The sequence below is a fragment of the Domibacillus robiginosus genome (genome assembly GCF_000966195.1).
GTDB classification, from domain to species: Bacteria; Bacillota; Bacilli; order Bacillales; family Domibacillaceae; genus Domibacillus; species Domibacillus robiginosus.
The window spans coordinates 1-230,686 of the sequence record NZ_LAHL01000012.1; the positions used below are offsets into that span (position 1 = coordinate 1).

The 230,686-nt window shown below is 43.9% G+C and carries 224 protein-coding genes, 3 pseudogenes and 1 other annotated feature (1 of these 228 cut by a window edge); of the genes and pseudogenes, 14 read left to right on the top strand and 213 right to left on the bottom strand.

Annotation, left to right across the window (positions count from 1 at the left end):
- Positions 1-491: class II fructose-bisphosphate aldolase (locus tag VP97_RS08370; protein ID WP_172656749.1), on the bottom strand; the 491-nt coding region annotated here is incomplete at its 3' end.
- Between the two features lie 189 nt (positions 492-680).
- On the opposite strand from VP97_RS08370, the gene VP97_RS08375 reads away from it, so the two are divergent.
- Both VP97_RS08375 and VP97_RS08380 read left to right on the top strand, forming a co-directional pair.
- The gene (locus tag VP97_RS08375; protein ID WP_050181313.1) at positions 681-1,481 is read left to right on the top strand and encodes a DeoR/GlpR family DNA-binding transcription regulator; all 801 of its coding nucleotides are present in this window, start codon (positions 681-683) and stop codon (positions 1,479-1,481) included.
- A 154-nt stretch (positions 1,482-1,635) separates the two neighbouring features.
- Entirely contained in the window at positions 1,636-2,385 is a 750-nt protein-coding gene (locus VP97_RS08380; protein ID WP_050181314.1) for a cyclase family protein, read from the top strand.
- 227 nt (positions 2,386-2,612) lie between these two features.
- Here VP97_RS08380 and VP97_RS08390 read toward each other — a convergent pair whose 3' ends face one another.
- The 3 genes from VP97_RS08390 to VP97_RS23785 all read right to left on the bottom strand — a co-directional run bounded on the left by VP97_RS08390 (position 2,613) and on the right by VP97_RS23785 (position 4,429).
- Positions 2,613-3,239: a recombinase family protein gene (locus tag VP97_RS08390; RefSeq protein WP_050181316.1), complete on the bottom strand. Its 627-nt coding sequence runs from the start codon at positions 3,237-3,239 to the stop codon at positions 2,613-2,615.
- A 32-nt stretch (positions 3,240-3,271) separates the two neighbouring features.
- Positions 3,272-3,622, bottom strand: a complete 351-nt coding sequence (locus tag VP97_RS08395; protein ID WP_050181317.1) for a helix-turn-helix domain-containing protein — start codon at positions 3,620-3,622, stop codon at positions 3,272-3,274.
- Positions 3,623-4,288: 666 nt separating this feature from the next.
- Positions 4,289-4,429 (bottom strand): hypothetical protein, encoded by a 141-nt coding sequence (locus VP97_RS23785; RefSeq protein ID WP_156153452.1) that lies wholly within the window; start codon positions 4,427-4,429, stop codon positions 4,289-4,291.
- A 145-nt stretch (positions 4,430-4,574) separates the two neighbouring features.
- On the opposite strand from VP97_RS23785, the pseudogene VP97_RS23245 reads away from it, so the two are divergent.
- Positions 4,575-4,760 (top strand): annotated as a pseudogene (locus VP97_RS23245) (transposase); the annotation flags it as partial.
- A 194-nt stretch (positions 4,761-4,954) separates the two neighbouring features.
- Here VP97_RS23245 and VP97_RS08405 read toward each other — a convergent pair.
- The 8 genes from VP97_RS08405 to VP97_RS08440 form a co-directional block, all read right to left on the bottom strand.
- On the bottom strand, positions 4,955-6,223 hold the full coding sequence (locus VP97_RS08405; protein ID WP_050181320.1) for an MFS transporter: 1,269 nt from the start codon (positions 6,221-6,223) through the stop codon (positions 4,955-4,957).
- 217 nt (positions 6,224-6,440) lie between these two features.
- On the bottom strand, positions 6,441-7,619 hold the full coding sequence (locus VP97_RS08410; protein ID WP_050181321.1) for a Gfo/Idh/MocA family protein: 1,179 nt from the start codon (positions 7,617-7,619) through the stop codon (positions 6,441-6,443).
- A gap of 109 nt (positions 7,620-7,728) precedes the next feature.
- Positions 7,729-8,913 (bottom strand): levoglucosan dehydrogenase, encoded by a 1,185-nt coding sequence (locus tag VP97_RS08415; RefSeq protein WP_050181322.1) that lies wholly within the window; start codon positions 8,911-8,913, stop codon positions 7,729-7,731.
- Positions 8,914-9,054: 141 nt separating this feature from the next.
- Complete coding sequence (locus VP97_RS08420) at positions 9,055-9,864, bottom strand: sugar phosphate isomerase/epimerase family protein (RefSeq protein WP_050181324.1); 810 nt, start codon at positions 9,862-9,864, stop codon at positions 9,055-9,057.
- A 262-nt stretch (positions 9,865-10,126) separates the two neighbouring features.
- Positions 10,127-10,321, bottom strand: a complete 195-nt coding sequence (locus VP97_RS08425) for a LacI family DNA-binding transcriptional regulator (RefSeq protein ID WP_050181326.1) — start codon at positions 10,319-10,321, stop codon at positions 10,127-10,129.
- Positions 10,322-10,731: 410 nt separating this feature from the next.
- A complete protein-coding gene (locus VP97_RS08430; RefSeq protein WP_050181327.1) occupies positions 10,732-10,923 on the bottom strand; it encodes a helix-turn-helix domain-containing protein in 192 nt (63 codons plus the stop codon).
- Between the two features lie 199 nt (positions 10,924-11,122).
- A complete protein-coding gene (locus tag VP97_RS08435) occupies positions 11,123-11,419 on the bottom strand; it encodes a spore coat protein (RefSeq protein ID WP_050181328.1) in 297 nt (98 codons plus the stop codon).
- Entirely contained in the window at positions 11,416-11,622 is a 207-nt protein-coding gene (locus VP97_RS08440) for a hypothetical protein (RefSeq protein WP_050181329.1), read from the bottom strand. The genes VP97_RS08435 and VP97_RS08440 overlap by 4 nt, the downstream gene beginning before the upstream one ends.
- Positions 11,623-11,770: 148 nt before the next feature.
- Between VP97_RS08440 and VP97_RS08445 the strand changes: the two genes are divergently transcribed.
- From VP97_RS08445 to VP97_RS08455, 3 genes are read left to right on the top strand one after another with little or no spacing between them, the layout of a single operon-like run.
- Positions 11,771-11,977 (top strand): hypothetical protein, encoded by a 207-nt coding sequence (locus VP97_RS08445; protein WP_050181330.1) that lies wholly within the window; start codon positions 11,771-11,773, stop codon positions 11,975-11,977.
- 18 nt (positions 11,978-11,995) lie between these two features.
- Positions 11,996-12,355, top strand: coding sequence for a spore coat protein (locus VP97_RS08450; protein WP_050181332.1), 360 nt, complete (start codon positions 11,996-11,998; stop codon positions 12,353-12,355).
- A gap of 29 nt (positions 12,356-12,384) precedes the next feature.
- Entirely contained in the window at positions 12,385-13,521 is a 1,137-nt protein-coding gene (locus VP97_RS08455; RefSeq protein ID WP_050181333.1) for a zinc-dependent alcohol dehydrogenase, read from the top strand.
- Positions 13,522-13,700: 179 nt separating this feature from the next.
- Here the strand turns inward: VP97_RS08455 and VP97_RS08460 are convergent, their stop codons facing one another.
- Entirely contained in the window at positions 13,701-14,474 is a 774-nt protein-coding gene (locus tag VP97_RS08460; RefSeq protein ID WP_050181334.1) for a TerC family protein, read from the bottom strand.
- A gap of 400 nt (positions 14,475-14,874) precedes the next feature.
- Here VP97_RS08460 and VP97_RS08465 point away from each other — a divergent pair, with 400 nt between their 5' ends.
- Entirely contained in the window at positions 14,875-15,504 is a 630-nt protein-coding gene (locus VP97_RS08465) for a DUF421 domain-containing protein (protein WP_050181335.1), read from the top strand.
- 170 nt (positions 15,505-15,674) lie between these two features.
- On the opposite strand, the gene VP97_RS08470 is transcribed toward VP97_RS08465, so the two are convergent.
- The 16 genes from VP97_RS08470 to VP97_RS08545 form a co-directional block, all read right to left on the bottom strand.
- Positions 15,675-16,844 (bottom strand): substrate-binding domain-containing protein, encoded by a 1,170-nt coding sequence (locus VP97_RS08470; protein ID WP_050181336.1) that lies wholly within the window; start codon positions 16,842-16,844, stop codon positions 15,675-15,677.
- 92 nt (positions 16,845-16,936) lie between these two features.
- Positions 16,937-17,737: an SDR family NAD(P)-dependent oxidoreductase gene (locus VP97_RS08475; protein WP_050181337.1), complete on the bottom strand. Its 801-nt coding sequence runs from the start codon at positions 17,735-17,737 to the stop codon at positions 16,937-16,939.
- Between the two features lie 30 nt (positions 17,738-17,767).
- Positions 17,768-18,061 (bottom strand): putative quinol monooxygenase, encoded by a 294-nt coding sequence (locus tag VP97_RS08480; protein WP_050181338.1) that lies wholly within the window; start codon positions 18,059-18,061, stop codon positions 17,768-17,770.
- Between the two features lie 36 nt (positions 18,062-18,097).
- Entirely contained in the window at positions 18,098-18,928 is an 831-nt protein-coding gene (locus tag VP97_RS08485) for a sugar phosphate isomerase/epimerase family protein (RefSeq protein WP_050181340.1), read from the bottom strand.
- Positions 18,929-19,006: 78 nt separating this feature from the next.
- Complete coding sequence (locus VP97_RS08490; protein ID WP_050181341.1) at positions 19,007-20,044, bottom strand: zinc-dependent alcohol dehydrogenase family protein; 1,038 nt, start codon at positions 20,042-20,044, stop codon at positions 19,007-19,009.
- Complete coding sequence (locus VP97_RS08495; protein ID WP_050181342.1) at positions 20,044-20,868, bottom strand: sugar phosphate isomerase/epimerase family protein; 825 nt, start codon at positions 20,866-20,868, stop codon at positions 20,044-20,046. The genes VP97_RS08490 and VP97_RS08495 overlap by 1 nt, the downstream gene beginning before the upstream one ends.
- A 53-nt stretch (positions 20,869-20,921) precedes the next feature.
- Entirely contained in the window at positions 20,922-21,893 is a 972-nt protein-coding gene (locus tag VP97_RS08500) for a sugar phosphate isomerase/epimerase family protein (protein ID WP_050181343.1), read from the bottom strand.
- The gene (locus VP97_RS08505; RefSeq protein ID WP_050181344.1) at positions 21,890-23,068 is read right to left on the bottom strand and encodes a Gfo/Idh/MocA family protein; all 1,179 of its coding nucleotides are present in this window, start codon (positions 23,066-23,068) and stop codon (positions 21,890-21,892) included. Before VP97_RS08505 ends, VP97_RS08500 begins: the two co-directional genes overlap by 4 nt.
- A gap of 20 nt (positions 23,069-23,088) precedes the next feature.
- Entirely contained in the window at positions 23,089-24,090 is a 1,002-nt protein-coding gene (locus VP97_RS08510; protein ID WP_050181345.1) for an ABC transporter permease, read from the bottom strand.
- Positions 24,071-25,570, bottom strand: coding sequence for a sugar ABC transporter ATP-binding protein (locus VP97_RS08515; RefSeq protein ID WP_216594922.1), 1,500 nt, complete (start codon positions 25,568-25,570; stop codon positions 24,071-24,073). Before VP97_RS08515 ends, VP97_RS08510 begins: the two co-directional genes overlap by 20 nt.
- A gap of 63 nt (positions 25,571-25,633) precedes the next feature.
- Positions 25,634-26,827, bottom strand: coding sequence for a levoglucosan dehydrogenase (locus VP97_RS08520; protein ID WP_050181347.1), 1,194 nt, complete (start codon positions 26,825-26,827; stop codon positions 25,634-25,636).
- A 29-nt stretch (positions 26,828-26,856) separates the two neighbouring features.
- Positions 26,857-28,023: a substrate-binding domain-containing protein gene (locus VP97_RS08525; protein ID WP_050181350.1), complete on the bottom strand. Its 1,167-nt coding sequence runs from the start codon at positions 28,021-28,023 to the stop codon at positions 26,857-26,859.
- Positions 28,024-28,060: 37 nt separating this feature from the next.
- On the bottom strand, positions 28,061-28,870 hold the full coding sequence (locus VP97_RS08530) for a sugar phosphate isomerase/epimerase family protein (RefSeq protein WP_050181683.1): 810 nt from the start codon (positions 28,868-28,870) through the stop codon (positions 28,061-28,063).
- Between the two features lie 245 nt (positions 28,871-29,115).
- Positions 29,116-30,117 carry a LacI family DNA-binding transcriptional regulator gene (locus VP97_RS08535; protein ID WP_050181351.1) on the bottom strand — a complete coding sequence of 334 codons (1,002 nt, stop codon included), beginning with the start codon at positions 30,115-30,117 and terminating at the stop codon, positions 29,116-29,118.
- A gap of 223 nt (positions 30,118-30,340) precedes the next feature.
- Entirely contained in the window at positions 30,341-31,048 is a 708-nt protein-coding gene (locus tag VP97_RS08540; protein ID WP_050181352.1) for a LytR/AlgR family response regulator transcription factor, read from the bottom strand.
- Between the two features lie 19 nt (positions 31,049-31,067).
- Positions 31,068-34,379, bottom strand: a complete 3,312-nt coding sequence (locus VP97_RS08545) for a substrate-binding domain-containing protein (RefSeq protein ID WP_156153454.1) — start codon at positions 34,377-34,379, stop codon at positions 31,068-31,070.
- Positions 34,380-34,910: 531 nt separating this feature from the next.
- On the opposite strand from VP97_RS08545, the gene VP97_RS08550 reads away from it, so the two are divergent.
- Entirely contained in the window at positions 34,911-36,074 is a 1,164-nt protein-coding gene (locus tag VP97_RS08550) for a site-specific integrase (RefSeq protein ID WP_050181353.1), read from the top strand.
- Positions 36,075-36,192: 118 nt separating this feature from the next.
- Here VP97_RS08550 and glnA read toward each other — a convergent pair whose 3' ends face one another.
- The 3 genes from glnA to VP97_RS08565 form a co-directional block, all read right to left on the bottom strand.
- Positions 36,193-37,527, bottom strand: a complete 1,335-nt coding sequence (gene glnA, locus VP97_RS08555) for a type I glutamate--ammonia ligase (protein WP_050181355.1) — start codon at positions 37,525-37,527, stop codon at positions 36,193-36,195.
- Between the two features lie 45 nt (positions 37,528-37,572).
- The gene (locus VP97_RS08560; protein ID WP_050181357.1) at positions 37,573-37,968 is read right to left on the bottom strand and encodes a MerR family transcriptional regulator; all 396 of its coding nucleotides are present in this window, start codon (positions 37,966-37,968) and stop codon (positions 37,573-37,575) included.
- A gap of 116 nt (positions 37,969-38,084) precedes the next feature.
- Positions 38,085-39,347, bottom strand: coding sequence for a methionine gamma-lyase family protein (locus tag VP97_RS08565; protein ID WP_050181684.1), 1,263 nt, complete (start codon positions 39,345-39,347; stop codon positions 38,085-38,087).
- A gap of 150 nt (positions 39,348-39,497) precedes the next feature.
- Here VP97_RS08565 and VP97_RS08570 point away from each other — a divergent pair, with 150 nt between their 5' ends.
- A complete protein-coding gene (locus VP97_RS08570; RefSeq protein WP_050181358.1) occupies positions 39,498-40,106 on the top strand; it encodes a trimeric intracellular cation channel family protein in 609 nt (202 codons plus the stop codon).
- Positions 40,107-40,152: 46 nt separating this feature from the next.
- On the opposite strand, the gene VP97_RS08575 is transcribed toward VP97_RS08570, so the two are convergent.
- The 7 genes and pseudogenes from VP97_RS08575 to VP97_RS08605 all read right to left on the bottom strand — a co-directional run.
- Positions 40,153-40,788: a TetR/AcrR family transcriptional regulator gene (locus VP97_RS08575; protein WP_050181359.1), complete on the bottom strand. Its 636-nt coding sequence runs from the start codon at positions 40,786-40,788 to the stop codon at positions 40,153-40,155.
- Positions 40,789-40,825: 37 nt separating this feature from the next.
- Positions 40,826-41,737: an AAA family ATPase gene (locus tag VP97_RS08580; RefSeq protein WP_050181361.1), complete on the bottom strand. Its 912-nt coding sequence runs from the start codon at positions 41,735-41,737 to the stop codon at positions 40,826-40,828.
- Positions 41,738-41,819: 82 nt separating this feature from the next.
- Positions 41,820-42,050: an RNA chaperone Hfq gene (gene hfq, locus VP97_RS08585; RefSeq protein ID WP_050181362.1), complete on the bottom strand. Its 231-nt coding sequence runs from the start codon at positions 42,048-42,050 to the stop codon at positions 41,820-41,822.
- Between the two features lie 43 nt (positions 42,051-42,093).
- The gene (gene miaA / locus VP97_RS08590) at positions 42,094-43,035 is read right to left on the bottom strand and encodes a tRNA (adenosine(37)-N6)-dimethylallyltransferase MiaA (protein WP_050181363.1); all 942 of its coding nucleotides are present in this window, start codon (positions 43,033-43,035) and stop codon (positions 42,094-42,096) included.
- A 53-nt stretch (positions 43,036-43,088) separates the two neighbouring features.
- Positions 43,089-44,711: a glycerol-3-phosphate dehydrogenase/oxidase gene (locus VP97_RS08595; RefSeq protein ID WP_050181364.1), complete on the bottom strand. Its 1,623-nt coding sequence runs from the start codon at positions 44,709-44,711 to the stop codon at positions 43,089-43,091.
- A gap of 150 nt (positions 44,712-44,861) precedes the next feature.
- Entirely contained in the window at positions 44,862-46,352 is a 1,491-nt protein-coding gene (gene glpK / locus VP97_RS08600) for a glycerol kinase GlpK (protein WP_050181365.1), read from the bottom strand.
- Positions 46,353-46,493: 141 nt separating this feature from the next.
- A pseudogene (locus tag VP97_RS08605) lies at positions 46,494-47,172 on the bottom strand (MIP/aquaporin family protein); the annotation flags it as partial.
- A 238-nt stretch (positions 47,173-47,410) separates the two neighbouring features.
- Between VP97_RS08605 and VP97_RS08610 the strand changes: the two are divergent.
- Positions 47,411-48,175 (top strand): polyphosphate kinase 2 family protein, encoded by a 765-nt coding sequence (locus VP97_RS08610; protein ID WP_050181367.1) that lies wholly within the window; start codon positions 47,411-47,413, stop codon positions 48,173-48,175.
- A 30-nt stretch (positions 48,176-48,205) separates the two neighbouring features.
- Here the strand turns inward: VP97_RS08610 and VP97_RS08615 are convergent, their stop codons facing one another.
- From VP97_RS08615 to VP97_RS09200, 118 genes are all read right to left on the bottom strand, one after another.
- The gene (locus tag VP97_RS08615; RefSeq protein WP_050181368.1) at positions 48,206-48,766 is read right to left on the bottom strand and encodes a glycerol-3-phosphate responsive antiterminator; all 561 of its coding nucleotides are present in this window, start codon (positions 48,764-48,766) and stop codon (positions 48,206-48,208) included.
- 12 nt (positions 48,767-48,778) lie between these two features.
- Positions 48,779-50,617, bottom strand: a complete 1,839-nt coding sequence (gene mutL / locus VP97_RS08620; RefSeq protein WP_050181370.1) for a DNA mismatch repair endonuclease MutL — start codon at positions 50,615-50,617, stop codon at positions 48,779-48,781.
- Between the two features lie 11 nt (positions 50,618-50,628).
- A complete protein-coding gene (gene mutS, locus VP97_RS08625) occupies positions 50,629-53,208 on the bottom strand; it encodes a DNA mismatch repair protein MutS (protein WP_050181371.1) in 2,580 nt (859 codons plus the stop codon).
- A gap of 85 nt (positions 53,209-53,293) precedes the next feature.
- Positions 53,294-53,794, bottom strand: a complete 501-nt coding sequence (gene cotE / locus VP97_RS08630) for an outer spore coat protein CotE (protein ID WP_050181372.1) — start codon at positions 53,792-53,794, stop codon at positions 53,294-53,296.
- A gap of 103 nt (positions 53,795-53,897) precedes the next feature.
- Positions 53,898-54,335: a YlbF/YmcA family competence regulator gene (locus VP97_RS08635; protein WP_050181374.1), complete on the bottom strand. Its 438-nt coding sequence runs from the start codon at positions 54,333-54,335 to the stop codon at positions 53,898-53,900.
- A gap of 1 nt (position 54,336) precedes the next feature.
- Positions 54,337-55,872: a tRNA (N6-isopentenyl adenosine(37)-C2)-methylthiotransferase MiaB gene (gene miaB / locus VP97_RS08640; protein WP_050181375.1), complete on the bottom strand. Its 1,536-nt coding sequence runs from the start codon at positions 55,870-55,872 to the stop codon at positions 54,337-54,339.
- 123 nt (positions 55,873-55,995) lie between these two features.
- Entirely contained in the window at positions 55,996-56,877 is an 882-nt protein-coding gene (locus VP97_RS08645) for a 2-oxoacid:ferredoxin oxidoreductase subunit beta (protein ID WP_050181377.1), read from the bottom strand.
- Positions 56,878-56,879: 2 nt separating this feature from the next.
- On the bottom strand, positions 56,880-58,622 hold the full coding sequence (locus tag VP97_RS08650) for a 2-oxoacid:acceptor oxidoreductase subunit alpha (RefSeq protein WP_050181378.1): 1,743 nt from the start codon (positions 58,620-58,622) through the stop codon (positions 56,880-56,882).
- Positions 58,623-58,797: 175 nt separating this feature from the next.
- Positions 58,798-59,058 (bottom strand): stage V sporulation protein S, encoded by a 261-nt coding sequence (locus VP97_RS08655; RefSeq protein ID WP_050181379.1) that lies wholly within the window; start codon positions 59,056-59,058, stop codon positions 58,798-58,800.
- A 67-nt stretch (positions 59,059-59,125) separates the two neighbouring features.
- Positions 59,126-59,926 carry a TIGR00282 family metallophosphoesterase gene (locus tag VP97_RS08660; protein WP_050181380.1) on the bottom strand — a complete coding sequence of 267 codons (801 nt, stop codon included), beginning with the start codon at positions 59,924-59,926 and terminating at the stop codon, positions 59,126-59,128.
- 62 nt (positions 59,927-59,988) lie between these two features.
- The gene (gene rny / locus VP97_RS08665; protein ID WP_050181381.1) at positions 59,989-61,548 is read right to left on the bottom strand and encodes a ribonuclease Y; all 1,560 of its coding nucleotides are present in this window, start codon (positions 61,546-61,548) and stop codon (positions 59,989-59,991) included.
- Between the two features lie 240 nt (positions 61,549-61,788).
- The gene (gene recA, locus VP97_RS08670; RefSeq protein WP_050181383.1) at positions 61,789-62,838 is read right to left on the bottom strand and encodes a recombinase RecA; all 1,050 of its coding nucleotides are present in this window, start codon (positions 62,836-62,838) and stop codon (positions 61,789-61,791) included.
- 409 nt (positions 62,839-63,247) lie between these two features.
- Positions 63,248-64,498: a competence/damage-inducible protein A gene (locus VP97_RS08675; protein ID WP_050181384.1), complete on the bottom strand. Its 1,251-nt coding sequence runs from the start codon at positions 64,496-64,498 to the stop codon at positions 63,248-63,250.
- Between the two features lie 65 nt (positions 64,499-64,563).
- Positions 64,564-65,142: a CDP-diacylglycerol--glycerol-3-phosphate 3-phosphatidyltransferase gene (gene pgsA, locus VP97_RS08680; RefSeq protein WP_050181385.1), complete on the bottom strand. Its 579-nt coding sequence runs from the start codon at positions 65,140-65,142 to the stop codon at positions 64,564-64,566.
- Positions 65,143-65,166: 24 nt separating this feature from the next.
- On the bottom strand, positions 65,167-66,051 hold the full coding sequence (locus VP97_RS08685; protein WP_050181386.1) for a helix-turn-helix domain-containing protein: 885 nt from the start codon (positions 66,049-66,051) through the stop codon (positions 65,167-65,169).
- An 18-nt stretch (positions 66,052-66,069) separates the two neighbouring features.
- Positions 66,070-66,861 carry a DUF3388 domain-containing protein gene (locus VP97_RS08690; protein ID WP_050181387.1) on the bottom strand — a complete coding sequence of 264 codons (792 nt, stop codon included), beginning with the start codon at positions 66,859-66,861 and terminating at the stop codon, positions 66,070-66,072.
- A 140-nt stretch (positions 66,862-67,001) separates the two neighbouring features.
- Positions 67,002-67,247, bottom strand: a complete 246-nt coding sequence (locus tag VP97_RS08695; RefSeq protein WP_050181388.1) for a DUF3243 domain-containing protein — start codon at positions 67,245-67,247, stop codon at positions 67,002-67,004.
- A 58-nt stretch (positions 67,248-67,305) separates the two neighbouring features.
- On the bottom strand, positions 67,306-68,028 hold the full coding sequence (ymfI, locus tag VP97_RS08700) for an elongation factor P 5-aminopentanone reductase (protein ID WP_050181389.1): 723 nt from the start codon (positions 68,026-68,028) through the stop codon (positions 67,306-67,308).
- Positions 68,029-69,324, bottom strand: a complete 1,296-nt coding sequence (gene yfmH, locus VP97_RS08705; RefSeq protein ID WP_050181390.1) for an EF-P 5-aminopentanol modification-associated protein YfmH — start codon at positions 69,322-69,324, stop codon at positions 68,029-68,031.
- Positions 69,324-70,601 (bottom strand): EF-P 5-aminopentanol modification-associated protein YfmF, encoded by a 1,278-nt coding sequence (gene yfmF / locus VP97_RS08710; protein ID WP_050181391.1) that lies wholly within the window; start codon positions 70,599-70,601, stop codon positions 69,324-69,326. Before yfmF ends, yfmH begins: the two co-directional genes overlap by 1 nt.
- Before the next feature lie 290 nt (positions 70,602-70,891).
- On the bottom strand, positions 70,892-71,851 hold the full coding sequence (locus VP97_RS08715) for an ABC transporter permease (RefSeq protein ID WP_050181392.1): 960 nt from the start codon (positions 71,849-71,851) through the stop codon (positions 70,892-70,894).
- A complete protein-coding gene (locus tag VP97_RS08720) occupies positions 71,852-72,898 on the bottom strand; it encodes an ABC transporter permease (RefSeq protein WP_050181393.1) in 1,047 nt (348 codons plus the stop codon).
- Entirely contained in the window at positions 72,891-74,417 is a 1,527-nt protein-coding gene (locus tag VP97_RS08725) for an ABC transporter ATP-binding protein (protein WP_050181394.1), read from the bottom strand. The genes VP97_RS08720 and VP97_RS08725 overlap by 8 nt, the downstream gene beginning before the upstream one ends.
- Before the next feature lie 155 nt (positions 74,418-74,572).
- Complete coding sequence (locus VP97_RS08730; protein WP_050181395.1) at positions 74,573-75,664, bottom strand: BMP family lipoprotein; 1,092 nt, start codon at positions 75,662-75,664, stop codon at positions 74,573-74,575.
- A 45-nt stretch (positions 75,665-75,709) separates the two neighbouring features.
- Positions 75,710-76,435: a GntR family transcriptional regulator gene (locus VP97_RS08735; RefSeq protein WP_050181685.1), complete on the bottom strand. Its 726-nt coding sequence runs from the start codon at positions 76,433-76,435 to the stop codon at positions 75,710-75,712.
- A gap of 782 nt (positions 76,436-77,217) precedes the next feature.
- The gene (locus tag VP97_RS08740) at positions 77,218-79,506 is read right to left on the bottom strand and encodes a DNA translocase FtsK (protein WP_050181396.1); all 2,289 of its coding nucleotides are present in this window, start codon (positions 79,504-79,506) and stop codon (positions 77,218-77,220) included.
- Positions 79,507-79,608: 102 nt separating this feature from the next.
- Positions 79,609-81,276: a ribonuclease J gene (locus VP97_RS08745; RefSeq protein ID WP_050181397.1), complete on the bottom strand. Its 1,668-nt coding sequence runs from the start codon at positions 81,274-81,276 to the stop codon at positions 79,609-79,611.
- Positions 81,277-81,418: 142 nt separating this feature from the next.
- The gene (gene dapA, locus VP97_RS08750) at positions 81,419-82,285 is read right to left on the bottom strand and encodes a 4-hydroxy-tetrahydrodipicolinate synthase (RefSeq protein ID WP_050181398.1); all 867 of its coding nucleotides are present in this window, start codon (positions 82,283-82,285) and stop codon (positions 81,419-81,421) included.
- Positions 82,286-82,328: 43 nt separating this feature from the next.
- Positions 82,329-83,537: an aspartate kinase gene (gene dapG / locus VP97_RS08755; protein ID WP_050181399.1), complete on the bottom strand. Its 1,209-nt coding sequence runs from the start codon at positions 83,535-83,537 to the stop codon at positions 82,329-82,331.
- Positions 83,538-83,577: 40 nt separating this feature from the next.
- Positions 83,578-84,630, bottom strand: a complete 1,053-nt coding sequence (asd, locus tag VP97_RS08760; protein WP_050181400.1) for an aspartate-semialdehyde dehydrogenase — start codon at positions 84,628-84,630, stop codon at positions 83,578-83,580.
- A 170-nt stretch (positions 84,631-84,800) separates the two neighbouring features.
- Positions 84,801-85,406 carry a dipicolinate synthase subunit B gene (locus VP97_RS08765; protein ID WP_050181401.1) on the bottom strand — a complete coding sequence of 202 codons (606 nt, stop codon included), beginning with the start codon at positions 85,404-85,406 and terminating at the stop codon, positions 84,801-84,803.
- Positions 85,407-85,409: 3 nt separating this feature from the next.
- Positions 85,410-86,282: a dipicolinate synthase subunit DpsA gene (dpsA, locus tag VP97_RS08770; RefSeq protein WP_172656751.1), complete on the bottom strand. Its 873-nt coding sequence runs from the start codon at positions 86,280-86,282 to the stop codon at positions 85,410-85,412.
- Between the two features lie 109 nt (positions 86,283-86,391).
- Positions 86,392-87,633, bottom strand: coding sequence for a M16 family metallopeptidase (locus VP97_RS08775; protein ID WP_050181686.1), 1,242 nt, complete (start codon positions 87,631-87,633; stop codon positions 86,392-86,394).
- Positions 87,634-87,766: 133 nt separating this feature from the next.
- The gene (pnp, locus tag VP97_RS08780) at positions 87,767-89,890 is read right to left on the bottom strand and encodes a polyribonucleotide nucleotidyltransferase (protein ID WP_050181403.1); all 2,124 of its coding nucleotides are present in this window, start codon (positions 89,888-89,890) and stop codon (positions 87,767-87,769) included.
- A gap of 75 nt (positions 89,891-89,965) precedes the next feature.
- Positions 89,966-90,235, bottom strand: coding sequence for a 30S ribosomal protein S15 (rpsO, locus tag VP97_RS08785; RefSeq protein WP_018392393.1), 270 nt, complete (start codon positions 90,233-90,235; stop codon positions 89,966-89,968).
- Positions 90,236-90,344: 109 nt separating this feature from the next.
- Complete coding sequence (gene ribF / locus VP97_RS08790; protein WP_050181406.1) at positions 90,345-91,307, bottom strand: bifunctional riboflavin kinase/FAD synthetase; 963 nt, start codon at positions 91,305-91,307, stop codon at positions 90,345-90,347.
- A gap of 21 nt (positions 91,308-91,328) precedes the next feature.
- Entirely contained in the window at positions 91,329-92,222 is an 894-nt protein-coding gene (truB, locus tag VP97_RS08795) for a tRNA pseudouridine(55) synthase TruB (protein WP_050181407.1), read from the bottom strand.
- 86 nt (positions 92,223-92,308) lie between these two features.
- The gene (gene rbfA, locus VP97_RS08800; protein WP_046175015.1) at positions 92,309-92,659 is read right to left on the bottom strand and encodes a 30S ribosome-binding factor RbfA; all 351 of its coding nucleotides are present in this window, start codon (positions 92,657-92,659) and stop codon (positions 92,309-92,311) included.
- A gap of 23 nt (positions 92,660-92,682) precedes the next feature.
- Positions 92,683-94,680 carry a translation initiation factor IF-2 gene (infB, locus tag VP97_RS08805; protein ID WP_050181408.1) on the bottom strand — a complete coding sequence of 666 codons (1,998 nt, stop codon included), beginning with the start codon at positions 94,678-94,680 and terminating at the stop codon, positions 92,683-92,685.
- Positions 94,681-94,717: 37 nt separating this feature from the next.
- Positions 94,718-95,026: a YlxQ family RNA-binding protein gene (locus VP97_RS08810; protein ID WP_050181409.1), complete on the bottom strand. Its 309-nt coding sequence runs from the start codon at positions 95,024-95,026 to the stop codon at positions 94,718-94,720.
- A gap of 1 nt (position 95,027) precedes the next feature.
- Positions 95,028-95,303 carry an RNase P modulator RnpM gene (gene rnpM, locus VP97_RS08815; protein ID WP_050181410.1) on the bottom strand — a complete coding sequence of 92 codons (276 nt, stop codon included), beginning with the start codon at positions 95,301-95,303 and terminating at the stop codon, positions 95,028-95,030.
- Between the two features lie 14 nt (positions 95,304-95,317).
- On the bottom strand, positions 95,318-96,454 hold the full coding sequence (gene nusA / locus VP97_RS08820; RefSeq protein WP_050181411.1) for a transcription termination factor NusA: 1,137 nt from the start codon (positions 96,452-96,454) through the stop codon (positions 95,318-95,320).
- Positions 96,455-96,496: 42 nt separating this feature from the next.
- A complete protein-coding gene (gene rimP / locus VP97_RS08825) occupies positions 96,497-96,970 on the bottom strand; it encodes a ribosome maturation factor RimP (RefSeq protein ID WP_050181412.1) in 474 nt (157 codons plus the stop codon).
- Between the two features lie 148 nt (positions 96,971-97,118).
- Positions 97,119-101,429, bottom strand: a complete 4,311-nt coding sequence (locus VP97_RS08830) for a PolC-type DNA polymerase III (protein ID WP_050181414.1) — start codon at positions 101,427-101,429, stop codon at positions 97,119-97,121.
- A 58-nt stretch (positions 101,430-101,487) separates the two neighbouring features.
- A complete protein-coding gene (locus VP97_RS08835) occupies positions 101,488-103,194 on the bottom strand; it encodes a proline--tRNA ligase (protein ID WP_050181415.1) in 1,707 nt (568 codons plus the stop codon).
- Between the two features lie 28 nt (positions 103,195-103,222).
- Positions 103,223-104,482, bottom strand: coding sequence for an RIP metalloprotease RseP (rseP, locus tag VP97_RS08840; protein ID WP_050181416.1), 1,260 nt, complete (start codon positions 104,480-104,482; stop codon positions 103,223-103,225).
- Positions 104,483-104,502: 20 nt separating this feature from the next.
- Positions 104,503-105,648 carry a 1-deoxy-D-xylulose-5-phosphate reductoisomerase gene (gene dxr, locus VP97_RS08845; RefSeq protein WP_050181417.1) on the bottom strand — a complete coding sequence of 382 codons (1,146 nt, stop codon included), beginning with the start codon at positions 105,646-105,648 and terminating at the stop codon, positions 104,503-104,505.
- 13 nt (positions 105,649-105,661) lie between these two features.
- Positions 105,662-106,453 carry a phosphatidate cytidylyltransferase gene (locus VP97_RS08850; protein WP_050181418.1) on the bottom strand — a complete coding sequence of 264 codons (792 nt, stop codon included), beginning with the start codon at positions 106,451-106,453 and terminating at the stop codon, positions 105,662-105,664.
- Positions 106,454-106,477: 24 nt separating this feature from the next.
- The gene (locus VP97_RS08855; protein WP_050181419.1) at positions 106,478-107,239 is read right to left on the bottom strand and encodes an undecaprenyl pyrophosphate synthase; all 762 of its coding nucleotides are present in this window, start codon (positions 107,237-107,239) and stop codon (positions 106,478-106,480) included.
- A gap of 117 nt (positions 107,240-107,356) precedes the next feature.
- Entirely contained in the window at positions 107,357-107,899 is a 543-nt protein-coding gene (gene frr / locus VP97_RS08860) for a ribosome recycling factor (protein ID WP_425388453.1), read from the bottom strand.
- A 17-nt stretch (positions 107,900-107,916) separates the two neighbouring features.
- Complete coding sequence (pyrH, locus tag VP97_RS08865) at positions 107,917-108,639, bottom strand: UMP kinase (RefSeq protein ID WP_050181422.1); 723 nt, start codon at positions 108,637-108,639, stop codon at positions 107,917-107,919.
- A gap of 91 nt (positions 108,640-108,730) precedes the next feature.
- Positions 108,731-109,612: a translation elongation factor Ts gene (gene tsf, locus VP97_RS08870; RefSeq protein WP_050181423.1), complete on the bottom strand. Its 882-nt coding sequence runs from the start codon at positions 109,610-109,612 to the stop codon at positions 108,731-108,733.
- A gap of 104 nt (positions 109,613-109,716) precedes the next feature.
- Positions 109,717-110,469, bottom strand: a complete 753-nt coding sequence (gene rpsB, locus VP97_RS08875; RefSeq protein ID WP_050181424.1) for a 30S ribosomal protein S2 — start codon at positions 110,467-110,469, stop codon at positions 109,717-109,719.
- Between the two features lie 151 nt (positions 110,470-110,620).
- A complete protein-coding gene (locus tag VP97_RS08880; protein ID WP_050181425.1) occupies positions 110,621-111,091 on the bottom strand; it encodes a DUF6115 domain-containing protein in 471 nt (156 codons plus the stop codon).
- 312 nt (positions 111,092-111,403) lie between these two features.
- Positions 111,404-112,165, bottom strand: coding sequence for a FliA/WhiG family RNA polymerase sigma factor (locus VP97_RS08885; RefSeq protein ID WP_050181426.1), 762 nt, complete (start codon positions 112,163-112,165; stop codon positions 111,404-111,406).
- A 121-nt stretch (positions 112,166-112,286) separates the two neighbouring features.
- A complete protein-coding gene (locus VP97_RS08890) occupies positions 112,287-112,787 on the bottom strand; it encodes a chemotaxis protein CheD (RefSeq protein WP_050181427.1) in 501 nt (166 codons plus the stop codon).
- A complete protein-coding gene (locus VP97_RS08895) occupies positions 112,777-113,418 on the bottom strand; it encodes a chemotaxis protein CheC (protein ID WP_050181428.1) in 642 nt (213 codons plus the stop codon). The genes VP97_RS08890 and VP97_RS08895 overlap by 11 nt, the downstream gene beginning before the upstream one ends.
- Positions 113,419-113,428: 10 nt before the next feature.
- Positions 113,429-113,866, bottom strand: a complete 438-nt coding sequence (locus VP97_RS08900; protein WP_050181429.1) for a chemotaxis protein CheW — start codon at positions 113,864-113,866, stop codon at positions 113,429-113,431.
- Positions 113,867-113,879: 13 nt separating this feature from the next.
- Positions 113,880-115,916 carry a chemotaxis protein CheA gene (locus tag VP97_RS08905; RefSeq protein ID WP_050181430.1) on the bottom strand — a complete coding sequence of 679 codons (2,037 nt, stop codon included), beginning with the start codon at positions 115,914-115,916 and terminating at the stop codon, positions 113,880-113,882.
- A gap of 6 nt (positions 115,917-115,922) precedes the next feature.
- Complete coding sequence (locus VP97_RS08910) at positions 115,923-117,017, bottom strand: protein-glutamate methylesterase/protein-glutamine glutaminase (RefSeq protein ID WP_050181431.1); 1,095 nt, start codon at positions 117,015-117,017, stop codon at positions 115,923-115,925.
- Entirely contained in the window at positions 117,014-117,904 is an 891-nt protein-coding gene (locus VP97_RS08915) for a MinD/ParA family protein (RefSeq protein ID WP_050181432.1), read from the bottom strand. Before VP97_RS08915 ends, VP97_RS08910 begins: the two co-directional genes overlap by 4 nt.
- Entirely contained in the window at positions 117,901-119,016 is a 1,116-nt protein-coding gene (flhF, locus tag VP97_RS08920; protein WP_050181434.1) for a flagellar biosynthesis GTPase FlhF, read from the bottom strand. The genes VP97_RS08915 and flhF overlap by 4 nt, the downstream gene beginning before the upstream one ends.
- Positions 119,013-121,049, bottom strand: a complete 2,037-nt coding sequence (gene flhA, locus VP97_RS08925) for a flagellar biosynthesis protein FlhA (RefSeq protein WP_050181437.1) — start codon at positions 121,047-121,049, stop codon at positions 119,013-119,015. The genes flhF and flhA overlap by 4 nt, the downstream gene beginning before the upstream one ends.
- A gap of 22 nt (positions 121,050-121,071) precedes the next feature.
- Complete coding sequence (gene flhB, locus VP97_RS08930) at positions 121,072-122,148, bottom strand: flagellar biosynthesis protein FlhB (RefSeq protein ID WP_050181438.1); 1,077 nt, start codon at positions 122,146-122,148, stop codon at positions 121,072-121,074.
- Between the two features lie 4 nt (positions 122,149-122,152).
- The gene (gene fliR / locus VP97_RS08935; RefSeq protein ID WP_050181439.1) at positions 122,153-122,926 is read right to left on the bottom strand and encodes a flagellar biosynthetic protein FliR; all 774 of its coding nucleotides are present in this window, start codon (positions 122,924-122,926) and stop codon (positions 122,153-122,155) included.
- Positions 122,927-122,932: 6 nt separating this feature from the next.
- Positions 122,933-123,202 carry a flagellar biosynthesis protein FliQ gene (gene fliQ, locus VP97_RS08940; protein ID WP_050181440.1) on the bottom strand — a complete coding sequence of 90 codons (270 nt, stop codon included), beginning with the start codon at positions 123,200-123,202 and terminating at the stop codon, positions 122,933-122,935.
- 12 nt (positions 123,203-123,214) lie between these two features.
- Entirely contained in the window at positions 123,215-123,880 is a 666-nt protein-coding gene (fliP, locus tag VP97_RS08945; RefSeq protein WP_050181441.1) for a flagellar type III secretion system pore protein FliP, read from the bottom strand.
- Positions 123,873-124,544, bottom strand: a complete 672-nt coding sequence (locus tag VP97_RS08950) for a flagellar biosynthetic protein FliO (protein ID WP_050181442.1) — start codon at positions 124,542-124,544, stop codon at positions 123,873-123,875. The genes fliP and VP97_RS08950 overlap by 8 nt, the downstream gene beginning before the upstream one ends.
- Before the next feature lie 13 nt (positions 124,545-124,557).
- Positions 124,558-124,923 (bottom strand): response regulator, encoded by a 366-nt coding sequence (locus VP97_RS08955; RefSeq protein WP_050181443.1) that lies wholly within the window; start codon positions 124,921-124,923, stop codon positions 124,558-124,560.
- Positions 124,924-124,948: 25 nt separating this feature from the next.
- A complete protein-coding gene (fliY, locus tag VP97_RS08960) occupies positions 124,949-126,133 on the bottom strand; it encodes a flagellar motor switch phosphatase FliY (RefSeq protein WP_172656758.1) in 1,185 nt (394 codons plus the stop codon).
- Entirely contained in the window at positions 126,126-127,127 is a 1,002-nt protein-coding gene (gene fliM / locus VP97_RS08965; RefSeq protein WP_050181445.1) for a flagellar motor switch protein FliM, read from the bottom strand. The genes fliY and fliM overlap by 8 nt, the downstream gene beginning before the upstream one ends.
- A gap of 32 nt (positions 127,128-127,159) precedes the next feature.
- Positions 127,160-127,609, bottom strand: a complete 450-nt coding sequence (fliL, locus tag VP97_RS08970; RefSeq protein WP_050181446.1) for a flagellar basal body-associated protein FliL — start codon at positions 127,607-127,609, stop codon at positions 127,160-127,162.
- On the bottom strand, positions 127,599-127,820 hold the full coding sequence (locus VP97_RS08975; RefSeq protein ID WP_050181447.1) for a flagellar FlbD family protein: 222 nt from the start codon (positions 127,818-127,820) through the stop codon (positions 127,599-127,601). Before VP97_RS08975 ends, fliL begins: the two co-directional genes overlap by 11 nt.
- 60 nt (positions 127,821-127,880) lie before the next feature.
- Positions 127,881-128,669, bottom strand: a complete 789-nt coding sequence (flgG, locus tag VP97_RS08980) for a flagellar basal body rod protein FlgG (protein ID WP_050181448.1) — start codon at positions 128,667-128,669, stop codon at positions 127,881-127,883.
- Positions 128,670-128,745: 76 nt separating this feature from the next.
- Positions 128,746-129,135, bottom strand: coding sequence for a TIGR02530 family flagellar biosynthesis protein (locus VP97_RS08985; protein ID WP_156153455.1), 390 nt, complete (start codon positions 129,133-129,135; stop codon positions 128,746-128,748).
- A 13-nt stretch (positions 129,136-129,148) separates the two neighbouring features.
- Positions 129,149-129,799, bottom strand: coding sequence for a flagellar hook assembly protein FlgD (gene flgD, locus VP97_RS08990; protein WP_050181449.1), 651 nt, complete (start codon positions 129,797-129,799; stop codon positions 129,149-129,151).
- A gap of 3 nt (positions 129,800-129,802) precedes the next feature.
- Positions 129,803-131,068: a flagellar hook-length control protein FliK gene (locus tag VP97_RS08995; RefSeq protein WP_050181450.1), complete on the bottom strand. Its 1,266-nt coding sequence runs from the start codon at positions 131,066-131,068 to the stop codon at positions 129,803-129,805.
- Positions 131,069-131,121: 53 nt separating this feature from the next.
- On the bottom strand, positions 131,122-131,739 hold the full coding sequence (locus VP97_RS09000) for a MotE family protein (RefSeq protein ID WP_050181451.1): 618 nt from the start codon (positions 131,737-131,739) through the stop codon (positions 131,122-131,124).
- A 7-nt stretch (positions 131,740-131,746) separates the two neighbouring features.
- Positions 131,747-132,193, bottom strand: a complete 447-nt coding sequence (fliJ, locus tag VP97_RS09005; RefSeq protein ID WP_050181452.1) for a flagellar export protein FliJ — start codon at positions 132,191-132,193, stop codon at positions 131,747-131,749.
- Between the two features lie 3 nt (positions 132,194-132,196).
- A complete protein-coding gene (gene fliI, locus VP97_RS09010; protein WP_050181453.1) occupies positions 132,197-133,513 on the bottom strand; it encodes a flagellar protein export ATPase FliI in 1,317 nt (438 codons plus the stop codon).
- Positions 133,514-133,516: 3 nt separating this feature from the next.
- On the bottom strand, positions 133,517-134,275 hold the full coding sequence (gene fliH, locus VP97_RS09015; RefSeq protein ID WP_050181454.1) for a flagellar assembly protein FliH: 759 nt from the start codon (positions 134,273-134,275) through the stop codon (positions 133,517-133,519).
- Positions 134,268-135,281: a flagellar motor switch protein FliG gene (gene fliG / locus VP97_RS09020; protein ID WP_050181455.1), complete on the bottom strand. Its 1,014-nt coding sequence runs from the start codon at positions 135,279-135,281 to the stop codon at positions 134,268-134,270. The genes fliH and fliG overlap by 8 nt, the downstream gene beginning before the upstream one ends.
- A gap of 9 nt (positions 135,282-135,290) precedes the next feature.
- A complete protein-coding gene (gene fliF, locus VP97_RS09025; protein ID WP_050181456.1) occupies positions 135,291-136,856 on the bottom strand; it encodes a flagellar basal-body MS-ring/collar protein FliF in 1,566 nt (521 codons plus the stop codon).
- 35 nt (positions 136,857-136,891) lie between these two features.
- The gene (fliE, locus tag VP97_RS09030) at positions 136,892-137,197 is read right to left on the bottom strand and encodes a flagellar hook-basal body complex protein FliE (RefSeq protein WP_050181457.1); all 306 of its coding nucleotides are present in this window, start codon (positions 137,195-137,197) and stop codon (positions 136,892-136,894) included.
- Positions 137,198-137,217: 20 nt separating this feature from the next.
- Complete coding sequence (flgC, locus tag VP97_RS09035; RefSeq protein WP_082220315.1) at positions 137,218-137,652, bottom strand: flagellar basal body rod protein FlgC; 435 nt, start codon at positions 137,650-137,652, stop codon at positions 137,218-137,220.
- 14 nt (positions 137,653-137,666) lie between these two features.
- Positions 137,667-138,065 (bottom strand): flagellar basal body rod protein FlgB, encoded by a 399-nt coding sequence (flgB, locus tag VP97_RS09040; protein ID WP_342667317.1) that lies wholly within the window; start codon positions 138,063-138,065, stop codon positions 137,667-137,669.
- A 235-nt stretch (positions 138,066-138,300) separates the two neighbouring features.
- Positions 138,301-139,080 (bottom strand): GTP-sensing pleiotropic transcriptional regulator CodY, encoded by a 780-nt coding sequence (gene codY, locus VP97_RS09045; RefSeq protein ID WP_050181460.1) that lies wholly within the window; start codon positions 139,078-139,080, stop codon positions 138,301-138,303.
- Between the two features lie 20 nt (positions 139,081-139,100).
- Positions 139,101-140,495: an ATP-dependent protease ATPase subunit HslU gene (hslU, locus tag VP97_RS09050; protein WP_156153460.1), complete on the bottom strand. Its 1,395-nt coding sequence runs from the start codon at positions 140,493-140,495 to the stop codon at positions 139,101-139,103.
- Between the two features lie 26 nt (positions 140,496-140,521).
- Positions 140,522-141,064 (bottom strand): ATP-dependent protease subunit HslV, encoded by a 543-nt coding sequence (gene hslV / locus VP97_RS09055; RefSeq protein WP_050181462.1) that lies wholly within the window; start codon positions 141,062-141,064, stop codon positions 140,522-140,524.
- 14 nt (positions 141,065-141,078) lie between these two features.
- Complete coding sequence (gene xerC, locus VP97_RS09060) at positions 141,079-141,978, bottom strand: tyrosine recombinase XerC (RefSeq protein WP_050181463.1); 900 nt, start codon at positions 141,976-141,978, stop codon at positions 141,079-141,081.
- Positions 141,979-142,040: 62 nt separating this feature from the next.
- Positions 142,041-143,345, bottom strand: coding sequence for an FADH(2)-oxidizing methylenetetrahydrofolate--tRNA-(uracil(54)-C(5))-methyltransferase TrmFO (gene trmFO, locus VP97_RS09065; protein WP_050181464.1), 1,305 nt, complete (start codon positions 143,343-143,345; stop codon positions 142,041-142,043).
- A gap of 142 nt (positions 143,346-143,487) precedes the next feature.
- On the bottom strand, positions 143,488-145,566 hold the full coding sequence (topA, locus tag VP97_RS09070) for a type I DNA topoisomerase (protein WP_050181465.1): 2,079 nt from the start codon (positions 145,564-145,566) through the stop codon (positions 143,488-143,490).
- Between the two features lie 202 nt (positions 145,567-145,768).
- Complete coding sequence (dprA, locus tag VP97_RS09075) at positions 145,769-146,647, bottom strand: DNA-processing protein DprA (RefSeq protein WP_050181466.1); 879 nt, start codon at positions 146,645-146,647, stop codon at positions 145,769-145,771.
- Positions 146,648-146,713: 66 nt separating this feature from the next.
- Positions 146,714-147,616, bottom strand: coding sequence for a succinate--CoA ligase subunit alpha (gene sucD, locus VP97_RS09080; protein ID WP_050181467.1), 903 nt, complete (start codon positions 147,614-147,616; stop codon positions 146,714-146,716).
- A 34-nt stretch (positions 147,617-147,650) separates the two neighbouring features.
- Positions 147,651-148,811 carry an ADP-forming succinate--CoA ligase subunit beta gene (gene sucC / locus VP97_RS09085; protein ID WP_050181468.1) on the bottom strand — a complete coding sequence of 387 codons (1,161 nt, stop codon included), beginning with the start codon at positions 148,809-148,811 and terminating at the stop codon, positions 147,651-147,653.
- 154 nt (positions 148,812-148,965) lie between these two features.
- Positions 148,966-149,238, bottom strand: coding sequence for an EscU/YscU/HrcU family type III secretion system export apparatus switch protein (locus VP97_RS09090; RefSeq protein WP_050181469.1), 273 nt, complete (start codon positions 149,236-149,238; stop codon positions 148,966-148,968).
- Positions 149,235-150,995, bottom strand: a complete 1,761-nt coding sequence (locus VP97_RS09095; protein ID WP_050181470.1) for a hypothetical protein — start codon at positions 150,993-150,995, stop codon at positions 149,235-149,237. The genes VP97_RS09090 and VP97_RS09095 overlap by 4 nt, the downstream gene beginning before the upstream one ends.
- 16 nt (positions 150,996-151,011) lie before the next feature.
- Positions 151,012-151,779 carry a ribonuclease HII gene (locus VP97_RS09100; protein ID WP_050181471.1) on the bottom strand — a complete coding sequence of 256 codons (768 nt, stop codon included), beginning with the start codon at positions 151,777-151,779 and terminating at the stop codon, positions 151,012-151,014.
- Positions 151,780-151,851: 72 nt separating this feature from the next.
- The gene (ylqF, locus tag VP97_RS09105; RefSeq protein WP_050181472.1) at positions 151,852-152,706 is read right to left on the bottom strand and encodes a ribosome biogenesis GTPase YlqF; all 855 of its coding nucleotides are present in this window, start codon (positions 152,704-152,706) and stop codon (positions 151,852-151,854) included.
- 25 nt (positions 152,707-152,731) lie between these two features.
- Positions 152,732-153,271, bottom strand: coding sequence for a signal peptidase I (gene lepB, locus VP97_RS09110; protein ID WP_050181473.1), 540 nt, complete (start codon positions 153,269-153,271; stop codon positions 152,732-152,734).
- Positions 153,272-153,366: 95 nt separating this feature from the next.
- Positions 153,367-153,714, bottom strand: a complete 348-nt coding sequence (rplS, locus tag VP97_RS09115; RefSeq protein ID WP_050181474.1) for a 50S ribosomal protein L19 — start codon at positions 153,712-153,714, stop codon at positions 153,367-153,369.
- Positions 153,715-153,844: 130 nt separating this feature from the next.
- The gene (gene trmD / locus VP97_RS09120) at positions 153,845-154,579 is read right to left on the bottom strand and encodes a tRNA (guanosine(37)-N1)-methyltransferase TrmD (RefSeq protein WP_050181475.1); all 735 of its coding nucleotides are present in this window, start codon (positions 154,577-154,579) and stop codon (positions 153,845-153,847) included.
- Complete coding sequence (gene rimM / locus VP97_RS09125) at positions 154,576-155,091, bottom strand: ribosome maturation factor RimM (RefSeq protein WP_050181476.1); 516 nt, start codon at positions 155,089-155,091, stop codon at positions 154,576-154,578. The genes trmD and rimM overlap by 4 nt, the downstream gene beginning before the upstream one ends.
- Positions 155,092-155,095: 4 nt before the next feature.
- Positions 155,096-155,485, bottom strand: coding sequence for a YlqD family protein (locus tag VP97_RS09130; RefSeq protein WP_050181477.1), 390 nt, complete (start codon positions 155,483-155,485; stop codon positions 155,096-155,098).
- An 80-nt stretch (positions 155,486-155,565) separates the two neighbouring features.
- Positions 155,566-155,838, bottom strand: a complete 273-nt coding sequence (gene rpsP / locus VP97_RS09135) for a 30S ribosomal protein S16 (RefSeq protein ID WP_046175080.1) — start codon at positions 155,836-155,838, stop codon at positions 155,566-155,568.
- Between the two features lie 102 nt (positions 155,839-155,940).
- Entirely contained in the window at positions 155,941-157,290 is a 1,350-nt protein-coding gene (gene ffh / locus VP97_RS09140) for a signal recognition particle protein (protein WP_050181478.1), read from the bottom strand.
- Between the two features lie 12 nt (positions 157,291-157,302).
- Entirely contained in the window at positions 157,303-157,617 is a 315-nt protein-coding gene (locus VP97_RS09145) for a putative DNA-binding protein (protein ID WP_050181479.1), read from the bottom strand.
- Positions 157,618-158,106: 489 nt separating this feature from the next.
- On the bottom strand, positions 158,107-159,126 hold the full coding sequence (gene ftsY, locus VP97_RS09150; RefSeq protein ID WP_050181480.1) for a signal recognition particle-docking protein FtsY: 1,020 nt from the start codon (positions 159,124-159,126) through the stop codon (positions 158,107-158,109).
- An 18-nt stretch (positions 159,127-159,144) separates the two neighbouring features.
- On the bottom strand, positions 159,145-162,705 hold the full coding sequence (gene smc, locus VP97_RS09155; RefSeq protein WP_050181481.1) for a chromosome segregation protein SMC: 3,561 nt from the start codon (positions 162,703-162,705) through the stop codon (positions 159,145-159,147).
- A gap of 17 nt (positions 162,706-162,722) precedes the next feature.
- Positions 162,723-163,457, bottom strand: coding sequence for a ribonuclease III (gene rnc / locus VP97_RS09160; protein WP_050181482.1), 735 nt, complete (start codon positions 163,455-163,457; stop codon positions 162,723-162,725).
- A 243-nt stretch (positions 163,458-163,700) separates the two neighbouring features.
- Positions 163,701-163,934, bottom strand: a complete 234-nt coding sequence (gene acpP / locus VP97_RS09165) for an acyl carrier protein (RefSeq protein WP_045850123.1) — start codon at positions 163,932-163,934, stop codon at positions 163,701-163,703.
- Positions 163,935-163,992: 58 nt separating this feature from the next.
- A complete protein-coding gene (gene fabG / locus VP97_RS09170) occupies positions 163,993-164,736 on the bottom strand; it encodes a 3-oxoacyl-[acyl-carrier-protein] reductase (RefSeq protein ID WP_050181483.1) in 744 nt (247 codons plus the stop codon).
- Entirely contained in the window at positions 164,733-165,680 is a 948-nt protein-coding gene (gene fabD, locus VP97_RS09175) for an ACP S-malonyltransferase (protein WP_050181484.1), read from the bottom strand. The genes fabG and fabD overlap by 4 nt, the downstream gene beginning before the upstream one ends.
- Before the next feature lie 8 nt (positions 165,681-165,688).
- Positions 165,689-166,681, bottom strand: coding sequence for a phosphate acyltransferase PlsX (gene plsX / locus VP97_RS09180; protein WP_050181485.1), 993 nt, complete (start codon positions 166,679-166,681; stop codon positions 165,689-165,691).
- The gene (gene fapR, locus VP97_RS09185; RefSeq protein WP_050181486.1) at positions 166,665-167,255 is read right to left on the bottom strand and encodes a transcription factor FapR; all 591 of its coding nucleotides are present in this window, start codon (positions 167,253-167,255) and stop codon (positions 166,665-166,667) included. The genes plsX and fapR overlap by 17 nt, the downstream gene beginning before the upstream one ends.
- Positions 167,256-167,343: 88 nt before the next feature.
- Positions 167,344-169,401: an ATP-dependent DNA helicase RecG gene (gene recG, locus VP97_RS09190; protein WP_050181487.1), complete on the bottom strand. Its 2,058-nt coding sequence runs from the start codon at positions 169,399-169,401 to the stop codon at positions 167,344-167,346.
- A gap of 59 nt (positions 169,402-169,460) precedes the next feature.
- Positions 169,461-171,125, bottom strand: coding sequence for a DAK2 domain-containing protein (locus VP97_RS09195; RefSeq protein ID WP_050181488.1), 1,665 nt, complete (start codon positions 171,123-171,125; stop codon positions 169,461-169,463).
- Positions 171,126-171,143: 18 nt separating this feature from the next.
- On the bottom strand, positions 171,144-171,506 hold the full coding sequence (locus VP97_RS09200; protein ID WP_050181489.1) for an Asp23/Gls24 family envelope stress response protein: 363 nt from the start codon (positions 171,504-171,506) through the stop codon (positions 171,144-171,146).
- A 222-nt stretch (positions 171,507-171,728) separates the two neighbouring features.
- Here VP97_RS09200 and rpmB point away from each other — a divergent pair, with 222 nt between their 5' ends.
- A complete protein-coding gene (gene rpmB, locus VP97_RS09205; RefSeq protein WP_045850130.1) occupies positions 171,729-171,917 on the top strand; it encodes a 50S ribosomal protein L28 in 189 nt (62 codons plus the stop codon).
- Between the two features lie 49 nt (positions 171,918-171,966).
- Here the strand turns inward: rpmB and spoVM are convergent, their stop codons facing one another.
- The 16 genes from spoVM to VP97_RS09285 all read right to left on the bottom strand — a co-directional run bounded on the left by spoVM (position 171,967) and on the right by VP97_RS09285 (position 185,936).
- The gene (gene spoVM, locus VP97_RS24900; protein ID WP_050181490.1) at positions 171,967-172,050 is read right to left on the bottom strand and encodes a stage V sporulation protein SpoVM; all 84 of its coding nucleotides are present in this window, start codon (positions 172,048-172,050) and stop codon (positions 171,967-171,969) included.
- Positions 172,050-172,700, bottom strand: a complete 651-nt coding sequence (locus VP97_RS09215) for a thiamine diphosphokinase (RefSeq protein ID WP_050181491.1) — start codon at positions 172,698-172,700, stop codon at positions 172,050-172,052. Before VP97_RS09215 ends, spoVM begins: the two co-directional genes overlap by 1 nt.
- Positions 172,697-173,356 carry a ribulose-phosphate 3-epimerase gene (rpe, locus tag VP97_RS09220; RefSeq protein WP_050181492.1) on the bottom strand — a complete coding sequence of 220 codons (660 nt, stop codon included), beginning with the start codon at positions 173,354-173,356 and terminating at the stop codon, positions 172,697-172,699. The genes VP97_RS09215 and rpe overlap by 4 nt, the downstream gene beginning before the upstream one ends.
- A gap of 4 nt (positions 173,357-173,360) precedes the next feature.
- Positions 173,361-174,236 (bottom strand): ribosome small subunit-dependent GTPase A, encoded by an 876-nt coding sequence (rsgA, locus tag VP97_RS09225; protein ID WP_050181493.1) that lies wholly within the window; start codon positions 174,234-174,236, stop codon positions 173,361-173,363.
- A gap of 11 nt (positions 174,237-174,247) precedes the next feature.
- Complete coding sequence (gene pknB / locus VP97_RS09230) at positions 174,248-176,209, bottom strand: Stk1 family PASTA domain-containing Ser/Thr kinase (protein ID WP_050181494.1); 1,962 nt, start codon at positions 176,207-176,209, stop codon at positions 174,248-174,250.
- Between the two features lie 5 nt (positions 176,210-176,214).
- Complete coding sequence (locus VP97_RS09235; protein WP_050181495.1) at positions 176,215-176,967, bottom strand: Stp1/IreP family PP2C-type Ser/Thr phosphatase; 753 nt, start codon at positions 176,965-176,967, stop codon at positions 176,215-176,217.
- A 4-nt stretch (positions 176,968-176,971) separates the two neighbouring features.
- Positions 176,972-178,051, bottom strand: coding sequence for a dual-specificity RNA methyltransferase RlmN (rlmN, locus tag VP97_RS23790; protein ID WP_050181496.1), 1,080 nt, complete (start codon positions 178,049-178,051; stop codon positions 176,972-176,974).
- Complete coding sequence (gene rsmB, locus VP97_RS23795) at positions 178,052-179,377, bottom strand: 16S rRNA (cytosine(967)-C(5))-methyltransferase RsmB (RefSeq protein WP_050181497.1); 1,326 nt, start codon at positions 179,375-179,377, stop codon at positions 178,052-178,054.
- Position 179,378: 1 nt separating this feature from the next.
- The gene (fmt, locus tag VP97_RS09250) at positions 179,379-180,320 is read right to left on the bottom strand and encodes a methionyl-tRNA formyltransferase (RefSeq protein ID WP_050181498.1); all 942 of its coding nucleotides are present in this window, start codon (positions 180,318-180,320) and stop codon (positions 179,379-179,381) included.
- Positions 180,317-180,802 carry a peptide deformylase gene (def, locus tag VP97_RS09255; RefSeq protein WP_050181499.1) on the bottom strand — a complete coding sequence of 162 codons (486 nt, stop codon included), beginning with the start codon at positions 180,800-180,802 and terminating at the stop codon, positions 180,317-180,319. Before def ends, fmt begins: the two co-directional genes overlap by 4 nt.
- 14 nt (positions 180,803-180,816) lie before the next feature.
- Positions 180,817-183,213 (bottom strand): primosomal protein N', encoded by a 2,397-nt coding sequence (gene priA / locus VP97_RS09260; RefSeq protein WP_050181500.1) that lies wholly within the window; start codon positions 183,211-183,213, stop codon positions 180,817-180,819.
- Positions 183,210-184,418, bottom strand: coding sequence for a bifunctional phosphopantothenoylcysteine decarboxylase/phosphopantothenate--cysteine ligase CoaBC (gene coaBC, locus VP97_RS09265; RefSeq protein WP_050181501.1), 1,209 nt, complete (start codon positions 184,416-184,418; stop codon positions 183,210-183,212). The genes priA and coaBC overlap by 4 nt, the downstream gene beginning before the upstream one ends.
- 95 nt (positions 184,419-184,513) lie before the next feature.
- On the bottom strand, positions 184,514-184,741 hold the full coding sequence (gene rpoZ, locus VP97_RS09270; RefSeq protein ID WP_050181502.1) for a DNA-directed RNA polymerase subunit omega: 228 nt from the start codon (positions 184,739-184,741) through the stop codon (positions 184,514-184,516).
- Entirely contained in the window at positions 184,741-185,364 is a 624-nt protein-coding gene (gmk, locus tag VP97_RS09275; RefSeq protein WP_050181688.1) for a guanylate kinase, read from the bottom strand. The genes rpoZ and gmk overlap by 1 nt, the downstream gene beginning before the upstream one ends.
- Positions 185,365-185,369: 5 nt before the next feature.
- Positions 185,370-185,630 carry an extracellular matrix/biofilm regulator RemA gene (gene remA, locus VP97_RS09280; RefSeq protein ID WP_050181503.1) on the bottom strand — a complete coding sequence of 87 codons (261 nt, stop codon included), beginning with the start codon at positions 185,628-185,630 and terminating at the stop codon, positions 185,370-185,372.
- 57 nt (positions 185,631-185,687) lie between these two features.
- Entirely contained in the window at positions 185,688-185,936 is a 249-nt protein-coding gene (locus VP97_RS09285) for a hypothetical protein (protein WP_050181504.1), read from the bottom strand.
- A 144-nt stretch (positions 185,937-186,080) separates the two neighbouring features.
- Here VP97_RS09285 and VP97_RS09290 point away from each other — a divergent pair, with 144 nt between their 5' ends.
- Positions 186,081-187,784 (top strand): Rqc2 family fibronectin-binding protein, encoded by a 1,704-nt coding sequence (locus VP97_RS09290; protein WP_050181505.1) that lies wholly within the window; start codon positions 186,081-186,083, stop codon positions 187,782-187,784.
- A 21-nt stretch (positions 187,785-187,805) separates the two neighbouring features.
- On the opposite strand, the pseudogene VP97_RS09295 reads toward VP97_RS09290, so the two are convergent.
- The 38 genes and pseudogenes from VP97_RS09295 to VP97_RS09480 form a co-directional block, all read right to left on the bottom strand.
- A pseudogene (locus VP97_RS09295) lies at positions 187,806-188,340 on the bottom strand (GNAT family N-acetyltransferase).
- Positions 188,341-188,423: 83 nt separating this feature from the next.
- Positions 188,424-189,050 carry an orotate phosphoribosyltransferase gene (gene pyrE, locus VP97_RS09300; protein ID WP_050181506.1) on the bottom strand — a complete coding sequence of 209 codons (627 nt, stop codon included), beginning with the start codon at positions 189,048-189,050 and terminating at the stop codon, positions 188,424-188,426.
- Complete coding sequence (gene pyrF / locus VP97_RS09305; protein WP_050181507.1) at positions 189,051-189,758, bottom strand: orotidine-5'-phosphate decarboxylase; 708 nt, start codon at positions 189,756-189,758, stop codon at positions 189,051-189,053.
- Positions 189,758-190,669, bottom strand: coding sequence for a dihydroorotate dehydrogenase (locus VP97_RS09310; RefSeq protein ID WP_050181508.1), 912 nt, complete (start codon positions 190,667-190,669; stop codon positions 189,758-189,760). Before VP97_RS09310 ends, pyrF begins: the two co-directional genes overlap by 1 nt.
- The gene (locus VP97_RS09315) at positions 190,666-191,445 is read right to left on the bottom strand and encodes a dihydroorotate dehydrogenase electron transfer subunit (protein ID WP_050181509.1); all 780 of its coding nucleotides are present in this window, start codon (positions 191,443-191,445) and stop codon (positions 190,666-190,668) included. Before VP97_RS09315 ends, VP97_RS09310 begins: the two co-directional genes overlap by 4 nt.
- The gene (carB, locus tag VP97_RS09320) at positions 191,442-194,648 is read right to left on the bottom strand and encodes a carbamoyl-phosphate synthase large subunit (protein WP_050181510.1); all 3,207 of its coding nucleotides are present in this window, start codon (positions 194,646-194,648) and stop codon (positions 191,442-191,444) included. Before carB ends, VP97_RS09315 begins: the two co-directional genes overlap by 4 nt.
- Positions 194,641-195,732, bottom strand: coding sequence for a carbamoyl phosphate synthase small subunit (locus VP97_RS09325; RefSeq protein WP_050181511.1), 1,092 nt, complete (start codon positions 195,730-195,732; stop codon positions 194,641-194,643). The genes carB and VP97_RS09325 overlap by 8 nt, the downstream gene beginning before the upstream one ends.
- Complete coding sequence (locus VP97_RS09330; RefSeq protein ID WP_050181512.1) at positions 195,729-197,015, bottom strand: dihydroorotase; 1,287 nt, start codon at positions 197,013-197,015, stop codon at positions 195,729-195,731. The genes VP97_RS09325 and VP97_RS09330 overlap by 4 nt, the downstream gene beginning before the upstream one ends.
- A complete protein-coding gene (locus VP97_RS09335; RefSeq protein ID WP_050181689.1) occupies positions 196,999-197,907 on the bottom strand; it encodes an aspartate carbamoyltransferase catalytic subunit in 909 nt (302 codons plus the stop codon). Before VP97_RS09335 ends, VP97_RS09330 begins: the two co-directional genes overlap by 17 nt.
- A gap of 190 nt (positions 197,908-198,097) precedes the next feature.
- Positions 198,098-198,634: a bifunctional pyr operon transcriptional regulator/uracil phosphoribosyltransferase PyrR gene (gene pyrR, locus VP97_RS09340; RefSeq protein WP_050181513.1), complete on the bottom strand. Its 537-nt coding sequence runs from the start codon at positions 198,632-198,634 to the stop codon at positions 198,098-198,100.
- Positions 198,635-198,794: 160 nt separating this feature from the next.
- On the bottom strand, positions 198,795-199,706 hold the full coding sequence (locus tag VP97_RS09345; protein ID WP_050181514.1) for an RluA family pseudouridine synthase: 912 nt from the start codon (positions 199,704-199,706) through the stop codon (positions 198,795-198,797).
- Between the two features lies 1 nt (position 199,707).
- Complete coding sequence (gene lspA, locus VP97_RS09350; protein WP_050181515.1) at positions 199,708-200,169, bottom strand: signal peptidase II; 462 nt, start codon at positions 200,167-200,169, stop codon at positions 199,708-199,710.
- A gap of 64 nt (positions 200,170-200,233) precedes the next feature.
- Positions 200,234-203,005, bottom strand: a complete 2,772-nt coding sequence (gene ileS, locus VP97_RS09355) for an isoleucine--tRNA ligase (RefSeq protein ID WP_050181516.1) — start codon at positions 203,003-203,005, stop codon at positions 200,234-200,236.
- A gap of 53 nt (positions 203,006-203,058) precedes the next feature.
- Positions 203,059-203,277, bottom strand: a binding site (T-box leader).
- A 54-nt stretch (positions 203,278-203,331) separates the two neighbouring features.
- Complete coding sequence (locus tag VP97_RS09360) at positions 203,332-203,838, bottom strand: DivIVA domain-containing protein (protein ID WP_050181517.1); 507 nt, start codon at positions 203,836-203,838, stop codon at positions 203,332-203,334.
- A gap of 90 nt (positions 203,839-203,928) precedes the next feature.
- Positions 203,929-204,705 (bottom strand): YlmH family RNA-binding protein, encoded by a 777-nt coding sequence (locus VP97_RS09365; RefSeq protein WP_050181518.1) that lies wholly within the window; start codon positions 204,703-204,705, stop codon positions 203,929-203,931.
- A 12-nt stretch (positions 204,706-204,717) separates the two neighbouring features.
- A complete protein-coding gene (locus VP97_RS09370; protein ID WP_050181519.1) occupies positions 204,718-204,978 on the bottom strand; it encodes a YggT family protein in 261 nt (86 codons plus the stop codon).
- Between the two features lie 5 nt (positions 204,979-204,983).
- Complete coding sequence (locus VP97_RS09375) at positions 204,984-205,412, bottom strand: cell division protein SepF (RefSeq protein ID WP_050181520.1); 429 nt, start codon at positions 205,410-205,412, stop codon at positions 204,984-204,986.
- A gap of 21 nt (positions 205,413-205,433) precedes the next feature.
- On the bottom strand, positions 205,434-206,105 hold the full coding sequence (locus VP97_RS09380) for a YggS family pyridoxal phosphate-dependent enzyme (RefSeq protein ID WP_050181521.1): 672 nt from the start codon (positions 206,103-206,105) through the stop codon (positions 205,434-205,436).
- The gene (pgeF, locus tag VP97_RS09385) at positions 206,095-206,925 is read right to left on the bottom strand and encodes a peptidoglycan editing factor PgeF (RefSeq protein WP_082220303.1); all 831 of its coding nucleotides are present in this window, start codon (positions 206,923-206,925) and stop codon (positions 206,095-206,097) included. The genes VP97_RS09380 and pgeF overlap by 11 nt, the downstream gene beginning before the upstream one ends.
- 51 nt (positions 206,926-206,976) lie before the next feature.
- Entirely contained in the window at positions 206,977-207,234 is a 258-nt protein-coding gene (locus VP97_RS09390; protein ID WP_050181522.1) for a YlmC/YmxH family sporulation protein, read from the bottom strand.
- Between the two features lie 75 nt (positions 207,235-207,309).
- Positions 207,310-208,089 (bottom strand): RNA polymerase sporulation sigma factor SigG, encoded by a 780-nt coding sequence (sigG, locus tag VP97_RS09395; RefSeq protein WP_050181523.1) that lies wholly within the window; start codon positions 208,087-208,089, stop codon positions 207,310-207,312.
- Positions 208,090-208,150: 61 nt separating this feature from the next.
- The gene (sigE, locus tag VP97_RS09400) at positions 208,151-208,870 is read right to left on the bottom strand and encodes an RNA polymerase sporulation sigma factor SigE (RefSeq protein WP_050181524.1); all 720 of its coding nucleotides are present in this window, start codon (positions 208,868-208,870) and stop codon (positions 208,151-208,153) included.
- A gap of 22 nt (positions 208,871-208,892) precedes the next feature.
- Positions 208,893-209,741 carry a sigma-E processing peptidase SpoIIGA gene (locus VP97_RS09405; RefSeq protein ID WP_050181525.1) on the bottom strand — a complete coding sequence of 283 codons (849 nt, stop codon included), beginning with the start codon at positions 209,739-209,741 and terminating at the stop codon, positions 208,893-208,895.
- 244 nt (positions 209,742-209,985) lie between these two features.
- Positions 209,986-211,152, bottom strand: coding sequence for a cell division protein FtsZ (gene ftsZ / locus VP97_RS09410; RefSeq protein ID WP_050181526.1), 1,167 nt, complete (start codon positions 211,150-211,152; stop codon positions 209,986-209,988).
- A gap of 31 nt (positions 211,153-211,183) precedes the next feature.
- Positions 211,184-212,494: a cell division protein FtsA gene (gene ftsA, locus VP97_RS09415; protein WP_050181527.1), complete on the bottom strand. Its 1,311-nt coding sequence runs from the start codon at positions 212,492-212,494 to the stop codon at positions 211,184-211,186.
- Between the two features lie 215 nt (positions 212,495-212,709).
- Positions 212,710-213,531: a cell division protein FtsQ/DivIB gene (locus tag VP97_RS09420; protein ID WP_082220304.1), complete on the bottom strand. Its 822-nt coding sequence runs from the start codon at positions 213,529-213,531 to the stop codon at positions 212,710-212,712.
- A 74-nt stretch (positions 213,532-213,605) separates the two neighbouring features.
- A complete protein-coding gene (murG, locus tag VP97_RS09425; protein ID WP_050181528.1) occupies positions 213,606-214,715 on the bottom strand; it encodes an undecaprenyldiphospho-muramoylpentapeptide beta-N-acetylglucosaminyltransferase in 1,110 nt (369 codons plus the stop codon).
- Between the two features lie 130 nt (positions 214,716-214,845).
- Positions 214,846-215,961 carry a putative lipid II flippase FtsW gene (ftsW, locus tag VP97_RS09430; RefSeq protein WP_050181529.1) on the bottom strand — a complete coding sequence of 372 codons (1,116 nt, stop codon included), beginning with the start codon at positions 215,959-215,961 and terminating at the stop codon, positions 214,846-214,848.
- 35 nt (positions 215,962-215,996) lie between these two features.
- Positions 215,997-217,346, bottom strand: a complete 1,350-nt coding sequence (gene murD / locus VP97_RS09435) for a UDP-N-acetylmuramoyl-L-alanine--D-glutamate ligase (protein WP_050181530.1) — start codon at positions 217,344-217,346, stop codon at positions 215,997-215,999.
- Complete coding sequence (mraY, locus tag VP97_RS09440; protein ID WP_050181531.1) at positions 217,343-218,314, bottom strand: phospho-N-acetylmuramoyl-pentapeptide-transferase; 972 nt, start codon at positions 218,312-218,314, stop codon at positions 217,343-217,345. Before mraY ends, murD begins: the two co-directional genes overlap by 4 nt.
- Positions 218,311-219,795, bottom strand: a complete 1,485-nt coding sequence (locus VP97_RS09445) for a UDP-N-acetylmuramoyl-L-alanyl-D-glutamate--2,6-diaminopimelate ligase (protein ID WP_425388454.1) — start codon at positions 219,793-219,795, stop codon at positions 218,311-218,313. Before VP97_RS09445 ends, mraY begins: the two co-directional genes overlap by 4 nt.
- A 118-nt stretch (positions 219,796-219,913) precedes the next feature.
- The gene (locus VP97_RS09450) at positions 219,914-221,806 is read right to left on the bottom strand and encodes a stage V sporulation protein D (protein WP_050181532.1); all 1,893 of its coding nucleotides are present in this window, start codon (positions 221,804-221,806) and stop codon (positions 219,914-219,916) included.
- A 106-nt stretch (positions 221,807-221,912) separates the two neighbouring features.
- The gene (locus VP97_RS09455) at positions 221,913-224,120 is read right to left on the bottom strand and encodes a penicillin-binding protein (RefSeq protein WP_050181533.1); all 2,208 of its coding nucleotides are present in this window, start codon (positions 224,118-224,120) and stop codon (positions 221,913-221,915) included.
- Positions 224,117-224,464 carry a cell division protein FtsL gene (gene ftsL, locus VP97_RS09460; protein ID WP_050181534.1) on the bottom strand — a complete coding sequence of 116 codons (348 nt, stop codon included), beginning with the start codon at positions 224,462-224,464 and terminating at the stop codon, positions 224,117-224,119. Before ftsL ends, VP97_RS09455 begins: the two co-directional genes overlap by 4 nt.
- 11 nt (positions 224,465-224,475) lie before the next feature.
- Positions 224,476-225,423 (bottom strand): 16S rRNA (cytosine(1402)-N(4))-methyltransferase RsmH, encoded by a 948-nt coding sequence (rsmH, locus tag VP97_RS09465; RefSeq protein ID WP_050181692.1) that lies wholly within the window; start codon positions 225,421-225,423, stop codon positions 224,476-224,478.
- 22 nt (positions 225,424-225,445) lie between these two features.
- Positions 225,446-225,877 carry a division/cell wall cluster transcriptional repressor MraZ gene (gene mraZ, locus VP97_RS09470; RefSeq protein WP_050181535.1) on the bottom strand — a complete coding sequence of 144 codons (432 nt, stop codon included), beginning with the start codon at positions 225,875-225,877 and terminating at the stop codon, positions 225,446-225,448.
- Positions 225,878-225,999: 122 nt separating this feature from the next.
- Positions 226,000-227,616 carry a bacillithiol biosynthesis cysteine-adding enzyme BshC gene (bshC, locus tag VP97_RS09475; RefSeq protein WP_050181536.1) on the bottom strand — a complete coding sequence of 539 codons (1,617 nt, stop codon included), beginning with the start codon at positions 227,614-227,616 and terminating at the stop codon, positions 226,000-226,002.
- Between the two features lie 102 nt (positions 227,617-227,718).
- Complete coding sequence (locus VP97_RS09480; protein ID WP_050181537.1) at positions 227,719-228,597, bottom strand: ketopantoate reductase family protein; 879 nt, start codon at positions 228,595-228,597, stop codon at positions 227,719-227,721.
- A gap of 109 nt (positions 228,598-228,706) precedes the next feature.
- On the opposite strand from VP97_RS09480, the gene VP97_RS09485 reads away from it, so the two are divergent.
- Complete coding sequence (locus tag VP97_RS09485; RefSeq protein WP_050181538.1) at positions 228,707-229,162, top strand: GNAT family N-acetyltransferase; 456 nt, start codon at positions 228,707-228,709, stop codon at positions 229,160-229,162.
- 90 nt (positions 229,163-229,252) lie between these two features.
- On the opposite strand, the gene rpmF is transcribed toward VP97_RS09485, so the two are convergent.
- Positions 229,253-229,426 carry a 50S ribosomal protein L32 gene (gene rpmF, locus VP97_RS09490; protein WP_046175141.1) on the bottom strand — a complete coding sequence of 58 codons (174 nt, stop codon included), beginning with the start codon at positions 229,424-229,426 and terminating at the stop codon, positions 229,253-229,255.
- Positions 229,427-229,487: 61 nt separating this feature from the next.
- Complete coding sequence (locus tag VP97_RS09495) at positions 229,488-230,018, bottom strand: YceD family protein (protein ID WP_050181539.1); 531 nt, start codon at positions 230,016-230,018, stop codon at positions 229,488-229,490.
- A 146-nt stretch (positions 230,019-230,164) separates the two neighbouring features.
- On the opposite strand from VP97_RS09495, the gene VP97_RS09500 reads away from it, so the two are divergent.
- Positions 230,165-230,686: the beginning of a nucleotidyltransferase gene (locus VP97_RS09500; protein WP_050181540.1), read on the top strand. Its footprint extends 666 nt past the window's final position; only the first 522 of its 1,188 coding nucleotides appear in the window; it begins with the start codon at positions 230,165-230,167; its stop codon lies beyond the right edge, outside the window.

A 230,686-nucleotide genomic window follows, 5' to 3' on the forward strand; every position in this document is an offset into this window, starting at 1 on the left:
ACATTCGTGCGTTGAACAAACTCAACGGCATCACTTACAGAAGTCACTTTATTTTCATCGCCTGCGTTCTGGCTGCCGACATGCCCTAACTCTGCTTCTACTGACACCCCGACCGCATGAGCTGTTTTAATAATCGCATTGGTGATTTGAATGTTTTCTTCAATTGGCAGCAGTGAACCATCGTACATTACAGAAGTAAAGCCCATCCGGATGGCTTCCATGGCTCTTTCGTATGTTCTGCCGTGATCTAAATGGAGAATAACTGAGGCTTCCATAGTTTGCGCTTTCTTTTTGATAGCGCTTACTAAAGACTCTACATCTAAGACAGGAAAATGCCGGTCAACAATTCCCACAACAACAGGAGCTTTTAATTCTTCTGCTGTTGATAACACTGCATCAATCATCTCAAGATTCAGCACATTAAATTGAGGGATAGCATACTTCCTCTTTCGCGCATCTAAAAGTAATGATGCCCCTGGTACTAATGTCAAGATATCGCCTCCTAACTTTTTTAAAATTCCGAAAATTTAATTTGATTTTTCTTTACTCGGTTGCTATATTTTAAATATAAACATATTTCGTTTTGTTGTCTATACGAAATTTAAAGAAAATAAAATTATTTCATTCGAAACCAATTTGATCAAAACGAAATAAAAATTTCAAAAAGGGGGTGATTGAAAATGACAAAGCAAGAAAGATTAAATAAAATCTTAAAAATTATACACCATTTTAAGACTGTTTCTGTAAATGATCTTAGTTCACAGCTTGGTGTATCCGAAGTAACCATTCGAAAAGATTTAGGTAATCTAGAGAAAAATGGAATGATCATCCGTTCTCATGGAATTGCCAGTACCTTATCAGAAGGGCTTGTTCCTTCGTTTTTCACGCGGGAACGGATAGAAATGGATGAAAAACATTATATCTCTCAAGCCGCTGCTGCATTAATTAAAGATGGTGAATCTGTTTTAATTGATTCAGGAACAACTCCTCTTATTGTGGCTAAGTTTTTGAAAGATAAAAAAATCTCTGTTGTGACAAATTCCATCCCTGTATCAATGGAACTTGCTAATTTTAATGGTACGATTGCTGTTACAGGAGGAGTTCTTTTATTCAGCAGTATGGCTTTATGTGGCCCCGATACCGAAAACTATTTAGACAACATCAAAGTAAATAAACTAATCCTTGGAGCAAGCGGCATACATCTGGATAGCGGTCCTGCAACCTCTTCATCAATTGAAGCTTCTGTAAAACAAAAAATGATTAAAACCGCTCAGGAAGTAATTTTAGTTTTGGACCACACAAAATTTTCCAAAATTAGCGTCTCTTTAATTTCGAGCTTTTCTGATATTGATGTTATTGTGACGTCATCTAAAGCTCCAAAAGAAGCTGTTGAAGCTCTTAAAAAACAAGGTGTAAACGTAATTGTTGTAGACTTAGATAAAGTTTTAATTAATAATCAAATAATAGAACGTGCAAAATAAAAAGAATAGTATTTCGTAACGAATTATATACTTAACAATAATTAGAAAGCGGTTTCATATTTTCAGAAAATCTAAGTATCTATCATAAAGACAGTCTAATTTATCCGTCTCTAAACATTGAGGCTTAACTTCTAAACTCTAAGGAGGAATAAAAATGACAAGTGAAGTAAAGACAACCGAAATAAATGAGTTGTTTTCCAAATTGGACAGTTTAAAAGCAGTTGACCTTTCCCCTTTAATCGAGCGTGGTATTCCACGATATCCAACTCACCCTCATTTGGTTATTGATCAAACAGTAGTTCATGAGCATGATGGTTACTACTGCCAAACAATTAGCATGGCAGAACATACTGCATCGCATGTTGATTCTCCGGCTCATATCCACCCTGATATGATGGATATTACAATTGAGACGTTCCCTGTGAATTATCTAATTCGGCCTGCGGTTGTCTATGATTTGAGTATTTTTAATCCGCAACCGGGTGATTTAATTACATTGGATCAAATATTATCCCTTGAAGAAAAAATGAAAGATAAAGTACAAGAGGGTGAAATTGCTTTATTACATTATGGGTGGATGAAATATTGGTCAGTAAAGGAAGATTGGAAGTGGTATGCTTCAAATGCGCCTGGCTTGCATCAAGATGTTGCAAAATTGTTTAAAGATCGGGGGATACGTGCAGTAGGAAGTGACACCATTGCGTGTGACCAAGCTATGGTGGATGGTGTGTCAAAGAAATCCTATGGCCACGACGAATATTGGCTGCCAAATAATATTCTTATTATGGAAAGTCTTACTAACTTGGACCAGATTTCCACACGCTCTTTATTTATTGCGTCACCACTTAAAATTCACAAAGGTTCTGGATCTCCAATTAGAGCTATGGCCTATTGTACAAAATAAATAATATCAAAGACTGCTCAGAATTTGAGCAGTTTTTGATATATGGAAATCATCCCTAAACATCATCTCTTTTTTTTTGTTAAATTAGAGAGCTCAAAACTTTCCATGCTTTTTGCAGTAAGATTAATTATCAATCGGTTTCATTGCTTTTATCTTCCAATTTTTGTGTTTTATTATTGGAATTTTCCACAGCATTTAGTAACAACTATACCCAGCACACAAGTTTCTCAAAAATTATTTTGATTGATTGCCTGAGGATTTGTTTCCATGTTCTTTCTTTTATTGTATTCCGCATAAATAGTTGAACGGGGAACACCAGTCAACTTTGAAATATCTGAAATGGTTATACCCCGGTCTTCTCTCGTTTCAAATAATTTTATCGCTTGTTTAATATTCTCATCTGGCTGACCCTTTCTCCCCATCTTCTTTCCGTTTTTCATTGCTCTTTTCCGGCCTTCTCCCGTGCGCGAGACAATCATATCCCTTTCAAACTGAGCAAAGCTGCCAAGCGTGTTAAATAACAGCATCTGAAATGGATCATCTTGTGAATTAGCTCTGAATGTCATATTATGATCAATGAACGTTATACTGACTCCCTTCTCCATTAACTCCCTGATAATCTTATTCAAATCCAAAATGCTTCTGGCTAAACGATCAATCTTAGTTACATAAATATGGTCACCGGAACGGGCATGTTTTAGAAGTGCTTGGATTTGTTCTCGCGCTGCCATTTTTGTTCCGGTCACTTTCTCAATAAAAAATTGATCTTTTTGTACACCAGCTGCTTCTAACCGTTCAATCTGAGTTTCTAAATCTTGACCAATTGTACTTACTCTCGCATAACCAAGCTTCACCCTTTACACCCTTTCTTTTTATTGAATTGACATTATTTTTCTTTAAGAGCTTCCCAAAGTTGCCGAAGCTTTCGCAAATCCTCTTCACTTGCATTTGAAAGGTCGTTATACCAATAGTTGAGTTTTGGATCTTGAATGACTAAATCATTCTTAGTAGGCTTATATTCATCTCGTCCAATAAGCCAATCCGTAGTAACCTTATAGAAATCTGCTAATATTTTTAATCCTTTAATAGTAGGGTACCGCTGCCCTTGTTCATAGCTTGACAAAGCAGAAGTCGATAAGCCCAACGATTTGCAAACACCGGTCTGAGACAATCCTTTTTCTATTCTGACAGTCCTTAGTCTTTCAGCAAATACAGAATGAGAGTTTTCAGCTTTCATGCAAAACAGCTGCTTTCTTTTTTTGGTCTCTTAGAGTGTATTGTTTTATTTTGAACATTCTAAGTTCCACCTTTCCTCACTAATTAGCGCTCATACATACTTTAATTCTTCGACTAAAGAATCCCTAACTTCTTCCTTAAAAAAGTACCTTCCCCAACTATAACATCCATATTATACCACAAACAATCTATATTATTGTTAGATTATAGACATTTAATTTAGACTATTTTTTAGACACTATATTCACATGAAATGAACCACTTATTTAAAATAAAAAAGAGCGTCTAAAACTTTTAAATTCTAGACACTCTATCTTTAGTAGGCCTGGTAAAAATATTATCAACCTAATCAACCACACCAAGAAGAGAAGGATATACCTTTTTACTGGAGAATGATGCCCCTTTATTTCATTATTACCTCTTGCGCCGCTTTTGCCAGTCCAAGAAATTCAGTTCTGACCGGTTTCATTTTTAAAAGGCTGTTTAAGCTAACTGTCTTTTGATTTTCTTTTTCTTGATTAATCTGCTTAGTTGAAAGAACAAAAAACTCCCACTGGTTCAGATTCAGTGGATTTATAGCGCTTCGATCCTGTTCATTTAGCAAACAGAAAACATACATATCTGCATTTCTCCTTGTTTCTACCGCATATGTATTCGTACTGGCTTCCTACCCCTTTGCAGGAGCAATCCTAAAGCTGATGGCTGAATTTTTTACTTGCTGCCATGACCGCACATAAGCGGCTGACTTTACTTCAACCTTGATACCTGTCGGTGTTACAAGGTCAAATGCATTCCACTCAATTCTCATTTTGTTGTTTGCAGTTAAAGCTTTTGCTACAACTCCTCAAATGTTCCGCGAAGAGCATTACTTAGAAGATCTGATTGGTTCCACTGCCAAAATTCCAAAAGTCGCATATCTGTCTCAGTATTCCTAAGCAGGAATCGTTCTTCATTGGAAAGAGCTGCTTCTTGACCTGAAAGAACGTGGTACAAAAGAAGTTCTTCTGTTTATTTCGGATGACCGGAAGGACATCACCAATAGTATTTTTAGCGTTTATCCAGACACCCCGTACCAGACATGCCTTGTGCACCTTGCCCGAAAATTTGCCTACAAAGTGCGTGTGACAGACCGGGCAAAATCTGCGGTGACTTTAATCATCCTTCCTACTACGCTTTATTAATTTCAATGTATTACTTTACAAATCCCTCTGTCTAATTAAGCTAGGCCTCATTTCTTGAAAAGCAAGGGATGAGGCCTGGTTTATTGTGTATTTGCAAATGCAGCAAATTAGAAAACTTGTATCCAATTGTAAGTATTGGGACCTTTCCGCCTTCAACCTGTATATTTCTCAGAAAGATAATTTTCTTCGTTTTGTTTTTCTTCATCCGGCGATTTCATAAATTTCATCAGTACAGCACCAAGGAAATACAAGCCAGCAAAAATCCACATTACGCCGTGAACGCCGACAATTCCAATAAAGGCTCCAACGATCGCTGGTGCAATAAAGTAAGACATTCCGGCACCAAAGCTTACCACAGCCATAGCAGAACCTTTTTGATTAGGCGCTAATGAAGTCACAAGAGCTGTAAGTGGTACAAAGCCACAAAGGACGATTCCAAAAAAGATTCCAACTACCGTCATTGCCCAGAAACTGTTACCGAAGACCTGAGGGGTATAAAGCATAACCAATGTCATGACACCACAACCGAAACTGCCAATCCACATAACCGTATTACGCCAGCCTAGCCATCTGTCACTGATGTACGGGATAACAAGGTTAAATGAAATATTCGCCACCCACATTGTTCCCCAAACCTGCAGCCATTGCCCTGTACTAAATCCATATTCAGAAGACAGGTATAGAGGAAAGAAGATTGGGAGAGCACCGATACCGGTTGAATTGATGATACGGACGATCCCGCCGATCGCCACTTTTGGCTTTTCCACACAAATGGTCAATCCGCTCAATAGACTTTTCATTTTTTCTTTTGAATTGCCTTCAGAGCGAATTCCTTCATCTTTCACAACTAAAAGTCCAACTATTCCACCAACAATTACCCAGACAACAGCACTCCACATCAATCCGATGTATCCTATTTTAGGAATCATGTACGCCGGGAAATAACTTCCGACAACATATAGCCCGCCGCTCCAGGCAGCCCAGAACAGACCGACAGCTGTCGCCATAATACGATCTGGACTGCGATATGTCACCCATACTAAAAACGAGTAACAAAATAATGGATATCCAAATCCGCGCAGCGCATAGGTTGGCAGCATCCAAGCATAATTATGGTCTTTCAAGCCAAATTCAATAAAAAGAATTTGCCCAACCAGCCAGAGAAGCAATCCCGCCAGCATGACTCTTCTTGGTCCCAAAGCTTCTGTCAGTACACCAGAAAAGTAAGAGGCAACGGCCAGCACCGCTCCATACGCTGTAAATAATGTAGCTGATTGTTGAACAGTCAGCCCCTGTTCAACAAGATATGGAGAAAGCCATCCGTGCTCAAGACCGTCGCCAACCATAAAGATTAATGTTGCGACATAACCCCAAATGACAGCAGCTGGAAGTCCTCGTTCCTTTTTTGAAATCGCATTCATTTCTATCACCTCAACCTCACATTTTGTTATAGTGCCTCATGATGTTTATAGACAATTTGATGAGCAGGAGAAGAGTTCTCCTGCAACGGACATCAATACTTTAAAACGCACTGGCACGTGGCTCCATAAACAAATATGACTTGTTATTCCCACTGCACTTTTGTGAATGGTTCTTTAAACCATATCTTGTTCAACAGAATCATAACCGTCTTTCAATTTAACTATGAACTTCCTGCTTTGTGTTTACTTTCACCCATTTTTGTTGTTGATGGCTTTCTAAAATCGCATCAGTAATGCACATAGATAAATGTCCATCCTTAAATGTAGCAAAATTAGGTTGATCGCTTAGAGGATCTTTGTTTTCTCTGACAAACGTATAGAAATTTAACATTCCATTTTTCAAAGCATCCGGCCATCCTTCATTATGGCCGCCTGGATGGTGAATTGCTTCTCTCGCTTCCTCAGCAAATAAAGCAGGATCGGCTAAGAGAACTTTATTTGGCTGGTCTCGATGGCCAATCCATAGTTTCTCAGGTTCCTCTTGATTCCAATACGCTGAATGGCAGCTTCCATTAATTTCAAAACTTAATCTGTTTTTTCGGCCTGCACTTACCTGGGAAACCGTGAATACACCTTTTGTTCCATCTTCAAACCGGATAAGAACCGATGCATAATCTTCTGTATTAATTGGAATGTCTTCGTATGTTTCTTCCTGGTCGTTCTGTGCACCAAAGGTAGCTACGTTTGAAGTGGATTTTTTCCTTACCGGGATAACTGTTGCTAAATCAGCAAAGACTTCCATAATTTTTTTACCTGTTACGTATTGAACGGTATCACACCAGTGGGAGCCAATATCGGCTACAGCTCGGGATTTCCCCCCAAATTCGGGAGCCAGACGCCAATTAAAATCTGTTTCAAACAATAGCCAGTCCTGCAAATAGCTTCCGTGAACCAAATTGACTTTTCCTAATTCTCCATTTTGTATCATGGTCTCTAACTGCTTTACAATCGGGAATTGCCGGTAATTAAAGTTAACCCCATGTACGACTTTATGTTCTTTGGCCAACGCTAATAATTCTGCCGATTCCTCGCTGGACATCGCTAAGGGCTTTTCAGACAACACATGCTTGCCTGCGCGTATGATCTCTTTGTTAATCTCAAAGTGAAGGTGATTAGGGGTACAGTTGTGTATAACTTGAATGTCATTGTCCTGCAACATTTCACGGTAATCACCGTAGGCTTTAGGAATGCCAAGTTCGGATGCTTTTTTCTCAGCTGACTCTAAGTTGCTCCCTGCTAATGCCACGACTTCTACAAATCCAAGTCTTCTAACAGCTTCGATATGAGTAGGGCCGATAAAGCCTGTACCAATAACTCCGACTTTTATTTTTTCCATGTTCTTTCTCCTTCCTGCGAAATGAAAAGTTTTTTCTTTTAGGGGAATCCGTATTCACCTTTAATAGATAGAGAGGGCGCTGGTTAGCATCCTTTATAAAATTTTTGATTTATTTTACTTCTGCTGCAACCTTTGTAAGGTTCACCCATTCGCCTTTTTCCGCTGATTCCAGAATCGCATCTGAAATCACTGCGATTTGGTAGCCGTCTTCAAAGTCAGGTGAGACGCTTGTATCTTCTACAATAGATTTCATAAAGTCATATGTTTCAATAATTTTCGTTTCACCGTAGCCGATTCCAAGTGCCGGGATTGGCCATAAACCTTCACCGTATGGATGAGCAGGACCTGTGTACACCGTTCTGAAGCCACGGCTGTCGCCCGGATCATCTGAGAAGCACACTTGCAGTTCATCGCGGCGTTCATAGTTAAAGACGAGCGAGCCTTTTTCACCGTGAATTTCAAATGTTAAGAAGTTGTTGCGGCCCCATGCGTTGCGGGTTGCTTCAATGCTTCCAACAGCACCATTTTCAAATTTCACGAGTGTCATGAATTCATCATCTACATCAACCACTGCTTTTGGTACATCTTCATCTGCTTTTACTGTTCCAAGCTTATCGACGCCGCCGCTTTGAATTGGTCGTTCGCCAATCCATGTTTTTGCAACAGCGTTTACATCTGAAATCTCCCCGACAAGGTAGCGTGCAAAGTCAATCACGTGTGTTCCGATATCGCCAAGTGCACCGGAACCTGCACGGTCTTTTTGGAAGCGCCATGAAAGGGGTGAATTCGGATCAGCCGACCAGTCCTGCAGGTACGTGCCGCGGAAATTTAGGATTTTCCCAAGCTTGCCTTCTTCAATGTATTTTTTCGCCAGCGCAACCGCTGGTGTTCTGCGGTAGTTGAACGCAACCATATGCTTTACGCCTGCTTCTTTTACCGCATCTAGCATGGTTTTCGCTTCCGCTGCATCACGCGCAAGCGGCTTTTCGGAAATAATATGCTTGCCTGCTTTAGCTGCAGCGATCGCAATTTCAGCATGAGAATCATTTGGCGTCACGATATCGATAATATCGATTTCCGGATCTTCTACTACTTTTCTCCAGTCAGAAGAATAGTTGTCAAAACCAAGGCGTGCCGCTGCATCTTTTGCCAATTCGTCTGTTACATCTACTACTGTGTGACGGTGTGGAATTACTGGAGCCGGCCAGAAAAACATCGGCATCCCTGCATACGCAAGTGCATGCGCTTTCCCCATAAATCCTCCGCCAATCATACCTACGTTTAACTTTTTCATTTCATTTTCCTCCTAAATGGTCATTATTTTTATTTTGCTGTGCTTTGAATTTCTTCTTTTCCGGCTGCTTGGGCTGCTCTGCTAAAACTCGCTCTCTAGGTACATCCCAAACAGCAAAGCTATTTTAATTCTCTTCCTTTATTACTTTTCAAATGAAGATAGGAAACGCCAGCTTATTTCTGCTCCTTGCTTCGGCACTTCATAGCTGTCCAATTCAACTGTAATCCAATCGTCGTAACCGGCTTCATTCAGAAGGCGGAGCATCTCATCAAACTTCTGATGACCTTCACCGAGCGGTAGAAATTCACCATTTTGATAGTCTTTAAAATGAATGTATTTAATTCGGTCTGCATACTTGCGGACCACCTCAACTGGATCACCCCCGCCAGCTTCAATATGAGCCGTGTCAGGACATAAGCCAATTGTTGTATGCTGCATCAGCTTATCCAGCTGTTCCGGTGCTTCAACATTTGTTCCAAGATGCGGGTGATAGGTTGGAATGAGCCCTTGCTTTTCAGCAATTTCTTTTACTCTATTAAGTGCTGCTCCTAAATCTTCGTAATCGCTTTCCCGGATACCGGTTGAACGAACTGCCCCTCCGCCAATCACTAAGTGGCGAGCGCCAAACTCAGCAGCCAGTGCCGCTGTTTCTTCAATTTTTGTAAGTTCTTCTTCTAAAATATCCGAATAAATAAAGTTGCCGCCTGTATAAACACCGATCAGCGTTAACTCGTATTTTTCCATCAGCGCTTTAAATTCTTCTTTATTGTTCTTATATTGCATTAGGTTTCCATCAAAAATTTCAAATCCTTTAAAACCGGCTTCCGAAATCTCTTTTAATGCTTCTTCGGTAGACCCATTCGCTAAGTAATAAAGATCTTTTATCGAAGTGACTCCGGCAGGATGACCGACAACCCCGCCCCACGTATTTGTTTGGTATCCAAATTTCATTGTTTTTCCTCCATTTTGAAATAGTTTGTAAAAGTGCAACATCGATTGCGAATGCGGCTCCACCACCTCCTTAAAGGAATAACTTAAGATGATCAAGAATGTTTATCAAAGAGTGCTCCGTAAACGTTTACATCATCTGCAAAATTTTTTATAGCCTATCTGTCTTTCTCTGCACAAAAACTCTTTATTAGCAAGATCAATCGCAATTGCTCCTTAGGTCTATCTGTAAACGTTTACATCAACTTTTTAAAAATGCATGTTTTTAACGGCTGCATTTATGGCATGAATTCCGAGGAACAAGCTTGTTCTCTAAAACATGCTGTAATTTTTCTAGCTCCTGTTTTGTCACGAGGCCCATCAGCAATTCCTTCGCTACCGTTTCCGGCTTGCTTAACACCCTGGATACTGTAGCGATTAAAATGTTTGCCTGTTTAGCTGCCTCTTTCATTCCTGGCATGTTAGGATTCTCTTTTCTTTTTTATTTCTTATTGTTTGCTATAACCGCATTGTAACCGTATCCAATTTTAGTGTCTAACCGCCTTCCGACATAATTTTCTTCCATTCAACAATATATTTCTTAGGTTTCAGACTTAAAAATTGTCCTTTTAAACAAAAAAAGTAGAAATTTAAAAAAATAAAAAAGCTCAGCAACTTGTGTTGAGCTCGGTTTGCAGAAAAGCCTTCATCTTGAAAGCGATGTTTACAATTTTTAGGTATGATGAAACTATCCAAACCTTATGGGGGATTTATATGTTATCAAAACATCCAAAAAACTCTGGAATAAAATGGAAGTGATTGCGCCGCCCAACCAACTTGTGCCAGCTGACCACCTAGTTCACATAATCGGGGCGGTGATCGACTGCGACTTCATTTATCCATTGGTAGAAGACATGTATTCAGCCGATAACGTGCCTCTTCTCCAGTTAAGTGCTCGTAGACAAACCGGCAGCAGCCGATCGTTTGGTTAATCAGTTGTTTTTGCTCGTCACTTGGATGAATTTTAAACCGAAAGGCTTTAAAATGAAGGTTCTTTTTTTCATCTTTTTTGGTTTTTATCATTTTTCTCAACCGCTGAACATTTGTTCTGCACCTAATTATACCCTTTTAGCAATAGAGCGTTCAAAAAAAAAGAATGACTGAAAGAGCAACGATTCATCCCCCACTTAGTAAGCTTGAAGTGGGGGTGTTCTCGCCGAAGATGATAAAAACCCTGGCCTTTGTTTGATAGAAGAAGCGGGCTAAGCAGGAGGATGGTTTGCTATTTTACAAGGTCCTGGCTTGTTTGTGCGACAGCCAGATCAATTTTTGCCTGTTCTTCCAGGCTGTAAGGGTGGTAATAGCCTTTTTCCATCATATATTTGCTGATCTGTTCATGGGTTGAAATAGTGGCCATCAGCTGTTCACGCAGGGCCGAACGCAATTCAGGTGTGGCGGCTTCCGTGAGCGCAAACGCCGCATTTCTCACGCCGGATTTAGCAGAAATCAAAAAGTCTGTTGCAATCACCTGATCCGTCATTCCACTCATTCCCGCAACGTTTTTAAATAATTCATTCATTGTATAATGCCCCCTCCCGGTAAAAATGTTTTTAGCTGCTGAAGGTGCTGCTGGCCTGCTTGTGCATCTGCTTCAAGCAGGGTTTTTAATTCCGTGTCCTGCGCAAGCTTGCTCATCGTCGCTGATTTTGTTGTACAGAGGCTTTTAAAAACGACTAATTCATGCAATTCCAGAGACTCGTGCTGGCCTAAATGATTCCTCACATTGATCACCTCTTCAGTTATTCATCCACGCTTCTTATTTTGGCTCTTCACCTCCTGCTTATTCAAACATACACGGATTTAATCCTCTGAATAAATGAAGAAAATAAAAGGGAAAATGAAGTTGTGACTAATGATAGGGGTGAGAAATATGAACCAAAAAAAATTGGCCTTTCATGAAACAATGGAACTCCACGAAATGATTAACTTTAAAACCGTCTGTATGCTGAAATCAAAACTCATGCAGGGTGCCTGCTTTGACAGTGATTTAAAAGCGATGATGGAAAAAGATGCACAGCAGTCAATTCACCAAATGAATGAATTATTAGAGCTTTATAAAGGAGCCAGAACACTTTAATTTTTGGAGGTGGAAAGTGTGAATGACTATTTAGATCCGATTAATTCAGTAGGAATGCCCGAGCTTGCTGATTCCGGCATTGCAATAGAGTTTTTGCTGTCTGTAAAAAATGGAGTAAGAAACTGTGCGGTGGCTATAACAGAAGCAGCTACGCCGGAAGTCCGCTCTGTATTGATCAAACATCTGGAGCAGGGCATTGATCTTCACGGTGAAGTAACGGAATTAATGCTGCATAAAGGCTGGCTCTATCCGTATGATGTGGATAAACAAATGCAGCTGGACATTAAGTCCGCTGAAACGGCTGTCGACATTGCCCGGCTGCCACTCTTCCCGACCAATACAAATCGAAAAGGGTTATTTCCAACCCCGCCTAAATAAATATGACCATCGTGGAGGAGGTTTAATAAATGAAAGCTGTCACATATCAAGGTGTAAAAGAGGTTGTTGTAAAAGAAGTAGAGGCGCCCACTATTCAAAAACCGGATGACATTATTGTCAAACCCACATTATCAGCAATCTGCGGGTCCGATCTGCATTTGATTCACGGCATGATTCCCAATCTTCAGCCGGATTATATTATCGGACATGAACCGATGGGAATCGTGGAGGAAGTCGGTCCGGCTGTTACAAAAGTGAAAAAAGGAGACCGCGTCATAATCCCGTTTAACATTAGCTGTGGGGAATGCTGGTTTTGTAAGCATGAACTGGAAAGCCAGTGTGACAACTCGAATGACAATGGTCAAATGGGCGCTTATTTTGGCTATACTGGAACGACAGGGGGATATCCTGGCGGGCAGGCAGAATATATGCGTGTTCCATATGGGAATTTTACACCGTTTAAAATTCCGGAAGACAGCGAGGTCGAGGATGAGAAACTCGTCCTCTTAGCAGACGCCGCTTCGACGGCTTATTGGACCGTTGACAATTCCGGCTTAAAAGAAGGTGATACAGCTATTATTTTCGGCTGCGGACCAGTTGGACTGCTCGCTCAAAAATTTGCCTGGTTAAAAGGCGCAAAACGTGTGATTGCGGTTGATTATGTGGGGTATCGTCTTGAGCATGCGAAGAGAACAAATAAAGTGGAAATTGTGAACTTTGAAGAAGAGCAAAATATCGGCAATTACCTGAAAGAAATGACAGGCGGCGGGGCAGACGTCGTCATGGACTGCGTGGGAATGGACGGAAAAATGACGCCTATCGAATTTCTGGCGACCGGCATGAAACTTCAGGGCGGTGCTTTAGGCGCTCTTGTCGCAGCCAGCCAGGCTGTCCGCAAAGGCGGCACGATTCAAATAACAGGTGTATATGGCGGAATGTACAACGCTTTTCCGCTCGGTGATATTTTTCAGCGCAATGTCAATATTCGAAGCGGCCAGGCTCCTGTTATTCACTACATGCCTCATTTGTATAAGCTGATTGCGGAAGGAAAAGTCGATCCGGGCGATGTGGTTACCCACATTCTGCCGCTTGATCAAGCAAAAAAAGGATATGAATTGTTTGACACAAAAACGGATGACTGCATAAAAGTTGTACTGAAACCATAAATACAAAAAAGAAGCGCCTTCGCCATGATAAACTGAGCCCCGAATGGTGGACAATTTTAAAAAAGTGACCCTATTCGGAGTTCAGTTTAGGATGCTCCTATGTTTGAAGGTAAACTGTCCAACTTGCATAAAAGTCTTGTCTGCTTTTATACTTACCTTCCTCTTTTTATTGTCACTTTTTATAACTTCTCTTTCTCCAATGACTTATTGGCTGGTGCAAACCAGCCGATCAAGGCAATGGCCACTAATACGCCATAAAAAACCAGCGTCCAGGCAGTGCTGTGTGGAAAGTGATGGTCTAGGAACCCAATATCCTCGTGGGCAAGCGTAATGACAGCCAGTTTGACACCGACCCAGGCTACAATGGCATAAGCCGTTGTTTCCAAAGCCGGACGCTGGTCAAGAAGTTTCACAAACCAGGTTGCTGCATACTTAATCAGGATAAGGCCGGCAATCCCTCCAATTACAACAACTATAAATTGCCCTCCATCCATGCCGCCAAAATCCTCAAGCGGTGAATCCGGAAGACCAAGAGCTAAAGCAACCGCAGCCAGAATCGAATCAATCGCAAAAGCGAGGTCCGCTAGGGCAATCTTTCCTACTGTAGGCCAGAAACCTTTCCCAGCAGCATCCTCTTTGACCTCCTCACGAATATTTTCATTTTCTTTCCCGAAACGGGCCTTAATCACATGCTTTAAGCCTAAGTAAAGAAGATACGCTGCTCCTATCGCCTGGATCTGCCAGACATTTGCAATAAACGAAATGGCAAAAAGCGCCGCAAATCGGAAAGCAAATGCCATTATGATTCCATGATTTATCGCTCTTTTTTTCTGATCTTCGGGTAAATGCTTGGCGATAACCGCCAGCACAAGGGCGTTATCAGCCGATAGCAATCCTTCTAATCCAATTAAAATTAACAATGTCCAGGCATATTCCAGCCAGAGTGACTCCATTCATCCCTCTCCTTCCTAAAACGTAAAGTGTGTTGTAAAAATTGCAATATTAACAGTATTACCCTTCTAATTCGTAGGTAACCTATTGAATACGGTGGTTTCTTAAAATGTTTCTTCTCTATACGCTAGCAAAAAAGCGCTCCGAGCCGGGGCGTTTCAAACACAACATAATACCCTTATGTTGAATTGGTTTCAATTTTGATGGATGTTTTCTTATTATTGGAAAAACTGTCGCGATAGTAAAATCCCTTTAAGAATTTGCTTATAAATAGAAAAAAACATTCATCAATTTTGTTTTTATCCCTTTTTAGTTTAATTTTATCGAGTTACATACTTCGGATCGAACTAATGGATAATAACAATGAAAGGAAAGAAACTAAAATAAACGGAGTGAAGTAAGTTGCCGGATTTTTTAAATGATATACCGTCATTGCCATATCCCTTAAAGATATTACTTTTGTTATTTTGTGGTATTTTTCTTCTTCGCACTGCAGGAAAGAAGTCACTTTCAGCAATGACCGTTGCAGAAGCTGTAATGAGGATTGCAGTTGGCACAATCATTATTGGACCTTTAGCGTTAAAGACGGAGTGGGAAGCCATTTACGGAGGTACGTTGTTTATTATAGGGATTGTCTTATTAATGAAAATGCAAATATGGTTCCCAAAATTAAGAGAACTATTCATAGGAGTACCATCTGTATTAATTAAAGATGGAAAGATGAGATTAAATGAATTAAAAAAAGCGCGATTAACAACTGATGAACTGGAAGTCGCACTTCGCCAGCAAAAAATCGGAAGCATTGAAGACGTAAAACCGGCTATATTAGAACCTAACGGACATTTATCGACTGTTCTAAAGCCGGGTAAGGCTCCCGCAACCAAAGAAGATATTCAAAAAGTATTGGACCTATTAGCTGAAAACGGGATTCATTCTTCTTCAACAAAGGAATCTTCCCCCACTACACCACCCTTGTTCAAAGAAGCTTATGATGAATCGAAGAATATGGATTTTAAGCCTGAAGAGTCCTGAATTTAGTTCTTTTTTCTTGCGCGGCCAGTGTATTTTCTTCTTCGGCATGTTTTCACCATCCATATAATGTAGTCGCTGAATTCTAAAAACTATTAATTTAAGAAAAGCAAAGGACCGGACCCAAAGGCAATGAAAATGGACTTCGGGTCGGTCCTGATTTGTTTTAAACTTTATTGCGCTGCTTGTTGAATAACATCTGGTGCATCTGTGTGGTAAACCATTTTCCAAGATTCCAAAATGTTTTCCTTCGTTACATTTAATGAAGGTACTGCAACATATGGCGGTGCTTCTTTTCCAAGCAAGGAGTACCCTGACAAAATCGCTTCAGCAATCCCTTGGTCATATGGAAGCTGTGCACCAAGCCCTTTTACAATGCCGCCTTGCGCAATATCGAGAGCAACGTTTGTCCCAAGATCAATCGTTGTGATAACAAGGTCGTCTTTTCCTGCTGTACGGGCAGCGGAAAGCACTCCTTCAGCTGGTACATCCCATACCGCGAAGATCCCATCTAAATCATTGTTTTTTGTCAACATAGCAGATGCGATTTTTTCACCTGTATTTGGATCTGTAATACCGCTGCGTGCAACGATTTCAATGTTTGGATACTTTTCTTTAATTGTTTTTTCAAATGCTTCCGTGCGCTGGCGTGTAACAAAGAAATCTGCATCATGATAAATCACGCCGATTTTCCCTTTTTCTTCAAGCTGGTCAGCCATAATTTCTGCTGCCTCTACACCGTTGCCATAGTTATCAGCAGAAACAACGCTGATATAATCTTTCCCTGCTACTAACCCCTGCGGTGCGTTATCCATGAAAACTAATTTTACACCTGCTGCCGCTGCTTTTTTGTACGCGTCGGCTGTTGAAACAGGATCTACCGGAATACTTACGATAATATCTGGATCTTTTGCCAGTACTGTTTCAATGTCAGACACTTGCTTTTCTGCTTTGAATTGTCCATCTGTTACTGCAATGACTTCGATTCCCATCCGTTTAAACGCGGCTTTTAATCCATCAATTTGTGCTTTAGACCAGTCATTGCCCGCATAATGCATAACGATTGCGGCTTTATACTTTCCTTCTTTTACTTTCGCAATCTCTTCTTCTGATAAATTAAGTGTCTTGGCAGAAATTGCTCCTTCTCCATTTGGCCCTTTACTTAAAATCTTCGTGCCGCTTGGAATATCCTCACTAATGGTTAAAGCGCCCGAATCTGGGAGCTCGGCTGCTTTTTGTTCTGTTTGGCCTTTATCAGAACCTGCATTTTGGTTTCCACATCCTGCAAGAGCAAGAAAAGCGCCTAACAGTACGGTGATGAACATTAAAAACGTTTTTTTCATGTTAATACCTCCTTTTTCTGAAACCGCTTTCTAAATTATCCTAAGAAATAAAAACCTATTGATGCGAAAAACTGACATTTCTATAAATGATTTTATTGACTTGCTACTGAACCCCCATCTACGCGAAGATTCACTCCATTAATAAACGATGCATTATCGGATACTAAATACAAAACTGCCGACGCTACTTCTTCTACTGTGCCTGGGCGCTTCACCTCAATGTGAGGGCGATGATTTACAAGAAATTCCTGAACAGCTTCATTAAAAGTGATATTTTGTTTTTGGGCAGATTCCTTTAATACTGTCTCAAGCAGCGGAGTCATGATAAACGCTGGCGATACTGTATTAACCAAAATTCCATTTTTCGCATATGCTTTTGATAAGCTTTTCGTAAAATTGATTAAAGCAGCTTTTGATGCGTTATAGTGCGGCATAAAAGCATCCGGCTGAACGCCAGACTCTGAAGAGATATTAATAATACGCCCATAACCCGCTCTTTTCATGTAAGGAATGACTGCTTTTGTCACCCGTACGGTCCCAAACAGGTTCACGTTAAACAGCTTCTGCCAATCTTCTATTTCTAAAGTTTCAAAGTCATCGAAGCCGCTGACGACCCCGGCATTGTTTACCAGAATGTCAATCGTTTCGTAGCGTTCAATAATAGAAGAAATAAGATGATCTACATCTTCCTGTTCGGACAAATCTGCTTTTATTGCGAGGACATTGCCGCCTTCTTGCTTAATCTCTTTTTCAGCTTCATGCAGCGCTTCTTCACCGCGTCCACAAATAATAACGCTTGCCCCTTCGGCAGCCAAGGCTGCAGCAATCCCTTTGCCGATTCCCTTGCTCCCGCCGGTTACAAGCGCCGTTTTGTTTACAAGATTAAGATTCACAGTTTCTCACTTCCTTTCCGGCCTGTATTATTAACCCTCTTCAGACACGTTGAATACTTCTACCTGAATCGGTTCGCTTAACACAAGCTGTACCTCTTCTGCAAACTGTTTAAAGTGGGCTGTTGCTTCATGATAGTCAATAGACTCTTTATCTTTCCATTTCTCCAAGAATACAAAACTGTTTGGCTGTTCTGGATTTTCATAAAACTGATAGCTTATATTTCCTTCTTCAGCTTGTGACGGGACTGCCACCTGCTTGGCTTTTTGAAGAAAATCATCACGGTGTTTTGGATTCACTTTTAAAAATGCATGAATAATAATCAATGATACTTCCTCCTTCTTGTGTTCATTTTCATCTGCTTAAACTGTTTGGACAATTTCTTTCATATGCTTGATTGACTGCTCTGTAAAATGATCAAAAATATTCGCTTCCCCTTGAAGCGATGACGCAAGATACGGATTTGACACGGCCGGTAAAAATTCCATCGTAATATATCCTTTATAGCCTAGTTCCTTTAGAAAAGAGACCACAGGCTTGAAGTCTGTTTGGCCAAGCCCGGCTGCTTCACGTGTATTATCTGCTATATGAACGTGAGCAAGATAAGGTGAAATCTTTTTTAAAGATTGAATCATGTCCCGCTCCTCTAAACTCATATGAAACAAATCAGCCATGATCTTAACACTTTCCAAGTCAACTTCTTTTACAAACCTCAATCCTAACTCTAAATTGTTAGCCAAATAGGTCTCGTACCGGTTTAGCGTTTCAAGAGCCAATGTAATATTGTGCTCTTTTGCATAAAGCCCCGCTTCTTTTACGCCATCAATGGCATAATTCCATTCTTCTTCGATGGTCGTTTCAGGCTGAACTTTCCCTACACATGTCGGTACAACAATAACAGTCGAAGCGTGTAAGCTTTTCGCTAAATTCACACATTTTTTCACGTATTCTACCGCATTTTTTCTCACTTGTTCATCTGCGGAGGAAAGGTCTCGTTCAGGTGTGTAAATTCCACAGATTGAGCTGCATTTTAACCCATACTTTTTAAGTAATTGCTTCGTGGCTTCAATGTTGATTGAATCAGGCTCTCCAGCTAATTCAACACCTTGATAACCGTATTTTTTTAATCTTTTTAAACTGTCTTCTAAGTTTTCATTACCGTAAATCCACTGTGTGGCACTATACTCAAACATGTAAATCCCTCCACCTATATGGGAGAAAAGGGATAAAAGCAAAAACAATCTCTGCCTGTATCCCGCTTCACCGTTTTTTTAATCAGCTACAGTAACTAGAAGTTTAATCGTATCCTTACTCTTGTCGGCCTCTACAATTCCATCTTCCAGCTGATCCAGTGCAACCGTTTTACTGAAGATATTGTGAGGGTTAAATCTTTTTGATGAAATTAATTCAATTGCTTTTACCCATGTTCCATACGTACCTGCATACGAGCCTACGATCGTTAGTTCTTTGCTGAAAATATCAAAAGGCTTAATTTGCATAGCCTGATCAGCAGGCGCGGCCCCGTATGCAACTAATGTGCCGCCTTTTCTTACTAGATTTAATGCCTGCTGATAAGTAGGAATCGCACCTACTACTTCAAATACAACATCAGCCCCTCGTCCATCTGTCTGATTAAGCACTTCTTGAACAGGATCCGTTTCTGAGGCATCAATGACAACGTCTACACCTAGATCTCTTGCTTTTTGAAGACGTGTCTGGTTCATTTCCGAAATAATGACTTTGGTTGCGCCATTTAACTTTGCCATCAGTGCATGCGCAAGACCCATTGGGCCAGCTCCGATAATGGCAACCGTGTCACCCATGCTGACACTTGCGCGTTCCTGTCCTCTTATGACACAAGCGAGTGGTTCGATATAAGCTCCTTCTTCCCAAGACATTCCCTCCGGCAATATATAAACATTATTTTCCGGAGCTTTCACGTACTCAGCAAATGCACCATTCACATGAACACCAAGCTGGGTAATATTTTCACAGAAAAGCTTTTGTCCTGTCCGGCAATAGTAACAATTTCCGCAGCTGATATTAATATCCGCTGTTACACGGTCTCCTACTGCAACACTTGTTACATTTGAGCCGACCTTCACAACTTCTCCAGCAAATTCATGACCTTGAATGAGCGGCATCGGTGCAGGAAAATGACCGTTGTAAATATGCGGATCTGTACCGCATACTCCGCATGCTTTCACTTTAATCAGTACTTCATTATCTTTAATTTCGGGAACCGGAACCCGTTCAATTTTTAAATTTTGTTTTCCGTATGTTACAGCTGCTTTCATTTCATTTGTCATCATGCTTCCTCCTTAAACAGGTTTTTCAGGAAAACGATCGACTCTTCCGTGTATTGATCATAAAACTCTTCACAGCGCACACCATTAAATGGATCGGCAAAGGCAGGCAATAGTTCCATTGTTAAATATCCGCTGTAGTTAATATCCTGAAGCGCTTTCTTTACAGGGTTAAAATCAATATGGCCTCTGCCAGGTGCCGCTCTATTGCTGTCCGCGATATGCAAATGATATAACTTGTCGCCAGCGAGGCGGATTGCATCGCCAATATCTACTTCTTCAATGTTCATATGGTATGTATCACCCATGCATCCAACGCTCGGTAAATCGATGGCATGTACAAGCTCCAGAGACTGTTCCATACGGTTAATGAAATAATTCTCATAGCGATTCCACGGCTCCACTGTAATTCTGACTCCGTGTTCACCTGCATAAGTTCCCGCTTCTTTAATTCCTTCAACAGCCCAAGAAAATTCAGTTTTTCTATCGGCTTCCTGGTGTATTTTCATACAGGCAGTGGGTGTTAGCGAAATGCCTGTCGCACCAATAAACTGAGCAAAGTCAACACAGCTTTTAATGTACTCTACTGCATTTTTTCTAATTTCTTTTCTGCTGGAGATTACATCTCTTTCTGGGTTATAAATTGCACAAATGGTAGAAGCAGCGATACTATACTTACTAAGCAATTCTTTAATGAGCACACGATCCTGTTGTTCAGGTTCTCCCACAAATTCGACGCCATCATAGCCGAATTTTGATAATCTAGCGATGCTCGTTTCAATGTCTTCCCCTGCATACACGAGTGTATTATATGAATACTTAATCATAGCGGCTTCCCCTTTCATTTCCTGCCTGTTTTAAATAGCAATACTGGAGCTTTTTATGCCCACCACATTTCCCCGACTTGCTCTTTAAACATCACGTCTTTTAATAAAGAAATCGCTTTGCCCAGCCCTTCATCAACAGAAGCAAGCATATCTTCGTGCTCGATCGACACCACGTAGTCATAGCCAACTGCTCGGAGCGCGCTCATGATATCTTTCCACATTTTTTCATTCTGTCCGTACCCAACAGAACGGAATGTCCAGGCACGGTTTAAAATGTCACTGTAGTGTTTTGTGTCAAGCACACCGTTAACATCAATATTGGCTTGATCTAAATACGTATCTTTTGCATGGAAATGATAAATGGCATTTTCTTTTCCAAGCTTTTTAATCGCTTCTACCGGATTAATTCCTTGCCAGAGAAGGTGGCTCGGATCAAAATTCGCACCGATCGCTTCTCCTGCATGTTCTCTTAGTTTCAAAAGCGTATCCGGGTTATAGACAACGAAACCAGGATGCATCTCGAGTGCAATTTGTTTGACTCCATGCGACTGTGCAAACTTTACTTCTTCTTTCCAATACGGGATAACGACATCATTCCATTGCCACTCCAGCATTTCTGCATACTCCGGCGGCCATGAACAAGTTACCCAGTTCGGAAATTTAGCTTCGGCGTGATCTCCGGGGCAGCCGGAAAAACCATTTACAACCGGGATTTCCAGACGTTCCGCAAGCTTCACGGTTTTTTGCCAAACGGCGTGAGATTCTGCCGCAAATTTTTTGTCCGGGTGAAGCGGGTTGCCATGGCAGCTCAACCCGCTTATTGTCATTCCCCGGCTTTCAACAGCTTTTTTAAACGCTTTTGCTTTCTCCGGGCTGTCCAAAAGCTCATCTGGATTACAATGGCTGTTTCCCGGATAATTACCGGTTCCGAGCTCTACTGCCTCCACGCCCATTTCTTGCAGCTTGTCCAGCATTTCCTCAAAGGGCAGCTGTTGATATAAAACAGTAAATACACCTAACTTCATAGTATTACCTCCTTAATCGACTCAACACTTATCCATTTTTGCTGTTCATGACTCCGTAGAATGGCATCTGTAATGCACATAGAGATGTGGCCATCTTCAAATGTGGCAAACGGTGTTTCATCACTATGCGGATCTTTTCCATCTCGGATAAAGCTGTAAAAGTTAATCATCATATTTTTCATTGCATCGGGCCAGCCTTCATTATGTCCGCCCGGATGGTGAATGGCGGATTTTGCTTCGTCTGCAAACAAGGATGGGTCGGCCATTAGAATTTCATTCGGTTTGTCACGATGGCCAATCCAAAGTTTTTCCGGTTCTTCCTGGTTCCATTGAGCGGACTGCTGGCTGCCATTTACTTCGAAACTTAGTCTGTTTTTTCTGCCCGCACTCACTTGAGAGACAGTGAAAACCCCTCTTGTTCCATCTTCAAAGTGGACAAGCACTGATGCATAGTCTTCGGTATTGATGGGGATATCTTCATAAGCGGTATCTACTGGTGACTGGCCGCCAAATGTTTCTCCTGTTGAAGACGGTTTTTTCCTGACTGGAATCACGGTCGCCAAATCTGCAAACACTTCAACGATTTTTTTACCTATCACATACTGAACCGTATCACACCAGTGCGATCCGATATCTGCTACTGTACGTGATTTTCCACCGACTTCCGGTGCTAAACGCCAGTTGTAATCTGTTTCATATAACATCCAGTCCTGCAGGTAGCTTCCGTGTACGAGGTTGACTTTGCCAAGCTGTTCTTTTTTAATCATGGAAGCAAGCTGTTTCACAATTGGAAATTGACGGTAATTAAAACATACGCCATGAACGACCTTGTGCTCTTTTGCAAGAGCAAGGAGTTCCGCCGACTCCTCACTTGACATTGCCAGCGGCTTTTCTGACAGCACGTGCTTTCCAGCCAAAACAATCTCTTTATTAATCGGAAAGTGAAGATGATTCGGTGTACAATTATGGACCACTTCTACTTCATCATCTTTGAGCAGGTCCCGGTAATCCCCGTACGCTCTAGGAATTCCGAGCTCTGCTGCTTTCCGTTCTGTCGACTCCTGGCCGTTCCCTGCAATCGCAACCACTTCGGCAAAACCAATTCGTCTAATGGCTTCTATATGAGTGGGCCCAATAAAGCCAGTGCCGATCACACCTACTTTTATTTTCTTCATTTACGCCCCTCCTGTTCGACTTAACGCTTAATTGCTTTTTTACCAAACGCTACAGCCAAGATGATAATCAATCCTTTAATCATCATTTGCTGGCTGACATCAAGACCCATAATGATCAACCCATTGTTAATTGTTCCGATCATTAATGAACCGATGACTGTACCAATGACTGTACCTACGCCGCCGAAAAGGCTTGTTCCGCCGAGAATTACTGCAGCGATAACGGAAAGTTCGTCCCCTTCCCCAAACGTAAAACGCCCGGCATGCATCCGTCCTGCATAAAGCAGCCCGGCAAACCCCGCCATAAAACCAGAACCGAGGAAAACAAGAAGCTTAATGCGTTGTGTTTTTACACCTGAGAATCTTGCAGCGCTTTCATTTCCGCCCGTTGCAAGTGTTTGTCTTCCAAATGATGTCTTGCGCAGTAAAAAATGAGCAATAATGGTTGCTAATACTGTCCAAACTAAAAGAATAGGAATCGGTCCGATATCTCCTGAACCAAATACAAAGTTGAATGTTGCGTCTACAATCGGCACTGGTGCCGTGTCCGTAATCCACATTGCAAGACCTGCGACGGTTCCCATTGTACCAAGCGTCACAAGGAAAGATGGAATCGCCAGTTTTGTTACTAATAAACCATTTACTAATCCAACAAGAAGACCTGTTCCTAAACCAATCGCTACGCCGCCGATCATGCCAAATCCGGCTTGAATGGTTAATGCTGCTGTTAAAGAAGACAATGCGGCAATTGAACCAACAGACAAGTCAATTTCTCCGGTGCTGATAACAAATGTCATCGCAAGACCCATTAATGAAATCATCGCTGTTTGACGAATAATGTTAAGCAAATTGTCCGTAGAAACAAATCCCTGATCATGCAAAGTAACTGAGAAATAAATGATGACACCAATAAAAGCAAGGTAGACAATGTAGTCCCGCCAATCGAATGATTTCTTCTTGCGCGAAACCGTATGGCTGCCCAAAGCAACTGTACCGTTTAAATTAGAATCCTTGGATTGCATGTTGTAATTCCTCCTCTGTTTCAATATCACGTCTTTGCATTTCCTTGATCATTCGCCCTTCATGCATGACTAGTACACGGTCACTTAATGCGAGAAGCTCAGGAAGTTCTGAGGAAATGACCAAAATGGCTTTCCCGCTGTCTGCTAGTTCGCGCACGACATCCACAATCTCAGTTTTCGCTCCGATGTCTACACCAATCGTTGGTTCATCAAGTATTAGCACAGATGGATCATTCGCCAGCCATTTTGCCAGAACAATTTTTTGCTGATTGCCTCCAGATAATAGATTGGTTGTTTTATAAATATCATCTGTTTTAATGTTTAGTTTTCTAACAAAGTCATTGGCCACTTTATTGGCTTTTTTATTATCAATAAAGAAACCTTTCTGCATTTTCGATAAGATCGGCAGAATGATGTTATCTTTCACACTATGTTCTAATACAAGACCCTGTACACGCCGGTCTTCTGGAATAAGCGCTAATCCTGCTTTTATGGCATCCGGTGCATTTTTAATCGTTACCGGCTTACCGTTTACAACGATATCGCCGCTGTCTTTCGGACCTGTTCCGAAGATAGCGCTTACGGTTTCAGTCCGGCCGCTTCCCATCAATCCGGCGATGCCCACGATCTCACCTGGATACAGGTTAAAATTAACACCTTGTACTTTTGACCCTACTGTTAAATTTTTCACTTCCAATACAGGTGCAGCATCTTTTGCATACTCCCGTTCCTTCCATTCAAACGCTTTATCCATACCCGATCCGACAATGTACTGAATAACCATGTCTAGATCGATTTGTTTGCAGTCTTCAGTAGCGACATGTTTTCCGTCGCGTAAAATCGTAATACGGTCACAAATTTCAAGAATCTCATCCATACGATGCGAAATATAAATAATCGCATAGCCTTTTGATTTCAACTGATTAATAAAGGAAAATAAAACTTCTGTTTCTTTTTTTGTTAAAGAAGCGGTTGGCTCGTCCATGACGAGAATTTTGGTTTCCTGCGATAATGCTTTTGCGATTTCAGTCATTTGCCAGTACCCCACTCCAAGGTTTCCGACAAGTTCATTCGGATCAATATCGACTTCTAGCTCTTGAAGCAGTTTTCTTGTTTTTTCAACACATTCTTTATCATTTAATAACCCAATGGATGTTTTATCTTCTCTGGTAAGAAAAATATTTTGTGCCACTGTCAATGTGGGAATCAAGCTGAACTCCTGAAAAATCATCGATATATAATTTTTTCTGGCATCATCTGTATTGTTAATTTCAACGAGCTGGTCATCAATGTAAATTTCGCCTTGATCGGCTGTGTAAACACCTGTTAAAATTTTCATTAATGTCGACTTTCCGGCTCCGTTCCCGCCCATGAGCGCATGAACTTCACCTTTTTTAACAGAGAAATCAACTGAATTGAGTACCGTAATCCCATTAAACGCTTTTGAGATATTTTTCATCGAAAGCATTGGCTTTTCCAATCTCATTCACCTTCTTTATAACAGAGGCTGCGGCTGCAGCCTCTATTTATTTTTTCAAATTCATTATTTTGAAAGATTCACCATTTCGCCTTGTTTCGAAAGATTCACCCATTCGCCTTTTTCCGCTGATTCCAGAATCGCGTCAGAAATCACTGCGATTTGGTAGCCGTCTTCAAAGTCTGGTGAGACGCTTGTGTCTTCCGCAATGGATTTCATAAAGTCATATGTTTCAATAATTTTGGTTTCACCGTAGCCGATTCCAAGTGCCGGGATTGGCCATAAACCTTCTCCGTATGGATGAGCAGGACCTGTGTAAACGGTTCTGAAACCACGGCTGTCGCCCGGATCATCTGAGAAGCATACTTGCAGTTCATCGCGGCGCTCATAGTTAAAGACAAGAGACCCTTTTTCACCGTGAATTTCAAATGTCAGGAAGTTGTTGCGGCCCCATGCGTTGCGGGTTGCTTCAATGCTTCCAACAGCACCATTTTCAAATTTCACGAGTGTCATGAATTCATCATCTACATCAACCACTGCTTTTGGTACATCTTCATCTGCTTTTACTGTTCCAAGCTTATCGACGCCGCCGCTTTGAATTGGTCGTTCGCCAATCCATGTTTTTGCAACAGCGTTTACATCTGAAATCTCCCCGACAAGGTAGCGTGCAAAGTCAATCACGTGTGTTCCGATATCACCAAGTGCACCGGAACCTGCACGGTCTTTTTGGAAGCGCCATGAAAGGGGTGAATTCGGATCAGCCGACCAGTCCTGCAGGTACGTGCCGCGGAAATTCAAAATCTTGCCCAGCTTGCCTTCTTCAATATATTTTTTCGCCAGCGCAACCGCTGGTGTTCTGCGGTAGTTGAACGCAACCATGTGCTTTACGCCTGCTTCTTTTACCGCATCTAGCATGGTTTTCGCTTCCGCTGCATCACGCGCAAGCGGTTTTTCGGAAATAATATGCTTGCCTGCTTTAGCTGCAGCGATCGCAATTTCAGCATGAGAATCATTTGGCGTTACAATGTCGATAATATCGATTTCCGGGTCTTCCACTACTTTTCTCCAGTCTGAAGAATAGTTGTCAAAGCCCAGACGGGCAGCTGCATCTTTTGCCAATTCGTCTGTTACATCTACTACTGTGTGGCGGTGTGGAGTTACTGGAGCCGGCCAGAAAAACATTGGCATCCCTGCATACGCCAGTGCATGCGCTTTCCCCATAAATCCTCCGCCAATCATGCCTACATTAAGTTTTTTCATTTTAGTTTCCTCCTAAATGGTCATTATTTTTATTTTGCAGCACTTTGGACTACTTCTGGTGCCGGCTGACGGTACACTAACTGCCAAGCATCTAATACGTTTTCTTCTGTTACACTCAGCCCTGGAACTGCTACATACGGCGGTACTTCTTTTCCAAGAAGAGCCTGCCCCGCTAAAATAGCTTCGGCGATGCCCTGATCGTACGGAAGCTGAGCTCCAAGTCCTTTAATGCTTCCGCCAGAAGCAATGTCCAGCGCTGCATTCGTACCTAAGTCAACTGTTGTGATCACTAAATCTTCATTTCCTGTTGCCCGGGCTGCCGCTAACACCCCTTCTGCAGGCACATCCCAAATAGCAAAGATGCCATCCAGGTCATTATGTTTAGTCAACATGCCTGAAGCCACTTCTTCACCATCATTTGGGCTTGTGATACCACTCCGTGCAACGATTTCAATATCTGGATACTTTTCTTTGATTGTTGTTTCAAATGCTTCAACACGCTGATTGTTTACAAAGAAGTCAACATCGTGGAAGATAACACCGATTTTCCCTTTGCCGCCAAGTTGTTTAGCCATTGTTTCTGCAGCTGCTACCCCATTTCCGTAGTTATCTGAAGAAACAACGCTTAAATAGTCCTTCCCAGCAGTTAAACCAGTTGGCGGAACATCCATAAACACTAATTTCACGCCGGCTTCAGCCGCTTTTTTAAATGAAGCAGCAGTAGAAGTAGGATCTACAGGCAAGCTGACAATGATATCAGGTGATTTTGCCAGAACCGTTTCAATATCAGCAATTTGTTTTTCGGGCTTAAACTGCCCGTCTGTTACTGCTACTACTTCAATCCCCATTCTTTCAAAAGCAGCTTTTAAGCCGTTTATTTGTGCTGTCGAGTAATCATTTCCTGTGTAGTGCATGACAATAGCCGCTTTGTATTTACCTTCTTTAATTTTTGCCAGTTCTTCTTCAGTCAATTGCAGCTTAATGGCTGAAAAAGCATCTTCCCCGTTTGGACCTTTGCTCAAAATTTCTTGTTCGGATGAAATTTCAGGATTGATTGTCAATGGTCCTGTTTCTTCAAGCTTTACTGCTTTTTGCTGGCTCTCTTCTGTTTTTGAAGCGCTTTCTCCGCCGCATGCAGCAAGCATGAGGCTTCCGCCCAATAACATAGCTGTTAATAGTGAAGATTTTCTTTTCATAGTCCCGTCCCCTTTGTTTGTTAATTCTTTTTATCTATTATTTTTCAAAAGAAGATAAGAAACGCCGGCTTATTTCTGCTCCTTGCTTCGGTACTTCATAGCTGTCCAATTCAACTACAATCCAATCATCGTAACCGGCTTCATTCAGAAGGCGGAGCATCTCATCAAACTTCTGATGACCTTCACCGAGCGGTAGAAACTCACCGTTTTCGTAGTCTTTAAAGTGAATGTACTTAATCCGGTCTGCATACTTGCGGACCACTTCAACCGGATCACCGCCGCCGGCTTCAATATGAGCTGTGTCAGGGCATAAGCCAATCTCTGTAAGCGGCATTAGCTTGTCCAGCTGGTCTGGCGATTCAACATTTGTACCAAGGTGCGGATGATAAGTCGGAATCAATTTATGGTTTTCCGCAATTGCCTTCACTCTATTAAGCGCTTTTCCCAAATCTTCGTAATCGCTTTCCAAAATCCCTTGCGAGCGAACAGCACCGCCGCCGATCACTAAATGACGAGCGCCAAATTCAGCAGCAAGTGCAGATACTTCTTCAATTTTTGTTAATTCTTCTTCCAAAATATCCGGGTAAATAAAGTTCCCGCCTGTATAAACACCAATCAAGGTTAGTTTGTATTTTGTAAGCAACGCTTTAAATTCTTCTTTATTGTCCTTATACTGCATCAGGTTTCCATCAAAAATTTCAAATCCTTTAAAGCCGGCTTCCGAAATGTCCTTTAAAGCTTCCTCGGTAGAGCCATTCGCCAGGTAATAAAGATCTTTAATTGAAGTGACTCCGGCAGGATGACCCACTACCCCGCCCCACGTATTTGTTTGGTATCCAAATTTCATTATTTTTTCCCCCGTTTGAATAGTTTGTAAAAGCACATCAACGAATGCGAATGTGGCTCCACCACCTCCTTAAAATGAGCAGCTTGTGAATTTTAAAGAATCCATGGTAAACGTTTACATTAACTAAAGAAATTATCTGTAGTATAACTACTTTCCTTTTCGTTAAAGCTTTTGCCATCAAAACTTCTAGTGAGGCTGTTTTATTCTGCTCGTAAACGTTTACATCATTTTTTAAAATTTGTTTTTCAATGTCTGCATTTACAGCATGAGTCCCGAAGAACCAGCTTGTTTTCTAAAATGTACTGTGTTTTCTTCATTTTCTGCTTTGTCATGAGGCCTATTAAAAGTTCCATCGCTTTTGTGCCTATGTCAAAAGTCGGCTGTGAGATCGTTGTTAGTCCTGGCTTAAAGATGGCCGAAAACTTTATATTGTCAAAGCCAATAACCGATATGTCGTTCGGAACAGATAATCCTTTTCGCTCAATTGCATTGACAGCACCAAAAGCCATCTCATCGTTCGCCGCAAAAACTGCTGTAGGTGTGTGGCTGTACGCTAAAAGTTTGAGCATCATATTCAAGCCGCTTTTATAAGAAAAGTTACCTTCTTGCACTAATTCGGGTTCAACCTTCAGATTATACTGTGCCATCGCCTGATAAAATCCCTTCATCCTGTCTCTGCTCAGTACGCTATTCATGGGGCCTGAGATAAAGCCTATTCTCTTGTGCCCTAGATTAATCAGATACTCGGTTGCTTTTCGCGCACCGCTGACGTTGTCAATAGAAACTGTCGGAACATTAACGCCTTCCAAGTATTCGCATGCAAGAACGACCGGATACTCAGAGGCTATTTCTTCCACGATATCCGCTTCAATTCCTGCTGTCAGCAAAATCATTCCTGCTGCCTTTTTTTGGCGAAGTATGCTTAAGTATCCCTTCTCACGTTCAGCACTATTGTCTGCATCTCCAAGCAAAACCTGGTAACCGTTTTCGAGAGCTACAAATTCTATTCCTCTCAGCACATCGGAAAAGAATGTATTCGTAATATCCGGGACAACTACTAGAATCGTTGTTGTTTCAGACATTCTCAGCTGGCGGGCCGCTGCATTAGGTTGATAGTTTAAATCTTCGATGACTTCTAATACTTTTTTGATAGTCTCCTTCGCTACCGTTTCCGGTTTGCTTAACACCCTTGATACAGTAGCAATTGAAACATTTGCTTGTTTGGCTACCTCTTTAATTCCTGGCATTTTAGGATTCTCTTTTCTTTTTTGTTTCTGCTTTCTTTGTTTTGTTATAACCGCATTGTAAACGTATTCATTTTGAGTGTCTAACCGGCTTCAAACACAGTTTTCTTCCATTCGACAAGGCATTTTCCAGGTTTCAGACCTAAAAATGATGCGTTTAAACAAAAAAAGTATAAATTTTAAAAAATAAAAAAACTCAGCACCCTAGGCTGAGTTCCATAATTTCTTATGACATATATCTTTGCAATTCATCGATTTTATGCTTTGAAACCTTTGCTGACCGGTCATAATCTTTAAAATATGCTTTATATCCTTGACCCGCTGCTTCGATTTTTATTAAAAACCTCATATTGATGATACAGGATCTATGAGACGCTATAAACCTGGAGTCAAGAGCTTCTTCTAAGCTTGCTAACGTTTCATTTGTTTCGAATTTATTATTTCTTGTATAAATGACGGATTTGCGATCCTCTCTCTCTATAAAGATAATTTCATCAAGCGGAATAAAAATGATATTTTTGTGCTGTTTAATCGTTAAATTCTTTTTAGCAGACGGCTCTTTACCAGCTTTTAGTTTACCGGCTTGTGCAGCCCTCTCTAACGCACTGTATAAACGATTTCGCTCAATTGGCTTTAAAATATAGTCGACAGCTCTTACATTAAATGCCTCAAGTGCATAATCGTCATGGCCGGTAGTAAAAATAACCTGCAAGGATGGAAAAAGTTCTTTACATGCTTTAACTGCTTCCATACCATCCATTAAAGGCATTCCAATATCCACTAAAGCAATATCCGGTTTTTCTTTCGTCACATACTTGATTAATTCTTCACCATTCGTTGCTTCTCCAACAATTTTATAATCAGGTAAACTGCCGATAAAATATCTTAACAGTTTTCTTGAGGCTGCGTCATCCTCAGCGATTAACACTTTCATCCGGTATTTCCCTCTTTCCTTATACTTCTTCTTGAGCTGCTGCTTTTTGAATGATGGCTGGCGCCTCCTTGTTATAAACGAGTTTCCAGGCGTCCAGAATATTTTCTTTTGTTACTCTTAAAGATGGAACAGCCACATAGGGCGGCGCATATTTTCCAATTAACGCATATCCTGCTAGAATGGCTTCAGCGACTCCCTGCTGGTATGGAAGCTGCGCACCCAGTCCCTTTATTAGACCGCCCTGGGCAATTTCCACTGCCACATTTAAGCCCAAATCGGCCGTTGTAATAACCAAATCATTTCTTCCTTCAGCATGAGCAGCTTTTAAGGCTCCTTCAGCTGGCACATCCCACACGACAAAGATACCATTCAAGTTTTGATGCCTTCCAATCATGGAAGCTGCTGCTTTTTGCCCATCGTTCGGACCGTCAATGCCAATGCGGTCAATAATTTGAATTTCAGGATAAGTTTCTTGTATCGTTTTTTCAAATGCTTCTGTTCTTTGTTTGGTTGCAAAAAAATCCTCTTTATAATAAATAACGCCTATATTGCCTTTTCCACCTAATTTATCAGCCATAACATGAGCGGATTCAATACCATTTCCATAGTTGTCTGAGGATACAATACTAACATAATCTTTTCCATGCTGCAGGTTCTTTGGTATATTATCCATGAATACCAGCTTTGTATTTGCCTGGGCTGCTTTTTTATATATGCTTTCCATTCGTGCCGGTTTTACAGGGATACTTATAAGAATATCCGGCCTTTGGGCTAAAATGGCTTCAATATCCGCCACTTGCTTTTCCCAATCAAATTGGGCATCCGTTACCGCTATGATCTCAATCCCCATTTTTTCAAAAGTGGCTTTTACTCCTTCCACTTGGGACTTTGACCAATCGCTTCCGCCATAGTGCATGGCGATGGCTGCTTTGTAGTTCTTTTTCTTGATTTTCTTCAAATCTTCTAAAGATAACTGGAGTGTTTTTGCGGATACAGCTTCTTCCCCGTAAGGTCCTGTGCTTAAAATTTTATGATCTGGGATATTTTGATAAATTGTTTTATTTAACGTTTCCTGCACGACTGTTAAAAACTCTTTTACATTTATGGGTTTTGTCACATAGTTATCAAACCCTTTAGCCAAGGCATATTGAATATCCTCTGGCATCGCGTTTGCACTGACGGCAATAACGGCAATATCCTTCGTTTGTTCATTCCTTTTTAGCCTGTCAAAAACTTCGTAACCATGAATGTCGGGGAGATTAATATCAAGCAAAATTAAATCCACTTTTTTCTTCGCTACGAGTTCTAATCCTTTTTTTCCAGTGGGGGCTGATAAGAGCGTAAAGGAAGGCTGCGATTCAATAATGTTACTTACTAAATGAAAATTGGCCTTATTGTCTTCGATATAGAGCAAGCGGTAGTGCTCTGCTTTATCATTATTTACAGTACGTGGTTCCACCTGTTCACCCCACCTGACAGCGGCTTTTAAATTAGTTGGAACGGGCAGACTAAAAGAAAAATCACTTCCTTTTCCTTTAGTGCTTGTCACACTAATATCCCCTCCCATTAAGTGTACAAGCTGTTTAACGAGAGACAAGCCGATGCCTGTTCCTGCTTCCTTTGTTCCTTCAATTCGATAGAACGGAACAAATATTTTAGTATATTCTTCTTTTGAAAGCCCTATACCTGTATCCACGATATGAACAACCTGCTCGCTCCCTTTTTGATAGCAATCAATTATTATTTTTCCGTAATCTTTGTTATACTTAATGGCATTATCCAGAAGGTTAAGGATTATTTGTTTAAGGCGAATTGGATCAGCAAGAACTAAGGTGTTTTGAAAGGGAGTTAATTGATTATGAATGCTTATGTTCTTTTTCTTTGCAAGCGGCTGAACAATATTGATACATTCGTTCATAACGCTAAGAAGATTAACCTCATCTATTGAAATTTTCAAATTGCCTGTTTCGATTCTCGATAAATCCAATACTTCATTTACTAATTCTAGTAAATGCCTTCCTCCATTTAAAATTTCCTGAACAAAGTCTTGCTGTGTTTCGGTTAACCCCTCTTCTACTTCCAAAAGCTGAGCAAAGCCAAGAATGCCATTTAGCGGCGTACGGAGCTCATGGCTCATTTTAGACAGAAAGTCCGATTTAGCTACATTTGCTTTTTCAGCTTCTTCTTTTGCTTGAATAATCATTTTTTCCATTCTTTTGCTTTCAGTCACATCTTCAAAACCCCACAAATAACCATAATCCTCGTTTTCCTCTTTAAGTGGAACACAGTTACACCGCAGTGTGACAGTTTGATAGATTTCAATCTCTTTTGCTATGCTTTTCTGATTTCCGAGCTTTTCAGTTTCCAGCTCATTCATTTCTTCGTCAAAAAGGCTATGTAGGTTCGGAGCATGATGTCCAATGTATAAATCAATCCCGCCGTCTAACTTGAACATTTCATAAAACTTCTTGTTCATAAGCCTAACCTTTTTATTTCGATCTGTCACAATAATTCCGCTGTCCAGCCGATCAATCAAATTGCGCTGAAAAGCGTAAGAATCCATTAATTTTCTTTCTTGTTGTTTTTGAAATGTAATTTCGGAAAGTGTCACAAGAGCAGAACGTTCATACTTACCCGGTAATGTAAGCGGGTTAGAATTAACAGAAAGCCACTTTGTTTCCTTGTTTTTATCTTTTACTCCTAATATAAAATCTTTAATGGGAGTGCCATTCCGCTGGGTAATGACCCCCGGCAGCTCTGAATAAGGAACCGTTGAGCCGTTTTCTTTTATGTACTCCTGATTTAATTCCTTCATAGAAGATTCTGTAAAATCACCTGTTTTAATCCCGAGCATTTTGTTTGCGCTTTCATTAAGCGTGATGATTTCTCCCCCTGTTTCAATCAGTACCGCTTCAGACATTGTTCCAAGAACCGTCCGATATAAATTTTCTTTTTGTCGGATGTCTTCCTCCATCTTTTTTCTTTTTGTGATGTCAATACACGTTCCGACTATTTCAACCACTTTCCCTTCTGAAACCAAAGGTCTTAAATATGTCACATACTGTATATTATTATACACACCTTCGTATTCTACAAAACGGCCTTCCCACGCTTTTTCGTAATATGTAATTAATAAGTTTGCCATCTCAATGTCATCTGGATACATTTCATATAATGTTTTTCCAATAAGCCCTTCTGGGTGAAAATTCATCTTATAAAGTAATTCGCCTTCAGAAAATGTATGGATAAACTTGTTATTTTTGCGTCTGAACTTAAATATCATCCCCGTGTCCTGAAAGCCTGCCTCTGAAACATATCCTGAATCCTTCATTTGATTCTCTCCTCACTTGTTAAAAAACAAAATAAAAGTAAAAAATTCTTAACAGTAATTCTGGCATTGGCATGGCTGAATGACAACCCTTTCCTTAAAAAACGATTTTTTATTGGCTTGTTTTACACTAAATGAATGGTCTATTATATCAATGCTTCATTTTTACATCCACTGGATAGCTGACCGCTGTACCTATAGAAAATACCTCCAAGTTGGCTTTTTAGATAGCGAACTTTATGAAAAAAAGGGAAATGGTATATGTCTGTGGCAGTTTCCTTTGAACCGAAGGTAGTTTCCTCTTCTTCTAAAGTGATAGGTGTAGACGTAGAGCTACATTATTTAACTGTTGCTTCAATAGGGACAAATTCATTGTTTTTCAAAGGATATTAAAGAAATCGATGTTATGAAAGGAGCGGATTTCTTTTAATTCTCCTTCTTCAAGTAAAGATGTATCGATATTGTACTTACAGCTGTATAGAAAAAGTACATTATTATCTTTACGCTCAAATAAAGATGGAAAGGAGAATGCAGATGGCCAGTATTCGCAAGTATAAAAAAAGCGGTGAGAAAAAAGCGTATTATGAATTCCGCATTCGCTATAAAGATCCTATAACTCATGAATATAAAGAAAAATCAAAGAGAGGTTTTACGTCGTCAATCGAGGCTCAAATTGCTGCTGCAGAAGAAGAAAAAAGAATTTTGGAAGGCTTCGAAGTAAATGAAAAAGTATACACCCTGGAATCATTCTTAACAAACTGGCTGCTTGAGTACAAAAAAGGTTCGGTCCGTAAAAACACGTACCTCGTACATGAAAGGAATATCCAAAATCATATTATTCCATATTTTCAAAATCTCTTGTTAAAAGATTTAAAGCCCATTATGTATCAAAAGTTTTTAAATCACCTGACTGATAAAGACTACAGCAAACGGACCGTAGAAATTGTACATGGAACAATATATAACGCAATGAGCAAAGCAGTTATTCTTGGCATTCTACAAAAAAATCCCTGCTTGGGGGCGACCGTTAAAGGCACGGAAAAGCAAAAAGAAATCCAATTCATCGATTCCGCCGACATTCCGGCCTTTTTACAGGCAGCCTACCAGGACAACTATCTTTACTGGCTCTTTTTTCTGGTGCTTATTGAAACTGGGATGCGTAAGGGAGAAGCCGCTGCCCTCCAATGGACAGATATTGATTTAAAAGGAAAAACTATTTCTATTAATAAAACACTGGACTTTGATCCCAAAGAAGACGAAGAATTGTTTGGAGACACAAAAACACATAAGTCAAAACGAATCATCACGATTAGCCAATCTTTGACCAATACCTTTCAGTTTCATTTAAAATACCAGAATCAAAATAAGCTGGCATTAAAAGAGATTTACCACCATGATTTAAATCTTGTTCTGTGCCGTAATGATGGCAATATTATGTCTAAGTCTACTCTCTTTAATTCCTTTGCCCGTATTTTAAAAAAAGCTGATCTCCCCCAGCTTTCTATCCATTCGCTGCGCCATACCCACGCAGTTCTTTTGCTGGAATCTGGCGCTGACATGAAATATATACAGGAACGCCTTGGTCATGGGAGTATGGGTATTACCGCAGATGTGTACTCCCACATTTCGAAAAAGCTGGAACAGGGGAACCTACAAAGGTACGAGGATGATTCCGAACGGCTTTTTAAAAGAGAATAACATCTTGTGGGTGCTTTGTGGATGCGGGGTTTCCCGCACTCTTTTTTTAAGTGTTTTACCCACAATTTAAAACAAAGAAAAACCCCTTGAAGCCATACGGCTCAAGGGGTTGGGTTTCTTAGTACATTGACATGTACTGTTCGCGCTCCCATGGGTGTACTTGTGTTCTAAACATATCCCATTCGATTTCTTTTGCTTCGATGAAGTGCTCAAGAATGTGCTCGCCCAGCGCGTTTTTGATGGTATTGTTTTTCTTTAATACATCAAGTGCAATTGACAAGTTTGATGGAAGATCACGTACGCCTTCTGCTTCGCGCTCTTCTTTGTCCATTGCGTAGATGTTGCGGTCTACTGGAGCTGGAGCATCCATTTTGTTTTTGATTCCGTCAAGGCCTGCCGCTAGAAGAACAGCCATTGCAAGGTACGGATTCGCTGCCGGGTCAACAGAACGCACTTCTACACGTGTGCTCATGCCGCGTGATGCCGGGATACGGATCAATGGGCTGCGGTTTTGACCAGACCATGCAACGTAGCAAGGAGCTTCGTAGCCTGGTACAAGGCGTTTGTAAGAGTTAACAGTTGGATTACAGATTGCTGTGAACGCTTCTGCGTTTTTCACAGTACCTGCGATAAACTGGTAAGCTGTTTCGCTTAGCTTCAATTCGCCGCTTTCGTCAAAGAACGCGTTTTGACCGTCTTTGAATAGAGACAAGTTCATGTGCATACCAGAGCCGTTTACGCCGAACAATGGTTTTGGCATAAATGTCGCGTGCAAGCCGTGCTTGCGGGCGATTGTTTTCACAACTAGTTTAAATGTTTGGATGTTATCACAAGCTGTAACAGCATCCGCATATTTAAAGTCGATTTCGTGCTGACCCGGTGCTACTTCGTGGTGAGATGCTTCGATTTCAAAGCCCATTTCTTCAAGCTCAAGCACGATATCGCGGCGGCAGTTTTCGCCAAGATCTGTTGGCGCAAGGTCAAAGTATCCGCCATTATCATTTAGCTCAAGTGTTGGTTCACCTTTTTCATCCAATTTGAACAGGAAGAATTCCGGCTCAGGCCCAAGATTGAAATCTGTGAAGCCAAGCTCTTTCATCTCTTGCAATACACGTTTTAAGTTTGCACGAGGGTCACCCTGGAACGGCTCTCCTTCAGGTGTATAGATATCACAGATAAGACGTGCTACTTTTCCTTTTTCTGCAGTCCAAGGGAAAACCACCCAAGTGTCAAGATCCGGATAAAGATTCATGTCTGATTCTTCAATACGCACGAAACCTTCAATGGAAGATCCGTCAAACATCATTTTGTTGTCAAGCGCTTTGTCAAGCTGGCTCACTGGAATCTCTACATTTTTGATTGTGCCCAGAATATCTGTGAACTGAAGACGAATATATTTGACGTCTTGTTCTTTTGCTAAGCGCTGAATGTCTTCACGTGTGTACTTACCCATTTGTATCCATTCCTCCTCAAATATGTAAACCTTGTATGCAAAAGATTAGTGAAAAAACCGCCGGTCCATTCCCGAAGAACGATTGAAGCGCCCTGCATTGATCAGCTCTTTGCGAAGCAGCTTGCGAAGTTCCTCATCGGTGAACTCTTTTTTCGATTTTTGGCCACTATCTTTTGTTTCTAATTCGATCTCCTGCGACTCGTCTTTAAGCAGGATTTTTTTAATTCCGGCCATATTGATGCCCTGGTCCAAAAGGTCTTTTACTTCCAACAGGCGGTCAATATCGTTCAATGAATAGAGACGCCGATTTCCATCAGAACGATCCGGAGTAATTAACTGATGCTGCTCATAATAGCGAATCTGCCTCGCGGTTAAATCCGTTAATTTCATGACGGTTCCCATTGGAAAAAGCGGCATTGTCCGGCGTATTTGGCTGCTCATGTTATCCCCTCCTTTTTCTTATCTGATCTGATAAACTTACTATAAATCATGTGATATCATTTGTCAACTTAATGTAACGTTTTATCACACAATTTTATTTATAGTTGAAAAGGTTGTCAGATTCTCTTTGTTTCAATTAAATAATCAATTGCACTGGCTACTGCAATTTTCACGTGGGCGTACGTAAGTCCCCCCTGCACGTATGCAGCATACGGCGGACGCAGCGGCCCGTCTGCGGTCAGTTCGATACTGGCCCCCTGCACGAATGTGCCTGCCGCCATAATCACATCGTCCTCATAGCCCGGCATATAAGCAGGCTGCGGGGTTACATGCGAATTTACAGGCGAAGCAAACTGGATCGCCTGGCAAAACGCGACCATTTTATCACGGTCGCCAAACTCTACCGCCTGAATTAAATCGGTGCGCGGCTCATTCCAGGCCGGTGTCGTATTCATGCCAAACCCTTCAAGTATCGCGGCTGTAAATACTGCTCCTTTTAAACTTTCTGCTACTACATGGGGAGCGAGAAACAGGCCCTGATACATTTCAGGCAGACTGTAAAGGCTCGCGCCTGCTTCTGCTCCGATTCCAGGTGAGGTCATCCGGTAAGAGCAGCTTTCTACATACTCTTTTTTGCCGACAATATAGCCGCCTGTTTTGGCAAGTCCGCCGCCCGGATTTTTAATCAGTGAGCCTGCCATTAAATCGGCACCGGCATGCAGCGGCTCTTCCCGCTCAACAAATTCACCGTAGCAGTTGTCTACAAATACGACTGCCTCGGGCTTAATGTTCTTTACAAATGAAATCATTTCCCGAATGTCTTCTATTGTAAAGGATGGACGTAAAGCATAGCCTTTCGAGCGCTGAATGGCAATCATTTTCGTCCGGTCGTTAATACTCTCGCGAATACGGTCAAAATCCGGTCGGCCGCTTTCCGTTAAATTAATGTGCTCATATGAAATGCCAAATTCACGAAGTGATCCGTTTGATGGCTCGTTGATGCCAATGATTTCATCCAATGTGTCATACGGTTTACCGGTTATATAAAGCAGTTCATCGCCGGGGCGCAAAATGCCAAACAATGAAATGGTAATAGCATGCGTACCGGAAATAATTTGTGGGCGTACCAGGGCACTTTCGCCGCCGAATACATCTGCGTATACACGTTCAAGTGTGTCCCTTCCTGCATCATCATAACCATATCCGGTAGAAGGGTTAAAGTGAAAATCACTTACCTGGTTGGATTGAAAGCTTTTCAATACACGAAATTGATTGAACTCTGCCCGCTCGTCAATCTGCCGGTGAATGTCGGCGATTTTGGCTTCTGCTTCTGCTGCTTTTTGGCGAATAGCGTCACCGTTTTTTAACAAATCAAACATGCTGGTCATAATTGTGTTCCTACTTTCTTGTTCGCTTGTTTCATCATAGCAAAATACCGCTTTTCTTAAAAGAAAAAGTAGATGCCGGTTAAGAGAATCGTTTATAATAGAAAACGAACATTAAACATTTTAAGCGAAGGAAGGTTCGGAATGGAGCTTACATGGGATGTTTTTACGGTCATTGGCACGATCGCCTTTGCGATCTCTGGCGCCATTGTAGCGATGGAGGAAGAGTATGACTTGTTTGGTATATATATTTTAGGCATGATTACCGCGTTTGGCGGCGGGGCGATCCGGAATTTATTAATTGGGGTGCCGGTTTCAGCACTATGGGAGCAGGGAGAGTTTTTCACCATTGCTGCGCTTTCGATTACAGCTGTTATTCTTTTTCCACAAAATCTTCTCCGCCACTGGCCGGTATGGGGAAACTTTTTTGATGCGATCGGTCTGGCTGCTTTTGCTGTACAGGGTGCCTTATACGCATCCGGCATGAATCACCCGCTTAGTGCTGTCGTGGTTGCAGCGGTGCTGACCGGAAGCGGCGGAGGGCTTGTACGCGATGTGCTGGCACAGCGGAAGCCTGCTTTGCTGCGGGATGAGGTATACGGGGTCTGGGCAGCGCTGGCCGGCTTGATTATTGCCCTTGGCGGTGCATCGACACCGTCGCAGATGATCATTTTATTTCTTTTTATTACTGTGCTGCGTATTCTTTCTTACAAATATGGCTGGCATTTGCCAAAGCGTACCGTTAAACTGTAAACGCCCGTCTTGGACGGGTTGTTTTGTGCAATAAAAAAGAATCCGTTTATTGAACGGATTCCGTTTTCAGAAGAAATTGATCTCCTTTTCCTGCTTTCATAGCGTCTTCTGTCAGCAGGGAGTGGAGCATCATGTCGTTGAAAATACGTGCGATATCTTCAAGAGACAATTCTCCTTCTTTTTTAAACCATTTGTACATCCAGTTGATCATTCCCATAATCGCCATCGTTGAAATTTCAGCCGGGACTTCCAAACGGAAGTCTCCGCTCTCCTGGCCTTCACGAATGATTTGCAGCAGCAGCTGACGGTACTGATCACGCTTTTCGTTAATCTGCTTTTCAAAATCACCTTTTAAATACGTACTTTCCTGATAAAACACCGTAATATGCGATTTATACAAATCAAAAATTTTCGTAAATGACGTAATAATACCGCACATTCGTGATACAGGATCTGCTTCTTTTTCGTACGATTCCTTGGCTTTATTGAGCAAATACGAAATAAACACGTCATGGATATGGTACAGCAGTTCATCTTTTGACCGGAAATTATGATAAAATCCGCCTTTCGATGTGCCGCATTCGTCTACAATCTGGTCGATCGTCACTCCATGATAACCGTATTTTTCAAACATGATTAAAGCGGTTTCAATGATTCTTTCTTTCACAGGCTTTTTTTTCATCTTCATCATCCTTTTGGACATTCTATCATATGTTTTTTTATTGTGACAATTGAAAATCTTCCCCTTTCAGTGTTTTCAGCTCTTTTTTTGAATGAGCCGTCTGCTTCATCAGCCGGATTGCTTGACGCCGGGCGGCTTTTTCAATTAACGTCCGAACATTCCGCCCGTTTGCAAAACGGAAGCCGGCTCTTCTTTTTTCCTGTTCAATCATTGCTTGAAGCGTGGCTCGGCCGTCCCGGTCGATTTCATAGTTTTTTTCTTTGGCGATTACATCCGCAATTTCAAGCAGCTCCTCTGTGGAATAATCCGGAAAATGATGGACAATCGGGAATCTGGACTGAAGGCCCGGGTTCATCGACAAAAAGTGCGCCATCTCCCGCGGGTAGCCGGCGAGAATTAAAATAAAGCTGTTTTGATGATCCTCCATTTGTTTCACAAGTGTATCAATCGCTTCCTTGCCAAAGTCTTTTTCTCCGCCTCTTGCCAAAGAGTAGGCTTCATCAATAAACAATACACCGCCCAGGGATTTTTTGACGAGATCACGTGTTTTTTGTGCTGTGTGGCCGATATATTCCCCCACCAGGTCTGCCCGCTCTGCTTCAATAAAATGACCCTTTTCAAGAAGACCAATTCTCTTAAACATTGAAGCAAATAGCCTGGCAGCGGTGGTTTTTCCGGTTCCCGGGTTGCCGGTAAACAGCATATGCAGCATCTGTCCACGTGTATCAATGCCAGCTTCGATGCGTTTTTTGCTAATATAAGCGGCTGCATACAATTCCCGTATGAGTATTTTCAGGCCATTCAGGCCAATCAAGGCGTCCATTTCTTCTTCGATCTTACGGAGCAGCCCATGCTCTGGATGTTCCGGCCAGCCGTCCGCCAGCGGTGCTGGCTTTTCTTTTGGGTTGAGGACGACATGAATACGGCCTTCCTTGTTTGTCTGCTTCATGCTGCGCCCCTCCTTTATAAGAAAAGATATGCAGACGCACAAAAAAAAGACCCGCTCAAGGGCGGATCTCTGGAGTCTTTGGTTATTGTTCTTCAAAATTCAAGTTCACGCTGCGCTGAGGAGCAAATGTCGAAATGGCATGTTTAAACACAAGCTGCTGTTTCCCATCGGTTTCTACAAGAACGGTAAAGTTATCAAATCCTTTAATCAGCCCGCGCAATTGAAACCCATTAAGTAAAAATACGGTAACCATTGTGCTTTCTTTACGCAGCTGGTTTAGAAATTGGTCCTGAATGTTAATTGGCTGTTTCATGCTTCGTTCCTCCTCTTTCTCTCTGAATCCATTATTATTAATTCTACCTTAGATTCAGCTTTCCTGCCAGCAGGGAACAAATTTGTTGTTTTTTTTCTTTTCTTGAAGCTTCATCCGTTACATCAAACCAGTCAATGTCCATTTTATTGCGGAACCAGGTAAGCTGGCGTTTGGCGTACCGGCGCGAATTTTGTTTAAGCACCTCCAGCGCTTCTTCAAGAGGTTGCTCCCCGCGCAGGAACGGAAACAGCTCTTTGTAGCCAATCGCCTGAACGGCCGGCACATCAGACAGCTGCTGGCGGTACAGCCATTCTGCTTCCTTCAGCAGCCCCTGCTCGACCATCAAATTCACCCGGCGGTTGATTCGGTCATACAGCACGGCCCGGTCCATCGTCAGCCCGATCATGGCGCTTTCGTATTTTTCTGCCGGTGCTTCGGCACTTGGCCGCTCGGATGGAAGCTCACCGGTCGTCCGGTAAATTTCCAGTGCCCGAATGGTCCGGCGTACGTTGTTTGGATGAAACGTGGCAGCTGTTACAGGGTCCACCCGCTTCAGCTCATCATGGAGCGCCTGTGCCCCTATTCTGTCCGCTTCTGCTTCAAGAGCTTCCCGTACAGTGCCGTCTGCCTCTTCCGGGGCAAATTGGTAGTCATATAACACAGATTGAATATAAAGACCCGTGCCGCCGCATATAATGGGCAGCCGTCCCCGCGCGTTGATGTCCGCGATTTTTTCGCGGGCGAGCTGCTGAAACTCGGCAGCAGAAAAAGATTCATCTACATTTTTAATATCAATTAAGTGATGCGGGACCCCGTCCATTTCTTCTTCTGTTACTTTTGCAGTTCCAACGGAAAGACCCCGGTAAATCTGCATAGAATCCCCGCTGATCACCTCACCGTCAAATTGTTTGGCCAGGTGAATGCTTAAATCGGTTTTTCCGGATGCTGTCGGGCCAATCACGACAGCGACTTTGTTTTTTGTCACGTTTTTCACAGCCTTTTATGGATAAGTATCCTTATTATAGCGGATACGGACCCTTACGAACAGGCATCGATTTCTTTTTGAAGCTCTGTGGCATGTCTCGCTCTTTCTTCTTCTGACCAGCCGAACAGCCGGGCCATTTTATTTATCACCTGCTCTTTGTACGCGAGGACCGTGTGGATATCAAACAGCAGGGCTCCTGTACGGCGGATAAAAAAGTCTGCCGGCGTATAGGCCATTTCTTCCTCGATCGCATAGATAAGCTGCGCGTTTAACAAGTCCGGCAGTTCGCTGTCTTCCTTGTAAGCAAACACTTTTTCCGCGTTGGACCCGTACATACGGGCAATTTTCTCTGCATCTTTTTGAGTAAAGCCTTTAGCCACGCCGGCTGCTGCTTTCGCTTGCACAAAAGCCGGGAAGTTCGCCGAGCCGCCCACATCACCGCCTGAGATCGGCAGATGCTTCGTCTGGGATGAACTATAGAGAATACCCTTTTCCTCCTTCAGCCGCTTGGCAACCAGATCCACAATCGTTTGGGCCATTTTCCGGTAGCCGGTCAATTTCCCGCCGGCAATTGTCAGCAGGCCGGATTCTGTTTCCCAAATTTCATCTTTGCGGGAAATTCCAGATGGATCTTTGCCTTCCTCATAAATAAGTGGACGGACACCTGACCAGGACGACTCGATATCCGCTTCCTCTACCTGTACAGAAGGGAACATAAACCGGATCGCATTGAGCAGGTAAGCACGGTCTTCCGCTGTAATGTCTGGACGGATCGGATCGGTATTGTAAAAAGTATCAGTTGTACCGACATACGTTTTGCCGTCACGCGGAATCGCAAACACCATCCGCTTATCCGGTGTATCAAAGTAAACAGCCTGCTGAAGCGGAAAAACGGACTGATCGATAACAATATGAACGCCTTTTGTCATGCGGAGGTGCTTGCCGTTTTCACTTCCGTCTTTTTTGCGCACTTCATCTACCCACGGGCCGGAAGCGTTGACCACTTTGGCGGCCGTAATAGTCAGCGCCCGGCCGGTTAATTGATCAACGGCTTGAACGCCGGTTACTTTGCCGTCCTTATACGTAAAGCCTTCCGCTTTCACATAGTTCAGGCAGCGTGCACCTTTTTCAGCCGCCCGCTTCATCACCTCAAGTGTCAGACGCGCATCATCTGTCCGGTACTCCACATAGTAACCGCCGCCTTTTAATCCTTCACGCTTTACAAGTGGTTCCTGCTTCAGCGTTTCCGAAGCCGAAAACATTTTCCGGCGCTCCGACCGCTTGACGCCTGCCAAAAAGTCATAAACGCGGAGGCCGAGAGACGTAGAAAGCGGGCCGAACGTGCCGCCAGCGTGAAACGGAAGCAGCATCCATTCCGGTGTGGTTACGTGCGGGCCGTTTTCATATACGATCGCCCGCTCCTTGCCGACCTCTGCCACCATTTTCACTTCAAATTGTTTTAAGTAGCGAAGGCCGCCGTGCACAAGCTTTGTGGAACGGCTCGACGTACCTGCCGCAAAATCCTGCATATCGATTAAAGCGGTTTTCATGCCGCGCATGGAAGCATCCAGGGCAATACCGGCGCCGGTGATACCGCCGCCAATGACGAGAATGTCATACTGCTCGTTTTGCAATGCCTGTATCGCTTCTGACCGCTGGTGATTTGTGAACTTCATTTTGTCATCCCCTTAATGTGGTTGTTTCTTTTATACCCTCGGATAAACAAAAAGAGACCTGAAAGAACAAAACAGCGCTGCTGTTTTGCTTTCAGGTCTCTCCCGTTTCTCCGGACAATGTATTAACTTGTCTTTATTGTATCATTAGTGTTATTGAAACGCAATAGCAGCCTTTATCGCTTTTTTCCAGCCTGCGTACAATGCTTCACGGACATCTTCTGTTATTTCTGGCTCGAACGTGCGGGCTACCTGCCAGTTTTGCGCAATTTCTGACCGGTCATTCCAGAAACCAACCGCCAGCCCTGCCAGGTACGCCGAACCAAGAGCCGTTGTTTCGTTAATTTGTGTCCGCTCTACCGGCACATCCAGAATATCGCTCTGGAACTGCATTAAAAAGGCGTTCATGACGGCACCACCATCCACACGAAGCGCTTTTAGCGAAATGCCAGAGTCTGCTTCCATCGCTTCAAGTACATCTCTCGTTTGATATGCAAGGGACTCAAGCACTGCACGGATAAAATGCTCTTTCTCCGTTCCGCGTGTGACACCAAACATGGCGCCGCGCACATCACTTTCCCAGTATGGCGTGCCCAGCCCCACGAAAGCCGGCACCACATAAACACCATCGGTTGAGTCTACCCGCTCTGCATATTTCTCACTGTCTGCAGCTGTTTTGATCATCCGCATGCCGTCACGCAGCCACTGAATCGCAGAACCCGCTACAAAAATACTTCCTTCAAGGGCATATTCTACTTTTCCATCAACGCCCCAGGCAATTGTTGTCAGCAGACCATGCTCTGACTTCACAGCTGTTTCACCGGTGTTCATCAGCATAAAGCAGCCGGTGCCGTATGTGTTTTTCGCCATTCCCTTTTCGAAGCACGCTTGTCCAAACAGCGCTGCCTGCTGGTCTCCTGCCGCACCGGCAACCGGGATTTCCTGTCCAAAAAAGTGAAATGGCGCCGTTTTTCCATATGCTTCAGAAGAAGGGCGAACGTCTGGCAGCAGCTGCTTTGGCACCGTTAAAATGTCAAGCAGCTCTTCGTCCCATTCCAGCGTATGAATGTTGAACATCAGTGTCCGTGCCGCATTTGAATAATCGGTCACGTGCGCTTTTCCGCCTGTCAGCTTCCAAATCAGCCATGTATCAATTGTACCGAATAATAATTCTCCTCTTTCCGCCCGCTCGCGTGCTTCTTCCACATGATCCAAAAGCCATTTTACTTTTGTTCCGGAAAAATAAGGGTCAACCAGAAGCCCTGTTTTATCACGGAATGTTTGTTCATGGCCTTTCGCTTTAATATCCGCGCAGATGTCTGCCGTCTGGCGTGATTGCCAGACGATAGCGTGATAAATAGGACGCCCCGTTTCTTTATCCCAGACGACCGCTGTTTCACGCTGATTGGTAATGCCGATCGCTTCAATTTGGTCGGCATGAATGTCCACTTCACTCAATACCGTTGCGATACAGGATAAAACGGACGCCCAAATTTCGTTTGCATCATGCTCCACCCAGCCCGGGTTTGGAAAATACTGCTTAAATTCTTTTTGTGCAGAATGAACAATTTCTCCTGCTTTATTAAACAAAATCGCCCGTGAGCTTGTTGTTCCCTGATCAATTGACATGATGTATTTTTCCATTTCAAAATCCCCCTTATTTATGTGTATAGCTTTGCACAGCAGGCCCCGCTGAAGCAAGCCTGATCATTAAAATAAAAACAACCGATAGCGCCAGTGTTATGAAAAAGGCGCCTGTTCCTTCATTTAAGAGAAATCTTTTATAAAAAAGGCTGCCAGAACCGAGCCCAAAACCGGCTCGACCACCGGACCCAGGCATACTTCCAGTTTGAACCTCCCTTACCGGCAATCGGAAGCAGGAAATGTGCGATGCGCGGACCAAGTTCACGAGCGGGGTTGATTGCATAGCCCGTGATACCTCCCAGCGACAGCCCAATGACAATGATTAAAAAGCCGACAATTAATGGATTCAGGCCGTCTGTAATCTTATTTGCTCCAATGATTAATAATCCACTCATTAACATAAAGGTTTCGATTAATTCACTCACTACGCTGGCATACGGGCGGTTAACCGCCGGTGATGTAGCAAAAACGCCAAGCTTCGCGCCAGGATCGTCCGTTTCTTTCCAATGTAGAAGAAAATGCAGAAATACAACCGCCGATCCGATAATGACACCGATCATTTGAGCTGTTATATACGATACAACATTGCCCATGGAGAGAAACCGGTAATCAGCAGTGCGATCGTAACTTTTAGTGCACTCCGCTGGCTCCGCCTGCCGCATACGCAGCCAGTGTAACGGTCAGTCCTCGGCTAAATACAATCACCAATCACCCTTCTCTGTTGGCAAATGATTTTTTTAAACTTTTATTAGCGTAACACACCCACCCTAAAAATAAGGGGTGTCGCCGTTCCGATCCACTCTCTCACAAATGGTGTTATTTTGTTTTTATTCCTTCGCCTCTTTGTTCCGCCTTTACGCCCGGGACGCCTTATAGCAGAAAACAAAAAAACTCACACTGGCCCCCTTGAAGGGTGTCAATGTGAGTCTCCATGTTCTCGGCCACAAATTTATGAACTTGTTGTTTATGATAACGCTAGCTGAAAGCGGTGTCAAATGTTTTTAAAAAATGTTGAAAAAGCGCGATAATGGGTATGGGAAAGAAAAGGAGGAATAAAGATGAAAATCGAATTGGAAAAATTAAAGCAGGACAAGCAGTTCACCGATAAAAAGCTGTATAAAGCAGAATTGGAAAGGTACCAGCGACGCCTGCTTGCCCTGCAGCAAACCTTGTTTCATGAAAAAATCGGTTTGATCATTGCGTTTGAAGGTATGGACGCAGCTGGAAAAGGTGGTGCCATCAAACGAATGAATGAACAGCTTGATCCGCGCGGCGTACTCGTTCATCCTATTTCAGCTCCTCAGCCGCATGAGCTGCGTTATCACTATATGCAGCGTTTTTGGCGCAAGCTGCCACAGCACGGTCAGATTGGGATTTTTGACCGTTCCTGGTACGGACGCGTGCTCGTTGAGCGGATTGAAGGTTATGCTGTCGATCGCGAATGGAAGCGGGCATATGACGAAATTAATGCATTCGAAAAGTCATTAACAGACGAACGGTACATAATGATGAAATTTTGGGTGCAAATTTCAAAAGATGAGCAGCTGCGCCGATTTGAAGAGCGTCAGCAAAACCCTTTAAAGCGATGGAAAATTACCGATGAGGATTGGCGCAATCGGAAAAAATGGGATCTATACGTAGAAGCTGCTGAAGAAATGCTCCAAAAAACAGATTTTGCACACGCACCCTGGTATGTGATCGAAGGAAATAATAAAAAGTACGCACGGGTAGACATTCTTCAAAAAGCTGTCTCACATATTGAAGAGTCGCTGAAGCAGCTTGGGCTGTCGCTTCCGAATTATGGTCTTTACGGTGCTAACTAAACAAGCGCAGCCTTATTGGCTGCGCTTGTTTTAGCTCCCGGCAAATTCCTTCCACAGAGCAATGTCTGATGTAGTCACCGCCGACGCACCTGCCGAAAGAGCGGCTTCTACCTCCGCTTTCGTTTCAATAAGACCCCCGGCAAAAACCGGTTTACCCGTTTCACGGCGAATGAGCTCAATAATTTTTGGCGCTACACCCGGCAGCACTTCAATAAAGTCTGGTTCTGCTTTTTGTGCAAGCCGAACACTTCTATTGACCGCATTCGAATCTAGAATAAATGCGCGCTGCGTGGCAATAAGTCCTTTTTGCCTTGCTTTGATGAGGGCACTTCCTTTTGTGGAAATGATCCCGTACGGCTTGGCATACCGGGCAATAAATTCAACGCCGTGCTCATCACCGGCAAGCCCATTAATTAAATCGAGGTGAATAAACATCTTTTTTCCATTCTTCTGGGCGAGGTCAAGCACGCTTTTTACCTGCCCGATATGCAGATCTAAAAACACGCCATACTCATACTTCATGGAGAGCATTTTTTCAAAATCTTTCATTGACCGGATTGCCGGCAAAATTGCTTGTCCATTAAAGAACATGCTGCCACCTCTTTACATGATTCGTTTAAACATTTTTTCAATATCGTAGTTGGACAGATGAATGATAATCGGCCGGCCGTGTGGGCAGGTAAAAGGATCTTCACTGTGGCGCAGATCGGCCAGCAGCTGCTCAATTTCATCGTTTCGCAGATGGCGATTTGCTTTAATCGATCCTTTACAGCTCATTAAAATAGCCGCTTCCTCACGGATTTTTTTCACATCCGGCTTTTTCATTGCCAGCACTTCTTCAATCATTTCTTCGATTACATCGCGTTCTTCATTTTTTGGAAACCAGACGGGGTGAGAGCGGACAACGTACGATTTGTCGCCAAACGGCTCTAGAAACACCCCAACACCTTCAAGTGCAGCCCGATTTTCTTCAATTTTCATAAACTCGTCTGCTGAAAAATTAAATGTCAGCGGAATCAGCAGCTCCTGCAGCTCCGGTTCTGTCTGTCCGACTTTTTCCCGGAAATATTCATATTTTAACCGCTCCTGAGCAGCATGCTGGTCGATCATATACAAGCCATTTTCATTTTGGGCAAAAATATATGTGCCATGCATCTGGCCAATCGGATACAGCATCGGCATGCGCTCAGCCGGCTGCTCCGGCACGCTCGGTGCCTGTTCTTTTGTATGAACCGGCTCCGGTGCTATAGGCGGCTCAGGAAGGATGTCGTCAAAGATCGTTTCCGGCGGTGCTTCCTTAACAGGTTCCTCGTAATACTCCGGCTTATATAGCTTTTCTACTTCTTTGGCCGGCGGCATGGACGGTTTGCGCGGAGGCGGTGCATCAAATTGAAAGGCCGGCTGCTCTGTAAAGTCTTTCCGTTTTTTCAGTACAGGCAGTGCATCTGGAATCAACGTTTCCTTGCGCAGCGCTTCTTTAATAGAAGAGGCGATGAGCGTACAAAGCTCTGCTTCTTTACTGAATCGTACCTCTAGTTTTGCCGGGTGCACATTTACATCAACGAGCAGCGGGTCCATTTCGATATTTAATAGTACAATCGGATAGCGTCCGACCGGTAAAAAGGTGTGATAGCCTTCTAAAATGGCGTTGGAGACCTTGAAATTTTTAATAAACCGCCCATTGACGATCATGGACATGTAATTTCGCGACGCACGCGTGACTTCCGGGAGCGACACGAAGCCGGACAGCCGAAAGTCAAGCGACTGCGCCTGGACCGGGATCATCTGCTTGGCAATAGATGTTCCGTAAATAGCCGCAAGCACCTGTCTCGCATCGCCGTTTCCGTTTGTTTTCAGCAGCTCACGGCCGTTATGACGGAGTCGGAATGAAACGTCTGGACGGCTCAGCGCCATTCGGTTAACGCCATCCGTAATATTACCGAGTTCGGTATGAACACTTTTCATGTATTTGAGCCGTGCCGGCGTGTTAAAAAATAGGTTAGACACGGTTATGTCCGTTCCTTTGCGGGCAGGACCGGGCTGTTTTGATTGGATCGCACCTCCAGACAAGATAATTTCGGTTCCGGCACCGCTCCCTGTAGAGGTAGCCATCGTTACATCAGATACCGAGGCAATACTGGGCAGAGCTTCCCCGCGAAAGCCGAGCGTACGAATACGAAACAAATCATTTTCATCTTTAATTTTGCTTGTCGCATGCCGATAAAAAGCCCGCTCCACATCATCCGGCTCGATGCCCGAGCCGTTATCCGTAATGCGGATCAGCCCAAGACCGGCTTCTTCCACATCAATTTCAATCACTGTGCTTCCTGCATCGAGCGCATTTTCCGTTAATTCTTTTACAACAGAGGCCGGCCGCTCTACTACTTCACCGGCCGCAATTTTATTTGACAGTGACTCATCGAGCTGGCGAATAATCCCCATTTTGGCTCACCTCATTTTTTTGCTTCTTTTTGTAGTGCATACAATGTGTTCATCGCTTCCATCGGAGTCATTTCCATAATGTCGTAGCTGAGCAGCTTGGTGAGAATGGATGCGTCTTCTTTGGTCGGCTCTGGCTGCTTCTCGGCCACAATAGAGGCAGGCGGCTCATCAAAAAACGAAAGCTGCCCTTCCTGCTGTGCTGCAGCCGGTGCGGCTTTTTCTTCACGATTTTCCAACAGCTGAAGCAGCTCATCGGCTCGGGAAATGACCGAGTCGGGCAGACCAGCCAGTTCTGCTACATGAATACCATAGCTTTTATCGGCGGCGCCATCTTTTACCTTATGTAAAAAGACGACCTTTCCATCCTGTTCTGCTGCGGTTACATGAACATTTTGCATATGCTGAAGTGATTCATCGAGCACTGTTAATTCATGATAATGAGTCGAAAATAATGTCTTCGCTCCAATTGTTGTATGAATATATTCAATCATCGCCTGTGCCAGCGCCATCCCATCGTATGTGGATGTGCCGCGCCCAATTTCATCAAATAAAATAAGCGAGCGGTTTGTGGCACTGACAATCGCATGCTTCGCTTCAAGCATCTCTACCATAAATGTACTTTGTCCGGAAACCAGGTCGTCTGCCGCACCAATCCGCGTGAAAATCTGATCAAAGATCGGCAGTACTGCTTCATCTGCTGGTACATAACAGCCGATCTGCGCCAAAATAGCAATCAATGCTGTCTGGCGCATATACGTGCTTTTCCCTGACATATTCGGTCCGGTAATCAGCAGCACATTCCGCCCTTCTTCCATCCGGCAGTCATTTGGTACAAAACCCTGTGAGTCTATCACTTTTTCTACAACCGGATGGCGGCCCTCTTTAATCCACATCCGACCATCTGCCGAAAACACCGGGCGGACAAACCGGCGTGATTCACTCACAGCCGCGAAGCATTGCAGTACATCCACCTCACTCACCATACGGGCCAGATGCTGCAGCCGTGGAATAAAACCCTTCACATGCTCGCGAAGCTCGCAAAACAATTCATATTCAAGCTCAACCATTTTTTCATTTGCTTCTAAAATAAGGGCTTCTTTTTCCTTGAGCTCCGGTGTTACAAAGCGCTCGCAATTAGCCAGCGTCTGCTTGCGCTCATACCGGCCTTCCTCAAGCAAGCCAAGGTTGGCTTTTGTCACTTCAATATAATATCCGAAAATGCGGTTGTAGCCGATTTTCAAAGACTTAATGCCGGTTTTCACCCGCTCCCGCTGCTCAAGCTCTGCAATCCATTGTTTTCCATTGCGGGAGGCATCCCGGTACTCGTCCAGCTGCGCATGAAACCCATCCCGGATCATGCCGCCCTCCTTCACTGACAGAGGAGGTTCTTCAATCAGCGCCTGCTCCAGCTCGTCCAGAAGCTCTTCACACGGATCCAGAGCGTCAGCAAGCTTGTCCAGTTCAGCTCCATTCATTTGTTTTAATACGTGCTGAAGCAGCGGAATCTGCCCGAGTGATTTTTTCAGCTGAACCAAATCACGCGCATTCACACTGCCAAAAGCGACTCGGCCGGCAAGCCGCTCTAAATCATATACTTCTTTTAGCTGTTCACGCAGCTCTTCTCGCTCAAAAAACGCCTGGATAAATGTATCGACAATCGACAATCGGCGGTCGATTTCCTCTTTATTGAGCAGCGGACGGTCAATCCATTGCTTTAACAAACGGCCTCCCATGGCCGTTTTGGTTTCATCCAGCAGCCAGAGGAGTGAACCTTTTTTTCCTTTTGAGCGAATTGTTTCAGTCAGCTCTAAATTTCGTTTGGAAAAAAAGTCGATATTCATATAGTCACGGATTTCGTATGGCTCTGCCGGCTGCAAATGGTCTAAGCTGCGCTTTTGTGTCCGGTGGAGATAATGATACAAACGGGCGGATGCCTGACGCAGCAAGCTGTGCTCCAGACGAGCCAAAAGAGGGCTGAACGTATCGGTTTCCATCGATTCTTCCACTGACAGAACGGCACCAATCCGGCCATACATCTGCTTTGCTTCTGCTTCTCCGAGAGTGCCGTCTGTGATCACTTCCTTCACACCGTAAGCGGCCAGCTCATGAAGAGCCGCGTCAAAAGAAGGAAAAACGGCTGTTTTACACTCTCCTGTTGTGACATCCGCTGCAGCTACCGCGTATTGGCTGTCAGAACGCTCAAGTACAGCCAGATAATGATTTTCTTTTTCTTGAATGCCCGATCCTTCCATCACTGTTCCCGGTGTAATGACTTGTACAACTTCTCGTTTAATTACACCTTTTGCCTGTTTAGGATCTTCCCGCTGTTCACAGATCGCTACCTTGTGTCCTGCTGAGATCAGCCGCTCTATGTAGCTCTTCGCAGAGTGGTATGGTACTCCGCACATCGGAATTCTGTCTGCACTACCGCCGTCACGCGACGTTAAGGTAATCTCTAGTATTTGACTTGCATTGAGCGCATCTTCAAAAAACATTTCATAAAAGTCGCCGAGGCGAAAAAATAAAAAGGCATCTTGGTAGTCTGCCTTTACACGTAAATATTGTTGAATCATTGGAGTATATTGTGCCATGTCGCATTCCTCTCTGTCTTTCTTCTTCTGATAGTATAGCACACGAAAAAAAAGCGGGAAAACGGTTCGTTCCCCGCCAGCTCATTTAGTGGTCATGATGTTCTTCTGCTGTTTCCCGCTCACAGTCCCATTCGTCTTCGTAATCATGAAATGCCACGCACACTTTTGTTTCGCCTGTGACCTCTACAATCAGTTCACGTTCTGCCTGCACATTTACTTTTGTTCCACAGTCAGAAATAACCGCTTCCTGGCAGTTTGGCTGCTGCAGTACCTTCACCCAAACATGATCGTCTCCGTCGCAGTCGTCGTCCCGGTACGTTAATTTCAGTACGTCCTTGTACTCCACCTTGTCTGTGACAACAGCCGTTTTCGTGTGGTTATGGTAGGAATACCAGACGTTAATTTCATACGTGCCAAATACCTCTACTTTTTTGCCGTTTTTTTTCGCTTTGTACTCGTGGTTGATAATCCAGCATCCTAAAATACCGGACGGCTTATTCGGCGGCAGAACAGCATGGTGTGACTGCGTATACTTTCGGCCTTTGGCAACGACGGACTTTGTGATAATCTCGCGGAATTGGCTCAATCTGTTGTCCCTCCTCTGATGTGGTCTTCCTATTGTATGCAGAGAAAGCGAGACGGGTGCCCAAGATTTTAAAAAAATCCCGCCTTTTCGGCGGGATTGTTTTTTAAGAGCAGCTTCCTGGTGTACTGTTTCTTACCTGGGCACCTGTTTCACCGCGAAGCAGATCGCCGCCTGTTTCTGTAATAATGTTATCTGTTACTTTGTTTGAAATCGCGGTCGCTACCATCTGTAAAATTTCGTTTACATCTGTTTGCGACTGCTTGAATTGCTGCACAATCGGCATTTCATCAAGCTCCTGCTCGATTTTATTGATTTTTTCTTCTACCATTTTCAGCGCCTCTGTTTTTTTGTAATGCTGAAAATTAACAGCTTGCTTTTGTAGACTTTTCAAGCCGGCCATTTTTTCGCGCAGCTTCTGATTCTCGTGGATTTTTGCTTCTGCCTGCTTAAAAAACTCCACTTCTTCTGTAGCCGAAATCATATTGGCGAGCTCGGTTGCTTTCGCGATGATCTCATCTTTTGTGTAAATGGTTTTTTCCATTTTAGTTCACCTCGGCCATATTTTCGATTTCTACCGCTTCCCCGTCCATTGACCATGATTTTGTTTCCGTAATCCGGACCGGAATAATTTTTCCGATAGCTGATTTCGGTGCCTTGACGTTCACAAGCTTGCTTTTCGATGTATATCCGGCAAGAACATCCGGATTTTTCTTGCTTTCTCCCTCAATGAGTACTTCAACAATCTGGCCTTTGTATCGCTTCATCGACTCACCTGACAATTCATTCACAAGCGCATTTAATCGCTGCAGGCGGGCTTTTTTCACATCCATTGGCACGTTGTCCACCATTTTGGCAGCCGGTGTGCCTTCACGAGGAGAATACAAGTATGTGTACGCCATTTCAAATCCGACTTCACGATAAAGCGACATCGTTTCTTCAAATTGTTCTTCTGTTTCGTTCGGATAACCGACAATAATATCGGTTGTCAGCGCTACGTCCGGCATTGCTGCTTTGATTTTACGCACAAGCTCTAAAAACTGCTCGCGTGTATATTTACGGGCCATAATTTTGAGTATATCCGTTGAACCGCTTTGCACCGGCAGATGGATATGGTCCATCAAGTTGCCGCCTTTAGCGAGCACCTCTATTAAATGGTCGTCAAAATCACGCGGGTGGCTTGTTGTAAAGCGAACACGCGGAATACCGATCTGGCGGATTTCGTCCATTAAGTCACCGAGACGGTACTCGATGTCATTGAAATCTTTTCCATATGCATTTACGTTTTGACCAAGCAGCATCACTTCCTGATAACCCTGCGCAGCGAGCTGGCGCACTTCCTGGATAATCTCCTCCGGGCGACGGCTCCGCTCTTTTCCGCGTGTATATGGCACAATACAATACGTACAGAACTTATCACAGCCGTACATGATGTTCACCCATGCTTTTACATTGCCCTGGCGCGCCTTCGGCAGGTTTTCAATCACGTCGCCTTCTTTAGACCAAACCTCGATGACCATTTCTTTGGACATATACGCTTCGTTTAGGATTTCCGGCAGACGGTGAATGTTGTGGGTGCCGAAAATCATATCCACATGATGATAGGATTTTAAAATTTTGTTTACAACAGATTCTTCCTGGGACATACAGCCGCAGACGCCAAGAAGCAAATTCGGGTTATCCCGCTTTAAATGCTTGAGAAAACCAATCTCACCAAACACTTTGTTTTCTGCATTTTCGCGAATCGCACACGTATTCAGCAAAATAACGTCTGCTTCTTCCGGTGTTTCTACCGCATTGTAGCCGAGTGCCATAAAAATACCTGCCATGACTTCCGTGTCATGGGCATTCATCTGACATCCGTACGTACGGATATAAAAGTTTTTGCCACTGCCCATCCCCTGAAAACGCTCGTCGATTTTAAAATCATTGTGATATGCTACTTCTTCTTTTCCGCGCTTTTTAGCGTCTTTTAAAGAAGGCGGCGTGTAAACTGATTGGAAATACTGGCTATAGTCCTTGGCGGATTTTTTGTCCGATGGACGAGCCTGCTCGCTATTTTTTCGTTGTTCTTCGTTCATGGTGAATCCCCTTTCCGATCTTTCAAACTATCGTGCACATTTCTTAAGTATATACCGTTCAACGAACGTACTCAAGCAAGGCATAGAAAAAGCGCAGAGATTTCTCTCTCCGCGCCATAAATATTACATAAACTCTTCAACAAGCTGCTTGAATGTTTCTTCCCCAAGATCAAGATCGGCATCTGCAAGCGGCGTTTCCGCATAGCCTTCAACAAGTTCCTGATAGGACGGACGCTCCGTATCCTGATAAATGATTCCTGTTACAAGATCATTATGCTGCATCAATGTATTCATTGCAGCCTGACGGTCAGACGGATCATATCCTTCAATCGTCGAAAGCTTGGTCAAGTTTTCTTTAAACCAATCATAGGTGTTGACTTTATTATACGTTACACATGGGCTGAACACATTAATAATGGAAAAGCCTTTATGGTTGATACCTGCTTCAATAATCGCTGTTAAGTCTTTTAAATCCGTCGAGAAGCTTTGAGCCACAAATGTAGCGCCTGTTGTCACAGCCAATTGCATCGGTGACAATGTTTGCTCAATCGCTCCAAGCGGCGTTGATTTTGTTTTGAATCCAGCAGCTGAACGTGGAGAGGTCTGGCCTTTTGTTAAACCATAAATTTGGTTGTCCATAACAATATATGTTAAATCGATATTGCGGCGCATCGCATGAATGGTATGTCCCATTCCAATCGCAAACCCGTCGCCGTCACCGCCGGATGCGATGACCGTCAAATCTTTATTAGCCATTTTCACGCCCTGCGCAATTGGAAGGGCCCGTCCGTGAATACCGTGAAGTCCATAGGAATTAATATAGCCTGAGATACGGCCTGAACAGCCGATTCCAGAAATAACCGCCAGCTTTTCCGGTGTCAGTCCTACATTGGCTGCCGCACGCTGGATAGCCGCCTGCACAGAGAAATCACCACAGCCAGGGCACCAGTTCGGCTTGACGCTATTACGGAAATCTTTAAATGTTGCGGTTGTTGCTGTTGCCATGATTAAATCAGCTCCTTGCTGCTCTCAACAATATGATGCGGCTGGAATGGGTTTCCATCATATTTTAAGATGCTTTTAATTTTTTGCGGATAGCCGGCATTCATTTTAATAATGCTTGCCAGCTGGCCTGTCGCATTGTTTTCTACAACGGCAACCCGTTTTGCCGACTCAATAAGCGGCAAAATGTCTTCCGTTGGAAATGGATGGACAAGACGGATACGTGCATGGTTTACTTTTATGCCTTCTGATTCAAGTCGTTCCATCGCTTCTTCAATGGCTCCGCCTGTCGAGTTAAAGCCAATTAACAGAAGATCCGCTTCTTCATGCGTGGCATTTTTATAAACTGGATTTGGGAAAACATGAGGCAGCGCTTCGATTTTTCTCATACGCTTGTCCATCTGTGCTTTCCGGTTCGCCGGTGACTCGGACGGCTTGCCTGTCTCATCGTGCTCAACACCTGTTACATGGTGAATACCACCTGTGACACCCGGTACTACGCGTGGAGAAACACCGTCTTCCGTTACTTCATACCGTTTAAAATACGATTTATCTTCACGTGGCTCAATACCTTCTTTAACCAGCTTCCCCCGGCGTATGCTCACCTGGCTGTAATCAAGGGGTTCTACTGTATGCTTACCCAGGGACAACTGCAGGTCTGACAGGACAATAACCGGTACCTGATATTCTTCGGCAATGTTAAAGGCTTCTACTGTGTCGTAAAATCCTTCTTCTGCTGTTCCCGGTGCAATGACTACTTTCGGAATTTCACCATGTGTTCCATAAATCATTGCCATCAGATCAGACTGTTCCTGCTTTGTTGGAAGTCCCGTTGACGGGCCGCCTCGCTGTGTATCCACTACAACAAGCGGTGTTTCGGTCATACCCGATAAACCAATTGCTTCCATCATTAAAGACAAGCCTGGACCGGCTGATGCTGTAAAGGAACGAATACCGCCATAGTTGGCGCCGATTGCCATTGTAGCCGCTGCAATTTCATCTTCTGTTTGAATGACTGTACCGCCAACTTTAGGCAATTTTTTAATCAAGTATTCCATAATTTCAGATGCCGGTGTAATCGGATAAGCCGCCATCAAGCGTACACCTGCCGCAAGGGCACCGAGAGCGATAGCGTCATTACCGATCATAAACATACGTTTTTGACCGTCCGCTGGCGGAAGAGCAAGAGAGCTTGTCCCATCGCCAAGCTGATCTTTCATGTACTTATATCCCTGCTGGATCGCTTCCATATTTTTTTGAACGACAGTTTCTCCTTTACGGCCGAAAATCTCTTCCACAACCCCAAGAAAAACAGAAACATCCAAATCAATAATGGCACATGTTGCTCCGACTGCAACCATGTTTTTCATAAGCGAGGTACCAAGCTCTGTCGCCATCTCTGTAAATGGGACTGCGTAAAAGCCTGCTTCCGTATCCTCCGGCTTAACCGGCTTAAACTTTGTATCTGCAATAATGATCCCGTTTGCGTGAAGCTCACGGTAATTTACATCAATCGTTTCCTGGTCAAATGCCACTAATATATCAAGGTCATCGGCGACCGAGCTTACTTTTTTCGTGCTGACGCGAATTTTATTGTTTGTATGTCCGCCTTTAATCCGAGATGAAAAGTGACGGTATCCGTATAAGTAGTAGCCAAGGCGGTTTAATGCCATGGAAAAAATCTCGCCTGTACTTTCAATCCCTTCTCCTTGCTGTCCTCCCACTTTCCAAGAAAGCTGCTCTGCCATTGTTTCAAACACTCCTTTAAATATGACCGCATCAATTTTCTGCTTCTCTTAGTGTATCATTTTTCAAATTAAATCACTATACGAATGCTTAATCAGTAAAAATTGTCTTTTTAGTTATGGAATGGACTGTTGAAAGCGGCACTTAAAAAGCATTCCAGCCATTAGGCTGGAATGCTTATCGAGATTGAACAATTAATTTCATTGCCGTTCTTGCCTCTCCTGCAATGACAATGCTCGTAAAAGCAGGAATACAAATTAAATCAATACCGCCGGGTGCGACAAATCCTCTGGCGATGGCAACTGCTTTAACAGCTTGATTTAGGGCTCCTGCTCCAACCGCTTGTATTTCTGCACTGCCTTTTTCCCGCATAGTTCCGGCCAGCGCACCCGCGACCGAATTCGGGTTTGATTTTGATGATACTTTCAACACGTCCATTCCCTAATCCCCCTTCTAAAGCCTCCATTCGTCTTTCATATATATTCAAAGGAAGAGGGGCTATGAATCAATAATCTTGAAAAGGATGGTCGTCGTTAATTAAAATACGCTCTATTGACTTGGCACGTCCTGTTTTCCGGTCTGCGCGAACGAGACATCCTGACAGTTGCGTGCGTCCTTCTTTTGGCACTTCAAACCGGGCTGGAAGCTGATTTTGAAACTTTTGAATGATGGTTTCACGCTCCATTCCCAAAATGCCATCGTATGGGCCTGTCATCCCGACATCCGTTAAATAGCCAGTGCCGCCGGGCAGCACCCGGTTATCAGCTGTTTGCACATGGGTATGAGTACCGACCACTGCGGTGACCCGTCCATCTAAAAACCAGCCCATTGCTTGCTTCTCACTTGTTGTTTCGGCATGAAAATCCACAAAAATAAATGGCGTCCGTTTTTTTGCTTCCTCTACCAGCTGGTCTGCTTTTTGAAACGGGCAGTCAAGGTCATTCATAAATACACGACCCTGCAAGTTAATCACGGCTACTTCAAATTCACCAGCTGGTACGTATACAATCCCCTGCCCCGGAACGGATGCAGGAAAGTTTGCCGGACGAACGAGCCATTTTGCCCCATCAATAAAATTAAAAATATCTCGATTATCCCACGCATGGTTGCCAAGTGTTACAACATTCGCCCCATTTTGCATAAATGTTTTATAAATTTTTTCTGTAATACCGCGTCCTGCTGCTGCGTTTTCCCCATTAATAATGGTAATGCCCGGGCGGTATTTTTTCTTTAATTTTGGTACGTACTCACTTACCATGTCACGCCCCGGAGATCCTACAACGTCTCCAATGAATAATAAATCCATACTTTTCCTTCTTTCTTTTCATTAAAAAAGAAAAACGGTGTGGTCTTCCACACCGTTTTCACTTACTTTGCATATTCAACTGCTCTTGTTTCACGAATAACGGTTACTTTTATATGGCCCGGATAATCGAGCTCTCCTTCGATTCGTTTACGAATATCACGTGCAAGGCGGTGAGCCTGCAAATCATCAATTTGCTCCGGCTTAACCATGATTCGCACTTCACGGCCGGCTTGAATCGCAAATGATTTTTCAACACCGTCATAGGATTCTGAAATTTCCTCCAGTTTTTCTAAACGGCGAATATAGTTTTCAAGCGTTTCACTTCTTGCACCTGGTCGTGCAGCAGACAATGCATCTGCTGCTGCAACGAGCACAGCAATTACCGAGGTTGGCTCTGTGTCACCATGATGCGAGGCAATACTATTGATGACAACTGGATGTTCTTTATACTTTTGAGCCAGCTCTACACCGATTTCAACGTGGCTGCCTTCTACCTCATGATCCACTGCTTTTCCGATATCGTGGAGAAGGCCTGCACGGCGGGCAAGTGTTTCATCTTCACCAAGCTCTGCAGCCAGCAGTCCAGACAAATACGCCACTTCTACTGAGTGTTTCAGAACGTTTTGTCCATAGCTTGTCCGGTATTTCAAGCGGCCAAGAATTTTGATGAGATCCGGATGCAGTCCGTGGACGCCAACATCAAATGTTGTTTGTTCACCGATTTCACGAATATGTTCGTCCACTTCGCGTCGTGCTTTATCAACCATTTCTTCGATACGAGCCGGATGAATGCGTCCATCCTGCACCAGTTTTTCCAGAGCGATACGCGCCGTTTCACGACGAATAGGATCAAAGCCGGATAGGATGACGGCTTCCGGTGTATCATCGATAATTAAGTCGATGCCCGTTAGCGTTTCGAGTGTACGGATATTACGTCCCTCACGCCCGATAATGCGTCCTTTCATTTCATCATTTGGCAGTGAAACGACGGATACGGTCGTTTCAGCCACATGATCCGCTGCACATCGCTGAATGGCAAGTGACAATACTTCACGTGCTTTTTTATCAGACTCTTCTTTTGCACGATGCTCGTTTTCTTTTACCATGATTGCAATATCGTGGGATAATTCTTGTTCCGTCCGTTCTAAAATGATGGAGCGTGCATCGTCACGTGTCAGAGCGGAAATTCGCTCAAGCTCGGATTGCTGCTTTTTCACCATCTCATCCACTTTGCTGTCCATCTCTTCAATATGTTGTTGTCTTGTGTTTAGGGATGCCTCTTTGTTTTCAAGTGTTTCTTCCCGCTTATTTAGGGATTCATCCTTTCGATCAAGGTTCTCTTCCTTTTGAAGGAGGCGGTTTTCCTGCTTTTGTAATTCATTTCTTCTTTCACGGAGTTCATGCTCTGTTTCCGTGCGCAATTTATGAATTTCATCCTTTGCCTCTAGAAGAGCTTCTTTTTTAGAAGCTTCTGCTTCCCGCTTTGCATCTTCAACAATTTGGTCAGCGGCACTGCGTGCGCCTGCGATTTTTGATTCGGCAATTGATTTTCTTACAAAATAGCCAACAACGACACCAATGATAAGGCCAAGCAAAATGGAGATGATTGTAATGGGTTCCATCATTTCACCTCCTCTTGCTATAAATAATTGTCATGTGCTTCACATGTTGGCTGCTGTCGCATAGTTATGAAACAAACAGCACTACATTTCCATTTTCAAGATAAAAAATGTCAAATATACAAGTTTAATTTTATCGGTGTAAAATTTCATTGTCAAGGTTTTCTCCATGAAACGCCTGATTTCGGAACGGATCAACAAAAAAGCAGGAAAACGGGCGGGTCCGCTCTCCTGCTTTTTCTCTTATTCTTCGTCGAACAGTGTGTCTGCTCCGTTGTCTTCTTCCGCCGGCGGCAGATCCTGTACATTATCCAGTCCATAGCGCTCACGAATTTTCATCATGATTTCATGACGTACATCCGGATTTTCTTTTAAAAATTGTTTTGCATTCTCACGGCCCTGGCCAAGACGTTCACCGTTATAAGAATACCAGGCACCACTTTTCTCAACAATATCCTCTTCAGAGCCAAGGTCAATAATTTCTCCTTCGCGCGAAATACCTTCTCCGTACATAATATCTACTTCTGCGACGCGGAACGGCGGAGCCACCTTGTTTTTTACAACTTTAATTTTTGTTTTGTTTCCGACAATATCGTTTCCTTGTTTTAAAGCTTCTGCTCGTCTTACTTCAAGACGGATAGAGCTGTAAAACTTAAGAGCACGGCCGCCAGGAGTCGTTTCCGGGTTTCCAAACATAATTCCCACTTTTTCGCGGATTTGGTTGATAAAGATGGCAATCGTATTTGATTTATTGATGGCACCTGACAGTTTACGAAGAGCCTGTGACATAAGACGCGCCTGCAGCCCTACGTGTGAAGCACCCATTTCGCCTTCGATTTCCGCTTTCGGTACAAGTGCCGCAACCGAGTCAACGACGATAATGTCAACAGCGCCACTGCGTACAAGGGCTTCTGCAATTTCAAGCGCCTGCTCTCCTGTATCTGGCTGCGACAAAAGAAGCTCATCAATGTTTACACCCAATTTCTGCGCATAAACCGGATCAAGTGCATGCTCAGCATCGATAAACGCAGCCTGTCCGCCTTTTGCTTGTACTTCTGCGATGGCATGAAGAGCCACTGTTGTTTTACCCGAGCTTTCCGGCCCATAAATTTCAACAACGCGACCACGCGGGTAACCGCCGACTCCAAGCGCGGAGTCAAGCGAAAGCGATCCGCTTGGTGTTGTGGAAACACGGCGCTCCGCCTGCTCACCAAGTTTCATAACTGAGCCTTTACCGAATTGCTTTTCAATTTGTTTAAGTGCCATATCTAAGGCAGCCTGACGATCATTCACTATTAAATTCCTCCTCAAAAATGTATATCTATATTAGAACAGCTGTTTTGCCGGTTGTTGTTTTAACCTGTTTTAACTATACCTTAAACGGCGGTGAATTACAAGCAAAAAACGAACATTTATTCGATTTTTTCATCCTTTCTGGATTGGAAAATGTTTACGAAAAGAAGAGATAAAACTGAGTAAAAATCGATGAAGAAAATGAAGACCAAGGGAAGAGATTTTGTTTGTTTCCACCGGCTTGCTGCTTCTTTATTATACCATGAAGCCTCACCAAAAAGCCCGCCAGAACTACTGGCGGGCTTGCATTTTTAGATGAATTTTCATTTTAAAAACAACTATGTTTCTCCCAATTTCCAGCCAGCTATCAGCCCGTATAAAACAGGTTCATGTACTTTGAGAGTCTGCTTTATTTCTGGCTGTTCGAATCAAGCAGTGCAAGCAAATAATGGCACCCGTATTTGACTGTACGCTTGCGAATACCCGCACGGCTTCCGACCATTTTAAGCGGATGGACCATGGTCTGGTGACCTGCACGCGAGATGGCCAGAAACACCGTACCAGGCTCCTGCCCTTCCAAAGGAGCCGGACCAGCTGCTCCTGTAAACGAAATACCAATTTCAGCGTCGCACAGCTCGCGGACATTTTCGGCCAATTCTTTTGCACATTCGGCACTGACCGCACCGTAGGCTGTAAGCGTGTCATGTTTTACCCGCAGCACCTGTTCTTTTATTTCGTTTGTATAACAAACAACACCACCTTTTACAACAGTGCTTGTACCAGGAATTGCGGTTAGCTCGCCCAAAAACAAGCCCCCGGTAAGGCTTTCTGCAGCAGCAATGGTCACCTGCTTTTCTTTTAACTTGGCCGCGAGTTCGGCAGCAATGGTTGTTTCTCCGTAGCCGTAGAAAAAAGCACCGACTCTCTCCAGAATCTCATCCTCTGCGAGCTGAATCAAACGGTCTGCTTCGTCTTGAGATTCATGCTTGGCAGTGATGCGCAAAGTTACTTCTCCATCCCCTGCCAGTGGTGCAATCGTTGGGTTTGTCTGCTTCATTAAAATATCATCAATTTCTGTTTCAAGAGCTGATTCTCCAATGCCGAAAAAACGCAGCACGCGTGATTCGATCCGCTCTACTTTTTCCATCGTATGTAAGATTTCCGGACGTCCATAATTTAAAAACATCGGCTGCATTTCTTTTGGCGGTCCCGGTAAAAGCATGTAGTGGATGCGGTCCTTTTTGACAAACATGCCAGGGGCCATACCATAGTCATTTGGCAGTACAGTGCTGCCTTCAATGACGAGCGCCTGCTTTTTGTTGTTTTCAGTCATGACACGACCTGTTTTTTGAAAATAGGCCTGGATACTTTCAAGCGCTTCTTCATTGTATGTCAGCGTCTTGCCCATTAACCGGGCAATGGTTTCTTTTGTCAGATCATCTTTCGTTGGACCAAGGCCGCCGGAAAAAACAATTAAATCTGCCCGCTTTTGAGCAAGTTTTACGGCATCCTCAAGGCGTCCTTCGTTGTCGCCGACCACAGTATGATAAAAAACGTTTACGCCGATTTCGGCTAAATGCTGAGACAAAAAGCGGGCATTTGTATTGGTAATCTGGCCAAGCAATAATTCGGATCCTACAGCAATAATTTCTGCGTTCATTTTATGTATACACTCCTTTTTTTGTAAGCGAAAGGCACCGTGGAAAATCCAGGGTGCCTCTTTACTCATTTTGAATCTTTAAAAACAGCTTTGTTTAATTTAAAGTAGTCCCAGCCGGACCAAAGCGTGAAGAAAAGTGCGATCCAAAGCATAATATCGCCAAACGGGAAGCCCATGCTTTCAAATGGAGCGTTATGCAAAAGCAATACCGCGATAGCGATAATTTGCGTCCACGTTTTTATTTTTCCAAGCATATTCGCCGCGACTACTTCGCCTGTTTCTGCCAGAATAAGGCGAAGCCCTGTCACAGCAAATTCACGGCAAATAATCGCAATCACAATCCAAGCAGGCGCCAGCCCGAGTTCTACAAGCAAAATAAGCGCTGCTGAAACAAGCAGTTTGTCTGCCAGCGGATCAAGAAATTTGCCAAAGTTCGTCACCAGGTTGTACTTTCTTGCAATATAGCCGTCGATCCAATCTGTTGTAGAGGCAATGATGAAAAGAAGTGCTCCTACAAAATGCTCGACCGGCATATCTGTTCCTAAGAAGCGCATTTGTCCCCATCCAAAATCAACCGACATAATTAAAATAAAAAAGGGGATCATCAAAATACGCGAAATGGTAATTTTATTAGGTAAATTCAAAACAGTTCCCTCCAGAAACGACCGTTATTGTGCTTTCGGGCGAATGATAATATCCTGCAGCACCTGGCTGTCTGCCGGTAGTTTGTATGCAAGTGGCTGGCCATTCACCTTAATAACAGTATCCGGAGCAAAACCAACTTTAATTTTTGCTTCTTTTTGACCGGTCATATTGTGTGTTTGTGTTTGTCCTTTTGCAAGCATACCGCTGTAGTAACTTTTTCCGCTTCCATCTGTGATTTCAATCCATGTTTCTCCATTGGAAGTAACCGCAATTTCAAGCTTGTCCGCACCAGAAAGTTCATAAACGGTTTGACGCCCGCTTGTAGAAACGGCCGATAGTGTTTGTGCCGGTGCAGCTGGTGCAGCCGGTTTTGTTGTTTCTTCTTTAGCCGGCTGTTCCTCAGGCGCCGGTGTTTCTTCTGCCGGTGTTTCCTCTTTTTGCGGCTCTTCGACTTGTACTTCTTCGTCTACAGCCGGGTCGCTTTCCGAACCGCTTTTCGGGATGAGTACATATACTAAAATAAGGGCACCGAGAACAAAAGCACCAACTAAAATTTTCGGCAGATAATCAAGCCATTTGGACGATTCACGAACAGGCTTTGATGCATCCACGCGTGTTTTTTGATCTGCAGCGGTTGCACCCGTTGGACGAAGCGGTACTTCATCTTCTTTAGAGGATGGCACTTCACTTTTAAACTCTTCGAATAAATCTTCTGCATTTAAGCCAACTGCTTCTGCATACTGCTTAATAAATGCACGAACATAAAACTTCCCCGGCATAATATCGTAAGTGCCTTCTTCAATACCTTCAAGGTACCGTTTTTGAATTTTTGTCGTTTCTTGAACATCTGATAGTGACATTCCTTTTGCTTCGCGCGCTTCCTTTAATCTTCTCCCTAATTCTGTCACCCATAACACCTTCCAATATTAAAAGTTAAACCCACCAAACTCCGATTCCTGAAACAGGTTGTTTTTTTCGACCGCTTCGTATGTAATCTCTTCGTCCGGTTCATTTCGCAACTCAATGATATAGTCAAAATCGTCGATTGAATAGTGACTATTTTCTACAAATACGTCCGGGTGTTCGACGACTTTCACGGCCGAAAGCTGCATCACTTCCCGAATCAGCTGCCAGTGCTTTTCACCAGCACGCCGGGCCGAAATGACACCGTCCAGAATAAAGATATTTTTTGGACTGTATTCATCCCGAAGCAGCTGTTCACGAACTGTCTGCTTAATCATTGTTGACGACATAAACAGCCATTTTTTATTTGCACACACACTGGCCGCTACAATTGATTCTGTTTTTCCTACCCGCGGCATCCCACGAATACCAATTAATCGATGACCGTCCATTTTGTACAATTCTGCCATAAAATCAACAAGAAGTCCAAGCTCACTTCGTACAAAGCGAAAAGTTTTCCGATCATCGGCATCACGTTCGATATAACGACCATGACGCACAGCCATTCGATCACGCAATTTCGGCTCTCTCAGCTTCACAACCTCAATGGTGCCCATGGTTTGCAGAATAGACTCAAGGCGCTTGATTTGATCTTCGCTTTCCGCCCGCATTAAAAGACCTCTGTTTTTGTCATCCACACCGTTAATCGTTACGATATTAATCGACAGCATACCCAGCAGAGAAGAAATATCACCAAGCAGGCCAGGGCGGTTTTTTTTAATTTTGTATTCAAGGTAATATTCTTTTTTCACCATCATATTCCTCCAGCATGACTTACATTGTTCAGTCATGGATCCTTTTACTATAATAAAGGATATTATGTATTTTTAAAAGCACAAGTCAAAAGAAAACCCCTTCCAGCTTAAGGAAGCCGAAAAGGGGTTTTCTCTCTTCATTATTTTTGAACGAGTTTCATCATGCATGATGCCAGTACTTTTTGCTCAGGCTCGCTTGCAACAGACCATAGATCCGCTAACACACGCTCCTGCTCGTTTTTTGGCTCTACATTTGCCTGCAGGTAGTCACCGATCTCATATGCCAATTTGTTAACTGCTTCTTCCGGCATACCACGGTGCAAAGCATTATCCATTCGGTTACCTAAAAATTTCTTCCAATCCTGCCAGTTGTCAAGTACAGACATATTGAGCATCCTCCTTTTCAAGTAAGAATCCTCTTTAGTGTGCACCCGACTCACGAATTTATGCGTACCATCCACCATTTACCGACAGTGTATGACCGGTAATATAACCCGCTTCACTGGAGGCTAAAAAAGAAGCCGCTGAAGCAATTTCATCCGGCAGGGCAAAACGGCCAAGCGGGATATCAGAAGCCATCTCCTTTTTTTCTTCTTGAGAAAATTGATCGTTCATTGGCGTATCTACCGCACCAGGTGCAATGGTATTCACACGGATGTGAGATGGCCCCAGCTCTTTCGCCAGCGCTTTTGAAAAAGCAATCTGCGCGCCTTTCACTGCGGAATAAACTGCTTCACATGAAGCCCCTGCTTCACCCCAGATGGACGAAATAAGCGTAATCGAAGCAGGTGCCCTCTGACGCAGAGACGGCAGCAGTTCTCTCGACAAAATCATCGGTGCTTTTACGTGAACAAGCCAGAGGCGCTCCATTTCTTCATCTGACACATCCTGAAGCATAGCATACTGGCTCATTCCAGCTGCAAAAATGATCGCTGAAGCCGCATAAGAGGCTTCTATTACATGCTGAATTTCGGAGCGATTTGTTAAATCAGCCCGAACAATCAGGGCATCTCTCCCTAATTTGCGGACCGCCTCTGCCGTCTCACGTACTGATTCTTCATTTTGACTGTAATGAAGAATTGTATGCCAGCCTGAGGCGGCCATCTTCAGTGCAATAGCACGTCCAATCCCACCTGACGCGCCAGTAATTAAAACTGTTTTTTCCATTTACGCTGTCTCTTTTGGCAGCACAAAGCAAGAAGAGAATCGTTCAGCCTGGATCATCTCATTTGCAAAAGCAGATACATCCTGAAGAGTCATTTCTTCAAGCACGGGCACAGTATCAAATAAATTTAACCCGTTAAATTGATATCGTGTAAACTGATTGGCAATAAATTCGGGTGAGTTAAATGCCCGGAGTGTTGAGCCAATTTTCTTTTTACGTGCACGTTCAAATGCTTCCTCCGTTAAATGGCCGCCTTCTTTTGCTTCTAATAGCTGTGTTTGAATACGCCCCGCAAGCTCGTTCGGATCATTTGAATCACCGCCAACAAGCGCAAAGCTAAAGCCACGCTCTCCTGTGTAGTCAAAACCAAATGTGTCGTCAATCAAGCCGGCATTATAAGCTTTTTCATAGAACTTGGCCGTTTTTCCAAACAGCATTTCAAGCAAAAGACCAGCAGCCAGCTCTTCCCGCAGCTTTTCCTTGCCTGTGCGGCTTGAAGCTGGCATTTTAAAGCCGACCTCACACTTTGGCGTGTTTACACTCATGCGGATTTCATTATGCTCCACAGCTGCTTTCTCAGACTCCTCCGGAAAGCGCCGTTCGACCGGAGTGGGATCCGGGAACGATTTTTTCGACTGATTGTCTTTAACGAAGCTCATCATTTCGTCCGGATCAACCGGGCCGACAATAAACAGTGTCATATTTACTGGATGATAAAACGTATTGTAGCACGTGTACAAGTGGTCTTTTGTAATATCTGCAATAGACTCTACTGTGCCTGCAATATCAATTTTCACCGGATGATCTTTATATAGATTTTCGATCAGGCCGAAGTATACACGCCAGTCAGGATTGTCATCGTACATCCGAATTTCCTGGCCGATAATGCCTTTTTCTTTTTCAACCGTTTGTTCGGTAAAATAAGGATCCTGAACAAAATCAATCAGTGTTTCTGTGTTTTCTTTTATATTAGAGGTAGCTGAAAACAAGTAAGCCGTCCGCGTAAAAGAAGTAAAGGCATTCGCAGACGCGCCCTGGCTGCCGAATTTTTGAAACACATCACCATCTTCTTTTTCAAACATTTTATGCTCTAAAAAATGGGCAATCCCATCTGGAACATGAATGAATTCTGTTTCACCATTCGGCACAAAGTCATTGTCAATCGATCCATAGTTTGTAGTAAATGTTACATAAGTTTTGTTGAACCCTTGTTTCGGAAGGATATATACATTCAGCCCATTATCAAGCTGCTCATGATAAACCGTTTCATTCATTTGGTCAAAAACTGTTTTCTCCATTACGCTTCCTCCTTGCCTGCCAAAAAGTACACCGTATCCATCGTAATTGTTGCCGCTGCTGCTGCTGCCTGCTCTTTTGTTACAGCATCAATTTCTTCAAGCCATTGATGAATCGGGCGATTTGTGCCTGATGCGATATTGTGGTAAAGTACTTCGACCATACCCCGTGCAGTGTCTGCTGATTCCTGGAGCTGATTTTTCAAAAGCGCTTTTGTTTGTGTCATTTCCAAATCTGAAATACGGCCGTTTTTCATTTCATCCAGCTGTTCTTTCATGATCCGAACGGTTTTCTCGTAATTTTTTTGATCAATACCGGCCAGCATCGTCACAAAGCCTTTGTGGCTGTCTAAGCGGCTTGCTGCATAGTAGGCCAGACTTTCTTTTTCGCGTACGTTTACAAATAGTTTTGAATGAGAAAAAGCACCAAACACGCCGTTAGCTACCTGCATTGCTACAAATTGCGGGTCACTGTACGTAATCGGTGTGCGGCACCCGATATTCAGCTTGCCCTGGTTAATATCCTGTTCTTCGCGAATTTCACGTACTTCTTTCGGACCTGCACCCGGTTCTGTTTTCACAGAGACCGCTGTTCGGTTTTCAAAAGGAAGGTGTGCTTGAATTTTTTCAACCACTTCTGATGATTTCACATCACCGATCACAAAAATATCAATAATGTCTTCCGCCAGCGCTTTTTTGTAATACGCATATAACGAGGCCGCATCAATTGACGGAACTTCATTCAGCAAACCGCCGGCTGGAAGTGCATACGGGTCATCTCCATACATTTCTTCCACAAGCTTAAGAGATGCATATCGCGTTTTATCATCATAAATAGAGCGGATCCGCTGCTCCATGTTTCGCTTTTCTTGTTGAACGGTTTTATCCGAAAAAACTCCTTCTTTTACATAAGGATGGAATAGCACATCCGCTAAAAGCGTAAGCGCCTGGTCGAATAAGCTGTCTTCTCCATGCAAATACTTTTCGTTGGCCGCTTCCATTGTAAAGGTAAGTACATGCTCATTGCCTTTTTTTGTTGAATCTGAAAAAAACAAGGCACCATATAATTCATCCAGCCTGGTGCGAAAAGCAGCGGCTGACGGTGCATTTTCGGTACCGGACTGCAACACATGCGGCAAAAGGGCACGCATAGTTACGGTCTCTTTTTCAAGAGGTGCTCTCATTTTAACGATGACCGTATTTGTTTTGTATTTTTCCGTTTCAATGGTATGAATGTTGTATCCTGGTTTAGCAAATGTTTGTTCACGTGTGGTTTCCATCGAATTCCTCCTCTGCATCGGGTTGCTGAATACCTTTTACTAGTATATCTTCACTATCTTCCTATAGGAAATATAACGTCTTAAAGGAAATAAAAACCTTATATATAATGAAGAGTTTGGGCAGGATATACCTAGAAAAATGTACGCACTTTAAAAACAGTATGAGAAAAAGCCTCGCTTTTTAGTCGTTTTTCTCATATTGTTTTAAATGGCACTGATGAAGGTATGACCTACAGTAAAGGAAAGGTCTTTATAAAAGAAAAAGAACCCCGCGCCCGGCGGGATTCTTCTTATCTGCTGCCTTTTATATAAGGGGTACCCGATGCTTTTGGTGCATCGGCACGGCCGATAAAGCCAGCCAGTGCTAAAATCGTAAGTACATACGGTGCAATCAGCAGATACACATCCGGCACATCCTGTATAACCGGAATACTTGAGCCGACAATGCTGAGACTTTGAGCAAATCCAAAGAAAATGGCAGCACCCATCGCACCAAGTGGATGCCATTTTCCAAAGATCATAGCCGCTAATGCCATAAAGCCCTGTCCGGTAATCGTTGCATGGCTGAAGTCCAATGAGATGGACTGGGCATAGACCGCACCACCAAGTCCACCGAGAAGACCCGAAATAAATACGGCAATATAGCGCGTTTTCGCCACGTTTACACCCATTGTATCAGCTGCCATCGGATGCTCTCCAACTGAGCGGAGCCGGAGGCCAAATGGTGTTTTGTACAAAACAAACCAGGAAATAACGGCAATAACAAATGCCCAAATGGTCGGTCTGGCAATATCACTGAAGAAAATGTCTCCAATGACCGGAATATCACTTAGAAAAGGGATATCTTTTTTAATGAACCCGATGTCGATCATGTCCGTCTGGCCTTTGTCATACAACAATTTCACAAGGAACAAGGATAAACCGAGTGCCAAAAAGTTAATAGCTACCCCGCTGACTACTTGATCCGCACGAAATGCAATGGAAGCCACACCATGAAGCAGTGACAGAAGTCCACCCGCCAGCATCGCTACTAGGAGTGCGATCCAGGGTGTTGCTTCTCCGAATGTTGACTGAAACGTTAAGTTAAACACAATCGCTGTAAACGCTCCAATGATCATTAATCCTTCAAGCCCGATATTCACAACGCCGGATTTCTCAGAAAATACGCCGCCAAGTGCTGTGAAAATAAGCGGTGTGGCTGCGAACAAGGCCGAAGAAACGATTAATGATATGATCGTTAACGCATCCATTTATTTCGCCTCCTTCTTTTTCAAGCGGCCCAGAAGCCAGGTAATCATGTAGCTGGATGCAACAAAGAAAATAATGAGCGCAATCACAATTTCAACAAGCTCGTTTGGCACTCCTGACTCAATCGGCATATTTAAGGAACCGACTTTCAATGCACCGAAAAGCAGGGCTGCAAGTACAACACCAATTGCCGTGTTTCCGCCAAGAAGCGCTACCGCAATCCCATCAAAACCGATGCCTGAAAATCCGGAATTAATAAACATATTTCCAAATGTGCCCAGTCCCTGCATCGCACCGCCGATACCGGCGAAGGCGCCCGAAATAACCATAGATAAAACAATGTTCCGGTTTACATTCATGCCAGCGTACTCGGAGGCATGCTGATTGTACCCAACGGCGCGCAGCTCATAGCCAAGCGTTGTTTTTTCAAGCATAAACCACATAATAATGGCTGCGATCACCGCTAAATAAATTCCGTTATGCAGAGACGAAAAATCGGTTATACTTTGCAAAAATGCTGATTGAAGGCTGGCTGTTTCACGAACCGGATCTGTTGCATCCGCTCCGTCGCTGATTACGTCCCGAATAAAATGATTGGTAATGTGAAGCGCCGTATAGTTCATCATAATCGTTACAATAACTTCATGAACACGCAGACGCGCTTTTAAAAACCCTGGAATAAACCCCCAGGCAGCTCCTGCCGCTGCTCCTGCTAAAATAGCAAGCGGTAAATGAATTATTTTTGGCAGTTCAAATGCCAGACCAACCCATACAGAAGCGAGCCAGCCGACAAGAAGCTGTCCTTCTACCCCGATATTAAACAGGCCTGTCCGAAAAGCAAATGCCACCGCAAGACCTGCAAACACATAGGGTGTCATCTGGCGCAATGTTTCTCCTGTATAAAACGAGTCACCAAATGCACCATTCCATAAAGCCATATACCCTGCTGTGGGATTGTTTCCACTTACAAGCATAATAAGGGCACCGGCAAGCAAACCGAGCAGAACGGAGATAACAGGAACTGCTAATACAGTCCAATTTTTAAACATGCTCATCCGCTCCTTTCTTTGAACCAGCCATGAGCAGGCCAAGTTCTTGTTCAGTTGTTGTTTTCGGATCCACAACAGCAACGATATTCCCTTCGTAAATAACGGCGATCCGGTCAGATACATTTATAATCTCATCAAGTTCAAACGAAAGAAGCAATACCGCTTTTCCACTATCCCGCTGTTCAATAAGACGCCGATGAATAAATTCAATTGCTCCGACGTCAAGCCCGCGCGTTGGCTGAGCAGCAATTAACAAATCTGGATTGCGGTCCACTTCCCGGCCGATAATGGCTTTTTGCTGATTTCCACCCGAGAGCGCCCGGGCCAGCGTTGTTTCAGATGGTGTCCGAACGTCAAACTCCTTGATTAGTGTAGATGCTTTTTTGTAGACTTCTTTATAATTCATGATTCCTGCTTTTGAAAACGGTTTTTGGTAATACGTTTGCAAAACAATATTTGTTCCAATTGGATAATCAAGCACAAGTCCATGCTTGTGGCGATCCTGCGGAATATGAGCCACACCAGCTTCGGTTACTTTTCTTGGCTTCAAGCCAGTAATGTCTTTTCCATTTAATGAAATAGAGCCCCCGGATGTTTTTCTAAGGCCTGTAATCGCTTCAATAAGTTCTGTTTGTCCATTGCCATCTACGCCGCAAATACCGACAATTTCGCCTGCCCGTACATCTAAATTCAAGTGACGCACCGCTTGTACGCCGCGTGAATCATTTACTGAAAGGTCCCGCACTTCTAATACATTGTGAGCCGGAGTTGCGTCCGCTTTCTCTGTCGTAAAAGTTACGTCGCGCCCTACCATCAAGCTCGCTAAATGATTGGGGTTTGTATTAGAAACGTCAACCGTACCAATGCCCTTTCCTTTACGAATGACGGTTACGCGGTCGCACACTTCCATAATTTCTTTTAATTTATGCGTAATTAAAATAATCGACTTTCCTTCTTTAATCAGCGCACGCATAATTTGAATAAGCTCTTTTATTTCCTGGGGTGTTAATACCGCAGTCGGCTCATCAAAAATTAATATTTCCGCCCCGCGATACAACGTTTTTAAAATTTCGACACGCTGCTGCATACCAACTGAAATATCTGCAATTTTCGCTGTGGGATCAACAGAAAGACCATATTGCCCGGAAAGCTCCCGCACTTTTTGCTCTGCTTCTTTCATATTCACTGTGCCAAATTTTTTCGGCTCATTGCCAAGGACGATGTTTTCCGTTACCGTAAATGTGTCCACGAGCATAAAATGCTGATGCACCATGCCAATACCTAGGTTGTTGGCTTTATTTGGGTCTGTAATTTGAACATCCTGTCCATTTACGCGGATACGGCCGGCTTCTGGCTGATAAAGACCAAAAAGCACATTCATTAGGGTCGATTTTCCTGCTCCATTTTCACCGAGAAGGGCATGAATTTCTCCTTTAGCGAGCTGCAATGTAATGTCGTCATTCGCTACAAATCCATTAAACTCTTTTCGAATGCCGAGCATTTCAATCACATAATCCATTTTTCTCACTCTCCTTTTCAAAACATTTATAATCCGGTAGGATGTCTGACCTTATAACTGAAAATTTTTTAAAAATCAAGGCAGTATAGCTTGTCCATACTCCCGTCATCTTTAAAAAGGGATGCCGGTATTTAAACCGGCACCCGTTAAACGGATTACTTTCCGCTTGGTACAGTTGGTACTTCTACTTCACCATTTTTAATTTTATCTGTCCATTCTTGTACTGCTGCTTTTGATTCTTCTGTTAAATTGTCCTGAGTTGGCGAGATGCTGACACCGTCTGCTTCAAGACCATATTCCGTTACTTCGCCGCCAGGAAATTCACCGTTTTGAGCTTTTGTCGCTACATCCTGCACAGCAAGGTCAACACGCTTAACCATAGACGTTAGCGTTACATTATATTCTTTGCCGTCTACCGTTACTTTTCCTTCTTCTGCCTGATCACGGTCAACACCGATCACCCATATTTCCTTGCTAGGATCTTTTTGCTTTAAGCTTTTTGCTTCCGAAAACACACCATTTCCTGTACCGCCTGCTGCGTGATAAATAATATCCGCGCCGGAAGAGTACATGGCAGATGCCATTTGCTGACCTTTGTCTGCTTTGTCAAATGCACCTGCAAATTCAATCACAACGTCTGCGTCCGGGTTTACTGCTTTTACTCCTGCTTCAAAACCGCCGGCAAACTTGTCGATCAGCGCACTTTCAATTCCTCCGATAAAGCCAACTTTGTCCGTTTTTGTTTGAAGTCCTGCGACAACCCCAACAAGGAATGAGCCTTCGTGTTCTTTAAACGTGATGCTTGTTACGTTATCCAGGCCTTCCACTACGTCATCGACAATGGCAAATTGACTGTCTGTACGCTGTTTCGCTACTTCTTCAATAGCCGGCTTGAGCTTATAGCCAATACCGTAGGTTAAATCAAAGCCATTACGCACGGCTGTGTTCAAGTTTGTTTTATAGTCTGCATCGCTTTTTGACTGAATGTAATCAAAACCGTCTGGACCTTTTTCAAGATTGTTTTCTTCACCAAATGCCTGTAATCCTTCCCAGGCAGATTGGTTAAATGATTTATCATCCACACCACCGACGTCTGTTACCATCCCAACTGTAAACTTGTCGGACTCACCGCTACCACTTCCACCGCCAGTGTTGTCTGCTTCCTCTCCACCACCGCCGCATGCACCTAGAATAGTGCCGGCTGCCAAAACCATGGACATTGCAAAACCTAATTTACGTTTTTCCATTTCTTTACGCCCCCTCAAGTAATTTAATTAACGTGGATGCTTCGTCTACATGCGTCTGCGCAAAACATGAAAACTGAACTTGTCCGCCCGAAAATAATTGACCGAGTACAAAACCGGCACATCATTTTCTGTGTAATGAAGCTGCTTTAGGGCAAGCAGTGCTGTTTCAGGTTCACAATCAAGAATGGGTGATACCTTTTCATGCCAGCCATATGGTTCGATGTTGGCAACAGCATGCGAAACAGGATGAGCGGCTTGTTCGTCAAACAACGTGAACAATGATTCCTGTCCTGCGTCAAATTGCCCTGGAAACAATACTTTTGGTATTTTATCAATACAATAAACGACTGGCACTCCGTTTGCCGTCCGTACACGCTCAATTACCATCAATTCTGCATCCGGTTCGCATGCAAGCCTGCGCGCATCCTCCTCAGTTGCCTGCATAACTGCAGATGAAAGAAAAATGGTACTCGGTTCCATGCCTGCATTTACAATCATGTCTGTTACACTAATTAACTGTTCAATTCCAGATGTGAATAATGGCTTGGAATGGACAAATGTACCTACTCCATGACGCCGGATAATCACATTTTCCTCCTCCAGTATGCGCAGGGCTTCTCTAAGGGTTGCTCTGCTGACGCCAAGCTGTTTGGCAAGCTCAAATTCGGAAGGAAGCTTTTCTTTTTCTTTGTAGATTCCTTCTTCGATGTCTTTTTTCAGCCGGTCAATTACCTGAAGGTATAAATGCCGGTTGTCCTGTTTAATGGACATAGAATCATCACCACCTTTTCCTTTCATTCGCATGAGACATCAGACCTCTGAGGTTTAACATTTACGCTAATTTCATTTAACATATCATTTTTTTTGATAATTGAAAAGATACTATTTAATAGCAAAAAGCAGAATTCTATTAAATATTCTCGTACTTGTATCATTATACAAACAAAGTAATAAAAGGAGCGAAATCGCTTACAAACAAATGCATAATGTACATAAAAAGTTTTTTTAAAAAAAGAAAAGCCACTGTCGGCTATTCTTTTTCTTAGTGTTGAAAAACAAAGAGATCAAGAGGAAATTTGTTTTTTCAAAAAGTGTATGTAACATGTTTTTTTAGCCTGCCAGAGAGCCTTCTCGCTTGAAAAACGTTTTTGATAAACAGTGTCAGTGGGCTGCAGACTTGCGGCTTCGCTAATAGCAGGGGCAAACGCTGAATCAGTCATCCCACGGGAATCTGCGCCAGCAGCTCTCTGCCCGTTGTATGTCTGAAAAATAGAGAGGTTGAAAGGTTTTTTTGTTTTTCCAGCATAGGAAGGGGAAAATACACTGGTTTCACTGGCTTCTTTTCCTCCCCACCAAGGCGGCAGGCGCGGGGCGGAGACTCCTAAGGGACGAGCTCACCGCCTGTCCCTTGGAAAGCGGAGTCCCGCGAATGCTGCTCTTTCTATGCTCCGGCTAAGAACCGTCACTATACATGTAGATTTTGGGGAAGTTGTAGCTAGACAACGTTACATTTCAATAGAATGAAAAAGAACAGCCGCTGTCGGCTGTTCTTTTTAAATCGTTTCTTCAGAAGGTTTTGGAACGAGAACCGTCCGCGGCTTGCTTCCTTCATAAGGGCCGATAACACCCCTCATTTCCATTTCGTCAATTAAACGTGCTGCCCGGCTGTAGCCAATTCGAAAACGGCGCTGCAGCATAGAAACAGATGCAGTCTGCATTTCGGCCACGAGCTGAACCGCATCATCGTACAGCTCATCCTCCGACTTTCCGGCTGTTTCCGGAATATCTTCCGGAATCATTTCTTCCTGGTACTGGGCTTTTTGCTGAGCAATCACAAAATCTACGATATCTTCTACCTCTTCATCTGATAAAAAAGCACCCTGAACCCGGATCGGCTTTACAGCTCCAGACGGGTAGAAAAGCATGTCTCCTCGTCCAAGAAGCTTTTCAGCACCTCCCATGTCTAAAATGGTACGGGAATCAGTTGCTGACGAAACAGAAAAAGCGATGCGTGAAGGAATATTGGCTTTGATCACCCCTGTAATAACATCTACAGAAGGACGCTGAGTCGCAATAATTAAGTGAATACCTGCTGCACGGGCCATCTGGGCAAGCCGAGTAATGGAGTCCTCCACATCATTTGAAGCAACCATCATCAAGTCGGCCAGCTCGTCTACAATCACGACGATATAAGGAAGATGCGGCTGTTTCTCCCCGGTTTCATTATTATGCTTTGTCACATGCCCGTTATAGCCTTCAATATTTCGCGTGCCTGTATGGGAAAACAAGTCATACCGGCGTTCCATCTCTCCAACTACTTTTTTCAGTGCCTGTGAAGCTTTTTTGGCATCTGTTACAACAGGAGCCAGCAGATGTGGAACCCCATTGTATACATTCAGCTCAACCATCTTCGGATCAATCATCATCATTTTTACTTCATGTGGCTTGGCCCGCATTAAAATGCTGGTGATAATACCATTGATGCAGACACTTTTTCCGCTACCGGTCGCACCGGCCACGAGCAAATGCGGCATTTTATTCAGTTCAGCTGCAATCGCTTCGCCGGTAATGTCCCGGCCAAGCGCTGCCAAAAGTTTCGATTCCTTTTTTTCATGCTGCTTGGCTTCTATCACTTCACGGAAGCTGACCATCGCTACTTCAGCGTTTGGCACTTCAATTCCTATCGCCGATTTTCCAGGAATCGGTGCTTCCATCCGGATATCCTTTGCCGCAAGCGCCAGCGCCAAATCGTCTGTCAGCCCGACAATTTTACTTACTTTAACACCTGTATCAGGCTGAACTTCATATTTGGTAACAGCTGGACCAAGATGAATTTGGGTTACTTTCGCTTTTACACCAAAGCTTTGAAAGGTCTTTTCAAGTTTTTGGGCATTTTTCTGAATATGTTTTTTTTCATTGCTTTGATCTGCCTGCTGTGGCTTTTGCAATAAAGAAGCTGGCGGCAGCTTGTAATCTTTGTTTTCGGCTTCTGTGAAAGATAAAGCGGCCGGCTCTGCTTCCTGAGGCGTCTCCGGTTCGCTTTTCTTTAGAGAGGAAATCGGCTCTTCTTTGTATGCTTTTTCAGAAAAACTAGAAATGACCGGTACCGCTTCTGAAAGGGCTGGTTCTTCTTTAACAACTGGTTCTGGAGAATCGTCAACGGCCGAAACCGTTTTTTTCTGTTCAATCCGCTCTCTTTTTTGTTCTTCTCTGCGCTCTGCCAGCCGTTCTCTTGTTTGTTGAAACGACTCATGTAGCTTTTCTCCTGCAAAAGAAGTTCCATGAATCAATTTTTCCACAAGCGGCTTGCCGCCCACCAGTACAATACCAGTGAAAAGCAAAGCCAAACTAAAAATCCATGTTCCCGGACGGCCAAATAGGAAGAAAAACAGATGAAACAGGACTCCACCTATCATACCACCGCCAATATCCATCGTCCCGACGCCCGAGACGCTTTGCTTGTACAAATACCATGTCTCCGCTGTGTAATTAATGCCGGCTGCTGGATTTTCAAACAGCCGAATGTGAAGAAACACAAGCAGACTGGCAATCACCAGTAAGCCTCCTGTGATTTTCCGCTCCCAAATCGGCGGCCGATTTCGCTTCACTATCATGTAAAGAGCCATGCCACAGAGACCGATCAGTCCAAGCGCATACAGTGTTCCAAAGAAGAAAGCAGCTGTTCCTTTGACTACAGCTCCAGCGGCTCCCGTGCCAAGCAGCCCCACAGCGCAAAAAATAAGGATAAGCGCACCGGCCCCCTGGATTTTCAATGAGTCTATTTGTTTTTTTTCTTTATTAGTCCGACGCCGGGCCGGTTTTTTTCGTTTTTTTTGTGCCATGTCGTCACCCTACTTTTCATGATCTTTAAACAGTTGAAAGCAGCCGGTTTCGGCTGCTTTCACATTATATCATATTATCGACACATGGGAACATACGAGCGTTTATACTTCCATAATAATTGGCAGAATCATTGGACGGCGCTTTGTTTTCTCATGTAAGAATGAATTTAATTGATCGCGAATATCCTGCTTAATACCAGACCATTCAAACGTTTCACCTGCAAGATTTTTCTCAACAATACCTGTCACAAGCTTTACTGAATCATCAATCAGCTTTTCTGACTCACGCACGTATACGAAACCGCGTGAGATAATTTCCGGTCCAGCGACGATTCTTTTTTGTTTTTTGCTTAATGTAATGACAACAGTGAAAATCCCATCCTGCGACAGCAGCTTTCGGTCGCGAAGAACAATATTGCCTACATCCCCAACACCAATTCCGTCAATTAACACATTGCCTGCCGTTACACGACCCGCCGGACGCATAGTCCCGTTTTTAAATTCAATGACATCACCTTTTTCGGGAATATAAATATTCTCTTCCGGCACACCTGCCGTTTGCGCCAGGTTTTTATGAGCTTTCAGCATGCGATATTCCCCTTGAATCGGAATAAAGTATGTTGGCTTCATCAAATTAAGCATAAACTTTAAGTCTTCCTGAGAGCCATGTCCTGATACATGTACACGACGGCTTCCAGTTAACACATTTGCTCCGGCACGGTAAAGAAGGTTTACTGTTTTTGCCATTAACAGCTCTAAGCCTGGAGATGGAGACGCTGTAATCAGCACTGTATCGCCTTCTTTAATTTTCACATGTCGGTTTGTTCCTTTTGCCATTTTTTGAAGTGCCTCAATCGGCTCGCCCTGTACGCCTGTTGCCAGGATGACCACTTCATGATCAGCATGCTTGCTGATTTCATTTAAACTGATTAAAATATCGTCTTCTACATGCAAATAGCCAAGCCGGATGGCAATGTCATTTACACGCTGAATGCTTTTACCGCTCACCGCTACCTTACGCCCATTTTCATGAGCGGCATCAAATACCTGCTGCATACGAATTAAGTTAGACGCAAACAATGAAACAATAATGCGGCCTTCAGCTGAATGAAACGCATCTGACAGCTGCGACGCAATGACAGCCTCCGATGTTGTATAACCCGGACGTTCAGCCTCTGTTGAATCAGAAAGCAAAGCGAAAACACCGTTTTTGCCAAGTGCCGCCATTTTCCCGATATCCGGTGCATAGTGACCTTTTGCACTTTGGTCAAATTTAAATTCACCCGTGTGCACAATCGCTCCTTCAGATGTATGAATCGCGACGCCAACCGAATCCGGAATGCTGTGGGTTGTCCGGAAAAAAGTCACATCCGCATGATCAAACCGCAGCTTCGATTCAGAATGAACGTTGTAAAACTTCACATCTTCTTTTACATTTTCTTCACGCAGGCGCATTTTCGCAAGCGCTAATGTTAATTTGGTTCCATATACAGGAGCCTGTACTTTTTTAAGTACATATCCTAGTGAGCCAAGCGCATCCTCATGACCATGTGTCAGGAAAATGCCCTTTACCCGCTCTTTATTTTCTTCCAGATACGTAATATCTGGAATGACGATATCAATTCCAAGCATTTCATTTTCGGGAAACATAAGGCCGGCGTCGATCACAAAAATATCTTGATCTACCTCCACCACTGTCATATTTTTCCCGACTTCCCCGACTCCGCCCAGCGGGATAATCTTAATTAATTCGTTTGTTCTCTTGCTCACATTATTTCCTCCTAAACATTTAAAAACCCGATCCAAACATTACGTCTATTATAAGCGATGAGGAAAATGAAAGCCAATACTATCTGTCAGGAAATAAGAAAAGCCGATTTTTGCACATATTTTGCAAAAATCGGCTTTGTTTTTAAAGGAGTGTCGATAAAGTTGTACGTTCCTCTTCTGTTAAAGGAAGAAGCGGCAGGCGGACTCCGCCGACATCGAGACCTTTCATTTGAAGAGCAGTTTTAACCGGCACCGGATTTGGCGCGGCAAACAAACCACGGAAAAGTGGAAGAAGAGCCTGGTGAATGGATGCTGCTGTTTGAACATCCCCGCCCAAGTAAGCATTCACCATTTGCTTCATTTCTTTTCCGGCTACGTGAGACGCAACAGAGATAATGCCTGTTCCCCCCACTGAGAGAATTGGCAGTGTCAGCCCATCATCGCCGCTGTATACAAGAAAATCATCTCCTGTATTGGCTACGATTTCTGTTATGATATCAAGGCTGCCGCTTGCTTCTTTTGTAGACATGATATTTGGCACTTCATTCGCCAGGCGAATCGTTGTTTTTGGTTCAACTAAAACCGAAGAACGGCCCGGAATGTTGTAAATCATAACGGGAAGATGAGTTGATTCTGCAACTGTTTTAAAGTGCTGGAATAACCCTTCCTGATTCGGCTTATTGTAGTAAGGAGCCACAAGCATGATGGCATCGACGCCTTCAGCTTCTGCTTTTTTGGTTAGTTCAATAGATGCTTTTGTATTGTTGCTTCCCGTACCGGCAATGACCGGAATACGGCCGTTTACTACTTTGACGGTATGGCGGAAAAGCGCCACTTTTTCCTCAGATGTAAGTGTTGGTGATTCCCCGGTTGTTCCCGCTACGACAAGCGAATCAGTTCCGGTTCCGATTAAATGTTCAATCAGCTGTGTGGTTTTTTCGAAATCAATGTTTCCTTTTGAGTCAAACGGCGTCACCATTGCCGTCGACAACCGGCCGAAAGAAATCATATGCAATCGCCTCCTAATTCCGGCTTCCTCGATCAATTCAGCCTTATTCATTTATTTGTTCAAGTAAAAATGCATCGTGCAGGGCATTAACAGCAGCCGACATCTGGTCTTCTTTGACTAAAACCCAGATTGTGGTATGACTGTCTGCAGACTGCATAATGCTGATGCCTTTTGCAGCAAGCGCTGAAACAATTTTAGATGTAACGCCCGGTACGCCTGTCATGCCGGCACCTACGACAGATACCTTTGCACAATCCGGGTCAAGAAGGGGCGCATATCCTTTTTCCTCTAAACGCTGCTTTGCTTTTGGTGCATCGGCATCCACAACCGTGTATGTGACACGGTCTTCAGAAATGTTGATAAAATCAACACTAATGCCCTCGGATGCCATCAGCGCGAAAATTTCTGCCTGTTCTGTCGTTTGGATCCGAATACGTGTAATGCCCGTTACGTGAGCAATACCTGTCACAAGACGGTCACGTGTATCAGAACCGCGGTTTTCATCTGGAGAAGATGTAACGAGAGTGCCTGTTTCCTCTGAATACGTAGACCGAATGCGCAGCGGTACCTTGGCCTGCATGGCAATTTCCACAGCCCGCGGATGAATGACCTTGGCACCCTGATAAGCCATGTTGCATACTTCTGTATAAGTTACAACAGACAATGGCCGGGCGTTTTGGGCAATTCTTGGGTCAGCGGTCATAATGCCATTCACGTCTGTAAAAATGTCAATAAAATCGGCCTGCAATGCTGCGCCGAGTGCTGCTGCAGAAGTATCACTGCCGCCCCGTCCAAGTGTTGTAATTTCTCCCGCGCTTGAAGCACCCTGAAAGCCCGCTACAACCACAACATCACATACTTCAAATTCTTTCAACAACCTTGCCGGTTCGATTTTGACAATTTTCGCATTCATATGGTTATGGTCTGTCACAAATCCGGCTTGAGCGCCTGTAAGCGCGACAGAGGACAGTCCATTTTCTTTCAGCATCGCTGAGAAAACAAGGCTGGAAATAAGCTCTCCTGTTGACATAAGCAGATCCGTTTCCCGCTTTGTCAGCATCCCCATGCCTTCCCCAGCAAGCGAAAGAAGCGTATCCGTCGCATACGGATCGCCTTTTCGCCCCATCGCAGAAACTACGACAACTACCTTATATCCTTCGCGGACCGCGCTCTGTACATGACTGAGAGCGCTCATCCGCGACTGTTCGTCGCGGACGGACGTTCCGCCAAACTTTTGAATGATGATATTCACATTTTACACCTGGCTTTCTCAATTAGGAGTGGCAGCCGGCTTATTTTTCTGTTACAATCCCCATTTCAATTAAGGTTTCAGCAATCTGAACAGAATTCCAAGCTGCTCCTTTTAACAGATTATCAGAAACAACCCACATATGGAAACCGTTATCGGTATCAAGATCTTTACGAATGCGTCCAACGAATGTATCATTTTTACCGACACAGTCTGCTGGCATCGGGTAAAGCTGTTCAGACGGGTTGTCTTGCAGCACAACGCCAGGAGCATCTTTTAGAAGAGCCTGGATATCTGCTGCACTTAAACCGCCTTTTTCTGTTTCAAAATAAAGAGATTCTGAGTGACCAGTTGCAATTGGCAGACGAACACAAGTTGCTGCAACGGGCAGGTCTTCCATGTGCATAATTTTCTTTGTTTCGTTAATCATTTTCATTTCTTCATATGTGAAGCCATTATCCTGGAATTTATCAATTTGCGGAATCGCATTAAAAGCAATTTGATAATGTTTTTTATCGCTGCCCACTGGAAGAATCTGCGGCTCAAATGATTCATTGTTTACAATCGCTTTTGTCTGGCTATAAAGCTCTTCAACTGCTTTTGCACCTGCACCTGAAACAGCCTGGTATGTTGAAACAATCACTTTCTTCAAGCCAGCTGCCTGGCGAATCGGCTCAAGTGCCACAAGCATTTGGATCGTTGAGCAGTTTGGATTGGCGATAATGCCTTTATGATTGCGTAGATCCTCTTTGTTTACTTCCGGTACTACTAGCGGTACATCCGGATGCATACGGAAGGCGCTTGTGTTATCGATTACGATTGCACCACGCTTTGCCGCTTCCGGAGCCAATGCTTCAGATACACTGCCGCCTGCGGAAAACAGGGCAATATCGATTCCTTCAAAGCTTTCCGGCTTTGCTTCTTGGATCGTTACCTCTTCGCCTCTAAAAGAAACGGTTTTTCCCGCTGAACGGGCGGATGAAAGAAGCGTCAATGTCTTAATCGGGAAATTGCGCTCTTCCAATGTTTTTAGCATTTGCTGTCCGACCGCTCCCGTCGCCCCGACGACGGCTACGCGAAAACCTGTGTTACTCATTTAAATCTTCCCCTTCCAGTAATAAAAGTTCATCTTTTTGTATAAAGATACATTGTCGAAAGAACAAGAATGTTGCAAAAAGTATCTTGATACTGATAATAGCATTTTAACACATTAAAGGACGATGGAAAGAAGAAAATCGATTAGAAATGAAAAAAGCCGTGATTTCTTTATACTGTGGAAGGTGGATATTCTTTTAAGAGCGGCTGAATTTGTTTGTGTGAAAGTGCAGCTGAAACCGTGGCGGGGATTAAATCCATAAATGCAACCAAAGAATTTGGCTTTTTAATTGGATCATCCTGGCCGAAAGGAACAAAGTAAATATTTTTCATATTCAGCAGCTTCATAATGTTTTGACTGTTTAGCCCAAGAGCATCATTTGTTGAAACGGCTACAACGATCGGACTTCCGTTTCGAAGCGTTGCTTTCGCAGCCATTAAAACAGGAGAATCTGTAGCCGCATTCGCGAATTTACTGATTGAATTTCCCGTCATAGGCGCAATGACCATACAATCCAGGGGCGCTTTTGGTCCAAGCGGTTCAGCATCTTGAATTGTTGTAATGGCTTTGTGGCCGGCTACCTGCTCTACTTTTTCCAGCCACTCTCCAGCTGAACCAAACCGGCTTGCTTCTTTTTGAACCGTATTGGTGGCCACTGGCACCACCTCTGCCCCAAGTTCTTTTAACTTTGCCACAACCGGCACAATCTCTTCAAATGTACAATGTGAGCCTGTGATCCCAAAACCAATCCGACGCCCTTTTAACGATAGGTCCACGCCTTATAATCCCCTTTCTTCTTTCCATTCTTTCACAGCATCCCATAAAACGTGAGTGAGTATTTCTCCAGCTGTTTTAGGTGCTACCTTGCCTGGCAGGCCAAGCGCATGAATCGCTTCAATACCTGCTTTTTGTGCAGCTTCAAAGTCTGTTCCCCCCGGCTCGGAAGCCAGATCAATAATAAGAGAGCCTGTTTTCATCTGCTCTACTATTTCTTTTGGCAAAACCATGTCCGGTACTGTGTTGATGACAATGTCAGCTCGTTTAATTTCTTCTTTCATGCTCTCCATATAAAAAGGATAAAGATTCATTTCTTTTGCTCTGGCAAACTTCCCTGTTTCTCGAATCGCTGCTGTTACATGGGCACCGACCTGATGGAACAGACGGGCCGTTGTAATACCAACCCGGCCTAGTCCTATAACCATAACGTTTGCTCCGTGAATGGTATGGTCGGTTTTTTGCATGGCAATCATCAACGTTCCTTCAGCTGTCGGGATAGAGTTAAGCACCGCTGCGTCTTCCCGGTCAAAAATATACAGAATGTCGCGGCTTACTATGCTTTTTAATGCGGGTGTCTCAATGCCGCTTACGATAATGCAATTGGGTGACAGAGACTCGGCAATTTCTTTTGTCATATAAAGCGGTTTTGATGAAAATGGGGCATCTACTACCCCTCCTTTTTTCACGCCGGACACCGGTAATATAAACAAGTTCATTTGCTCGTAGGACAATTCCTCCTGTTTGATTACCTGTGCACCTTCAAGCTCTTCTTCTGCTTGATCAAACCCTGCCATATACACATGGATGCCGCGCTCCATTAGCAGGCGGCCCATTTCAATCTGTCTGGCATCTCCGCCATAAATCAATGCCTTCATTTTAATCTCCTCCAATTGCGGCGTATTCTTTGTTATTGTATGAATCGCATTTTTTCCCTGTGCGTTATGATTTTGTTCCAAAAAAAAAGAATCCACTCTTTGAGCGGATTCAGATTGAAGCGGTTTTTGGCCATTTGCCATCCGGGCTGATCAAGGAAGCGGAAAATGGTTTATCGAATAACTCTTTTGCCAGTTCATCGACTCGTTCTTTTGTTACATTGTCAATGAGTGAAACTACTTCATCAAGTGTACGATGGCGCTTAAGAAGCAATTCGTTTTTCCCATTACGGCTCATGCGGCTGTTGGTGCTCTCAAGGCTGAGCATTAAGCTTCCCTTCAACTGTTCTTTGCTGTTATGAAGCTCTTTTGCCGTAATACCTTCCCTTTTAACAAGATCGATGGATTCCATAATCGTCTCATACAACTCATCAAGCTGCTCAGCGCCTGTTCCTCCGTAGAACGTGACAAGACCTGTGTCTTTGTAGGAAGAATGGTATGAATAAACCGAATAAGCAAGACCGCGTTCCTCGCGAACTTCCTGAAAAAGGCGGCTTGACATACTTCCGCCGATAATATTGTTTAATACAATTAAATTGTAGATGTCCTTGTCTCCAATTGGAACACCTTCATACCCAAGACATAAATGTGCTTGTTCTGTTTCTTTAGCACGCGCCTTTTTTTCGTAATAAAAATCCGAAACGGCTTCCATAACCGGTGCCTTGCCGCCTTCGTATTCTCCAAAAAGAGCTTCCGCTTTTTTCACAAGTTCTTCGGTAATATTACCTGCAATAGAAATAACGACCCGGTCCGGTGTATACATGTTGTACATATATTCCTTTAATGTATCACGTGTAAAAGCAGCCAGTGTTTCTTCCGTGCCCAAAATAGGCAGGCCAAGTGGATGATCGCCGTAAGCAGCGCTGCTAAGCAGGTCATGGACAATATCATCCGGCGCATCTTCATACATTTTAATTTCCTCTAAAATAACATTACGCTCTTTTTCAAGCTCTTCTGCATCAAATTTAGAGTTGAAAAACATATCAGCCAGCACATTTAAAGCGTGGTCTGCATGATTATCAAGTACCTTTGCATAGTAGCATGTGTATTCTTTTGAAGTAAAAGCATTTACCTGACCGCCAATGCTGTCAAAGCTTTCTGCTATTTCTTTTGCACTTAACGTATCTGTTCCTTTAAAGAACATATGTTCAAGAAAATGGGATACACCGTTTAGTTTTGGTGATTCATCACGAGAGCCTGTTGCAATCCAAATACCGATTGCAGCGGACCGAACCGTGGTCATTTCTTCTGTTACGATGGTCACGCCATTCTTACATGTAAATCGTTTTATCAACGTAATCATATCCCCCTAATTTCTGTTCATCTCGTTGACAGCGTCATAATATCAATGAATAACAATATCACATTTTCCCTTCAATTGCTATAAAAAAAGCAGAGACTTTACAGGAAAGTCTCTGCTTTTCGTTTTATTGCTGCTGCTTAGCCGCCTCTTCTTTTTCACGCTGTTCTTTTAAAACAGCTTTTCTTGACACATTTACGCGTCCTTGGTTATCAATCGCAATAACCTTTACAAGAAGCTCATCGCCAATTTTCAGTACGTCTTCTACTTTGCCAACCCGCTCTTCAGAAAGCTCGGAAATGTGTACAAGACCGTCCTTGCCTTTAAACAGTTCGACAAAAGCACCGAATTTTTCAATTCGTTTTACTTTCCCCATATAAAGCTCACCGACTTGTACTTCACGTACAATATCTTCAATAATTTTCTTGGCGCGTTCGTTATCTTCCTGGTTCACCGATGAAATAAAGACCGTTCCGTCTTGTTCAATATCGATTTTCACGCCGGTTTCTTCAATAATTTTATTGATTTGTTTGCCGCTTGGTCCGATAACATCACGGATTTTGTCCGGATTAATCGTCATTGTCATAATTTTCGGTGCATAAGCCGACAATTCTGTACGCGGCGTATCGATTACCGACAGCATGTGATCTAAAATATGCATTCGGCCTTGTTTTGCCTGCTGAAGTGCTTCTTCTAGGATCTGTCGGCTTAATCCGTCGATTTTAATATCCATTTGCAAAGCGGTAACGCCTTTTGCTGTACCCGCTACTTTAAAGTCCATATCGCCAAGGTGGTCTTCCATTCCTTGAATGTCAGATAGCACTGTGTAGTGTTCGCCAGACTTCACAAGTCCCATTGCAATACCGGCTACTGGTGCTTTAATCGGTACACCGGCATCCATCATCGCCATCGTACTTGCACAAATACTTGCTTGTGATGACGATCCGTTTGACTCAAGAACTTCTGATACAAGGCGAATCGTATACGGGAAATCTTTTTCATCTGGAATAATTGGATAAAGAGCCCGCTCTCCAAGAGCGCCATGCCCAATTTCCCGGCGCCCCGGTGCACGAAGCGGACGTGTTTCCCCAACGCTGAACGAAGGAAAATTATAATGGTGCATAAACCGTTTGGATTCTTCTGTTCCAAGACCGTCCAAAATTTGCACATCACCTAAAGCACCAAGTGTGGCCACACTTAATACCTGTGTTTGTCCACGGGTAAACATAGCAGAGCCATGTGTACGTGGAAGTAATGTGGTTTCAGAAGAAAGCGGACGAATTTCGTCGATCTTCCGGCCGTCTGGACGAATTTTTTCAACCGTAATCAAACGGCGCACTTCTTCTTTAACAAGTTTTTCAAGAATAGCAGAAGCTTCTGCCAGCACTTCTTCTTCGCCTTCTGAAAGAAGCGCTTCTTTCACAGCATTTTTCACTTCTGTAATCGCTTCTTCACGTGCATGCTTTTCAGCTGTTTGAATCGCCTGCTTCATATCCGCTTCACACATAGCCCGAATCTTTGCTTCAAGAATTTTATCGTTTTCATAAAGAACGACTTCACGTTTTTCTTTTCCGCATTCTGCTACAATTTCTTCCTGGAAAGCAATTAAACGCTTGATTTCTTCGTGGCCAAACATAATAGCTTCAAGCATCACTTCTTCTGGTACTTCGTCGGCTCCCGCTTCAACCATGTTAATCGCTTCTTTTGTACCCGCGACCGATAAATCAATGTCGCTTTTTTCCTGCTGCTCCACTGTCGGGTTGATCACGAAAGAACCGTCTACACGGCCGACGTTCACTCCGGCGATTGGACCTTCGAATGGAATGTCTGATACTGAAAGCGCCAGTGAGGAACCGAACATGGCAGCCATTTCAGATGAGCAGTCCTGGTCTACACTCATGACCATGCTGATTACTTGAACTTCGTTACGGAATCCATCGGCAAAAAGCGGACGAATCGGGCGGTCAATTAACCGGCTTGCCAATGTCGCTTTTTCACTCGGACGGCCTTCTCTTTTAATAAATCCGCCTGGAATTTTACCGGCAGCATAAAGACGTTCTTCGTAGTTTACTGTTAATGGAAAGAAGTCTACTGCTTTTGCTTCCTTTGAAGCCGTCGCAGTACTAAGTACGACCGTATCGCCGTAGCGAATTAGCGCTGAACCATTGGCCTGCTTCGCGATTTGTCCTACTTCAACCGTTAATTCGCGTCCTGCCCAGTCGATGGAAAATGTTCTTTTTCCCTGCTCCATTTGGTTGCACCTCTCTTTATTTAAAAACGTTTTTTTCCTAACAAAAAAGCGGGAAAAATCCCGCTTTATCGTGAATTATCGGCGCAAACCGAGCTTTTGGATCAACTCGCGGTAACGCGCTACATCCTTGTTACGAAGGTATGAAAGCAGGTTACGACGGCGGCCGACCATTTTTAGAAGACCGCGACGTGAATGGTGGTCTTTTTTATGTGTACGTAAGTGATCATTCAACGTGTTGATTTGTTCAGTTAGGACAGCGATTTGCACTTCTGGAGACCCAGTGTCGCTTTCGTGTGTTCTGTACTCCTGAATTAGTTCGTTTTTGCGTTCTTGTGATAATGCCATTTGTAATTCCTCCTTTAATTTGGTTCATCCCCGTCAGCCGAGCACACGTTGGAGACTCGCAATGCCAAGCAGCGGTTCAAAATGTCAAGCACTTCTTATTATAAGAAATTTATTCTTCCCCGTCAAGACGTTTGCTGTCGAAAAACTGCATGGCGGCCGTTTTATCCCGTTCAATTTGTGCGGCCAGCTCTTCAATCCCGTTAAACTTCTGCTCCCCGCGCAGCCGAATAAACCAGTCTACCTCGACCTCTTCTCCGTAAATATCCCCTTTATATTGAAATATATGCACTTCAATTGATAAAACTGGCTTGTCCGGACTTTTAAAGGTCGGACGGAACCCGACATTGCATACCCCTTCATGCCATTTATTTTTCACGCGGATTTTCACAGCGTATACGCCGGTGCGCGGCAGGAAATAGTCATCATCAGGTTCAATATTGGCAGTAGGAAAGCCCATTTTCCTGCCTCTTTTATCGCCATGAATAACCGTTCCATGCATTCGATAAGGACGCCCCAGTAAATCAGAAGCGTCTCGGACGAGGCCTTCTGAAAGCAATTCTCTTACTTTGGTAGAACTTACTTTTTCTTCTTCAAATTCAAGCTTGTTAACGGATGTAAAAGTGAATAACCCGCGTGAATGAAACATTAATGTTTCCATTGTTCCTTTTCCAAGACGACCATATGTGTAATCAAAACCAGCTGTTACATGCTTAACATTTAAGCCAATGATATATTGATCTACAAATTGCTGTGGTTCTAGTGCTGCAAAATCGGAGGTAAACCGGACCACAAACAAGTAGTCTACACCGAGCTCAGCAATCAACCGTTTTTTTTCTTCAAGCGGCGTAATATGGCGAATATGCTTATGCTTTCTGCCAAGAACCACAGATGGATGAGGATCAAACGTCATTACAGCACTTTTCCAGCCATACTGATCGGCTGTTTTTTTGGCAGCAGCAATTACCTGCTGATGTCCTTTATGTACACCGTCAAAAAAACCGAGCGCAAGCGCCATCGGTTTACATTCTTCTTTTTTCTGGCTGTGCGGATGGCGCAGCATAATAACATCCATAATTTCACACCTGTCTCTCTGTCATTGTGGCATCACTTTAACCGGCTTGATCAGCCCCGTTTTTTCTGGATGAACCTGGTAGATAGCCAATAGTTCCCCGCTTAAATAAACAGCTGCTTCAGACTCCCCGGCCGGCCACTGGGCAGGCTTCGACAAAACAGCCCCATTCTTTACCTTTACTGCTACTGTATCACTTACAGGCCACTTCGGCAAATGAGAAACCGCCGTTTCAACCGGCTTTAAGACGTCCTCTGGATTCCGTTCTGCGAGCGCAGACAGGGTGACGCAGTCATCTTCACCAAAACCCCCTGAATGGGTGCGTACCAAGCGTGACATATGCGCCGGATAGCCGAGCTTTTCACCAATCATTACGGCCAACGTTCGAATATAGGTCCCTTTCCCACAGGAAACGCGAATGGAAAAACGGACTTTTTCATTTTCCTGTTTGATCGGGCTGATGAGCTCAATGTTGTAAATAGAGACCATGCGTGAAGGACGCTCTACCGTTTGTCCGGCACGTGCATATTCATACAAACGTTTGCCATTCACTTTAACAGCTGAATACATAGGAGGCGTTTGTTCAATCTCGCCGGTCATGCTTTTGAGTACATTTTCAAGTTCTGCATCCGTAATGATACGGTCAACCGCTCTTGACTCCACCACTGCTCCAGATGCGTCCTCTGTTTCTGTTGAAAAGCCGAGAGTCACTTCTGCCTCATAGGTTTTTCCACTGTCGGTAATATATTCAGCGAGCCTCGTTGCCGTCCCAATACAAAGAGGAAGCACGCCTTCTACATCGGGATCAAGTGTGCCTGTATGCCCTACTTTTTTTGTACGAAGAATTTTACGGGCTTTAAATACACAGTCATGCGATGTCATACCCTTTTCTTTCCATAGCGGCAAAATGCCATTCATATTCCAAACCTCCTTTTGGTGTCAAAAAAAAAGCGCCTGATCAAGCAGCCGACATTCCTGCTGCTTCTCAAGGCGCTCTTTTTGTACTACGACGGGTCTGAGTCTCTTAATTCCCGCAGCAGCGTATCGATTTTGTTTCCGTACGCAACTGATTCATCAAACTCAAACATAAGCTCCGGGGTTTTGCGGAGACGGATTCGGGTTCCGAGTTCAGAACGGATAAACCCTTTTGCTTTCGCCAATGCCTTCAGCGTGCCCTCCCGCTCCTCTTCACCGCCAAGCACCGTAATATAAACGGTTGCCTGCTGCAGGTCCCCTGTAACTTCAACATCCGTTACGGTTAGAAAGCCAATACGAGGATCTTTCACTTTCCGGCTTAAAATCTCCGTCAATTCTTTTTTCATTTGTTCGGCAACACGATTTGACCGCATAGACATACTTCTCACTCCTTGGGCGAAGGTTACTTGCGCTCGATTTCCTGTTCGATAAATGCTTCGATGATATCGCCTTCTTTGACATCATTAAAGCCGCGAATAGTAATACCACACTCATAGCCCTGCGCTACTTCTTTTGCATCATCTTTGAAGCGTTTCAGAGCATCGACTTCTCCTTCGAAAATAACGATGCCATCACGGATCAAGCGAACGCCTGAATCACGCGTAATTTTCCCCTCTGTTACATAGCTTCCCGCAATTGTACCGATTTTAGACACTTTGAATGTCTGGCGTACTTCCGCCTGTCCGATAATTTTCTCTTCAAATTCCGGATCAAGCATGCCTTTCATCGCCGCTTCGATTTCTTCAATTACTTTGTAAATGATGCGGTGCAAACGTACTTCTACTTCTTCTGCTTCCGCCGTACGCTTCGCATTTACATCTGGACGTACGTTAAATCCAATCACAATGGCGTTTGAAGCCGAAGCCAGAATAATATCCGATTCTGTAATCGCACCAGCGCCGGTGTGGATGATTTTTACGTTTACGCCTTCTACTTCAATTTTTTGAAGAGCAGCCGCTACTGCTTCAACCGAGCCCTGTACATCGGCTTTTAAAACAATGTTTAAGTCTTTCATTTCCCCTTGTTTCATATGTTCAAACAAGTTATCAAGGCTGACTTTTGTTTTTTCGCTCCGTTGTGCTAAAAGAGCATCCTGTGCACGGGATTCCCCAATTTGACGGGCTGTTTTTTCGTCTTCAAAGACAACAAAACGATCACCTGCAAGCGGCACTTCATTTAATCCAGTGATTTCAACAGGCGTAGATGGGCCCGCTGTTTTCACACGGCGGCCAATATCATTTACCATTGCGCGGACGCGGCCAAACGTATTTCCGACAACGATCGGATCACCAACATTCAATGTACCGTTTTGAACAAGTAATGTTGCGACAGATCCGCGCCCTTTATCCAGCTCGGCTTCAATCACTGTACCCATTGCTTTTCGCTTTGGATCTGCTTTAAGCTCCTCTACTTCTGCTACAAGAAGAATCATTTCAAGCAATGTATCAATACCTTCACCGTGTTTGGCTGAAAGCGGTACGAAAATGGTTTCTCCGCCCCACGCTTCAGGTACAAGTCCATGCTCAGTTAATTCCTGCATAACACGGTCCGGGTTTGCAGCTGGCTTATCGATTTTATTTACTGCTACAATAATTGGCACTTCTGCTGCTTTTGCATGGTTGATGGCTTCAACCGTTTGCGGCATCACGCCGTCGTCTGCTGCCACGACAAGAATCGTAATATCGGTTACTTTTGCTCCACGTGCACGCATCGTTGTAAACGCAGCGTGTCCCGGTGTATCAAGGAATGTAATTTTTTTGCCGTTTGTTTCCGCTTGATAAGCTCCGATATGCTGGGTGATACCACCCGCTTCGCCTTCTGTTACTTTTGTATTGCGGATTGAATCTAAAAGAGTCGTTTTCCCGTGGTCAACGTGACCCATAATCGTTACAACAGCCGGACGTTCAATCGCATTTTCCTCTGAATCTTCTTCTTCAAAATACGTTTCAAGATCTGCTTTGTCGATTAAAATCTCTTCTTCGACCTCTACGTTAAACTCACTTGCCACAAGTTCAATTGCATCTTTATCAAGCTCTTGGTTAATTGTTGCCATCACACCAAGCATAAACAATTTTTTAATAACGTCAGATGGCTCGACATTCATTTTCTTAGCTAATTCACCTACAGTTAACGAGCCGGAGAAAACAATTTTTTCTGGGATTTCTTTCTTTTTCACTGGAATTGGCTGTTTCGGTGCTCCTTTACGCTGTCCACCAGAGCGGCCTTTCCCACGTGGTCCGCCGTTAATACCACGGGAACCAGGTCTTGAAGCGCCGCCACGTGCACCGCCGCCCTGCTTTTGCTGGCCTGGTTTAGAACCGGTTGGTTTCGGTTTTGCCGGTCCACGGTTTCCTGCTGGTTTATTCGTATTTGATTGTTGATTATTCGGTTTATTATTCAAATTTAAACAGCCTCCTTGTCATGACAGATCGCTTCTGTCACTCCTCCTCGATAAGCGTTTTAAGCTTTTTAGCAAAACCGGTGTCTGTTACCGCTACAACGACACGCGCTTCTTTGCCAATGGCCTGTCCGAGCACTTCGCGATTTTCCACGCGGCGCACCGGCACTTTGTAAAAAGCTGCTTTATCCGTTATTTTCTTTTCTGTATTGCGGGATGCATCTTTTGATAAAAGAACAAGCTTTGCATTTCCACGCTGTATTTCTTTTACAGTCAATTCTTCACCGGTGATCAGCTTGCCGGCACGGTTGGCAAGACCGAGAAATGAAGCCCATGGATGTATGGCCATCTCAGTCTCTGCCCTTCGTCACAAGCTCAAGCAGTTCATCATAAATAGACGGCGGCACTTCAGCGCTCAGCTGACGTGCCAGCACATTTTTCTTTTGGGCTGCTTCCACCGCTTCTTTCGTTCTCGAAACATACGTGCCGCGTCCGGATTTTTTACCAGTAGGGTCGATTGATACTTCGCCTTCTTTTGACCGGACAATACGAATCATTTCTTTTTTTGGTTTCATTTCCCCTGTTGCCGCGCATTTTCTGAGCGGAACTTTTTTAGGTATTGGCATTGCAGTAAGCCTCCTTATTCGATTTCTTCAGAAAAGAAATCTTCAAGGTTGTTGTTTGACGGCTCTGTTTCCTCTTCGTCCTGCGCTTCGCTTTTCCCATTTGGATAAATACCGGCTGCACGAGCGTCCGTTTCACTTTTAATATCAATTTTCCAGCCGGTCAGCTTTGCTGCAAGACGGGCATTTTGTCCGCGCTTGCCAATAGCAAGTGATAACTGGTAATCCGGCACGATAACGGTTGTTGCTTTGTTTTCCTCATCCACCATTACTTCCACTACTTTGGCCGGACTTAGTGCATTTGCAACAAACACAACTGGATCTTCTGACCACTGAACAATATCAATTTTTTCGCCTTTCAGCTCGTTTACAATCGCCTGGACACGATTTCCTTTTGGACCGACACAAGCGCCGATCGGATCGACTTCCGGATTTTCTGCATGAACAGAAATTTTTGAACGATCGCCTGCTTCGCGTGACACTGAGCGGATTTCAACAGTGCCATCAAAAATTTCCGGCACTTCAATTTCAAACAAACGCTTCAGGAGACCTGGATGTGTGCGTGATACATAAATTTGCGGACCTTTTGTTGTCCGTTCTACTTTTGTAATGAATACTTTAATCCGGTCATGCGGCTTGTATGTTTCATTCGCCATTTGCTCCGCCTGCGGCAAAAGCGCTTCAATTTTGCCAAGACTTACATAAATAAAACGGGCATCCTGACGTTGTACAATGCCGGTCATAATATCTTCTTCGCGATCGATAAATTCCGAATAAATAATTCCCCGCTCCGCTTCACGAACACGCTGCGTTACTACCTGCTTGGCTGCCTGAGCCGCAATTCGGCCAAAATCTTTTGGTGTTACTTCCATTTCAACCACATCACCGATTTCATAGGAAGGATTGATTTGTACTGCATCCGCCAGCGCGATTTCCAAGCGGAAGTCGAACACTTCGTCGACCACTTCTTTGCGGGCAAATACGCGCATAGAGCCGGCTTCTAAATTAAGCTCCACCCGTACATTCTGTGCCTGATTAAAATTGCGTTTATATGCCGAGACAAGTGCTGCCTCAATTGCTTCAATTAACAAACTGCGCTCAATGCCTTTTTCTTTTTCAAGATAAAGTAACGCATCATATAATTCTGAACTCATTGGCCAAAAAGCCTCCTTACATCCATATCTTATTAAATTTTTTTAAAATGTGACAGCGAGACGCGCTTTTGCCACTTTAGAAAGTGGAACCGTTACTTGCTTTTTGCGAGTTTTCACCATATATTCTACAGTCAGCTCACCGTCTGCAAACGAAAGCAGTGTTCCTTCAAACGTTTTTTCCCCATCAATTGGCTCATAAAGCTTAATGTTTACATGCCGGCCCACAGCCCGTTCGAAATCCTGCTCTTTTTTAAGCGGACGCTCGGCACCTGGCGATGAGACTTCAAGGAAATAATTGTGTGGAATCGGGTCCGGGTCAAGGGCATCAAGCTTTTCGCTCAACCGTTCACTAACCGCTGCGCACTCTTCAATGTCCACGCCGTTTTCTTTGTCAATATAGAGGCGCAAAAACCAGTTTTTCCCTTCTTTTACATACTCTGTTTCAACGAGTTCGAGGTTTAATTCTTCAATGATTGGTACAGCAATTTGTTCAACCGCTTCGATGATTTTGCTCATTTTTTATCCTCCCGCATGAAAGAATTTGTTTCGGAACATCCCCGCAACAAACACGAAAGAGTGGGGGCGGCCCACTCTTTCGAAGAGAGTTATCATGCAATTTCCATCTGTAAGGATACCATAAAAATACCCTTTTTGCAAACGTGCCTCAAAACAGCGACAGCTGATTTTGATCCGGTAATGCATCGAGACAGCCCATTTTCTCCAAATATTCCATGATCGTTTTGGATACTTTACCGCGCTGCTGCAAATCTTCTTTTGATAAAAACTCGCCCTGCTCACGGGACGCCACAATATTTTTAGCGGCATTTGTTCCAAGACCAGGCAGCGCATTGAATGGCGGAATAAGCGAATGACCATCGATAACAAATTCATCTGCACTTGAACGGTACAGATCCACTTTTTTAAATGTAAAGCCGCGCTCAACCATTTCAAGTGCCAGCTCAAGGACAGTCATTAAGTTTTTCTCTTTAGGCGAAGCATCCAATCCTTTTGCGTTGATTTCCTGAAGCATCGCTTTAATGGCAGAAGATCCTTTTGACATTACATCAATGTCGAAATCTTCAGCACGGACAGTGAAATAAGCAGCATAATAAAGCAAAGGCAGATGCACTTTAAAATAAGCAATCCGAACGGCCATTAATACATAAGCAGCAGCGTGAGCCTTAGGGAACATATACTTGATTTTTTTACATGAATCAATATACCATTCAGGCACTTCATTTTTACGCATTTCCTCTTCCATTTCGTCCGTTAGTCCTTTTCCTTTTCGGACAGATTCCATAATTTTAAAAGCAAAAGCAGGATCAAGGCCTTGGTAAATCAAATACACCATAATGTCATCCCGGCAGCCAATTACGTCAGACAGCTGGCAGATACCTTTTTGAATCAATTCCTGCGCATTGCCAAGCCACACATCTGTTCCATGTGAAAGACCAGAAATTTGAACCAGTTCTGAGAACGTCGTCGGCTTTGTTTCTTCCAGCATCTGGCGGACAAACCGCGTTCCGAATTCAGGAATACCGAGCGTACCTGTTTTACACATGATCTGTTCTTCCGTTACGCCGAGGGACTCGGTACCACTGAAAATTTTCATTACTTCAGGATCGTCGGTCGGAATGGTTTTTGGATCAATGCCTGATAAATCCTGAAGCATCCGGATGACTGTTGGATCATCGTGGCCGAGAATATCGAGCTTAAGCAGGTTATCGTGAATAGAATGAAAATCAAAATGAGTTGTTTTCCACTCTGATTTATCAGAATCCGCTGGATACTGAATGGGTGAAAAATCATATATATCCATGTAGTCGGGCACAACGATAATGCCGCCCGGATGCTGTCCGGTTGTCCTCTTGACACCCGTACATCCAGATACAAGACGGTCTACTTCCGCACTGCGGTATTGCTTCGTATATTCTTCGGCATACTTTTTCACATAGCCATAGGCGGTTTTTTCCGCTACCGTACCGATTGTACCAGCTCTGAACACATAATCCTCACCAAACAGCTCTTTCGTGTAGTTATGCGCACGCGGCTGATACTCACCGGAAAAGTTCAAGTCAATATCTGGTACTTTATCTCCTTTAAATCCAAGAAACGTCTCAAACGGAATATCGTGTCCATCTTTTGTATATGGAATGCCGCAGTCTGGACAATCTTTATCCGGCAGGTCAAATCCTGAACCAACTGAGCCATCATCAAAGAACTCGGATTTTTGACACGATGAACATACATAGTGCGGAGGCAGCGGATTCACTTCTGTTATTTCAGTCATTGTAGCAACAAAGGACGAACCGACTGACCCACGTGAACCAACCAGGTAGCCGTCATCAAGCGATTTTTTTACGAGCTTATGTGAGATAAGATAAATAACTGCAAATCCATGACCGATAATGCTTTTTAATTCTTTTTCAAGCCGTGCTTCTACAATTTCCGGCAATTCATCACCATAAATTTTCCGCGCCATTCCATAACTCATTTCCCGCATTTCCTGGTCGGCGCCTTCAATTTTAGGCGTATATAAATCATCTTTAATCGGTTTGACTTCCTCAATCATATCAGCAATTTTATTTGTATTGGTGACAACAATTTCATGCGCTTTTTCTTCACCTAAAAACGAAAAAGCTTCCAGCATATCCTCTGTTGTACGGAAATGAACATCCGGCAGTGTCTGGCGGTTTAACGGATTCGCACCGCCCATCGATGAAATTAAAATATGGCGGTACACTTTGTCTTCTTCATTTAAATAATGAACATTACCGGTTGCCGCAACTAATTTATTTTGCTCTTCACCGACCGTCAAGATGTTTTGGATAATATCTTCCAGACCTGCTTCATCGCGCACAAGCTCCATTTCAATAAGTGGCGCGTATACAGGCTTTGGCTGCACTTCGAGATAATCATAAAATTCAGCTGCTTTCCTTGCTTCGTCCATCCCTTTTTGCATCATCGCTTCAAATACTTCCCCTTTGTTGCAGCCAGAGCCAATCAGCAAGCCGCCGCGGTGCTTTTGCAAAACAGAACGGGGAATACGCGGCACCCGGTAAAAGTAATTGATATGCGAGAGAGACACGAGCTTAAACAAATTTTTCAGCCCTTCTGCGTTTTGGGCAAGAATTGTACAATGATAAGGGCGTGCACGTTTATAGGCCCCGCCTTCTCCCATAAAGTTGTTGAACTCGTTATGTTTCTTTATCCCTTTTTCATCTGCATCCTTTAGCAATTTAAGCAGGATGTATCCCGTCGCTTCAGCATCATAAATCGCACGGTGATGCTGAGTTAACTCTACATCGAACTTTTTCGCCAGTGTATTCAGCCGGTGATTTTTCATATCCGGGTAAAGCAAACGCGCCAGCTCCAGCGTATCAATCACTGGATTGGATGTCCGGCCAATGCCAAACTTTTCATAGCCTGTTTGAATAAAGCCCATATCAAACGACGCATTATGCGCAACCAGGATGGCATCCCCGGTCCACTCTTTAAAATCACGAAGCACTTCGTCTACCTCAGGTGCGTCCTGTACCATGTCATCGGTAATGCCAGTTAGTTCAATAGTCGTTGCAGACAGCGGATGGTGCGGGTTGGCAAAACGTTCAAACCGGTCGATAATGTCACCGTCTTTTACTTTGACTGCTGCCAGCTCAATGATCGTGTCGTACACTGCAGAAAGACCTGTTGTTTCAACGTCAAAAACAACATAAGTATCTGTGGCAAGCTCCCGATCGGCGTCTTCGTAGGCGATCGGCACACCATCATCAACGAGATTGGCTTCCATTCCATATAAAATTTTTACGCCATGTTTTTTTCCAGCGCTGTACGCTTCTGGAAACGATTGAGCCACTGCATGGTCGGTAATGGCGATAGCCGAGTGTCCCCATTTTTTTGCCTGGCCGACCAGTGCGCTAACCGAAGATACGGCATCCATCTGGCTCATTGGTGAATGAAGATGCAGTTCTACCCGCTTTTCTTCAGCTTTGTCTTCTCGCATCGGGGAACGAATTTCGTTAACATCATTCGCAATCATAACGAGATCACGGACGAAGGTATCGTTTTGAACAGACCCTCGCACTCGTACCCACATGCCTTTTTTAATGCGGTTAAACATTGCCGCGTCTTCTTTGTCACGCGAAAACATTTTGACCATTAAGGAGTCCGTATAATCGGTAATCTTAAAGGTAAGCAGCGTACGGCCGCTGCGCAGCTCTTTCGTTTCAGCATCAAAGATATATCCTTCTGAAGCAATTCGGCGCTCTTCATCAATAATTTCTTCAAGCTTTTTAAATTCTGCATCTGGCTTAATGGTATAACCGATCGTTACAGGACCTGATTCTTCGGGAGCCTCATCCTGTTCTTTCGCCCGGTTTTGCATATCAATCACTGCCTGGCGTGCCCGCTCTGCATCTTCTTTACGCTTTTCTTCTAAAAACTTTTCATATTCTTCGTTTCGTTCATTTTGGGAAACCTGCACATCAAATGTGAGCGGCGGAAAGCCGAGGCTTTCATATACTTCACAAAGGCGACGCCCATATTTGTTTTTGAGTGCCATACCCTCCATTTCATTTTGCGTGCGAATCACAAGCTTGGTACCGGATACACCCGGTTTTTGTTCATTTAATGCTGCTAAAAGCGGCGGTGCCATGCCTTCAAGCTGGCGAACACAATATGACCAGTAATCTGTAATGTTCTCCGGCGTACATGTGCGATCTTCCACTTCTATTGAAAAAGTAACCATGGCAAACGAGGCGAATGTCGCTGATAAGGCATCCGCGAAACGCATCATCACACTGCAAGGGATAAGGGCAGGTGCCGCAAATACAAAATGCCATTTTTTTTCTTGCTTCAATACCGTTAATTTTTTGATTTCAGTTCCGTCAAAATGACGGACCACTGCATCCTCTGTAAGACGGAGCTGGTCGAGTAGGATTAAAAAACGACTCCGTCCACTTGATGCTTCATTCATTTTATTTCCCCCTTACACAGAAAAGGATGAGCGGCACGAGCCGGTCATCCTTTTTCTTTTAAAGTGCAGACTGCAAGCGGCGCACCGTTTGCACAATTTCTTCCACAGTCGCTTCTACTACTTCACCTGTTTGACGTACTTTTATTTCTACGATTCCTTCAGCAGCCCTTTTTCCTGCTGTTACACGAATCGGCACGCCAATTAAATCACTATCTGTAAACTTAACACCTGCACGTTCTGCGCGATCATCAAGCAGCACATCCATACCAGCGCTGCGGAGAGCCGTGTAAATTTTATCCGCTGCTTCTACCTGTGCAGAGTCTTTTACGTTTACAGGAATGACATGCGCATCAAATGGCGTTAAATTTACCGGCCATACAAAGCCGTTGTCATCATTGAATTGTTCTGCGATCGCCGCAAGCACGCGAGAAACACCGATACCGTAGCAGCCCATGATCATTGGCTGTGTCCGACCATTTTCATCCAGATAAGCAGCATTCATCGCTTCACTGTAACGTGTACCGAGCTTGAAAATATGGCCGACTTCGATTCCTTTTGCAAACTGGATCGTTCCTTCTCCATCCGGAGACGGATCACCTTCTAAAATAAAGCGAAGGTCAGCAAATTCTGTAACATGGAAATCCCGCTCTGCATTGGCATTCACATAATGGAAGCCATTTTCGTTCGCCCCGCATACAATGTTTGTCATTGATTGAACGGCGTTATCAGCCACTATTTTCACATCAGCCGGAAGGCCAACTGGTCCAAGCGATCCAAATGAAGCACCAAATAGTTTAGCTGCCGCTTCTTCTTCTGCCATTTCAACCGTTTTGGCATTCAACACATTTTTCAGTTTAATATCATTAATTTCATGATCGCCGCGCGCAAGCACTACTACCATTTCATCGTCTACATTGAAAACGAGTGTTTTAATGCACTGCTCGGCAGCAACGTTTAAAAAAGCACTAACAGCTTCAATTGTTTTTGAGTCTGGTGTCTCTACTTTTTGGAGCGGCTTTTGTTCCTCACTGCTTTTTTCGTACGCAACCGTAACAGGCGCCATTTCTACATTAGCTGCATAATCGGACGTATCAGAATAAGCAATCGTATCTTCCCCGATATCGGACAGCACCATAAACTCATGTGTGTCTTTTCCACCCATTGCGCCTGAATCAGCGATAACAGCCCGGAAATTTAATCCGCAGCGGCGGAAAATATTTGAATATGCCTCAAAAAGACGATCATACACTTTATCCAGGCTCTCCTGTGAAGCATGGAAGGAGTACGCATCTTTCATAATAAATTCGCGCCCGCGAAGCAGACCAAACCGTGGACGTTTTTCATCACGGAACTTGGTTTGAATTTGGTACAAAGTCAGCGGCAGGCGCTTATATGATTTTATTTCATCCCGGATAAGAGACGTAATCACTTCCTCATGGGTGGCGCCGAGTGCGAAGTCGCGTGAATGACGATCTTTTAAACGCATGAGTTCTGGACCATAAGTCTGCCAGCGTCCTGACTCCTCCCAAAGCTCCGCCTGCTGCAGGGCTGGCATAAGAAGCTCAACGGCTCCTGCGGCATCCATTTCTTCACGAACAATTGCTTCCACTTTGCGGAGCATTTTTTGGCCAAGCGGCAGATAGCTGTAAACCCCGCTTGCATTTTGCCGGATAAAACCGGCGCGAAGAAGCAGCTGATGGCTTCTTACATCTGCATCAGACGGCACTTCTCGCATCGTTGGAATTAACGTTTTGCTTTGTTTCATTCAATCGCACCTCGACTAACATAATAATTTACTGTAAAAAGAATCTTTGAATATCATTCCATGTAACCATGATCATTAAAAGCATGAGCAGGGCAAATCCAACAAAATGCACCATGCCTTCCATGCGGCGGTCAACCGGTTTCCCGCGTACCGCTTCATACAAGAAAAACAATAGGCGTCCGCCATCAAGGGCCGGCAGTGGCAGCAGGTTCATAATCCCGAGATTTATACTTAACACGCCTGCCCACTTTGCTAAATTGAATATGCCGGATTGAGCAACAGTATCCGTCGAAACATAAATACCAACAGGACCTGACAGCATATCAAGTGAAAACTGGCCTGTCACGATTGTACCAAGTACGTTTATGATAAGCTTGGTCCAAGTGTACACTTCTTTTGCTCCGTACGTAAACGAGCCAAGCACAGAATGCTCAAACGGGCTGTATACACCAATACGCCCGAAGGTTTCTCCTTCTGCCGTTTCTGTATCAGGCGTAACCGGCACCGTCAGCTGCTCTCCTTCACGCTCTATGACAAACGTTAACTCTTTTCCTGGGTTTTCCTGTATGACTGTCACAATTTCTTTCCAGGACGTCATGTTTTCCCCGTTAATCGAAAGAACCTGATCGTTTTCCTTAAGACCGGCTTCAACGGCTGCTCCATTGTCGATGACTTCGCCAAGCTTTGGCTCATCGGTTGGAATTCCTTGAATCATCGCCAAAACAACAAAAACAATAAACGCAAGAATAAAGTTGAATAAAGGACCCGCAAAAATAGCCATCGCCCGCTGCGGAAGTGTTTTCGAATTAAACTGACGGTCATATGGCGCGATTTGGGTGCTTAATTGATCTTCCGTTATAAGGGCTTCACGATGTATCGGATATGTTTGCAGCTCTTCCTCGCCTTCTTCATACCCGCTGATCGTTAAACCATGCTCAAGATCTGCCGTTTCAATTTCAATCGTTCTTGCATCTTTAAAGCGGTCCCGGCCATTTACAATTAAGTTAACGGCTTCGCCTTTTTCATTAAATATAACACCAATTCTCTGGCCTGCTTTCAGCTCTGCTGTTTCGGGGTCTTCACCAGCCATACGTACATATCCGCCAAGCGGAAGCAGCCTAATTGTATAAACGGTTTCGCCTTTTTTATGTGCAAATATTTTCGGACCGAATCCGATAGCGAATTCACGACATAAAATACCAGCCCGTTTAGCAAAAATAAAGTGGCCTAATTCATGGAAAAAAACAAGCGAGCCAAATATAACAATAAACGCTATAACGGTATTCAAACGTTTCTAACCACCTTTTTTTATGATAAAAGTGAGCGTACTGTGGCTCTGGCTTCGATATCTGCTTCCAGCACTGCTTCGAGTTCCGGAGATTGAACAGGCGTATGCTTCTCCATTGTCCGCTCCACTATTTCTTCAATTTGTAAAAATGAAATTTTTCGATCCAGAAAAGCTGCAACAGCTTCTTCGTTTGCTGCATTCATCACGGCTGGCATTGTTCCGCCTGTGCGTCCTGCTGTATACGCAAGATGAAGCATACGGTACCGATCAAAGTCTATTTCCTGAAAATGGAGTCGGCCGATTTGGGCTAAATTGAGACGGGTAGTATCAGGAAGTGGCAGACGATCCGGCCAGGTGAGCGCGTACTGAATCGGCACCCGCATATCCGGCGAACCGAGCTGCGCCATCACCGAACGGTCGTGGAATTCAACCATCGAGTGGATAATGCTTTCTCGGTGCAAAATAACATCGATCTGTTCATAGGGCAGATCAAACAGCCAGTGCGCTTCAATAACTTCAAGCCCCTTATTCATCATTGTAGCAGAATCGACAGTGATTTTCGCGCCCATAGACCAGTTTGGGTGATTTAATGTTTCTTCTACTGTTACACTTTCAAGCTCTTCTCTTTGTTTATCTCGGAAGCTCCCGCCAGAAGCGGTTAAAATAAGCCGGCTGATATTTTTTTCCTGTTCACCCTGCAGGCTTTGAAAAATCGCTGAATGCTCACTGTCAACGGGAAGCAAGTGAACGCCTGCTTGTTGGGCTGCTGCTGTTACAATGTGACCAGCTGTTACGAGCGTTTCTTTATTAGCAATCGCAATATTTTTTTTCGCCTTAATCGCTTTAAGTGTCGGCTCCAGTCCAACACTGCCAATCACCGCGTTTACAAGTGTGTCTGCCTCTGCAATTGTAGCTGCTGCTTCAAGCCCCTCTTTACCGTATAATATACGCACGGAGGGAAACTGCAGCTGCAGCCGCTCAGCTGCTTCTTTTTCCATCACTGATACAAGTGCTGGTTCAAACTCATGAATAATATTTTGCGCCGCCTGCTCGTTTTTCCCAGCAGAAAAAGCCGCCAGCTGGAAAGAGTCTGGATGCTTCCGTATAATGTCAAGAGTCTGAACACCAATAGACCCTGTCGCCCCTAATAAACTTATCGTTTTCACTACATTCATCTCCCTACAATAGTTGAAGCATATGCAACAGTGGAAAAACGAACAGCCAGCTGTCTGTCCGGTCTAGAATTCCGCCATGACCCGGCAAAAGATTTCCTGAATCCTTTACACCGTAATGACGCTTCAAGGCTGATTCAGCTAAATCACCTACTTGGCCTGCTATTGAAAGAACAGCCGCTGAGAACAACACCCAAAGAGCAGGAGCACGGAAATCCAGAAAGAAAAGGAAAATGGCTGCTACTAAAACCGCTGAACCAACTCCTCCATAAAAGCCTGCTACTGTTTTGTTCGGGCTGATATCCGGCCAGAGCTTGCGTTTTCCAAATGAACGGCCAATAAAGTAAGCACCCGAGTCAGACGCCCATGTAATGAGCAGGGCAAAAAACACATACATCAGACCGCCTGCTTCTCTCGTTTCAATAAAATAGTAGAAGCCAAAACCAATATAAAGCGTTAGGAGTATGCAATATGCAGCGTCTTCAAATGTAAAGTGGTTTTTCGTCATAACTGTCACAACAAGAAACAGTAAAACGAATAAACCAAGGTATTCAAATTTCTCAAGCCCGAAAAGCTGCCCGCCTGTGGCACCGTCTTGTGGTACAAGCATGATAAATACGAGTAAAAGCGACAGCAGGCCCGGCAGAGATAGAGCGGGAATATGCTTCATTTTTAATACTTCAATTACCGCTATTGCACTCATTGCGTAAACTAGAAGAATAAAGGGCAGCCCGCCAATCAATACAATCGGCAAAAATGCTGCGGCTGCAATTACTCCTGTGATGATCCGTTGTTTCATTTTTGTTAATCCCCCATTATTCCGTTACGACAACCCGCCAAACCGCCTTGATCTTTTTTGATAAGAAGCTACTGCTTCAAGCAGATGTTTTTCTGAAAAATCAGGCCATAAAACGTCCGTAAAGAAAAATTCAGTATAAGCCAGCTGCCAGAGCATAAAGTTGCTCAGCCGATGCTCACCGCTTGTTCGAATCAAAAGATCGGGCTCCGGCAAATGACTGGTCATTAAATAACGCGAAACAGCTTCATCTGTTATATCCTGCTCTGAAAGTGTTCCCGCCTGAACATCTTTTAAAATCGAGCGTACAGCTTGAACAAGCTCTATCCGACTGCCATAATTTAGTGCAAAGTTAAGAATAAGTCCATTATTTTCAGCAGTTCGGTCTATCGCATTTTGTACAGCTCTTCTGGTATGAGCAGGCAGCTGCTCCATATCACCAATCATTTCTACACGAACATTTTCTTCAATCAATTCAGGCAGAAATGTAGAAAGAAATTCTTCCGGCAGCTTCATTAAAAAATCAACTTCAAGCTTAGGCCGCTTCCAATTTTCGGTAGAAAATGCGTAAAGCGTCAGTACTTTTACTCCTAGCCGGTTTGCAGCTCTTGTAATTTCCCGAACTGTTTTCATTCCTTCATTATGGCCGGCAATACGGGGCAGCGCTCTTTTTTTTGCCCAGCGGCCGTTTCCATCCATAATAATGGCAATATGCGCAGGAATCCCTTCTTCAGAAATCACAGGCTCTCCTGCATTTTTTGATTGCCAAAACCACTGTTTATGTGCCATTCAAAATCCCCCATATCGCTTCTTCCAACCTATTTTACCATATAAGCTGTTTTCGTAGTAATTCGAGCGATAAAATCCAAAAAAAGAAACCCTCTTGCCAGCAAGAGGGTTTTTTCTTTACACTTCCATAATCTCTTGTTCTTTTTCTTTAGCAATTTCATCCACTCTACGGATATAATTGTCCGTTTGTTTTTGAACATCTTCTGTGTAGCCGCGAAGGTCATCTTCTGTAAGATCACCATTTTTTTCGCCCTTTTTCAATTCGTCATTTGCATCACGACGAATGTTTCGGATTGCTACTTTTGCATCTTCCGCTTCTTTTTTAACCTGCTTCGCCAATTCTTTACGGCGTTCTTCTGTTAAAGCAGGGAAATTCAAGCGAATGACAGAGCCATCATTAGAAGGAGTCAAACCAAGATCTGATTTTAACAGCGCTTTTTCAATATCGCTCATCGATGACTTGTCGTATGGCGTAATCACCAATAGACGAGCTTCTGGAATGTTAATAGATGCAAGCTGGTTAATCGGTGTTGGTGCACCGTAATAATCAATGGTAATACGGTCAAGCACATTCGCGCTCGCACGTCCGGCACGAATAGAAGCAAGCTCGCGGTTAAATGCAGCAATTGCTTTGTCCATTTTTTCTTTGGATTGATTCATCACTTCTTGAGACACATTTATTTCCCCCTTACAATTGTTCCGATATTGTCACCAAGTACAACGCGTTTGATATTACCCTTTTCTGTAACAGAGAAAACGACGAGCGGAATATCATTATCCATACATAAAGAAGAAGCAGTTGAATCCATTACCGCAAGCCCTTCTTTAATAACATCAAGATAAGACAGCTCTTTATATTTAACCGCATCTTTGTCCACTTTTGGATCAGCACTATACACGCCATCCACATTGTTTTTGGCCATTAAAATAACCTCTGCTTCAATTTCAGCAGCACGCAGTGCAGCAGTTGTATCCGTTGAGAAATACGGGTTTCCAGTACCTGCAGCAAATATAACAACACGACCCTTTTCCAAATGACGAATCGCCCGGCGACGAATATACGGCTCTGCAATTTGGCGCATTTCAATCGACGTTTGCACCCGTGTTTCGATTCCGAGCTGCTCCAGGCTGTCCTGCAGTGCCATTGAGTTCATCACGGTTGCCAGCATCCCCATGTAATCTGCTGTCGCACGATCCATGCCCATTTCACTGCCGATTTTCCCGCGCCAAATATTGCCGCCGCCAACTACAACGGCTACTTCTACATCCAGTTCACTTACTTCTTTGACCTGTTCTGCCACAGATTGAATAACAGTCGGGTTAATACCAAATCCTGCTTCACCTGCTAGTGCTTCACCACTTAACTTTAATACAACACGTTTATACTTAGGCTGGCTCATGTAGACCTCCATCTGTAATGTACATGAAATCCCTCACCAAGAGCGGTAAGGGATCCCATTTATTCCTTTCCGGCCGGCGGATACGGAATCATTATTTTTTAACTTGGCTCATAACTTCTTCTGCAAAGTTGTCCTGGCGCTTTTCTAAACCTTCACCAACTTCGTAGCGAACGAATTCAGTTAAAGTTGCTCCTTTAGACTCAAGGAACTGGCGCACTTTTTGGTCTGGATCTTTAACAAAGCTTTGATCCAAAATACATACTTCTTCAAAGAATTTGCCCAGGCGGCCTTCAACCATTTTCGCAACAATGTTTTCAGGTTTACCTTCGTTCAGCGCTTGTTCTGTTAGCACTTTACGCTCACGCTCTACTTCTTCTTCAGAAACCTGGTCGCGTGAAACGTATTTCGGATTCAAAGCAGCTGCGTGCATTGCTACATCTTTTGCAGCAGCAGCATCTGTAGTGCCTTCAACAAGAGCTAATACACCGATACGACCGCCCATGTGAAGGTATTCACCGAATGCAGCGTTTTCGCCTTTTGTACGGATTTCAAAACGGCGAAGAGTGATTTTTTCACCAATTTTAGAAATGGCTTCACTAATGTACGTATCCACTGTTTTACCATTTTCCATTGTTTGTCCAAGAGCTTCTTCAACAGAAGCTGGCTTGTTCGCTAATAGGTGAGCTGCGATTTCTTTTACAAGTACTTGGAAGTTCTCGTTTTTCGCAACAAAGTCAGTTTCTGCATTTACTTCCAGGATAACAGCTGTATCGCCTTCGCTTGCAATAAATGTTGTACCTTCAGCTGCGATACGGTCAGATTTTTTCGCTGCTTTTGCAATCCCTTTTTCTCGAAGGTAATCGATCGCTTGATCTAAATCACCATTTGTTTCAACAAGTGCTTTTTTGCAGTCCATCATGCCTGCGCCCGTTTTTTCACGAAGTTCTTTTACCATTTGTGCAGTAATAGCCATTTTGGTTCCTCCTTTAAATATGTAGAACCGCTATGCGGTTTTATTGTTTCTTTCTTTAAAAAAAGGTGATAAGGGTATCCCTCTTATCACCTTTATCTGTTTCATTACTCAGCTGCTGCTTCTGCTGTTTCAGCTTCTTGCACTTCTTCTTGAACTTCTTCTTCAGCGATTTCCTCGCCTTGTTTCGCTTCAAGAACTGCGTCAGCCATTTTACCTGTTAAAAGTTTAACCGCACGGATCGCATCGTCATTCGCTGGGATAACATAATCGATTTCATCCGGATCGCAGTTTGTATCAACGATACCTACGATAGGAATGTTCAATTTACGTGCTTCCGCAACAGCGATACGCTCTTTGCGTGGATCGATAATGAATAGGGCATCAGGAAGACCTTTCATATCACGAATACCGCCAAGGAATTTTACAAGACGCTCATGCTCTTTTTTAAGCTGAACAACTTCTTTCTTTGGAAGTACTTCGAATGTGCCGTCTTCTTGCATTTTTTCAATGTTTTTCAAACGTTGTACACGCTTTTGGATTGTCGAGAAGTTAGTAAGTGTACCACCCAACCAGCGTTGGTTTACATAGTACATACCTGAACGTTCTGCTTCTTCTTTCACAGAATCTTGTGCTTGTTTTTTTGTACCAACAAACAAAATTTTGCCACCGTCACCGGCAACTTCTCTTACAAATTTGTACGCTTCTTCCACTTTGCGAACGGTTTTTTGAAGATCGATGATGTAGATCCCGTTACGCTCTTGGAAAATGTACTTTTTCATTTTGGGGTTCCAACGGCGAGTTTGGTGACCGAAGTGAACGCCTGCTTCAAGCAATTGCTTCATAGAAATTACTGACATGTGTTGTTTCCTCCTGTTTGGTTTGATTTCCTCCGTCTTTCTCACACTCACACAGCTTCCGTTTAAAACGGCACCGGCTGATGAATCAAAAGACGTGTGTATTAACACCGTTAGTTACTATATCACATTCATTAGGAGGCCGCAACTACTTTCATTCTTTTTTGTTAAATTTAAGGGCAAGCTGCACTTCTGTCACACCTATGCGAAGTTTTTTCGCAATTTCTTCCTCTGTCATCCCCTCCATTTTCATCTCTGCTATTTTTTGTGTCTGCGGTACTTCTTCCTGCGCCTGAGCTTTTGTTCGAACTGTTCGGGCCCCCGTATAAGCTTTTGCTGCTGCCTGGCGGGGTATAAATGAAGGCAATGGTTTTTTTTCGCTTGCTGGTTCTTGTTTCTTTATTTTCTCTATGGGCGTGTTTTTCGCCAATTGTGTAATAAGCTGTTCATTTTCTTCTTTTATTTCTATAAGGAAAGCGGTCATCATTTCTTCCATTTCCTTTGCGGTCTGCTTTGCGTTTCTTTCAGCTTCACTCACTTTATTCTGGCGCTGAAAAAGGATGATCAAAGCAAACAAGCTTAAAGCGTGAATTAAAAAAGAAATGGCTATAAAAAATGTTGTCATACATCCCTCTTATCCGCTGAAGTCGATCTGCTTTCCTTTATACGGATGAGCACACCGCTTCTTTTGCTGTTTCTTTTTTGTTTCTTTTTCTCTTTATGTCGGTCCCGGCTTTTTATTTTGTTTGGGTGACTGCTTTGAACTGCAGCGGTTCTATGTCCGGTATTTCTTCAGATGATTTTTCCTGTGGATGATGCCGGGCAGAAAAAACTGTTGGTGATCTTGAGCCGGCTTCAAAGCCTCAAATGTACACGGAAGCGCCGCCTGGATTTCAACAAATTTAAAATCTATAGCCCGCCCTTCTTTAACAGAAAGCTAATGCTTGATCAACTGCTGTTTTAATTTAAAAAGAGCTTTTGAATGAATTTGCGAGATACGCGAGGTAGATAGGTTTAACACCTCACCGATTTCCGTCAGTGTCAGCTCTTCTTTATAAAAGAGATCAATTACCAATTGCTCTTTATCTGTTAATTTTTTAATTTGGGCGGATAATTCCTGAATTTGCTCTTGTTTCACGATTTCTTCTTCCGGTGTTTTCGTCCGCTGATCTTTCAGTACAAAGCCGCCTGCTTCCGCCTGATCTGGATCCTGTACCTGCTCATCCATCGATAATACATGAGAAAAGAAGTGCTCAGCCATAGCATCCTGGATCTCTGCTGTCGACATGCCAAGTTCTTCTGCTACTTCTTCAGGTGTAGCAGCACGGAGATATTTTTGTTCGAGCATAGAAGAAGCGGCCTCGATTTTTTTTGATTTCTCTCTCGTTGCCCGTGGAAGCCAGTCTTCTTTTCGAAGACCGTCCAAAATAGCTCCGCGTATGCGAAAGGAAGCATATGTGTCAAATTTCAAGTCGCGGGACGGCTCAAATTTTAACAGGGCATCATAAAGCCCTGTCATTCCGTAGCTTGCCACTTCTTCCCTGCTTACCGTTTTGGGAAGAGCCGCTCCAATACGTCTGCAATGAAAGGTAACAAGCGGCATATAGCGGGCCACTAATGCATCACCGGCGTCCGGGTGCTGGTCCTTTTTCCATCTTTCCCAGAGTTTTTGCTCGTCTTCAGGCATTTTTTGTGCCATTCAATCTCTCCTTCCGGCGTACGACTACAACACGCTGCAAGTCTTTCTTTTATTCTAATGAAAAGTACTTCTTTTGCCAACAATAACACTAAAAAGCAGCGGACATCTGCCCGCTGCTAGATTAAATCGTTTGTTCCCCTTTGTTAACCGTTCGAATATGCAAAAGAAACGTGATAGGATCAAATTCAATCGTCCTGCCGCTGTTTCCTCCCGTGTCTTCCGAAAGAATAGGAATATGCGCCATTTGCAGCTGTTCTTTTACAGCTGCTACATTGCGGGGGCCGATTTTCATGAGGTCAGAACCTGATTTGAAATGAAACATCTGGGCGCCTCCAGCTATTTTAGCTTTTAATCGGCCTGGCCGTATGCCTCGTCTTTCAAGCTCATGAATCAGCGCTTGAATTCCTGTATCTGCAAATTTCGCCCTGTTTATAATATCTGCTTTTGCCAGGCATGAATCCGGCAGCATAACATGAACCATTCCAGCCGTATGTGAGATTTCATCATAAAGAACAACGCCCACACAGGAGCCAAGCCCTGAAGTTCGAATTACGTTCGGCGGCTTTACAACATTCATGTCCGCGATCCCTACTTTGACGACTTCACCTGTTTTATTTATCATAGCCTGCACCAAGCGCGTCAAACAAAACCGGGAAAGAATCCGGTGAAAGAAAAAGAAAGAAATGGCCTTTCACCGTCTCAGCATTTTCTTCGTCCGTTTCTGTTAAAATCGTATCAATCACAATGGTATAGTCGCTATATTGAGAGATTTCAAGCAGTCCATAGCTGATAATAGCTCCAAACATATCCACAGCAAGTTCCGGCACAGAAGGCTGCAGCTTAAGCCGAGTAAAGTCTCCCAGAGCAGACAAGTAAGAACCAGATAAAATATTGCCCATTTCCTGCATAGCGGAAAAACCGATTGGATAAGTATCCTGCTCACGAAATGTAAATGATTCATCAGCCATTAGTTTTTGAATAAATCGATCGGCTTCCTCTATCGTCAGCATAAAAAACATATTGCCGCCTGCTTCTCCTTCAATTCGCAAGCTGACACTGACCATTTCTTTTTCAGAGCCGCCGGTCAGCTCCATCATTTCCGCAAAGGGAACAATTCGAACATTCGGCACTTTCATATCAATTTTCCGGTTTAACAGGGTGGAAAGTGATGTTGCTGCATGACCTGCTCCTATATTGCCTGTTTCTTTTAAAATATCAAGATGAATAGGCTGGATTTTATCAATATAGCTCATAACATGGCTCCTATTTAAAAATCTTCTGCAGGCTCAGCATAATAAGAAGCCTTTTTTCAAGTTTTGCCACACCTGTAATATACTCGTCCCCAAGTGATCCAACCACTTCGGGCTGAGGTTCAATTGCATCTACCGGAATATCGAGCACATCATTGGCACCGTCTACCACAAGACCGACTTCAATATCATCGATGGAAGCGATAATAATACGAGTCGAATCATCATATTGCTCATCCGACAAACCGAAACGGCTTCGCAGGTCGATAATAGGTGTTACGACACCTCGTAAATTGATGACTCCTTTTACAAAAGGAACGGTTCCAGGCACTCTGGTAATATGCATTAATTTCTCAATTGAATAAACCTGGTGAACAGGAAGTGCGTATTCCTTATCTACTAGTTGAAAGGCAATCACTTTTACTGTTTCAGATGCAATGGTTTCACTCATTTGATGCACCTCCTTATTTGATCAGCGCATTGCAATCTACAATCAGCGCTACTTGTCCATCGCCTAATATTGTCGCTCCAGAAATGGCAAAAACATTAGACAGGTAGTTTCCAAGCGATTTTAAAACCACTTCCTGCTGTCCAATAAAAGAATCCACTACTAGCCCTGCCATTTTTTCGCCTTTTCGAACAAGAACAACAGAATAAAACCGGTCTTCCTGTTCTTTGTGCGGCACAGAAAAAATATCCTTTAAAAACAAAAGAGGTACGACTTTTCCGCGAAAGTCAATAACCTGCTGATTGTGCGCCTTCATAATATCTTCTTTTTTCACAATCGCCGTTTCGATAATCGAAGACAGCGGAATGGCATATTTTTCTTGTTCCACTTCTACAAGCATGACAGAGATGATGGAGAGCGTCAGCGGCAGTTGAATAGAGAAAATAGAGCCGGCACCTTCTGCAGAATCGATGGTAATCGAGCCGCCCAGTGATTCGATTGTTGTTTTCACCACATCGAGCCCTACACCGCGGCCTGATAAGTCCGAGATCACTTCAGCTGTTGAAAAGCCAGACGCCATAATGAGTTCAAAAATCTGGCGGTCTGTCATTCCCAGTGCCTGCTCCTCTGTTACGATACCTTTATCAAGAGCTTTTTGAAGTACACGGTCTTTGTTAATGCCTGCTCCATCATCTTCAATTTCAATAAATACGTGATTACCGCTATGGTAAGCTTTTAATTTAATGGTTCCTTCAGCAGGCTTGCTCTTTGAAAGACGTGCTTCAGGCATTTCGATCCCATGATCCCCTGCATTTCGAATTAAATGAACAAGAGGATCTCCAATTTCATCAATAACCGTGCGGTCTAATTCCGTTTCTGCACCGATAATTTCCAGGTTGATTTGCTTTCCTAAATCGCGTGACAGCTGGCGGACGAGCTTTGGAAAACGATTAAATACTGTTTCAACCGGTACCATTCGCATATTCAAAATAATATTCTGTAAATCTCCTGAAATGCGCGACATGTGCTCTACGGTTTCATTTAATTCATTATGATTTAATTCTGCGGAAATGGACTCAAGCCGTCCACGGTCAATAACAAGCTCTTCAAATAAATTCATTAAAATATCAAGACGCTCAATATTTACTCGTATTGTTTTGTTGGAAGCAGCCGGTTTTGGTGATTTTGACTCGCGTTTTTCTAATTCTACCGGCTGTTTCTTGCTTGCTTCCTGTACAGGTTCCATCTGGACTGAAGTCGACACAGGCGGCTCAGGAACTGGCTCCGCTTCTGGCTGGGGAACAGCAGTTATTTCTGTTACCTGAATTTGTTCTACTTCAGATACTTTCTTTATTTTATCCTCAATATCGTTTGCCGGTTCTTTTGTAATAAGCGTGACAGTAAATGTTTCATCAAACTTTTCTTCCTCCAGCTGATCTGAAGAAGGAAAAGACTTGATCACTTCCCCGCACTTTTCAAGCACTTCAAATACCATAAAAACACGCGCCGCTTTTAGTACACAGTCTGCTCGAAGCGAGACGGAGATCTCCAGGCAAGTAAATCCCTGCTCTTTAGATTGATTGATTACTGTCCATTCAAATTCATCATATGAAAGAGTACCTGTAGACTGAGAGGCAGAGAGCGCTTCAGGTGCTTCCGCAGACGCTGCCGATTCTCCCTGTTCGATTACAAGAAGCTTTTCTACAATAGCTGCAACGTCTCTTTTTCCATCCCCTCCCGCTGCAATATCTTCGACCATTGCTTCAAGGTCATCTACCGAGGAAAAAACAGTATCCATTATTTCCACTGAAACAGACAATTGCTGATTGCGAATCGCATCAAGCACATTTTCAAGTTTGTGGGTTAAATTGGCTAAATCTTCATACCCCATTGTGGCAGACATGCCTTTTAACGTATGGGCTGACCGAAAAATTTCATTTACTGTTGCAATATTTTCCGGATCCTTTTCCAGCTCCAATAAATGTTCGCTCATCGCTTGAAGGTGTTCTTTGCTTTCATCAATAAAGATCTCTAAATACTGATTTGTATCCATCCCTGTTCACCTCTTATTGTATACATGCTTGACAATCGCTGAAGCAATTTCATCAACCGGTACTATATCATCAACGAGACGAGTGGCAATGGCAGCCTTGGGCATCCCATAAACAATACATGTTTCTTTCGCTTCCGCTATCGCCGTGACTGTACCGTTTTCCTTTAATGTGATAAGTCCTTCTGCTCCATCTGATCCCATTCCTGTCATAATAACAGCTGTTTTTTCTATATTATTAAGCGCAGCAGCTGATCGAAAGGTAGTATTAGCAGCAGGCCGATGCCCGCCCTCAGGAGGCGTTTCATCCAGTGTAATCACAATGGAGCTGCCCGAATTTTGCAGTCGCAAATGCTTTCCGCCTGGAGCAATATACACAGTTCCATTTTGAAGAATTTCCCCGTCCTCCCCTTCTTTCACCCGCACGTCAGACAGCGAGTCAAGCCTTTCCGATAGAGACTTCGTAAAACCGGGCGGCATATGCTGAACAATTACAACCGGAGCTGGAAGTGAAGCAGGAAGTTTTGTTACTACATGCTGGAGAGCACGCGGTCCTCCTGTAGAAGTCGCAATTAAAACCAATTTATTCATTTTATTATTGCTGCGGATATAGGAACGCGCGGCGTGTACACCTGTATATCCGCTCTCAGTCGGTGGGGAAATAACAGCAGGTTTTTTTCCCATAGCGGGCTTCATACTGATATTTGCTTTTGATGCTGCCAGCACTTTTTCAATGAGGAGATCTTTGATTTTGTGAAGATCCAGCGAGATAGTGCCTGAAGGCTTGGCAATAAAGTCTACCGCGCCAAGCTCAATCGCTCTCAAGGTGGTTTCGGTGCCTTCTTTCGTTAAACTTGAAAGCATTACTACCGGACACGGCTGCTTTTCCATAATGGTTTTTAAAGCGGTCAGCCCGTCCATTTCCGGCATTTCAATATCAAGCGTTACAATATCCGGTTTCAGTTCCAAAACTTTGTTCACAGCGTCGCGTCCATTCCGGCCAAATGCAATTACTTCAAGCTGAGGATGTTCAGACAAAAATTCAGAAATTAGTTTTCTCATAAAAGCTGAATCGTCCACTACAAGAACCCTTTTTGTGTTCATTCGTAACCTCCTCTTTCTTTAAAGAAACGGCGCAGCTTATCGAGAAAGCGAGACCCTTCATTAGGAATTTCTTCTAGCTCTTCCGCGTATTCGCGGACAATTTGCTGAAAAGAAAATGAAATCTTTGCTTTTGGATAGGAGAGGAGAAATGGCTGGCCCATTTTCACGGCTTTTCTTACATTCGCATCTTCTGGAATGGATCCAAGAAAAACAGGCGTTACATGTAAAAATCTTTCCATAGTGCTTTTTAACCGATGGCCTGTCTCACGGCCTTCTTTTAAAGAATCAACCCGATTACAAATTAAATAAAATGTTTTTTGCCGGTCTCTCATGTGAATAAATTTCAACATAGAGTAAGCATCTGTCATCGCTGTCGGTTCAGGTGTGGTAACAGCCAGCACTTCATCAGCCGCCTGAAGAATATTCAGACTTTCTTCCGTAGCCCCTGCTCCCATGTCAAAAATAAAATAATCGTATTCTTCCATAAGAGCTTCTAAAGCAGAAACCCACTTTTTTTGATACGAATCCTCCCATCTAAATAAAGAGGAAAAAGCAGAGCCCCCATGTATATATGAAATACCTTCTGGCCCCATTTGGATAAACTGACTGATCGGAAAGTCATTTTCAAAAAAATCAACAATAGAAGAAGAAGGACTCCCATTGATTAAATGATAAATATTACCCATGCCAATGTCCATATCAAATAACAAAACTTTTTTATTTATTTTTGCAAGGCCTACTGCTAGATTTACGGAAACGTTTGTTTTACCTACTCCCCCTTTTCCACTTACAATTGCTAAAGTACGTACCGCTTTGCGCTTTTGAGCGGCAGAAAAAGCAGACTTTTGCAGCATTTTCTGGCGAAGCAGTTCTGCTTGATCCTTCATATTTCCCAGTCCTTAAAAACATATTTCACCAGTTGTTCGGTTGAAAATCCAAGTAAATCTTCCGGTACATTCTGACCATTAGAAATGAAGGGGACGGGCTTGTTATACAGGTACATTAAATTAATAAGAGTCCCTTTTGTTCTTGTTTCATCTACTTTTGTAAAAATAAACCCATCAATCTTTACAGAAGAAAAATTTTGAATGATTATATGTAAATCTTCTTCTTTTGCTGTCGCACTTAGTACAAGGAAATGAGCAGATTCTGCAGGCTTCTGCCCGATTAAAGGCCGAAGATCTGCTACATATTGGTTATCAAGATAGTTTCGGCCCGCTGTATCAATGAAAACAGCGTCAATTACTCGAAATTCTTCTATACATTGATTCATATCATCCATTGAGTAAGCTACCTTCATTGGTGCGTTTAGGAGTCCGGAATACGTTTTAAGCTGTTCGATTGCTGCAATCCGATATGTATCCGTTGTAATGAAGGCCACTTTTTGATTAGACTCGAGCACTTGCTTTGAAGCAAGCTTTGCAATTGTGGTTGTTTTCCCTACTCCAGTTGGTCCTAGCAAATACGTATATTTTCTATTGTGTTTTTGGTCGGCCTTCCAATCTGGCAGACAGCTTTTTAAATAAAGAAGTGTCCACTCTTTTATTTGCTTTGCTGTTGCAGACGCTTTTTCTATATGCCATTTTTCAAACAGATGGGAAGCTGTTTGATCTATTAATTCTTTTGTTATACCCTGCCTGGTTAATTGCTCAATGGCCGGCTGCAGCTCTTCTGGATACAATGCAGCAGAAGCAGTAGAATTTTGAAGCTCTTTAATCATCTTTTTCATATCGTTCATTTCACTTTTTAATTCATGAGACATCGCTAAAGCAGGCTTTCCCTGTACCACAGACCGCTTTGTATCTGGTGTTTCCGAAACGGGAGTAGCCGCTCCTTCAGTGGCTGCTACCACCTCAATATTTTTTTTCTTAAATAAACCTAAAATTCCTCGTGAATAAACTGTTTTCGACTGCAAAATAACCGCCTGAGGTCCTAGTTCAGCTCTTACTTTCTTCATTACTTCCGGCATAGAAGCAGCCTGGTATTTTTTCACTTTCATTCAATGGTCACCACCCCTGTACTTTGCACTTCTACACTTGGTTCAAGCTCATTATAAGACAGCACAGGAATTTGCGGGAAATACCGTTCCACCAGCTGTCTTACATACATTCGAATGGCAGGCGAACACAAGATAACAGGCGACTGCTGCATAAATGACGCTTGTTCAACCTGCTGAGCAGTCGCTTCTAAAATACGCTGCGAGTCATTTGGATCAATAGACAAATAGTTTCCATGTTCTGTTTGCTGTATACCATCGGCAATCAGTTTTTCAATTCTTCCTGAGAGTGTAATAACATTTAATGAACCGCTCTCATCCGCAAACTGCATCGTAATTTGACGGGCAAGCGCTTGTCTTACGTACTCTGTCAGTAAATCTGTATCCGAAGTCATTTTTCCGTAGTCAGCTAACGTTTCAAAGATAATAGGCAGATTACGAATCGATAGATTTTCTTTTAGCAGCTTCGACAGTACTTTCTGTATTTCCCCAATTGATAATGGATTTGGTGTAACTTCATCCACTAAAATAGGATATGTTTCTTTTAAATGGTCGATAAGCTGCTGCGTTTCCTGACGGCCTAAAAGCTCGTTTGCATACTTTTTAATTGTTTCTGTTAAGTGGGTTGAGACGACACTTGGCGGATCGACTACAGTGTAACCAAAGATTTCCGCCTGCTCCTTGGCATCTTCTGTAATCCATTTAGCCGGCAATCCAAACGAAGGTTCCACTGTATCAATACCTTCAACTAAGTCATCGTCCTCGCCAGGGCTCATAGCCAGATAATGATCAAGTAGAAGTTCCCCACTCGCCACTTCACTGCCTTTGATTTTCATGCGGTATTCATTTGGCTGAAGCTGAATGTTATCCCGAATGCGGACAACCGGGATGACTAGTCCAAGCTCAAGTGCCAGCTGCCGTCTGATCATCACGATACGATCCAGCAAATCCCCACCTTGATTTGTATCGGCCAGTGGAATTAGCCCATAGCCGAATTCAAATTCGATCGGATCCACTGTTAAAAGGTTAACGACCGATTCAGGGCTTTTTAATTCTTCCACTTCTGTTTCTTCTTCAGAAGGCACCTGTTCATCCAAGTCCTGTTTTGGTACACGGTTTATCATGTAACCGCCATAAGCAAGTCCTGCTGCCACCGGAATGGTTAGTAAATCACTTATAGGCGTAGCAATGCCAAGCAAAAATATGGTTCCCGCTGCAATGTACAGCATGGAAGGATAACGTAAAAGCTGGGCAGTAATTTCTTCTCCCAAATTCCCATTGGAAGCGGCACGTGTCACGACGATCCCGGTTGCGGTTGTGATAAGCAGCGCCGGCACCTGCGACACAATTCCATCACCAACTGTTAGAAGAGAATACCGGGCAGCTGATTCTCCAAAGGATAATTCCTGCTGCATAACACCAATCACTATGCCGACGATCAAGTTAATAATAACCATAATAATACCGGCAATAGCGTCTCCTTTAACAAATTTTGTTGCTCCATCCATTGCACCGTAAAAGTCGGCTTCACGGCCGACTTTCTCACGCCGTTCACGCGCCTGAGCTTCAGAGATCATTCCTGCATTTAAATCCGCATCGATACTCATCTGTTTTCCCGGCATAGCATCAAGGGTAAACCGAGCCGCTACCTCCGAGACACGCTCAGCACCTTTTGTAATAACAATAAATTGAATAATAACCAGAATAACAAAAATCACCATACCTACGATAACGTTTCCGCCAACTACGAATGTACCGAATGTCTCGACAACGCCCCCAGCTTCACCATGACTCAATATGGAACGCGTTGTCGACACATTCAGGCCAAGTCGAAACAACGTCAACAATAAAAGGAGCGAGGGAAATACAGAAAACTCCAGCGCTTCTTTCATGTTCATGGAGATGAGCAAAACGAGAAGCGCAAGAGAGATATTCATAATGATAAGCACACTTAACAGCCATGTTGGCAATGGAACAATCAGCATAGCTACGATTAAGATAACGCTTAGTAAAACGACGAGGTCTCTTGCTTTCATTTTTTTCTCTCCCAACAAAATATTACAATTTATTTTTGATTCGATATACATAAGCCAGAATCTCAGCGATTGCCTTAAAGAAATCTTCCGGCACTGAATCACCGATTTCTGTTTGGTCATGAAGCGCCCGGGCAAGCGGCCTGTTTTCAACCATCATGACAGCATGTTCTTTTGCCACTAATTTGATTTTTTGAGCAATAAAATCTGTTCCTTTTGCTACTACGTACGGCGCATCTCTTTTCGATTCATCGTATTTTAACGCAATAGCATAATGAGTCGGATTGGTAATCACAACATCTGCATTCGGCACTTCCTGCATCATGCGGCGCATAGCCATCTCTCTTTGCGTCTGACGAATTTTAGATTTAATCAGCGGATCACCTTCTGAGTTTTTATGCTCATCTTTAATATCCTGTTTGGACATCCGCAAACTTTTCTCAAAATCAAACTTTTGGTAAAAGTAATCCAAAACCCCTAAAACAAGCAATGCTGCTGCGGCAGCTAATCCCATTTTCACAGTAATAGAGCCCACAAAAGAAAGCGTATCCTGTATAGGCTTTAGGGCCAGCTTTAATACTTCATCCATATTTGACCATAAAATAACAAAAGCGGCTGTACCGACAAATCCAATTTTTAAGATGGATTTTAAAAGCTCTACAATGGCCCGCATAGAAAAAATTCTTTTAAATCCTTTGATTGGGTCCAGCTTTTCAAGCTTCGGCTTAATTGGTTCACCTGTTACAAGCCATCCAACCTGCGCATAATTCGCAACGACGCCGGCCGCTACTGCGGCTGCCATAAACGGACCAAGAATCATCACGCATTGTTCCATAATTTCCAAAACAATTGTTTTTAAATTTGCTTCCGTCACATCCATCAATAAATAGGATTCAAGAGAATGTTCAAACATATGAAAGATGTTCCTACCCATTGAAGCAGCAAACACAGATAAAAAGCCGAAAAGGACAAGCAGGCTGACCGCCGCATTTAAATCCTGGCTTTTCGTGACCTGCCCTTTCTTGCGGGAATCCTGCTTTTTCTTAGGTGTTGCTTTTTCTGTTTTTTCCCCCGCAAAAAACTGCAAATCTAGTTGAAGCATTTTATCAGCCTCCGAAAATAGTTATCAAATCCCGCATGGTATAAAGCATCATGCCGAACAAATCACGAACGAGTGTAAAAATCACACCCATTACAATAAACATGACTGCAAAAGCTACACCAATTTTCAAGGGGAAACCAACGACAAAGATGTTCAGCTGCGGCACAGTCCGTGCTACAATACCGAGCATTATATCGGTTAAAAAAAGAACAGCCACTACCGGCATGGACATTTGAAAAGCAATTAAAAATACACTGCTGAATGTTCTCGCCATATAATAAGCCGTTTCCTGACTGCCAAATGGAAAAGCCAGTTCATTGATTGGAATAAGCTCAAAACTGTAGAAAATACCATCTAATAGAAGATGATGACCGTTTAAAGCCAGCAGCATAAGCAAAGAAAACATGTACAAATACTGCCCCATTAACGGGCTTTGAACGCCTGTCTGCGGGTCTATTACGTTGGCAATAGCAAACCCCATTTGAAAATCAATCAATCCGCCGGCAACTTGTATGGCCGATAAAACAATAAAGGCAGCCAGGCCGATCAGGAGCCCGACCAGCGCTTCTTTTAAAATAAGAAGGATATATTCACCATTTATTTCAAGCGGTGCAGCATCAATCGAGTAATACATCGTCCAGGCAAGCACCACTGAAAAAGCTGCCCGGTGCTGTGCTGGAATTGTCCGATATGAAAACAGCGGCATTGTAACAAAAAAAGCCGATATACGAACAAGGATAAGCAAAAAAATAGATGGATTTGGCATCAGTTCTGTCATGCTTTTTTATCCAACAAATCTCGTTAAATTAGTAAAAATATCTGTAGTGTATGTAATGATTCGTTCTAGCATCCACGGCCCGAAAAAAATCATTCCAATCATGACACCCGCAATTTTAGGAACAAACGCAAGTGTCTGCTCTTGAATTTGAGTAGTAGCCTGAAAAATACTGACTGCAAGACCGATTCCCAGTGCGAGAAGCAAAAGCGGCGCACAAACAATCAAAGTTGTGTAAACTCCTTTCTCAGCTAGAGAAAGAACCATTTCTGTATTCATTTTCTCACCTTCCTAAAAGCTTTGAAGCAAGGATTCAATGACCAGGTACCAGCCATCAATTAAAACAAACAATAGAATTTTAAATGGAAGAGAAATCATAACAGGCGGCAGCATCATCATCCCCATAGACATGAGGACACTTGCCACAATCATATCAATAACAAGAAACGGAATAAAAATCATAAAACCGATTTGAAAAGCCGTCTTGATCTCACTAAGAGCAAATGCAGGCACCAGCGTTGTAAGCGGAATTTCTTCTATCGATTCCGGCTGTTCTGCCTGTGTATAATCTAAAAATAATTGCAAATCTTTTTGCCGGGTCTGTGCACTCATAAACTCTTTGAATGGCCCGCTTGCAAGCGTATAAGCTTCTTCAAGGTTAATCTCTTCATTAAAAAGCGGCGTTAATGCTTCTTCATTTACCTCCTGCAGAACAGGGGACATAATAAAAAAGGTTAAAAAAAGCGACAGTCCAAGCAAAACCTGGGTCGGCGGCATCTGCTGGGTACCGAGTGCTGTACGGACAAATGATAGAACAATCACAATCCGTGTAAAACAGGTCATTAAAATGAGTATACTAGGAGCCAGCGATAAAACGGTTAACATAAGAAGCAGCTTAACGGATGTTGACACACTTTCCGGGTCGCTTGAATTAAACACTTCCATAAATTCATTCATCCTGCTTACGCTCCCTGTCTGCCAATTCTCTTATAGCCTGCTGTCGATTTTTTTTCAGCTCACTTATTTTCTGCTCAAACTCCTGCTTGAATGAAGCTGACTCTTTGGGCTCACTTTCGCCTTCCAGCCGTTTTTTCAGCTTGCTCACTATTTGGCCGGGCTGAATAAGTTTATCTGCTTGTTCCTCGTAGCGGTTGATTAAATGGGCACGTTCATCAGGGTCATCGATTTCTTTCAAAAGAGACACATCTTCCCCTACACCCAGCACCAATACCCGTTCCCCTACTCTTACGACTTGAATAGACCGGCTTCCTCCAAGCGGTGTTCCACCCAGATGATGGACCACATGGCTTTCCTGATAAGAGCGGCTTTTTTTATTTACAAATCGCAATAAAAAATAAAGAAGCGCCACTACAAAAGCAAGTGCCGCAGTGACCCGGACAATTTCTCCTAAACCAATACCGACAGAAGCACCGGCGTTTTCATCAGCAGCGCCCTGGCTGTTGTTTTCTGCCGGCTGTTCCTGCTCGCATGAATCCGGGTTTTTTATACAATCCTGTACGCTGCTTTTATCAGACAGTGCTGCCCCGGCAATGATTTCATTGCCGGAAAACAACACAATTGCTAATAAAAGGGCAAAAATACCTTTTATAAATAAGTTCATAAACCATTACACCTTAAGAAGAAAGCACTTTAGAAATGGCTTCAATTACCCGATCTGCCTGAAATGGTTTTACGATAAAATCTTTTGCACCAGCTTGAATAGCATCGATCACCATTGCCTGCTGGCCCATGGCAGAGCACATGATTACTTTAGCGCCAGCATCCGCAGCTTTGATTTCCTTTAATGCAGCGATGCCGTCTTTTTCAGGCATGGTGATATCCATCGTTACAAGATCAGGTTTTAATTCTGCATATTTTTCAACAGCCTGAGCACCATTTTCTGCTTCTCCCACTACCTCGAAACCATTTTTTGACAAAATGTCTTTAATCATCATACGCATAAATGCGGCGTCGTCCACTACTAAAATTCGATTACTCATCTTAAAAAACCCCCTGTGGTTATAGTTAATTTAAATTTTTTAATCGGTCTGCCGGACTAGCAATGTTGGTGATCCGGACCCCGAAGTTTTCTTCTATGACAACCACTTCGCCTCTGGCGATTAAGCGGTTATTTACAAGAACATCAACTGGCTCTCCAGCTAATTTATCGAGCTCAATAATGGAACCCGACGTCAGCTCTAAAATATCTTTTACATTCCGATTAGTACGCCCAAGCTCTACTGTTACCTGAAGCGGTATATCAAAAAGCATATTTAAATTACGCGCTTCCTGATCTCCAAGCTGTGGTGACTGAAACGAAGAAAAAACAGCCGTTTCCACATTTGCTTGTGATGCTTGTCCAGCAGAAGCCTGCCCCATATAAACAGGTTCATTTGATGATCTCATCGGCATAGAAGGAGGCTCCTGAGACGGGACAGGTGCCTGGACAGGCGCCTGGACAGCAGCCGTTTTAGCGGTTGGAGCCTGTTGAATTGGCTGAGGCGCCGGCTCCTCCTGCGGCGGATTCATAAGCTCGGTAACAAGCTGCTTTCCGAATTGGAGTGGAATCAACTGCATAATATTTGAATCAATCAAATCCCCTACTGTCAAACGAAATGATATTTTAACGAGCAGCTCTTGTGCAGGGATCGTTTCCTCGCCTTCTCCCTCGTGTAAATTTAATAGAGAGATAGATGGCGGTGAAATATCTACCTTTTTATTGAAAATCGTTGACATGGAGGTAGCTGCTGAACCCATCATCTGGTTCATCGCTTCCTGTACAGCACTAAGCTGCAATTCTCCAAGCTCCGGTGTTACGCCAACTCCGCTTCCTCCGAGCATTAAGTCAGCAATAATGGCTGCGTCATTTTGGTGGATAACAAACAGATTTGCACCGGAAAAGCCTTCCGTATATTGAACTTCAATTGCTGCATATGGATGTGGGAATTCATCCTTTAACCGGCTTTTTTCTACCACTGATACAGTGGGTGTTGTAATTTCTACTTTTTGGTTCAACAAACTAGAAAGTGCCGTTGCTGAACTGCCAAAAGAAATGTTGCCAATTTCACCAAGCGTATCTTGTTCGAATGCATCCAAGTATTCTTCTACACTTTTGACGGCTTCCAGCGTAGCACTTTCTTCCGACTCATCATTGTCTCCGCCTCTTAATAGGGCATCAATTTCCTCCTGAGAGAGCATATCGTCACTCATCATCCAACTCGCCTCCTTTCATATAATCAAGCACTTGAACAGCCAGCTTGCGGTTAACACGCCCAGGCTGAGCAGAGAATTTCGGTACATTACCGACTTTTACGGTCAGCGCATCTCCCACTATCGTATTTAAACTAATGATGTCTCCCTCTGCCATTGTTAAAAACTCTTCAATTGTAATAGCGGTTTGTCCAAGCTCTGCAACAATTGGCAAAGAAGCTTTTTTAATCCGCCGGTCCAGGTTCTCTGCTTCCAGCGGACTGCGTTCTTTTTTGTCAGGATTTTGCATCCAGTAATGAACAGACAGCTTAGGAATAATCGGCTCTAACACAACATGCGGAATACAAATATTAATCATACCCGTTGTTTCTCCGATTGTTGTATTCAAGGAGATGACCACGACCGTTTCATTCGGGGAAACCATTTGCAGAAATTGCGGATTCACTTCAAAATCTGTAGCAATCGGGTCAATTTCCACAATGTTGGCCCATGCTTCACGGTAGTTTTCAAAAGCATGTTCAAACATATTGGACATAATGCGTGTCTCAATTTCCGTTAAATTTTCCACTTTATTGACACTGACGCCTCGTCCACCAAGAAGACGGTCCAGCATTGCATAAGCAACATTCGGATTTACTTCCATTAAAATTCGCCCTTCAAGCGGCGATACTTCAAAAACATTTAAAATCGTTCGATTTGGAATCGATCGAATAAACTCTTCATAGGGAATTTGGTCAGCCGATACAACTTCAAGCTGTACATATGTACGAAGCTGTGCCGCAAAAAAGGTTGTTAAAATGCGGGCGAAGTTATCATGCATTCTCGTTAAACTTCGAATCTGGTCTTTGGAAAACCGCAATGCACGCTTGAAGTCATAAACTTTCACCTTTTTTTCCGCTTCTTCTTTTTTTAACTCATCCGCATTCATTTCCCCGGTTGACAGGGCGGACAAAAGGGCATCAATTTCGTTTTGAGACAAGATTTCTCCTGACAACTGTCTCACCTCCGATCAAGTACAGGGAATCATTATTGAATAATATAGGAGGTGATGTACACATCCTCTACTTTTCCTTCCTGCATAATACTGTTTAAGTTTGTTTTTAATGTTTCCGTCAGCTTTTGCTTTCCTGCTTCACCTTTTAAATCATCTGCTGTCATTTCAGATAACTTTTGAATAATAATGTCTTTTGCTTGAAAATCCCGCTTTGTCATTTCTTCCATGGCATCCTTGCTGTCCATTTGGATTTTAAATGAAATGCGGATAAAATCATCTGACGCAAGATTTGTCGTCATTTCAGGAATATCAACAGACGATTCAAGCACTTCGTCGATAGACGGTTCTTTTTCTGCTTCTTCTCCGCCCTGCATACGCAGAATAACAATCACAGCGATGGTTCCGGCCAGCAGAATAACTGCCAGCAGTACGATCATAATGGTGATTAATTTGTTTTTCGGTGCTTTTTGTTCATTCTCCATCATGGTCCTCCTCCGCTTTCACTTTTCCCAAAAGTGAAATGCGTGTGTAAAACGATTCAATACTGGCTGTTACTTGTTCATGCGGTTCGAGAACAACATACTTCTTCCCATTTGTCAGCGTAATCGTGGTGTCCGGAAAGCTTTCCACTGTTTCTATGTAAATAGCATTTAGCGAGAACGGCTTGCCGTTCAATCTTGTTACTGTAATCATGTATGCCAGGGCTGAGCGTGCCAGCCCTGTCCCTCCCCTGCAATCAAAAGTAAAAAGCAGTTAGCGCTTCATGCTCATTAATTCCTGTAGGATTTCATCTGATGTTGTGATGATACGTGTGTTTGCCTGAAAACCACGCTGTGCCACAATCATTTCTGTAAATTCTTCAGATAAGTCGACATTGGACATTTCTAAAGAGCCAGGAGCAAGGGCACCACGTCCGTCCAAACCTGGAAAACCTGTTTCTGGTTCACCTGAATTGTCGGTAACCTCATACAAATTTGCCCCTACTTTACTAAGCCCTTCTGGATTTGGAAATTTAGCAATTTCAATTTGTTGATCCGTGTTCAAAACACCATTATCCATATAACTAATCGTTCCATCTGTTCCAATGCTAAGACTTGTAGCCGTAGTCGGTATATTAAAGGTTGTGCCTGCTTCTCCTAAATAATAGCCATCAGAATTAATCAAATCGCCATTCTGATCCATATAAAAATTCCCAGCACGTGTATAGTATGTGTTTGTGCCGTCATTCACCTGGAAAAGGCCGTCTCCTGATATTGCCAGATCTAATGTTCTTCCTGTTGTTTGTGTAGAGCCTGCCGTATGAATAGTATCAACCGCCGCTAGCTGTGCACCGAGACCCACCTGCTTAGGGTTTACGCCTCCCCGTCCACCATCTGTCGGACCATTTGCGCCTGCCATTGTTTGAGAAACAAGATCTTTGAATACAGTCCGGCCTTTTTTAAATCCATACGTATTTACATTTGAAATGTTGTTCCCAATTACATCGAGCTTTGTTTGAAAGTTTTTCATCCCGCTGATTCCTGAATACATTGAACGTAACATACATTCTTTTCCCCTTTCAAATTCGTCTGCTTCATTCGGTCAGCAGACGGTTGGCTTCCTGTTCGGTCCAGCCAATTTAAATTGTGTCCATAAGAATAGCGCCATTAATATTTGTAAAAAGATGTGTACCTGCTTCTTCACGGTTCATCGCTGTAATAATCGTATGATTTTTCGCACTTGCGACAAGTGCGGCATCTTTCAATACCACCAGTGAATCAGTTACGCCTCTTGACTTAGCTTCTGAAAGCTTTTCTCCGATCAAACTCCACTCTTGTTCATTTAAATGGATACCACGCTCATTCAGCCGCTGGGCAGCATGCTTTGAGATTGTCAGCTCTTTCGGCGACGCGGTCACCGCTTTAAAGGTTTCATTAAATGACGAAACTGCTTTTTGTGCTGACTGCTTTTGGACTGGCGGGATGACCGGCTGGCGTATCCCATGAATCATCGGATTAATTGCTTTCATTTCACTCACCCGCCTACTCGATCTTTGTTAAGCTGGAAGCGGCCACTTTTTCTCCACTTGCAAGCTGCAGCCAGACCTGCCCGCCTTTCATAGAAGCAGATTGAACTGCGGCGGATTGCTCTGCACCTTCTGCTCCCCATGTAACAGTTCGACCGATTAAATAACTCGCTTCCACTAATGGACTAGAGCTGATTGTGCTACCTGTTGAGCCCGAACCTCCGGTTAGTTCTGAGATATTAGCTGGTTCAAGCACGGTACCATCCGTTAACGTAAACTGAACGCTTTCTCCAGCGAATTTAATAGAAGCAATCGTTCCATTTCCTGTTTCCACAACGGGCTTGCCATCTGCATCGGTTTGATCGGTCAGTTTATGCCACACCACATCTTTGCCGACGAAAGATTGATAATTGATCATTTGTGAAGCCGTTTGTGCCTGCACCATTTTCTCCACCATTGTTGTCATGTTGACCATCTGCTCAAGAGACGTAAACTGGGCCATCTGTGCAATAAAATCTTTGTCTTCTACCGGATTCATCGGATCCTGATTTTGAAGCTGAGCCATTAAAATTTTTAAAAATTCATCTTTACCGAGCGCGCTGTTACCTGTTTGTTTTTTTTGAACCGGGTTATTAGACAAATAAAGAGAAGGGTCAATTTTCGACATATGTTACACCTCCAATTCTACATTTTGCAATGCTTCTTCAAAAGAAGAAATTATTTCGCTTTGGCTGTTCTCTGAAGACTCTGGCTCATGCGGCTTCTGCTCCTGCTGGCGCTGCTGCTGTGCACCACGGTCAAACAGCTGTTGTCTTGTATCCGGGCTTGCGATATCCACTTTCTCTACGGTCACATTTTGCTGGGCGAATGCATGCTTTAATTGATGAGCATTTTGTTCCAGCAGCTCTTTCACTGTTTGAGTAGAAGATAAAATTTTAGCTGTCATCACTCCGTTTTGCTGCAAGAGCTCAATGCGGAGAGAGCCGAGCTGCTCCGGATAAAGCTTTATAAGCATTTTTGTTCCGTTTGGCATTTTCGTTAGGTTGGAATTCCCTAAAACTTGTTCAAACTTTTCGATAAACTGCTCCATATTCATCGGCCGTGGATTGGTTTTTACACTCATAACGAATTGTTCTGTTTTAGAAAGCTGCTGTAAAAACGGATTTGCGACTTCAACAGCCTGCACAGATGGCTTTGTAGAAGCTGGTTTGCTTCCAATCGATTCTCCCATATCCTGAAAACCTTTATAATTTGCAAACGCAGTGCGCAAACTTGCTTGCTGATTCACTAAAGCTTCCGCATTTTTCACTGCCGTCTGCAGTGGCTGAAAATGTGGTTCCGGCTTTTGTAAATGCTGGGCAAAATAGTTGATTAATCGGGCTGCTCTGACAGCTGTAGCCAGTAACGGTTTATCCCCTTCTTTGAATAAAAGATCCGGATTTTCGGCGACCTGTCCAATCAAAGCTGTTAATTCTTCCAAGGGCAAGTTTCCTTCTGCTTCCTGATTATCTGTTCTGCTCAATTGATTCTCTGAACCTGTTTCTTCTTGCTTAATGTTTACTGACTGAAAAAGCGTTTGTATAGATTGTTGTAGCATTTCTGCATCTGTTTGCAGCAACACAGCCAATTCTTGTAGTGACGGCATTTCTCCATTTTCTACAAGCTCCTCAGCCAGCTTTACCAGTTCGGCATCTTTCCCTACTAACTCACCCAATGCTTCAGCATCATCTGCAGCCTTAAACAAAGAAGCGAAAAACGCAGATAAGCCAACTTCTACTTCTTCAGCTTGCTGTGCGGAAGCTGCAGTACTTTGAACTGCTTGCTGAACAGATCCAAGGAGAAAACTCCCAAACTTTGATGATCCAGATGGTACTGGAAAACCAGAAGAAACGACACCAGGACCGGATGTAGAAATGGAGCCTAACCCAATCTGCATCTTTTTTCACCCCCCTTTCCTCCTGCACTATCACTCATTTTACTCCATTATTCTTATTCATTCGATAATATTTTTGTATATTCAGCGGCTTTTTTCGCTTCCAGGTTCTCAAATACGGCCGCTTGCTTTTCGGTACTCAGTTCCTGCAAAATAGCTACTGCCTCATTGTTTGTTAAATTAATAATGATGCCCGCAATGCTTTCCTCGTCCATTGATTCGTACGTTTGGGCTACATTGCTCGTAGTGTTTGTTTCTTTTGTTTCGGCTGCTTCTTTCTGTTGTTCCTGAAGCTGTTTAAGCTGAGCATTTAAACGATCCTGCTCTGTTAGTAACTCTTCTATTTCTGCTTTTGAACTTTCAAGATCCCCGGAAAGCTGATCAATTTCTGCCTGCTTGTTTTTTATTTCAGCCTGCAATTCCACCACTTTTTCGCCATCCGCTTTTCCATCTTGCTTGGTGGCGCCTGTCCATTCTGCGACGTAAGGAATGTTTGCAGCTACTTCCTTCGTTTTTTCAAAAACATTGACTCCCGCTATTGTCATCACTACTAACCCGATTGTTAGTGCAAATAACAAAGGAATCACAACGATAAACAACAGCCATTGAAAGAGAGTATAGCCGTTTTTTTCCTCTATATCAGCCGAGTTTTTCCTTTTCTTTTTTCTTGCCATTTGTTCATCACCTGATCTTTCGGTTCATAAACTGGATAGCGGAAAGCTCGTCCATTTGTTTTGCTTCTTCTGAAACGGCCCATTTACGGTAGTGGGTCAATTCATTTGCACGGATTTTGCTGTATTTCTTTACTTCTATATTCTTTTCTTTTAATTGCTGTTCACACCATTGCATTCGTCCTCGCATTGTAACGACCACCCGTTGCTGCTGATCAATAATCTTTTCTAAATTCGAGATGAATTGCTGATAATGCTGGATATCAAGCACAGAAAAACCAGACTTCATTTTTTGTTCCTGCACATCAATTAAATCTTCTTTTTTCTTTAACAGCTCATACAGTTTGTTTGCTTCCATTTCAAACCGGCTTTGCGCTTCTCTAAAGACAGTTTCAGATTCTTCTTTTTCGCGTTCACGAAGCTGCATAATCTTTTCAAACTTATAATTAAATGACATGCCTTAACGGTCCCTTCCGTCAGCTAGATGAACGAGACCGGCAGCTGTTTCTTCAAGCCCCGCCTGTTCATCTGTCCGCTGTTTTAAAAATGAAAGTATTGGCTGGTAATTTTGAATAGCCCTATCAATCTCAGCAGACGATCCCTTTTTATATGCACCGATGTTAATAAGGTCCTCGGAATTTAAATACGTATTTAACGAATCCCGCACTGCTACCGCTGCGTCATAATGACTACGGCTCACGATATGAGGCATAAGCCGGCTGACACTTTTCAGCACATTAATGGCTGGATACTGACCTTTGTTTGCAAGCTCTCGATCTAAAACAATATGTCCATCCAAAATTCCGCGTACAGCATCTGCAATTGGCTCATTCATATCGTCTCCATCTACGAGGACGGTATAAAAAGCTGTAATGGTTCCATATTCATTTGTTCCTGTCCGCTCCAATAGCTTGGGCATAATCGCGAAAACAGATGGCGTATATCCTTTTGTAGCAGGAGGCTCTCCAACCGCCAGGCCAATTTCGCGCTGCGCCATGGCAACTCGTGTAACCGAATCCATCATGAGCATAACGTTCAGTCCCTTATCACGAAAATATTCGGCAATGGCTGTTGCCGTAAATGCTCCCTTGATCCGCATAAGAGCCGGCTGGTCTGAAGTGGCTGCTACAACAATCGATTTTTTCATTCCTTCAGGACCCAGGTCCCGTTCTATAAATTCTCGAACTTCACGTCCACGCTCTCCAATAAGGGCAATGACATTTAAATCTGCTTTTGTATTGCGGGCAATCATGCCAAGCAATGTGCTTTTTCCTACACCGCTTCCGGCAAAAATACCAACACGCTGACCTTTTCCGACTGTCAGCATTCCATCAATGGCCCGAACCCCCACTTCCAGCTTTTCTCTTATAGGTGGCCTTGTCATCGGGTTCGGCGGCTCTGCTTCTGTTTCAATCGGTGTCAGTGTCCGTGGCAGAACGGAATTGTCAAACGGTTCTCCAAGTGGATCAATAATTTTCCCAACCAGGGCCGGACCTGCTTTTACTTGAAGCGGATGACCGAGCGATTCTACAAGACTTCCCGGTGAAATTTCATTGATATTTCGATACGGCATTAAAATCATCATTTCGTCGCGAAATCCGGTTACTTCAGCCATAATCGTTCGTTTGTTGTCCTTGGAATGAATCAAGCAAATATCACCAATTGAACTTTCTGGCCCCTGAGATTCAATCATTAAGCCGACCACTCGCTTTACCCGGCCATATCGCTTAAAGGAGTCCAGTGTCGGGATAACAAATTTTAAGTCTTGAGCCTTCATCTCTTATTCACTCTCCAGCAGTTCCAGCAGTGTTTTGCGCAGCTGATTCAATTGTGTATCAACCCCTGCATCAATGCGGCCATTCGATGTTTCAATAAAGCAGGCATCTTCTCCGGCTTCTTCATTCGGAAAAATATAACAGTTAATTTCATTAGGAAATAGGGCTTCAATTTCATCTTTTTGTGAAATCACCAGATCGTATTTTCCTGGATGAACGTGAATTTGTATTTCTTTTTGATTTTTTGTTTCTTTTAAAGCCGATCGTACAAGCTTCATAAATGCTTCATCATCTTGATTGAGCTCTGTTCGAATAATTTTTTCTGCACACATAATCGCAAGCTCTACCACAGTCCGCTCTGATCGCTCTACGTTTTTTTCGTATTCGATTTTTGAAGAAGCCACCACGGAATAGGCTTCCTCAATCAACTGTTTCATTTCCTGATAGCCGGCTTCTCTGCCCTGCTCTGCTCCTTGCTTAAACGCCTGGTCGTATGCTTCCTTTTGCAGCTGTTCTTTTTCCTGCTCCCAGCTTTGCTGCCAGTTAGCTGCTTCCTGTTCTATCTGCTGCCGTCTCGCCTCAGCTTGACTCAGAATCGCTTTCGCCTGATTGTTTGCCTTCTCCAGCACTTGCGCGCGTTCATAAGAAAAATCGGGCTTGGCTGTCTCTTTTTGTCCATCCTGTGTATAAATAGGTTTTACCCCAATAATCCGTGTACCTTTTTCTTTTTCCACGGGCCAATCATGCGTTTCAAAGTTAAACAATGATATCATCTCCTCCGCCACGGGCGATGATGATCTCCCCTGTTTCTTCTAGACGGCGAATTGTTGCAACAATTCGCGATTGTGCTTCTTCTACATCACGAAGCCGCACAGGTCCCATATATTCCATTTCTTCCTTGAACGTTTCCACCATGCGCTGTGACATATTGCGGAAAACCACTTCTCGCACTTCCTCGCTCGATACTTTAAGAGAAAGCAGTAAATCCTCGTTTTCACAGTCACGAATAACACGCTGAATCGAACGGTTATCGAGCGTAACAATATCTTCAAAAACAAACATCCGCTTTTTAATTTCTTCTGCCAGTTCCGGATCTTGTATTTCAAGTGCATCCAGAATGGTTTTTTCTGTTGACCGATCAACACCGTTCAACACTTCCACCACTGCTTCTACTCCGCCTGTCTGCGTGTAATCCTGTGTAACGGTGGAGCTTAATTTACGCTCTAGAATAGCTTCAACCTCATTGATGATCTCGGGCGAGGTGCTGTCCATGATCGCAATTCTTTTCGCAATATCCGCTTGAACCTCCTGTGGAAGTTCTGATAGAATTTGCCCGGCCTGCTGCGGATCCAAATAAGAAAGAATCAAAGCAATCGTCTGCGGGTGCTCATTTTGAATAAAATTTAATATTTGTCCGGGATCCGCCCGGCGTGCAAAGTCAAACGGACGAACCTGCAGGGAAGAGGTCAGCCGGTTAATAATATTTTGGGCCTGGTCAACGCCCAATGCTTTTTCAAGAACCGTCTTTGCATAACCAATCCCTCCCTGGGAAATATAATCCTGCGCCAGGGCAATATTATGAAATTCCTCAAAAACTTCTTCTTTTATCTCTGTATCTACTTTTTTTACACCTGAAATTTCCAGTGTCAGCCGTTCAATTTCTTCTTCTGATAAATGCTTGTAAACAGAAGCCGAATAATCCGGTCCGAGAGAAATAAGCAGGATTGCGGCTTTTTGTTTACCCGTTAATTTTTTATCTCGTGTTGCCATACGAGCCTCCTATTCCTCAGACAGCCATGTACGAAGCAGCTTTGCGAATTCTTCCGGTTTTTCTTTTGCCATTTTCTCCAATTGTTTCCGTCTTGTGCTGCTTTCTGTTTCGGTCACTACTTCCTCTATGTTTTCATCAAGCTCTTCTTCAAACTCCTCATCTTCCTCACGGCGTCTTCTCAACATCATGAAGATGAGAACCCCAATGATGACAAGAAGGATAGCACCAATCAAATAAACCCACCATGGAATAGAAGACGTTTCTTCTTCTTCAAACTGCACTTTTCCATTTAGCTCCTGAACCGAAACCGTGATTTTGTCTTCAAGTGCCTGGTCTGTTAAATCAGTATTGTAGCTTTCATCTATAGATGTTCTGACAATGTTGCCGAGCAGCTGCTGGATCTCTTCCACGCTCTGGTCTGGCATAGAGTTTGGATCATCCGGCGTTGGTGGCTCCACCATAACCTGGATGCCTAAATCGCGGATCTTATAAGGACTTTCTTTGATTTCCCGACGAATCCGGTTTACTTCATTATTGACCGTTTCCTCTGTCCGCTCGTAATCACCTGTGCCTGTCGCTCCTTCAAGATAAGAAGTGGCTGTGTCCCCTTCTTCTTCCGCCTGCGGAACGCCTCCTGCGCCTGCTGCATCCCCTGAATAAGTTTCCGTAATTTTTTGGGCACTAATTTGAATGCCTTCCATATTTTCTTCGTCAACCGGCTCAACCAGGTTTTCTTCTCGATTCTCCTGGGTAAAATCAACGTCAGCGGTAACCGTTGCAACCACCTTGTCTGCGCCCATAAGAGTTCCAAGCATACTTTGAACTTGACGCTGTACGTCACGCTCTACCTGCTTTTTCACAGCAAGCTGCTGTTCATATGAATTTCCCGAGCTGCTTCCCGGGGCAAGATCATAGTATTCAAAATTCTGGTTCATAATTGCAATGTTTTCGACTGGAAGATTCGGCACACTTTTCGACACCAGGTGGTAAAGCGACTTAACCTGTTTTTCATCAAATTGATAACCCGGCTCTGTGTTTAATACGACAGAAGCCGATGCTTTTTCCACTTCATCCGTTACAAAGATTTGCTGCTCCGGAAGGTTAATCATTACTTTTGCATCTTTTACGCCATCAATCCCTGAAATCAGATTGCTGAGCTCTGTTTGCATAGCATCCAGTTTTAAAACATTAAATTCGTTGTCGGTCATCCCAAACCCGGCATTTTCACTGAAAAAGCTATAGTCAATGGTTCCTGATTGAGGAAGACCCTCCGCGGCCAAATCTACTTTAAGGTTATCCACCGATTCTTGCGGTACAAGAATTCCGGTTCCTCCCTCAGCCACTTCATAAGGAATGCCGCGTCCTTCCAGGTTTTCTTTTACAGCACCAATTTCTGAAGGAGCAAGCTCACTGTAAAGCGGAACCATTGTCGTTCTGCTGGTAAAAAAAACGATTAGTGACAAAGCAAGAACAAAAAGAGCAAAAAGTGTAGTTCCCATCACTTTTTGTTTTTTTGACCGGCTATTCCAATATTCTTTTATTCTTGTGAGCTGCTGTTTTATATTTTCGTTCATTACAATCCCCCGGTCACTTCATTGCGTCACGTTTATTACATTTGCATCCGCATCATTTCCTGGTATGCTTCCACAGCTTTATTACGGACTTCTAATGTTAACTGCATGGTAATGCCCGATTTTTGAGCAGCAGCCATTACTTGATGAAGATCTACATTCTCACCATTCACCATTTTTGTTGTTAAAGAATTTGATTCCGCTTCAGTTTTCATGACATTATTCAATGAATCTTTTAAAAAATCCGCGAATTTCTGCTGAGATTCATAGGGTGTAGCTGCTTTTTTTACACCGGACGTTTCAATTACCGGTGTGGAAACAGCATTTAATGCCTCAATTGCCATTTATAACCCTCCCACTTTTCTTATTTCCCAATTTCGAGCGCTTTAGTCATCATCGCTTTCGACGCATTAAAAACGGTAACATTGGCTTCGTAAGAACGAGTTGCACTCATTAAATCGACCATTTCTCGTAATGGATCGACGTTTGGCATCCTTACATAGCCTTCTTCATCTGCATCCGGATGTTCAGGATCATAAACCATTTTATTCGGTGTTTCTGTATCTTCAATAATTTGGGTTACTTTTACCCCATTCCCTGCCTCCTGTCGATTCGAGGCTATCTGTAAAAAGCTTGAAAACGAATTTCCTTTCGGCTGTAATACAACTGATTTACGCTGATACGGCTGCCATTCGCCGTCTACGAGCTTTCCCCTGGTAAATTCAGCATTTGCCATATTAGAAGAAACAACATCCATACGCAGGCGCTGGGCTGTCAGAGCAGATGCGGTAATGTTCATTCCATTAAACACGTTTACCTGCCTCCTTTAATGATGTTAGTTAAAGATGAGTATTTTGAACTAAGTCGATCTGTCAGTGCATTATAGTAAATTTGATTTTGGGCCATTTTTGACATTTCAGCATCTACATCTACGCTATTTCCATTTTCGTTATAGGACATATTGCGCGCCGTCATAATAACATGACTTGATGAGCTGGCAGAAAAATCAAAATGCCGTTGATCTGTTCGATTATTTTTAAAGTTGCTCTGATTATTTTCCATTATCTTCTTGAAGTTTACTTCTTTGGACTTATAGTTGGGTGTATCTACATTGGCAATATTGTTAGCGATCGTTCTTTGCTTTAATGCCGCGTAATCTAAACCTCGCTCTAAAGAAGTAATTGAGTTTGAAAAGAGGTTCAATTTTATCACTCCATTACCATGAATTCTTTTGTTATTTTGTTAATAAATTATACACTTAAAGAAATATAACATAAAAGACATTTTTCGACACTTACTTAACAAAAATAACAAGAAAATTTCATATTTCCTATAATTAAAGAATAAATTGACACATAAATATAAATATTAAACATTTATGGGATTATTATCATACCGAGAAAGCATAAAAAAACACCTGCAGCTCTTGGAGCTGCAGATGTTTTTATTAATTTGATTTCAATTTTTCCAATTCCATCAAAAATTTATTGTTCAAAACTTTAATATAAGTGCCCTTCATTCCAAGTGAACGTGACTCAATGACACCTGCACTTTCAAGCTTGCGAAGCGCATTGACAATAACCGAACGGGTAATTCCGACCCGGTCCGCAATTTTAGAAGCAACAAGCAGCCCTTCCTTACCATCCAACTCTTCAAAAATGTGCTCAATCGCTTCCAGCTCACTATAAGACAAGGAGCTGATCGCCATTTGTACAACCGCTTTACTGCGCGCTTCTTCCTGCATTTCTTCTGCTTTTTCACGTAAAATTTCCATTCCAACGACTGTAGCACCATACTCCGCTAAAATTAAGTCATCATCATGAAACTGCTCCTCCAACCGCGCTAGAACTAGTGTACCAAGACGCTCACCAGCACCTACGATCGGAACAATGGTTGTTAGCCCATTTTGGAAAAGCTCTTTGTTTTCAACAGGAAAAGCTGTATATTCACTGTTTACATCCAGGTTCGAAGATGTTTCAGTTAAGTTAAACAAGTTTTTTGTATATTGCTCCGGAAATTTTCGTTCAACGAGCATTTGTTTCATTCGCTCGTTTTCAATCTGCTGGTTCACTCCAAAGCCAAGCAATTTTCCACGACGGCTTACTACGAAGATATTCGCTTCAATTACTTCTGAAAGTGATTCAGCCATTTCTTTAAAATTCACTGTTTTACCTGCCGCATTTTGCAGCATTTGATTTATTTTTCTTGTTTTCTCTAACAAATTCATGATGTATTTCCTCCGATTGATTATAAAATAAATTCGCTTAAATCTTTGTTCTGAGAAATAGCAGATAATTTCTCATCTACATATTGTGGCGTAATCGTAATTTGCTCCATTGTAATATCTGGTGCCTCAAAAGATAAATCCTCAAGCAGTTTTTCCATGATTGTATGGAGACGCCGGGCACCGATATTGTCTGTTTCACCGTTCACATGAAAAGCAATTTCGGCTAGACGCTGAACCGCCTCGTCTGTGAAATCAATTCGAATGCCTTCTGTTTCGAGCAAAGCTTTATACTGCTTAAGCAATGCATTATCAGGCTCCACTAGAATTCGAACAAAATCATCCGTTGATAGCTTTTCTAATTCCACACGGATTGGAAAGCGCCCCTGAAGCTCAGGTATTAAATCAGATGGCTTTGACATATGAAATGCACCCGCTGCAATAAATAAAATATAATCCGTTTTAAGCGCTCCATATTTTGTTACGATGGTTGACCCTTCCACGATTGGCAGAATATCACGCTGAACCCCTTCACGAGAAACATTTGCTCCTGAAGATGCACCGCCTTTTACCGCTATTTTGTCCACTTCATCAATGAATATAATCCCTGTTTGTTCGGCACGTCTTACAGCTTCCTGTGTGACTTCATCCATATCGATTAGCTTCTGGGCTTCTTCCTGTTCCAAAACAGAACGAGCATCTTTAACCGCAAGTTTTTTCTTTTTTTTCTTTTTCGGCATAAGGCCGCCAAGTGCATCCTGCATGTTCATGCCCATTTGCTCCATTCCTGACCCCTGGAACAAATCAAACATGGAAGGAGGCTGTTCTTCTACTTCAACTGTAATGATTTCATTTTCAAGATCACCAGCTGCAAGTTTTTGTTCCACAGCACGACGCTTTTCAAAAATAGACATATCTTCTACTGAATCATCAGATTCTTCTTGCTGATTGTTCTGGCCGCCAAACAGCATTTCAAACGGATTTTTAACGGACGTATTTTTTTTGCGAGACGGAACAAGTAATTCTACCAGACGGCGATTTGCCGCTTCTTTAGCAGGCTCCCTTACCTCGTTCATCTTTTCCTCTTTTACAAGCCTGACAGCTGTTTCGGCTAAATCCCGTACCATTGATTCAACATCTCTACCGACATATCCTACTTCTGTAAACTTGGTTGCCTCCACTTTAATAAAAGGGGCGCCTGCGAGCTTGGCCATTCGGCGGGCAATTTCCGTTTTCCCTACACCAGTCGGGCCAATCATTAATATATTTTTAGGGACGACTTCATCTCGAATTGTTTCATCCAGCAAGCTTCTGCGAAACCGATTACGAAGCGCAACAGCGACAGACTTTTTTGCTTCTTTTTGTCCGACAATATATTGATCAAGACGCTCAACAATTTGACGTGGCGTCATATTCATTGTATTTGGCTTCATCTTCCCACTCCTCACTGCAGTTTCTCTACAATAATATTATGGTTTGTATATACACATATATCCGCTGCGGTTTTTAATGCGGCCTCTGCGATTTCTGCTGCAGAAAGCTCTGCGGCATACTGCTTAAGTGCACGTCCTGCCGAAAGAGCATAGTTACCACCTGAACCAATCGCCAAAATCCCATCATCCGGTTCAATCACTTCACCCGTTCCTGATACAAGCAGCAAATTGTCTTTATCCATTACAATCAGCATCGCTTCCAGGCGGCGAAGCATTTTATCGGTGCGCCATTCTTTAGCAAGCTCGACAGCTGCCCGCTGCAGGTTGCCGCTGTACTCATTCAGTTTTTTTTCAAAAAGCTCAAATAATGTGAAGGCATCAGCCACTGATCCAGCAAAACCAGCAACAACTTTCCCATTAAAAAGACGACGTACTTTTTTAGCTGTATGCTTCATCACTACTGCATTCCCAAACGTTACTTGTCCATCTCCAGCCATCGCTGAAGATCCGTTGTGCTTAACAGCAAATATCGTTGTTGCATGAAATTCTCCCACTTCTTCTCTCTCCTTTATGCGCGTGGATGATGGTTGCGGTATGTATGCTGCAAGTGTTCTTTCGTAATATGTGTGTACATTTGAGTAGACGAAAGGCTGGCATGCCCTAGCAGCTCCTGTACCGTTCTCATATCCGCGCCGTTATTCAACATATGCGTTGCGAACGTATGCCTTAGCATATGCGGATGAATTTTTCCTGATAACGAAGCTTTTCGAATTAAATCATTTAAAATATGGCGGATTCCGCCAGTTGTGATCGGTGCACCCCTAAAATTCACAAACAGTTTATTATGTTCGTTTTTTTTCATTAAAAAAGGCCGGCTGTTTTGACTGTAGTGTTCAACAGCTTCCGCCGCAAAACTGCCATATGGCACATATCTTTCTTTTCCGCCCTTTCCATGAACAAGCAGAACCCCAAGACGTGCATCTAAATCTGACAGCTCAATCGCCGCACATTCGCTTACACGAATGCCCGTCCCATACAGTATTTCGAGCAGTGCTCTGTTTCGGATAGATAAAGGATTATCGCCCTCTATACTGTTAAACAGTTCCTCCATCTCTTCTTCATAAAAAAAAGACGGAAGTTTTTTTGTTCCTTTTGGCCTGTGTACAAGCAAAAAAGGGTTTTCCGTTACGATATTTTCCCTCATTAAAAAACGGTAAAACCCTCGAAGAGCAGATATTTTTCGGGAGACAGAAGCCCGAGCCATTTTTTTCTCATGAAGCAATGTTAAATATAAACGGGCCGTTTGATGCGTCACACTCGACAATTCCGTTATAAGCTGCTCATTCATAAACATAAAAAAGTGCTCCAGATCATCACGATAATTTGTTACCGTATGAACAGAGCTGTTTTTTTCAATTTGCAAATAAGCAAAATAAGAATGTGTATAATTTTTGAAAAGTTTAGACATTTCCCCACCTCACAAAAGGGCTACTACATAATAGCATATGTCAGCAGCCCCTCGCAAGAAATTTACAAACTTTTCGAAAAAGTTTGAATTGTTCCTAAAGCACGCTCAGCGAGCGCTTCGTACCGTTCTTTTTTACTCTTAATTTTCACCGGTAACGCCGGGAACAAACCAAAATTAGCATTCATCGGTTGAAAATTGTCCGGTGATGTATGGGTAATATAGTGTGCCATTCCACCAATGGCTGTTTCTTGCGGTGCTGTTACTGGATCCTGTCCAAGTGCAAGCTTTGCCGCATTGATCCCTGCCATTAAGCCGCTTGCTGCTGATTCTACATATCCCTCTACACCAGTCATTTGTCCGGCAAAGAAAAGAGTTGGACGGCTTTTTAGCTGATAAGTTGGCAGCAGCGCTTTTGGCGAATTAATAAACGTATTGCGGTGCATCACTCCGTACCGGACAATTTCAACATTTTGGAGTCCTGGAATAAGCTGAAGCACTTCTTTTTGTGGCCCCCACTTCAAGTGGGTTTGAAAACCAACAATGTTATAAAGTGTTCCGGCCGCGTTATCCTGGCGAAGCTGTACGACTGCGTATGGACGCTTTCCAGTACGCGGATCTTCAAGACCCACAGGCTTCATTGGTCCAAACAGCATCGTTTTTTTGCCCCGGCTGGCCATGACTTCAATCGGCATGCAGCCTTCGAAGAAAATTTCTTTTTCAAATTCTTTCAAAGGCACCGTTTCTGCTGCAATCAACGCTTCATAAAAACGATCAAATTCTTCTTCATTCATTGGGCAGTTTAAATAAGCTGCTTCCCCTTTATCATAACGAGACTTTAAATAGGCGATATTCATATCAATGCTGTCTTTTTCAACAATTGGCGCCGCCGCATCGTAAAAGTATAAATATTCTTCTCCAGTAAGGGCCTGAATTTTTTCAGCCAGGCCACTTGTCGTCAACGGACCTGTTGCAATAACCGTAATCCCCTCCGGAATTTCCGTTACTTCTTCATGAATGACGGTTACATTTGGATGGTTTTTCACACGTTCTGTTACATGTCCTGCAAATTCATGCCGGTCTACAGCCAGTGCGCCGCCCGCTGGAACAGCACATGCATCTGCAGAACTGATAATAACCGAATTTAGACGGCGCATTTCTTCTTTCAAAACACCAACTGCATTGGTTAACCCGTTTGCACGCAGTGAATTGCTGCATACGAGCTCGGCAAATTTATCAGTATGATGAGCGGGTGTTTGTTTGACCGGGCGCATTTCATACAGGCGAACCTGTAATCCACGCTCTGCTATTTGAAAAGCGGCCTCGCTTCCTGCAAGTCCGGCTCCGATTACGTTAATTGGTTGAGTCATTGTTGTTCCCCCTGCTTTAAAGGTACGTACCTATATATCCATTAAGCATTGTACACTACCTGCTTGTAGAAAAAAAGAAAAATGTTTTGTCCATAACAAAAACCGCCTTGTTTTCACTCACACAAGGCGGCTTTTACCTTTTTTATGCTTGCGGCTGCTCTTTATAATCACATTCTGTGCATTGAATCTGCACGCCTTTTTTCAACTTTTTCTCAACGAGCAGCTTACTGCATTTCGGGCATGGACGCTCAATCGGCTTATCCCATGAAAGAAAATCACATTCTGGGAACCGATCGCATCCATAAAATATACGCCGTTTTTTACTTTTTCTTTCTATTATATTACCCTCTGCACATTTAGGACACTTAACGCCGATTTCTTTTACAATGGCTTTTGTATTTCGACAGTCCGGGAAGTTGCTGCATGCCATAAATTTTCCGAAACGACCCATTTTAAAGACCATTTCATGACCACACTTTTCGCAGTCTTCTCCAGCGGGTTCATCTTTTATTTCAACCTGCTCCATTTCTTTTTCCGCTTTTTCCAGGTGACCTTCAAAGCCTTTATAAAACTCATCAATAACAGCCACCCATTCTTTTATGCCGTCTTCTACATTATCAAGGTCGCGCTCCATTTTCACAGTAAATTCAACATCAATAATGTCTGCAAAAAACTCAACCATTAATTCATGTACAATCGTTCCCAGCTCCGTTGGGACGAAACGCTTGTTGTCCAATGCCACATATCCACGCTTTTGAATTGTGTCAAGGGTTGGTGCATACGTAGATGGACGTCCAATCCCGAGCTCTTCTAGTGTTTTTACAAGTCGAGCTTCTGTATAACGTGGCGGCGGCTGAGTAAAGTGCTGCTTCGGATCGATTTCCTTTGACTGCACTGTGTCGCCTTTTTCAAGATTCGGCAGAAAGTTTTCTTTTTCTTCTTTTGTATCATCTGTGCCTTCTACATATACTTTCATAAAACCGGAAAACTTTACTTTTGAACCCGTTGCCCGGAACATCACATCGCCGTTTACCAGATCCGCGCTGACCGTATCCATTACAGCAGCTGCCATTTGACTAGCAACAAATCGTTCCCATATGAGCTTATAAAGACGGTGCTGATCACGCGAAAGAAAATCTTTTAGCGCTGATGGCTCACGCATCGTACTGGTTGGACGAATCGCTTCGTGAGCATCCTGTGCACCTTTTTTCTTTGCATCGCTTTTTTGCCCTTGCTCTTTCGCATATTCTTTGCCATAGTGAGAAACGATGTACTCCAGGCTTTCGGCCTGAGCCACTTCCGATACGCGTGTTGAATCCGTTCTCATATAGGTGATCAGACCGACAGTGCCTTCCTTGCCAAGATCGATGCCTTCATACAATTGCTGGGCCAGCATCATTGTTTTTTTAGCACGAAAGTTCAATTTGCGGGCGGCTTCCTGCTGAAGAGACGAAGTAGTAAACGCGGCAGCTGGATTTCGACGGCGTTCTTTTTTTGTCACTTCCTGAATGGAAAACTGATTCCCTTCAATGGCAGCCAGTACTTTTTTTACGTCCTCTTCCGAAGTGAGCTTTTCTTTTTTTCCGTTTAATCCATAAAAAGAAGCGCTGAATGTATCCATTCCTTTTGTAAATTCTGCTTCAATTGTCCAATATTCTTCCGGCACGAATACTTTGATTTCATTTTCCCGGTCAATGATAAGCCGGAGCGCAACAGATTGAACGCGGCCGGCACTCAAGCCTTTTTTTACTTTTTTCCATAATAACGGGCTGATATTGTATCCAACAAGCCGGTCAAGAATTCGTCGTGCCTGCTGGGCATCTACCAGATCCATATTAATGGGCCGCGGATGCTTAAAAGATTCTTTGATTGCATCTTTTGTTATTTCATTAAATACTACCCGGCAGTCAGAGGTCGTATCGATATTCAATGAATGGGCCAAATGCCAGGCAATCGCCTCCCCTTCACGATCCGGGTCAGCCGCGAGGTAGATTTTTTTCGCCTTTTTGGCAGCCGTTTTTAATTCTTTTAAAACAGGACCCTTTCCACGGATAGTGATGTATTTTGGATCATAGTTGTTTTCTGTATCTACGCCCATCTGGCTTTTCGGTAAATCCCGAACATGCCCCATCGATGCACGCACTTTGTATTTTTTCCCGAGATAGCGTTCGATTGTCTTCGCTTTCGCCGGGGACTCTACTATTACTAAATAATCTGACATAGGATAAAGCCTCCCCGAGAGGTAAAATGAATAATTAGACATATTATTATGCCGTTATGGTTTGTTTGTCAAACGTTTCTTTTTTTAAGCTGGCATTTTCATTCTCTATTTATTACAAAACAGGACACATTTTGCAAACTGTTCTGTTGCAAAATGTATATGATATGAATCCTAATTGCAACTACTTTCGTGAAAAGTTTTTTTATTCCTGCTTCCATTCTGATAAAATATCATCGGCACAATGAACAATTTTAGCACCGTCTGCAATCAATGCATGAACCCCTTCTGAAAGAGGATGAGTAATTGGTCCTGGTACAGCAAAAACATCTATCCCCTGTTCAAGTGCAAAAGAAGCAGTGATAAGGGAGCCGCTTTTTTTAGCAGCCTGCACGACTAATACTCCTTTTGATAAACCGCTGACAATTCGATTACGGGCTGGAAATTGCCATTTTTCCGGCTTACGGGTCGGTGCGTATTCTGATAAAATAAGACCTTGCCTGGAAATACGACGCGCCAATTGTTTATTTTCTCTTGGGTAGAAATGACTAAAGCCTCCCGCAATAACCGCAATTGTTTTGCCTCCTGCCTGAAGGGCAGCGTCATGGGAAAATGCATCAATTCCTTTTGCCAGGCCGCTGATAATAGAAGTATTTTCTTTTACCAGGCCAGGAATAATCTTTTGAACCGCTTCCCTCCCATACTGATTTGCCTCCCGTGCTCCGACAACTGCAATGATGTTCCGGCTTTTTAAAAGAGACGTGTTTCCCATAGCAAATAAGGCCCAGGGAGGCTGTGGAAGCTTTTTTAGTGATTCGGGATATTGCAGATCAAAAATGGGGATAAAAGTCGTTGAGGATTCCAATAAGAAAGAATAAAGAGAGTCATAGGAAAGAGCTTGAAACTCATCTAAAATGGCTTCTGCTTGTCCAACGGAACGGTTTGTGATGGCGGCAAATTCTGCGGCTGTCATGTGGGAAAGCTGATTTAATCCAGGATCATTTTTTAATAATAAATATTGGTCCTTCCAGCTGATACCCGGACAGTACTGCAGCTTTAAAAGCTGCTTTTCGGTATTGTCCAACTTATTTTCCTCCTTTTGTGCAAGTAAAGAGAGACGCCTGAATCATTCAGGCGTCTTCGTTTTCACTTAATGTGTTTTGCATTCTTCCAAAAGTCCTTGCTGCTCAAGAACTTTAATTAATGTTTCACCCATAACAGATGGTGTTTCCGCTACTTGAATGCCGCATTCGTTCATCACACGGATTTTTTCATCAGCTGTTCCTTTACCGCCTGAAATAATCGCACCGGCGTGGCCCATACGCTTTCCTGGAGGCGCTGTACGTCCGCCGATAAAGCCGACAACTGGTTTAGTCATATTCGCTTTTACCCACTCGGCTGCTTCTTCCTCTGCTGTACCGCCGATTTCACCAATCATAATGACTGCTTTTGTTTCCGGATCTTCATTGAATGCTTTTAAGACATCGATAAAGTCTGTTCCGTTCACCGGGTCACCGCCGATACCGACAGCTGTAGACTGGCCGATTCCTGCTTGTGATAACTGGTGTACAGCTTCGTACGTAAGTGTGCCGGAGCGTGATACAACACCAACATGACCTTTTGTATGGATATACCCTGGCATGATGCCGATTTTGCACTCATCCGGTGTGATTACACCTGGGCAGTTCGGCCCAACAAGACGTGTTTTCTTGCCTTGCATATAACGTTTCACTTTTACCATGTCGAGTACTGGAATATGTTCTGTAATACAAATGGCAAGATCAAGATTTGCGTCAACTGCTTCCAAAATCGCATCTGCTGCGAATGGAGCCGGAACGTAAATAACAGACGCGTTGGCACCTGTTGCCTGCACAGCTTCTTGAAGCGTATTAAATACCGGAACGCCTTCTACTTCTGTGCCGCCCTTACCAGGAGTAACACCGCCAACAATTTTCGTTCCATATTCAAGCATTTGTTTAGTATGGAAAAGGGCGGTAGAGCCCGTGATGCCTTGAACAATTACCTTTGTATCTTTATTAATGAATACACTCATGCCTATACCTGCCTTTCTATTGTCAACATCCTGATTATTTTACGAGACTAACGATCTTTTGCGCGCCATCTGCCATAGAATCTGCTGAAACGATGTCAAGACCTGACTCGTTCAAGATTGCTTTACCGGCATCTACATTCGTACCTTCCAAACGTACAACAAGTGGTACAGACAGGCTTACCTGCTTCGCAGCTTCTACTACACCTGTTGCAATAACGTCACATTTCATAATGCCGCCGAAAATGTTAACGAAAATACCTTTTACGTTTTCATCCGACAAAATAATTTTAAAAGCTTCCGTTACTTTTTCAGCTGTTGCGCCGCCCCCAACATCAAGGAAGTTAGCCGGATCGCCGCCGTAGTGCTTGATAATATCCATCGTTGCCATGGCAAGACCTGCACCATTTACCATACAACCGATATTTCCATCAAGCGCGATGTAGCTGAGGTCATATTTTGATGCTTCGATTTCTTTTTCATCTTCTTCTTCAAGATCACGATATTCTAAAATGTCTTTATGGCGGTATAGAGCATTTGAATCAAAATTCAATTTTGCATCCAGCGCCATTACTTTTCCATCACCTGTTACAACAAGCGGGTTAATTTCAGCAATAGAGCAGTCTTTTTCTACAAACGCAGTGTAAAGACTCATCATAAATTTAACAGCTTGTCCAACAAGCTCTTTCGGAATATTAATATTGAACGCAATGCGGCGTGCCTGGTATGCGCTAAGGCCCGTTACCGGGTCAATATACTCTTTAAAGATCTTTTCCGGTGTTGCTTCGGCTACTTCTTCAATCTCTGTTCCGCCTTCTTCAGATGCCATTAACACAACTTGAGAAGTGGCACGGTCCAAGACTAAGCCAATATAGTATTCTTTTTGAATGTCGCATCCTTCTTCAATAAGAAGGCGCTTTACTTCTTTGCCTTCAGGACCTGTTTGGTGCGTGACTAACACTTTGCCGAGGATTTCTTCTGCATATGTACGTACTTCATCGAGATTCTTTGCGACTTTAACACCGCCCGCTTTTCCACGGCCGCCCGCATGAATCTGTGCTTTGACAACGTTTACTGCTGTGCCAAGTTCTTTTGCTGCTTCAACCGCTTCTTCAACGGAAAACGCAACTTTCCCATTCGGAACGGCAACGCCGTAGCTTCTGAGAACTTCTTTCCCTTGATACTCATGAATATTCATCTTCCAGCCTCCTATCAGTCTCAAAACATAGTCTTTTTGCAAAACAGACTGCGTTTTCATTGTAGAGAAAAATCAGAATTATGTCCAGCCTTTGAACACAAAAAATGCGTTCTTTTTTCAAGAACGGACATTTTTTGCAAAACGCTTACAATGTTTATTTATCAAGGGACTTGTCCAGGCGGTATACAAACGCAAATACTTCAGCAACCGCTTGATATAAATCTTCTGGAATCGCTTCATTTATTTCAAGTTGTCCCAGCAGTTCGACCAGTCCAGGATCTTCCTGGATCGGGATGTTGTTTTCTTTTGCAGAAGCAATAATTTGATCAGCAATGAGTCCTTTTCCCTTCGCTTTTACGATCGGTGCTCCCACCGAGTCTGGATTATAAGAAAGAGCAGCGGCCTGCCGCCGGTTTGGCTGGTTCATATGCGTACATCCACCCCCATATAACGATCATCATCCATAATGCGGGCAAGCGGCGGCTTCTTCTTTTCCACCGCCGCCGGTTCTTTGAACGAAACGCCAGAAAAGCGGTATCCATTTGCTTCAAGTGCCTCCTTCAACGAACCAACAGCCGGGCTGCTTATTTTTTTCAGCAGCGGGCCCGGAATGTCCGCAGCAATATGCAATTGCACAATCCGGTTTTGCACCTGCATATCAATGACCGTTTGTTTTAAACGCGGCATTTCCACATAAAACAATACACGGCAAAAATCAGCATCAATTTTTCCGTCTGCTTTTTTCTTTCCTTCCCACTTGATCGTCACATCGCCCGTAAATTCGCCAAATTGTAGGGGGGACTGCAGCACCAGCTGCTGAACGGGACCGGATTCGGCAGACAAAATATGCTGTGCATTAAGACGGCCAACCATCTGCTCAGCAGCTTCTTTAATCGGGGCTGGCATCGTGTCTGACATAAGCTTGATCAGCTCCTGCTTGACAGTTTGCGGAACGCTTTGGGCATTTTCTTTCGAGGCAAGAACGGCTTCATGATCCACTCCAAGAAAGCGAAATGCGTCACGGAGCGTCGAAATGGCCGACGGTTCTTCAAAAGAAAGCGCATCGGCACCGATCAATACAGCCATTCGTGCCGCTGCCTGGTCAGGAAGAGACACAGCGGCAGAAGAAGCAAGCTGAAGCAAGGATGCTGCCGCTCTCTGGGAAATAGGCTGTCCCGCTTCTAATCCGTCTGCCAGCTTTACGAGCTGCTGCATTAAAGCCGGTCGCTCGGGATGCCCAAGAGGGACGGATAAAGAAAGAGCCTGCTTAAAAGCGGTAACTGCTTTTTCAGACACGGGACTTCCAGTCAGCTGCGACAGGGCTTGTTTAAGCAGCTGGACAGGGCGAAGCTCCGCAGCAGCTTCGTTCAAAGACGACTCAGTGCTTTTGGCAATCCCGGCAAGCAGTGCCTCTCCATTCTGTGCTGCCAGCGAAGGATTTGCAGCCACTGACTGGCCGAGCACCCGAATGGCTGCCGCTTTTTCGGGCGTATCGGTACCTTGCAGCGCTGAAGCTAACTGAATCGCTTTTTCATTGGCTGTGCCTTTAAAAGCAAACGTCTCTGCTGCTTCACCAAGCAGGCGGTCGATCGCTGCGGCGGCCGTTGATTGCTGAAAGCCATTTTGTACGAGTAGTTGCTGTAAAGAACCCAATTTTTCGGTCATCGAGCCTGTTGAACGAGCAGCCAGCAGGGCCTCGAAAACATTTTCTGTTATCGGCAAATGACGGCTCAGCATAAACCGGACTGCTTCTATCCCTTCTGCTCCAGACTTCCCAAGCCATCCCGAGACGGTTTGGATCAAAGATTTTGAAAGAGCTGTTCCGTTTTGAAGCGCTGCTGCTGTAAAAGCCATGTTTTCTTTCGTTGGCTGTAATCCCATTTTTTCAAGCAGGACAGACACTTGATCGACTGGAAGCTTTGCTGCCGGGTTTTCTGCCAGTACACGGAGGGAAACACCCTGCTCCAAAGAAACCACTTGAAACGTATAGCGCTCTCCTGCCTTCAGTGGTGCTTCAAGCTGTGCTGTCAGCTTTTGGCCAAGTGCTGCAATTTCGGCCATTTGTCCGGGTAAAAGCTTGATGGTTTTACCGGAAAAAACATGCCCTTCCTTTAATGTGTCAATCGGGCTGCGCGCCTCCTGCAGCCGCATTCCTTTTTGAAGGGCCTGCCGCCCAATTTCCATACGCCATCACCCTTTATTATCGTATAATCATGTTCTTTATAGGTGCAAATGTCCTGCGGTGCTGCGGTGTTACACCAAATTGCTTTAGTCCTTCAATATGTTCCTGCGTACCGTAACCCATGTTTTTCTCGAAGCCATAACCAGGATACTCTTCTGCATATTGTTTCATCAGACGGTCACGTGTTACTTTGGCAATAATGGATGCCGCTGCAATAGAAGCACTTTTGGCATCCCCTTTTATGATAGATTCCTGGCTGATAGAAACGGGCAGCGTCATCGCGTCTACAAGCAGGTGATCCGGCTGTTTCGGAAGCGACTGCACTGCAAGCAACATGGCTTTTTTGGCAGCCTCATAAATATTAATTTGGTCAATTTCCTCTGCGCTGACGACGCCAATGCCTACAGCTGCTCGTTCCGTTATAAGCGTGAACAGCTCGTTCCGAAGAGATTCCTTTATTTTTTTAGAATCATTTAATCCTTCTGGCAGAAAACCATCAGGTAGGATGCAGGCAGCTGCTACTACAGGCCCGGCAAGAGGGCCTCTACCCGCTTCGTCAATGCCGGCAATACTAAACAGCCCTTGATTTACTGCTTCCCTCTCATAAGCCATCATGCCTTGCAATCGTTCTTGTTCTTCTTTTTTATTTTTGATACGGCGTCTGTATACTTTTAGCGCTGCCTGTACACCGCTTCTTTCATCTTTTTCCCATTCAGTCAGCCGCTTGTCATCTAATTCGTCAATCGCTGCAAGCTGCGCTTTAATTTGGGCAATGGTTTCTTTCATCTTTTTTTACTCCTTATATGTATTATCGACTTTTTTTTCTTTTTTTCCACAAAAAAACGCGAAGGAAATCCTTCACGCTTTTTGTGGCGGAACATCAAATGTAAGCCGGCCAAATTGCATCGTACGCACATCGCGAATGATTACATCCGTTACCTTGTCGTAATCAATACCGCCTCCCGAAGACAGGCAGCCGCGCCGTTCGCCAATTTGTTCAAAAACAGCCGCCATGTCTTCTGGAAGCTCTCTGTAACCATAACGCTCTTGAAGCCGCGACGGATACTCGCTCTCTAAAAAACGAAGCCCCCAAATCGCCACATCCTGTAAGTTCAAGATCGCGTCTTTTATCGCACCTGTCAAAGCCAATTTATAGCCGATTTCCGGGTCTTCGAACTTTGGCCATAAAATACCCGGTGTATCAAGAAGTTCCAAATTTTTAGCGGTTTTAATCCATTGCTGGGCTTTTGTGACACCTGGCATATTGCCGGTTTTAGCAATATTTTTTTTAGCAATCCGGTTAATAAGCGTGGACTTCCCGACATTTGGTATACCAACAATCATCGCTCTCATTGCCCGAGGCTTCATGCCGCGTGCACGCATTCGATCCCATTTTTCTTTTAAAATGCTTTCAGCTGCTTTCACAATTTTATCGAGTCCGTTGCCCGCTTGTGAATTAACTGAAACCGAATCAATGCCTCTTTCTTTAAAATAAGCAATCCACGCTTTTGTCATAACCGGATCTGCCATATCTTCTTTGTTCAGGATCACAAGCCGTGGTTTTTGATTTAATATCTCATCAATCATCGGATTGCGTGAGGACAATGGCAGGCGCGCGTCTACCAGCTCAAATATGATATCAACAAGCTTTAATTTTTCCGTTACCTGCCTTCTTGCTTTGGCCATATGGCCTGGAAACCACTGTATCGTCAAGCCTATACATTCCTTTCAAGTCCGTTTATTCTACAAGATGAATCTGGTCAAATGGCCAGTAGACAAGTCGTGTTTCACCAACAATCTCATCAATTTTAATGGTGCCAATGTGACGACCGTCTTTACTAAACCGCCGGTTATCACCAAGCACAAAAATTTCGCCTTCCGGCACTTTTTCCTCACCCGTAATTTCTTTGAGGGTAAAGTCCGGTGTAAGCGGACCATCCGTTACTTCACTTTTATAATCGTTTAAATAAGGTTCCTCTATCGCTTTCCCGTTAACGTAAAGGACATCATTTTTATATTCAACGGTGTCTCCGGGAAGACCGATTACTCTTTTTATGTAATCTTTCTGTTCTGGTGCGTGAAACACGATGATATCAAAACGATCCGGATCGCCAAGCTTATTAACAATCATCCGGTCCCCGCTTTCAAGTGTCGGCATCATCGAAAGACCGTCGACCACAATCGGCGCAAAAATAAAATAACGGATAAGAGCTGCGAGCCCGACTGCGATCAGCAGTGCTTTTGTCCATTCCCAAAATTCATTTTTTCCTTTAGCCATACTGGCACCACCTTCAGTTCAAGTACACTTATCATATCATGATGCTTGTAAAACCTGAAAGAAAAAGGAGTCTGCAGGCAGACTCCTTTACTCTCTTAATATCTGATTTCTTTAATACGCGCTGCTTTACCGCGTAGGTTACGCAAGTAGTACAATTTCGCACGACGAACTTTACCACGACGCATAACTTCGATTTTCGCGATTTTTGGTGTGTGAAGCGGGAATGCACGCTCAACGCCCACGCCGTAAGAAATCTTGCGGACTGTGAATGTTTCGCTTACGCCGCCACCGCGACGCTTGATTACAACGCCTTCGAATACCTGAATACGCTCACGTGTACCCTCTACAACTTTAACGTGTACACGAACTGTGTCTCCCGGACGGAAAGATGGAAGATCAGTACGAAGCTGCTCTTGTGTCAACTCTTGAATCAATTGGTTCATTGTGTTTTCCTCTCCTTCTAACAAATGTTCATACCCGCGCAATCACGACAGCGGAACACCGTTTTAATGCAGTGTGTTCTTTTGCACACTGACTACTAAATTTTATCATATATTTCACTTGAAATCAACGTTATTTTTCTGATTCCCATAACTTAATTTTCTTTTTATCCTGATCAGTCAGATCCATCAGTGCCAGCAGATCAGGTCGCCGTTCCCAAGTACGCCTAAGTGATTGTTCCTCGCGCCATTCATCAATGTGTTTATGGTTGCCCGATAAAAGAACCTCAGGTACCTTCATGCCTCTAAAATCGGCCGGGCGCGTGTAATGAGGATGTTCGAGCCTGCCAGATGAAAACGAATCCTGCACAGCAGATTGTTCATTTCCTAGCACTCCTGGCAACAAGCGAACGACGCTGTCTGCTACGACCATTGCCCCAAGCTCGCCGCCGGTTAATACATAATCACCGATTGAAATTTCATCGGTTACAAGATGGCGACGGACCCGTTCATCGTATCCTTCATAATGGCCGCATAAAAAAATCAAGTGTGCTTCTTTAGAAAGCTCCTCTGCTTTTTTTTGCGTATACCGTTCTCCCTGCGGACACATTAAAATAATACGCGGCGTTCCTTCCGCTTCTCCTGTCAATGCTTCAACTGCGTCAAAAAGAGGCTGCGGCTTAAGAACCATGCCCGCACCGCCTCCATATGGATAATCATCAACAACTTTGTGCTTTCCTTCTGCATAATCCCGAAAATTAACCGCACGGAAGGATGCTTTGTTTTTGTCCGCTGCTTTTTTCATAATGGATGATGAAAAAACACCTTCAAACATTTCCGGAAATAGTGTCAGTACATCGATTTTCATTCAAGCAGCCCTTCCATTGGCTCGATTACGATCAGCTTTTCGTTTTTATCAATCGATTTAACGACATCAGCAATGTAAGGAATGTAGAATTCTTTGCTTTCACCCTTTACCACCCACACATCATTTGCACCTGGCGTCAGCACTTCTGTCACCCTGCCGATCACTTCACCTGATACCGTTTCAACCCGGCAGCCGACGATTTCATAAAAATAAAATTCCCCTTCATCCAGGTCGCCCAGATGTGTTTCATGCACCTTTAACACGGTTCCTTTGAAAGCTTCAACATCCTCAATAGAAGGGCGCCCCTCAAATGTCAGCAGGTCAAAGTTTTTATGGGTACGGTGCGCAGCGACCGTTACCGGAATTCCTTCTTTGTCCCCTTTTTTAAAAACCGCAAGCTCACTGCCTTTTTTAAAACGCTTTTCTGGAAAATCTGTTTGTGCCAAAACGCGGACTTCGCCTCGCAAACCATGCGTATTCACAATTTTCCCAACATTAAACCATTTGCTCATTTTTTCACTCCTCGGTGCGAATTTCTATAATGACGCCATCTTTTACAACAATCGTGCCGCCAGTTTTACTGTCAAAGCGATCTCCGGCTTTCACCTCGACAACGGATTGAATATCCCGTTCTTTTAATTCTGTCCCAAGTGGGAGCTCATTCAACTGACTTATTTGAAATTCGATCATTTCCAGCTTTTCCTGTCGCTGGTCAATTTCAATTTGAAAACGAGCAGCTGCCTCAGCCTGCTTAGAGCCGCCACGCTCTGCTTTTTTCTTTTCAAATAACAGCTGGGCTGTTTCCCTCTCTAGACGGCGCTTCTGCTGCTCATATGCACGCATACGATTTTGTTTCAGTGATTCCGTTACCACTTGAACGACCGATACGGTTTGTAAAATTTGCATCCCACCGCTCCTTTATATGGAACAAAAATGGCAATTCCCCAAAAGAAGATTCTTTTGGGGAATTGATGTTTCGCAATAGCTTACTTGCTGTATTTAGCATTGTGGAATTTTTCCAAAATGCCTTCTTTTGAGAAAAGGTTGCGAACAGTATCAGATGGTTTCGCACCATCTTGAAGCCATTTAAGCGCAAGCTCTTCATTGATTTTTACTTCTGCTGGCTGAGCAACCGGATTGTATGTTCCGATTGTTTCGATTGAACGGCCATCACGCGGCGCGCGGGCGTCAGCTACTACGATACGATAGAATGGGGATTTTTTTGCACCCATACGTTTTAAACGAATTTTTACTGCCATGCTAATAAGCACCTCCGAAATAGTTTCACACAAGATAGAATCATATCAAATACTTTTAGTGTTGTAAAGTGTTTTTTCTTTACAGATTGCATTCCTTTATTTTTACATAAAAGGAAGCTTAGGCATGCCGCCTTTTTTCTTTCCTTTTTGCTGCATAGAAGACATTTGTTTCATCATTTTTTTCATGTCTTCAAACTGCTTGAGGAGTCGGTTCACTTCCTGGATTGATGTGCCAGACCCGCGAGCAATGCGCTTTCGGCGGCCCGAATTGATAATTTCCGGCTGCTGTTTTTCTGCTGCGGTCATGGAACGGATAATCGCTTCAACACGGCCGATTTGTTTTTCATCAACCTGTATATTGTTTAAGCCTTTCATTTTGTTCGCACCCGGCAGCATCTTTAAAATTTCATCAAGCGGTCCCATGGAACGGACCTGCCCAATCTGATCTAAAAAGTCATCAAATGTAAAGGACATTGTCCGCATTTTTTGCTCAAGCTCTTTTGCTTTTGCTTCGTCCACGTTGGTCTGGGCTTTTTCAATAAGCGACAGCACATCACCCATGCCAAGAATACGGGATGCCATACGCTCTGGATGAAATTGCTCCAGCGCGTCCAGCTTTTCACCCATCCCGACAAACTTAATCGGCTTGCCCGTAACAGCACGAATAGACAGTGCCGCACCGCCGCGCGTATCGCCGTCAAGCTTTGTGAGCACAACGCCTGTGACACCAAGCTGTTCATTAAAGCTTTCGGCTACGTTTACGGCATCTTGACCGGTCATGGAATCTACAACGAGAAAAATTTCTTCCGGGGAAGACAACTCTTTAATTTGTTTTAGCTCGTCCATCAATTCTTCATCAATATGAAGCCGGCCGGCTGTGTCAATAAGAACGTAGTCTAAATGCTCATCTTTTGCCCTTTGGATCGCCTGTCTGGCAATTTCAACCGGGCTTTCCTGGTCACCAAGTGAGAAAACCGGCATGCTAAGCTGTTTGCCAAGCGTTTCAAGCTGTTTGATAGCCGCCGGACGATATACATCTGCCGCAACAAGAAGCGGCTTGCGATTATACTTTTTGCGAAGCAGGTTGGCAAGCTTACCGGTTGTCGTTGTTTTCCCGGCCCCCTGCAGGCCGACCATCATAATCACAGTCGGAGGACGTTTTGCTGTACCAATCCGGCTTTCTTCACCGCCCATTAATTCGGTTAACTCTTCTTTCACCACTTTAATGACCTGCTGGCCCGGTGTTAAGCTTTTCATGACTTCCTGACCGACAGAACGCTCACTGACCTTTTTGACGAATTCCTTGACCACTTTAAAGTTAACATCCGCTTCTAAAAGAGCCAGTCGAACTTCTCGCATCATTTCTTTTACATCGGATTCGGATACTTTTCCTTTGCCACGGATTTTCTGCATTGTTCCCTGCAGCCGTTCGGCCAACCCTTCAAATGCCATCATGCAGTCCCCCTATTCAAGTTCCTCAATTGCCTTAATTATCTTCAGCATCCTTTCATCTGCTCCTGCTTTGAGCTGATCAAGCAATGCCTGGCGCTTTTGGAATTTCTTCAGCAGCATCAACTTTACTTCATATTCTTCAAGCATCGCTTCTGTGCGTTTTATATTATCATAGACCGCCTGGCGGCTCACCTCATATTCTTCGGCGATTTCACCGAGCGAATAATCATCCAGGTAGTATAGGGACATATAGCTGCGCTGTTTGTCGGTCAGAAGCATCTGATAAAAATCATACAGATAATTCATCCGCATTGTTTTCTCAAGCACGGCCGCCCCTCCTTTGTTAAGTGAAAAACCTTTACACTAAATCAGTGTACCTGCTTCGGCTCAGTCTGTCAAGAACGGGAAAAACAGCCGATTATTCGGCTGTTTCAGACTGTAAGAAAATAATTGATAACCGTCACATGAATGGGATAGACCGGCGGCATCCGGGCAGCTCCGCTTTCCATAGGGCAGGCGCTGACCCGGATGCCTCCAAATGGCTTGCGCCAAGAGTGTATAGAGCGAATAAGGTTGTTCTTTTTCTTTTAAAAAAGAGAAAAATGTCTATCCTGTTCTTGACTAATTGAACTTCAACACTACTTAGTGAAGTCTGCCGGACGAAGACTCCTTTGGGAAGTACAGTGAGTCGGGAGATCCCGCAGGCGCAAGTCGAGGAGGCTCCCGCACTGCCTTAGATTGCGCGAAGTCCGGCAGGCTTTACTTATCGGCTTTTGTTCAAAAGCGAAGACTTTGTCTACACACTGAAGAAGCCGATTATTCGGCTCCTTCATCCTCTGATTCTGATTTTTTTTCTTCAAAAGCCTGTGTAAACAACCCATATGCATATTGTTCAGCGTCAAACGGTTGCAGGTCATCCATTTTTTCTCCAAGACCGACAAATTTAACTGGAACGCCAAGCTCCTTGCGGATAGCCAGTACAATACCACCTTTTGCTGTTCCATCAAGCTTTGTTAGGACAATGCCCGATACATCTGTTGCTTCTTTAAATGTTTTCGCTTGAATCAAGGCATTTTGACCCGTTGTAGCATCCACAACAAGTAGAACTTCATGAGGTGCTCCCGGGATTTCCCGCTCAATGACACGCTTTACTTTTTGCAATTCATTCATTAAATTGACTTTGTTTTGAAGGCGGCCGGCCGTGTCGCACAGCAGCACATCCACATTCCGTGATTTGGCAGCACGCACTGCATCATACATAACAGCAGCCGGGTCTGAGCCTTCTCCCTGCTTAATCACATCTACACCTGTTCGTTCTCCCCACACCTCAAGCTGTTCAATCGCCCCAGCGCGGAACGTATCACCGGCTGCGAGCATCACTTTTTTGCCGTCTTCTTTAAATTGATGAGCAAGCTTGCCGATCGTTGTTGTTTTTCCAACCCCATTGACGCCGACAAACAAAATGACCGTTAAGCCGTTTTCCTGCAGATTCAGCTCTGGAGATGCTTCGTGATCACCCATATAAATATCCACAAATTTTTCTGTGATGATTTCGCGGATTGCTTCTGGTTCGTTTGTGTTTTGACGCTTTACTTCCATTTTCAATTCATCAATGAGCTCCATCACCGTATCAAAGCCAACATCCGCTCCGATCAATATTTCTTCAAGCTCTTCAAAAAAGTCTTCATCAATTTTGCGGTAGCGGGCAAATAGATTATTCATTTTTTCCGAAAAGCCGGAACGCGTTTTTTTCAACCCTTCTGTATACTTTTCGGTTGCTTGCTCCTGCTCCTGAGAGCCTGAAAATTTTTCTTTTAATTTTTTAAAAAAGCTCATTTCTTTTCATCCTTTCTTTCATGGCGTCACAGCCGCTTCTTCAAGCCTCACTGAAACAAGGCTTGTTACACCTGATTCCTGCATGGCAACACCGTAGAGGGCATCCGCTTCTTCCATCGTCTGTTTCCGGTGCGTGATAACAATAAACTGCGTGTCTTCGCTGAACTCTTTTAAATACCGACTGAACCTGTGTACGTTTGCTTCATCGAGTGCCGCCTCTACCTCATCTAAAATGCAAAACGGTACTGGGCGCACACGCAAAATCGCGAATAAAAGCGCAATGGCTGTGAGTGCACGTTCTCCGCCGGACAAAAGGCTTAAATGCTGCAGCTTTTTTCCTGGCGGCATAGCCGAAATATCCACACCGGCATTTAAAATATCTTTTGGATCGGTCAATTTTAATTCAGCGCGCCCCCCGCCAAACAGCTGTACAAAGGCCGGCTGAAATTCTGCTTTAATCGCTTCAAAGGTTTCAGAAAAACGGCGTGTCATTTCAACATCCATTTCATTCATCACATCACGAAGAGTCGATTTTGCTTCTTCTAGATCTTCTTTTTGACCGCGCAAAAATGATACGCGTTCGAAAGTGATTTCATACTCTTCAATAGCGCCAAGGTTCACATCGCCTAGTTCATCAATCGCTTTTTTAATAAGCCGGATATGCCGTCGGGATTCCTCAATCGGACGAACTAACGGATACAGCCGCTGTGCTTCTTCAAAGGTCAAGCTGTACTGTTCATTCAGCTTTTGCAGCCACGTGTCAATCTCCACTTCTAAACGTGCAATGGCTACATCATGCCCACGCACTGACTCCGTTAATCCTTTTAACAGGCGGCGCGATTCCTGCAGAGAAGCGGTTTGCGCTTCAAGCCCCTGTGCTTTTTGGGCTCTTTCCTTTTTAAGCAATTCCAGCCCCTTTATAAGCTTTTCTTTTTTGGCAGCCTGCTCTTCGGCTTCCTGCGCCAATGTGATCCCCGTTGAACCGCTGTTTGAACGCTCTGATTTTATAAAATCCTGTTCTTCCTCAAGCTGCTTCACTTGCTTTTGAACATCTTTCCATTCGGTGCTGAGCCGCTGTTCCTGCTGGCTGTTATAAGCCAGCTGTTCTTCAAGCACAGCAATTTGCGGCCGAAGCGTATGCAGCTCTTCTGCCAGCTGGCCCCGCTTTGACGAAGCGGTTTTTTGCTCCCTTTCAATGGAAGCGATTTGAGCATCCAGCTGTTTAATGAGCTGCTGCTTTTCGGCTAAAAGGTGTGATGCTTCCTTTTCGCGCTTATAAAGCCGCTCCTGCTCTTCCTGAAACTCTTTTTTTTCAGCATCATATACAGCCAGCCGGTCATTAATCGACTGTTCATTAAAGGACCATTCCAGCTGCTGGTTTTTCGCTTCCTGAAGACCCTGGCGGTACAGTTCACCTGTTTCCTCAAGACGGCTGACTGAACGATCGCACTCGGCAGCACGGTCTTGCAGCGCTTTTACTTCTCTTTCAGCCTGCGCCGTTTTTTGCTCCATTTGTACAATTTGGGAACTTAAAGAGTCCAGTTCATTTTTGCGCCCAAGCAGGGACGCGCCTGTTTTTTTCACAGAGCCGCCCGTCATCGAGCCGCCCGCATTTACTACATCCCCTTCAACCGTGACAACACGGTAACGGTGGTTGATTCTACGCGCTATATGATTGGCTCTTTCCAAAGAATCCGCTACCAGTACATTTCCAAGCAAATGACGCGCTACCTGTGCGTACCGCTCTTCATACTCGGTCAGTTCTGCTGCTGTCCCAAGAAAACCATCCTCATGGCGTACAAGGCCCAATGTATGATCAGGGATCACTTTTTCTTTAACCGTCGATAGGGGCAAAAAGGTCGCCCGGCCGAATTTGTGCTGCTTTAAGAACGCAATCGCTTTGCGGGCGGCTGCTTCGTCTTCTACAATAATATGCTGAAGCGCCCCTCCAAGAGCTGTTTCAATGGCGAGTTCATATTGTTTAGGCACCCGGATCAACTGAGCAGCTGCGCCGATCACGCCTGGCAGCCGGCCGTCTTTTTCCTTCAGCACTTCTTTAACGCCTGAGAAAAAGCCTGAATAGTCTTCTTCCATAGAAGTTAAAAGGTCACGGCGGGAGGATGCCTCCTGCAGAATTTGGTACGCTTTGTACAGTGCATTTCGTTTTTTTTCCAGCTTTTCTTTTACACTGTCGCGTTCTTTTTTTGCTTCGCGATATGCAGTAGTATGCTCATTAAGCTGTTGTTCTGCCCTGAAACGAGCCTGCTCGATTTGCTCCTGTTCTTTTTGAAGAGCAGCCCGCTCAGAAAGGTATTGGTCATTGTTCCCGCCGAGCCGTTCAAATCGGGCTGTTAATCGCTCAAGCTGCCGGCCGATTTCAGCTAGTTCGTTTTTCGCCGCTGCTTCTTTGCTTAAATGATCAATATAATCGGCTTTAAGAGATTCCAGTACCTCCTCGCCATTTTGTGAGGCGGCACGCAGCAATGCTTCTTTTTCGGCCGCTTCTTTCGTTAACGAGGCCAGCGCTTGTTTTTTAACTTCGGATTGCGTTTTCACTTCCGCCAATGCTTTTTTTAATGCTCTTTCTTTTTCCTGGGCCTCTTGTATGGATTTCACGAGCTTTTCTTCATTGTAAGAAGCATTTTTCTGACGCTCGTCCATTAAACGCCTTTTTCCCTCGATTTTCTCAAGTGATTCCACAATATTCATTAATGTTTCCTGCGTGGATTCTTCCCGGACAGCCAGCTTTTTTAATTCCTGCTCAACTGCACGGATACTCGATTCGGCTTTCTCTGCCTCTTTGCTAAAGTAAGCAATCTGCTCCTCCTGATGCTCCCTGTCTTTTTTCCGCTCTTCCCATTCAGCATGAGACTCGGCAAGATCATAAGCCCAGACTGATACTTCTACTTCCTTTAATTCTTCTCTTTTTTCCAGAAAATCTTTGGCTGCCGCCGCTTGAATTTCAAGCGGCTCTACCCGCTGTTCCAATTCGAACAAAATATCCTGGATGCGGCTGAGGTTTTCTTCTGTTTCAGCAAGCTTTGTCTCTGCCTGCTTTTTGCGGGTTTTGTACTTTAAGACACCGGCTGCTTCTTCAAATATGGAACGGCGTTCTTCCGGACGGCTGTTTAAAATTTCGTCAACCCGGCCCTGTCCAATGATAGAAAATGCACCGCGTCCGAGGCCTGAATCCATAAACAGCTCGATAATGTCTTTTAGCCGGCAGCTTTGCTTGTTAATAAAAAATCCGCTGTCGCCATTTCGGTTTACGCGGCGTGTGATGCTGACTTCACTGTAATCAAGCGGAAGCGCCCCGTCCCGGTTATCGAGTGTAATGGTCACGTCCGCTTCATTCAGCCGCCTTCTTGAATCACTTCCCGAAAAGATGACATCCTCCATTTTTCCGCCACGCAAGTTTTTAGCAGACTGTTCACCAAGCACCCAGCGAATCGCTTCTGTAATATTACTTTTGCCTGAACCATTCGGCCCAACTACAGCTGTGACACCGGGCATAAAATCGATGGTTACTTTCCCTGCAAATGATTTAAATCCCGCTATATCAAGCTTTTTCAGGATCATATTTCTCCACCTGTCTTCTACTTCGATTGTTTTACCTGCTCAAGCGCCATACGCGCTGCAAATTGTTCAGCTTCTTTTTTAGACCGGCCGCTGCCTGTACCGAGTACGGTCCCATTTAGGGATACCTCAGTAATAAATTCCTTGTTGTGGGCTGGTCCTTTTTCTTCTAATATCCGGTAGGAAGGCGCGCCTTTTAACTCACGCTGTACAAATTCCTGAAGCTGGCTTTTAAAGTCCATCACATGTGAAAAAGCACCAGCGCTAATTTTTGGAAAAACAATCTTCTCTAAAAACGGAATAACTGCTTCCATTCCCTGGTCCAGATAAAGAGCACCAATATAAGCTTCAAAAACGTCGGCAAGCAGAGCTGGACGCATTCTTCCGCCTGTCATTTCTTCCCCTTTGCCAAGTAAAATAAGCCGGCCAAATTCAAGCTCATTTGCAAATGTAACGAGCGACGGCTCACACACAACAGCGGCACGAAGCTTCGTTAATTCTCCCTCTGACATAACTGGATATGTTTTATATAAAAACTGTGAAACTGTCAGTTCTAATACAGCATCGCCTAAAAATTCCAGACGCTCATTGTCCTCGTATGGTTTTCTTCTGTGCTCGTTCACATAAGAAGAATGGGTAAAGGCCTGCTTTAGGAGCGATTCGTCTCGAAATTGAACGCCCATTTTTTCCTGGAATTCTTTAAACTCCTTCTTTTTTCGTTCCGAATAACGCTGCTCCTGATTTGTTTTTTTCATTCTCGTTCCTCCGCAATGTTAAAGTGCACACAAAAATAGTTTAGCCGAAAAAAATGCATAGCGCAAAACAATTCAAAGCGCAGGGCACCCGTTTATTGACGACCATCATAAGGCGAGTCCTGCCGGAGACGTTTTCTGCCTTTAGAAGAGCTTGGCTCGTGACCTCGGGCTGATAGCGCCCGGAGCCCGACAAAAAAATTAAAAAAGCAGACCCGCATTATCGGGCCTGCCATTAAAGGACGATTAGTTTTTGCTGTTTATGTATGTTACAGCGTCGCCTACCGTCGTAATATTTTCCGCGTCATCATCGGAAATTTCCATATCGAATTCATCTTCAAGCTCCATTACAAGCTCAACTACGTCTAGAGAATCCGCACCAAGATCTTCCTTGAATTTTGCATCAAGATTGATTTGTGATTCTTCTACACCTAGACGATCAACGATAATTTTCGTTACACGTTCTAATACATCTGCCACAATACTCACCTCCCCTCAAGTATTATAGACGATTCACACCGTCAAAACACGCTTTTTCTTACATTGCCATGCCGCCGTCTACACCAAGCACCTGTCCGGTAATGTATTTCGCACCATCACCGGCTAAAAATGCAGCCGCAGCAGCAATATCGGCTGTATCGCCAAGTGTGCCAAGCGGAATTTGGCTGATCAGCTGCTCTTTTGCTTCTGCCGGCAGCTCATCCGTCATGTCAGTTGTAATAAATCCTGGCGCAATGGCATTTACTGTAATACCGCGTGGTGCAAGCTCACGGGCGGATGCTTTTGTTAACCCAATAACCCCTGCTTTCGCTGCTGTATAATTTGCCTGTCCAGCGTTGCCTATTCGGCCGACAACCGAGGAGATATTAATGATTCGACCGCTTCTTTGCTTCATCATCTGGCGTGTGACCGCTTTTGTGCAAAGAAATACACCTTTTAAATTGGTGTTAATAACCTCGTCCCACTCCTGCTCTTTCATGCGCATCATCAGGTTATCACGCGTAATGCCTGCATTGTTCACTAAAATATCAAGGCGGCCAAATTGGTCGACCGTTTCTTTTACCATGGCTCCAACCGCTTCACTGTCAGAAATATCACATTGCACGATAAAAGAGCGTCGGCCCATTGCAGTTATTTCATCCGCTGTTTCTTTCGCTCTTTGTTCGCTTCCTGCATAGTTCACAACCACGTCAGCACCTAAGCGGGCAAGCTCAAGCGCGATCGCCCTGCCAATTCCGCGGGATGCTCCTGTAACAAGAGCCGTTTTCCCTTCCAGGTTCATTGTTCTTCCTCCTTTAGCGCTGTCGCTGCTTTTACAATGGATTCTTCATCGTTCACCGCAAACGTGCGGACACGGCGGTTTACTTTTTTAATTAAGCCGGATAAAACCGTACCTGAACCAATTTCAACAAACGTATCCACTCCTGCATCGAGCATCGCCTGCACGCTGTCTTCCCATAAAACAGGTGAATACAGCTGTTTAACAAGGTTTTCTTTAATCGCTTCCGCTTCTGTTACTGGCTGTGCATCTACGTTGGCAATAACCGGTACGCGGCTTGACTGGATATTGGCTTTTTCGAGCACTGTGCGCAGCTTTTCAGCAGCCGGCTCCATAAGCGGCGAATGAAAGGGACCACTCACATTCAGCGGGATCACTCTTTTGGCACCTTTTTCTTTTAAAAGGGCGGATGCCTGCTCCACACCTTCTTTTGCTCCCGAGATCACAATTTGCCCCGGGCAGTTGAAGTTAGCAGCAGCAACGATGTGGCCGTTTGCGGTAACTTCTGCAACGGCTGCTTCGAGCTCAGCACGATCCATGCCAAGCACGGCTGCCATCGCGCCTTCTCCAGCCGGCACGGCCGCTTCCATTAAATTACCGCGCTCATGAACGGCCCAGACTGCGTCTTCGTATGTAATAGCTCCTGCAGCAGCCAGGGCGGAATATTCTCCAAGGCTGTGTCCGGCTGTAAAGTCCGGTACAATTCCTTCTTCCTCAAAGCGTTTTAAAACAGCCATGCTGTGAGCTAAAAGAGCAGGCTGTGCGTTTGACGTAAGCGTCAGCTTTTCTTCTGGCCCATTGAACATAATGTCCGTTAGCGAATAGCCGAGACGCTCGTCTGCCTGCTGAAGCATTTCCTTGATAGAAGCATGCTGATCAGCGAGTGATTTGCCCATTCCAACAGTCTGGGAGCCTTGTCCCGGAAATACAAATGCGATTTTCCCCATTGATAATATCATTCCTTCCCAGTGGCAATTTGTGATTCAATAATGGCCGGTACATTCGCCTGGGCCATTTTGTAAGCTTGTTCGATTGCGTGATAAAAGGCGTTGGCATCGGATGAACCGTGCGCTTTGATTACCGGAGCTTTTAGACCAAACAAACCGGCTCCTCCGTACTCTGTATAATCCATTTTTGCTTTTAAGCCGAGAAGCTCATTTTTTAGCAGCAGCGCACCTAATTTAGATTTAGTAGATGCAGTCAAAGCGGTTTTTAACATTGAAAAAATAGATAATGCGCTGCCTTCAATTGTTTTTAAAACCATATTGCCGGTAAAGCCGTCTGTGACGACAACATCCGCTGCACCATTTAAAAGCTCGCGGGATTCAACATTACCGATAAAGTTCAAATCAGCCGCTTCGCTTAATAGTTTGTATGCCGCTTTTGTTAAATCATTCCCCTTTTTTTCTTCCGTCCCGATATTTAAAAGTCCTACACGAGGTTTAGAAATCCCCCGCACTTTTTCCGCATAAACAGACCCCATTACGGCGTACTGCAAAAGGTGCTCCGGCTTTGCATCTGAATTGGCACCGGCATCAAGCAAAACAAAGCCTTTGCCGTCAATTGTCGGAAGTGTCGGAGCCAGTGCCGGACGTTCTACTCCGTCAATACGGCCCACTACAAACAATCCTGCAGCCATAAGCGCACCTGTGTTGCCTGCTGATACACATGCTGCTGCTTCATTAGCTGCTACTGCTTCTGCCATTAACACGAGCGAGGATTGTTTTTTCCGACGAACAGCGCGTACCGGCTCATCCGTCCCCAGAATCACATCGGATGCATGAACGATCCTCGCCCGGCTGTTATTTTCTAGATATGGACGGATTTTTTCTTCATCTCCATAAAGTGTAACGTCAAGCTCCGGCATTTCTTTTAACGCCCGGTTCACACCTAAAATAATTTGCTCCGGTGCGTGATCACCGCCCATTGCATCAATTGCGAGTTTCATCTATTTCCTCCTTTTCTGCAGATGGTGCACGAAACATCGAGAACTCTCCACGAAATACAAGGTCACTGCCGACAAAGCTAGATACATCTACAATAGTTCGTCCTTTTTGAGAACGAACAACCTTTGCTTTGGCAATGACGCGGCTGTTTTCTTTGACCGGCTGCGTAAAACGAATGTCTGCTTTGCCTGTCAGAGCCATTTCATCGTTTATCACAGCTACAGCTAAAGAATTCGCCTGCGCAAATAAATGGTGGCCGCGTGCGATTCCGTTTCGCTTGAAAACATGCTCTTTTTTCACATCAAAAATAGAAATAGCGCTTTTATCCAGTTCAATATCAATAATATCACCAATTACTTCTTCAATCGGCAGTGAACGAACTTCATCCTGCATATTTTTTTCTGCTACATATTTGATGCGTTCTCTCAGTTCCGGGATAGACAGTTCCATCCGGTCAAGCCGAATTGTTTGAACGCTTACGCTGAATTCCTGCGCCAGTTCTTCATCGGTCACAAACGGATTTTCTTCAATGGTTTGTTTTAGAAGCTCCTGGCGTTCTTTTTTTGATCGTCTCATCTCTTATCCCACCATCCGATATTAGGACTAGGTACTAAAAAACAGTATAAAGATAACAAAAAAAGAATGCAAGGGTCAACTTGCATTCTTAATCCAACTTTTCGCCAGTAAATACACCAGAATCGTTTAACATCTCCCGCAAATGATGATATTCCTCATTTGACCAAAAATCTGGCGCGTTAATCAGCTCTTTTGCGTCTTCACGCGCCGTTTCAAGCGCCCGATAATCATGAACCATATCTGCCATTTTAAATTCGGGCAGTCCGCTTTGTTTACGGCCAAAAAAGTCTCCAGGACCGCGTAACTCCAGGTCTTTTTCACTTAACACGAAGCCGTCGTTTGTTTCGGTCATCGCTGTCATGCGCTCTTTGCCAGTTTCAGATTTTGGATCAGCAATCAGCATACAGTACGACTGCTCTGAGCCCCGGCCGACCCGTCCACGCAGCTGGTGAAGCTGTGATAAGCCAAATCGCTCCGCATCATAAATGATCATGACTGTCGCATTTGGCACATTTACGCCTACCTCAACTACTGTTGTAGAAACGAGCACATTCAATTCATTTGCGCTGAATGAATTCATCACTGCATCTTTTTCATCACTGCTCAACCGCCCATGCATCAGACCGACAGTAAATCTCCCTCTAAAATACTCGGTCAGCTGTGTGTGTACATCCAGGGCATTTTGAAAATCCAGCTTTTCTGATTCCTCAATAAGCGGGCAGATTACATATGCCTGACGTCCTTTTTGTAATTCCTTTTCGGTAAAATCCAAAACACGGCCGAGCATCTCTTCTTTTGCCCAGTATGTTTCAATCGCTTTGCGTCCAGCAGGCATTTCATTAATAATGGACACATCCATCTCCCCGAAAACTGTAATGGCCAGCGTTCTCGGAATGGGCGTTGCTGTCATAAACAGCACATCCGGGTTTTCACCTTTAGAGCGAAGCACCCGGCGCTGATTTACACCAAACCGGTGCTGCTCGTCTGTGATGACAAGGCCGAGATTCCGAAATACCACATCATCCTGAATAAGTGCATGCGTACCGATTAAAATATCGATTTCACCTGCTTCAAGCGCGCCGAGCAGGGCTTTGCGGCGTTTCCCTTTAACGGTGCCGGTTAAGAGGGCCGTTGTAATGCCGAACGGCTCCAGCATGTCATGAAGCGACTTTGCATGCTGCTCGGCTAAAATTTCAGTCGGCACCATTAAAGCACCTTGGAATCCCGCCGTTACAGAGGCGTAAAGGGCCAATGTTGCAACGGCCGTTTTGCCGCTCCCTACATCGCCCTGAAGCAGCCGGTTCATCCGGTAGGGTGACTTCATGTCTGCACATATTTCATTAACAGCTTTTTTCTGTGCATTGGTTAATTCAAATGGCAAGGAATCAATCAGCTCTTTTAACTTCACTAAATCATATTTCTGAACAATCCCGCCGGACTGCTCGCGAATCGTTTTTCGCAGCGCCTGCATTTTCAGCTGAAAATAAAAGAATTCCTCATAAACAAACCGGCGCCGTGCCTGCTTCATTTCTTTATGGGAAACCGGAAAATGCAGCGCCCGAATGGCATCTTTTCTTTCCATTAAGCGATATTGCTTTAGCAGGTGAGGTGGCAGCGTTTCGACAATGTGTCCTCCAAAGGAGTCAATGGCCTGCTTTACGAGTTTTCGAAACTGCTTGAGCGGAATTGCATTTCGGAGCAAATACACGGCCTCGAAATCTGTACCGCGTGCATATTCCCCTTTTTCCATCGTCTGGCCGGAAATGGCCAGGCGGTGTCGGTCCCACTTTCCTGTTACTGTAACGGTTTCGCCGACAGCTGCTTTTTTCTTTAAGTATGGCTGATTGAAAAAAGTGACATTAATTAAATGAGGGCCGGATAATAGCTTAAACGTCAGACGTGATTTCTTTTTTCCATAGTACATGACAGACGGCTCGGTTTGAATCATTCCTTCTATTGTCACTTTTTCATCGTGCTCTGCTTCTTCCGGACTTTTCAGCCGCATATCTTCGTAGCGTGCCGGGACAAATTCCATTAAATCGCCTACTGTAAACACCCCAATAGAAGCCAGTGATGATTCTGCTTCTTTCCCAGCTCCCTTTAAAATACTGACAGGCTGATTGAGCGGATGGCTTGTTTCAAGCATTTTCTGCTCCCCCTTTCCTTTCCAACGTGAAAAAGAGAGAGAATGATCTCCCTCTTTGTTTATTCAATCGAAAAAATAAATGGATATAGCGGCTGCCTGCCATCATGCACTTCCACTTCAATATCCGGGTACGCTTCTTCAATAAAGCTTGTTACTTGTTCAACTGTTTTTTGCGATGCTTCTTCTCCGTAAATCACCGTTACAATTTCCGACTCGTCATCAAGTAAAGAGTGTAAAAGCTCTTTTGCTGCTGCTGTTTCCTCTGTATGCGTTACCACAATTTTCCCTTCAGCAAGCCCCATAAAGTCGTTCTTTTTAATCTGAATGCCATCAATGGTTGTATCACGAACGGCATGGGTGATCTGCCCTGTTTTTACTAAAGCAGAAGCATCCGTCATCGCAGAAATATTTGATGCCGAATCACTTTCCGAATTAAATGCGATTAACGCTGCAAGGCCCTGCGGAACGGTTTTAGTAGGAATAACCGATACAGTGGTTTCTACGAGCTCGGCTGCCTGTTCAGCAGCCATCACGATATTTTTGTTGTTTGGCAGTACAAAAACATGTTCAGCATGACAGTCCCGGATGGCTTTTACGATATCTTCTGTAGATGGATTCATTGTCTGGCCGCCTTCAATGACAACCGTCGCTCCAATACTGGTAAATAATTCAGCGATACCTGATCCCATGGCAACCGCTACCACTCCCCATTTCGCCTGCTGTACCGGCTCGGCTGGAGCTGGCGCGGATCCCGTAATGGCACTGTGCTGCTCACGCATATTTTCAATCTTCATATTTATTAAACTGCCGTACTGCTGGCCCAGAGTCAGCACATCTCCTGGATGTTCCGCATGAATATGAACTTTAGCGATTTCGTCATCTGCAACAACAAGCAGTGAATCCCCGAACTTGCTTAATTCACGACGAAACTGCTCTTCGCTAAAAGGACGTTCAGCCAATTTTTCCTGTTCAAATTTCACCATAAACTCTGTGCAGTAACCAAATTCAATATCCGCTGTGTCCATAAAGCTCTGGACGCTTTTATGGTGCTCTGCATTCACAAGGTCTTTTATGTCCTGCCGCGTCGAAAGTGCAGCCGGAAGGGCTTCTCCTTTCAGCTCAGCCAAAAAGCCTTCGTATACAAGCAAAAGGCCCTGGCCGCCGCTGTCGACCACACCGACTTCTTTTAACACCGGCAAAAGTTCCGGTGTCCTGTTCAAAGACGCCTGTCCTTCTTTAACAAGCGCTTCTACTACAGCCACGACATCGGATTCTTTTTGCGAAACAGCAACTGCTTTTTTGGCAGCATCTTTTGCAACAGTTAAAATCGTTCCTTCTACCGGCTTCATCACTGCTTTGTATGCCGTTTGAACGCCTGCTTCAAACGCTGCAGCGAGTTCAAACGCAGATACTTCCTGCTTGCCGGCGACTGCTTTTGAAAAACCGCGGAAAAGCTGGGATAAAATAACGCCTGAATTTCCGCGCGCCCCCATTAATAGTCCCTTCGACAGCGCTTCCGCCGTTTTGCCAAAATGACGCTGCGTGCCCGCTTCCGTTTCTTTTGCTCCTGATGTCATTGATAAATTCATATTTGTACCCGTGTCACCATCGGGCACCGGAAATACGTTCAGCGCATCAACCATCTGCGCATTTGCTGACAAGTGCTGTGCGCCTGCTTGAACCATCCTGGCAAAACGCAATCCGTCCAATGAAGTCATACCCACAAAAATTTCCTCCTCACGCTACGGGTTCGTTACCCGTACACCCTGTACAAAGATATTAACCGAATCAACTGATAATCCAACAGTCTGGTTAAGTGTATATTTTACTTTTGACTGTACGTTGCTTGCTACTTCTGAGATTTTCGTTCCGTAGCTTACAATAATGTACATATCAATAAAAATACGGTCTTCTTCCTGACGTACAACAACACCGCGTGTAAAATTCTCACGCCGCAATATTTCGGCAATACCATCTTTTAATTGATTTTTTGAGGCCATCCCGACAATACCATAACAATCTACAGCTGCACCGCCTGCGATCATCGCAATGACTTCATTTGAAATATCAATTTGACCGAGTTCAGTCGTTAATTCAATCGTCACAAAACATCCTCCTCGCAAATCGAACTATTCTCATTTTACTATATTTATTGGGTACTTCACAACTCACCAACCGTATCTGCCGCTTCCATACTGTCAAGTGATTTTTCTTGAAAGACTTCTTCAAAGCTGTTGCATTCATCCATTGATTGTGATAAATTATTTAAGTGTCTTGCACATAAAAACGTAGACAATCATGATCCTGAATAGTAAGGAGTGAATACAATGCCAAAAAAATGTGTTATTTCTGGCCGCAAAGCACGTACTGGAAACAACCGCTCACACGCGATGAATTCAAGTAAACGTACATGGGGCGCTAACCTTCAAAAAGTTCGTATCCTCGTTGACGGCAAACCAAAACGTGTTTGGGTATCTGCCCGCGCACTTAAATCTGGAAAAGTTGAACGCGTTTAATTTTTCCGCTTATAAAAAAGCACCCGCGCCAAACGGCACCGGTGCTTTTTTATTTTTTCTTTTTCCCCGCTGACATAAACATCCGAATCATGCCCCCGACGAACTTTGGCAGCTTCAATGTATAAAATTTCATTAGCTTCTCCTCCCGTCACGGCTTCTAATAACCATTAATATGCCTGAACGGAACGAAAAGACCCCTTTTTTTTCAACGATTTCATTGCTCACACATCTTGAAGAGCCCAACTGAATTGTATAGTTGTCCAACGGATATTTAAATCCAGACAGCGTCAGCCCTTCCACCCTTTCATTCAACGAAAAAAACGAAACGTACGGCCAGCCTTCCTTACGTTTAATAACAGCCTCACCGGGTGAATAAATGGACAATTCATTTTGGCGGTCAATTATGACGACGGGACAGGGAAGATCCTTCTTCAAAAGCAGCGTAACGGCGCCAAAAAAATGATCAAGACGACCGCCTGTTACCCCATATAAAAAAATCATTTCTGGTTTTTGACTTATGGCATGATTCAAAGCAATTTCAAGATCTGTTTCATCTTTCTCAGCCGGAAACTGCACATGGTTCGAAATTTTCGCTGCCAGCCGCTCCCACTCTTGCTCTGTTATAGAGTCAAAGTCACCGAAGGCCCTGGACGGTATAATATCTTGATCCAGCAAATAAAGAGCGCCCCGATCTACACCGATCCATTGCTCTGTTACATCGGAACTCTTTTTTAATTCTGGCAGTTCCGCTTCCGGACCACCGGCAACGATCCGGATAATCACGCTTTTTCTGCAGCAGCCCGGATCGCCTGTATCGCGGCACCCCTGTCCTTTTCATTGTAGATAGCTGAACCGGCAACAAGTACATTCGCTCCGGCCTCTGCGCAAACCCGGGCCGTTTCCGTGTTGACACCGCCGTCTATTTCAATATCCACCGACACACCTGCTTTGATAATCATCTCGCGAACGCGGCGGATTTTCGGTACAACGGCTTCAATGAAAGATTGCCCTCCGAACCCAGGGTTTACAGTCATTAGTAACACCATATCAATATCACTGATCACGTACTCGAGCACATCTGCTGGCGTGGATGGATTTAAAACAACCCCGGCTTTTATGCCATACGAACGAATAAGCTGAATCGTCCGGTGCAGATGCGGACATGCTTCAGCATGAACCGTGATAATATCAGCCCCGGCTTTCGCAAACGTCTCAATATACTGATCCGGATTGCTGATCATCAAATGAACATCAAGGGGTAAATCAGTTACCGGCCGAATGGCTTCCACAATCAGTGGACCAATTGTAATGTTCGGAACGAAATGTCCGTCCATCACATCTACATGAATATAATCGGCTCCGCCAGCTTCCACGTCCTTTATTTCTTTGCCAAGCTGCGCAAAGTCAGCAGATAAAATAGATGGGGCAATCTTGATCATAATGTCAGTACCTCGGCTTTCTCTCTTTAATTTCCTCTATAAACTGTAAATAATGCTCATAGCGGTAGTTTGGGATATGTTGCGTGTCTACAGCTTCTTTTACGGCGCATTTCGGCTCATTTAAATGCAGGCAGCCCCTGAATTTACAGTCAGAGCTCCGATCTGCCATTTCCGGAAAACACGCGGCCAGCTCATCCAGTTCTATTTCTTCAAAATCTAGTGAACTAAAGCCTGGCGTATCGGCAACCAGTCCGCCCGCAGCCGGTATCAGCTCTACATGCCGTGTTGTATGCTTGCCTCGTCCCAATGAACTGGAAATTTCATCTGTTTTTAGGGCAAGATCTGGTCGAATTGCATTTAAGAGCGAAGACTTGCCAACACCCGACTGTCCAGCAAACACAGATGTTTTTCCCGTTAAATGCTCTTCAAGCGCTTGAAGACCGTCCATTGTTTCAGAAGAGGTTTCCACGACTGTATAACCTATTTTCCGGTAATCAGCCACGTATTGATCCAGCGCATTTCGATCCTCTACTAAATCCATTTTGGTCAGGCAAATAATCGGTTCAATGTTTTTTGATTCAATTAGAACTAAAAAGCGATCCAGAAGCATTGTGCTAAACGCAGGTTCCATTACCGAAAAAACGAGCACCGCCTGGTCAATATTTGCAACAGGCGGACGGACAAGATCATTTTTTCGTTCTTCAACCGACAGAACATAACCTTCCTTTTCATTTTCCGCTTCATATTCTACATAGTCGCCGACAAGCGGCGTAATGTTTCGTTTACGAAATACGCCCCGACCCCGGCATTGAATCGTATTTTCTCCATCAAGCACATAGTAAAAGCCGCTTAACGCCTTAATAATTTTGCCTTCTGGCATGTAGCACCACCTTATTCAGATTGTGTGTCTTCCGGGTAAGGAACAATTTTATCCAGGATTACCTGTTGATCCCGTACCACTTTATATCCTGCTTGTTCACCCTTTTCAATTACGAAATGAAGTGTTCGCTTTGTTTCTTCTGTAATTAAAAACTTTTCATATGGTTCTGTCATACTGTGGTCCGCGTCTTCCATATAAATTTGAATTTCTTGCGGTTCCCCTTCTATCTCCGGAGCATAGGGGATCACCACTTCTGTAGACACTTCTGCCTGTGGAATTTCCTCCGGTCCTTTTGAGAGGATTACTTCAATCGTACTTCCCGGCGCCACTTCAGTTCCTGCCTGCGGGGACTGCCTGATTACCTGTCCTGACGGAACGGTATCAGAAAATTCTTCTCCGGAAATATCAACGATAATGCCGTTTGAGTCGGCATAGTCTTCCAGGCTTTTCTCCGTATAGTCAGCAAGGTCTTTAAGCACAACATTGGCAAGGCCCGCACTAACGGTTAATTCAACATTTGTTTCTTCCGGAATGACCTGTTCATCTGCATTCGGACTTTGCTCCAGCACCGTTCCCGCTTCGCTTTGATCAAAACTCATTTCTATGTCAACATCCCGGAATCCGGCTTCCTCCAGCAGCTCCCTTGTTTCTTCTAATGTTTTACCCGTATAGTCTTCCATCGCCTTTTTTTCTTTTCCGGCTGAGACAAACAGGTCGATTTCAGTGCCTTCTTCTACGGTTGCCCCTGCTTTAGGAACCGTTCGAATCACTTTTCCTTCTTCAATATCCGGGCTGAACTCTTCGTCAGAGTCGCCGACTACAAAGCCCGCATTAATTAAAGCCGAAGCGGCTGCTTCCGGGCTTGTTCCGTTTGTATCCGGTACTTCCGTTTGTTTTGGCACCATCAGCATCGTCCAGGCAGCAGCGCTGATTACGCCCAGAATCAGCATCACAAGCAAAAACCATGGCCATTTCCGCTTCTTTTTCTTTTTTGGCGGCTCTGTGTTCATAGCTGTACTTGGTTTTTGTTTTATTTCTACAGGCGGTACAGACGGCTGCACCCGCTCTGGCGGCTTTGCTGAAATGATCGGAATCGCTTTTGTCACTTCATCGTCATCATCTGGTATTTTAAATTTTTCCTCATGCAGACGGTAAGGCTCTAAAGCCGTTGATAAATCATGCTCCATTTCTTCAGCACTTACGTAGCGATGAAAAGGGTCTTTTGCCGTTGCGTGTAAAACGATATTTTCAATACTTTGCGGAATTCCTGGATCCATCGTTTTAATAGACGGAGTATCCGTTTGCAGGTGCTTCAAGGCAATAGAAACAGCTGATTCACCCGAAAACGGAAGCTTTCCCGTCAACAGCTCATACATGACAATGCCGAGTGCATAAATATCGGACTTTTTTGTGGCCATCCCGCCTCTAGCCTGCTCAGGAGAAATATAGTGAACGGACCCAAGAACTGCGTTCGTTTGCGTAATCGAAGTAGCACTCATAGCCATAGCGATTCCGAAATCAGTCATTTTCACAATTCCATCTCGATCAATAAGCATATTGTGAGGTTTTACATCACGGTGAATGATGGAGTGCTGATGAGCAAATGCTACAGCAGCTGTCATTTGTCTCATAATATCAATCACTGTTTCGTAGGAAACAGGAGAAAATTGCTGAATATATTCTTTCAGTGTCATTCCGTCTACATATTCCATCACGATAAAATGAATATTGTCTTCTTCTCCGACGTCGTAAATACTCACAATATTTGGATGAGCAAGACTTGATGCCGCCTGGGCCTCACGCTGAAACCGGCGTAAAAACTCATCTTCCCCGGCAAAGTCAAACCGCAAAACTTTAATCGCCACATCACGGTCTAAAATCATGTCGCGCGCTAAATAAACGTGCGCCATTCCGCCGCCGCCAATTGTTCGAACAATTTTATAGCGGCCGCTTAAATTTTTGCCAATTAACATTGCATTCACCCGCTTTCGCGTTCGGCACAATGCTCGAGAATTGCGACTGTAATATTGTCTTCTCCGCCGTTTTCATTGGCCAGACGAATAAGAGTATTTGCTTTTTCGTGAAGCGGGTCTGGTAATTGGAGAATATGGCTCATCTCCACGGCTGTTACTTTGTTAGATAAACCATCTGAACAAAGCAGCAGTGAATCCCCTTCTTCAAACATGATCGTTCTATAATCGACCACCAGCTTTTCATCTGTTCCAAGTGCGCGTGTCAATACATTTTTTCTCGGGTGGCTTTCTGCTGCTTCCTGGGTAATTTCGCCGGATTTAACAAGTTCATTTACAAGAGAATGGTCTTCTGTTACCTGTGAAAAGCCGTCCTCACTTTGTAAGTAGCACCGGCTATCCCCAATACTTGCAATCGCGCAAAATCGTTCTGTACAAAGAGCCGCCACCAGCGTCGTGCCCATTCCACTGCATTCTGGATGGGTGTTGGCATGCAATAAAATAGCTTTATTGATGGCTGGTATAATCGTTTTCATCCAGTTTAACGCCTCGTCTGGAGACTGAATATCTGCCGCTGTTTCGTTCCAATGCTGTTCAAACATGCTGATCGTCATCCTGCTTGCGGTATCTCCTGCATTATGTCCACCCATTCCGTCTGCTACAACGGCAAGACATAAGCTACTGCTATGATGAAATACGCCCCCACTGTCTTCATTGTGTGAGCGCACTCGTCCACGGTCTGTTTCAAAAACAGCATTCATCCTGTCACCTCGTTTCGCCGGCACGCTCTTTCGCCCGAAGCTGTCCGCATGCTGCGTCAATATCAGTTCCTTGCTCGCGTCGAATCGTTACATTGACGCCATTGTTTTTCAATGTTTTTTCAAATTCAAAAATCTTATTGCGTGGTGTACGAACATAGTCACGTTCAGGAACATAGTTTACTGGGATCAAGTTCACATGGCACTTGATTCCTTTGATCAAGGCAGCCAGCTCTTCTGCATGAGCCACAGAATCATTCTCACCGCCAAACAGTCCATATTCAAATGTAATACGGCGTCCCGTTTTTTCCGTATAATAACGAATGGCTTCCATTAAGTCTTTTAACTTGTAAGCACGATTAATCGGCATTAATTTTGTTCTCAATTCATCATTTGGTGCATGAAGAGACACAGCGAAATTGATTTGTGTTTTTTCATCCGCAAATTTGTAAATTTTCGGTACAATTCCGCTCGTTGACACGGTAATATGCCGCGCTCCAATATTCAAGCCTTTCTCATGGTTGATAATGTGTAAAAACGACATCATCTCTTCATAGTTGTCAAACGGTTCTCCGATGCCCATGATCACGACAGAGCTTACCCGCTCTCCTACTTCATCAAGCGCCTGCTGAACTTTTACAACCTGCGCGACGATTTCTCCCGCTTCAAGGTTCCGCTTTAAGCCGCCAAGTGTTGACGCACAAAACGTACAGCCGATCCGACAGCCCACCTGTGTTGTTACGCAGATAGAGTTGCCATATTCATGCCGCATCAGCACCGTCTCGATTGAATAGCCGTCATGCAGCTCAAACAAAAATTTAATCGTGCCGTCAGCAGATTCCTGCTGAATAGCTGTTTTCAAGACTGTGAACACAAAGGATTCAGCTAATTTTGTGCGCAGCTCTTTTGATAAATTGGTCATGTCTTCAACGGTTTTCGCCCGTTTTACATACAGCCAGTCAAAGATTTGATCAGCCCGAAACGGCTTTTCTCCATTGTTTGAAAGCCACTCTTTCAGTTCATGGAGTTCTAGTGAATAAATGGATGGCTTCTGCGGTTCCGCTTGCTTTTTTCTTGCTGTTGTCATTTATTTATGTTCCTTCTTTCTAAATTTACTTATAAAAAATCCATCGCCGCCAAAATCGTCTGGGAACACTTGAACCATATTTGCTTCCCTCTCTATAGAGATGTGTTCAAGAGGGGCAGGCTCGAACTCAGGATGAGCCTTCAAAAAGGCGTTCACCGTTCCTTCATTTTCTTCCCTGTCGACCGTGCATGTACTGTAAACGAGGACACCATCCTCTTTTAAAAGTGGCACAGCGGCATCCAAAATCGCCAGCTGAATCCGCTGCAGGTTATCGAGATCCTGTTCCGTTTTTGCATATTTCAAGTCTGGTTTCCGACGGATAACACCAAGCCCTGAACAAGGAGCATCCACTAAAATCGCATCAAACGTTTCTTCTTCAAACAGTTCTCCCGCTTTGCGTGCATCCTGCTTTTGAACATGGATATTAGAAAGCGCCAGCCGGTCGGCATTTTGGGCAACAAGCTTCAGCTTATGCGCATGGATGTCAAGAGCGTCAATTCGTCCTTCTCCATTCATTTGTTCGGCGAGATGTGCCGTTTTTCCGCCCGGTGCTGAACACATATCTAAAACGCGCTGGCCGGGCTTTACTCCTACAACAGGAGCTACAAGCATCGAGCTTTCGTCTTGAATAGAAATGGCTCCGCTTTTAAAAAGATTTGAACGTGCTGCATTTCCTTTTAAGATTCTGACTGCATACGGGGAGATGTCAGACGGCTCTGCTTCAAATCCTTCTTCTGCCAAAGCCTGGACGGCTTCATTACGCGTCATTTTCATGCTGTTTACCCGCACCGTCTGCTCAGGAGCCGTCAGGTTATGCTGGCACATTGTTTCTGTTTTTTCTTTTCCATACGCCTTGATCCATCTTTTCACAAGCCAAAGCGGATGACTGGTTTCAATCGAAATTCGTTCTGCATCATCCTTAACTGAGGCCGTATCCGGGATACCCTCCCGCTGGATAGAGCGAAGTACACCGTTGACCATCCCTGAAATGCCTTTATGGCCTCTTTTTTTAGCAAGTTCTACTGCTTCATGAATAACCGCTCTCTCTGGTACTTTATCCAAATAGACCATTTGATAAAGTGATAAACGAAGTAAATTATTCACCCAGCGTTCCGGCTTTTTTTTCAAAAAAGGAGCGAGATAAAAATCAAGCGTCATTTTACGCTGAATGGTACCATAGGTAATTTCTGTAAGCAATGCCGCGTCCCGTCCTGACAAGTTGTTTTTTTCGATTGCCGTATTCAGCATCAAATTGCTGTAAGAACCGCTTTTTTCGACTGTATCAATTAAGTCGAGCGCAATTTCGCGCACATTTAATGATTTCATATTAGTCTCCAAATACTGCACCGACTTCAAGAGATGAACCTGAGCCGCGTAAATAATCGCGTGCGCTCATCCGCTTTTTCCCTGCCGGCTGCAATTCTGTTATTTTAAGGGCTGTTTCTGAACCGGTCGCGATCACGATCCCGTCCTCTTCAATAGCGAGGACCATCCCTTTGGCGCCGCCTTTGTTTGTTACTTTTTCACTTTTCCACACCTTCACAACTGCCCCGTCAAGTATTGTATAAGCAACCGGCCATGGACAAAGCCCTCTCACCTGGTTGTACAGCTCTTCTCCCGGACGGCTCCAGTCCATTTTTTCATCCTGCCGGCGAATATTAGGTGCAAATGTTGCTTTTGCCTCATCCTGAGGTGTTCGTGAAGAGGTTCCATCAATAATAGTTGGGATGGTCTTAGACAGCAATTCCGCCCCGACTATACTTAATTTATCATGCAGGATGCCTGTGTTGTCCTCTTCCTCAATCGTAACAGCCGCTTGAGAAATAATATCTCCCGCATCGAGTTTTTCAGCCATATACATAATGGTAATGCCTGTTTCTTTTTTTCCCTGCAGGATGGAATAATGAATCGGCGCACCGCCTCTCAGCTCCGGCAAAAGAGACGCATGTACATTGATGCAGCCATGCTTTGGCGCTTCAAGCAGTACATTTGGCAAAAGCTGTCCATATGCTGCTGTTACAACTAAATCCGGCTTTAAGCGAATGATTTCCTCAAGCTCGGCTGATTTTGACAGCTTTTCAGGCTGTAAAACCGTCAGCCCACTCTTTAATGCCGCTTTTTTAACCGGCGGCGGGGTTAAGACCTTTTTTCGGCCTACAGGACGATCGGGCTGTGTGACCACAGCAAGAACTTCGTAGCCGTCTTCTAAGATTTTCTCCAGTACCGGTACAGAAAAATCAGGCGTTCCCATAAAAACAATTGTGGTCACTCTTCATCTGCTCCTTTCAATTCCTCAGCCGGAATGTATTTTTCTACTTTCGATGTAAACAACACGCCGTCTAAATGATCCATTTCATGTAAAATAGCCCGCGCTAAAAATCCTTCTGCTTCAAACGTGTAAAATTGGCCTTTCACGTTTTGCGCTTTTATTTTAATCCGATTCGGACGCGTCACTTCTCCGTATAACTCTGGAAAGCTTAAACATCCCTCAATGTCTGTCTGGCTGCCTTCTGCAGACACCAGCTCAGGATTAATCAAAACGATTAAACCATGTTCGTCTTCAATATCTACAACGGCAAGACGCATATCTTTCCCGATTTGCGGGGCTGCAAGACCTACACCGTCTGCATGAATCATCGTTTCCTGCATATCGCGTACAAGACGCTTTAATTTACTGTCAAACTGCTTGACCGGCTGGCATTTCGTTTCTAAAATGTCGGCTGGATGTTTAACAATGGATAATATCGTCATTATGTTCCTTCTTTCTACATCAGTACATACGGATGGATATCAACAGACACCATAAGCCCGTTTGATTTCCCTTGTTTTGCATAATGCTCAAGCACCTGTTTCAACACAGTGCCAAGCTTTGGTTCACGTTTGTATTTTATCAAACATTGCCACCGATATCTATTGTTGATCCGCGAGATTGGTGAAGCAACAGGGCCGAGCATAACAGCTGCCGGAGACAATTCCGGCTTGATATTGGCGACAATTTTATTTGCCTCGCCCGATGCCGTGATGGCTTCTTCGTGACTGACAGTTATGAGCGCCAGAAAATAAAATGGTGGATAGCCGCCTGCTTTTCTTACTTGCATCTCCTGTTCATAAAAAGCTTCATAATGCTGGTCGGCAGCAAGCTGGATGCTGTAATGCTCCGGTGTATACGTTTGAATGACCACTTCACCCGGCAGCGTATGCCGCCCGGCACGCCCGCTTACCTGTGTGAGAAGCTGAAACGTTTTTTCGGCAGCGCGAAAATCCGGCAAATGCAGCATCGTGTCAGCACTCAAAACACCTACCAGTGTGATATCCGGGAAATCAAGCCCTTTGGCAATCATTTGCGTACCAAGCAATATGTCTGCTTCTTTGTCAGCAAATCGCTTCAACAGCCGCTCATGGGCTCCTTTTGTGCCGGTTGTATCAACATCCATTCTAATAATCCGGACTTCGGGCAGCAGCTTTAAAAGTTCTTCTTCTACCTTTTGTGTACCCGTGCCGAAATGGCGAATATGCTCACTTCCACATTCCGGACATACGTTAGGCGACAATTCTTCATGGCCGCAATAGTGGCACTTTAACTGGTGCCGATGCCGATGATACGTCATCGATACATCACAATTCGGGCATTCCGGGACAAATCCGCAGTCCCGGCACATAATAAAAGAAGAATATCCACGCTTATTTAAAAACAGGACAGTTTGTTCTCCCTTTTGAAGACGGTCTTTTATTTTTTCAAATAAGTTTCTAGAAAACATCGACCGGTTTCCTTCCCGCAGCTCTTCACGCATATCAACAATATCGACGGAAGGCAGCGGGCGGTCATTGACACGCTCGGACAGTGTCAACAGCTTGTAGACTCCTTTTTTTGCCCGGGCAAAGGATTCCAAAGAAGGAGTTGCGCTTCCTAAAATAACTGGACATTGATAGTAACTAGAGCGCCAAATAGCCACATCACGCGCATGGTAGCGAGGATTTTCCTCCTGCTTGTAGCTTGTTTCATGCTCTTCATCGATGATGATTAGCCCGATGTTTTCAAATGGAGCAAAAACAGCAGAACGGGCGCCGACGACTACCTTTACTTCCTTTCGGCTAATTTTTCGCCACTCATCGTATTTTTCGCCGGTGGACAGCCCGCTGTGAAGTACGGCCACATCATCACCAAACCGCTGCTTAAATCGGTCCGTCATTTGCGGCGTCAGCGAAATTTCTGGAACCAGCACAATCGCTTCCTGCCCTTTTTTGATTACTTCGCTAATAGACTGTAAATAAATTTCTGTTTTCCCGCTTCCTGTGACACCATGCAGTAAAAAGGTTTCTGACTGGTCTTCTTTTATTTTTGCAAGGATAGGCTCAATTACCGCTTTTTGTGTTTGAGTCAGCTCAAGCGGCTGGTCCAGCTCGAATGTTCGACCAGCTAAAGGATCACGGTATGTTTCTTCCTGCTTCTCCAAAAGCAGGCTTTTTTCGATCAGTGCTTTTGCCACAGCTGATGAAATACCTGTTTCCTTTAACGGCACCCAATTTCCTGCTATTCCTTGAAAAAATTGAAGAGCTTCCTTTTGCTTTACAGCGTTTTTCGGCATGGAATGGATGGTTTGGGCGAGTTCCTCTTCAGACAGCGGACATTGAACCATGCGAATTGTCTTTTTTTGTCCTTTACTTTTCACGGAATAGACCACATCGAGCGAGCCTTTTTTCACTTCTCTACGTACTTCGGCAAGGGCGCCCGTCTCCGCTGCCTCTTCCCACGTTATTTCTTCCCGGCTCCCAAAAAGAGCCTGTGCTTCCTGGCTCAGTGTGTGATCACCGGTTATGCGAATGTGTTTTGAATATTTTGCTTTCATCGCAGCTGGAAGCATCGCCTGCAGTGCTGAAATTTTAAAACATAGTGATTCAGCCGTCAGCCAGTCGGCCAGCGACAACAATTCTTTGTTTAAAACCGGGGCAATATCCATCGGCTCTACAATTGGCTTTAATTTGCGGCTTTCCGCTTCTTCTCTCGTTTCGAGCACAAATCCCTGTACGTGGCGCGGGCCAAATGGAACAATAACCCGCATACCCGGTTGAATCATATCTTCCCATCTAGAAGGAATCTCGTAATCAAATGGACGATCCGTCTGCCGGACAGCTACGTCCACCACAACAGAAGCAATATTCATTTTTCCTCACCCATTCGCTCTGCTGCTTCATGCAGAATGCGGAAGGCTGCTTCTTTTTTGGTCATTTTTTCAAAATCCTGATGCGTGCCGTCACGGTGAAAAATCGAAATAATATTTGTATCGCCACCAAAACCGGCTCCCTCTTGCTTTACGTTGTTTGCGACAATCATATCTGCATTTTTAGATTCGAGCTTTCTTTTTGCATAAGCTTCCACATCATTCGTTTCAGCAGCAAAACCAATTAAAAACTGGTGTTCTTTTTGTTCACCTAACGTTTTTAAAATATCCTTCGTCCGCTCAAGCTCAATTGTAAGCGCCCCGTCCTGCTTTTTCATTTTATTGTCGAAAACAAAAGACGGGCGGTAGTCCGCGACTGCAGCTGTTTTTACCACAATGTCTGCTTCATGATAAACGTGCATCACTTCTTGAAACATTTCTTCTGCGCTTTCTATCTGGCGAACTGTTACACCGGCAGGCGGCTTGATCGTTACTGGGCCTGAAATTAACGTAACGTCTGCGCCAAGTTCGCGGGCCGCCTCCGCCACCGCATATCCCATTTTCCCTGTTGATTTATTAGTGAAAAAACGCACCGGATCAATGGCTTCACGTGTTGGCCCTGCTGTTACAACAACTCGTTTTCCTTGAAGAACAACGGTTTGTTTTCCTTCAGCGAAAAATTGAGCAGCGAGTTCTGCAATCTTTTCAGGCCCCTCCATTCGCCCTTTCCCTGTATATCCGCAGGCAAGGTACCCTTCGCCCGGTTCAATAAAACGGCAGCCGAACGACCGCAATGTTTCCATATTTTTTTGTACGGCGGGATGGGCATACATATTTACATTCATGGCTGGTGCGATCCATCTCGGCGCTGTACCGGCTAGAAGAACGGTTGATACCATATCGTCTGCCATACCATGTGCCATTTTTGCAATGATATTGGCAGTTGCCGGTGCCACAATCACCAAATCTGCCCAGTCCGCAATATCAATATGAGCAATTTTCGCGGGGTCTTTTTCATCGAATGTATCGGTATACACCGGTTCACCAGACAAAGCTTGAAAAGTAACAGGGGCCATAAATTTTTGCGCAGATTCGGTCATCACAACTTTCACATGAGCGCCCGCCTGTTTCAGCTTGCTTGTCAGCGCCGCCGCTTTGTAAACAGCTATACCGCCGCTGACACAAAGCAAAATGTTTTTTCCGTTCATTCTCTTTTCCTCCGTTCCAGTCGACTCTTTATGCCAATATGATAGCATACAAAAAGAAAAGGCCGGTATTCGCCGCCCTTTTCCGTTTTACTTATTTACACTTCATCTGAATACGTTTTGTTTGCATCTTTCTTTTTCATCACAAGCTCATCCGCATAAATTTCTTCAAGTGCTTTTCCAACGAATTTGTGTGATTGATACGCTCCAAGCGCACCTTTCCCTTTGTTTTCCTGCATTGTACGAGCGCGTTTTGCAGCTACGCTGACCAGCGAATATTTAGAATCAATTTTTGTCAGTAAGTTATCAATAGATGGATATAGCATTATTGTTCCCCTTCCAATTCAAGCATAATTTGATAGCGGTGCTGTATACGTTCACGCCGGCAGTGTTCAGCTTCAACAATAGACTGAATGCGCGAGCATGCGCGCTCTACTTCGTCGTTTTCGACAACGTAATCATACAAGTCCATCATATCAATTTCTCGGCGTGCCTGCTCCATCCGGCCCCGTATTACTTCATCCGTCTCCGTACCGCGGCCGATAATACGGCTGTGCAGCTCTGAAAGACTTGGCGGTGCCAGGAAAATAAATAATCCTTCTGGAAACTTTTCACGCACCTGCCGCGCACCTTCTACTTCAATTTCAAGGAAAATATCGGTTCCCGCATCGAGCGTTTCCCGTACGTAATCAACCGGTGTTCCATAATAATTACCTACAAATTCCGCGTATTCAAGCAGCTTCCCTTCTTTGATCAGCTGTTCGAATTCCTCGCGGGACTTGAAAAAATAATCAACACCATCCACTTCTCCTTCACGCGGTTTGCGTGTTGTCATCGAAATGGAATAATCGAACTTTACATCCTCTCTTGAAAAAATCGCTTTACGTACCGTTCCTTTGCCCACGCCGGACGGTCCGGACAATACGATCAGCAAACCTTTTTCCTTCAATTGCTTCACAATCCTTCCTCAGCATCCTCATCTTTTAGCGCCGCACGATTCGCCACCGTTTCCGGTTGAACAGCAGATAAAATAACATGATGGCTGTCTGTTAAAATGACCGCACGTGTCCGGCGGCCAAATGTGGCATCGACGAGATTTCCTTTTTCACGCGACTCTTGAACGAGCCGCTTCATCGGTGCCGACTCCGGGCTGACAATCGCGACAATCCGCTCTGCCGAGACGACACTGCCAAATCCAATATTGATTAATTGCATCAATCTTGATCCCCTTTGCCACGTTTCGTCCAATTTTTGCACACTTGAATTATTATATCACATGTGCCGCTTTTCCTGCTCGATAAATGCAAGAACGTCTTCTTTTTCTTCAAGAGGCTTTGTAAACCTAAGTTCCATTTTCATTTTTTCCGTTTCCAGTAAAAAATTTTCCTGCTTTAGCTTTTCCAGCTGCACTTGTTCCTTAATCATTTTGTATTGCATTTTAGATTGGCTTCTTTTATGAGAAGTGAGAATGGCAACCAAAGGAATCGAAAAAATCATAACCACCGAAACCAATTCTGTCATAATACGCCTCTTTTCTGTATAAGTTTGTCAAAATAAGTATACAGCAGTTTGCACCGTTGCAAAAGAAATGTCCTCAAATTTACGAACGGCCGCATACCATGGTAAGATGGATAAATATGTTCGTTCAAAAAGGGAGTATGAATCATGGCATTCGATGGAATATTTACAAAAGCAATGGTAGAAGAATTAAAGGAAGCCCTCACAGGCGGACGGGTGAACAAAATTCACCAGCCATTTAAAAATGAAACGATTATGATCATTCGGGCACGCGGTAAAAATAACCGCCTGCTTTTATCAGCTCACCCGTCTTATGCACGGGTACAGCTGACGGAAACGGTTCAAGAAAATCCATCTGAGCCGCCGCTTTTTTGCGTGATGCTGCGCAAGCATTTAGACGGTGCGATTTTAGAAGATATACGACAGTTTGGGCTTGACCGAACAATTTGTTTTGAGTTTAAGGGAAAAAATGAAATTGGGGATATTTCTTATAAGCAATTGTACGTAGAAATTATGGGTCGCCACAGTAATATTCTTCTTGTTGATAAAGAAAAAGGAACCATCATCGACAGCATTAAGCATGTCCCATCCTCTATGAACAGCTACCGGACCATTCTGCCTGGAGCAGCATACGTAGAACCGCCTGCGCAGCACAAGCAAAATCCGCTGACTGCTGATAAGGAAACAATTCAGCGTGCTGTAGATTTTAATGCAGGGAAAATTGCCAAGCAGCTCGTTTCAGCGTTTGAAGGCTTTTCCCCGCTAGTCAGCAATGAAATTGTCGCTCACGCGGGTCTTGCTAACCGGGAAACGGTTCCGGCTGCGTTTTTGCACGTATTAGAACCTATTAAAAATGAGTCTTATTCTCCTGTGATGATTGAAAGCGGGGAAAAAACGTTTTTTTACATGATCGATCTGCCTCATTTACAAGGAGAGCGCGTATTTTTTGATACAGCTTCTTCTCTTTTAGACCGTTACTATTTTGGCAAGGCGGAGCGCGACCGTGTACGCCAGCAGGCAAACGACCTCGAGCGTTTGATCGGCAATGAGCTGCAGAAAAACCGCACTAAAATTGGGAAGCTGGAACGTACTCTTCAAGAAGCGGAAAATGCTGGTGAGTATCAGCGTATGGGTGAACTGCTGACAGCCAATTTATATGCAGTCAAAAAAGGAATGAAAGCCGTTGATGTGGTGAACTATTATGATGAAAATGGCTCAACAGTAACCATTGAACTGGACCCTCAAAAAAGTCCGGCTGACAATGCGCAAAAGTACTTCTCGCGTTATCAAAAAGCAAAACATGCGGTGGTAGCGGTGCAGGAACAGATCGAAAAAACAAATGAGGAGATTCAATATTTTGAAGCGCTCCTTCAGCAGCTTGAATCGGCTTCACCACGGGATATTGAAGAAATTCGCGAAGAGCTTGCTGAAGAAGGCTACTTAAAAGCGCGGCACATCAAAAAGAAAAAGAAAGTGGACAAGCCGGTTATTGAAGAATATATGGCTACAGACGGAACGCTTATTTATGCTGGTAAAAACAACCGGCAAAATGATTATTTAACGAATAAAGCAGCGCGTCGAGATGATATTTGGCTGCATACAAAAGACATTCCGGGATCGCATATTGTAATCCGTTCAGACGATCCGTCAGAGGAAACGATTTTAGAAGCTGCCATGATTGCTGCCTACTACAGCAAAGCAAAAGACTCTTCTTCTGTTCCAGTTGACTACACAAAAGTCCGTCATGTGAAAAAGCCATCCGGGGCCAAGCCTGGATTTGTGATCTACGATAACCAGCACACAGTGTATGTTACTCCGGATGAAGGTAAAGTCATGAAGATGAGAAAGTGAGCGGTCCCGCTCACTTTCTTTTTATGTGTCGATCCAAAATCGTTTGACGACAGTTCTATCTTCCTCTATGAAGTCCCGATCGGCGATACCTCTATTTTTTACAATGGTTTTGAAAAGAACCGATATTGTCTTCATCACAAACAACCAGGACCCGCTTGATCCCAAGCTCTCTTGCTTTTTGAAATGACAGTGCGAGCAAGGAAGTCGCATAGCCCTTTCTTCGTTCAAAAGGCCGGATGCCCTAACCGACGTGTCCGCCGCTGCTTTGCAAAAAAGGCGTTAAAGCATGCCTGATGTTTACTACACCGAGAACTTTTTCCGTTCCAGCAACGAGCTAGTACGTCGTATCAGGCACCCAGCCATCTGGGATATTGATTCCTTTTTCATTGTTTTGCAAAAATTGAAGCATCTCGTCAAAATGTGATGGATCTTTTTCAATTACCCAGAGAATCATTTTTTCGCCGCTTGCTTTCCATTCCTCATAAAATGAAAGATATTCCTTTTTAAAGGAACGTGAAGACTCAATTAACTTTACTGTTTGGGTCCTCACAACCATACCTCCTGCCAATAAAACTAGCACGAGTGTATCATGTTTTTCCAAATAAAAAAACGGCCGTGACTAGTCACGGCCGCTCAACATTAATTCGTGCCCCATGCATCGGGTGCCTGTTTCCATTTTTTCAACGTTTCGATGTCTTCTGTTTTTACATAATTCTTTTGGGCAGCGACTTCAATCAGTGCATCATAATCACTTAGCGCCACAGCTTTTAATTCTGCTTCTGCCAGGCGTGCTTCTCCTTTTGGCAGTCCATATGTAAAGATAGCTGCTACACCTAAAACGTCGCATCCTGCTGCACGCAGCGCCTCTGCTGCTGTAATCGCGCTTCCGCCTGTTGAAATCAAATCTTCAATGACGACTACTTTTGAGCCGGGCTCCGCTTTTCCTTCAATCTGGTTGCCTTTGCCATGCTCTTTTGCTTTGGAGCGCACATAGCACATTGGTAAATTCAATACATCAGATACCCAGGCAGCATGCGGAATGCCTGCTGTTGCAGTGCCGGCAATGATTTCTGCCTCCGGATATTCTTTTTGGATCAGCTCTGCCAGTCCTGCAGCGATCTTTTGGCGCGTTTTCGGATACGATAATGTTAAGCGATTATCGCAATAAATGGGTGATTTTATGCCGGATGACCATGTAAACGGATCATTTGGCTGTAAAAAAACCGCCCGGATGTCGAGTAATTCTTCTGCAATTTGTTTTTTCATTTATGCTTGTCCTCCCCAGAGTGCTTTCACATGTTGATAGGCTGCAACCGGGTCGGCTGCTTTTGTAATCGGACGCCCTACTACAATCATCGTTGAACCGATTTTACGCGCTTCGGCCGGATCTGCAATACGCTTTTGATCGTCTGCCTGCCCGTCTTTTAAGCGAATGCCTGGCGTTACTTTGTAGAATGCTTCCCCGCATGCTTCGCGGATAGCCGCTGCTTCTAAAACAGAGCAGACCACTCCATCACAGCCGGCTTCCTGCGCTTTTTCGGCATAATGACGGACAGACTCCCCGAGCGGAACCTTGATTAATTGATCCTGCTGCATTGCTTCTTCCGATGTCGAAGTCAGCTGTGTAACCGCAAGCAGCACAGGACGGCTGCCTTTAGCACCTGCATCCAGGCCTTCACGGGCACGCTTCATCATTTCTACCCCGCCAGCTGCATGGACATTGATCATGTCAACTCCAAGCGCTGCCAGGCCTTTTATAGCTTGTCCTACTGTGTTAGGAATATCATGAAGTTTTAAATCAAGAAAAATACGGTGATTCATTTGTTTCAGCTGTTCAATAATGAACGGCCCATTTTGCAAATACAGCTCCATCCCTACTTTTACGTAAAGCTGCTCTTTGCGAAAGGGCACAAGAAATTGCTCGGTTTCCTGCCAAGTAGGGAAATCGAGTGCAATAATTGGTTCTTTTTCCATTATTTCCAGCTCCGTCCTTTTAATTCACTAATATGATCCACATTATGGGCTTCTAAGTACTGATCCAGCTCTGCAATTAATTCCGGGCAGACAAATGGATTGACAAAGTTTGCTGTTCCAATAGCAAATGCATCTGCCCCTGCTAAGGAAAACTCAATAATATCTTCCACTGTCGAAATTCCGCCCATGCCAATAATAGGTAAGTTTGTTTGCTGGCTCACTTCATATACCATGCGGACTGCCACTGGCTTAACAGCTGGCCCGGATAAGCCCCCTGTTCGGTTTGACAGCACCGGACGGCCTGTTTTTAAATCAATTCGCATGCCGATCAGTGTATTAATCATCGTAATACCATCCGCGCCGCCGTCTTCTACCGCTTTTGCCATCTCAACAATATTGGTGACATTCGGAGATAATTTCACGTACACAGGCACTTCCGATACTTCCTTTACATGCTTTGTTAATTCCTTTGCGGTTTCCGGAACGGTCCCAAAAGCAATTCCGCCTGTTTTAACGTTCGGGCAGGAGATGTTCAGTTCAAGCGCGTGAACATTTTCCACTTTAGAAATTTCTTTGGCTACCTGAACATAATCCTCTGTTTGTGAGCCGGCAACATTCGCAATGATTGGTACATCGAATTGCTTTAGCCACTCCAATTCATTCGCAATGACGCGTTCAAGACCAGGGTTTTGAAGACCAATAGCGTTCAACATACCACCCGGCGTCTCTGCAACACGCGGGGTGGCGTTGCCATAGCGAGGGGCTTCTGTTGTTGCTTTAATCATAATGGAGCCAAGCGTGCTCAAATCAAACAACTGGCTGAATTCGCGGCCAAACCCAAAGCAGCCAGACGCTGGCATAACTGGATTCTTAAGTGATAACCCTGGAAGTTCGAGTGCTAATCGGTTCATAATGCTACCTCCCCTGCCTTAAACACCGGACCATCACTGCATATTTTTAAATAACCTGTTCCTGTTTCGTCTGCTGCCGGATGGCATACACAGGCAAAGCATGCACCAATTCCACAGCCCATACGTTCTTCAAGAGAAATGAATCCTTTTGGTGCAGCATGAAGCTTTTCCACTGCTTTTAACATAACGGTAGGGCCACATGAATAAAACACATCTCCCCGCAGTCCATGTTTCGTTACAACATCTGTGACAAATCCTTGTTCACCCAGTGATCCGTCTACGGTTGCTACATACGTTTCACCAAGGGCAGCAAACTCCTCTGTGTAAAACGCAGCTTCTTTATTTTGAAAGCCAAGAACATGAATGGTCTTTACGCCTTTTTGGTTTAAGCGGCGTGATAGTTCATAAAGCGGTGGAACACCGATGCCGCCGCCGATTAACAGGGCGGTTTCGCCAGGAGCTGCTGCTTCAACCGGAAAACCGTGGCCAAGCGGACCGAGAACGTCCACCTGGTCACCGGCTTGCTTGCGGGAAAGCGCAGTAGTTCCTGCACCTTCCGCCCGGTAAATCATCGTAAATTCCTGCTTATCATGTTCAATGCGCGCAATGCTGATTGGGCGGCGAAGAAGGGGCATCATTTCCTCGCTCGCTTTTAAATGGACAAATTTGCCCGGCTGGTCGATTTGATCGACGAGCGCCCCTTTTAATGTCATTTCAAAAATATTTTTAGCGATTTCCGATTGGGAAACAACCGTCATCAGCTCTTTTTGAATCATGAATGGACCGCCTCCAATGCCGGTTTTGGCATTGCTTCTGCGTTAAAGATCATTGATTCAAGCACTTCTAAAATTGCGGTTGCTGTATCAAGTGACGTCAAGCATGGAATACCGTTTTCTACTGACTCACGGCGGATACGGAAGCCGTCACGCGCCGGCTGCTTGCCTTTTGTGAGCGTATTGATAATAAATTGTGCTTCGCCGCCGCGAATGACATCCACCATATCTGGACCTTTCGCGCCGATTTTGGCCACGGTTTGTACAGGTACACCTGTTTCGCTGATCATCTTGGCTGTGCCATGTGTAGCCAGCAGCTGGAAGCCGATATTGTGGAAGCGTTTTGCAATTGCCAGCGCTTCTTCTTTATCTTTATCAGCAACAGTCAGGAGAACAGCGCCTTTAGTTGGAATTTTCATGCCGGATGCCACAAGCCCTTTGTAAAGTGCTTTTTCAACCGTTGCATCTTTCCCCATTACTTCACCTGTTGATTTCATTTCAGGGCCAAGCGTTGTATCTACACGGCGAAGCTTCGCGAATGAGAACACTGGAACTTTTACGTATACGCCTGCTTTTTCAGGAACAAGGCCTGATTCGTAGCCCATATCTTTCAATGACTGCCCCATGATTGCTTTTGTAGCAATATTCGCCATCGGTACATTTGTAATTTTACTTAAGAATGGTACCGTACGGCTTGAACGAGGGTTTACCTCGATTACAAATACTTCACCTTTTGAAATAACATATTGAATATTGAGCAAGCCGACGATGTTTAAGCCCTTCGCAAGCTTTGTTGTATACTCGATGATTTTTTCTTTCTGATCATCTGTCAGCTTTTGCGGCGGATACACAGCAATTGAGTCACCGGAGTGAACCCCCGCACGCTCGATGTGCTCCATAATGCCCGGAATGACTACATCCGTTCCATCAGAGATCGCATCTACTTCGATTTCTTTACCTGTCAGGTAACGGTCAATCAATACCGGGTGCTCTGGATTCACTTTTACCGCATTTTGCATGTATTGAAGCAGCTCTGCTTCTTTATACACGATTTCCATCGCGCGGCCGCCAAGCACGTATGACGGACGGACAAGAACCGGGTAGCCAATGCTGTTGGCAATTTCAACAGCTGCATCTACTGAGAAAGCCGTTCTGCCAAGCGGCTGTGGAATATCAAGCTCCTGCAACGCCTGCTCAAACTTGTCACGGTTTTCAGCACGATCTACATCTTCAAGGCTTGTGCCCAAAATTTTCACGCCGTGTGCAACAAGCTGGCTCGCCAGGTTAATCGCTGTCTGGCCGCCGAACTGTACAACAACACCTTCTGGTTTTTCTAGATCAATAATGTGCATGACATCTTCAATTGTTAATGGCTCGAAGTAAAGCTTGTCAGAAATACTGAAATCTGTTGAAACTGTTTCAGGGTTGTTGTTAATGATAATCGCTTCATAACCTGCTTCTTTCAGCGCCCATACAGAGTGTACCGTTGCATAGTCAAATTCAACGCCCTGTCCGATCCGGATTGGACCCGAGCCAAGCACGACAACTGACTTGCGGTCTGTTACAATGGATTCATTTTCTTCTTCATAGGTGCCGTAGAAGTATGGTGTTTCTGATTCAAATTCTGCTGCGCATGTATCTACTGTTTTGAAAACAGGGACGATGCCGTTTTCTTTGCGCCAGTCGTACACTTCTTTTTCGGAAACGCCCCATGCTTTTGCGATCGTTTTATCAGCAAATCCAAGCTGTTTCGCTCGTTTCACAACCTCTTGGCTGAATGGGTTGTTTTGGACTTCTTTTTCATATTTTACGATGTTTTCAAATTTTTTCAGGAAGAACAGGTCAATTTGGCTCCACTCGTGAATCGTTTCGATTGTAATGCCGCGGCGAAGTGCTTCGCCAAGGTAGAACAAACGCTCGTCTCCTGCTTTACGAATACGTTTTTCAAGGAACGCGTCGTTTTTATCCGCTAACTCATCTAATGATAGATGGTATACGCCGCTTTCAAGTGAACGAACCGCTTTAAGCATCGACTCTTCAAACGTACGGCCAATCGCCATTACTTCACCTGTTGCTTTCATTTGCGTACCGAGTGTACGGTTTGCGTTCTCAAATTTATCAAACGGCCAGCGCGGAATTTTAGAAACAACATAGTCAAGGGCCGGCTCAAAGCAAGCGTACGTTTTGCCCGTAACCGGGTTCATCATTTCATCCAGTGTTAAGCCGACAGCAATTTTTGCTGCCAGTTTTGCAATTGGGTAGCCTGTTGCTTTTGATGCAAGGGCTGATGAGCGGCTTACACGCGGGTTTACTTCAATGATGTAATATTGGAAGCTGTATGGGTCGAGTGCAAGCTGAACGTTACAGCCGCCTTCAATGCCAAGCGCGCGAATAATTTTTAAAGACGTGTTGCGGAGCATTTGATACTCACGGTCTGTTAACGTCTGGCTTGGTGCCACAACAATTGAATCACCTGTGTGAACGCCAACCGGGTCAATGTTTTCCATGTTACAAACAACAATCGCATTGTCGTTTGAATCGCGCATCACTTCATATTCAATTTCTTTAAAGCCGGCGATGCTTTTTTCAAGAAGACACTGAGTAACCGGGCTTTGTTTCAAACCATTTGTTACGATTTCAATCAGCTCTTCTTCGTTTTCGCAAATTCCGCCGCCGGTACCGCCAAGTGTATAAGCAGGGCGTACGATCACCGGGTAGCCAATTTGCTCAACAAATGCATACGCTTCGTCTAATGTATGGATAATTTCACTTTCCGGCACCGGCTCGTTTAATTGGTTCATTAATGAACGGAACAAGTCGCGGTCTTCCGCCTGCTCAATCGCTGAAAGCTTCGTACCAAGCACTTTTACGTCGTACTCATCCAGTACGCCGGCATTGGAAAGCTCGACTGCCATATTCAATCCTGTCTGGCCGCCAAGTGTTGGCAAAATCGCGTCAGGACGTTCTTTTTGAATAATACGGCGGACAAACTCAAGCGTGATCGGTTCAATGTAAACTGCATCCGCAATTTCCGTATCCGTCATAATCGTCGCCGGGTTTGAGTTTACAAGAATAACCCGGTATCCTTCTTCTTTTAAAGCGAGACATGCTTGTGTCCCTGCATAATCAAATTCTGCCGCCTGGCCAATTACGATCGGGCCGGAGCCAATCACAAGTATACTTTGGATGTCTGTACGTTTAGGCATGTTGTGTCTCCTTTGCAGCGTTTGTTTTCATTAAGTCAACAAAGCGGTCAAATAAAATATTGTCATCTTCTGGTCCTGGTGAAGCTTCTGGGTGATATTGAACGGTGAAGGCAGGGTATTTTTTATGAGCCAGCCCTTCAACTGTTCCATCATTAAGTGCAACATGTGTTACTTTCAAATCTGTATTGGCGATGGATTCTTCGCTTACAGCAAATCCATGGTTTTGGGAAGTGATCGCTGTACGCCCGGTTTCCAGATCTTTAACCGGATGATTCGAGCCGCGGTGGCCGAATTTTAGCTTGAATGTATCCGCGCCGGAAGCAAGAGCAAACAGCTGGTGGCCAAGGCAGATACCGAAAATCGGCACCTGACCGATCAGCTCACGAATTGTTTCGATGGCATGCGGTACATCTTTAGGGTTACCCGGTCCGTTTGTCAGCATGATACCATCCGGTTTAAACTGCATAATTTCTTTTGCTGTTGTGTCATGCGGTACAACTACTACATCACAATTACGGTTGTTTAATTCGCGTAAAATTCCGTGCTTCATACCAAAGTCGATCAAGACAACCCGGAAACCTCGTCCTGGGCTTGGATAAGCAGATTTAGTAGAAACCTGTGCGACCTGATCGTTTGGCAGTACAGTTGCCTGAAGACGCAAAATCACATCTTCTGGATTTACCTCTGCAGAAACAATCGCTCCTTTTAGGGCACCATGCTGACGGATAATCCGTGTTAATTTACGTGTATCAATACCCGAGATAGCCGGGATATCTTTCATTTTTAAGTATTCATCAATGGAAAATTCAGTTCTGAAATTTGAAGGAAAATCTGCTGCTTCCTTCACAACGAGTGCTTTTACAGCTGGCTGAATTGTTTCAAAATCGTCACGATTAATGCCGTAGTTGCCAATAAGCGGATAAGTGAATGTGACAATTTGTCCGCAGTATGATGGATCGGACAGAGTTTCCTGGTATCCTGTCATGCCTGTAGTAAAAACGACTTCGCCTGTTACATCTTTTTCGCTACCGAATCCTTCACCGGTAAAAATTGTGCCATCTTCTAAAATAAGCTGTTTTTTCATTCGTTGATCGTTCCTTCCTGCCATACAAGATTTCCTTCAAAAAATGTTGCAGCCGGCCAGCCTGAAAGAGTGCGGCCTGCAAATGGTGTATTTTTCCCTTTTGATAAAAACGTCTTTGGATCTACTTCTTTTTCGCTGTCAAGATCAATTATTGTAAGATCAGCGCTGGCACCTTCTTGGAGACGGCCATACGGCAGGTTAAAGACTTCAGCCGGCTTAACAGTCATCCAGTCTACAAGCTGCTTTAGTGTAATCACATCTTTTTTCACTAACTCGGTATACAGAAGTGGAAAAGCTGTTTCGAATCCTGTAATGCCGAATGGTGCTTTGAGAATACCTGCTGCTTTTTCTTCTGCTGTATGCGGTGCATGGTCTGTTGCAATAAAATCAAGCGTACCGTCAAGCAGTCCTTCAATAAGGGCAGCTTTATCTTCTACTCCGCGAAGCGGCGGATTCATTTTAAAGTTTGGATCCTGTCCCGGGATGTCCATATCGGTTAAAACAAGGTGATGAGGTGATACTTCACCTGTTACCCGAATGCCTGCTTTCTTTGCATCGCGGATAACACGAACTGACTCTTTTGTGCTGACGTGGCAGACATGATAATGACATCCAGCGTTTTCAGCAAGCAATACATCGCGGGCAATTTGAACAGCTTCGCAAATAGATGGAATACCCGGCACACTTTCACGTTTAGCATATTCACCATCGTGTACAGCGCCCCCGTATATTAAGCTGTTATCTTCACAGTGAGCGACAATGGCCATATCAAGAGAGGCTGCCTGTTTCATTGCCGCGTGCATCATTCCTGCTTCCTGAATGCCGACACCGTCATCTGTAAAAGCAAATGCCTGGTTTTCTTTCAGTGCTTCAAAGTCAACAAGCTCCTTGCCCGCCTGGCGGATGGTAATAGATGCGTAAGGCAGCACTCTGATTTGTGCATTTTCCTCAATAAGTGTATTCACTTTTTGAAGATTTGCTTCTGTATCCGGTACCGGACGTGTGTTTGGCATAGCCGCAATTGTTGTGAAACCGCCTTTGGCCGCTGCTTTTGTTCCTGTCTCGATTGTTTCTTTATGCTCACCACCCGGCTCACGCAAATGCACGTGCAGATCAACCAGGCCCGGTGCTACAAGCTTTCCGCCTGCATCTATTGTTTTCTCACCGTTCTCTGTAAGATCGGCGCCAATTTCTGCAATTTTCCCATCTTTAATTCGAACATCCGCTCCGGTCAATTCACCGTTTTCTGCTAACACTTGTCCATTTTTAATTAACCAGTTCATTTGCCAATCTCCCCTCAAGCACTTCTTTTAAGACCGCCATGCGGACATAAACACCGTTTTCCATTTGTTTAAAGATGCGGGATCGTCCGCATTCAACCAGGCTATCAGCAATTTCTGCGTCCCGATTTACAGGAGCTGGATGCATAATGATGCTGCCGGGTTTCATCCGGCTCTCCCGTTCCTCTGTTAAACCGTAGCGAGTGTGATACTCCTCTTTTGTCATGGATGAAGCTACCTGGTGCCGCTCATGCTGAATGCGAAGCAGCATTAGTGCGTCCACTTGCTCAACCAATTCGTCGATTTCAACAAATCCTCCCGACTGGAGAAAATCTTCTTCAAACCATTCAGGAGGACCTGAAAATTTCACATCAGCACCAAGGCGTCTAAGCGCTTCGGCATTAGAGCGGGCTACCCGGCTATGCCGAATATCACCGACAATACCGATTTTCAATCCTTCGAATGTGCCAAACTCCTGCTGAATGGTTAGAAGATCAAGCAGGCATTGTGTTGGATGCTGTCCACATCCGTCCCCTGCATTAATGACAGGAATGTCAATATGCCCGATTAGTTCATCATAATAAGCATCTTCTTCATGGCGGACAACCACTGCGTTAACACCGATCGCTTCGAGTGTGCGAACTGTGTCGTACAATGTCTCTCCTTTTAAAACACTTGAGCTTCCAACATCAAATGGAATGACATCGAGCCCTAGTTTTCTTTCTGCCATTTCAAAGCTTGTTTTCGTGCGTGTACTTGCTTCAAAAAACAAATTCGCGACATATTGTTTTTCATGCGGCGTCCAATCTTCACCTTCCGCAAATTTCTGCGCCTGCATTAATATTAACAAAATTTCATCTTTATGCAAATCCCTAATTGAAACTAAATTTCTCATCATCGATTTTTACCTCCGTTTTCATAAAAAAAACACCCTGGATTTCAGGGTGTTTTCTCGTTTTACAGCATAACGAAGCTGTTCTGCACACAGGTACAGACCGATTTCACCCTTAAATGCCTCTCGTGCATTTTTAAAAGGTTGTCAATGTTCATAAAGCCTCACAGGGCTGCTACTAAACATTCATTATTTATTCATAAATACTAACACGATCAGTGTCATCCACTTCTTCTAGTGTGACGACAATTCGTTCGGTTCTGGAAGACGGAATATTTTTTCCAATATAGTCCGCCCGGATCGGAAGTTCACGATGGCCTCTATCAACCAGGGCTGCCATTTGAATGTGGGATGGGCGTCCAATATCCATGATGGCGTCCATAGCCGCCCGTACAGTTCGGCCTGTAAACAACACATCATCAACAAGAATGACGGTTTTGCCGTTTAAATCAACGGGTATTTCGGAGCCTTTTACTTGCGGATCATCATTTTTTGTTTTCACTGTTAAGTCGTCCCGGTACAGTGTAATATCCAATTCACCAACAGGAACTTGCTGCCCTTCAATTTGCAAAATCCGCTCAGCCAGCCGCTGTGCCACATAGATACCTCGTGTTTTAATCCCTATTAGGACGCAGTTTTCAACGCCTTTATTTCTTTCAATAATTTCATGCGCAATTCTTGTCAGTGCCCGGCGAATCGCCTGCTGGTCAAGTACGACTGCTTTTTCCATAAAAAAAGCCTCCTCATCCGTTTAGGGCGAGAAGGCATACTGGTTCCTTGAAAATGGCATAGAAGAGCCATTACTTATCCGATTCCTTCCCAGCCTCACGGGACTGTTCTTAAAGGTTCTTATTCAACTGAGTTCAGTTTATCGATAAATTCGACAAAAGTCAAACGTTTTTTCGTAATTCCTCAATTAAATCCGTAAATTCTTTTGGCGCCGGTGCTTCAAATTCCAGGTATTCATTCGTACGCGGGTGAACAAAGCCCAATACACCTGCATGGAGTGCCTGGCCATCAATATCGAGTGTTTTTCGAGGTCCGTATTTCGGATCTCCCGCAAGCGGAAAACCGATATATTTCATATGAACACGAATTTGGTGCGTACGCCCTGTTTCCAGCTCACATTCCACCAGCGTAAAATCACGAAAACGCTCAAGCACATGAAAATGCGTCACAGCTACTTTTCCATGATCGACGATCCCCATTTTTTGTCGGTCTTTCGTATCTCGCCCAATTGGGGCATCAACCGTACCAAAATCATGAGAAATAACACCGTGCACAATTGCCTGGTATTTACGTGTAACAGACTTTTCGACAAGCTGGTTCACCAATTTTTCATGTGCCATATCATTTTTAGCTACCATAAGAAGGCCGGATGTATCTTTGTCAATCCGATGAACAATACCCGGGCGCATAACGCCATTAATACCGGATAAGTCTTTGCAGTGATACATTAAACCATTGACAAGTGTACCCGTTGTATGACCTGGAGCCGGATGAACAACCATACCGCGTGGTTTATTCACAACAATCACGTCTTCATCCTCATAAGCAATATCCAAATGTAAATTTTCAGCTTCGATATTTAGTTCTTCTGGATCAGGAATTTCAATGGTGACTTCGTCTCCAGCCGCCGCTTTGTAGTTGGCTTTAACCGGCTTTCCATTGACGAGAACACGCCCTTCTTTTAGCCACTCTTGTACTTGAGAGCGGGAATACTGCTCTTCCTGCGCAGCAGCAAGCTTGTCAATTCGGCTTCCGTTTTCTTCTTCCTTCACCGTAAATTGTAATGATTTCATTTTATGCCTTCTTTCCTTTTCGTTCTTCTATTAGCATGGCAGCAAAAAGCAAAATAACACCAATCGTTAGGGCTGCATCTGCAATATTGAAAATAGGGAACCGGTAACCGAAAATAAATGTCTGCACAAAATCAACCACTTCACCACGGAACAGACGGTCAATAAAATTGCCGATCGCGCCGCCAAGCAGGACAGCTAAAGATATTTTCATAAGCGGCTTTCCTTTTGCTTCTTTTTGCATAAAGTAAATAATGCCAACTACCACAACAGCAGTAATAATATAAAACAGCCAAAATTGGCCTTCGAGCATTCCCCAGGCCGCTCCCCTGTTTCGATGTGATGTAATATGAAGTAGGTTTTCAATAACAGGTACACTTTCGCCAAGTTCCATCGATTTTACAATCAGCCACTTGGTCCATTGATCAAGAAGAATGATGAGCAGTGACAATACGTAATAATACATATCTTACCTCCAACGATGAAAAGAGGTTAGCGGTTTTCTTAGCTAACCTCTTTTTCGTTTCCTTTTAGTTCGCTTCTGAATAATGCTCTTTTACAACAGACGCACAGCGCGGGCAAAGTGTTGGATGCACTGCATCCTGACCTACTTCATCCGTTACAGTCCAGCACCGTTCACATGTTTCGCCAGAGGCTTTTTCTACCACAACTGAAGCTGTCTCAAGCTGAATAGCGTTTTCCGGTGCTTCTGTGTTCGTTCCAGCCATTTCAAATCCGGATACGATAAACAGCTGTTTCAAGTCTTCTTCAATCGATGCAAGCAGCGCCGTTGTTTCCTCTCCTGCAAACAACTTCACATGTGCTGTCAATGATTTTCCGATCACTTTCTGGTTACGGGCTTCTTCAAGCGCTTTTAACACATCATCCCGAACCGCCATAAATGCTGTCCATTTTTCGGTTAACACAGCTGTCTCTGCAAGATCTTTGTATGCTGGCATATCCGTCAGCTGCACATATTTCTCTTCTGCTTCTGGCACTTCCATCCATACTTCATCTGCTGTGTGCGGTAAAATCGGTGACACCAATTTTGCAAGTGCTGTCAGCGTTTCATACAACACGGTTTGAATCGCACGACGATCAGCGTGATCTTCAGATTCAATATACAATACGTCTTTTGTGAAGTCCAAATAGAAGGAGCTTAAATCCACTGTACAGAAATTATTAACTGCGTGATAAATAGCAGCAAATTCATATTTTTCGTAATGCCCACGTACCGTTTTGATTAATTCATTTAATTTTACAAGCATAAATTGATCGACTTCACGCAGGTTTTCATATGCTACTGCATGCTCACTTGGCTTAAAGCCATCCAGGTTTCCTAGAAGGAAGCGGAACGTATTGCGGATTTTACGGTACACCTCCGCTACTTGTTTTAAAATGGCATCGGATACGCGTACGTCTGCCTGAAAATCAACCGATGCTACCCAAAGGCGAAGGATATCAGCACCAAGCTGTTCCATTACTTTTGCCGGAATAACCGTATTACCAAGTGATTTACTCATCTTGCGGCCTTCACCATCAAGCGCAAATCCGTGACTCAGCACCCCTTTGTATGGCGCTTTCCCTGTTACAGCTACTCCTGTAATTAAAGAAGAGTTAAACCAGCCACGATATTGATCAGAGCCTTCTAAATAAAGATCAGCTGGACGCTGGGCATCCTCTCGCTGCTCTAAAACAGCTTCATGAGAAGAACCTGAATCGAACCAAACATCCATAATGTCATTTTCTTTTGTAAATTCACCATTTGGGCTGCCTGGATGCGTAAATCCTTCCGGCAGCAGTTCATTGGCTGTCCGTTTGAACCAAATGTTTGATCCGTGTTCACGGAATAATTGTGACACATGCGAAACAGTTTCATCCGTAATAATGGCTTCACCATTCTCTGCATAAAAAACAGGAATAGGAACTCCCCATGCCCGCTGACGAGAAATACACCAGTCGCCACGGTCACGGATCATATTAAACAAGCGTGTTTCACCCCAGGCGGGCACCCACTTTGTTTCTTTAACAGCTTGGAGTAGTTCCGGACGGAACTTGTCGATAGAAGCAAACCACTGAGCTGTCGCACGATAAATAACCGGCTTTTTCGTCCGCCAGTCATGCGGATACGAGTGAGTAATAAATTCCATTTTCAATAATGCGCCAGCTTCAGTTAATTTTTCGGTAATCGCTTTGTTGGCTTTGTCGTAAAACAGCCCTTCAAATCCAGGGGCTTCTTCTGTCATAATTCCGCGGTCATTTACAGGGCAAAGAACATCAAGGCCGTATTTTTTCCCGACGATAAAGTCATCTTCCCCGTGTCCAGGTGCAGTGTGAACAGCTCCTGTACCAGAATCTGTTGTCACGTGTTCACCAAGCATAACAAGCGAATCACGTCCGTAAAGTGGGTGCGCAGCAACAATACGATCAAGCTGCTCACCTTTTACCAGCTTATCAACCGTGTATGATTCCCAGCCGACTTTCGCCGCTACTTCTTCAAGAAGTGCTTCAGCCACCACGAATTTTTCACCTGCTGTTTTTACAACTGCATAGTTCAATTCAGGATGAACAGAAATACCAAGGTTTGCCGGAATTGTCCATGGAGTTGTGGTCCAAATAATAATTTTTGACCCTTCTTCAAGCACAGTGTTTCCTTTTTTCACTTCAAAAGAAACATAAATAGAAGCCGATTTTTTATCCTGATATTCAATTTCTGCTTCTGCAAGTGCCGACTCGGAAGATGGAGACCAATAAACAGGTTTTAACCCTTTATAGATAAATCCTTTTTTCGCCATTTCACCGAACACTTTAATTTGAGCCGCTTCGTATTCCGGCTTTAACGTAATATATGGGTTTTCCCAGTCACCGCGGACGCCAAGACGTTTAAACTGCTCACGCTGGTTATCAATTTGTTTGTAGGCATACTCTTCACAAAGCTGGCGGAACTCGGCAATGGTCATTTCCTTTCGGTTAACTCCCGAGTTTGTCAAAGCCTGTTCAATGGGAAGACCGTGTGTGTCCCAGCCCGGAATATAAGGTGCATAAAAGCCGCTCATTGACTTAAAGCGGACAATAAAGTCCTTCAGAATTTTATTTAGTGCGTGCCCGATATGGATGTCACCATTCGCATATGGAGGACCATCATGCAAAACAAACATTGGGCGATCCTTTGTACGCTCGAGTACCTGCTGATAAATATTTTCTTCATTCCACGTGCTTTGCATAGCCGGCTCACGCTTCGGCAGGTTGCCGCGCATTGGAAACTCCGTTTTTGGCATTAATAACGTATCTTTATAATTCATTCGATAATCTCCTTTTTCTTTTAAATACAATAAAAAAACCTTTCACATCCCCAAAAAGGGACGGAAAGGTTTCCGCGGTACCACCCTGATTGACAGCATGCAGCTGCCCGCTCAAAATCCGTAACGTGGACCAGACGCTTTTCGCTACTTTTATATTCACGAAAAAAGCTCAAGGGTGATTTTGGAGCTGCATATCGGTACCAGGCTTTCACCGCCCCTGGTTCGCTTTGAACCGATTATTTGCACTCTACTGTCCCTTTCATCGCGTTTAATGATTTATTTAGATGGTTACATTATAAAAATGAACCATGCATTCGTCAAGCTTGTCATTCGTCATCGCTTAAGCGATCAATTTCCTCTGTATCCACTTCAAAATCAAGCAGCGTATCCCAGTCATCATTGTTTAATAAGTCGAGCTGAGCTTCCATCAACATTTTAAAGCGTGTACGGAATACTTTAGACTGCTTTTTCAGCTCTTCAATTTCAACAGCGATCCGGCGCGCCTTTGACAGGGACTCCTCCACAATTCGGTCCGCATTTTTTTCCGCTTCCCGAACCAAAAGCTTGGATTCTTTTAAAGCATTTCGTTTCACATCTTCTGCAGTTTCCTGCGCAATAACAATTGATTTGTTTAATGTTTCCTCGATATTTGAAAAATAACTGAGCCGTTCTGTTTGACCGGCCAGCTGGGCTTCTAATTCTTTTTTCTCCCGAATAATCAATTCGTAGTCTTTAATAATTTGATTGAGAAAATCATTCACTTCGTCTTCATCGTATCCACGAAATGAACGGCCAAATTCTTTTTTATGTATGTCCAACGGCGTTAAGGGCATACAGACACCTCCAAAGCATCACATAATCATTGATTTTCATTATAAAGGTTTTTCGACCGCTTGTGGGAAAATCCTTGCATTTTCACAAATTTATTTCAAAATGCCCAAGGTCATTCGCCATTTTTCTTTTTTTGTTTGACCATCAAGAGATAAAATTTTCACACGGCCCGTCCCACGAAGAGACAGCATATCACCATTTTCGCATTCAAAAGAAGGCTGTTCCACAGTACGCCAGTTCACCTTCACTGCACCGCCTTTAATCAGCTGCTGGGCCTTTTGCCGTGACATGGAGGGCAATGCGCTAATGATCACATCAAGACGCATCGATGACACTGTTACTGTCTGCTCCCGCCACTCCTCGGATGAATAAAGAGCGTCGGAAAATGGTTTTTCTTCGAGTGAAATAGGTGTTTTTCCAACGTGGTCAAAGTGACTGTGTAAATAATCTGTCAGTTCTTTAGCTGCGATAACTTGAAAGCGTTCCTGCTGATTTAAAATATCGCCAAATTTTTCTCGTTTTAAGCCAAGCCCCATCAAGCTGCCAAGAATATGAGGGTGGCTGATCGAAGCAAACTTATGCGGATAGTTTATTTCCAAAAGACTCACATCAAAATCTGTTTCATCTGGAGTTAAATAAGCAGGGTACAGTAATCCTCTTTTTCGTTCAGCAGTCGGATATCCGCCAAAAAAAGAGACGAGTACATCCTCATCGGATCCGACAACCGAGCGGAGAATTTGCCGCTGCCGGGGATCAAGAAAGCCCGTTAGTTTGGGAGCGTACGTGTCCGCTGCCTGCTGCTTCCAGCCTAAAGCTTTATCAATAAACTCTTTTTCTTCTGGCCGGAAATGCTGATAAATATCACTCATGGCCGGCTCCTTTTAAACCCAGATCATCAATTGCTGGAGACCGCGCGTTGCCAGGTTTAATGTGATAAAAGCCACAATTGGAGAAATATCAATCATGCCAAGCGGCGGAATGATACGGCGAAAAGGATCTAAATATGGCTCGCAAATTCTGGTTAAAAATCGGCCGATCGATGTATTTCGTGCGTCCGGAAACCAAGACATTAAAATATAAATAATGAGTGCCCAGGAATACAAATCGATTGCCCGGATCAGATAATAAAGTACAACATCCATTTGTCTTATTGCCACCCCGTTTTTTCTTGATCTTGCTGCCCAAACTGCGTAATATTCCCGGAGATTTCTACATTTTCCGGCGCACAGAAAAAGATTTTTTCCCCAATTTGTTGAATTTCCCCACCGATGGCATAAACCGTTCCACCTAGAAAATCAACAATCCTACGGGCCTGATCTGTTTGAATACGCTGCAAATTTACGACAACCGCTTTTTTTGCTTTTAAATGGTCCGCAATTTCCTGTGCTTCCGCGTACACACGTGGTTCCGCCATCACCACTTTGGATGGCTTTTGTGCACTTTTTAAGCTGACAACGTTTTTCTTACGAGGCGCTGCAGCTGAAGGCGGATCTTCTTCGTATACTTCTTCCTCTACGATATCGTAGTCTTCTTCATCTAGCAGGAAAAATGACTTAAACTTCGACTTCACGCCCATCATTCCACCTCCGCTTTCTTTTTACTCCCCAACAAGCGCTGTCCCGATACGAATCATTGTTGCGCCTTCTTCCACTGCAATTTCAAAATCATTACTCATGCCCATCGATAATTCACGGCATGGAGCATAGGAAAGGTGAAGTGCTGCTACTTCGTCTCTGCACAAAGCGAGTTTTCGAAAGCATGAGCGTAGAAGATCCTGGTCTTCTGTAAGTGGTGCCATTGTCATCAAGCCGCAAACACGAATTTTTTCATAAATGTGAAGCGACTGGACAAACGGCACAACTTCTTCGGGTGCTATCCCGTGTTTTGATTCTTCACCTGATACATTGACTTGAACAAAACATTGAATCGGTTTTTCGGCACGGCTATTTATTTCTTTTGCCAGCGACATCCGGTCAAGTGAATGAATAAAGTCTGCCTGGTGAATCATTGATTTTACTTTTCTTGTTTGCAGAGATCCAATAAAGTGCCATACCGCTTTTTGGCCAATGCTTTCATACTTCTCATTTAAGCCTTCTGCCCGGTTCTCTCCCAGATGATTAATGCCTGCTTCCACGGCTTCTTCGGCACGAGCAGTTGTAACATATTTAGTGACGGCAATGATCTGCACATCTTCCGCCTGCCGGCCTGAACGGCGGGCTGCTTCATCAATTCGTTGTTTAATACTTTTAACTTTTTCGCTAACCTTCATAATTCCCTTCCTTCCAGCCGATATATCCCATCATTCTGCCTGTATGTCCACGGTCACGCCGGTGAGAAAAAAAATCCGTGGAACAGCTTGAGCACAGTGATGTGACATGAATATTTTCCGGCGGGAGTCCCTCTTTGATGAGAAGGTCTCTATTAAAAAGCTGGAGGGAGAAAAAATATGTGTCTCTTTCGTTTCGAACGGGTGAAAATGGCATGTCTTCATTTGGTTGATACCATTTTCGAACGGCTTCTACAACAGAGGCCCCTACTTTGTAGCATGACCCACAAATAGAAGGCCCAATAGCTGCTTCTATATCCTCCAGGCGGCTGCCCTCCTGCTTCCACTTTTTAATCATATTCGGTCCTATTCCGCCAACCGCGCCTTTCCATCCGGCATGTGCCGTTCCGATCCGCTTCGTTGTCCGGTCAAGGAAGTAGAGAGGCACACAATCTGCATAACAAAGGGTGAGCAGCACCCCGGTCTCGTTACTATCAAGCCCGTCGGTTGCTGCAAGTGCTGTTTCATAATCAAGCGCACCCCTGCCCCTGTCACTTTTTGACACGGAAGCGATATGCACTTCATGTGTCTGCTCACACCCCACCCAGGCAGATGTCGGAAAATCGATTAATTCGGCTACCTTTCTTCTGTTTTCCTGAACAACAGAGGATTGATCCTGTACATGAAATGCCATATTTAGTCCGTTGTAACGTCCCGTTCCGCCAGCTGTCGACGTAAAACCAGCAACAAGTCCCGGTTCCTCCCGTTCCCATTTCTCCAGATAAAATAAACCATTGTCTGCTTTTTTAAAAGGTTCTATCATGGCATGGCTCCCGCTGATTTTCTTTTAGTGTACCACATGCCTTGTTTTTCGTCACCGTTCTTCCTCTTTCAGTTCATTATCACTGTGCCGAACTAAAATAACATCACCGCCAATTTTTACAATTCGGATCCAGGGAATGACCAACTCTTCTTCCTTGCCAAATAACCCAAATTTTTTACCGCTTTGTTCAATAATCAAGGCAGAAATCGCTCCTGTTGCATTGTTTAGCTCAATATCAGCCAGCCGGCCCAGCTTTTTCCCGTTGGTTACATTGACGATATCTTTCAGCTGAAATTCTGAAATGCGCATTACAGCCCCTCCTTTGTATCAATGTATGCACCAAACCAAAGAAAAAACAGAAGATCTTCTCTTCTGTTTTTTCTTTTAACCATTTATTTTCTTTTTCATTTGTTTAATGGCTCCTTTTTCGAGCCGGGATACCTGTGCTTGAGAGATACCAATTTCGTCTGCTACTTCCATTTGAGTACGGCCGGTAAAAAATCGTTTTTCGATAATCATCCGTTCCCGGTCTGATAATTTACTCAACTCATCTGTGACGGTCATCGTGTCCACCCATTCTTTTTCCCGGTCTTTCCCATCACTGATTTGATCCATCATGTAAATAGGGTCTCCGCCATCCTGGAAAACAGGTTCAAACAATGAAACGGGATCTTGAATGGCGTCAAGAGCAAAAACCATTTCTTCTTTTGGCACATCGATTGCACGGGCAATGTCTTCTGCTGCCGGCTCAACGGAGTGTTCAGCTGTCAGTCGTTCTCTCGCCTGTAGTGCTTTATACGCGATGTCACGTAGAGAGCGGGAAACCCGGATAGGATTATTATCTCTTAGATAACGGCGAATCTCACCGATAATCATGGGAACTGCATAAGTAGAAAAACGAACGTTGTGGCTTAAATCAAAATTATCAATGGATTTCATCAAACCAATGCAGCCTACTTGAAACAAATCATCGGCTTGTTCATTGCGGTGGTTAAATCGCTGGATTACACTTAAAACAAGGCGCAAGTTTCCGTTAACTAGTTCTTCACGAGCTTGTTTATCCCCATTTTGATATTTTATAAACAGCACTTTCATTTCGGGATTTGTTAATACAGGCAGGGTCGAGGTATCAACACCGCACAGAACAACTTTATTTCGGGCCATCACTGTTCCTCCTCATGATGTCTGTTTCTCAGAACAGTATTGCCGGCCCGAAGGAAATTATTCAGCGCAGTTTATTGAGTTCTTTTTTCAGCCTGCCAATGATTTTTTTTTCTAATCTTGAAATATAAGACTGGGAGATTCCCAATAAATCGGCTACATCTTTTTGCGTTCTTTCTTCCTGGCCATTAAGGCCAAACCGCATCTCAATAATTTGTTTTTCACGGCCTTCTAAGTCTTCAAGCGCTTCCGATACAAGATGTTTGTCCACTTCTTCCTCGATACCTTTTGTGATAATATCACTTTCGGTTCCTAGCACATCTGATAGAAGCAATTCATTTCCATCCCAATCAATATTAAGCGGTTCGTCAAATGAAATTTCCGAACGAATTTTATTATTGCGGCGCAGGTACATTAAAATCTCATTTTCAATGCAGCGGGACGCATAAGTAGCGAGCTTGATCTTTTTTTCAGGATCAAACGTATTAACCGCTTTGATAAGACCGATGGCTCCGATGCTAATGAGATCTTCAATATGAATACCGGTATTCTCAAATTTCCGGGCAATATAAACAACGAGGCGCAGATTCCGCTCAATTAACATTGCGCGAACTGCTTTATCTCCAGAAGGAAGCTTTGTTAAAAGGTGGGCTTCCTCATCGCGTGTCAGCGGCGGTGGAAGTGCTTCGCTGCCGCCAATATAATAAATTGCTTTGGATTTAAGCCCGGCTTTTTGAATCATGTTATACATTACATACATCCATTTTGTTTTTACCTGCCGCATATTCTTCACTCACCTTTCAAATTCATTCCCGAACCATATTCGGATGTAAGATGCATGCAAATGCTTCTTCATCCGATAACACCTTGTCCGTAAACGTAACAAGCGCCCTGTTCGTTTCTTGCTTTTTTCCATTTATCCAGACAGTAAAGCTGTCTGTTCGAAAGGAGGCAAGAAGCCTGCTTTCAGCATGAATAGATTTTGATGGAATCCAAACGAGTTTTTCAGTCCAATTGTCCGGAAGATGGAGAAGATCGCTGACATCTTCTTTAAAAAGTGCCTCTGGCCATTCTTCTGAGCGATGAATCTGGCAGACTGCTACTTCCTTTTTGGAAATAGGGTCGCATAAGGCGTTTCCTGTATCAATTAGTCCGTGTCCTGACCAATTAACCCCACAAAGTGTAAAAGATACTGGGACAGTCTGGTTAAGCACTCGCCTTGAAGCATTTAAGCCCAGTAGGCGCCGTTGAATAAAATAAAAGGAAATAGCCACTGACAGGATAAAAAAGAATATGAGTGTCCATTTTCCTGCGTTGGCATACTGGGCATACATGGACTGAAATCCAAATAAAATGCCGCCTGTTAAAAAAACAGTAAAATAAAACGTAAGTACCATAGAAACAAGGCTTTTTAAACCGGTTGTTTGAAACGCGATCCGAATCATGAACACAGGCATGATGACCGTCAGCGATTTATGCAAAAGTCCGGTCGGGCCTGCTGCTAAATAAATACACACGGGTATGGTTCCGGCCATTGAAGCGCCAAGCAGCCGGGACATCCTGAATGTACGCCCGCTCAGCTTTCCTGTTACGAAAAGAAGCAGTGCATCCGCAGCAAAATTAAAAAAAATAATCCCTTCTGCGTAACCGGCCAATTGATCCCTCCTTTTTTCCGGCTGCCTGTCCTATGTGCATTAGTTTAACGGATTCAACAGTGGATGTATGTCGGAATGTAAGTGAATTTTTACAGTAGTTTTTCCGAATCGTGTCTAAGAAAAGCGCGAGTCTGCTGTTCTGTTCCGACAAGCATCTAAAGATTCTACGCGGCAGTAGACGTACGACCAATCATTCAGCTTAAAAAGAAACAAAAAAACCCGCCACCTAAGTGACGGGTTCCTTTTATCTTCTTCTATTACGGTTACGTAAAAATGTTGGAATATCAAGTGTATCATCTGCTGAAGGCTGTTGCTGCTGGCGCATTGGCTGTTCCGGCGCCGGAGCATCCTCGCGCTTCATTTCACGAGATTTGGGCTGCTGCTGTGCAGTAGATTGTGAAGGCTGTGGCTTTACTTGGCCAAGACCTGGACGAACCTGCTGGCCGGCTTCACCTGGTACTTCTTTAAAGCCAGTTGCAATAACCGTAACGACAATTTCCTCTTTTAAGTTTTCATTAATGACAGAACCGAAGATCATGTTCACATCTTGGTCTGAAGCCGAAGATACAATATCAGCTGCTTCCTGTACTTCATAAAGACTTAAGTTTGTACCGCCGGTAATGTTCATTAACACCCCTTGCGCGCCATCAATTGCTTTTTCAAGCAATGGGCTGGAAATCGCTTTTTTTGCTGCCTCTACCGCACGATTTTCTCCAGAAGCAACGCCAATTCCCATCAAGGCAGATCCTTTGTTTGACATGATAGTTTTTACATCAGCAAAGTCAAGGTTGATTAAACCCGGTGTTGCGATCAAATCCGAGATACCCTGAACCCCTTGACGAAGAACATTATCTGCTTCGCGGAATGCTTCAAGCATCGGTGTGCTTTTGTCAACAATCTCAAGCAGGCGGTCATTTGGAATAACAATTAACGTATCAACAGCTGCTTTCATTGCTTCAATTCCACCGGCTGCCTGCGTCGCACGCTTGCGGCCTTCAAATGTGAACGGGCGAGTAACAACCCCTACTGTCAAAGCTCCAAGATCTTTTGCAATTTGAGCAATAACCGGAGCAGCTCCTGTTCCAGTACCGCCGCCCATGCCAGCTGTTACAAAAACCATATCGGCACCTTTAAGTGCTTCTTCAATTTGCTCTTTGCTTTCCTCAGCGGCTTTTTTTCCGACCTCGGGATTGGCACCGGCACCTAGACCACGTGTCAGCTTGTTGCCAATCTGCATTTTCACTTCTGCTTTAGATAAATTTAGGGCTTGTGCATCCGTATTAACGGCAATAAAGTCTACTCCCTGTACTCCGTGCTCAATCATTCGGTTTACGGCATTGTTTCCGCCGCCGCCTACGCCGATAACTTTAATCGTTGCCAATGAATCTAAACTTGTATCGAATTCCAGCATGGCAAATCCTCCTATTTAGTTCGCTCTTTTTCTATTCCTCGAAAAAGTATCCGAAAAGTCTTTTCATTCTTCCTTTAACGCCTTTTTCTTCCCCGTCATGCGGTTGTTCTTTTCTCGCAGGCTTTGTTTCCTGCTTTACATCCGGACGCTCTTTTCTAACTTCTTTAGCCACCGGAGCCGCTTGATTGGATTCGCTTAATTTCCGTCCTGTCAAACGAGCATTTTTATAAGCATATTTGATAAGACCTACCGCAGTCGTAAATTGTGGTTCACGTACACCAATGTAATCAGGAATCGCCACACGTACACGGTTCTGGAATACATCCTGTGCTAAATCGAGAATACCATTCATAGCAGATGATCCGCCAGTTAAAACAAATCCGCCCGGAATATCGTGAATACCTGACTGACGAAGTTCTTCAACGACCATCATAAACAATTCTTCCAGCCGTGCTTCAATAATCTCTGAAATTTCAAGCTGGTTAAACTGATCGTGCTGGTCACTGCCAATCACCGGAACACTAAATACTTCCTCTTCAGAAGCTAAATCGTAAAAAGCATGTCCGTGTTTGACTTTGATTCCTTCCGCTTCCTCTGTTGACGTACGCAGGCCAATTGATAAATCTTTTGTAATGTGGTCGCCGCCAACAGGCAGAACTGAAGTTTGCTGGATATAACCATCTCTAAAATAAGAAATTGTTGTGGAGCCGCCACCGATGTCTACTAGCACTGTGCCCAGATTTTTTTCATCCATCGATAAAGCGATTTCTCCACTCGCAAGCGGCTGCAGAACAATTTCATTAATCTCAAGACCCGCGCGCTCTACACAGCGCAGCGTGTTATGTAGGAATGTTCTTGAACCTGTTACGATGATGCCTTCCATTTCAAGACGTACACCAAGCATACCGCGAGGATCGTTAATTTCATCAAAGCCGTCAACAATAAATTGCTTGGCAATCACGTTAACAATTTCCCGGTCGGGTGGGATAGACATCACTTGTGCCGCATCTTTTACCCGGATCACGTCTTCACTTGTAATCTCCCGATTTTCGCTTGAAACAGCTACAACGCCATTGCACGGGTGCAAAATGGCGTGATTGGCAGCAATACCCACAATGACAGAGCGAATATCAAGGCCAACCATTCGCTCTGCCTGCTCAATCGCTTTTTTAATCGAATAAACGGTATCGTCGATATCAACGACCGCTCCTTTTCGAATGCCCTTAGATTTTACATTTCCGACACCAATTATATTTAAAGAATCATTAACCATTTCGCCAATAATCACTTTAATTGCGGATGTACCGATGTCGAGACTTACTAAAATTTCATTATTATTCATGCTGCGGCACCTCCTTTACCATAAAAGCGTGAATAACCGAACAACCATTCGCACATTTACTCTATGAATACATGTTTAAGAACGTAATTCGTCATATTCAGCATAATTTCCTTTTAAAGTTTAGTATTTTTGATGTTTTTCTTAAACTCTCTCATACAAGTCTACACTAAGATAAGAAGCTCGAAAAGGCTAAGTTATTCAGTTTTAAGAAAACTTTATGGCGTCTCTGCTTCCTCTGTCGTTTCCTCTGCTGCTTTCTTTTCAGCTTCTTCTGCTATTTTTTGCTGCTGTTCCGGATCATATGCTTTAAAATACGAACCAACTTCAATATCAATTACACCTTTTACTTCAGGGTTAAGCTGCGTGGAAATGGACGGATAATAAACCATTTTCTCAGCAAAGGTGGAGAGGGTAGCAGAAACCTCAAAACCATCTGTCATAAACGCTTTTATATGAAGAGAGTTATTTTTCTTTGGATCGTAATACACTTCTGAAATCGTATTGTATACCTCATCTGGAAGTGTTTGAGATGCTTTTACAAATAGATCCAGCGCTTTTCCCTCTTTGAAATCGTACAAAATCGGAAGCTGTAAAGGTGCACCGCTAAGAGGCTGACTTAAAATCTTTCCGTTTTGAAGAATAGGATACAGTCCACGCTTTTGGGCCGCGTAAGCAATTTCCTTATGCTCTTCTACTGTAATCTTTAAATCATTTGGAAACCCAATTGTAACCTCTGCATTCTTGATACGGTCATCTTTTAAAAGCACTTCTTCTGCTCTGCCCTTTCCAGCTGCCCAGATACTGCTTCCTGTTTGAAGTCCGCTTTGTTTGATTATTTCCTGCGTTGTCACCAGGCTGTTTCCCTGCACATGGATTTCTGAAACTTTACTCAAGGAAGACTGCAAATAAACAACAAGCAGGATAAGCGCAAAAAACAAAGACAATAAAAGGAGAAGCCGACGATTGGATTTCTTTTTTTTGATCTGTTTCAGCTTCGGAATGCGATCCTCAATGGAGATTATTTTTTGCTTTGTCATGTTCACTCACACCTCTCCCCATGCTGCAAACCAGCCGCGCATCCCTTCTTTCAACGCGGCTGACTGCCATGTGTTCAAGATGAACGGCCATTTCTTTCTGTTAGCTCTAACATTACGTTATATAAACGATCTGCAGCATCAGGAATACCCAGACGTTTTGCTTCTTTTTTCATTTTATCAAGACGTGGTTCATTCATAAGGATGGCATCTAATTCTTTTACAAGCAGCCCGCCTGTTAAGTCCTTTTCAAGAAGCAGCACTGCAGCATCCTGATCCGTCAGGGAACGAGCATTTTTTTCCTGATGATTATTTGTTACATATGGACTTGGAATCAAGATAGATGGAATACCCAGCGCTGTAAGCTCTGCAAGTGTCGTTGCCCCTGCTCTGGCTACGACCAAATCACAAGCAGCCAGTACATCCGGCATATTATGGATAAATGGTTCAACCGCGACATTGTCCGGCTTGCCTGCCGTTTGAAGCATCGTTGAAACACGCTCGTAATGAACGTCTCCAGTGACATATAAGACCTGATAATCACGTGATGAGAGATCATTTAATGCTTCTGTTACAGCGTCATTAATAGGTCGTGCACCACGGCTTCCTCCAAAAATAAGCACGGTTTTCCTGTCACGTGTAAACCCATACTTCTCTAATACACCCATACCGCTTGCTTCTATTACTTCAGAAGCTCTGGGATTGCCGGTAAGAACTGTTTTTTGAGCGGGAAAATGTGCTTTTGCCGCGTCAAAACAAACAGCTACCCTGTCCACATACTTGCTTAAAAATTTATTTGTTAATCCCGGCACGCTGTTTTGTTCATGAACGATGGATGGAATGCCCATTTTTGCCGCTGCATACACAACCGGTCCACAGACATACCCCCCAGTGCCAATGACAACATCGGGTTCAAATTCCTTTAGCATTTTTTTACAGTCGTTTACGCCTTTTAAAAAGCGCATAATTGTTTTCACATTTTCAAATGAAACCGCCCGGCGAAACCCTGTAATGTCGATAGATCGAAAGGGGATGTCTTCCCGTACGACAAGCTTGGATTCCAGACCTTTTTCTGTTCCAATATACAGGAACGATGTGTCCGGGTGTTTCTTTTTAATCATTCGAATAAGTGCGAGTGCCGGATATATATGTCCACCCGTTCCTCCGCCGCTGACCACTATTTTCAATTCTGTCACCTCAATAATTCATCTGGCAGCTTTTGTTATAGAAACCAGCTGTCCAATGCATTTTCATCTTAAATCAATGCGTACGCATAATCAAATATTATCTTGAAAAAACCGTAAATTTCCTTCAATATTACCGCATATGACGGCTTGCACTCAAAACAATTCCTGCCAGCGCCAGCGTCATCGTTAACGAAGAACCTCCGTAACTTAAAAACGGCAGCGTAACACCTGTTACCGGAAGGAGTCCCACAACTACTCCAAGGTTGATAAAAGACTGCAAGCTGATCATAGCTGTTAAGCCGAAAACAAGAAGCATGCCAAATGGATCGTCAATCCGCATTGCTATATAGATTCCCCGCCAAATAAGCAGGAAAAACAATAGAATAATCCATATGGCTCCGAGAAAGCCCGTTTCCTCTGACCAGATCGCAAAGATAAAGTCCGTTTGAGGCTCGGGAAGATAGTAATATTTCTGCCGGCTTTCCCCGTAGCCATGCCCGAAAAGCCCCCCTGGCCCGACGGCATACAAAGACTGAATAATTTGAAACCCGCTTCCAAGCGGATCCGACCAGGGATCTAAATAAGCGGTAATACGTTTCATTCGATATGGGGCTGAGGCAATAAGGACAACTAAACCAACGATAGCTGTGATACCGATCGTCATAAAAAAGCGAATAGGTGCGCCTGCGCTGAACAGCAGGAGAAATGCGGTACCTCCCATAACAGCAGCGGTGCCAAGATCGGGCTGCAGCATAATTAAGCCAAAAGCACCTCCAATAACTGCTAGAGGAAGAAAAAGCCCTTTCCAAAACAAATGAATCGTTTTTTTTCGCTCGGACAGGACAGCTGCCAGAAAAAAAACAAGGGCCATTTTCATCCATTCGGAAGGCTGAAAGGACAAAGAGCCTACACCGATCCAGCTTTGCGATCCATTCCGTACCATTCCTACTCCGGGAATCAATACAGCAATCAGCAAAAGAAATGCAAGAATGAGTGCTTGCTTTGAGTACGTCTTGAAAAGCCGGTAATCAAGACGCGAGCAAAACAGCAGCACGACAATCCCCGCGCCGGCAAAGATGGCTTGTCTTTGAACAAAGTAAAAAGAGTTTCCATAATTGAATTGACCCCATACTTCCCCGGCGCTTGCGACCATCAGAAGGCCGCTTCCTGTTAACAACAAGACAAGCAGCAAAAATAGTTTGTCCGTTCCGCGAGTAGAAACAGCAGCCACCCCTCTCACGCGCATTAAAAAACCGGAGCCATCATGGCCCCGGCTCTTTCTTATAACGTATTCACACAGTCGATAAATATGTCTCCCCGTTCTTCAAAGGTTTTGTATTGATCCCAGCTTGCACAAGCTGGTGACAACAGGATTACATCACCTTTCTCGGAGATGGCCACTGCTTTTTGTACCGCGTCTGTCATATATTCAGCTTTTTCAAGAGAAAGAATACCTGCTTTTTCAGCCGTTTCTCTCCATTTTTCAGCCGTTTCCCCAAACGTAACAATCGCTTTTACATTATCCAAATATGGAAGCAGGTCATCAAAGCCGTTCCCCCTGTCTAATCCCCCGGCAAGCAGCACAATGGGAGAATTAAAAGCTGTAAGAGCACTTTTGGTAGCCAGGGTGTTTGTTGCTTTTGAATCATTATAGAATTTCCGACCGTTCCATTCACGCACAAATTGAGTCCGATGTCTTACACCCGAAAACGTTTTAAGAACATGCGTGATTGCTTCGTTAGATACACCGGATAATTTAACAGCAGCAATTGAAGCCAAAATATTTTCAAGATTATGGCTGCCAGGAAGCGCAATGTCTGCCACAGGGATAATAGCTTCTTCTTGAAAGTAAACCATCCCATTCTCTATATAAGCGCCATTTTCTACTTTTTGGCGCACAGAGAATGGAATCACATTCGCCATGCTGGCTCCAGCCAAAGACAAAAGAGCTTCCTGGTCAGCGTTAATAATTAAAAAATCTTCCTCTGTCTGGTTTTGTGTGATTTTCATTTTGGCGCCGACATATTCCTCACGTGACCCATGATAATCTAAGTGCGCATCATAAATATTTGTAATGATGGCAATATGCGGGCGAAATTCCTGAATACCCATTAATTGAAAAGAAGAAAGCTCAATGACTACATGGTCCTCAGGCTTAGCCTGCTGTACCACCTCTGATGCCACCTTGCCAATGTTACCGGCAAGCACGGTGCTTTTGCCGTCTTTTTTCAACATTTCATCAATCAACGTAGTTGTTGTTGTCTTGCCGTTTGTCCCAGTAATCCCGATAAACGGTGCTTCAGAAATAAAGCCGGCAAGCTCTACTTCGGTAATAACTGGCATTCCATCTAAAACCGCTTTTGAAATAATTGGATTCGAATACGGAATGCCGGGGTTTTTGACTACCAGTTCAAAACCTTCGTCCAGCAATTCTACCGGATGACTTCCGCAAATGACAGGAATTCCTTCCGTTGAAAGCACACGGGCGGCTTCATTTTCTTCAAGCGGCTTTCCGTCATTAACCGTTACCTCCGCGCCCAGCTTTTTCAGTAAACGCGCGGCAGCCAGTCCGCTTTTGGCCAAACCTAGTACAAGCACTTTTTTTCCATTAAATTGATTTATCTGCTTCATATGTTCCATACTCCAATCCATAAACCGACCGCTGCTGCAAGGACACCGACAGACCAAAAAGTGACAACAACACGCCACTCAGACCAGCCGCCCAGCTCAAAGTGATGATGCAGCGGGCTCATTCTAAATATTCGTTTTCCTCTTGTTTTAAACGACCAAACCTGCAAAATAACCGAAAGTGTTTCTGCTACAAAAACAATACCAATAAGCAGCAATAAAAACTCAAATTTCGTTAAAATGGATAAAACGGCAATGGCGCCACCAAGGGCAAGTGAGCCAGTATCCCCCATGAATACGTGAGCTGGATATGCGTTAAACACAAGAAAACCAATAATTGCACCCACAACCGAAAAAGCAAAGATGGCTGTTTCATCGAGCCCCTGGCTCCAGGCAATCACTGCATATGCGCCAAATGCAACAGATGCTGTACCCGAGACCAGCCCGTCAAGACCATCCGTTAAATTTACCGCGTTAGAAAAGCCAACAAGCCAGAACAAAACAAACAGCGCATATAGGATCCCTAGGTCAATAGAGAAAAAACCAAATGACAGCTCAGTGGATAATCCATGCTGAGCATAAATAACGTAAAAAATGATCGAAATGATAATTTGTCCAATTAATTTCTGAAGTGATGTAAGGCCTAGATTACGCTTCATCACCACTTTAATAAAATCATCTAAAAACCCAAGGAGTCCAAATCCAATTGTCACAAGCAAAAGCAATGTTGTTTCTGTACCAATCGAATCAAATAATTGGGTAAAAAACAGCGTCGTAAAAATAATAGACAATAGAAAGACGATGCCGCCCATTGTTGGAGTACCTGATTTTTGTTGATGGGACTTCGGTCCTTCTTCACGAATGCTCTGGCCAAACTTAAGCCGTCTTAAAAAAGGAATAAACAACGGTGCAATCATCACAGTAATCAAAAATGAAACAGCAATAATTAATACAATCTGCCATTCATTCATGCCCGTCCACCTTCTTTCTGAAGAAGTGCTTCTTTTGCTATCTCCCGATCATCAAAATGAAAAACATCTTTGCCAATAAGCTGATATGTTTCATGACCCTTTCCTGCAATCACAACGGCATCTCCAGGTTGAGCCATGTGGATCGCTGCGAAAATAGCTTCTTTTCGGTCTTCAATTACAGTATAACGTTTTTTGGGAACGCCTGCTTCCATGTCTTTTAAAATGGCTGCAGGGTCCTCACTACGCGGATTATCCGATGTGAAAATGGCTTCATCCGCATACTGACAGGCTGCCTGTGCCATCAGTGGACGTTTTGTTTTATCCCGGTCACCACCGCAGCCTGCAATGGCAATCACCCGGCCTTTTGTTAATGGACGAACCGTTTGCAGTACGTTAATTAAGCTATCCGGTGTGTGGGCGTAATCTACAATAACGGATATATCACGATCATTTGGCACTACCTCAAACCGGCCTGCCACTCCTTCCACCTGTTCAAGCGCTCTTTGAATCGTTTCCGGCTGAACATTGGATACAAATCCGGCAGCAAACGCAGCCAGCATATTATACACGTTAAAGCGGCCTGCTAATTTCGATTGTATATGAAGTGTGCCGCCCGGATAGTCAACTGTAAAAGCGGTACCTTCTGATGTAAGTCGAATATCCTTTGCCCGAATGTCTGCCTCACGATCAATTCCGTATGTGACAATGTGCGCAGCCGTCATAGAGCGATAAATAGAAGAAGCTCCATCATCTGCGTTTAAAACAGCAAAAGCTGGTCTGCCTGCATGCATGACATTTCCAAGACGAGCGAACAGCAGTCCTTTTGCCGTTCTATACTCTTCCATCGTTTTATGAAAATCAAGATGATCCTGAGTTAAATTGGTGAAAACAGCTACATTAAATGCGGTCCCGTTTGTCCGCCCTTCTTGAAGCGCGTGAGAAGAAACTTCCATAACCGCAGCCGTTACACCTGCATCTTTCATCTTTGAAAATGTTTTTTGCAGTGTAAGACTTTCAGGTGTTGTATTTTTTGTTTCAATCATTTGGTCGCCAATTTTCATATACATGGTCCCAATTAAACCGGTCGTTTCTCCGGCAGACCGCATAATATGATCGATTAAATGACTCGTTGTTGTTTTTCCGTTTGTTCCCGTAATTCCAATTAAATGAAAAGACTCAGTTGGATAGCCATAAAAGTGAGACGCTAAATGCGTCATGGCCCGCTTTGTATCCGGCACATAAATAACTGGAACAGACACTTGGACAGGTCGTTCTGCTACAATAGCAGCGGCTCCTTTTTGGACGGCTTCTTCTGCCACATTATGGCCATCAAATGTAAAGCCTTTTATACAAATAAATATTGATCCCTCTTGAACGAGGCGGTGATCGTTTTCCATCGACGTAATCGCCGGGTTTCCATCCTTATCCTGCTGATAAAATGGAAGTGCTCCGAGCACAGTTGATAAATCCACGTTTTTCAATCCTTTCTTTTCTACAAGCACTATGTACAATTCCCGCGATTTCTATTGTAACGAAAAAAAGCCGCCGATGCGAATGCTTTTCAGCCTGTTTCGATCAAATTTGGCGGCATTGGGTCTTTTATTTTAACAAAACACGCACTTTGCTTCCTCTTTCCACTTTTACTCCTTGTTTTGGAGACTGATAGACAACCGTATCACCAGCCCCTTCAGCTATAATTTCCACATTAACAAGCTGTTGTTTTAATTTTTCTTTTGATAATCCAATTAAATTAGGCACTTGAATGAAATCTGGGTCGTTCCATGCTTTTTCTTTTTCGATTTGCTTCGTTTGTTTTTCCACGTCCAGGAGTGGCAAAATGTCCTGCATCATTTTTCCGACGATCGGGGCGGCGACTGTACCGCCGAACTGCACCGTTCCTTTTGGATTATCAATAGCCGTGTAAATAACCACTTTTGGATCATTTGCCGGCGCCATGCCGATAAAGGAAACGATATGATTATTTTCAAGATATCGTCCATCCTTCGCTTTTTGAGCCGTTCCGGTTTTTCCTCCGACCCGATAGCCATCTACAAATGCATTGCGACCGGTTCCTTTAGCAACAACATTTTCTAGTGCCCGGCGCACTTCTTTAGATGTTTCTTCACTGATGACCTGGCGTACTTTTTTTGGCTTATGAACCGATTCGATTTTTCCTGTCTCGGGGTTTGTCCAGCTCTTGGCCACAAACGGTTCATATAAAGTACCGCCGTTTATAGCAGCTGATACAGCCGTAACCTGTTGAATCGGCGTAACAGCTACCCCTTGTCCGAAAGCGGCTGTCGCTGCTTCCACCGGACCAGCTGATTGTTCTGTAAAGAGGATGCCCGTTCCCTCTCCGTATAAATCAATGCCCGTTTTTTCACCGAAGCCAAATTGACGAATATAAGAAAAAAGTTTTTTTTCGCCGAGCCGTGAACCCAGTTCTACAAAACCAGGGTTGCACGAGTTCTGTACCACTTCCAAAAAGGTCTGATGTCCATGTCCCTCCCGCTTCCAGCAGCGCAGCCGGGTACCATCTATTTCTACATAACCGGGATCAAAAAAGTGGTCTTTGTCCAAATCCACTTCCTTTTCTTCCAAAGCAGCTGCCAGCGTAATAATTTTGAATGTAGAGCCCGGCTCAAACGTGCTCCACACAGGCAGGTTTCGATTGTATATGTCGGGGTCATATTCACTAAAGCGCGCCGGATCATAAGATGGACGAGAAGACATGGCCAAAATGGCTCCTGTGTTAGGATCCATAGCGATACTCATTGCTGCGTCCGGCTTGTACGTTTTTTCTGCCTGGTCGAGCTCTCTTTCCATGACTGCTTGAATGTCTGCATCAATCGTTAAGTTTAAATCCATTCCATTTACCGGTTCTTCATAGTGATTTGTGAGGCCCGGCATTTGATTTCCTTTTGCATCTGTATACATTTGGATTGATCCTGGTTTACCAGAAAGTTTTTTATCATAATACGCTTCAATTCCTGCAAGCCCTTGATTGTCAGCTCCTGTAAACCCGATAATGTGAGCGAGCCTGTCTTTCATCACATAGTCCCGCACAGAATCTTCCCCGAGCCAGACGCCCTTTAATTGAAGATCTGTCACTGCCTGTGCTGTTTCTGCCGATAAATGTCTTCCTTTTGAAGAAAGCCGTTCAATTGAAGAACGCTTTGTCATCCGCTCATATAAAACCGATTCTTTCTCACCCAAAACGGCTGCCAGCTTTTTTGCTGTTTGTTTCGGATCATCAATTTGGGCTGGAATCACATAAACCGTTGGCGCGTTTTTATTACCGACCAATACTTTTCCATTTCGGTCCAAAATAAGGCCCCGTTCCGGCTCGGCAGGGATGCTTCTTCCCCACAATTCCTCTGCTTTATCTGTCAGCTCCCCTCCATTCACAAGCTGAATATAGCCAGTGCGGATAATCAATGCCGAAAAAGCCAGAAAAGACAAAACAAGGATCCAAAACATTCGCACCCGCATTGTCCACACTCCTTTTCTTCATGATCATATGCACCACGCAAGAAAAGTTGACAAAAAAAAAGAGCTGTCTCAACAATTTAATGACTGGTATTGTTGAGACAGCTTTTTATCGGGATTGATCCGACTCTTTATTCGCGTTTTCGTTCGCTTCTTCTGCACTGCCTGGCTCCTCAAGCTTAATAATCAGCTTTTGCCCTTCTTTTACAGCGCTGTTTGGTTCAATATTTTGGGATACAACATATCCAGAGCCAGAATAGCTTACTTTAAGCCCAATGCTTGCAGCAACTTTCATGACGTCTCGCATTGCCCAGCCTTCCATATTCGGCATCGTCCATTTTTCTGAGGTTAGCAGTACTGCTTTTTCACCTTGCAGCAGCTTTTCTCCGGCTGCTGGCACCTGCTTTTCGATTTCACTGCCGGTACCGATGATAACAGGATCTATACCAGCATCTGCATACGCTCTGCGTGCTTTAAATGTTTTTTCTCCGGTAAAGTCCTTTAATGTTACAGTTCTGGAAGTAATCTTTTTGTCCGGCTTTACATTTAAATATTGAAGGCTGTTTCTCATTACAGGATTAAAAATCTTTGAAACAGGGGCCGATCCTGATTCTCCGTCCAGCTGCGGCTTTGCGACCGCCACATATACAATCAATTCCGGATCTTCTTTTGGCGCCATCCCCATAAACGAAAATAAGTAGTTATTTGCTCCCGTTAAATAGCGCCCGTCTTCTCCCACAAGCTGTGCTGTACCAGTTTTTCCCGCCACATTATAGCCTTCAATATGATAGGGCTTTCCAGTGCCATGCTCCGCTGTTACAACGGTTTCCAGAATATCTAGCGTTTGATCCGCCGTTTCTTTTGAGATAGGCTCGCCGACCACTTCTGGTTTTGTATCTACGATCGATTTTCCGGTTGTATCATCTACAATTTTATCAATAATATACGGCTTCATCATTTTTCCATCGTTTGCAATCGACGTAGCGGCCTGGATCATCTGCAGCGCATTTACCGTTGATCCCTGGCCAAACGCTGTTGTTACTTGCTCAAGCGGGTAATTATACAAAATGCTTCCAGAAGCTTCATTCGGCAGTTCAATACCCGTTTTCCGGCCGAAGTGGAAGTCTTCAAGATACTGTCTGAAGACACCGGGTGTCATTTGTTCAAGCATATTGGCAATGGCGACATTAGAAGAGCGCTGAATGCCTTCTTTATATGTAATATCGCCCCAGCCAGTCCCTCCGTTATGATCTCCGACACTGCCTCCGCCTTTTACCTTGTATCTTCCTGACTTGTAAAATGCATCGGCTTCAAATGTGCCTTCCTCAATCGCCGCAGCCAGTGTGAAAATCTTCATAGTAGAACCAGGTTCAAACGAATATTCCACAAGGTCATTCATCCAGTTTACATCCAGTCCTTCACGTGTACCCGGATGAAAGGTCGGCCGCTGGCTCATCGCTAAAATTTTGCCTGTTTTCGCCTCTGCTACGATCGCAAATGCTTTGGACGGGTTGTACTGCGCTTCAACCTCACTCAGCGCGTCTTCCATAAAGGTCTGAATTTTAGAATCGATCGTTAAATACATATGATCGCCGTTTTCCGGCTCTGTTACCATTTCCTGTTTTTCCGGAAGAAGGTAGCCCCACAGGTCACTTGTATAGCGTATTTTTCCGTTTTTTCCCTGGAGGTACTTTTCGTAAGATTTCTCGATTCCCATCTGGCCTTCTGTTTCAAATGTAATGTTTCCGTTTCTATCTTCTTTTTCAATCTGCTGTGTAAAGCCAATTAAATGCGAAGCAAACTTTCCGTTTGGATAAAATCGCTTTGCCTGGCGCGTAAAAGTAATACCTGGCAGCTTTTCAGCTTCAATTTCTCGTTTCACGCTGTTCGTCAGGCCACGTCCGGCTGTACCAAATTCCACTTGAAATGCCCCATCTTTTTGAAGTCGCTCCAATATATCTTCTTCATCCATATCAATATATTTCGCCAGCACCTTTGCTGTTTTTTCTGGATCAACTACGTGATTTGGAGATTCTGGATTGGTTGTAACAGAATCATCCAAAATGGCCGCCATTGTAAAAGAAGTAGTGTCTTCAGCGATTACTTCACCATTTGTATCATAAATGGTTCCCCGGCTGGCTTCCAAAACATCTGTTCGCATGTATTTTTCTAAGGCTTCATTCTTCAGTTTATGCCCGGCTGCTGTCCCTGTCGCTTGAATATAAAAGACCCTTGAAAATAAGATAAAAAAGAGGAGGGCGAATCCAATAAAAAGGATCGCAGCTCCTATTTTTCGATTGTTTCTATTTTCCATCATTTTGGCTCAACAACCTTAATATTTTTGCTTAAATCCAGACCCATTGCTTTTGCACGTTCCCAAATTTTTTCGTACGTGCTTTCTTCACTGATTTGCACATCAAGATCGTGATTTACTTTTTGCTGCTCCTGAATCTTCGCCTCTACATCCTGAATTTGTTTGTTTGTTTCATATATGGCTGCCTGTGTTGAGATTAGCTTTGCGCTCATAAAGCAAACTGTTAATACAAAAACAAGAAACAGTACCTTTTCTCCAGGAGTAAAAAATGACCTATTGATTTTTCGCTGTTTAACAGAGGCTTTTTTCGGCTGTTCAACAACGTGCTTTCTTGCTGTATTGTTCATTTCCATCCCCCCTAAACGGTTTCTTTTCTTTTTTCTGCAATACGCAGTTTGGCCGAACGTGCACGATTGTTTTCTTCTAGCTCTTTTTCAGTCGGCACAATTGGTTTTCTCGTTACAAGCTTTAAAACAGGCTCGTATTCCTCTGGAATCACCGGCAAGCCAGGCGGAAGCTCTGGACCTGTTGATGCTTCCTTGAAAACCGTTTTACAAATGCGGTCCTCGAGTGAGTGAAACGTAATGACACTAATACGTCCGTCTACATTCAATAAATCAATCGCATCGTGAAGTGACCGCTCAAACACACCAAGTTCATCGTTTACGGCAATGCGAATAGCTTGAAACACTCGTTTAGCCGGATGACCGCCTTTTCTTCTTGCAGGCGCGGGAATAGCTTCTTTGATCAATTCCGTCAGCTGACCTGTCGTTTCAATTGGCTGTACTTCACGCGCTGCTTCGATTTTCCGGGCAATTTGCTTGGAGAACTTTTCTTCTCCATATTTGAAAAAAATACGGACAAGCTGCTCAAAAGGCCACTCATTGACAACGTGATAAGCTGTCAACGAAGCACTTTTGTCCATTCTCATATCAAGCGGTGCATCGTGATGGTAGCTGAAGCCGCGTTCTGGTGTATCAAGCTGTGGTGAGGAAACACCCAAGTCATACAAAATACCATCGATCCCTGTTACATTGCGCTTATGAAGCTCTTCTTTTACATGTTCAAAATTACTTTTTATAAATTCAACACGCTCAAGAAACGGGGCGAGCCGTTTTTTCGCATGTTCAATCGCAGTTTCATCTTGATCAAATGCATACAGCTTCCCATTTGTTCCGAGCTTTGACAGCAAATACTCACTGTGTCCGGCTCCGCCAAGTGTGCAATCTACATAAATACCATCCGGGCGGATATTGAGCCCGTCGACTGTTTCCTGAAGCAGGACAGTCGTATGTTTAAATTCCATTTTCTTATCAGTCCAATCAGCATTATAAATCAAAATCTGTTAAGTTTTCTGCAATATCTGCGAATGAGTCTGCCGATGCTTCTACGTACTCGTCCCATGTAGATGCACACCAGATTTCAATCCGATTTGAAACGCCAACAATTACACATTCTTTTTTCAGTGAGGCATACTGCAAAAGCGGTCCTGGAATGTTTATTCTTCCTTGCCGGTCAAGAGTGCAGTCATTTGCACCCGAGAAAAAAAAGCGGGCGAATGCACGTGAATCCTTCTTGGTTAACGGCAAAGCGGAAAGCTTATTCTCCAGCACCTTCCACTCCTCAAGGGGGTACAAAAACAAGCATTTGTCCAATCCACGCGTAATGACGAATGTTTGGCCAGGCTCACCGCGAAATTTCGCTGGTACAATCAATCTGCCTTTTTCATCGATTGTATGGCGATATTCACCCATGAACATGCTGCTTCCCCACTTTCTACACTAACTTTACCACATCCCCCCACTTTGTACCACCAATTTCATGCAGTGCTTTTTCACTCTTTGCACACATAAAAAGCCTGCCCTAAGAGCAGACTTTTCATTTACACATATAAAAGATAATGACTGCCATCATGTTTATATGGCTGAGCCAGCAGGTCATCAATAAATGAAGGACCATACACATTTAAAAACGGATAAATATTCCATATTCTTTCCTGCAGCCCATCAGGACGCAGAGCAGTTTGTACCCGGTCAAACCGGCGCAGGGCTGCTTCATGTGTTTGCTGCAGGACAGCGTCACTTTTTTGAATAAGTAGCTCAATCTGCCGCTCATGATACCATTTGTTTTTTTGAACAATTGGTGCAAGGCCGTTGTGCAGCTCGGATGCGCGGGCTTCAATTTTTTCATAGCTCGCCATTAAATCCTGCTTCATTTGTGCAACAAGTTCATGCAGATGATGATCGCGAACCGATTCGATATAAGCAGACTTTTCGCTTTGGATACCTCTTTGTACAGCCACTTCAATTGGCAGGTCCATATCTGAAATAATGTCCGCCACTCCTCGATCAACAATGGTAATATTTAATCTGGGTACAACGGGAGGCATAGCAAGTTCTATGTGTTCAAATGCCCCTTTTAACTCTGCCCAATAAGCAATTTCTCCCGGCCCCGCTATAAAAGCAAGCGTAGGAAACAGCCATTCCTGCATAAGCGGACGCGTTACTACGTTGTTGCTAAAAGCTTCCGGCGAAGTTTCAAGAAGCTGCAACAAGTCCTCTTCTGTATACGTGCGTCCACTTTTACTGACAAACTGCCCATTTTCTCTTTCAAGCAGATGCCGCTCTCCTTCTTCCATTAAAAATAAGTTGGCCGGCTCACCGCTCGTTTCAATGGCAGGAGTAAAGCCTGCCTGTTCCAGCTTTTGCTGCGTATGCTGTACAGCTTCCGCAATCGCGCTGTTTTCCACAATCAACTTTTTAAAAAAAGGCGCTTCCAGCTTCCGCAGCTCCGGATCTGCTGCATCAATAAGAAGCAGGCCGTGTTTGGCAAAAAAGGCTCCTGTTACAAAAGCGAAAAAGTCAGTAAAGGTACGGCTTGCCTGCACGGCCGTTTTTACATCTTGAAAAAGCTGATTCGTATAGTGCGTTTCTTTTAAACAAGCGAAAACGGAAGCTATCCATTCCATCATCTCGTTTTGGTCATAAACAGTGCTTGAAGCTGCCTGCTTTTTCACAAAACGCTCTGGATATCCTATTTTCTTCATAGTGCCGTTGTTTTCCAAAAATACATGATTGATTTCCAGTAAATCATGATCTTCTCCAGCAATCCAAAAAACAGGAACAACTGGAATGCCGAGTTTTTCTTCCTGTTCTCTGGCCAAATGAAGAATAGAAATGATTTTATGTATAGAATAAAGCGGTCCTGTTAAAAGACCAGCCTGCTGGCCGCCGATGACCACAACTGATTCAGGATCTTCCAGCTTTTGAAGAGACTCTTCTATCTGCGCTGTGATATGATGCGGGGCCATGTACTGCCGAATGATGCCAGTCAGCTCTTGTCGTTTAAATGTTCGTGTCCGCACTTCTTCCGACCGCTGCCGAAAAGACTGCTGCGAAAATGGATCGTAGTCAAAAAAGCCGCCTGCCTGCTTTGATCCGCTTATATACTCCCTGGCAAAGAGGGTCAAAGCGGGAACAGAAATGCGTTTTTGTTCCATGGATGTACTTCCTTTCTTTCGGACAAATTTTCTTGTTCGAGTATACCACCTGGCGGATTGAAAGGGAAAACAATGTGCCTGCGCGGCTCCAATTCTTTTCCCTTACCTGCCCGATCCAGCTTCAGCTTCTTTTCCTTTTACAAGACGGTACAAGAGCGCAAATGCAGGAGTTTGTACGCCCTTTTGTGCAGCTTCATCCAGCAGGGCCCCGACAATCGCATCTAACTCCGTCATTCTTCCCGCTTTTATATCTCGAAGCATAGAAGATTCATTGGCGGCTGTTTTGCGGCACACGTCAAAAACAGTCTGCGTCATGGCTTCCTTTGATTTAAACGGAAAAACAGCTGCTATTTCCGCGCATAGCTCCTCTACCGCTGCAGCGTACTCACTGTTTCGAGCCAGCTCGCCATTTTTCACATGTAAAAGAGCTGTCAAAGGATTAATCACTGCATTTGCAGCCATTTTATCGACGAGCATTTCATATGCATTTTCCGCCCACTGAAGGGCAAAAGCAGGTGTTTCCAATTCACGGACGATCGCTTCTCCTCCGCCCTTTACGCGGGCAATTTTCATTTGATCACGCCCGTTTACCTGCACAGTGCGCTCACCTATTTTAACAACTCCATGTGTGACAGAGGCAGCGTAAATAGTTGAAAATGGCAGCTGCTCAATCGGCTTAAGGTGACTTAAACCGTTTTGAATAAAAAGCAGAGCCGGCCCCTCAGGGAGTTGTTGAAGTATTTCCTGCAAATGATACTGTTTTACAGCCACGACGATTAAATCTGTTTCCGGAGGCGCGAACGCGGCGGTTTGAATTGGATAAACATCTGTCTGCTCCTGCTCAATAACGAGAACGCCTTCTCTATCAATACGCTCCTTTTGTGCGCTTATTCTCGTCTGAATGGTTACGTGGTGACGGATGCTCCACTCTGTGGCAAAAAACAGTCCAAGAGCGCCAGCTCCGATAATATGAATGTTCATTATTTTCTCCTGTTTCGTAAGCGATAACAAGCCCGCTACTTTTTTTATTTACTTTATTATATAATAAAAAGAACAAATCAAAAGAGAGTTTGCAAAGGAGACTGAACAAATGGGCTTAGCAGTCGATAACTTGAAGTTGAATTTTAAAACGATGGAAGAGTTTAAATCTTTCAAGGAATACGGGCTTGAAGAGCTGTCAATGATTGAAGAATTACAAACCTCAATGGTAGAAGACAATACGGATTCTCCGTTCTACGGCATTCGTTATGGAGACCGGCTCGCTGCCCGTATGTGCCTGTATATGCGAAAAGATACATTAAACCTTGTACCTGGAAGCGGCGAATATATAGAAATTTGGAAGCTTGAAGTACTGCCGGCTTTTCAAAAAAAAGGACTTGGCGCATCGCTCGTTGAGTTTGCCAAATCGTTTGGATTGCCCATTATGACGAAACCACGTGTAAAATCACAATCCTTTTGGGAAAAAGTACAATTCAAACCGGTTTCCGAAAACAATACTCGGCTACTATGGCTGCCTGAAGAAAAACATGCTCAAAAAACAAGCTGAGCCAAGCGCTGTTTTTTAGGCGAATATATGACAGCACAAAAAAAGCGAAGAGCCATGGCCTCTTCGCTTTTTTGAAAGATTCAAAAGATGTTATTTGCTAACAACTTCTTTGCCTTTATATGTTCCGCACTCTTTGCATACACGGTGCGCAAGTTTCATTTCACCGCAGTTCGGGCAAGCCACCATACCTGGCACTTGAAGTTTAAAGTGCGTACGGCGTTTGTTTTTGCGTGTAGTAGAAGTTCTTCTAAAAGGTACTGCCATGTGATATACACCTCCTTAACGGAATAAAAACTATATGAAGCCAGATAGCTGTACTTCTCAATTACTCATCATCGGACGAAAAGAAGTTTTGAAGTCCTGCCAATCTAGGATCAACAGCCGGCTTCTTTTTTTCAGGAAGCTCTTCTTCTTCTTCAAAAAACGCCCAATCTTTTCCAGAATGAACAACATGCTCATCCGCTTCTTCACTGAAAATCTGCATCGGCACCTCTAAAATGATCGCTTCTTCCAAAATAGGACGGAAATCAATAACATTTCCTTCTGGGAAGTGAACATCTTCTTCCTCGTATGATTCTCCTTCTTCCGGCTTTAATAAAAAGCGTTCTGTTAATGGAATCTCAAACGAATACGGTACATCTACAAGTGTCCGGGAACAAGGGACAATCATTTCACCCGTTGCTTTTACATGAAAAACAATTTGATCATGACGAATATCGGCCCGGCCCGTTACATGAACAGGTGAGATACGACGTATGTCATTATCGAGTGTTGTTAACTCTGTTACGTCAACTGTTTCGTCGATTTCAAGACCGCGTTCGCGGTATTTTTGCAGTTGAATTATTGACCATTTCATTTAATCACCTCAAGGCAACAAAAGTAATTATAGCCCTCTCCGGATTGAATGTCAATATATTTTCTTTACAGTGAAATAGCCGTTTGACTTTTTATTCACCATCTTTGAAAATAAAAGAACATTCTTCCGAAGAAAGGACGTTTTCCATGAATGCAGCCGGCATTATCGTTGAATACAACCCATTTCACAATGGCCATCTCTACCATATAAATGAAACGAGACGTTTGTCAAATGCAGATACCGTTATTGCCGTGATGAGCGGCTCATTTTTACAGCGCGGAGAGCCGGCCATTGTTGATAAGTGGACCCGTACAAAAGTAGCCCTGCAGCACGGTGTTGATATTGTCGTTGAGCTTCCATACGCTTTTTCAACGCAACGGGCCCAAATATTTGCACAGGGTGCCATTGAAATTCTTTCCCATTTGAAGTGCCGCTTTTTTTGCTTTGGCAGCGAAAATGGCGGTATGGATCCCTTCCTTCACACCGTAGAACAACTGAAAAAAAACAGCATAGAGCTTGATGCCTGCGTCCGCTCCCTTATGAAAGAAGGAATGAGCTACCCGGCCGCCCAGACAAAAGCAAGAAACAAAGTATTCGGAGAAAATGCACTGCCGCTTGATTTGTCAAAGCCGAATAACATTTTAGGCTTTCATTATGTACAAGCCAAT

Coding starts and splice junctions, on each gene's coding strand:
- VP97_RS08375 (WP_050181313.1), top strand. CDS start 681: ATGACAAAGCAAGAAAGATTAAATAAAATCTTAAAAATTATACACCAT.
- VP97_RS08380 (WP_050181314.1), top strand. CDS start 1,636: ATGACAAGTGAAGTAAAGACAACCGAAATAAATGAGTTGTTTTCCAAA.
- VP97_RS08395 (WP_050181317.1), bottom strand. CDS start 3,622: ATGAAAGCTGAAAACTCTCATTCTGTATTTGCTGAAAGACTAAGGACT.
- VP97_RS23785 (WP_156153452.1), bottom strand. CDS start 4,429: ATGAGAATTGAGTGGAATGCATTTGACCTTGTAACACCGACAGGTATC.
- VP97_RS08405 (WP_050181320.1), bottom strand. CDS start 6,223: ATGAATGCGATTTCAAAAAAGGAACGAGGACTTCCAGCTGCTGTCATT.
- VP97_RS08410 (WP_050181321.1), bottom strand. CDS start 7,619: ATGGAAAAAATAAAAGTCGGAGTTATTGGTACAGGCTTTATCGGCCCT.
- VP97_RS08415 (WP_050181322.1), bottom strand. CDS start 8,913: ATGAAAAAGTTAAACGTAGGTATGATTGGCGGAGGATTTATGGGGAAA.
- VP97_RS08420 (WP_050181324.1), bottom strand. CDS start 9,864: ATGAAATTTGGATACCAAACAAATACGTGGGGCGGGGTTGTCGGTCAT.
- VP97_RS08425 (WP_050181326.1), bottom strand. CDS start 10,321: ATGCCAGGAATGAAAGAGGCAGCTAAACAGGCAAACATTTTAATCGCT.
- VP97_RS08430 (WP_050181327.1), bottom strand. CDS start 10,923: ATGATAAAAACCAAAAAAGATGAAAAAAAGAACCTTCATTTTAAAGCC.
- VP97_RS08435 (WP_050181328.1), bottom strand. CDS start 11,419: ATGAATGAATTATTTAAAAACGTTGCGGGAATGAGTGGAATGACGGAT.
- VP97_RS08445 (WP_050181330.1), top strand. CDS start 11,771: ATGAACCAAAAAAAATTGGCCTTTCATGAAACAATGGAACTCCACGAA.
- VP97_RS08455 (WP_050181333.1), top strand. CDS start 12,385: ATGAAAGCTGTCACATATCAAGGTGTAAAAGAGGTTGTTGTAAAAGAA.
- VP97_RS08460 (WP_050181334.1), bottom strand. CDS start 14,474: ATGGAGTCACTCTGGCTGGAATATGCCTGGACATTGTTAATTTTAATT.
- VP97_RS08470 (WP_050181336.1), bottom strand. CDS start 16,844: ATGAAAAAAACGTTTTTAATGTTCATCACCGTACTGTTAGGCGCTTTT.
- VP97_RS08485 (WP_050181340.1), bottom strand. CDS start 18,928: ATGTTTGAGTATAGTGCCACACAGTGGATTTACGGTAATGAAAACTTA.
- VP97_RS08490 (WP_050181341.1), bottom strand. CDS start 20,044: ATGACAAATGAAATGAAAGCAGCTGTAACATACGGAAAACAAAATTTA.
- VP97_RS08495 (WP_050181342.1), bottom strand. CDS start 20,868: ATGATTAAGTATTCATATAATACACTCGTGTATGCAGGGGAAGACATT.
- VP97_RS08500 (WP_050181343.1), bottom strand. CDS start 21,893: ATGAAGTTAGGTGTATTTACTGTTTTATATCAACAGCTGCCCTTTGAG.
- VP97_RS08505 (WP_050181344.1), bottom strand. CDS start 23,068: ATGAAGAAAATAAAAGTAGGTGTGATCGGCACTGGCTTTATTGGGCCC.
- VP97_RS08510 (WP_050181345.1), bottom strand. CDS start 24,090: ATGCAATCCAAGGATTCTAATTTAAACGGTACAGTTGCTTTGGGCAGC.
- VP97_RS08520 (WP_050181347.1), bottom strand. CDS start 26,827: ATGAAAAAACTTAATGTAGGCATGATTGGCGGAGGATTTATGGGGAAA.
- VP97_RS08525 (WP_050181350.1), bottom strand. CDS start 28,023: ATGAAAAGAAAATCTTCACTATTAACAGCTATGTTATTGGGCGGAAGC.
- VP97_RS08530 (WP_050181683.1), bottom strand. CDS start 28,870: ATGAAATTTGGATACCAAACAAATACGTGGGGCGGGGTAGTGGGTCAT.
- VP97_RS08535 (WP_050181351.1), bottom strand. CDS start 30,117: ATGCCAGGAATTAAAGAGGTAGCCAAACAAGCAAATGTTTCAATTGCT.
- VP97_RS08540 (WP_050181352.1), bottom strand. CDS start 31,048: ATGAAAGTGTTAATCGCTGAGGATGACGCAGCCTCAAGAAAACTGTTA.
- VP97_RS08545 (WP_156153454.1), bottom strand. CDS start 34,379: ATGAAGGATTCAGGATATGTTTCAGAGGCAGGCTTTCAGGACACGGGG.
- VP97_RS08550 (WP_050181353.1), top strand. CDS start 34,911: ATGGCCAGTATTCGCAAGTATAAAAAAAGCGGTGAGAAAAAAGCGTAT.
- glnA (WP_050181355.1), bottom strand. CDS start 37,527: ATGGGTAAGTACACACGTGAAGACATTCAGCGCTTAGCAAAAGAACAA.
- VP97_RS08560 (WP_050181357.1), bottom strand. CDS start 37,968: ATGAGCAGCCAAATACGCCGGACAATGCCGCTTTTTCCAATGGGAACC.
- VP97_RS08565 (WP_050181684.1), bottom strand. CDS start 39,347: ATGTTTGATTTGTTAAAAAACGGTGACGCTATTCGCCAAAAAGCAGCA.
- VP97_RS08570 (WP_050181358.1), top strand. CDS start 39,498: ATGGAGCTTACATGGGATGTTTTTACGGTCATTGGCACGATCGCCTTT.
- VP97_RS08575 (WP_050181359.1), bottom strand. CDS start 40,788: ATGAAAAAAAAGCCTGTGAAAGAAAGAATCATTGAAACCGCTTTAATC.
- VP97_RS08580 (WP_050181361.1), bottom strand. CDS start 41,737: ATGAAGCAGACAAACAAGGAAGGCCGTATTCATGTCGTCCTCAACCCA.
- hfq (WP_050181362.1), bottom strand. CDS start 42,050: ATGAAACAGCCAATTAACATTCAGGACCAATTTCTAAACCAGCTGCGT.
- VP97_RS08595 (WP_050181364.1), bottom strand. CDS start 44,711: ATGAAGTTCACAAATCACCAGCGGTCAGAAGCGATACAGGCATTGCAA.
- glpK (WP_050181365.1), bottom strand. CDS start 46,352: ATGGAAAAATACATCATGTCAATTGATCAGGGAACAACAAGCTCACGG.
- VP97_RS08610 (WP_050181367.1), top strand. CDS start 47,411: ATGAAAATCGAATTGGAAAAATTAAAGCAGGACAAGCAGTTCACCGAT.
- VP97_RS08615 (WP_050181368.1), bottom strand. CDS start 48,766: ATGTTCTTTAATGGACAAGCAATTTTGCCGGCAATCCGGTCAATGAAA.
- mutL (WP_050181370.1), bottom strand. CDS start 50,617: ATGGGGATTATTCGCCAGCTCGATGAGTCACTGTCAAATAAAATTGCG.
- mutS (WP_050181371.1), bottom strand. CDS start 53,208: ATGGCACAATATACTCCAATGATTCAACAATATTTACGTGTAAAGGCA.
- VP97_RS08635 (WP_050181374.1), bottom strand. CDS start 54,335: ATGGAAAAAACCATTTACACAAAAGATGAGATCATCGCGAAAGCAACC.
- miaB (WP_050181375.1), bottom strand. CDS start 55,872: ATGAACGAAGAACAACGAAAAAATAGCGAGCAGGCTCGTCCATCGGAC.
- VP97_RS08645 (WP_050181377.1), bottom strand. CDS start 56,877: ATGGCAACAGCAACAACCGCAACATTTAAAGATTTCCGTAATAGCGTC.
- VP97_RS08650 (WP_050181378.1), bottom strand. CDS start 58,622: ATGGCAGAGCAGCTTTCTTGGAAAGTGGGAGGACAGCAAGGAGAAGGG.
- VP97_RS08655 (WP_050181379.1), bottom strand. CDS start 59,058: ATGGACGTGTTGAAAGTATCATCAAAATCAAACCCGAATTCGGTCGCG.
- VP97_RS08660 (WP_050181380.1), bottom strand. CDS start 59,926: ATGGATTTATTATTCATTGGAGACGTTGTAGGATCTCCGGGGCGTGAC.
- rny (WP_050181381.1), bottom strand. CDS start 61,548: ATGGAACCCATTACAATCATCTCCATTTTGCTTGGCCTTATCATTGGT.
- VP97_RS08675 (WP_050181384.1), bottom strand. CDS start 64,498: ATGAACGCAGAAATTATTGCTGTAGGATCCGAATTATTGCTTGGCCAG.
- VP97_RS08690 (WP_050181387.1), bottom strand. CDS start 66,861: ATGGTGAAAAAAGAATATTACCTTGAATACAAAATTAAAAAAAACCGC.
- VP97_RS08695 (WP_050181388.1), bottom strand. CDS start 67,247: ATGTCTGTACTTGACAACTGGCAGGATTGGAAGAAATTTTTAGGTAAC.
- ymfI (WP_050181389.1), bottom strand. CDS start 68,028: ATGGAAAAAACAGTTTTAATTACTGGCGCGTCAGGTGGGATTGGACGT.
- yfmH (WP_050181390.1), bottom strand. CDS start 69,324: ATGGAGAAAACAGTTTTTGACCAAATGAATGAAACGGTTTATCATGAG.
- yfmF (WP_050181391.1), bottom strand. CDS start 70,601: ATGGAAACCACACGTGAACAAACATTTGCTAAACCAGGATACAACATT.
- VP97_RS08715 (WP_050181392.1), bottom strand. CDS start 71,851: ATGGATGCGTTAACGATCATATCATTAATCGTTTCTTCGGCCTTGTTC.
- VP97_RS08720 (WP_050181393.1), bottom strand. CDS start 72,898: ATGTTTAAAAATTGGACTGTATTAGCAGTTCCTGTTATCTCCGTTCTG.
- VP97_RS08725 (WP_050181394.1), bottom strand. CDS start 74,417: ATGGATTATGTGATTGAAATGCTCGGCATTCGAAAAGAGTTTAATGGA.
- VP97_RS08730 (WP_050181395.1), bottom strand. CDS start 75,664: ATGGAAAAACGTAAATTAGGTTTTGCAATGTCCATGGTTTTGGCAGCC.
- VP97_RS08735 (WP_050181685.1), bottom strand. CDS start 76,435: ATGTCCATTAAACAGGACAACCGGCATTTATACCTTCAGGTAATTGAC.
- VP97_RS08740 (WP_050181396.1), bottom strand. CDS start 79,506: ATGGCACAAAAAAAACGAAAAAAACCGGCCCGGCGTCGGACTAATAAA.
- dapA (WP_050181398.1), bottom strand. CDS start 82,285: ATGATTTCTTTCGGCCGGTTGTCGACGGCAATGGTGACGCCGTTTGAC.
- asd (WP_050181400.1), bottom strand. CDS start 84,630: ATGAGTAACACAGGTTTTCGCGTAGCCGTCGTCGGGGCGACGGGAGCG.
- dpsA (WP_172656751.1), bottom strand. CDS start 86,282: ATGAAGGCATTGATTTATGGCGGAGATGCCAGACAGATTGAAATGGGC.
- pnp (WP_050181403.1), bottom strand. CDS start 89,890: ATGGAGCAGGGAAAAAGAACATTTTCCATCGACTGGGCAGGACGCGAA.
- rpsO (WP_018392393.1), bottom strand. CDS start 90,235: ATGGCATTATCACAAGAACGCAAAAACGAACTAATTCAGGAGTACAGA.
- ribF (WP_050181406.1), bottom strand. CDS start 91,307: ATGGATGTTATTATGCTGCGCCATCCGCACAGCCAGAAAAAAGAAGAA.
- truB (WP_050181407.1), bottom strand. CDS start 92,222: ATGAATGGCATTTTGCCGCTATGGAAAGAAAAGGGTATGACATCGCAT.
- rbfA (WP_046175015.1), bottom strand. CDS start 92,659: ATGTCTATGCGGTCAAATCGTGTTGCCGAACAAATGAAAAAAGAATTG.
- VP97_RS08810 (WP_050181409.1), bottom strand. CDS start 95,026: ATGGCCATACATCCATGGGCTTCATTTCTCGGTCTTGCCAACCGTGCC.
- rnpM (WP_050181410.1), bottom strand. CDS start 95,303: ATGCCAATACCTAAAAAAGTTCCGCTCAGAAAATGCGCGGCAACAGGG.
- nusA (WP_050181411.1), bottom strand. CDS start 96,454: ATGAGTTCAGAATTATATGATGCGTTACTTTATCTTGAAAAAGAAAAA.
- rimP (WP_050181412.1), bottom strand. CDS start 96,970: ATGAGCAAAATCATCGAAGCGGTTGAACAAATTGCTGTACCAATCATT.
- VP97_RS08830 (WP_050181414.1), bottom strand. CDS start 101,429: ATGAATGAAGCATCAAGTGGACGGAGTCGTTTTTTAATCCTACTCGAC.
- VP97_RS08835 (WP_050181415.1), bottom strand. CDS start 103,194: ATGAAACAAAGCAAAACGTTAATTCCAACGATGCGAGAAGTGCCGTCT.
- VP97_RS08850 (WP_050181418.1), bottom strand. CDS start 106,453: ATGAAACAACGGATCATCACAGGAGTAATTGCAGCCGCAGCATTTTTG.
- VP97_RS08855 (WP_050181419.1), bottom strand. CDS start 107,239: ATGGCACATAAACAGTGGTTTTGGCAATCAAAAAATGCAGGAGAGCCT.
- frr (WP_425388453.1), bottom strand. CDS start 107,899: ATGAATCAATCCAAAGAAAAAATGGACAAAGCAATTGCTGCATTTAAC.
- pyrH (WP_050181422.1), bottom strand. CDS start 108,639: ATGAGCCAGCCTAAGTATAAACGTGTTGTATTAAAGTTAAGTGGTGAA.
- tsf (WP_050181423.1), bottom strand. CDS start 109,612: ATGGCTATTACTGCACAAATGGTAAAAGAACTTCGTGAAAAAACGGGC.
- rpsB (WP_050181424.1), bottom strand. CDS start 110,469: ATGTCAGTAATTTCTATGAAGCAATTGCTTGAAGCAGGCGTTCACTTC.
- VP97_RS08880 (WP_050181425.1), bottom strand. CDS start 111,091: ATGACAACATTTTTTATAGCCATTTCTTTTTTAATTCACGCTTTAAGC.
- VP97_RS08885 (WP_050181426.1), bottom strand. CDS start 112,165: ATGGCACAAAAAATGCCTGAAGACGAGCAAAAACTCTGGGAAAGATGG.
- VP97_RS08890 (WP_050181427.1), bottom strand. CDS start 112,787: ATGATAAATAAAACAGGTGAAGTCGTCAAAGTAGGGATCGCGGACATG.
- VP97_RS08895 (WP_050181428.1), bottom strand. CDS start 113,418: ATGAGCTATATTGATAAAATCCAGCCTATTCATCTTGATATTTTAAAA.
- VP97_RS08900 (WP_050181429.1), bottom strand. CDS start 113,866: ATGAGTGAAACCATTGCATCTGAAACAGTAAAAGTGATTGCCTTTCAA.
- VP97_RS08905 (WP_050181430.1), bottom strand. CDS start 115,916: ATGGATACAAATCAGTATTTAGAGATCTTTATTGATGAAAGCAAAGAA.
- VP97_RS08910 (WP_050181431.1), bottom strand. CDS start 117,017: ATGAACACAAAAAGGGTTCTTGTAGTGGACGATTCAGCTTTTATGAGA.
- VP97_RS08915 (WP_050181432.1), bottom strand. CDS start 117,904: ATGAAGGATCAAGCAGAACTGCTTCGCCAGAAAATGCTGCAAAAGTCT.
- flhF (WP_050181434.1), bottom strand. CDS start 119,016: ATGAAAGTGAAAAAATACCAGGCTGCTTCTATGCCGGAAGTAATGAAG.
- flhA (WP_050181437.1), bottom strand. CDS start 121,049: ATGAAAGCAAGAGACCTCGTCGTTTTACTAAGCGTTATCTTAATCGTA.
- flhB (WP_050181438.1), bottom strand. CDS start 122,148: ATGCTTCAACTAGATTTGCAGTTTTTTGCGGGGGAAAAAACAGAAAAA.
- fliR (WP_050181439.1), bottom strand. CDS start 122,926: ATGACAGAACTGATGCCAAATCCATCTATTTTTTTGCTTATCCTTGTT.
- fliQ (WP_050181440.1), bottom strand. CDS start 123,202: ATGAATACAGAAATGGTTCTTTCTCTAGCTGAGAAAGGAGTTTACACA.
- fliP (WP_050181441.1), bottom strand. CDS start 123,880: ATGAATGAATTTATGGAAGTGTTTAATTCAAGCGACCCGGAAAGTGTG.
- VP97_RS08950 (WP_050181442.1), bottom strand. CDS start 124,544: ATGAACTTATTTATAAAAGGTATTTTTGCCCTTTTATTAGCAATTGTG.
- VP97_RS08955 (WP_050181443.1), bottom strand. CDS start 124,923: ATGAGTAATCGAATTTTAGTAGTGGACGACGCCGCATTTATGCGTATG.
- fliY (WP_172656758.1), bottom strand. CDS start 126,133: ATGAGTGACGATATGCTCTCTCAGGAGGAAATTGATGCCCTATTAAGA.
- fliL (WP_050181446.1), bottom strand. CDS start 127,609: ATGGAGAATGAACAAAAAGCACCGAAAAACAAATTAATCACCATTATG.
- VP97_RS08975 (WP_050181447.1), bottom strand. CDS start 127,820: ATGATTACAGTAACAAGATTGAACGGCAAGCCGTTCTCGCTAAATGCT.
- flgG (WP_050181448.1), bottom strand. CDS start 128,669: ATGTTACGTTCAATGTATTCAGGAATCAGCGGGATGAAAAACTTTCAA.
- VP97_RS08985 (WP_156153455.1), bottom strand. CDS start 129,135: ATGAAAGCAATTAATCCGATGATTCATGGGATACGCCAGCCGGTCATC.
- flgD (WP_050181449.1), bottom strand. CDS start 129,799: ATGTCGAAAATTGACCCTTCTCTTTATTTGTCTAATAACCCGGTTCAA.
- VP97_RS08995 (WP_050181450.1), bottom strand. CDS start 131,068: ATGCAGATTGGGTTAGGCTCCATTTCTACATCCGGTCCTGGTGTCGTT.
- VP97_RS09000 (WP_050181451.1), bottom strand. CDS start 131,739: ATGGCAAGAAAAAAGAAAAGGAAAAACTCGGCTGATATAGAGGAAAAA.
- fliJ (WP_050181452.1), bottom strand. CDS start 132,193: ATGTCATTTAATTATAAGTTTGAAAAGATTATGCAGCTTCGTGAACGC.
- fliI (WP_050181453.1), bottom strand. CDS start 133,513: ATGAAGGCTCAAGACTTAAAATTTGTTATCCCGACACTGGACTCCTTT.
- fliG (WP_050181455.1), bottom strand. CDS start 135,281: ATGGCAACACGAGATAAAAAATTAACGGGTAAACAAAAAGCCGCAATC.
- fliF (WP_050181456.1), bottom strand. CDS start 136,856: ATGAACGAAAATATAAAACAGCAGCTCACAAGAATAAAAGAATATTGG.
- fliE (WP_050181457.1), bottom strand. CDS start 137,197: ATGGCAATTGAGGCATTAAATGCTGTTTCCACACCGGTAATTGAAACG.
- flgC (WP_082220315.1), bottom strand. CDS start 137,652: ATGAACATTACCGCATCTGCTCTGACAGCCCAGCGCCTGCGTATGGAT.
- codY (WP_050181460.1), bottom strand. CDS start 139,080: ATGAATTTGTTAGAGAAAACAAGAAAAATAAATCAAATGCTGCAAAAT.
- hslU (WP_156153460.1), bottom strand. CDS start 140,495: ATGAATATGACGCCACGTCAAATTGTTGAGCGTCTTGATCAATATATT.
- xerC (WP_050181463.1), bottom strand. CDS start 141,978: ATGTCTAAACTTTTCAAAAATTATACACATTCTTATTTTGCTTATTTG.
- trmFO (WP_050181464.1), bottom strand. CDS start 143,345: ATGACTCAACCAATTAACGTAATCGGAGCCGGACTTGCAGGAAGCGAG.
- topA (WP_050181465.1), bottom strand. CDS start 145,566: ATGTCAGATTATTTAGTAATAGTAGAGTCCCCGGCGAAAGCGAAGACA.
- sucD (WP_050181467.1), bottom strand. CDS start 147,616: ATGAGTGTATTCATTAATAAAGATACAAAGGTAATTGTTCAAGGCATC.
- sucC (WP_050181468.1), bottom strand. CDS start 148,811: ATGAATATTCATGAGTATCAAGGGAAAGAAGTTCTCAGAAGCTACGGC.
- VP97_RS09090 (WP_050181469.1), bottom strand. CDS start 149,238: ATGAACCAGCCAAACCGGCGGCAGGCCGCTGCTCTTTCTTATAATCCA.
- VP97_RS09095 (WP_050181470.1), bottom strand. CDS start 150,995: ATGGAAATTGGGCGGCAGGCCCTTCAAAAAGGAATGCGGCTGCAGGAG.
- VP97_RS09100 (WP_050181471.1), bottom strand. CDS start 151,779: ATGAAAGAAACCATTGCCCAAATTAAAGCGCAGCTTGCAGCGATTGAC.
- lepB (WP_050181473.1), bottom strand. CDS start 153,271: ATGGCTAAAGGAAAAAATGAATTTTGGGAATGGACAAAAGCACTGCTG.
- rplS (WP_050181474.1), bottom strand. CDS start 153,714: ATGAACCAATTGATTCAAGAGTTGACACAAGAGCAGCTTCGTACTGAT.
- trmD (WP_050181475.1), bottom strand. CDS start 154,579: ATGAAAATCGATGTACTGACACTATTTCCGGAAATGTTTGAAGGTGTT.
- rimM (WP_050181476.1), bottom strand. CDS start 155,091: ATGAGCAAATGGTTTAATGTTGGGAAAATTGTGAATACGCATGGTTTG.
- VP97_RS09130 (WP_050181477.1), bottom strand. CDS start 155,485: ATGCAAATTTTACAAACCGTATCGGTCGTTCAAGTGGTAACGGAATCA.
- rpsP (WP_046175080.1), bottom strand. CDS start 155,838: ATGGCAGTAAAAATTCGTTTAAAACGTATGGGTGCAAAAAAATCCCCA.
- ffh (WP_050181478.1), bottom strand. CDS start 157,290: ATGGCATTTGAAGGGTTGGCCGAACGGCTGCAGGGAACAATGCAGAAA.
- ftsY (WP_050181480.1), bottom strand. CDS start 159,126: ATGAGCTTTTTTAAAAAATTAAAAGAAAAATTTTCAGGCTCTCAGGAG.
- smc (WP_050181481.1), bottom strand. CDS start 162,705: ATGATCCTGAAAAAGCTTGATATAGCGGGATTTAAATCATTTGCAGGG.
- rnc (WP_050181482.1), bottom strand. CDS start 163,457: ATGAAAAAAACAAATCAGGAGCAGCGTTATTCGGAACGAAAAAAGAAG.
- fabG (WP_050181483.1), bottom strand. CDS start 164,736: ATGAACCTGGAAGGGAAAACGGCTCTTGTTACAGGAGCATCCCGCGGA.
- fabD (WP_050181484.1), bottom strand. CDS start 165,680: ATGGGGAAAATCGCATTTGTATTTCCGGGACAAGGCTCCCAGACTGTT.
- plsX (WP_050181485.1), bottom strand. CDS start 166,681: ATGAAACTCGCAATTGATGCAATGGGCGGTGATCACGCACCGGAGCAA.
- fapR (WP_050181486.1), bottom strand. CDS start 167,255: ATGAGACGATCAAAAAAAGAACGCCAGGAGCTTCTAAAACAAACCATT.
- recG (WP_050181487.1), bottom strand. CDS start 169,401: ATGCTTGAAACAAGCCATCCGCTCAATCAGCCTGTCAGTATTTTAAAG.
- rpmB (WP_045850130.1), top strand. CDS start 171,729: ATGCCAAAAAAATGTGTTATTTCTGGCCGCAAAGCACGTACTGGAAAC.
- spoVM (WP_050181490.1), bottom strand. CDS start 172,050: ATGAAATTTTATACATTGAAGCTGCCAAAGTTCGTCGGGGGCATGATT.
- rpe (WP_050181492.1), bottom strand. CDS start 173,356: ATGATCAAGATTGCCCCATCTATTTTATCTGCTGACTTTGCGCAGCTT.
- rsgA (WP_050181493.1), bottom strand. CDS start 174,236: ATGCCAGAAGGCAAAATTATTAAGGCGTTAAGCGGCTTTTACTATGTG.
- pknB (WP_050181494.1), bottom strand. CDS start 176,209: ATGTTAATTGGCAAAAATTTAAGCGGCCGCTATAAAATTGTTCGAACA.
- VP97_RS09235 (WP_050181495.1), bottom strand. CDS start 176,967: ATGAATGCTGTTTTTGAAACAGACCGTGGACGAGTGCGCTCACACAAT.
- rlmN (WP_050181496.1), bottom strand. CDS start 178,051: ATGACAACAGCAAGAAAAAAGCAAGCGGAACCGCAGAAGCCATCCATT.
- rsmB (WP_050181497.1), bottom strand. CDS start 179,377: ATGAAATCATTAAATGTGCGCGAAATTGCGCTCGACTTAATTGATACA.
- def (WP_050181499.1), bottom strand. CDS start 180,802: ATGACGATATTATCCATTGTTAAACATCCAGCCGACATTTTAGAAACG.
- priA (WP_050181500.1), bottom strand. CDS start 183,213: ATGAATATTGCTTCTGTTGTGGTGGACGTAGCTGTCCGGCAGACGGAT.
- coaBC (WP_050181501.1), bottom strand. CDS start 184,418: ATGAACGGAAAAAACATTTTGCTTTGTGTCAGCGGCGGTATAGCTGTT.
- rpoZ (WP_050181502.1), bottom strand. CDS start 184,741: ATGCTATATCCATCTATTGATAACTTACTGACAAAAATTGATTCTAAA.
- remA (WP_050181503.1), bottom strand. CDS start 185,630: ATGCAATTAATCAATATTGGATTTGGCAGTGTCGTCTCGGCAGAGCGG.
- VP97_RS09285 (WP_050181504.1), bottom strand. CDS start 185,936: ATGACAGAATTGGTTTCGGTGGTTATGATTTTTTCGATTCCTTTGGTT.
- VP97_RS09290 (WP_050181505.1), top strand. CDS start 186,081: ATGGCATTCGATGGAATATTTACAAAAGCAATGGTAGAAGAATTAAAG.
- pyrE (WP_050181506.1), bottom strand. CDS start 189,050: ATGAAAAAACAAATTGCAGAAGAATTACTCGACATCCGGGCGGTTTTT.
- pyrF (WP_050181507.1), bottom strand. CDS start 189,758: ATGGAAAAAGAACCAATTATTGCACTCGATTTCCCTACTTGGCAGGAA.
- VP97_RS09310 (WP_050181508.1), bottom strand. CDS start 190,669: ATGAACCGATTAGCACTCGAACTTCCAGGGTTATCACTTAAGAATCCA.
- VP97_RS09315 (WP_050181509.1), bottom strand. CDS start 191,445: ATGATTCAAAAAGAGCTGATGACGGTTGTTTCCCAATCGGAAATCGCT.
- carB (WP_050181510.1), bottom strand. CDS start 194,648: ATGCCTAAACGTACAGACATCCAAAGTATACTTGTGATTGGCTCCGGC.
- VP97_RS09325 (WP_050181511.1), bottom strand. CDS start 195,732: ATGAAAAAACAGCTTATTTTAGAAGATGGCACAATTTTTACCGGTGAA.
- VP97_RS09330 (WP_050181512.1), bottom strand. CDS start 197,015: ATGAACTGGTTAATTAAAAATGGACAAGTGTTAGCAGAAAACGGTGAA.
- VP97_RS09335 (WP_050181689.1), bottom strand. CDS start 197,907: ATGAGAAATTTAGTTTCAATTAGGGATTTGCATAAAGATGAAATTTTG.
- pyrR (WP_050181513.1), bottom strand. CDS start 198,634: ATGGAAAAAGCAGTCGTACTTGACCAGCAGGCGATTCGCCGGGCACTG.
- VP97_RS09345 (WP_050181514.1), bottom strand. CDS start 199,706: ATGAAATCATTACAATTTACGGTGAAGGAAGAAGAAAACGGAAGCCGA.
- lspA (WP_050181515.1), bottom strand. CDS start 200,169: ATGTATTATTACGTATTGTCACTGCTCATCATTCTTCTTGATCAATGG.
- ileS (WP_050181516.1), bottom strand. CDS start 203,005: ATGAATTATAAAGATACGTTATTAATGCCAAAAACGGAGTTTCCAATG.
- VP97_RS09360 (WP_050181517.1), bottom strand. CDS start 203,838: ATGCCCTTAACGCCGTTGGACATACATAAAAAAGAATTTGGCCGTTCA.
- VP97_RS09365 (WP_050181518.1), bottom strand. CDS start 204,705: ATGAGTGATATTTATCAGCATTTCCGGCCAGAAGAAAAAGAGTTTATT.
- VP97_RS09370 (WP_050181519.1), bottom strand. CDS start 204,978: ATGGATGTTGTACTTTATTATCTGATCCGGGCAATCGATTTGTATTCC.
- VP97_RS09375 (WP_050181520.1), bottom strand. CDS start 205,412: ATGGGCGTGAAGTCGAAGTTTAAGTCATTTTTCCTGCTAGATGAAGAA.
- VP97_RS09380 (WP_050181521.1), bottom strand. CDS start 206,105: ATGAAGGTTAGCGAAAAAGTTAAAAGTATTAAACAACGAATTGATGAA.
- pgeF (WP_082220303.1), bottom strand. CDS start 206,925: ATGATAGAACCTTTTAAAAAAGCAGACAATGGTTTATTTTATCTGGAG.
- VP97_RS09390 (WP_050181522.1), bottom strand. CDS start 207,234: ATGCGCATTTCAGAATTTCAGCTGAAAGATATCGTCAATGTAACCAAC.
- sigG (WP_050181523.1), bottom strand. CDS start 208,089: ATGGCCCGAAATAAAGTTGTTCTGTGCGGTGTTGATACCTCGACCCTG.
- sigE (WP_050181524.1), bottom strand. CDS start 208,870: ATGCGGCAGGTAAAAACAAAATGGATGTATGTAATGTATAACATGATT.
- ftsZ (WP_050181526.1), bottom strand. CDS start 211,152: ATGCTGGAATTCGATACAAGTTTAGATTCATTGGCAACGATTAAAGTT.
- ftsA (WP_050181527.1), bottom strand. CDS start 212,494: ATGAATAATAATGAAATTTTAGTAAGTCTCGACATCGGTACATCCGCA.
- VP97_RS09420 (WP_082220304.1), bottom strand. CDS start 213,531: ATGACAAAGCAAAAAATAATCTCCATTGAGGATCGCATTCCGAAGCTG.
- ftsW (WP_050181529.1), bottom strand. CDS start 215,961: ATGCGCGTGAGAGGGGTGGCTGCTGTTTCTACTCGCGGAACGGACAAA.
- murD (WP_050181530.1), bottom strand. CDS start 217,346: ATGAAGCAGATAAATCAATTTAATGGAAAAAAAGTGCTTGTACTAGGT.
- mraY (WP_050181531.1), bottom strand. CDS start 218,314: ATGAATGAATGGCAGATTGTATTAATTATTGCTGTTTCATTTTTGATT.
- VP97_RS09450 (WP_050181532.1), bottom strand. CDS start 221,806: ATGCGGGTGCGAATGTTTTGGATCCTTGTTTTGTCTTTTCTGGCTTTT.
- VP97_RS09455 (WP_050181533.1), bottom strand. CDS start 224,120: ATGATGGAAAATAGAAACAATCGAAAAATAGGAGCTGCGATCCTTTTT.
- ftsL (WP_050181534.1), bottom strand. CDS start 224,464: ATGAACAATACAGCAAGAAAGCACGTTGTTGAACAGCCGAAAAAAGCC.
- rsmH (WP_050181692.1), bottom strand. CDS start 225,423: ATGGAATTTAAACATACGACTGTCCTGCTTCAGGAAACAGTCGACGGG.
- mraZ (WP_050181535.1), bottom strand. CDS start 225,877: ATGTTCATGGGTGAATATCGCCATACAATCGATGAAAAAGGCAGATTG.
- bshC (WP_050181536.1), bottom strand. CDS start 227,616: ATGGAACAAAAACGCATTTCTGTTCCCGCTTTGACCCTCTTTGCCAGG.
- VP97_RS09480 (WP_050181537.1), bottom strand. CDS start 228,597: ATGAACATTCATATTATCGGAGCTGGCGCTCTTGGACTGTTTTTTGCC.
- VP97_RS09485 (WP_050181538.1), top strand. CDS start 228,707: ATGGGCTTAGCAGTCGATAACTTGAAGTTGAATTTTAAAACGATGGAA.
- rpmF (WP_046175141.1), bottom strand. CDS start 229,426: ATGGCAGTACCTTTTAGAAGAACTTCTACTACACGCAAAAACAAACGC.
- VP97_RS09495 (WP_050181539.1), bottom strand. CDS start 230,018: ATGAAATGGTCAATAATTCAACTGCAAAAATACCGCGAACGCGGTCTT.